Annotated in this window: 150 protein-coding genes, 1 tRNA gene, 5 pseudogenes and 1 riboswitch; of the genes and pseudogenes, 82 read left to right on the forward strand and 74 right to left on the reverse strand. The window is 71.2% G+C overall.

Annotated elements, in window-relative coordinates; all coding sequences use genetic code 11:
- Positions 1 to 188: 188 nt before the first annotated feature.
- The 3 genes from ABZ887_RS29490 to ugpC all read right to left on the reverse strand — a co-directional run bounded on the left by ABZ887_RS29490 (position 189) and on the right by ugpC (position 2,869).
- Entirely contained in the window at positions 189 to 920 is a 732-nt protein-coding gene (locus tag ABZ887_RS29490) for a nucleotidyltransferase family protein (RefSeq protein ID WP_361295471.1), read from the reverse strand.
- Between the two features lie 96 nt (positions 921 to 1,016).
- A complete protein-coding gene (locus ABZ887_RS29495) occupies positions 1,017 to 1,478 on the reverse strand; it encodes a hypothetical protein (RefSeq protein ID WP_361295474.1) in 462 nt (153 codons plus the stop codon).
- Positions 1,479 to 1,732: 254 nt separating this feature from the next.
- Positions 1,733 to 2,869, reverse strand: coding sequence for a sn-glycerol-3-phosphate ABC transporter ATP-binding protein UgpC (gene ugpC, locus ABZ887_RS29500; protein WP_361295477.1), 1,137 nt, complete (start codon positions 2,867 to 2,869; stop codon positions 1,733 to 1,735).
- Between the two features lie 220 nt (positions 2,870 to 3,089).
- On the opposite strand from ugpC, the gene ABZ887_RS29505 reads away from it, so the two are divergent.
- Together ABZ887_RS29505 and ABZ887_RS29510 are read left to right on the forward strand one after the other, a co-directional pair.
- Positions 3,090 to 3,166, forward strand: a tRNA-Thr gene (locus ABZ887_RS29505).
- 234 nt (positions 3,167 to 3,400) lie between these two features.
- On the forward strand, positions 3,401 to 4,012 hold the full coding sequence (locus ABZ887_RS29510) for a hypothetical protein (RefSeq protein ID WP_361295480.1): 612 nt from the start codon (positions 3,401 to 3,403) through the stop codon (positions 4,010 to 4,012).
- A 63-nt stretch (positions 4,013 to 4,075) separates the two neighbouring features.
- Here the strand turns inward: ABZ887_RS29510 and ABZ887_RS29515 are convergent, their stop codons facing one another.
- From ABZ887_RS29515 to ABZ887_RS29530, 4 genes and pseudogenes are all read right to left on the reverse strand, one after another.
- Positions 4,076 to 7,324, reverse strand: a complete 3,249-nt coding sequence (locus tag ABZ887_RS29515) for a pre-peptidase C-terminal domain-containing protein (protein WP_361295483.1) — start codon at positions 7,322 to 7,324, stop codon at positions 4,076 to 4,078.
- Between the two features lie 119 nt (positions 7,325 to 7,443).
- Positions 7,444 to 8,862 carry an FAD-dependent oxidoreductase gene (locus ABZ887_RS29520; protein ID WP_361295486.1) on the reverse strand — a complete coding sequence of 473 codons (1,419 nt, stop codon included), beginning with the start codon at positions 8,860 to 8,862 and terminating at the stop codon, positions 7,444 to 7,446.
- A 9-nt stretch (positions 8,863 to 8,871) separates the two neighbouring features.
- Positions 8,872 to 9,528, reverse strand: a complete 657-nt coding sequence (locus ABZ887_RS29525; protein WP_361295489.1) for a rhomboid-like protein — start codon at positions 9,526 to 9,528, stop codon at positions 8,872 to 8,874.
- A 263-nt stretch (positions 9,529 to 9,791) separates the two neighbouring features.
- Positions 9,792 to 10,363: pseudogene (locus ABZ887_RS29530) on the reverse strand (zinc-binding dehydrogenase).
- 138 nt (positions 10,364 to 10,501) lie between these two features.
- Here ABZ887_RS29530 and ABZ887_RS29535 point away from each other — a divergent pair.
- Entirely contained in the window at positions 10,502 to 11,188 is a 687-nt protein-coding gene (locus ABZ887_RS29535) for a pentapeptide repeat-containing protein (RefSeq protein WP_361295492.1), read from the forward strand.
- 116 nt (positions 11,189 to 11,304) lie between these two features.
- Here the strand turns inward: ABZ887_RS29535 and ABZ887_RS29540 are convergent, their stop codons facing one another.
- Complete coding sequence (locus tag ABZ887_RS29540) at positions 11,305 to 16,662, reverse strand: hypothetical protein (RefSeq protein WP_361295495.1); 5,358 nt, start codon at positions 16,660 to 16,662, stop codon at positions 11,305 to 11,307.
- 129 nt (positions 16,663 to 16,791) lie between these two features.
- Positions 16,792 to 17,292: a hypothetical protein gene (locus ABZ887_RS29545; RefSeq protein ID WP_361295498.1), complete on the reverse strand. Its 501-nt coding sequence runs from the start codon at positions 17,290 to 17,292 to the stop codon at positions 16,792 to 16,794.
- A gap of 6 nt (positions 17,293 to 17,298) precedes the next feature.
- Here ABZ887_RS29545 and ABZ887_RS29550 point away from each other — a divergent pair, with 6 nt between their 5' ends.
- Positions 17,299 to 18,714, forward strand: coding sequence for a M1 family metallopeptidase (locus ABZ887_RS29550; RefSeq protein ID WP_361295501.1), 1,416 nt, complete (start codon positions 17,299 to 17,301; stop codon positions 18,712 to 18,714).
- On the opposite strand, the gene ABZ887_RS29555 is transcribed toward ABZ887_RS29550, so the two are convergent.
- The 5 genes from ABZ887_RS29555 to ABZ887_RS29575 form a co-directional block, all read right to left on the reverse strand.
- A complete protein-coding gene (locus ABZ887_RS29555; protein ID WP_361295504.1) occupies positions 18,711 to 19,256 on the reverse strand; it encodes a GNAT family N-acetyltransferase in 546 nt (181 codons plus the stop codon). The two genes, ABZ887_RS29550 and ABZ887_RS29555, sit on opposite strands and share 4 nt — an antisense overlap.
- 37 nt (positions 19,257 to 19,293) lie before the next feature.
- Positions 19,294 to 19,884 (reverse strand): hypothetical protein, encoded by a 591-nt coding sequence (locus ABZ887_RS29560; protein ID WP_361295507.1) that lies wholly within the window; start codon positions 19,882 to 19,884, stop codon positions 19,294 to 19,296.
- Between the two features lie 21 nt (positions 19,885 to 19,905).
- On the reverse strand, positions 19,906 to 20,748 hold the full coding sequence (locus ABZ887_RS29565; protein ID WP_361295510.1) for a hypothetical protein: 843 nt from the start codon (positions 20,746 to 20,748) through the stop codon (positions 19,906 to 19,908).
- A gap of 86 nt (positions 20,749 to 20,834) precedes the next feature.
- On the reverse strand, positions 20,835 to 21,419 hold the full coding sequence (locus ABZ887_RS29570) for a hypothetical protein (RefSeq protein ID WP_361295513.1): 585 nt from the start codon (positions 21,417 to 21,419) through the stop codon (positions 20,835 to 20,837).
- A gap of 528 nt (positions 21,420 to 21,947) precedes the next feature.
- The gene (locus ABZ887_RS29575; RefSeq protein ID WP_361295853.1) at positions 21,948 to 22,322 is read right to left on the reverse strand and encodes an ATP-binding protein; all 375 of its coding nucleotides are present in this window, start codon (positions 22,320 to 22,322) and stop codon (positions 21,948 to 21,950) included.
- A gap of 190 nt (positions 22,323 to 22,512) precedes the next feature.
- Between ABZ887_RS29575 and ABZ887_RS29580 the strand changes: the two genes are divergently transcribed.
- Together ABZ887_RS29580 and ABZ887_RS29585 are read left to right on the forward strand one after the other, a co-directional pair.
- A complete protein-coding gene (locus tag ABZ887_RS29580) occupies positions 22,513 to 23,370 on the forward strand; it encodes a helix-turn-helix transcriptional regulator (protein ID WP_361295516.1) in 858 nt (285 codons plus the stop codon).
- A complete protein-coding gene (locus ABZ887_RS29585) occupies positions 23,367 to 23,648 on the forward strand; it encodes a DUF397 domain-containing protein (protein ID WP_361295519.1) in 282 nt (93 codons plus the stop codon). Before ABZ887_RS29580 ends, ABZ887_RS29585 begins: the two co-directional genes overlap by 4 nt.
- A gap of 64 nt (positions 23,649 to 23,712) precedes the next feature.
- Here the strand turns inward: ABZ887_RS29585 and ABZ887_RS29590 are convergent, their stop codons facing one another.
- A complete protein-coding gene (locus ABZ887_RS29590; protein WP_355709085.1) occupies positions 23,713 to 24,288 on the reverse strand; it encodes a TerD family protein in 576 nt (191 codons plus the stop codon).
- 119 nt (positions 24,289 to 24,407) lie between these two features.
- Positions 24,408 to 25,607: an RNA-guided endonuclease TnpB family protein gene (locus ABZ887_RS29595; protein ID WP_361295523.1), complete on the reverse strand. Its 1,200-nt coding sequence runs from the start codon at positions 25,605 to 25,607 to the stop codon at positions 24,408 to 24,410.
- Positions 25,608 to 25,813: 206 nt separating this feature from the next.
- On the opposite strand from ABZ887_RS29595, the gene arfB reads away from it, so the two are divergent.
- From arfB to ABZ887_RS29620, 5 genes are all read left to right on the forward strand, one after another.
- Positions 25,814 to 26,242, forward strand: a complete 429-nt coding sequence (gene arfB, locus ABZ887_RS29600) for an alternative ribosome rescue aminoacyl-tRNA hydrolase ArfB (RefSeq protein ID WP_361295526.1) — start codon at positions 25,814 to 25,816, stop codon at positions 26,240 to 26,242.
- 662 nt (positions 26,243 to 26,904) lie between these two features.
- Positions 26,905 to 29,379 carry a nitrate- and nitrite sensing domain-containing protein gene (locus tag ABZ887_RS29605; RefSeq protein ID WP_361295529.1) on the forward strand — a complete coding sequence of 825 codons (2,475 nt, stop codon included), beginning with the start codon at positions 26,905 to 26,907 and terminating at the stop codon, positions 29,377 to 29,379.
- On the forward strand, positions 29,376 to 29,807 hold the full coding sequence (locus ABZ887_RS29610; protein ID WP_361295532.1) for a roadblock/LC7 domain-containing protein: 432 nt from the start codon (positions 29,376 to 29,378) through the stop codon (positions 29,805 to 29,807). Before ABZ887_RS29605 ends, ABZ887_RS29610 begins: the two co-directional genes overlap by 4 nt.
- Positions 29,804 to 30,205: a DUF742 domain-containing protein gene (locus ABZ887_RS29615; protein WP_361295535.1), complete on the forward strand. Its 402-nt coding sequence runs from the start codon at positions 29,804 to 29,806 to the stop codon at positions 30,203 to 30,205. Before ABZ887_RS29610 ends, ABZ887_RS29615 begins: the two co-directional genes overlap by 4 nt.
- Before the next feature lie 43 nt (positions 30,206 to 30,248).
- Positions 30,249 to 30,821: an ATP/GTP-binding protein gene (locus tag ABZ887_RS29620; protein ID WP_361295855.1), complete on the forward strand. Its 573-nt coding sequence runs from the start codon at positions 30,249 to 30,251 to the stop codon at positions 30,819 to 30,821.
- Positions 30,822 to 31,017: 196 nt separating this feature from the next.
- On the opposite strand, the gene ABZ887_RS29625 is transcribed toward ABZ887_RS29620, so the two are convergent.
- Positions 31,018 to 31,536 carry a flavin reductase family protein gene (locus ABZ887_RS29625; protein WP_361295538.1) on the reverse strand — a complete coding sequence of 173 codons (519 nt, stop codon included), beginning with the start codon at positions 31,534 to 31,536 and terminating at the stop codon, positions 31,018 to 31,020.
- 369 nt (positions 31,537 to 31,905) lie between these two features.
- Between ABZ887_RS29625 and cdgB the strand changes: the two genes are divergently transcribed.
- Positions 31,906 to 33,561: a diguanylate cyclase CdgB gene (gene cdgB, locus ABZ887_RS29630; RefSeq protein WP_361295541.1), complete on the forward strand. Its 1,656-nt coding sequence runs from the start codon at positions 31,906 to 31,908 to the stop codon at positions 33,559 to 33,561.
- Between the two features lie 118 nt (positions 33,562 to 33,679).
- Positions 33,680 to 34,639: a carbohydrate-binding protein gene (locus ABZ887_RS29635; protein ID WP_361295544.1), complete on the forward strand. Its 960-nt coding sequence runs from the start codon at positions 33,680 to 33,682 to the stop codon at positions 34,637 to 34,639.
- On the opposite strand, the gene ABZ887_RS29640 is transcribed toward ABZ887_RS29635, so the two are convergent.
- The 3 genes from ABZ887_RS29640 to ABZ887_RS29650 form a co-directional block, all read right to left on the reverse strand.
- Positions 34,636 to 35,565 (reverse strand): 1-phosphofructokinase family hexose kinase, encoded by a 930-nt coding sequence (locus tag ABZ887_RS29640; protein ID WP_361295547.1) that lies wholly within the window; start codon positions 35,563 to 35,565, stop codon positions 34,636 to 34,638. The genes ABZ887_RS29635 and ABZ887_RS29640 overlap by 4 nt on opposite strands.
- Positions 35,566 to 35,676: 111 nt before the next feature.
- Positions 35,677 to 36,807: an N-acetylglucosamine-6-phosphate deacetylase gene (gene nagA / locus ABZ887_RS29645; RefSeq protein ID WP_361295858.1), complete on the reverse strand. Its 1,131-nt coding sequence runs from the start codon at positions 36,805 to 36,807 to the stop codon at positions 35,677 to 35,679.
- Positions 36,808 to 36,929: 122 nt separating this feature from the next.
- Complete coding sequence (locus tag ABZ887_RS29650) at positions 36,930 to 37,868, reverse strand: ROK family protein (RefSeq protein WP_361295550.1); 939 nt, start codon at positions 37,866 to 37,868, stop codon at positions 36,930 to 36,932.
- Positions 37,869 to 38,025: 157 nt separating this feature from the next.
- Here ABZ887_RS29650 and ABZ887_RS29655 point away from each other — a divergent pair, with 157 nt between their 5' ends.
- The 5 genes from ABZ887_RS29655 (at position 38,026) to ABZ887_RS29675 (ending at position 43,716) form a co-directional block, all read left to right on the forward strand.
- Positions 38,026 to 39,270, forward strand: a complete 1,245-nt coding sequence (locus ABZ887_RS29655; RefSeq protein WP_361295553.1) for an extracellular solute-binding protein — start codon at positions 38,026 to 38,028, stop codon at positions 39,268 to 39,270.
- A 17-nt stretch (positions 39,271 to 39,287) separates the two neighbouring features.
- Positions 39,288 to 39,521: a DUF3263 domain-containing protein gene (locus ABZ887_RS29660; protein WP_361295556.1), complete on the forward strand. Its 234-nt coding sequence runs from the start codon at positions 39,288 to 39,290 to the stop codon at positions 39,519 to 39,521.
- An 88-nt stretch (positions 39,522 to 39,609) separates the two neighbouring features.
- Positions 39,610 to 40,458 carry a trehalose-phosphatase gene (otsB, locus tag ABZ887_RS29665; protein ID WP_361295559.1) on the forward strand — a complete coding sequence of 283 codons (849 nt, stop codon included), beginning with the start codon at positions 39,610 to 39,612 and terminating at the stop codon, positions 40,456 to 40,458.
- Positions 40,459 to 40,549: 91 nt separating this feature from the next.
- Complete coding sequence (locus ABZ887_RS29670) at positions 40,550 to 40,966, forward strand: hypothetical protein (RefSeq protein ID WP_361295563.1); 417 nt, start codon at positions 40,550 to 40,552, stop codon at positions 40,964 to 40,966.
- 8 nt (positions 40,967 to 40,974) lie between these two features.
- Positions 40,975 to 43,716 carry an AAA family ATPase gene (locus ABZ887_RS29675; RefSeq protein WP_361295566.1) on the forward strand — a complete coding sequence of 914 codons (2,742 nt, stop codon included), beginning with the start codon at positions 40,975 to 40,977 and terminating at the stop codon, positions 43,714 to 43,716.
- Between the two features lie 70 nt (positions 43,717 to 43,786).
- Here ABZ887_RS29675 and ABZ887_RS29680 read toward each other — a convergent pair whose 3' ends face one another.
- Positions 43,787 to 45,232 (reverse strand): trehalose-6-phosphate synthase, encoded by a 1,446-nt coding sequence (locus ABZ887_RS29680; protein ID WP_361295861.1) that lies wholly within the window; start codon positions 45,230 to 45,232, stop codon positions 43,787 to 43,789.
- A 127-nt stretch (positions 45,233 to 45,359) separates the two neighbouring features.
- Complete coding sequence (locus tag ABZ887_RS29685) at positions 45,360 to 46,304, reverse strand: glucosyl-3-phosphoglycerate synthase (protein ID WP_361295569.1); 945 nt, start codon at positions 46,302 to 46,304, stop codon at positions 45,360 to 45,362.
- A 157-nt stretch (positions 46,305 to 46,461) separates the two neighbouring features.
- Positions 46,462 to 46,623: riboswitch (SAM riboswitch) on the forward strand.
- An 18-nt stretch (positions 46,624 to 46,641) separates the two neighbouring features.
- On the opposite strand from ABZ887_RS29685, the gene thrC reads away from it, so the two are divergent.
- The 5 genes from thrC (at position 46,642) to ABZ887_RS29710 (ending at position 52,266) form a co-directional block, all read left to right on the forward strand.
- Complete coding sequence (gene thrC, locus ABZ887_RS29690; protein WP_361295572.1) at positions 46,642 to 47,925, forward strand: threonine synthase; 1,284 nt, start codon at positions 46,642 to 46,644, stop codon at positions 47,923 to 47,925.
- Between the two features lie 44 nt (positions 47,926 to 47,969).
- Positions 47,970 to 48,245: a MoaD/ThiS family protein gene (locus ABZ887_RS29695; protein WP_361295575.1), complete on the forward strand. Its 276-nt coding sequence runs from the start codon at positions 47,970 to 47,972 to the stop codon at positions 48,243 to 48,245.
- A 468-nt stretch (positions 48,246 to 48,713) separates the two neighbouring features.
- Entirely contained in the window at positions 48,714 to 48,920 is a 207-nt protein-coding gene (locus tag ABZ887_RS29700; protein WP_019057200.1) for a cold-shock protein, read from the forward strand.
- A gap of 348 nt (positions 48,921 to 49,268) precedes the next feature.
- A complete protein-coding gene (gene groL / locus ABZ887_RS29705; protein WP_189266088.1) occupies positions 49,269 to 50,891 on the forward strand; it encodes a chaperonin GroEL in 1,623 nt (540 codons plus the stop codon).
- Between the two features lie 247 nt (positions 50,892 to 51,138).
- On the forward strand, positions 51,139 to 52,266 hold the full coding sequence (locus ABZ887_RS29710; protein WP_361295578.1) for an NADH:flavin oxidoreductase: 1,128 nt from the start codon (positions 51,139 to 51,141) through the stop codon (positions 52,264 to 52,266).
- Between the two features lie 68 nt (positions 52,267 to 52,334).
- Here ABZ887_RS29710 and ABZ887_RS29715 read toward each other — a convergent pair whose 3' ends face one another.
- A complete protein-coding gene (locus ABZ887_RS29715) occupies positions 52,335 to 52,799 on the reverse strand; it encodes a hypothetical protein (protein ID WP_361295581.1) in 465 nt (154 codons plus the stop codon).
- A gap of 134 nt (positions 52,800 to 52,933) precedes the next feature.
- Here ABZ887_RS29715 and ABZ887_RS29720 point away from each other — a divergent pair, with 134 nt between their 5' ends.
- The 3 genes from ABZ887_RS29720 to ABZ887_RS29730 all read left to right on the forward strand — a co-directional run bounded on the left by ABZ887_RS29720 (position 52,934) and on the right by ABZ887_RS29730 (position 56,251).
- The gene (locus ABZ887_RS29720; RefSeq protein WP_361295584.1) at positions 52,934 to 53,527 is read left to right on the forward strand and encodes a GNAT family N-acetyltransferase; all 594 of its coding nucleotides are present in this window, start codon (positions 52,934 to 52,936) and stop codon (positions 53,525 to 53,527) included.
- A gap of 49 nt (positions 53,528 to 53,576) precedes the next feature.
- Positions 53,577 to 54,449, forward strand: coding sequence for a metallophosphoesterase (locus ABZ887_RS29725; protein WP_361295587.1), 873 nt, complete (start codon positions 53,577 to 53,579; stop codon positions 54,447 to 54,449).
- Positions 54,450 to 54,730: 281 nt separating this feature from the next.
- A complete protein-coding gene (locus tag ABZ887_RS29730) occupies positions 54,731 to 56,251 on the forward strand; it encodes a carboxylesterase family protein (RefSeq protein ID WP_361295864.1) in 1,521 nt (506 codons plus the stop codon).
- A gap of 13 nt (positions 56,252 to 56,264) precedes the next feature.
- Here the strand turns inward: ABZ887_RS29730 and ABZ887_RS29735 are convergent, their stop codons facing one another.
- The 10 genes from ABZ887_RS29735 to ABZ887_RS29780 all read right to left on the reverse strand — a co-directional run bounded on the left by ABZ887_RS29735 (position 56,265) and on the right by ABZ887_RS29780 (position 63,671).
- Positions 56,265 to 57,059, reverse strand: a complete 795-nt coding sequence (locus tag ABZ887_RS29735) for an SDR family oxidoreductase (RefSeq protein ID WP_361295590.1) — start codon at positions 57,057 to 57,059, stop codon at positions 56,265 to 56,267.
- A 15-nt stretch (positions 57,060 to 57,074) separates the two neighbouring features.
- The gene (locus tag ABZ887_RS29740; RefSeq protein ID WP_361295593.1) at positions 57,075 to 58,700 is read right to left on the reverse strand and encodes an IS200/IS605 family accessory protein TnpB-related protein; all 1,626 of its coding nucleotides are present in this window, start codon (positions 58,698 to 58,700) and stop codon (positions 57,075 to 57,077) included.
- Between the two features lie 288 nt (positions 58,701 to 58,988).
- The gene (locus ABZ887_RS29745) at positions 58,989 to 59,888 is read right to left on the reverse strand and encodes a helix-turn-helix domain-containing GNAT family N-acetyltransferase (protein ID WP_361295596.1); all 900 of its coding nucleotides are present in this window, start codon (positions 59,886 to 59,888) and stop codon (positions 58,989 to 58,991) included.
- 42 nt (positions 59,889 to 59,930) lie between these two features.
- Positions 59,931 to 60,506: a hypothetical protein gene (locus ABZ887_RS29750; RefSeq protein WP_361295599.1), complete on the reverse strand. Its 576-nt coding sequence runs from the start codon at positions 60,504 to 60,506 to the stop codon at positions 59,931 to 59,933.
- 58 nt (positions 60,507 to 60,564) lie between these two features.
- A complete protein-coding gene (locus ABZ887_RS29755; protein WP_361295602.1) occupies positions 60,565 to 60,816 on the reverse strand; it encodes a type II toxin-antitoxin system RelE/ParE family toxin in 252 nt (83 codons plus the stop codon).
- Positions 60,813 to 61,088 carry a type II toxin-antitoxin system prevent-host-death family antitoxin gene (locus tag ABZ887_RS29760; protein WP_361295605.1) on the reverse strand — a complete coding sequence of 92 codons (276 nt, stop codon included), beginning with the start codon at positions 61,086 to 61,088 and terminating at the stop codon, positions 60,813 to 60,815. Before ABZ887_RS29760 ends, ABZ887_RS29755 begins: the two co-directional genes overlap by 4 nt.
- 50 nt (positions 61,089 to 61,138) lie before the next feature.
- Positions 61,139 to 61,975, reverse strand: coding sequence for a hypothetical protein (locus ABZ887_RS29765; RefSeq protein WP_361295867.1), 837 nt, complete (start codon positions 61,973 to 61,975; stop codon positions 61,139 to 61,141).
- Positions 61,976 to 62,251: 276 nt separating this feature from the next.
- Positions 62,252 to 62,623 (reverse strand): nuclear transport factor 2 family protein, encoded by a 372-nt coding sequence (locus ABZ887_RS29770; RefSeq protein ID WP_361295608.1) that lies wholly within the window; start codon positions 62,621 to 62,623, stop codon positions 62,252 to 62,254.
- A 24-nt stretch (positions 62,624 to 62,647) separates the two neighbouring features.
- On the reverse strand, positions 62,648 to 62,848 hold the full coding sequence (locus ABZ887_RS29775; protein ID WP_361295611.1) for a DUF397 domain-containing protein: 201 nt from the start codon (positions 62,846 to 62,848) through the stop codon (positions 62,648 to 62,650).
- Entirely contained in the window at positions 62,832 to 63,671 is an 840-nt protein-coding gene (locus ABZ887_RS29780; RefSeq protein ID WP_361295613.1) for a helix-turn-helix transcriptional regulator, read from the reverse strand. Before ABZ887_RS29780 ends, ABZ887_RS29775 begins: the two co-directional genes overlap by 17 nt.
- Positions 63,672 to 63,788: 117 nt before the next feature.
- On the opposite strand from ABZ887_RS29780, the gene ABZ887_RS29785 reads away from it, so the two are divergent.
- The 3 genes from ABZ887_RS29785 to ABZ887_RS29795 all read left to right on the forward strand — a co-directional run bounded on the left by ABZ887_RS29785 (position 63,789) and on the right by ABZ887_RS29795 (position 66,878).
- Positions 63,789 to 64,181 (forward strand): hypothetical protein, encoded by a 393-nt coding sequence (locus ABZ887_RS29785; protein WP_361295870.1) that lies wholly within the window; start codon positions 63,789 to 63,791, stop codon positions 64,179 to 64,181.
- Positions 64,182 to 64,243: 62 nt separating this feature from the next.
- A complete protein-coding gene (locus ABZ887_RS29790) occupies positions 64,244 to 65,173 on the forward strand; it encodes an acyl-CoA thioester hydrolase/BAAT C-terminal domain-containing protein (protein ID WP_361295616.1) in 930 nt (309 codons plus the stop codon).
- 172 nt (positions 65,174 to 65,345) lie between these two features.
- Positions 65,346 to 66,878: a subtype B tannase gene (locus ABZ887_RS29795; RefSeq protein ID WP_361295873.1), complete on the forward strand. Its 1,533-nt coding sequence runs from the start codon at positions 65,346 to 65,348 to the stop codon at positions 66,876 to 66,878.
- On the opposite strand, the gene ABZ887_RS29800 is transcribed toward ABZ887_RS29795, so the two are convergent.
- From ABZ887_RS29800 to ABZ887_RS29810, 3 genes are all read right to left on the reverse strand, one after another.
- Positions 66,829 to 68,223: a PTS transporter subunit EIIC gene (locus tag ABZ887_RS29800; protein WP_361295619.1), complete on the reverse strand. Its 1,395-nt coding sequence runs from the start codon at positions 68,221 to 68,223 to the stop codon at positions 66,829 to 66,831. The genes ABZ887_RS29795 and ABZ887_RS29800 overlap by 50 nt on opposite strands.
- Before the next feature lie 16 nt (positions 68,224 to 68,239).
- On the reverse strand, positions 68,240 to 69,169 hold the full coding sequence (gene murQ / locus ABZ887_RS29805; RefSeq protein WP_361295622.1) for an N-acetylmuramic acid 6-phosphate etherase: 930 nt from the start codon (positions 69,167 to 69,169) through the stop codon (positions 68,240 to 68,242).
- A 139-nt stretch (positions 69,170 to 69,308) separates the two neighbouring features.
- Positions 69,309 to 70,238 (reverse strand): MurR/RpiR family transcriptional regulator, encoded by a 930-nt coding sequence (locus tag ABZ887_RS29810; RefSeq protein ID WP_361295625.1) that lies wholly within the window; start codon positions 70,236 to 70,238, stop codon positions 69,309 to 69,311.
- Positions 70,239 to 70,293: 55 nt separating this feature from the next.
- Between ABZ887_RS29810 and ABZ887_RS29815 the strand changes: the two genes are divergently transcribed.
- Positions 70,294 to 70,683, forward strand: a complete 390-nt coding sequence (locus tag ABZ887_RS29815; RefSeq protein WP_361295628.1) for a hypothetical protein — start codon at positions 70,294 to 70,296, stop codon at positions 70,681 to 70,683.
- Positions 70,680 to 70,946: a DUF4031 domain-containing protein gene (locus ABZ887_RS29820; RefSeq protein WP_361295631.1), complete on the forward strand. Its 267-nt coding sequence runs from the start codon at positions 70,680 to 70,682 to the stop codon at positions 70,944 to 70,946. The genes ABZ887_RS29815 and ABZ887_RS29820 overlap by 4 nt, the downstream gene beginning before the upstream one ends.
- Positions 70,947 to 70,952: 6 nt before the next feature.
- Here the strand turns inward: ABZ887_RS29820 and ABZ887_RS29825 are convergent, their stop codons facing one another.
- Positions 70,953 to 72,023 (reverse strand): GNAT family N-acetyltransferase, encoded by a 1,071-nt coding sequence (locus tag ABZ887_RS29825; RefSeq protein WP_361295634.1) that lies wholly within the window; start codon positions 72,021 to 72,023, stop codon positions 70,953 to 70,955.
- Positions 72,024 to 72,033: 10 nt separating this feature from the next.
- Positions 72,034 to 72,699: a hypothetical protein gene (locus ABZ887_RS29830; RefSeq protein WP_361295636.1), complete on the reverse strand. Its 666-nt coding sequence runs from the start codon at positions 72,697 to 72,699 to the stop codon at positions 72,034 to 72,036.
- A 47-nt stretch (positions 72,700 to 72,746) separates the two neighbouring features.
- Here ABZ887_RS29830 and ABZ887_RS29835 point away from each other — a divergent pair, with 47 nt between their 5' ends.
- Both ABZ887_RS29835 and ABZ887_RS29840 read left to right on the forward strand, forming a co-directional pair.
- Positions 72,747 to 73,415 carry a maleylpyruvate isomerase family mycothiol-dependent enzyme gene (locus tag ABZ887_RS29835; RefSeq protein WP_361295639.1) on the forward strand — a complete coding sequence of 223 codons (669 nt, stop codon included), beginning with the start codon at positions 72,747 to 72,749 and terminating at the stop codon, positions 73,413 to 73,415.
- Between the two features lie 137 nt (positions 73,416 to 73,552).
- On the forward strand, positions 73,553 to 74,263 hold the full coding sequence (locus ABZ887_RS29840) for a copper homeostasis protein CutC (RefSeq protein WP_361295642.1): 711 nt from the start codon (positions 73,553 to 73,555) through the stop codon (positions 74,261 to 74,263).
- 112 nt (positions 74,264 to 74,375) lie between these two features.
- On the opposite strand, the gene ABZ887_RS29845 is transcribed toward ABZ887_RS29840, so the two are convergent.
- Positions 74,376 to 77,201: an FtsX-like permease family protein gene (locus ABZ887_RS29845; RefSeq protein WP_361295876.1), complete on the reverse strand. Its 2,826-nt coding sequence runs from the start codon at positions 77,199 to 77,201 to the stop codon at positions 74,376 to 74,378.
- A 5-nt stretch (positions 77,202 to 77,206) separates the two neighbouring features.
- Complete coding sequence (locus ABZ887_RS29850) at positions 77,207 to 77,911, reverse strand: ABC transporter ATP-binding protein (protein ID WP_361295645.1); 705 nt, start codon at positions 77,909 to 77,911, stop codon at positions 77,207 to 77,209.
- 97 nt (positions 77,912 to 78,008) lie between these two features.
- Here ABZ887_RS29850 and ABZ887_RS29855 point away from each other — a divergent pair, with 97 nt between their 5' ends.
- A complete protein-coding gene (locus ABZ887_RS29855) occupies positions 78,009 to 78,617 on the forward strand; it encodes a helix-turn-helix transcriptional regulator (protein ID WP_361295648.1) in 609 nt (202 codons plus the stop codon).
- A gap of 146 nt (positions 78,618 to 78,763) precedes the next feature.
- Here the strand turns inward: ABZ887_RS29855 and ABZ887_RS29860 are convergent, their stop codons facing one another.
- A complete protein-coding gene (locus ABZ887_RS29860; RefSeq protein ID WP_361295651.1) occupies positions 78,764 to 80,830 on the reverse strand; it encodes a UvrD-helicase domain-containing protein in 2,067 nt (688 codons plus the stop codon).
- Positions 80,831 to 81,268: 438 nt separating this feature from the next.
- Here ABZ887_RS29860 and ABZ887_RS29865 point away from each other — a divergent pair, with 438 nt between their 5' ends.
- Positions 81,269 to 81,454, forward strand: a complete 186-nt coding sequence (locus ABZ887_RS29865) for a hypothetical protein (protein ID WP_361295654.1) — start codon at positions 81,269 to 81,271, stop codon at positions 81,452 to 81,454.
- Between the two features lie 159 nt (positions 81,455 to 81,613).
- A complete protein-coding gene (locus ABZ887_RS29870; protein WP_361295879.1) occupies positions 81,614 to 82,765 on the forward strand; it encodes a glycosyltransferase 87 family protein in 1,152 nt (383 codons plus the stop codon).
- On the opposite strand, the gene ABZ887_RS29875 is transcribed toward ABZ887_RS29870, so the two are convergent.
- Entirely contained in the window at positions 82,723 to 84,366 is a 1,644-nt protein-coding gene (locus tag ABZ887_RS29875; protein WP_361295657.1) for a DNA repair helicase XPB, read from the reverse strand. The genes ABZ887_RS29870 and ABZ887_RS29875 overlap by 43 nt on opposite strands.
- Before the next feature lie 230 nt (positions 84,367 to 84,596).
- On the opposite strand from ABZ887_RS29875, the gene ABZ887_RS29880 reads away from it, so the two are divergent.
- Positions 84,597 to 85,142 carry a hypothetical protein gene (locus ABZ887_RS29880; RefSeq protein WP_361295660.1) on the forward strand — a complete coding sequence of 182 codons (546 nt, stop codon included), beginning with the start codon at positions 84,597 to 84,599 and terminating at the stop codon, positions 85,140 to 85,142.
- A 42-nt stretch (positions 85,143 to 85,184) separates the two neighbouring features.
- Here the strand turns inward: ABZ887_RS29880 and ABZ887_RS29885 are convergent, their stop codons facing one another.
- The 3 genes from ABZ887_RS29885 to ABZ887_RS29895 form a co-directional block, all read right to left on the reverse strand.
- Positions 85,185 to 85,493: a hypothetical protein gene (locus ABZ887_RS29885; RefSeq protein WP_361295663.1), complete on the reverse strand. Its 309-nt coding sequence runs from the start codon at positions 85,491 to 85,493 to the stop codon at positions 85,185 to 85,187.
- A 9-nt stretch (positions 85,494 to 85,502) separates the two neighbouring features.
- The gene (locus ABZ887_RS29890) at positions 85,503 to 87,140 is read right to left on the reverse strand and encodes a M6 family metalloprotease domain-containing protein (protein ID WP_361295666.1); all 1,638 of its coding nucleotides are present in this window, start codon (positions 87,138 to 87,140) and stop codon (positions 85,503 to 85,505) included.
- A 92-nt stretch (positions 87,141 to 87,232) separates the two neighbouring features.
- Positions 87,233 to 89,797 carry a helicase-associated domain-containing protein gene (locus ABZ887_RS29895; protein ID WP_361295669.1) on the reverse strand — a complete coding sequence of 855 codons (2,565 nt, stop codon included), beginning with the start codon at positions 89,795 to 89,797 and terminating at the stop codon, positions 87,233 to 87,235.
- 260 nt (positions 89,798 to 90,057) lie between these two features.
- Here ABZ887_RS29895 and ABZ887_RS29900 point away from each other — a divergent pair, with 260 nt between their 5' ends.
- A complete protein-coding gene (locus ABZ887_RS29900; RefSeq protein ID WP_361295672.1) occupies positions 90,058 to 90,990 on the forward strand; it encodes a hypothetical protein in 933 nt (310 codons plus the stop codon).
- 177 nt (positions 90,991 to 91,167) lie between these two features.
- On the forward strand, positions 91,168 to 91,797 hold the full coding sequence (locus tag ABZ887_RS29905; RefSeq protein WP_361295675.1) for an HAD family hydrolase: 630 nt from the start codon (positions 91,168 to 91,170) through the stop codon (positions 91,795 to 91,797).
- On the opposite strand, the gene ABZ887_RS29910 is transcribed toward ABZ887_RS29905, so the two are convergent.
- Positions 91,770 to 92,024 (reverse strand): hypothetical protein, encoded by a 255-nt coding sequence (locus tag ABZ887_RS29910; protein ID WP_361295678.1) that lies wholly within the window; start codon positions 92,022 to 92,024, stop codon positions 91,770 to 91,772. The two genes, ABZ887_RS29905 and ABZ887_RS29910, sit on opposite strands and share 28 nt — an antisense overlap.
- A gap of 188 nt (positions 92,025 to 92,212) precedes the next feature.
- On the opposite strand from ABZ887_RS29910, the gene ABZ887_RS29915 reads away from it, so the two are divergent.
- Positions 92,213 to 92,596, forward strand: a complete 384-nt coding sequence (locus ABZ887_RS29915) for a cold-shock protein (RefSeq protein ID WP_361295681.1) — start codon at positions 92,213 to 92,215, stop codon at positions 92,594 to 92,596.
- Positions 92,597 to 92,647: 51 nt separating this feature from the next.
- On the opposite strand, the gene ABZ887_RS29920 is transcribed toward ABZ887_RS29915, so the two are convergent.
- The 4 genes from ABZ887_RS29920 to ABZ887_RS29935 form a co-directional block, all read right to left on the reverse strand.
- A complete protein-coding gene (locus ABZ887_RS29920) occupies positions 92,648 to 93,499 on the reverse strand; it encodes a 1,4-dihydroxy-6-naphthoate synthase (RefSeq protein WP_361295684.1) in 852 nt (283 codons plus the stop codon).
- The gene (locus ABZ887_RS29925) at positions 93,486 to 94,256 is read right to left on the reverse strand and encodes a futalosine hydrolase (RefSeq protein ID WP_361295687.1); all 771 of its coding nucleotides are present in this window, start codon (positions 94,254 to 94,256) and stop codon (positions 93,486 to 93,488) included. The genes ABZ887_RS29920 and ABZ887_RS29925 overlap by 14 nt, the downstream gene beginning before the upstream one ends.
- Complete coding sequence (locus ABZ887_RS29930; protein ID WP_361295690.1) at positions 94,226 to 94,699, reverse strand: DUF2771 domain-containing protein; 474 nt, start codon at positions 94,697 to 94,699, stop codon at positions 94,226 to 94,228. The genes ABZ887_RS29925 and ABZ887_RS29930 overlap by 31 nt, the downstream gene beginning before the upstream one ends.
- Before the next feature lie 62 nt (positions 94,700 to 94,761).
- Positions 94,762 to 96,105 (reverse strand): MFS transporter, encoded by a 1,344-nt coding sequence (locus ABZ887_RS29935; RefSeq protein WP_361295882.1) that lies wholly within the window; start codon positions 96,103 to 96,105, stop codon positions 94,762 to 94,764.
- Positions 96,106 to 96,564: 459 nt separating this feature from the next.
- On the opposite strand from ABZ887_RS29935, the gene ABZ887_RS29940 reads away from it, so the two are divergent.
- From ABZ887_RS29940 to ABZ887_RS29960, 5 genes are all read left to right on the forward strand, one after another.
- Complete coding sequence (locus ABZ887_RS29940; protein WP_361295693.1) at positions 96,565 to 97,491, forward strand: DUF3027 domain-containing protein; 927 nt, start codon at positions 96,565 to 96,567, stop codon at positions 97,489 to 97,491.
- Between the two features lie 341 nt (positions 97,492 to 97,832).
- On the forward strand, positions 97,833 to 98,369 hold the full coding sequence (locus ABZ887_RS29945) for a hypothetical protein (RefSeq protein ID WP_361295696.1): 537 nt from the start codon (positions 97,833 to 97,835) through the stop codon (positions 98,367 to 98,369).
- Positions 98,370 to 98,426: 57 nt separating this feature from the next.
- Complete coding sequence (locus ABZ887_RS29950; protein ID WP_361295699.1) at positions 98,427 to 101,549, forward strand: molecular chaperone Hsp90; 3,123 nt, start codon at positions 98,427 to 98,429, stop codon at positions 101,547 to 101,549.
- A 131-nt stretch (positions 101,550 to 101,680) separates the two neighbouring features.
- Complete coding sequence (locus tag ABZ887_RS29955) at positions 101,681 to 102,604, forward strand: hypothetical protein (protein ID WP_361295702.1); 924 nt, start codon at positions 101,681 to 101,683, stop codon at positions 102,602 to 102,604.
- 183 nt (positions 102,605 to 102,787) lie between these two features.
- Complete coding sequence (locus tag ABZ887_RS29960) at positions 102,788 to 103,621, forward strand: hypothetical protein (RefSeq protein WP_361295705.1); 834 nt, start codon at positions 102,788 to 102,790, stop codon at positions 103,619 to 103,621.
- A gap of 84 nt (positions 103,622 to 103,705) precedes the next feature.
- Here the strand turns inward: ABZ887_RS29960 and ABZ887_RS29965 are convergent, their stop codons facing one another.
- Positions 103,706 to 106,105, reverse strand: coding sequence for an HAD-IC family P-type ATPase (locus tag ABZ887_RS29965; protein WP_361295708.1), 2,400 nt, complete (start codon positions 106,103 to 106,105; stop codon positions 103,706 to 103,708).
- A 320-nt stretch (positions 106,106 to 106,425) separates the two neighbouring features.
- Entirely contained in the window at positions 106,426 to 106,680 is a 255-nt protein-coding gene (locus tag ABZ887_RS29970) for a DUF2530 domain-containing protein (protein ID WP_361295711.1), read from the reverse strand.
- A 112-nt stretch (positions 106,681 to 106,792) separates the two neighbouring features.
- Here ABZ887_RS29970 and ABZ887_RS29975 point away from each other — a divergent pair, with 112 nt between their 5' ends.
- Positions 106,793 to 108,244, forward strand: coding sequence for an NCS2 family permease (locus ABZ887_RS29975; RefSeq protein WP_361295714.1), 1,452 nt, complete (start codon positions 106,793 to 106,795; stop codon positions 108,242 to 108,244).
- Positions 108,245 to 108,287: 43 nt separating this feature from the next.
- Here the strand turns inward: ABZ887_RS29975 and ABZ887_RS29980 are convergent, their stop codons facing one another.
- Both ABZ887_RS29980 and ABZ887_RS29985 read right to left on the reverse strand, forming a co-directional pair.
- Entirely contained in the window at positions 108,288 to 109,334 is a 1,047-nt protein-coding gene (locus ABZ887_RS29980) for a hypothetical protein (RefSeq protein WP_361295717.1), read from the reverse strand.
- A gap of 156 nt (positions 109,335 to 109,490) precedes the next feature.
- A complete protein-coding gene (locus ABZ887_RS29985) occupies positions 109,491 to 109,673 on the reverse strand; it encodes a ribbon-helix-helix protein, CopG family (protein WP_089101887.1) in 183 nt (60 codons plus the stop codon).
- A gap of 153 nt (positions 109,674 to 109,826) precedes the next feature.
- Here ABZ887_RS29985 and ABZ887_RS29990 point away from each other — a divergent pair, with 153 nt between their 5' ends.
- Together ABZ887_RS29990 and ABZ887_RS29995 are read left to right on the forward strand one after the other, a co-directional pair.
- Positions 109,827 to 110,264, forward strand: a complete 438-nt coding sequence (locus ABZ887_RS29990) for a MarR family transcriptional regulator (protein WP_189264283.1) — start codon at positions 109,827 to 109,829, stop codon at positions 110,262 to 110,264.
- A 30-nt stretch (positions 110,265 to 110,294) separates the two neighbouring features.
- Positions 110,295 to 111,653: an MFS transporter gene (locus ABZ887_RS29995; RefSeq protein WP_361295721.1), complete on the forward strand. Its 1,359-nt coding sequence runs from the start codon at positions 110,295 to 110,297 to the stop codon at positions 111,651 to 111,653.
- Between the two features lie 51 nt (positions 111,654 to 111,704).
- Here ABZ887_RS29995 and ABZ887_RS30000 read toward each other — a convergent pair whose 3' ends face one another.
- Complete coding sequence (locus tag ABZ887_RS30000) at positions 111,705 to 112,247, reverse strand: GNAT family N-acetyltransferase (RefSeq protein ID WP_361295724.1); 543 nt, start codon at positions 112,245 to 112,247, stop codon at positions 111,705 to 111,707.
- A 77-nt stretch (positions 112,248 to 112,324) separates the two neighbouring features.
- Between ABZ887_RS30000 and thpR the strand changes: the two genes are divergently transcribed.
- Complete coding sequence (gene thpR / locus ABZ887_RS30005) at positions 112,325 to 112,897, forward strand: RNA 2',3'-cyclic phosphodiesterase (protein ID WP_361295727.1); 573 nt, start codon at positions 112,325 to 112,327, stop codon at positions 112,895 to 112,897.
- A 237-nt stretch (positions 112,898 to 113,134) separates the two neighbouring features.
- Here thpR and ABZ887_RS30010 read toward each other — a convergent pair whose 3' ends face one another.
- Positions 113,135 to 113,989 carry an aldo/keto reductase gene (locus ABZ887_RS30010; RefSeq protein ID WP_361295730.1) on the reverse strand — a complete coding sequence of 285 codons (855 nt, stop codon included), beginning with the start codon at positions 113,987 to 113,989 and terminating at the stop codon, positions 113,135 to 113,137.
- Positions 113,990 to 114,073: 84 nt separating this feature from the next.
- Here ABZ887_RS30010 and ABZ887_RS30015 point away from each other — a divergent pair, with 84 nt between their 5' ends.
- Positions 114,074 to 115,723 (forward strand): recombinase family protein, encoded by a 1,650-nt coding sequence (locus tag ABZ887_RS30015; protein WP_361295733.1) that lies wholly within the window; start codon positions 114,074 to 114,076, stop codon positions 115,721 to 115,723.
- 1,199 nt (positions 115,724 to 116,922) lie between these two features.
- On the opposite strand, the gene ABZ887_RS30020 is transcribed toward ABZ887_RS30015, so the two are convergent.
- Positions 116,923 to 117,567, reverse strand: a complete 645-nt coding sequence (locus ABZ887_RS30020; RefSeq protein ID WP_361295736.1) for a class I SAM-dependent methyltransferase — start codon at positions 117,565 to 117,567, stop codon at positions 116,923 to 116,925.
- 280 nt (positions 117,568 to 117,847) lie between these two features.
- Here ABZ887_RS30020 and ABZ887_RS30025 point away from each other — a divergent pair, with 280 nt between their 5' ends.
- Together ABZ887_RS30025 and ABZ887_RS30030 are read left to right on the forward strand one after the other, a co-directional pair.
- Positions 117,848 to 118,456: a recombinase family protein gene (locus ABZ887_RS30025; protein ID WP_361295739.1), complete on the forward strand. Its 609-nt coding sequence runs from the start codon at positions 117,848 to 117,850 to the stop codon at positions 118,454 to 118,456.
- Between the two features lie 56 nt (positions 118,457 to 118,512).
- Complete coding sequence (locus ABZ887_RS30030) at positions 118,513 to 119,502, forward strand: aldo/keto reductase (RefSeq protein ID WP_361295742.1); 990 nt, start codon at positions 118,513 to 118,515, stop codon at positions 119,500 to 119,502.
- A gap of 142 nt (positions 119,503 to 119,644) precedes the next feature.
- Here the strand turns inward: ABZ887_RS30030 and ABZ887_RS30035 are convergent.
- The 3 genes and pseudogenes from ABZ887_RS30035 to ABZ887_RS30045 form a co-directional block, all read right to left on the reverse strand.
- A pseudogene (locus tag ABZ887_RS30035) lies at positions 119,645 to 119,797 on the reverse strand (aldo/keto reductase); the annotation flags it as partial.
- Positions 119,798 to 119,876: 79 nt separating this feature from the next.
- The gene (locus ABZ887_RS30040; RefSeq protein WP_361295745.1) at positions 119,877 to 120,470 is read right to left on the reverse strand and encodes a Uma2 family endonuclease; all 594 of its coding nucleotides are present in this window, start codon (positions 120,468 to 120,470) and stop codon (positions 119,877 to 119,879) included.
- An 88-nt stretch (positions 120,471 to 120,558) separates the two neighbouring features.
- Positions 120,559 to 121,242, reverse strand: coding sequence for a GDSL-type esterase/lipase family protein (locus tag ABZ887_RS30045; protein ID WP_361295748.1), 684 nt, complete (start codon positions 121,240 to 121,242; stop codon positions 120,559 to 120,561).
- Between the two features lie 94 nt (positions 121,243 to 121,336).
- Between ABZ887_RS30045 and ABZ887_RS30050 the strand changes: the two genes are divergently transcribed.
- A complete protein-coding gene (locus tag ABZ887_RS30050) occupies positions 121,337 to 122,335 on the forward strand; it encodes a WD40 repeat domain-containing protein (RefSeq protein WP_361295751.1) in 999 nt (332 codons plus the stop codon).
- A gap of 134 nt (positions 122,336 to 122,469) precedes the next feature.
- The gene (locus ABZ887_RS30055; RefSeq protein ID WP_361295754.1) at positions 122,470 to 122,988 is read left to right on the forward strand and encodes a hypothetical protein; all 519 of its coding nucleotides are present in this window, start codon (positions 122,470 to 122,472) and stop codon (positions 122,986 to 122,988) included.
- A gap of 57 nt (positions 122,989 to 123,045) precedes the next feature.
- Here ABZ887_RS30055 and ABZ887_RS30060 read toward each other — a convergent pair whose 3' ends face one another.
- The gene (locus ABZ887_RS30060) at positions 123,046 to 124,347 is read right to left on the reverse strand and encodes a transposase (protein WP_361295757.1); all 1,302 of its coding nucleotides are present in this window, start codon (positions 124,345 to 124,347) and stop codon (positions 123,046 to 123,048) included.
- 275 nt (positions 124,348 to 124,622) lie between these two features.
- Here ABZ887_RS30060 and ABZ887_RS30065 point away from each other — a divergent pair.
- Positions 124,623 to 124,798, forward strand: a pseudogene (locus tag ABZ887_RS30065) (cellulose binding domain-containing protein); the annotation flags it as partial.
- A 147-nt stretch (positions 124,799 to 124,945) separates the two neighbouring features.
- Positions 124,946 to 125,326, forward strand: a complete 381-nt coding sequence (gene gcvH / locus ABZ887_RS30070; protein WP_361295760.1) for a glycine cleavage system protein GcvH — start codon at positions 124,946 to 124,948, stop codon at positions 125,324 to 125,326.
- Positions 125,327 to 125,404: 78 nt separating this feature from the next.
- Here the strand turns inward: gcvH and serC are convergent, their stop codons facing one another.
- Positions 125,405 to 126,523 carry a phosphoserine transaminase gene (gene serC, locus ABZ887_RS30075; RefSeq protein WP_361295763.1) on the reverse strand — a complete coding sequence of 373 codons (1,119 nt, stop codon included), beginning with the start codon at positions 126,521 to 126,523 and terminating at the stop codon, positions 125,405 to 125,407.
- A gap of 125 nt (positions 126,524 to 126,648) precedes the next feature.
- Between serC and ABZ887_RS30080 the strand changes: the two genes are divergently transcribed.
- On the forward strand, positions 126,649 to 129,657 hold the full coding sequence (locus ABZ887_RS30080) for an FAD-binding and (Fe-S)-binding domain-containing protein (RefSeq protein WP_361295767.1): 3,009 nt from the start codon (positions 126,649 to 126,651) through the stop codon (positions 129,655 to 129,657).
- A 40-nt stretch (positions 129,658 to 129,697) separates the two neighbouring features.
- Here the strand turns inward: ABZ887_RS30080 and ABZ887_RS30085 are convergent.
- Positions 129,698 to 130,006: pseudogene (locus tag ABZ887_RS30085) on the reverse strand (oxidoreductase); the annotation flags it as partial.
- Positions 130,007 to 130,168: 162 nt separating this feature from the next.
- On the opposite strand from ABZ887_RS30085, the pseudogene ABZ887_RS30090 reads away from it, so the two are divergent.
- The 4 genes and pseudogenes from ABZ887_RS30090 to ABZ887_RS30105 all read left to right on the forward strand — a co-directional run.
- Positions 130,169 to 130,726: pseudogene (locus tag ABZ887_RS30090) on the forward strand (helix-turn-helix domain-containing protein); the annotation flags it as partial.
- 198 nt (positions 130,727 to 130,924) lie between these two features.
- Positions 130,925 to 132,052, forward strand: a complete 1,128-nt coding sequence (locus ABZ887_RS30095) for a peptidoglycan bridge formation glycyltransferase FemA/FemB family protein (protein ID WP_361295885.1) — start codon at positions 130,925 to 130,927, stop codon at positions 132,050 to 132,052.
- 308 nt (positions 132,053 to 132,360) lie between these two features.
- Positions 132,361 to 132,489, forward strand: a complete 129-nt coding sequence (locus ABZ887_RS30100; protein ID WP_361295770.1) for a hypothetical protein — start codon at positions 132,361 to 132,363, stop codon at positions 132,487 to 132,489.
- A 93-nt stretch (positions 132,490 to 132,582) separates the two neighbouring features.
- Complete coding sequence (locus ABZ887_RS30105; protein ID WP_361295773.1) at positions 132,583 to 134,778, forward strand: ABC transporter ATP-binding protein; 2,196 nt, start codon at positions 132,583 to 132,585, stop codon at positions 134,776 to 134,778.
- On the opposite strand, the gene ABZ887_RS30110 is transcribed toward ABZ887_RS30105, so the two are convergent.
- Together ABZ887_RS30110 and ABZ887_RS30115 are read right to left on the reverse strand one after the other, a co-directional pair.
- On the reverse strand, positions 134,700 to 135,398 hold the full coding sequence (locus ABZ887_RS30110; RefSeq protein WP_361295776.1) for a Fic family protein: 699 nt from the start codon (positions 135,396 to 135,398) through the stop codon (positions 134,700 to 134,702). The genes ABZ887_RS30105 and ABZ887_RS30110 overlap by 79 nt on opposite strands.
- The gene (locus tag ABZ887_RS30115) at positions 135,385 to 136,131 is read right to left on the reverse strand and encodes a hypothetical protein (RefSeq protein WP_361295779.1); all 747 of its coding nucleotides are present in this window, start codon (positions 136,129 to 136,131) and stop codon (positions 135,385 to 135,387) included. The genes ABZ887_RS30110 and ABZ887_RS30115 overlap by 14 nt, the downstream gene beginning before the upstream one ends.
- Before the next feature lie 269 nt (positions 136,132 to 136,400).
- Between ABZ887_RS30115 and ABZ887_RS30120 the strand changes: the two genes are divergently transcribed.
- Together ABZ887_RS30120 and ABZ887_RS30125 are read left to right on the forward strand one after the other, a co-directional pair.
- Positions 136,401 to 137,297, forward strand: a complete 897-nt coding sequence (locus tag ABZ887_RS30120; protein ID WP_361295782.1) for a hypothetical protein — start codon at positions 136,401 to 136,403, stop codon at positions 137,295 to 137,297.
- A 249-nt stretch (positions 137,298 to 137,546) separates the two neighbouring features.
- On the forward strand, positions 137,547 to 138,566 hold the full coding sequence (locus tag ABZ887_RS30125; RefSeq protein ID WP_361295888.1) for an EamA family transporter: 1,020 nt from the start codon (positions 137,547 to 137,549) through the stop codon (positions 138,564 to 138,566).
- Here ABZ887_RS30125 and ABZ887_RS30130 read toward each other — a convergent pair.
- Complete coding sequence (locus ABZ887_RS30130) at positions 138,536 to 139,324, reverse strand: TIGR03943 family protein (protein ID WP_361295785.1); 789 nt, start codon at positions 139,322 to 139,324, stop codon at positions 138,536 to 138,538. The two genes, ABZ887_RS30125 and ABZ887_RS30130, sit on opposite strands and share 31 nt — an antisense overlap.
- Positions 139,321 to 140,421 (reverse strand): permease, encoded by a 1,101-nt coding sequence (locus ABZ887_RS30135; protein ID WP_361295787.1) that lies wholly within the window; start codon positions 140,419 to 140,421, stop codon positions 139,321 to 139,323. Before ABZ887_RS30135 ends, ABZ887_RS30130 begins: the two co-directional genes overlap by 4 nt.
- 272 nt (positions 140,422 to 140,693) lie before the next feature.
- Between ABZ887_RS30135 and ABZ887_RS30140 the strand changes: the two genes are divergently transcribed.
- From ABZ887_RS30140 to ABZ887_RS30175, 8 genes are read left to right on the forward strand one after another with little or no spacing between them, the layout of a single operon-like run.
- Positions 140,694 to 141,488, forward strand: a complete 795-nt coding sequence (locus ABZ887_RS30140) for a TIGR03084 family metal-binding protein (RefSeq protein WP_361295790.1) — start codon at positions 140,694 to 140,696, stop codon at positions 141,486 to 141,488.
- Positions 141,485 to 143,227, forward strand: a complete 1,743-nt coding sequence (locus tag ABZ887_RS30145) for an acyclic terpene utilization AtuA family protein (protein ID WP_361295793.1) — start codon at positions 141,485 to 141,487, stop codon at positions 143,225 to 143,227. Before ABZ887_RS30140 ends, ABZ887_RS30145 begins: the two co-directional genes overlap by 4 nt.
- Entirely contained in the window at positions 143,224 to 144,822 is a 1,599-nt protein-coding gene (locus ABZ887_RS30150; protein ID WP_361295796.1) for a carboxyl transferase domain-containing protein, read from the forward strand. Before ABZ887_RS30145 ends, ABZ887_RS30150 begins: the two co-directional genes overlap by 4 nt.
- Positions 144,823 to 144,830: 8 nt before the next feature.
- Positions 144,831 to 146,672: a biotin carboxylase N-terminal domain-containing protein gene (locus tag ABZ887_RS30155; RefSeq protein WP_361295799.1), complete on the forward strand. Its 1,842-nt coding sequence runs from the start codon at positions 144,831 to 144,833 to the stop codon at positions 146,670 to 146,672.
- A 55-nt stretch (positions 146,673 to 146,727) separates the two neighbouring features.
- Entirely contained in the window at positions 146,728 to 147,909 is a 1,182-nt protein-coding gene (locus tag ABZ887_RS30160) for an acyl-CoA dehydrogenase family protein (RefSeq protein ID WP_361295802.1), read from the forward strand.
- Between the two features lie 58 nt (positions 147,910 to 147,967).
- Positions 147,968 to 149,563, forward strand: coding sequence for a 4-coumarate--CoA ligase family protein (locus ABZ887_RS30165; protein ID WP_361295805.1), 1,596 nt, complete (start codon positions 147,968 to 147,970; stop codon positions 149,561 to 149,563).
- The gene (locus ABZ887_RS30170) at positions 149,560 to 150,306 is read left to right on the forward strand and encodes an enoyl-CoA hydratase family protein (protein ID WP_361295808.1); all 747 of its coding nucleotides are present in this window, start codon (positions 149,560 to 149,562) and stop codon (positions 150,304 to 150,306) included. The genes ABZ887_RS30165 and ABZ887_RS30170 overlap by 4 nt, the downstream gene beginning before the upstream one ends.
- Positions 150,307 to 150,344: 38 nt before the next feature.
- Entirely contained in the window at positions 150,345 to 150,950 is a 606-nt protein-coding gene (locus ABZ887_RS30175) for a TetR/AcrR family transcriptional regulator (RefSeq protein ID WP_361295811.1), read from the forward strand.
- A gap of 67 nt (positions 150,951 to 151,017) precedes the next feature.
- On the opposite strand, the gene ABZ887_RS30180 is transcribed toward ABZ887_RS30175, so the two are convergent.
- Positions 151,018 to 152,118, reverse strand: a complete 1,101-nt coding sequence (locus tag ABZ887_RS30180) for a citrate synthase 2 (protein WP_361295814.1) — start codon at positions 152,116 to 152,118, stop codon at positions 151,018 to 151,020.
- Positions 152,119 to 152,314: 196 nt separating this feature from the next.
- Between ABZ887_RS30180 and pdxH the strand changes: the two genes are divergently transcribed.
- Entirely contained in the window at positions 152,315 to 152,953 is a 639-nt protein-coding gene (pdxH, locus tag ABZ887_RS30185; RefSeq protein WP_361295891.1) for a pyridoxamine 5'-phosphate oxidase, read from the forward strand.
- 276 nt (positions 152,954 to 153,229) lie between these two features.
- On the opposite strand, the gene ABZ887_RS30190 is transcribed toward pdxH, so the two are convergent.
- Complete coding sequence (locus ABZ887_RS30190) at positions 153,230 to 154,210, reverse strand: RRXRR domain-containing protein (protein WP_361295894.1); 981 nt, start codon at positions 154,208 to 154,210, stop codon at positions 153,230 to 153,232.
- Between the two features lie 509 nt (positions 154,211 to 154,719).
- Between ABZ887_RS30190 and ABZ887_RS30195 the strand changes: the two genes are divergently transcribed.
- From ABZ887_RS30195 to ABZ887_RS30210, 4 genes are all read left to right on the forward strand, one after another.
- Complete coding sequence (locus tag ABZ887_RS30195; protein WP_361295817.1) at positions 154,720 to 155,193, forward strand: hypothetical protein; 474 nt, start codon at positions 154,720 to 154,722, stop codon at positions 155,191 to 155,193.
- A 62-nt stretch (positions 155,194 to 155,255) separates the two neighbouring features.
- Positions 155,256 to 155,660: a RidA family protein gene (locus tag ABZ887_RS30200; RefSeq protein WP_361295820.1), complete on the forward strand. Its 405-nt coding sequence runs from the start codon at positions 155,256 to 155,258 to the stop codon at positions 155,658 to 155,660.
- Entirely contained in the window at positions 155,657 to 156,097 is a 441-nt protein-coding gene (locus tag ABZ887_RS30205) for a GNAT family N-acetyltransferase (RefSeq protein ID WP_361295823.1), read from the forward strand. The genes ABZ887_RS30200 and ABZ887_RS30205 overlap by 4 nt, the downstream gene beginning before the upstream one ends.
- 140 nt (positions 156,098 to 156,237) lie before the next feature.
- Positions 156,238 to 157,659 (forward strand): PAS domain-containing protein, encoded by a 1,422-nt coding sequence (locus tag ABZ887_RS30210; protein ID WP_361295825.1) that lies wholly within the window; start codon positions 156,238 to 156,240, stop codon positions 157,657 to 157,659.
- Between the two features lie 13 nt (positions 157,660 to 157,672).
- Here the strand turns inward: ABZ887_RS30210 and ABZ887_RS30215 are convergent, their stop codons facing one another.
- Positions 157,673 to 158,428, reverse strand: coding sequence for an SIS domain-containing protein (locus tag ABZ887_RS30215; protein ID WP_361295828.1), 756 nt, complete (start codon positions 158,426 to 158,428; stop codon positions 157,673 to 157,675).
- 337 nt (positions 158,429 to 158,765) lie between these two features.
- Between ABZ887_RS30215 and ABZ887_RS30220 the strand changes: the two genes are divergently transcribed.
- The gene (locus tag ABZ887_RS30220; protein ID WP_217546648.1) at positions 158,766 to 159,458 is read left to right on the forward strand and encodes a metal-dependent transcriptional regulator; all 693 of its coding nucleotides are present in this window, start codon (positions 158,766 to 158,768) and stop codon (positions 159,456 to 159,458) included.
- Positions 159,459 to 160,033: 575 nt separating this feature from the next.
- Positions 160,034 to 160,894 carry an alpha/beta hydrolase gene (locus tag ABZ887_RS30225; protein ID WP_361295831.1) on the forward strand — a complete coding sequence of 287 codons (861 nt, stop codon included), beginning with the start codon at positions 160,034 to 160,036 and terminating at the stop codon, positions 160,892 to 160,894.
- Positions 160,895 to 161,021: 127 nt separating this feature from the next.
- Here the strand turns inward: ABZ887_RS30225 and ABZ887_RS30230 are convergent, their stop codons facing one another.
- The 3 genes from ABZ887_RS30230 to ABZ887_RS30240 all read right to left on the reverse strand — a co-directional run bounded on the left by ABZ887_RS30230 (position 161,022) and on the right by ABZ887_RS30240 (position 164,308).
- Entirely contained in the window at positions 161,022 to 162,632 is a 1,611-nt protein-coding gene (locus ABZ887_RS30230) for a transporter (protein ID WP_361295834.1), read from the reverse strand.
- A complete protein-coding gene (locus ABZ887_RS30235; RefSeq protein ID WP_361295837.1) occupies positions 162,629 to 163,402 on the reverse strand; it encodes an ABC transporter ATP-binding protein in 774 nt (257 codons plus the stop codon). Before ABZ887_RS30235 ends, ABZ887_RS30230 begins: the two co-directional genes overlap by 4 nt.
- Before the next feature lie 243 nt (positions 163,403 to 163,645).
- Positions 163,646 to 164,308, reverse strand: coding sequence for a bifunctional DNA primase/polymerase (locus tag ABZ887_RS30240; protein ID WP_361295840.1), 663 nt, complete (start codon positions 164,306 to 164,308; stop codon positions 163,646 to 163,648).
- A 274-nt stretch (positions 164,309 to 164,582) separates the two neighbouring features.
- Between ABZ887_RS30240 and ABZ887_RS30245 the strand changes: the two genes are divergently transcribed.
- Together ABZ887_RS30245 and ABZ887_RS30250 are read left to right on the forward strand one after the other, a co-directional pair.
- Positions 164,583 to 165,968, forward strand: coding sequence for a transcriptional regulator (locus ABZ887_RS30245; RefSeq protein ID WP_361295843.1), 1,386 nt, complete (start codon positions 164,583 to 164,585; stop codon positions 165,966 to 165,968).
- 201 nt (positions 165,969 to 166,169) lie between these two features.
- Positions 166,170 to 167,810 (forward strand): hypothetical protein, encoded by a 1,641-nt coding sequence (locus tag ABZ887_RS30250; protein WP_361295845.1) that lies wholly within the window; start codon positions 166,170 to 166,172, stop codon positions 167,808 to 167,810.
- A gap of 69 nt (positions 167,811 to 167,879) precedes the next feature.
- Here ABZ887_RS30250 and ABZ887_RS30255 read toward each other — a convergent pair whose 3' ends face one another.
- Positions 167,880 to 169,196 carry an ABC transporter substrate-binding protein gene (locus ABZ887_RS30255; RefSeq protein ID WP_361295847.1) on the reverse strand — a complete coding sequence of 439 codons (1,317 nt, stop codon included), beginning with the start codon at positions 169,194 to 169,196 and terminating at the stop codon, positions 167,880 to 167,882.
- Between the two features lie 172 nt (positions 169,197 to 169,368).
- Here ABZ887_RS30255 and ABZ887_RS30260 point away from each other — a divergent pair, with 172 nt between their 5' ends.
- The gene (locus ABZ887_RS30260; RefSeq protein ID WP_361295849.1) at positions 169,369 to 169,815 is read left to right on the forward strand and encodes a hypothetical protein; all 447 of its coding nucleotides are present in this window, start codon (positions 169,369 to 169,371) and stop codon (positions 169,813 to 169,815) included.
- A gap of 56 nt (positions 169,816 to 169,871) precedes the next feature.
- Positions 169,872 to 170,756, forward strand: coding sequence for a formyltetrahydrofolate deformylase (gene purU, locus ABZ887_RS30265; RefSeq protein WP_361295851.1), 885 nt, complete (start codon positions 169,872 to 169,874; stop codon positions 170,754 to 170,756).
- Positions 170,757 to 170,899 lie beyond the last annotated feature (143 nt).

A 170,899-nucleotide genomic window follows, 5' to 3' on the forward strand; every position in this document is an offset into this window, starting at 1 on the left:
CAGTTCCCCGCGCCCCTTACAGGAGCGGTTCGGCAGCGCCCCGTAAGGGGCGCGGGGAACTGCGCGCCAAGCCACGACGGACCCGCAGTGGACGACGGCGCTTAGCCCCCCATAGGGGCGCGGGGAACTGCGCGACCAGCCCCCACCCGTCCGCAGCCGACGAACCGGCCGCCACCACCCCCCTCGGCCTACCTCCCCAGCGCGGCCAGTTCCTTCGCCGCCTCCGTCAGGTCCTTCGCCGTGTCGATCGCGCGCCAGTACGCCCCCTGGGGAATCGGGAACCCGGCCAGCCGCCGGCTCCGGGCGAGGTGGGGGAAGGTGGTCCGCTCGTGGTCCCCGCGCTCGGGCAGCATGTCGGCGAACTCCGGGGAGAAGACGTAGACACCGGCGTTGATCTCGAACGTCGACGGCGGCGCCTCGATGAAGTCGGTGATGTGCCCGAAGCCGTCGGTCTGCACGGCGCCCCAGGGGATCCGCGGCCGCGCCAGCGCCAGCGTCGCCACCGCGTCCCGCTCCGTGTGGAAGTCGGCCATGTCGCGCAGCGAGAACCGCGTCCAGATGTCGCCGTTCGTGGCGTACCAGGGCCGGTCGCTGTGGGGGAGATGCGCGGCCGCGTACTTGAGGCCGCCGCCCCGGCCCAGCGGCTCGGTCTCCACCACCGTGGTGACGGAGAGCGGCAGGTCGGCCTCCGCCAGCCACTTCTGCAGGACTTCGGCGAGGTGGCCGCAGGAGATCACCACGTCGGTGACGCCCTCCTCGGCGAGCCAGGTCAGCTGGTGGCCGATGATCGGCGTGCCCGTACCCGGGATCTCGACCATCGGCTTGGGCCGGTCGTCGGTGTACGGACGAAGCCGTGAGCCCTGGCCACCGGCCAGGACCACGGCTTGAGTGGGGCGCAGCGCGGCGTTCGGATGGGTCATGCCCGAACTGTACGACGCGCCCCGGGGTCGGCTTCCGGCCGCGGGCGGCCCCTTAAGGAGCCGTTACCCACTTCCCAACGGGCGTTAGGACCTCCCCTAGCTGTGCGCGGCCAGCACGCCGGACGCGAAGGAGGTGTCGCAGACCGGGCGGGCGTACGACTGGGCGCGCGAGGCGCCGTAGATCCGCACCGCGGCCCGGCCCAGCGCGCGGGCGATGGACGTGCAGTGCTGGGCCAGCGACGGGTGGCCGTTGACCGCCTGCTGGAGGTGGGTCAGGACCTGGCCCGGGTTCCGGTCCTGGAGCTCGGTCATCAGCTGGTCGCGCAGGACGTCCTGCGGGGCCTCGGCGACGGCCTTGGAGGAGACGCGCGCGTCGGTCACGTCGGTCGCGGTGAGCACCGAGCTCCGCGGGGATCCGGTCCAGTTGACGCGGGTGACCGCGAGGGTCCCGGAGAGCACCAGGACGACGGGCAGGACAAGGGCGAGGGTGCGGCCGATCCGGCGGGCAGGGCCGCCCCGGTGGCCGCGTCGCGTCTGAGGGGTGGTGGAGTGCTTCACGCGTGTGAGGGTAGCGTGCGGTAATGATTTGGCGACATTTAGTCACCGGTTCGGGGGATGGAGAAGTGCCGTGTTTCGGGTACGGGGTTGACGCACACTGCTCGAAAACCACCCGGTTGCCGGGGTAGATCGGGGCAACGGAAAGGGCCCCGCAGCAGGCTGCGGGGCCCTTTCCGTCAACCTGGGTGAATTCACCCTGGTCAGAGGTTTGTTTCCGTGACGCGCCCCCGGCGGGGCGGGTGCCGGTCGCGGGGTCAGTCGGAGAGACGCTCGCCCGTGGACGTCGAGAACACGTGGATCTCGCCCGGCCGCGGCACGACGTGCAGCGTGGCGCCCTTCTCCGGGACCGCGCGGCCGCTGACGCGGACGACCAGGTCCTTGAGGTCGTCGCCGACCTTGGCGCTGCCGTAGACGTAGCCGTCGGCGCCGAGCTCCTCGACGACGTTCACGGAGACCGCGAGACCGGCCGGGGCGTCCTCGGTGTCCTTGGACAGGGAGGCGGCGGCCTCGCCGTTGTGCTCGACGACGTCGAAGTGCTCGGGGCGGACGCCGACGGTGACCGTACGGTCGCCCTTGTCCGCGGCGGCCTGCAGGGCCTCCCGGTTCACCGGCACCACGCTGTTGCCGAACTTCACGCCGCCGTCGGCGATCGGGACCTCGACCAGGTTCATGGCGGGGGAGCCGATGAAGCCGGCGACGAAGAGGTTGGCGGGACGGTCGTACATGTTCCGGGGGGAGTCGACCTGCTGGAGCAGACCGTCCTTGAGGACCGCGACCCGGTCGCCCATCGTCATGGCCTCGACCTGGTCGTGGGTGACGTAGACGGTGGTGATGCCGAGGCGGCGCTGCAGCGACGCGATCTGCGTACGGGTCGAGACACGGAGCTTGGCGTCCAGGTTGGACAGCGGCTCGTCCATGAGGAAGACCTGCGGCTCACGCACGATGGCGCGGCCCATCGCGACACGCTGACGCTGACCACCGGACAGGGCCTTCGGCTTCCGGTCCAGGTATTCGGTCAGGTCGAGGATCTTCGCGGCCTCCTCGACCTTCTGCCGGATCTCCGCCTTGTTGACGCCGGCGATCTTGAGCGCGAAGCCCATGTTGTCGGCGACCGACATGTGCGGGTAGAGGGCGTAGTTCTGGAACACCATGGCGATGTCCCGGTCCTTCGGCGGCAGGTGCGTGACGTCGCGGTCGCCGATGCGGATGGCGCCGCCGTTGACGTCCTCAAGCCCCGCGAGCATCCGGAGCGAGGTGGACTTGCCGCAGCCCGACGGGCCGACCAGGACGAGGAACTCGCCGTCCTCGATCGCGATGTCGAGGCCGTCGACGGCGGGCTTGGTGGAACCCGGGTAGATCCGGGTCGCCTTGTCGAACGTGACAGTGGCCATGGCTCAGAGGCCCCCTTCTACCGGCAGGAACGTGCCGGACGATCCGTTGTAGGAAGGTGGTTGGTGTAGTCCACGCGAGTGAACTGGCTCTGGACGGTACCTGGCGTTCACCCCGTATGTCAGTACCTGGAGGCGTGTGAACTTCGCGGAAATTTTCGACAGGCGCCGTCCGGGACCTGGGTACACTGCACAGGCGCGTGACCACCACACCCACGTGCAGGCCTCCTTAGCTCAGCTGGCCAGAGCAACGCACTTGTAATGCGTAGGTCGTCGGTTCGAATCCGACAGGGGGCTCCACCATCGATGCCGGCAGGCCGTCGGAGTGCCGTCTGCCCTGGCGTGCGCAGGTGCCGTTCGCGCCTTCTTCGCGCGCTCTCGCGCGCTCCGCGGATCGACGTATTCTCCTTCGCCGGCCGGATCTTTTCGACGTAATTCGTTCTCCGCGGCGAATGTGTGCTGCATCATGATGGGCATTCTGGGGTTCACCTCGGTGCGCGAAATATGCCGTAGGTGAAAACGCAAGGGGGGATAATGTCGAAAAGAGATCGAAAGCCTGTCCAGAGGCTGGCTTTAGCGGCCTCGCTCGGCCTGCTGGGTGTTTCGGTCATCGGTACGTCGGCCTCGGCCGCCGAGCCCGTGACGCAGACGTCGTGCTCCGACTACACGAACAGCAAGGTCTGGCAGACGCGGACGCAGTGGGCCAGGGTGTCCGAACGTGTCTGCCTGGAGTGGACGACGACCAAGGTCAACGGGGCCTGGAAGGTGCGCGGGCGGTGGGAGTTCCGGGTCGACTGGCCGTCCGACTGCACTTTGAGTGTCGGGCTTCCACCGTCCGGCGGGATTTCCTGTCCGGCCGGACGCGCGTTGAAGAACCCGAGCCTGGCATTCAAGAACGTGATCATCGACGGCGGGTGGAAGGAAGGGGCGGGGGCGACCAGGACCGGGCGTTGCCAATTCCAGAACCGGTATGCCAGCCGTATGAACCGGTCCGCCTATGTGCAAGGCTGCAGCGGCCCTTGGATGGTAGGCCGCAAGGGAAGTTCCTTCGTCATTTCCATGTCGGCCCAGGGAGACGTGGCCGACGACGGGGACGGCGAGAAGTTCCTGGGTGACTGGATCAGCCAGCCGTGGACCTGGGACTAGGCGGCAGGGAAGACAGTGAGCCCCCGGGCTGGCGCGGAGCCGGCCCGGGGGCTCTTCCGTCGTTCAGGCGGTGACCGTCCGCGTCGCACTGCTGGTTGCCGTGCCGTCCTTGTGGCCCGTGCGGTGGGCCGTGACCTTCACGGTGATCTTCTTGCCCTTCTGGGCCGCCTTCAGGGTCAGCGTGGACCGGGTGGCGCCGCTGACCGCCTTGCCGTTCGCGTACCACTGGTACGTGTACGACGTCGGCGCCGGGCTCCAGGTGCCGTGCGCCGCCGTCAGCTTCCTGCCGACCTTGGCGGTGCCGCTGACCGTCGGTGCCTTGGTCGCCTTCGGCGCGTCCCCCTTCGCGACCGTCACCGCGCCCGAGGTCGCCGACCCGCTCTGCCAGCCGCTCTTCGCGGCCGTCACGGTCACGGTGAGCTTCTTGCCGAGCAGGGCCGCCGGGACGGTGTACGTCGAGGCGGTCGCGCCGGATATCGCCTTGCCGTCGGCCTTCCACTGGTACGTGTAGGACGCGGGGGCGGTCGACCAGCCGCCGGTGGTGGCCGTGAGCCTGGCGCCGACCTTGGCCGTGCCGGTGATCTTCGGGTCGGCCGTGCTGGTCAGCTGGGGCTGGGTCACCGTGAAGGCGCCGCGCGGGTACTCGCAGCACGTGGTGAACACGCTGACGTTCCAGGTGCCGGCCGCCACGCCGGTCAGGTCCAGGGTCGCGGTCACGGAGCGGTTGTCGGCGGCGACCGAGTCGGCCTTGGCCGAGACGGTCTTGCCGGACAGGCTCAGCCGCACCTCCGTGTTGGGGCCGAGGGCCGTGCCGGTGACGGTGACCTTGACCTTCGTGCCGCTGACGCCGGTGGCCGGGCCGATCCCCGTGACGCTCTCCTTGTCGGTGCCGCAGAGGGTCGACGAGCAGGCCAGCCGGGCGCTGTAGGCGGTGCTGGACGCGGTCTCGGGCAGGCCGAGCACGAACACCGTCGGGGTGGCCCCCGAGGACGAGCCGAGTGCGGCGCAGTCGTAGCCCGCGCCGTTCGAGCCGATGTAGTAGGTGCAGCCGTTGCGCCAGGACGCCGGGGTGTACAGGGCCGGTACGGCCGTCGCGGTCGCGCCGGTGGTGTCCTTGATGTCGGCCGAGAAGCGGTCGTAGCCGGCGGTCGGCAGGACCGCGCAGACGGCGCTGTGCGCCTCGTCGAGGGTGCCGGTGACCGGGCCGTAGCCGTACGACACCGACGGGACCCTGGTGCACTCGGGCGCGGGGCCGTCGGCGGTCGCGATGCGCAGGGCGTCCAGGTGGTACTCGGGTGCGGCCTTCAGCGAGACCGGGGTCTGCACCAGGACCTGGTGGGTGGTGGAACCCGTGACCGCGCAGGCGCTGTTGCGGTACGAGCACTCGGTCTTTCCGTCGCCGCCGATCACCGCGATGTTCGCCGTGCCCAGCGCGTCCCGCACGTTGACGTGGAGGACGTCGCTTGCGGCGTCGGTGGTGATCTGGTGGCAGTTCAGGGTGCCGGGTTCGCCGTACGCGCCGGTCAGGGACGGGCCGCCGACCGTGGCCGCCGCGGTCTTCGCACAGCCCGCGGCGGAGGCGCTCGCGCTGACGTCGCGTCGGGTCAGCGTGTAGCCGGCGGTCTGGTCCCGGCCGGTGACCAGCACGGTGTGGGCCAGGCCCGGGGTGAGCCCGCACACCGTCCAGCCGTTGGTGGTGGCGGAGCGGTTGCAGACCTGCTTGCCGGTGGAGTCCAGCACCGAGAACTGTGCGGCTACGCCGCCGGAGGTGGCGATCAACTGGAAGACCTCGGCGCCGGTGTGGGCGTCGGCGGGGATGGTCAGGCACCGGGAGAAGACGCCGTCGCCGGTGGCGAACGCGGCGTTCGCACCGTCGGCGGTGAAGCTGCCGGCGGGCAGCACGGGGCAGTCGCCGGCCGCGTCGGTGCGGTGGAAGACGATCGTGTACGGGCCGACCGCGTCCGCTCCGGAGTCCTCGGTGTGCACCAGCGCCCGGTAGGGGGCCGTGCCGGTCAGTGCGCAGTTGCCGTTCGCCAGTTCCGTCGCGGTGCACTGCGCGGTGCCGGCGGCGTCGAGGACCTGCACGTCGGTGTCGACACCGGAGGCGGCGAGCGGGGTGAGCGCGGCGATCCGGGCGCCCTGCGGGACGTCCAGCGTCAGGCAGTCGTACTGGCCCGGCGTGCTCAACTGGCCCTGGTACACGCCGGTTCCGACCGTCACGCACCCGGAGTCGGAGGCGCGGTCGAGGACGACGAGGTCGTCGTGGACCTCCGCGAAGGCGTACGACTCGTCGAGGACGGCGGTGTAGGTGCCCGCGCCGGGCAGCCGGCAGGGGTCGGTCTCCCGGCAGGCGATCTTCCCGGCCGCGTCGAACACCAGGGCGGGGTCCGAGGAGTCGTCGTCGACCGCGTGGACCAGGAGGGCGGCCGCCTTGCCGACGGTGAAGGTGAAGCAGGGGTCGGCGCCGAAGTCCAGGCCCGTGAGCTTCCCGAAGGGGCGTACGGACGCGGTCCGGCAGCCCTGCGGGTCGGACAGCGAGCGCACCTTGACCGTGTACGTGGCGGGGAAGTCAGCGCTGGGCACCTGGGAGAGCACCCGGTAGGGGCCGTCGCCGGGCAGTACGCAGCTGAGGGTGTCCTCGTCGTCCTCGGTGATCCGCGGGCAGATACGGGCCCCGCTCGCGTCGGTGATCCAGGCGACCACGTCGCCGTAGGCCTTGGTGCCCCGGGAGAGCAGGACGCGTTCGCCGGGGGTGCCCTGGAAGGCCTGGCAGTCGACCTCCAGCGGGCTCACCGAGGTCCGGGCGGTCGTGGGCAGGTCCCAGCCGGTGCCGACGGAGTCGAAGCAGCCCGACGTGTCCGACCCGAGCGGGACGACGGTGACCTGGGCGTCCTCCGGGTCCCCCCAGCCGCTGTTGACGACCGTGACGGTGTAGGTGCCGGCCGCGGGCACCTGGCAGCGGCCCTGCTCGGAGGACTGCTCGTCGTAGCAGTCCACCTGGGTGCCGTCCGCGGCGGACATCTGCGTGTACGCGTTGTTGTGGCTGTCGTCCAGCGACACCAGGTAGCGGCCCGCCGCCGGGACGGTCACGGTGAAGCAGGCGCTCTCGCGGGCCGGGACGGTCGCCCTGCCGACGGCGTCCCCCGGGTCGCCGAAGGACGCGAGGGCGAGCGGCGCGCACACCGGGTCGTCGGCGCGGGCGGAACCGGCGCCGGTGAGGGTGAACAGCGAGGCGAGCAGGGGTACGACGAGGACCGTCACGGCGGTGAGCCGCCAGGTTCTCGCCGTCGTGCCGAAATCGGTGCCGGGCACGGGGTGCACCATCAATTCCCCCCTGGAATACGGATGTTGGGGCGATGGTCGCACACAGGTGTGACACAGCCTCAACGGGTTTCCCGGGGCGCCCGTGTCCGGAGGGGCGGTGCGGTGGGTCAGTGCCGTCCCGCCACCCGGTCCGCGAGCCGGGCCAGGCGGGACGACTCGGTGCTCGGGTGGAGCCGTTCGCGCTGGTCGGCGGCGCGGTAGGTGGCGTACATGCCCTGGACGCCGAGCCAGCGGAAGGGCTCCGGCTCCCACTTGCGGACCTTGTGGTTCACCCAGGGGAGTTCGGTCAGGGCGGTGCGGCCGGCCTGGCCGGAGTCGAGCCGGACGAGGTCGCGGAGGGTGCGGGCCGCGAGGTTGGTGGTGGCGACCCCGGAGCCGACGTAGCCGCCCGCCCAGCCGAGCCCCGTCGTACGGTCCAGGGTGACGGTCGCGCACCAGTCCCGCGGCACCCCGAGCACCCCCGACCAGGCGTGCTCGACCGCGACACCCGCCAGGGAGGGGAAGAACCGCACGAGGATCTCCCGCAGCGCCTCGATCGTCGCGTCCTGCGTGCGGCCGTCGTTGTCCGTCCGCGAGCCGAATCGGTACGGCACCCCGCGCCCGCCGAGCGCGATCCGCCCGTCGGCCGTGCGCTGCGCGTACATGTACGCGTGCGCCATGTCGCCCAGCGTCTCCCGGCCCTCCCAGCCGACCGACGCCCACTGCTCCGCCGTCAGCGGCTCGGTGGCGATCATCGAGGAGTTCATCGGCAGCCAGGTGCGCTTCTGGCCCCTGAGGTTCGCGGTGAAGCCCTCGGTGCAGCGCAGGATGTACGGGGCGCTGACCGTGCCGTACGGGGTGACGGCGTGCCGGGGCCGGATCTCGGTCACCGGGGTGGACTCGTGGATGTCCACGCCGAGTGCCTCCACGGCCGCCACCAGGCCCTTCACCAGCTTCACCGGGTGGAGGCGGGCGCCGTGCGGGGTCCAGGTGCCGCCCACCGCGTCGGCGACGCGGATCCGCTCCCGGGTCTCCCCGGCGCCGTACAGCTCACGGTCCTTCTCGCCGTACGACAGCTCGTGCTCGTGGAAGGCCTTCAGCCGGGCCAGCTGGGCCGGGGTGGTGGCGACCTCCAGCACCCCGCCCTTGTGCAGGTCGGCGTCGATCCCCTCGGCCGCGGCGACCGCCACAACCTCGTCGACGGTCTCGTTCATGGCCTTCTGCAGCCGTACGGCGGCCTCCTGGCCGTGCAGCGCGGCGTACCGGTCGCGGCCGGCGATGCCGTTGTAGAGCCAGCCGCCGTTGCGGCCGGAGGCGCCGTAGCCGCAGAACTTCTGCTCCAGGACGGTGACCCGGAGGAAGGGGGCGGCCTTCTTCAGGTAGTACGCGGTCCACAGGCCGGTGTAGCCGCCGCCCACGATCACCACGTCCGCCGAGGTGTCCCCGGCGAGCGGCTCCCGTACCGCCGGGAGGCCGTCGTCCGCGTACCAGAAGGAGATGCCGCCGTTGACGACGCTGCCTGCCGACCTGCTTGCCGAACTGCTCATGTGCGGACGTTAACCCTTGAGCGCGGCCAGTGTCTCCTTCGGATTCCATGCTTTTCCACGCCCTCTGACCAGCGGATAGCAGCCGAGACCGATCAGCGCGGCGACGAAGTGTCCCAGGTCGGTGAAGGTCGGCGACTCGGTCAGCGGCAGTCCGTAGACGAGGAGGACGGCCGCGAGGTACGGATACCGCCAGGGCGCCACGATCCGGTACGTGAGCACCGCGATCACCCCGGCCAGCGCGTAACTCACCCCGATGTCCAGGGTGTTGACCGCGGAGTGCGGGGCGATGCCGTCGTGGATCCCCTTCAGCAGCGCGCCCTCGCTGATCAGGGTGGCCAGGACGTGCGCGACCACGCACACCGCCAGCCAGCGGACCGTCCCCAGCCAGCGTTCCGCCGGCGCGTGGAAGACGGTGTAGAGGAAGGCGTACGGCACCCAGTGCCCGCCGTCGATCCACATCGCGCTGGCGACCAGCACCCGCACCGGGTTGTCCGACAGCTCACGGATGTTGGTGGACCGCTGCCGCAGGAACTGCTGCTCGAACTCCGGTGACATGTGGTGCAGCGCGACGGTCGTCACGAAGAGAATCGCCAGCCAGACGTACGTGCCGGGGGCGCTGCGGACACACGCCCACACCCTGTTGCCGAGGCCCCGGAAAAATCCCATGAGGCGATTCACGCACGGTCGTAGCGCCGGGTGGGTGAGTGACATTCCGGATGATCCGATCGCCCGAGGGGGCGGGGGCTGCGCGGTCGGGCGGCTGCGGCGCCGTCGTGGCTGGTCGCGCAGTTCCCCGCGCCCCCTAGGTTGGCGTGCGCGTCGTTGCTTTTAGGGGCGCGGGGAACTGCGCGAGCAACCCACCACGACCCGCACTCCGCATCGCACCGGCACCCCGGCGGCCCTTCACGGCACGGCCGCTCCGCTCCCGGTCACGGTTCCAGGATCACCTTTCCGATGGTCGCCCGGGTCTCCAGGGCACGGTGTGCGGTCGCCGCCTCGGCCAGCGGGAAGCGGGTCAGAGCCGGCCGCAGGCGGCCGTGGGCGGCTTCCGCGAGGGCGCGGAGTTCGAGGGTGCGGAGCGGGTCGGGGCCGCCGGTCCGGCGGAGCATCGCGGGGCCGAGCAAGGACTCGGACACCCCCTCCACGAAGTGGCCGCCGCCGCGCGCGATCCCCTCCGCCGACCAGCCGAAGACGAGGTGCCGGCCGCCCTCGCCGAGCAGCGCGACGGCCTCCCGGGCGACCTCGCTGCCGACGCCGTCGAGGACGACGGTGACCGGTCCGGAGCGGGCGCGCACCTCGGCGGGCCAGCCGGGATCGTCGGCAGCACGGTCGGCCGGGGCGCCGGGCCCTGGTGGCCCTGGCGCAGCGAGGTGTCGAGCAGATGGACACCGGCCGCGGCGACGGCGATCCGCACCTGGCCCGGACCCGGCACGGGGTCCGGCACCTTCTCGTGGACGAGGTTCTCGGCAGGGCCGAAGGCATGCAGAACGATGGCGTGCACAGGGACTCCCCGGGCGATGGCTGACGCGACCGACGCCCCGACTCTTCGCCCTCAAGCGCACTTGAGGTCAAGGACGGGCCGCTCTCCCCGCCCGCCCGGGCCGCGGGGATTGTCAGTGGGGGCCTGCACTATGGGGGCATGGCGAGGACAGCGGCCGGTGGGGCCGGCGGAGGCAGGGTGAAGAGTGCGCGGCGGCCGGAGGTGCGGCTGCCCGAGCTGGAGCCCTGGGGCGGTGGTGAGCTGGAGCCGGACGGGGACTACGACGGGCTGGAGTTCCGGGAGGCGGACTTCGTCGGGCAGGACGGGGCGGGCGCCCGGTTCATGGACTGCGCGCTGCGGGACTGCGCCTTCGACGAGACGGGACTGCGGCACGCGCGCCTGCTGGACACGGTCCTCACGGGGGCGAGAGGAGTCGGCACCGACCTGGCCGATGCGACCCTGCGCGACGTCGAGCTGGTCGACGCCCGGCTGGGCGGCACCCAGCTGCACGGTGCCGTCCTGGAGCGTGTGGTGATCCGCGGCGGCAAGATCGACTACCTCAACCTGCGCACGGCCAGGCTGAGAGACGTGGTCTTCGAGGGGTGCGTGCTGGTCGAACCGGACTTCGGCGACGCGGTCCTGGAGCGGGTCGAGTTCACCGGCTGCACCCTGAAGGCGGCGGACTTCAGAGGGGTGACGATGAAGGACGTCGACCTGCGGGGCGCTGCGGAACTGGGCATCGCGAGCGGTGTGGAGCGCCTGTCCGGGGCCGTGATCAGCACGTCCCAACTACTGGACCTGGCCCCGGTGCTGGCGGCCCAGCTGGGAATCCGCGTGGAGGATTGACCAACCCCGACGACAGCGTGCCCCGCAAGGGGCGCGGGGCCGTGTCGATGTGCGGCTGCCGCCGCGTGGGCGCGACCAGCCCCCACCGACCCGCACCCGCGAACCGGCCGAAACCCTCAATCCTGGGGCGTGGCCGCGGCCGCCTTCCGCACGCCCAGATGGTCGTCCGGATCCTGGAGCCGGTCCGGCTGCGCAGCAAGCACGCGGCGGACCACCGGCTCCGGCATCCGGATCACCACCGGCCGCGGCAGGGTCAGCTCCCGCACGGCGGTGCCGGTACGGCCCGACCGCACCCGGTTGGTCACCCTCGCCACCACCCGCACGTCCAGTGTGAACTGCACCAGCACCGACGCGGACTTGGGCTTGTGCAGCGGCATCGAACCCGACGCGTTCACCGCCGCGTCGGCCGCGCCGCCCGAGCCGCCGGCGTTGCCCATCAGCTGGTTCAGGCGGAACTCGTCGGCGTTGAGCAGCCCCGCGCCCGCCAGCCCGCGTGTCGACCTGCCGTGGTCGGCGGAGCTCAGACCGTCCGTCTGGGTGGGCCGGGGCGCGTCCAGGTGGCTCTGACCCACCGTCTCGAAGGTCATCTTGTCGCCGACGCCCAGCACCCGCCCGTCCCGCAGCCGCGCGTGCAGGGACGCCCGCAGGTCCTGGCCCTCCGCCCCGGTGGCGTGCACCGGCGGCAGCTCCGCCCCGGCCGAGGTCAGCAGCGGCAGCGCCGCGATCAGCCACTCGGTGGAGACGGCCTCCTGCAGGGTGTACGCGGCGGCCTGGCCCTTGGCCCGGAAGCGGTCGCCGCCGCCCGCCTCCCGGACCGCGGAGCCGACCAGCTCCCGTACCTGCGGGGCCCCTTGGAAACCGTTCACCTGTGCCTCCATCGGCAGCCGCACACCGCCGGAGCGCCAGCTGCCGAGCGCGGCCGGGCGGTCGTCCCCGGGACCGGGAGCCGGAGCCACCGGCCGCCGGCGGGGCGCGGTCAGCCGGGCGAGGGCGGCCAGGTCCTGGTCCAGGACGCGGTGGGTCAGTGCCTGGCGGCCCAGCGAGACCAGCGCGATCCGGCGGTCGCCCCGGTGCAGTTCGAGGGTCGCCTCGATCGGCACCCGTACCTTCGACGACTTCGCGGTCTTCGCCTCCGCGACCGTCTTCATGCCGAGCTGGCCGCGGCTCGCCGTCCCGGAGCGCCGCGAGCCGCCCGAGCCGACGCCGAGGCCCGCCCCACCGCCCGTGCTCTTCAGCTGCCCGACCCCGCCGTCCGGTTTGCCGGAGCCGGCGAGGATCCCCTCCACGCCGGTCGTCACGCCCTCGTCGTGGGAGGCGGCCTGTTGGGCCACGGCCGCGGTGATGTACTCCATGTCCCGGCCGTCGTCCGCCGCGCCGTCGTAGGCGCCGTCGCCCAGCCGGTTGACCTTGAACACCGCCCAGTACGGAGTTCTGCGGCCGTCGAACAGCTCGACGGTGACCCCGCCGTCCATCGCGCCGGACAGCAGTCCCGCGCTGCCGTCGCGGTCCAGGACGCGCAGCAGTCGCTGCACGTTGTCGTTGCGGTCCGCCAGCTGCCGCCGGGGCAGCAGGTCGTCGGCGAGACCCTGCTGCCCGCTCTCCGCGAGGCGGGTGCGGAGCCGGGCCAGCAGCGGCACGAAGTTCGGCAGGTTCTCGACCATGCCGAAGCCGAGGGGCAGCGCGCGGGCGAAGGACGGGCCGGTGGCGCGGGGCGGCGCGGCCGTGGTCGACCCGGTCGCCGTCTCCGCGGCGCGGCTCCCCTCCCGGGCCTCGCGCTCGGCGCCCGCCCGGGAACTCTCGGCCGCCCGTGAGCTCTCGGCCGTCCGGGAACTCTCCGCCGCCCGTGCGCTCTCGCCCGTCCGGGGACTCTCGGGCGCCCGGGAGTTCTCCGCCGGTCGCTGTCCCGGCTGCCGGGGCGAGGACATCAGGGCAGGCTCGGGGTCGAGCTTCAGCCGGCGCCTGATCGGCGCCGGCAGCTGCGCCTCCGTCAGCCACACCGCCGCCTCGGCCGGCAGGGTGCGGGCGGCCGTCGCCACGTAGGGGCCGCCGCCGGTGACCTTGACCTCGGCGACCATGGTGACGAGCAGGTCGCACTGGACCAGGTAGAGCGGTGCCTTCTTCGGGGTGTGGGCGTTGCGCTCGACCGTGCCGGACAGGGCCGCGGACCGGGAGTCGCCCTCGCCGGCGGTGCGGCTCCCGGAGAGGCCCTGGCCCAGGCGCCACTCGGCACCGTTCTCCGAGCCGGTGGCGCCGAACTGCCAGGTGCTGGTGGTGCCCTGCCCCTCCTGACCGGCCGCCTGGTGGCCGCCGAGCACGAAGGTCTCGGTGCCGGGCCCCGCGCCCCGGTGCAGGAACCTCGGGTTGGTCAGTGTGAGCCGGGTGCCCACGGCCCCGTTCAGGGCGGCGAGCCGGCGCGGATAGCGCAGGTTCTTCACCACCCACCCGGAGGACGCGGCCTGCCGCAGCGACGCCGTGATGGCCTGCGGCCCGAACCGCTCCTCGATCGCCAGCCGCGGCGCGAGCCCCTCCGTCTGCAGCGCGGAATCCTCGCGGACGCCCTTGTTGCGGGCGGCGGCCCGGGACAGCAGCTGGAAGGCGAGGTCGCGGACGGCCTGGCCGTCGCCGACCGTCTCCACCAGCTGCCAGTCCCGCAGCGCCTGCCCGACGGACGGCCGGGGCACGAGCGTGGCCAGGTCGCCGATGCCCTCGGCGGTGACGGCGTGCTCGGGCCGCGCGGCCTGCGCCCGCCGCCGGTCGCCCACCGCGTCCTGCCGCCGCTTGCCCTCCTCGTCGAGGGTGAACTCGGTGGGGGTGACGAGCCGTACGTCCTGCTCGTCCAGGTGCAGCCCGGCCAGCTGCCTCGGCTCGGGCGCGTCCTGGCCTGGGGAGCCGGGGGTGAGGGCGCGGCCGAGCTTGCGCTGCCGGGAGGTCATGGTGACGTCGACGTCGAGGCGCAGGGCCGCCCCGAAGGTGCTCGCCTTCTCGGAGCCGTTGGTGAGGACGTCCGTGCGGGTGGTGGGGCCGGCCTGGTTGCGGCGGGTGCCGGAGCTGTGCCGCTCGTAGCGCGCCGAGCCGGTGAGGATGCCGGGGACGATCCTGGCCTGCGCGAGCGCGAGACCGCCGATCGAGCGCGAACTGCCGCGTCCGCTCTGCGCGTTGCCGGTGACACCGGAGTGGCTGCGGACCAGCCAGTCGTCGGTGTCGCCGAGGTAGCCGGTCTCGCGGAGCTGCCCTCGGACGCGGAGCTGCACGTCGTGGGAGTGCAGGGTGGTCTTGCGGCGCAGCCGCACCCGGATGCCGGTGGTGGTCAGCTGGTCCTTGTTGACCCGCAGGTTGGTCTCGGACAGGGCGGCCATCAGCTCGCGGTGGTTGCGCCGCTGGAGTGTGGCCTCCTCCTTGCCCGGCGTCGAGGCCACCGCGTCCGTACCGAAGGCGGGCAGGTAGCCGGCCAGCCGGGGATCGGTCGCGAACAGCTCCTGTACGGCCCGCACCATGGGTTTGGTGTCGAGCTGGCTGAGGGTGACGCTGGAGCCCATGGCGCCGAAGGGGAGGTGCCGCTCGACGTCGGTCTCGTCGCCGTTCTCGTCGATCCGCTTCGGCTTCTCGATGAACTCCTTGGTCTTCTTGTCTTTCTTATCTTTCTTGTCCTTTTTATCCTCATCGGCCTCGGTACCCGGCGGCAGCGGCAGCCCGAGCGAGCGCGCCTCGTCGGCCCGCAGGCTCATCCACACCCGCATCGAGTGCCGGGCGACCCGCGTCCCGGGGCGCAGGATCATCTCGGCCGAGCGCGGCCCGGTGCCCTCCGCCGTCAACCGGACGGTCGCGAGGTAGAGCACCTTGTCGCCGCGGACCTCCGCGCCCTGGCGGCTGGTCACGGTCTGCTCGGCCACCGTGAACCGCGCCTTGCGGGCCGCCGCGACCGGCATGGCCGTGCCCCGCAGCACGGCGGCGTTGCCGACCGCGCCGACGCCGATGGCCGGGCCCAGACCGCCGGTGACGGCACGTCCCTTGCCCGCGCTCTCGGTGACCGTGTGCTGGGTCTGCTGGTGGGTGCGCAGCTGGGTGCCGCCGGTGCCCCAGGCGGGGGACATGCCGGTGATCTCGGCGTGCAGGCGGTAGCTGCCGACGCTGCTGCCGTCCTTGGAGGCGAGGTCCTCGCCGGTGACGCCGTCGCGCAGCAGCCGGGGCATGTCCTCCAGGACGGTCGCCGTGGAGGTGGCCTCGTAGAGGCGGCTGCGGCCGGGGGCTCCGGGTGCGGTGAGCGAGGGATGCAGGACGGAGGCGACCGCGTCGAAGAGCCCGCCGCCGCCCTGGTGCGGGGCGGCGGTGTCGGTGACGGCGACCGGGGCCAGGGAGTCGGCGAGCGAGACGCGCCGGGCGGTGTCCGGCTGGACGGCCTGCGGGGCGGCGGGCGCCGCGGTCCCGGCCGGGACGAGGTGTTCGGTGGGCACGCGCTGGGTGAGGGTGCCCGAGCCGTGGAAGGTCTGCGCGGGCTGTGCCGCGTGCTGGGCACCCTGCTTCTTGACCCGTACGCCGTACCGCACCTTGCGGGGCGCCTCGACCGAGCCCTTCTCGCTGCGCAGCACGCGCGGTTCGGCCACGTTGCGCTGGCTGCGGGACTCCCGTGAGGACTGCCAGGGCTGTGCGTTCAGCAGGCCGGCGCCGCCCAGCCACAGCCCCGGTACGACGGGCGCGAGGCCGAAGGCCATGCCGCCGGCGCCCTTGCTCGACCCGCCGCTCGCGGTGGTCGCGACGGTGGTGGCGCTGTTGTGCTGGACGTCGACCTTGGTGTCCTTGCCCTCGGCGTCGTCCAGCGCGGCGAGCGGCGCCCCGTCCGGGTCGGGCACGGTGTTGGCGAGCAGGTCCTCGGGGTGGAAGACCGGCGGCCGGTCGTCGGGGGCGCGGGAGAGGGTGACGGTGACGTCGTACGACTCCTTGCCCTTCGTGCCCTGGACCGTGAAGGCGCGGCCCTGCCCGTAGAACGACTCGGGGCGGCCGGCGAGCTCGGCGGCGATGTCGGCGACCGTGCCGTCGCCGTGCCCGACGACGGCGGCCACCGCGTTCCGTACGAACTCGTGCCCGGTCAGCCCGTACGCCGTGGACAGCCCGGCGGCCTGGAAGTCCATCAGGTACGGCGGCAGCACCAGGCCGGGAGCGGTGTGTTCCTCCGTGATGGGGGCGATGGGGGCCACCGGAGCCACCGGCCGGTTCCGTACCGCCGGCGGCCGCGCGACGCCCTTCCCCTTCACGCTCTCCTTCACGCTCTCCCTTGCGCTCCCCTTCACGTTCCCCTTCGCACCCCGCAGCGCCTGCGCGGTGGCCGCGTTCCCCGCGGTGCCCTGGAGGGCGAGCAGCGCGTGCTCCGTGGGCCCGACCGGTCTCACGGCGTCGACGGGACCGGCGGTGACCGGTGTCCGGGAGGCCTCGGAAGAGGCGTCTTTTCCGCTGTCGCCTGCCTGTCGCTGCGTCCGCACGGAATCAACGTATGAGCGGCCGGGACAGCCGGAACGCCTTCCGCCCACTCCCGCCGCACTTGTCACTTCCGCCTCGGCGGGCGGTCAACTCTCGTACACCCGTGGGTCGTTCAACCGCCGGGCAGGGGGCTACGACACCCTCGGGAAGCGGGCCTGGAGCGTCCAGATCGCCGGGTTGTCGGCCAGGTCCTCGTGCAGGTCGGTGAGGTCGGCGATCAGGTCGTGCAGGAAGTCCCGTGCCTCCCGGCGCAGTTCGGTGTGGGAGAAGGTGAGGGGCGGCTCCTCGGCCGGCATCCAGTCCGCCTCGATGTCCACCCAGCCGAAGCGGCGCTCGAAGAGCATGCGGTCGGTGGACTCGGTGAAGTCGAGTTCCGCGTGCTGGGGCCGGGCGGCCCGCGACCCCGCCGGATCCCGGTCCACCCGTTCCACGATGTCGCACAGCGCCCACGCGAAGTCGAGCACCGGCACCCATCCCCAGGCTGTGGACAGTTCCCGGTCCGCCTTGGTGTCCGCGAGGTAGACGTCCCCGCAGAACAGGTCGTGACGCAGGGTGTGGACGTCCACCCGCCGGTAGTCCGTCTGGGGAGGGTCCGGGAAGCGGTTGGAGAGGGCGTAGCCGATGTCGAGCACATGCCGATGGTGTCACGGCGTCCTACGATCACGAGCGTGCCCCGGTCCCCGCTCCTCCTCCCGTCCGCCCTGCTCTGCCTCGCGCTGGCCGCGTGCGACGGCGGGGTCCACGGCACCCCGGGAGGCGCGGGCGTCCGCGACCCGTACTTCCCGAAGGCGGGCAACGGCGGCTACGACGTCGGCCACTACGGCCTCACCCTCGCCTACGACCCGGACGGCGGCCGCCTCACCGGCACCGCCGTCATCACCGCCCGCGCCACCCAGGACCTCACCGCCTTCGACCTCGACCTGCAGGGCCTGCACGTCGACGACGTCACCGTCGAGGGCAGGCAGGCCCGCTGGAACCGCGCCGGCCAGGAGCTGACCGTCCGCCCGCACGACGACCTGGCCGAGGGCGAGACCTTCAGCACGACCGTGCGCTACTCGGGCCGCCCGCAGAAGCTCACCGACCCCGACGGCTCCGAGGAGGGCTGGCTGCGCACCGCCGACGGCGCGCTCGGCCTCGGCGAACCCGTCGGCTCGATGGCCTGGTTCCCCGGCAACGACCACCCCTCCGACAAGGCGGCCTACGACATCACGGTCACCGTCCCGAAGGGCCTCCAGGCCGTCTCCAACGGGGAGCTGACGAGCGAGACGACGAAGAACGGCCGTACGACCTTCGCCTGGCACAGCGCCGAGCCGATGGCGAGCTATGTCGCCACGGTCGCCGTCGGCCACTACACGATCACCCGCTCCACCCTCTCCGACGGCCTCCCGGTGTACACGGCCGTCGACCCCACCCAGGTGGAGGCGAGCCGGGCGGTGCTGGCGAAGCTCCCCGAGATCATGGAGTGGGAGTCCTACAACTTCGGCCCCTACCCCTTCTCGTCCACCGGCGCGATCGTCGACCGCCCCGAGGACTTCGGGTACGCCCTGGAGACCCAGACCCGGCCCGTCTTCCCCGGCGCCCCGGACACCGACACCCTCGTCCACGAACTCGCCCACCAGTGGTACGGCGACTCCGTCACCCCGAGGACCTGGCGGGACATGTGGCTCAACGAGGGCTTCGCGACCTACGCCGAGTGGCTGTGGGCCGAGGACCACGGCGGGCGCACCGCCCAGGAGACCTTCGACAGGCTCTACGCCACCCCCACCGACGACTCCACCCTCTGGGGCTTCGCCCCGGCGAAACCGCCGAGCGCCGCGTACATCTCCGAGCGGCCCGTCTACGACCGCGGCGCCATGGTCCTCCAGAAGATCCGCCGGACCGTCGGCGACGACCGCTTCTACGACATCGTCCAGGGCTGGGCCGCCGCCCACCGCCACGGCAACGCGGACACCGCCGAGTTCACCGCGTACGTGGAGAAGGCGGCACCCGGGAAGGACTTCGCCACCATCTGGAAGAACTGGCTGTACGGCGACGGCAAGCCGCCCCGACCCTAGGCGCCCGCGCCGCCCGTACCCAGCTCCTTGCCCAGTTCCTTGCGCAGCACGGCACACGGCCGCCCGCGTTCGAGATCAGGGCGACGGCCGATCACCTCGTACCCGAGGGCGGTCCAGAAGGCGAGGCCCTTCGGGTTGCTCTCCAGCACGGCGAGCCGCACGGCGTCCCGGCCGGCCGCCCGGAACCGCTCCTCGACACCCTCGGCGATCCGTCGCCCGTACCCCTTCCCCTGCGCCCCCACGTCCACCATCAGCAGCCCGATCCACGGATCCGGGTCGGCGGGATCCGGGTGCCGGCCCAGCGTGACGACCACCCCGACCAGCCGCCCCTCGGCCCGCGCGAGCAGCACCTCCGCATCCGGATGCGCCAACTCGTCCGCCAACCCGGCGGCCACCTGCTCCGGCCGGACGTCGTCCGGGTCCGGGAAGTCGCCGCTGAGGGCGTGGAACTCCCGGTTGGACGCGTACAGGGCGGTGAGCTCGGTGAGGACCGGGGCCGGGATGTCGCGGTCGGGGGTGAGGGGGACGGGGGCGAGGATCATGCGGGCAACCTATCCGGCCGTCTTCGGCGCAGGACTGTTACTGCCCCGAGGGCTGGTAGCGGGGCAGGCCGTCCGTCGCGATGGTCCACTCGCCGATGGTGACGTCCTCGCCGTAGACGAAGTCCTTGCGGGTCGCGTAGCGCGGGCCGTAGGGGGTGGGGTGGATGTCGGTGAGGACGGCGCCGGTGCCGGTGCGGGGGTCGAATGTTCCCGCCGTCTCCATGTCCGCCTCGGAGATCACCATCACGTCGGGGCGCCGCATGATGCCTTGGACCTCGTCCTCGACATCCGGCTTGCCTGTGTGAGCCGCGACCGCCTGCGGCAGGACATCCTCGCCCTCTTGGGCGATGGCGGGCTCTTCGTGTTCCAGGTCCTGCGTAGCCTGGGCGTAGCGAGCGGACAGGTCTCGCCGACGGGCGATCTCGATCTCCTTGGCCCAGATCAGCACCCAGCTCTGCACCGGGCTCAGAGACTGCCACTCGACGGCTTTGGCGAAAGCCTCGTCCTTTGTTGTCTGCATCTTTTCCAGCAGGCCCGGCGCCACGACGGCGAGAGCCGAACGCAGGGCTTCAGGGGTCTGTTCGGGGCGTGGGATCAGTGCGTCCCCGGGGCCGCTCTCAGCATTCATGGTGCTTTCCGGACGCTCTGATCAGGGCTCAAGCGGAAGTGGGGGCTGCTCCGCCGCTGGTCCCAGATAGGTGTACTCGGTGGACCGAGCGATGCCCATGGAGTCCAGCTGCTGCCGGAACCGGACCCGGAAGTGGACGTTGTCGCCGAGCCCGGGACGCATGCGCAGCAGTTCGTCAGGTTCCTCGAAGCGGACGTCGTAGGCGGGGGCGTTCTTGGCTGTACCCGTCTTGACCTTCACCAGGCCGCTTTCCCGTAGTTCGGTGATGCGACCGGAGATGGTGATCTCCTGGTCGCGATCCCTGGTCTCCCGCAACCGTTTCACGTAGCTCCTGCCCTGCTCGGTCAGGCGGGCGCGGCGCAGGCTGCCGTCAGCGCCGTACCAGGTCACGCCCAGATCCAGCGCGTACCTGCTCAAAGCTCGGGACACCGTTTCGACCGCGTCGAAGAGCTTCGCCCACTCGCGGATGTCGCGTTGCGACTCAAGCGCGTCGAGCAGTGTGGTGAGGGTCCCGAGGCCCGTGGAAGCAGCGGACGTGGGGGGCGTCGCGAGAGCGTCTCCAGGGGCTGACTCGGCTGGTGTGATGACGGGGCGGGCGTGTACGACGGTGCTGCCTGCCGAGATGCCCGTGAGTTCCAGCTGTACCGGCGTGCCTGCGGCGGCGGAGACCAGGTGCTCCATGGGTTCGAGCAGTGCGTCGCCCCACTGGAAGCGGAGAGCACCGCCGTCCGCGTCCGGCCCGGTCAGCCGCAGCTGGAGTTCCTCTTCGAGCAGAGCGTCCGGTGCGTACTCACGTGCTGCCGCCAGTCGGCTCGCTCTGTGTTCTGCTTCGATCTCCTCGTCGTCCCGTTCCTCGGTTCCCAACGAGTTCAGGAGGCGGGCAGCACGTTGGGCTTCGGCAGGATCGTCTCCCTGGAGCGCGCGCCTGCGCTCACGCCAGCTGTCGCCGGTCACAGTCGCACCTCCAGATAGCCGCGTGCCGGGGTGGCACCTTCCTCGGATGGCGAGCGGTCGTCCGTGCCGGGCAACCTGCAGCGCTGCCACCAGTCGTCCCGCACACCTCGTTGTGTGAAGTATGTCCGTTCGTCCGGTGTGAAGCGTTCCGGCTCGAAAATGCGGGCAACGGGCTGGTACCCGATGCGAAGCGGTGAGACGCCGAACTTCTGCCGCATCCTGGATCTGCTCTGGAAAGCCGTGGTCAGCCACTTGGAGCCCGGCTTCCCGCGTACGGTGCGCTCGGCCCGTGTGTCGATCAGGACGGTCACGTCAATGTTCGCGGGATCGGCTTTGGCGCTGACAAAGCTGCCGCCCAGCCACAGGCTGTGGACAAGAGGAATGCCGTTGAGGGCAGTGGCGTAGGTGTCCTCCAGCGTGAGGAACGGGTCGAGGTACTTGTGCAGGCCGTCCCACAGTTCTGTGCGGGTCGCGGATTCCTCGAACTCGGGGGCGCTGACCAGCATGGACTCCGCATCGTCGAAGGAGACGAAGTACCGGCCCAGAGGGAGAAAACCGTTCGCGGTGAATGAGGGCTGCACGAGAGGTCCTGTCTGACGAAAGGGTGATTCATCCTGTCTGGTCGGCTCGCGAAATGCCGTAGGGCGCCGGCCAGGTGGCCTTCGGGAGATCCGTTCGGCAGTCGCGGCAGAGGCCGGGGGCCGGGGCGCGGAAGCCTCGGTCGCAGCTGTCGCAGTTGTGGATCCGGGTGTTCTCGTGAATGAGCCCGCCGCCGGTCCCCCGGTTCGGGTGTTTCTTGGCGGCAACACGGGGCTTGGCGCACGAGGGCGCGCTAGGGTTTTTCGTATCCATCGGGAAGGGTTTGGCTTCCTAGGTGGTCAGGCCCTCGCACTGGGATTGCCGTCCCGGCGGGGGCCGAAGTTTTTCTGCGGTTGTTGCGCCGAGCGTAGGGCACGCAACCCTCCCCAAATCCAGCCCACTTGGGCATATTCACTCGCGGGAGTGACTCTGCGCGACGGGCGGGAGGGGTGGGGCTTGGTGGGGTTCTTTCTCCCCGTTTCGTTCTTTTGGGGGTGACGTCCCTCGCGACCGAAGCCCGCGTTCCCGGGCTACGGCGACACCCCGATCTCCGCCCACACCGTCTTGCGCGGCGACAGCCCCGGTGCCACGCCCCACTTGTCGGCGAGCGCCGCCACGAGGACCAGGCCCCGGCCCGACTCGGCGTCCGCTGCGAGCGGGAGGGTGTGCGGCAGGCGGTCGCCTCGGGTGTCGGTGACCTCGATCCGCAGGGTGTCTCCCACGACGTAGAGAAGAAGGCCGAAGTCGCGTCCCGACACCCGTCCGTGCGTCGCCGCGTTCGCCGCCAACTCGGCCACGATCTGCCTCGCCGGATCCAACGGCAGCCCCCAGGCGCGCAGTTGTTCGACGGCCAGCAGACGGGCCAGGCGGGCGCCACGCGGCGTGGGCGAGAACCGCAGGCTCATGTTGCGGACGGGGGTGGAGATTTCATCGTTCACGTCACTCAGCGTGGCCGGGCATGCATACCGTGAACAGTGACGAAGTCCTTGCGTACGGTGACTGTCCGGCGCTTGTCCGGTGCTGTCGTGGCTGTCGGGAGCGTTCGTACGGGTAGGGCGGTCGCGGGTACGGGCGTACGGCACGAAGGGGTGCGGGATGAGCGTGGACGGCGGCGAGGTGACCGAGCCGGGCTGGGAGGTCGACCCGGACGACGACTGGGGAGTGGCGGTCATCGCGACGGTGGGGCGGCAGCTGAAGCTGCGGCGGGAGGCGGTGGGGATGCGGGCCGCCGAGTTCGGGGAGGCGGTCGGCTACGGGGAGGACATGGTCTACAAGGTGGAGGGCGGCAAGCGGATCCCCCGGCAGGAGTACCTGAACAGGGCGGACGAGGTCCTGGGCGCGGGCGGGCTGATCTCGGCGACCTGGGAGGACGTGAAGAGGGTCCGGTATCCGAAGAAGGTGCGGGAGCTTGCCAAGTTGGAGGGGCAGGCGGTGGAGATCGGGGTGTACGTCGGGCTCAGTCTTCATGGTCTGTTGCAGACACCTGAGCATGCGAGGGCCTTGTTCGAGGCGTGGCAGCCGGCGTATTCGCCGGAGGAGGCGGAGCGGCGGGTAGCTGCCCGTATGGCCCGAGCGTCCATCTTCGAACGCTCGCCTGCACCAGCGCTCAGCTTCGTCCAGGAGGAGGCGACGCTGCGTCGGCCGGTCGGAGGCACAATGGTGTGGCGACAGCAACTCGAACGTCTGCTGGAGGTGGGCCAGTTGCGGAACGTCACCCTTCAGGTGATGCCGACGGACGCTGAAGCCCATCCAGGCCTGAGCGGAAAGATCGAGGTGCTGAAGTTCCCGGATGGCTCAGCAGTGGGCCGCTCCGACGGTGCGTACAGCGGTCGGCTGACTTCCGATCCCAAAGAGCTGCGGATCCTTGAGCTGCGCTATGGCACCATCCGGGCTCAGGCACTCACGCCCCGAGAGTCGCTGGCCTTCATCGAGCAACTGCTGGGAGAAACATGATCCGCAAGAACTCGGCCGGGGAGCCCTCCGCCCTGGCGTGGTTCAAAAGCAGCTACAGCGACGGCCCTGACGGCGACAGCTGCGTGGAAGTGGCCCTCGGCTGGTTCAAGAGCACCTACAGCAGTGGCAACGACGGCGAATCCTGCCTAGAAATAGCCCCCACCCCCACCACCATCCACATCCGCGACTCCAAGTACACGCCCGCCACCCCCGGCCCCCAGCTCGCCCTGGCCCCCTTTGCCTGGGCGGCCTTCGTGCCGTTCGCGTCGGCTCACTGAGCGAAAACCAGGAGCCCCCGGCGTCACGCCAGGGGCTCCCGCACAGCGCAGCGTGCCGCGCGTGTCAGACGTTGACGCCGAAGTCCTGGGCGATACCCACCAGGCCGGACGCGTAGCCCTGGCCCACCGCGCGGAACTTCCACTCCGCGCCGTTGCGGTAGAGCTCGCCGAAGACCATCGCCGTCTCCGTCGCCGCGTCCTCGGAGAGGTCGTAGCGGGCGATCTCGGCGCCGCCGGCCTGGTTGACGATGCGGATGTAGGCGTTGCGGACCTGGCCGAAGTTCTGCGAGCGGGTCTCCGCGTCGTAGATCGAGACCGGGAAGACGATCTTGTCGATGTCGGCGGGCAGGCCGGCCAGGTTGACGTTGATGGCCTCGTCGTCGCCCGCGCCCTCGCCGGTGCGGTTGTCGCCGGTGTGGACGATGGTCTGGTCCGGCGTCTGCTTGTTGTTGAAGAAGACGAAGTGGGCGTCGGAGTAGACCTTGCCCTGGGTGTTGACCGCGATCGCCGAGGCGTCGAGGTCGAAGTCCGTGCCGGTGGTGGTGCGGACGTCCCAGCCGAGGCCCACGGTGACGGCGGTCAGGCCCGGAGCCTCCTTGGTGAGCGAGACGTTGCCACCCTTGGAGAGGCTTACAGCCATGGTCGGGAGTCCTTCCCTCGTTGGTATACGGCGTTACTGGAGGCAGGTTTTCCTGCCCCTTGACCTAAAAGCTACAGCTACCCGTTTGGCCTCTTCCTCCTCCCGAAGGAGGGGGATTCCTACGACTTGCGTCGTAGGGGTTCCTGCTTCGTCGCCGGCTGCCCGCCCGGAGAACTCCGTTGAGGTCTTACACCGGCTCCACAGGCCGACACCGCCAGCCCGGCGGCCAGAAGATTCTTCGCGGCGTTTCCGTCGCGGTCATGAGTGGTGCCACAGTCGGTACACGTCCAGGTACGAACGTGCAGCGGCATCCTGTACTGCAGGGCTCCGCAATTCGAGCACAGTTTGGAGGATGGGAACCAGCGGTCGACCGCGATCACTTCGCGGCCGTACCAGGCTGCCTTGTACTCCAGCATGCTCCGGAACTCGCTCCAAGCCGCGTCACTGATGGCGCGGGCGAGTTTGTCGTTCCTGAGGAGGTTCCGGACGGTGAGATCCTCGATCACGATCGTTTGGTTTTCACGAACGAGTCGAGTGGTGAGCTTGTGCAGGTTGTCGCGCCGTCGGTCGGCGACGCGGGCATGGATACGGGCCACCTTCCGCCGAGCCTTCTCCCGGTTCGCCGACCCCTTCGCCTTGCGGGCATGCTCCCGCTGCGCTGTGGCGAGACGAGCGCGGTCGCGCCGCTCGTGTCGGGGATTGGTGATCTTCTCCCCGGTGGACAGAGTCAGCAAGTGGTCAAGACCGGCGTCCACGCCGACGGCTGCCTCAGCGGGGGGCAACGGCCTTACATCGGGGTCTTCGCACAGAAGGGACACGAACCAGCGTCCGGCGGCATCCTGCGACACGGTGACTATCGACGGAGTGGCGCCATTGGGCATGGGACGGGACCACACGATGTCGAGCGGCTTCGCCATCTTCGCCAGTGTCAGCTGCCCATCGCGGAAGCGGAAGGCGCTGGTGGTGTACTCGGCGGATCTGCGGGACTTCTTGCGCGACTTGAACCTGGGGAACCTGGCCCGCTTCGTGAAGAAGTTCGCGAACTGCGCCTGAAGATGACGCAAGGTCTGCTGTAGTGGCACAGATGAGACATCGTTGAGGTAAGCGAGCTCCTCTGTCTTCTTCCATGCCGTCAGCATCGCCGATGTCGCGTTGTAGTTCACCCGCTCCTGCCGCAGCGCCCACGCCTCAGTGCGTGCCGCTAGAGCGAGGTTGTAGACCTTCCGGACGCAACCGAACGTACGTGACAGCTCGGCTGCCTGTACATCGGTCGGACGGAAGCGGTACTTGAATGCCCGCTTCACTTGGGTGGTCTGCATGGCTCACACGCTAGCCCATCAGTTTGTGAAGCGCAGGTGGTTTCGGTGGATTGGTGAGCTCCGTCTGGAGGTGAACCAGATTCTCCCTGCTGGGATGGACGTCTCGGAGGTGTCGAAAGTTCCGGCCGGCTTTACTTTCTTTACCCAGCGGGTGATGAACGATATTCGCGTGACGTGTGCCGGTCAGCCGCGCGACCATAGGGGGCATGTCCGGTCCTTACGTCATCCGCGGCTCCGTCTCGCTCCCCGAGGCCGAGCTCCACTGGCGTTTCTCGCGGTCGTCCGGGCCGGGAGGGCAGCACGTCAACACCAGCGACTCGCAGGTGGAGCTCCGCTTCGACCTCGCGAACACCGAGGCGCTGCCGCCGGTGTGGAAGGAGCGGGCGCTGGAGCGGCTGGCGGGGCGGCTCGTCGACGGCGTGATCGTCGTACGGTCGTCCGAGCACCGTTCGCAGTGGCGCAATCGCGAGACCGCCGCCGTACGCCTCGCCGCGCTTCTCGCGGAGGCCACCGCGCCGCCGCCCAAGCCGCGCCGCCCGACGCGCATTCCGCGCGGGATCAACGAACGCCGGCTGCGGGAGAAGAAGCAGCGCTCGGACACCAAGCGGGGGCGGACCGGCCGCGACTGGTCGTAACGCCGTCCCTGCGGCCTTGCGGCCGATCCTCCTTTCGGCATGCGCAGTCGAGAACGAGGTTCTGTTCGTGGGTGTTCGGCCACGAGGTCGCCGAGCCCGCCCGCGGACTGCGCGCTCCCGGAAGCCGGACCCGCGACGGCGGATGAGGCCCCGGCACCTCACTTACCGCATCTGAGCTGGTGAAACCCTGCCAGGTGGCTGGTTCGTGGCGCCAGGGCGACGACTGGCCGGAGAACCGGACGGGCAGCTGGCGGAGCATCGCCACATCGAGCACGGGCCTGTCGGTCGCTGCCGGTCGTCGTCGGCCGTTCGCAGTCGCGGTCGGACGAGGGTTCCGGACCGGTCGGCCAGGACTTCGCTGCGCCACCCGGCGGATCCGTGGGGTGAAGGCAAAACGCTTACGGGCTTCATGCAATGTGGCTACTATCTGCCACCAGTCGCCGGACTTTGGCGATTTTTTCCTCATGGATGCACCGAACGGTGGGGGGAGTGTCCCTAAGGTGACCGGATTTGGCAGGTTTGGGGGTAGACGGGCCGGAAGTGTGGCCGTCGAGAACCAGCCATCGGACGCTGTGCCGGCGTCAGCTGACCTTCTCTCACAGCCGGTCGGGCCGGGCGGCAGCCCCGGTCGACTGCCCCTGCGTACCGTTCTGATCATCCTCGTGGTCGTACCGAGCCTCGCGCTCGCGCCCCTGTGGGGCCTGAGCACGTACCAGCTGGCCACCCGCTGGCAGGCGGAGAAGACCCAGAGCGACCTGGCCACCTCGTTGGGCCGGCCGTCGTCCGTCCTCTTCCAGTCCCTCGACGAGGAGCGGCGGCTCACCGCGGAGACGCTGGCCGACCCCGGCACCACCACCCGCGGCAGGCTGGCCGCCGCACGCGCGGCGACCGACAAGGCGGTGACCGGCTTCCGCCCGGCGGCGGACCAGAGCACCTCGCACGGACAGCAGGGACTCGGTACGGCCCTGTCCGGCACCGTGCGCGATCTCGACCGGCTCGCCGCGCAGCGCAAGGCGGTGGACACCGGGTCGGCCGGCCAGAAGGCGGCGTTCGACTACTACAGCGGCACCATCGACTCGCTGACCGACGTCTTCACCGCGCTCGGCCGCCGGAGCAACGCCGGTGCGGCCCTGCTGGCGAACACCCTGGTCGACCTCTACAGCGCCATCGACCGGATCGGGCGCGAGGACGCCCTGCTCGGCCGCGACTGGCAGACCGGGCATCTGAAGGTCAACGAGTACGACGTGTTCGTCGATGCCGTCGGCACTCAGGAGTACCTGCTCCAGCGGGTCGCCCTCGGCCTCACCGGCGCCGAACTCGACGCGTACAAGAAGGCGACGTCCACCACGTCGTGGGAGACCCAGCACAGCCTGGAGGAGCAGGTCATCGTCGCCGGCCCCCACCACTCGCAGGGTGAGCTGGAGCTCGGCCGGATCCACACCCAGTGGCGCACCTCGCTGGACGCCAACCGCCCGCGGCTGCTGAACCTGGTCCAGGTCCGGGTCGCGCACCTCGACAAGGTCTCCGCCGACGACGTCAGCCGGCTCCAGTGGACCCTGGTCGTCGTCAGCGCCGTCGGCCTGCTCGCCGTGGTCCTGGTCATCATCACCAGCTGGCGTCTCACCGTCCTCCTGCGCCGGCGCATCTACGCCCTGCGCGAGGAAGCCGTGGAACTCCAGCAGCGGCTGCCCGACGTGGTGTCCCGGCTGGAGCGCGGCGAGAACGTCGACGTGGACCGCGAGGTCGGGCTGGTCGAACCCACCCCCGACGAGCTCGGCGAGCTCGGCCGGGCCCTGAACGCGGCCAGCCGCAGCGCCGTGGCCACCGCGGTGCGCCAGGCCGAACAGCACCGAGGCTTCGAGCGGCTGCTCCAGCGGATCGCCCGGCGCACCCAGATCCTCATCGGCCTCCAGCTGCGCAAACTGGACGAGCTGGAGCGCACGCACGAGGATCCCGAGGTGCTGGAGGGCCTGTTCGACCTGGACCACCTCACCGCCCGGCTGCGCCGCTACGAGGAGAACCTGGTCATCCTCGGCGGCGGCCAGCCGCAGCGCCGCTGGCGCAAGCCGGTCCGGCTGCTCGACGTGCTGCGTGCCGCGCAGGGCGAGGTGCAGGACTACCGCCGGATCTCGATCGACGTCGAGGGCGAGCCCTGGGTGTCCGAGCGGGCGGTGGGAACGCTGGTGCACATCCTGGCGGAGCTGATGGAGAACGCCGCCGCCTTCTCCAAGCCGCCGACGCCGGTCGAGGTGCGGGCCGCGCGGGTCGGCCGGGGCGTCGCCGTCGAGATCGAGGACCGCGGCCTGGGCATGGAGCCCGAGGACTACGCCGCCGCCAACGCCCTGATGGAGGCGCCGCCGCAGCTCGACGTGATGACCCAGGCCGACGACGTACGGCTCGGCCTGTACGTGGTCGCCCGGCTGTCGGCGGGCCTGGGCCTGCGGGTGGAGCTGCGGCCGTCCGCCTTCGGCGGTACCCGGGTCGTCGTGCTGCTGCCGCACCAGGTGGTGGTGGACCAGCCCGCCACGGAGCCCCAGCCGGTCGCGCTCCCCCCGGAGGGGCTGCCGCACATGCCCGGTCCACGGACGCACCCGCACGACGCCGGTGCCGGTCCGCGGGCGCCGTACGAGGGCGGGCGGTTGCCCACCCGCGCCAAGGGACACGCGATGGCGAACGTCACCGCCTCCGGTCTCCGGTCGGCGGACGAGGACGAGGCATCCCCGTCCGTGCCGTCCGTGCCGTCCGCGGCGCGGCCGCTGCCCCAGCGGGTCCGCCAGGCCAGCCTGGCGCCCGAACTCCAGATCCAGGCGGAACTGGCGGGGCTGGAGGAACCGGACGAGGCGGATCTCTGGGCGTTCCCCGACCGGCCCGGCCGGTCCGGGGCCACGATCGGCGCGTTCCAGCGGCAGTCCCGGCAGTCCCGGCTTGCCCGCGGCGGGGGCGACCCGGACGACTCGGACGACGGCACCGGTGACAGCGGCGGTGGCGCCACCGGCTACGACGACATCGGCTACGACGACATCGGCCTCAGCCACGACATCGGCCGCGGCCGCGGCTACGGCAGCGGCGAAGGCAGCGGTGAAGGGCCCGCCTCGTCCGACCGGACCGGCTCTCCTAGGACGGATGATCGAGAATGACGCAGCGTACGACGGCCACCGACGTGGATCTGGACTGGCTTCTGGACGGTCTGGTCGACCAGGTCACGGGCACTCGGCACGCCATCGTGCTGTCGGACGACGGCCTGGTGATGAGCCGTTCGCGGACCATCGACCGCTCGGACGCCGAGCGGCTCGCCGCGATCGCCACCGGCCAGCAGAGCCTCGCCCGCGGGGCCGGGCAGCTCTTCGGCGGCGGCCCGGTGCACCAGGTCATCGTCGAGATGGCCGACCTCTGGCTGTTCGTGATCTCCGCGGGCCGCGGCACCCACCTGGCGGTGACCGCCTCCCAGGAGGTCGACGCCGAGCTGATGAGCGTCGCGATGCACACCCTGGTCCAGCAGGTCGGCCAGCGGCTGGGCACCGACGCGCGTACTCCGCCGTCCGATGACGCGGGGAGAGCCGGATGAAGCACTGGACTGAGGGGTTCGACGACGATGACGCCGACGAGCAACTGGTCCGTCCCTACACGATCACCAGCGGGCGCACCACCCCCGAGCGGGCGGATCTGACGCTGATCACCCTGGTGACGACGCTGCCCGAGGTCAGCACGCAGGCGGCGCTCGCGGTGCGCAGGATGCAGCCGGAGCACCGGACGATCCTCGGGCTCTGCCGGGAGTCCAAGGCCGTGGTGGAAGTCGCCGCCAAGCTGGGCCTCCCGGTGTCGCTGACCAAGATCCTCATCGGCGATCTGGTCGACTCCGGTTATCTGTGGGCCCGTTCGCCGCAGCCGCTCACCCGGGCCGGCGGCCTTCCCGACATGAACATCCTCGAGGCGGTGAGAGATGGACTACGCAAGAAGCTCTGACCAGATGGCGGGCCTTACGGACACCGCTCCCCTGACGGCTCCTCTGACGACTCCTCCGGCGGCTCCCCTGGCGGTGAAGATCCTGATCGCCGGCGGGTTCGGCGTCGGGAAGACGACCCTGGTCGGCGCGGTGAGCGAGGTCGCCCCGCTGCACACCGAGGAGTACCTGACCCGGGCCAGCGTCGGCGTGGACGACCTGGAGGGGGTGAACGGCAAGTTCACCACCACCGTCGCGCTGGACTTCGGGCGGATCACCATCAGCGACGACCTAGTGGTCTACCTGTTCGGCACCCCCGGCCAGGAGCGGTTCTGGTTCATGTGGAACGACCTGGTCAACGGGGCGATGGGCGCGGTGGTCCTGGTCGACACCCGGCGACTGGAGGTGAGCTTCGCCTCGATCGACTTCTTCGAGAGCCGCGGCATCCCCTTCGTCGTCGGCGTCAACTGCTTCCACGGGATACGCGACCGGACCGCGGAGGAGATCCGCGCGGCACTCGCCCTCGACCCCCAGGTACCGCTGGTGCTCTGCGACGCCCGTGACCGTGGGGACGGCCGCGACGTGCTGCTGGCGCTCGTCGACCACTTGATGGCCGGCCGACCCGCCACGCCCGTGTAGGCACCTCGGCCTGTCCTCCGACCGGTTCGCCGGCCGCGTGCCGACGCCGTGACGAAAGGCCGTCAGAAAGCCGACCGCGCGGTCTCCGTCGGATTTGCGGCGGTTATTTTTTCGAGGCGGGCGCAGAAGGCATCCGCGTGCTCCGGAACGGCCGTTCGGTAACGCTCGCGGAATTTCCGAAACGGACCGCGCGGTTTCATCCCAGCTGTCGGTAGCGACCCCGGAAATACATCAGCGGGCCGCCTTCCGTGCTCGGCAGTTCGGCGGTGAGGACGCGGCCGATGACGAGGGTGTGGTCGCCGGCCGGCACCCGCTGTTCGGTGTGGCACTCCAGCGTCGCGAGGGCACCGCCGACCAGCGGGGCGCCGCTGGCCTCGCCCCGGACGTACGGGATGTCCTCGAAGAGCAGGCGGTCGCTGATGCGGCCCTTCATCGCGAAGCGGCCGGCGATGTGCCGCTGGCTCTCGGTGAGCACGGAGACCGCCCAGCGCGGCTGCTCGTCGAGCAGGTCGTCCATCCGGGAGCCCTCACGCAGGCTGACCAGCACCAACGGCGGGTCGAGCGACACCGACATGAACGCGGTGGCGGTCATGCCGACGTCCTCGCCGGCCGGCGCCAGCGGGTCGTCCGGGTCCAGCGGCGGCTCCTGCGCGGTCACCAGGACCACACCGGCGGCCAGCCGGGACAGCGCGGCCTTGAACGCTTCGTTGCTCACCCCCACAGCATGCCCGGTGGCTTCTGCGGCGGCGGGGGAGGGAGTCTTCAGCACGCCGGAAACGCTAGTGTCGGACCCGGCGCCACCGCATCGGCCTTCGGCCCGAGCCGAGTCCTAGGACCAAGGGCGGGCGAAAGGCCGTAACGTGCATCATGTGCGCACGCCCACAAAGGCTGTGTTCAGTAAGCACACAGGTAAAACGCAGAAACTCCACTCAATTGTTCACGTTCTCCTGTGACTTGAGTCACAAGGGGGGTGAATTGTTGACCCTGTGTACCGAGTGGGCAGCGCGCTGTGATTCAGTGGCGGGGAAAAGTAGCGCCGAAGCAGACCCTTGATTCGCTGCGAGGTCTCGGGGGGAGGGCGAGCATGGAGACCGAGTCGGAGCCCTACGTCCGTCTTGCGTCCCTGCGACAGCTGCACCAGGTCATGGCCGACATGAACACGGCCCGCAGCCTGGCGGACACACTGCAGACCGTCGCCGACGGCGTGATCACCGCTCTCGGTTACGAGATGGCCTGCGTCAACCTGGTACGCCCCGCCGAGGGCGACCTGGTCGTCGCCGCCTTCTCCGGCAACTCCGCCGCCGAGGCCCTGATCACAGGCCGCGTCGGCTCCCGGGAGTCCTGGGACCGGCGGCTGAACATGGGCGAGAACTGGGGCGACCTCGTCTTCATACCGCACACCGAGGGCTGGGTCCTCGACGACGACGACGTCCCGCAGTGGTACACCGACGGCCCCGCGCCCCGCTTCGAGGACGAGTGGCACCCCTCGGACCGGCTCTTCGCCCCGATGTACACGCCCGGCATATCGGGCAGCTCCTGCGGCGAGCTCCTCGGCGTGATCTCCGTCGACCGCCCGCGCAACGGCCGGCACCCGGGCGCCTGGGGCCGCGAGGCCCTGCAGATGTACGCCTTCCAGGCCGCGATCGCGATCAGCAACGCCCGGCTGCGCGCCAACATGCAGCGCGCCCTGGTCCGCCTGGAACGCGAGCAGCAGGCCCTGCGCGCCAGCGAGGAGAGCTTCCGGCAGGCCTTCGAGTACGCCCCCTCCGGCATGGCGATAGCCGAGATGGGCGGCGACCAGCACGGCCGAATACTGCGCACCAACGACGCCCTGTGCCGCCTCCTGGGCCGTCCCGCCTCCGCGATGCGCCGCTACTCCTTCTCCGACCTGGTCCACCCCGAGGACATCGGCACCCTGCTCCGCACCTCGGCGGAGGGCGGCCGCGCCGAGCTCCGCCTCGGCCGCCGCGACGGCACCTACGTCTGGGTCTCGCTCCGCAACTCCGTCGTCGCCGACGCCGCCGACGGCCCCCGCTTCCTCCTCACCCACGTCGAGGAGATAGAGGAACGCAAGCGCCGCGAGCTCCAGCTCGCCCACCGCGCCTCCCACGACTCCCTCACCGGCCTCCCGAACTCGGCGGAGCTGCGCTCCCGCCTCTCCTCCCGGCTCTGCCGGCGCGCCGACATCGGCGGCGCCCTGGAATCCCTGGACGCGGCGTACGGCCACCCCGCCTACGACGCCAACGGCCACGGCTTCGACTTCGCGGGCGTCACGCCGTCCTACGAGGGCTACGACCACCACGTGCACACCGTCGCCCCCGAGGAGGGCCGCGACGACGGCGCCAAGGGGCTCGCGGTGCTCTTCTGCGACCTCGACGGCTTCAAGTCCATCAACGACCGGTTCGGGCACAACGCGGGCGACGCGGTCCTCATCGAGGTCGCCCGGCGCCTCGGCAGGGCCGTGCGCGACGGCGACACGGTGGCCCGGCTCGGCGGCGACGAGTTCGTGATCCTCGCCGACGGGCTCGGCAAGGCCGACGCCCAGGACCTCGCCGTACGCCTGCGCAACGAGATCATCCAGCCGATCCGCGCCGAGGGCCGGGCCGTCCGGGTGGGCGCCAGCTTCGGCATCGGATGGGCGCACTGCGGCATGACGGCCGACGAAGTCCTGAAATCCGCCGACGAGCGGATGTACGTGGAGAAACGATCTCGTCCCAAAGCACATCGCCGTGCCGGATGATCCCCAGGTCATCGCGCGGATGCGATCCGAGTCACCCGTTTGGCTCAGCCGGACCGGGTAGGCTCGACACTCAATACCTGTATTGCATCCGCCCGCACCTGTTGAGGAGTACCAAGGGATGACGCCCGGCGACAACGGCGCGAGCACGCCCGAGGACGACGACCCGTTCGGCTACCTGTACGCCGACGGGCAGGCCAGAGGGGCCCAGCCGCCGTCCGGCTCCGGTGGTTACGGCTATCCGAACTCCGTCAGCAGGGTGCGCTCGGTCGGCGAGCGCACGTACGGCGGCCCGCAGCAGGCACCGCAGACGCAGCAGTACGGCGGCCAGACCATCCCGCAGCAGCAGCCCGGCGGCGGCTACGGCCAGCAGCCGAACGCGGCCTACCAGGCCCCGGAGACCTTCCCGGGCGCCGCCCCGACCACCCGCACGCCGATGCCGTCCTCGGGCCGCGGCCGGGGCCCGAACACCAAGGGCCTCCTCATCGGCGCAGTCGCGGTCGTCGCCGCCGTGGTCATCGGCATCAGCGTCGCGATGATGAACGGCAACGGGGACGACAACAAGGCGAGTGGCGACGCCTCCCCTTCCACGTCCGCGTCCCAGAGCGCCTCGCCGTCCCCGTCGAGCACCAGCTCGGTGTCGGCGTCGGGCGACATCGCGCCGGTCGACGCGAAGACCTTCCGTCTGGACGGCGGTGCGAGCACGGCCTCGGACGTCAAGGGCGCGAAGGCCCAGGGCGGCATCTACGTCACCAACTTCAGCCAGACCGGCGCCGGCGTCACCTGGACGGTCAGCGGCATCCCGGCGGACGGTCTCTACACCGTCTACGCGCACTACAGCGCCGTGAAGGACCAGGCCATGACGCTGTCCATCAACGGCAAGACGTTCGGCAGCAAGTTCCCCCTGAACAACTACACGGGCCAGAGCGACCCGACCAAGGCCTGGACGACCAGCTACACGTACCCCACCCTCACCAAGGGCACCAACGTCATCTCCCTGTCCTGCCAGAGCGGCGACAGTTGCGACGTCCTGCTGGACCAGATGTGGCTGAGGCAGGGCAAGCACACGAACAAGGACTAGGCGGCCGCAGGCCCACCGGTCACCGTGACCTGGCCGAGCAGCTTCTCGTACGCCGCGCGGTCGAACTCGCCCGCCGCCGGGGCCCGCACGGTCGCTGCCGACAGGGCTGCCGCGCGGGCGAGGCGGTCCGGCCAGGGGAGCTGTTCGACGAGGGCGGAGAGCAGGCCGGCCACCGCCGAGTCGCCGGCGCCCGTGGGGTTCCCGTGTTCCCGCGCCGGGAGGACCGCGCGCCAGCGGCCCTCCGGGGTGACTGCCAGCAGGCCCTGCGCGCCGAGTGAGGCGACGACCGTACGGGCGCCGCGGCGGCGGGCGTCCTGGGTGGCGCGGAACGGGTCGTGGGAGCCGGTCAGTTCGGCCAGTTCGTCGGCGTTGGGCTTGAGCAGGTCCGGGCGGGCCGCGACCCCGCGGCGCAGGGGCTCCCCGCTGGTGTCGAGGAGGACGGGGACGCCGGCGGCCCGCGCCGTCTTTGTCAGCCCCGCGTACGCGCCCACCGGCACCCCCGGCGGCAGGCTGCCGCACAGCGCCACCGCCGAGGCCCCGGGCAGCAGTTCCTCGTAGTGGTCGAGGAAGGCACCCCACTCGGCAGGGGCTATCTGCGGGCCCGGCTCGTTCAACTGGGTCGTGTCACCGGTCAGTTCGTCCACGACGGCGATGGTGCGGCGGGTCGGCCCGGCGACCGGGAGCAGCGCGTCCCGGACACCGGGGACATCCGCGAGGCGCTCCCGTACCGCCCGTCCGGTGGCCCCGCCCGCGAAACCGGTCACCGTCGCCCCGTGGCCGAGCGCGGCCAGCACCCGGGCCACGTTCACGCCCTTGCCGCCCGGCCGTTCCGTCACGTCCGAGACGCGGTGCGAGGTGTGCGGGCGCAGGGCGCCGACCCGGTAGGTGATGTCCAGGGCGGTGTTCAGCGTGACCGTGAGGATCACCGGGCGACCTCCCTCGCATGTGTCGTGCCCGTGCCGTCGGTCGGGGGGCCTCGATCATGCCAAAGAGACGGCGACCGGCCTAGGGTCGCCGTCTCTCAACAGGGGGAGGGATCAGGACAGTTCGGGTACGACCACCCAAGCGCCCTTCCGCATCACGCCCTTCAGCGTGAAGTCCGCGTCCAGGACGAGCAGGTCGGCGTCCTTCCCGGGCTCCAGGGAGCCGACGCGGTCGTAGAGGCCCAGCAGGCGGGCCGGGTTGGCGGACAGGGCGGCGACGGCGTGCTCGACGGGCAGCCCGTCGACCGTCACCGCCCGCCGCAGCGCACGGTCCAGCGTCAGCGTGGACCCGGCGATGGCACCGGTGTCCGCGAGCCGGGCGACTCCGTCGGTGACCTCCACCTCCAGCGGGCCCAGCAGATAGCGGCCGTCGCCGAAGCCCGCCGCGTCCATGGCGTCCGTGATGAAGGCCACCCGGTCCGGGCCGGCGTGATGGAAGGCCAACTGGAGCGCGGCGGGGTGCAGATGGGTGCCGTCGTTGATGAGCTCGACCGTCACCCGCTCGTCCTCCAGGAGGGCGGTGATCGGACCGGGGGCGCGGTGGCCGATCTGCGGCATCGCGTTGAAGAGGTGGGTGGCGACCGTGGCGCCCGCGTCGATCGCCTCCACCGTCTGCTCGTAGGTCGCGTCCGTGTGGCCGACGGCGGCGATCACGCCGTGCTCCGCGAGGAGCCGTACCGACTCGATGCCGCCGGGGAGTTCGGTGGCGAGGGTGACCATCTTCGCGTGCCCGCGCGCCGCGTCGACCAGTTTGCGGACCTCCGCCGGGTCCGGGTCCCGCAGCAGCGCCTCGGAGTGGGCGCCCTTGCGGCACGGGGAGATGAAGGGGCCCTCGAAGTGGATGCCGGCGATCTCGCCCTGCTCGGCGAGCTCGGAGAGGAGACCGGCCTGGCGGGCGAGGACGTCCATGTCGTCGGTGACGGTGGACGCGACGAGGGTGGTGGTGCCGTGCAGGCGGTGCGTGCGGACACCGGCGAGGATCTGGTCCGCCGTACCGGAGCTGAAGGAGGCTCCGCCGCCGCCGTGGTTGTGGATGTCGACGAAGCCTGGCAGGAGCCAGTGGCCGGTGAGGTCGATCACCTGGGCGTTCTCAGAGGGGCTGGCGGTGATCCGGGTGCCCTCGACCGAGAGTCGGGCATCTTCGACCACTCCGGTGGGGAGGACTGTTCGGGCACCGTCGAGGATCAGACCGTTCGACCCCGGCTGCGGGTGCGTAGTGGTTGCTCGCGCCCGCGCGGCGGCAGCCGCAAATTCAGCACTGCCCCGCGCCCCTGACGGGGCGCTGTAGTGCGGCTCGTTCGCAGCCATCAGGGGGTTACCTCCGGAGTGGTCGTCGTTAGTAGGTCCTGGGCGAGGAGGCCCGCGCCCAGACACCCGGCCGTGTCGCCCAACTCGGCCGGGACGATGGACGGGAGTTTCTGGAAGGTCACCCGGGCCTCCACCGCCTCCCGCAGCGGCTCGAAGAGAACGCTCCCCGCCTCCGCCAGGCCGCCGCCGATGATCAGGACCCGCGGGTCCAGCAGGGTGAGGGCCGTGACCAGGCCGTCGGCCAGGGCGGCCACCGCCTCCCCCCACACCCGGACGGCGTTCGGGTCGCCGGACGTGACCGCCTTCGCGCAGTCCGCCGCGTCCGCGTCCGGGTCGCCGCCGGCCTTCGCCCAGGCCTCGCTCACCGCGGCCGCCGACGCGTACCGCTCCAGGCAGCCGCGCTGCCCGCACGGACAGGGGACACCCTGCGGTCGTACGACGATGTGGCCGATCTCGCCCGCGAAGCCGTGCGCGCCCGACTCCACCCGGCCGTCCAGGCCGAAGCCGCCCGCGATGCCGGTGCCGAGAGCCACGAAGAAGAAGCGGTCCGCGCCCCGGCCCGCGCCGAGCCGGCCCTCTGCCAGGGCGCCGGTGCGTACGTCGTGGCCGAGGGCGGCCGGGATGCCGAGGCGGTCGGCGAGGAGGGCGCGCAGCGGGACGTCGCGCCAGCCGAGGTTGGCCGCGTAGACCGCGAGGCCGGCCTCCTCGTCCACTATCCCCGGGACGGCGAGACCGGCCGCGGACGCCGGCTCGCCGAGGTGCCGCTCGCCGTACGCCCGCAGCTCGGCGGCGAAGTCGAGGATGGCGGTGACGACTGCTTCGGGGCCGCGGTTCCTGCCGGTCGCGCGGCGGTCCTGGTGGAGCAGCTCGCCGTCCGGGCCGACCAGCGCGGCCTTCATTCCGGTGCCGCCCACGTCCAGGGCGATGACATGTCTCACGGGAACAGTGTGGCCCGCCGACCCGCAAGAGGTCTAGTCCACTTGTGTGGTGTAGACCTTGTGGGGCAGACATATTGAACGGCGAGACAGTTGGACAGGGGCAGTAGACGTGCGGCGGCGTAGGGCAGGAATGATCGCGGTGGTGTCCGCAACGGGCATGACGGCGGTTCTCGGTGGGTGCGGGACGACGGGATCCTCGGACGTCACCCTCAGACTCGTCGCCGCCGACTACGGGGACTCCGCCGCCGACAGCTCCCAGAAGTACTGGGACAAACTGGTCAAGGCCTACGAGGCCCAGCACTCCGGCGTGAAGGTCGACGTCACCGTCTACTCGTGGAAGGACGTCGACCGCAAGGTCAAGGACATGGTCGCCGCCGACAAGGCCCCCGACCTGGCGCAGATCGGCTCGTACGCCGACTACGCGGCCGCCGGCAAGCTGTACGAGGCAGGTGACCTGCTCTCCATCCCGGTCCAGGCCGACTTCCCGTCCCAGCTCGCCGAGGCGGGCCAGTGGAACCACGCGCAGTACGGCATGCCTTTTGCCGCGTCTACGCGCGTCCTCTTCTACAACAAGACCCTCTTCTCCCAGGCCGGCATCACCACCCCGCCCACCACCTGGGACGAGCTCGCGGCCGACGCGAAGGCGCTCGCGGCGGACGGCGTGAAGTACCCGTACGCGCTGCCGCTCGGCCCCGAGGAGGCGCAGGCGGAGACCATGCAGTGGCTGCTCAGCGGCGGCAGCGGCTACACCGACGACACCGGCACGTACACGATCGACTCCTCGGAGAACGTCGACACCCTCACCTGGCTCAAGGACGAGCTGGTCGGCAAGGGCCTGACCGGCCCGGTGGCCCCGGCCAGGCTGAACCGCGCGACCGCCTTCGCCGCCTTCGCCGACGGCCAGGTCGGCATGCTCAACGGCCACCCCACGCTGATCAAGCAGGCCGAGAAGAAGGGCGTGAAGTTCGGCACGGTCCCGATGCCCGCCCGCGCCGGCCAGAGCACCAGCACCGCGTCCATGGGCGTGGCCGACTGGATGGCGGCGTTCAAGCAGAACGGCCACGCCGAGCAGGTCGGCGACTTCCTCGACTACGTCTACAGCGAGAAGAACGTCCTCGCCTTCTCCCGCGAGTACGGCCTGCTGCCCGTCACCACGTCCGCGTCCCAGACGATGACGGACTCCACACAGGCCGAGGACAAGCAGCTGCGCCCCTTCCTGGAGCAGCTGCCCACGTCGGAGCTCTATCCCGCGGGCAAGACCTCCTGGGCCGCCATCAGCGCCGACATCAAGAAGCAGATCGGTACGGCGGTGAGCCCGGCCGGCAACCCGACCGGTGTCCTCACCCGGCTCCAGGCCGAGGCGGCGAAGGCGGACAGCCGTACGGCGGCGGCGACCGGCTGAGCGCTACGGTTCTCGTCATGGACCGGCACGAACTGGGCGCGCGCGAGCAGGCCGTCCTCGCCCTCGAACGCCGGGGCTTTCCGAGCCCCGGCGCGAAGGAACGAGCGATACGCGAGGAACTGGACCTGGCTCCGGTGCGCTACTACCAGCTCCTGAACGCCCTGCTGGACGACGAGCGGGCGCTGGCTCACGACCCGGTGACCGTGAACAGGTTGCGGAGGGTACGGGATGCGCGCCGCTCGGAACGCTGAGGCATCGTCCGGAGTCCTGCGGGCCGGTGGGGGCTGGTCGCGCAGTTCCCCGCGCCCCTGAAGGGGCGCTGCCGATACTGTCGGCTGTATGGGAACCCACATCACGGAACCCCTTCCGACGCCCCGGACGCGAGCTGGGCGTGACGGCCTTGCCGCGCTGCTCTCGCGGCCGGGCTCCGCGCTCGTCGGGCTCGACTTCGACGGCACGCTCGCGCCGATCGTCGCCGACCCCGAGCAGGCCCGGGCCCACCCGGACGCCGTACCGGTGCTGGCCGCGCTCGCCCCGAAGGTGGCCGCCGTCGCCGTCGTCACCGGGCGCCCGGCCGAGGTGGCCGTCCGGTACGGCGGCTTCGCCGGGGTGCCCGGCCTGGAACACCTCGTCGTCCTCGGCCACTACGGCGCCGAACGCTGGGACGCGGCCACCGGCGAGCTCACCGCACCGCCTCCGCACCCCGGCATCGCCGCCGTCCGCGCCGAGCTCCCGGCCGCCCTCGACCGCGCCGGAGCCTCGCAGGGCACCTGGATCGAGGAGAAGGGCCGGGCGATCGCGGTCCACACCCGCCGCGCCGCCGACCCCCAGGCCACCTTCGAGACCCTCCGCGCTCCCCTCACCGACCTGGCCACCCAGCACGCCCTGATCGTCGAACCGGGCCGCCTGGTGCTGGAGCTCCGCCCCCCAGGCATGGACAAGGGCGTGGCGCTGAGTGAGTACGCGAGGCACATCTCCGCGGGCGCGATCCTCTACGCGGGCGACGACCTGGGCGACATCCCCGCCTTCGCCGCCGTCGAGAAACTCCGCGAGGAGGGCGTCCCGGGCCTGCTGGTATGCAGCGGCAGCACAGAGGTCACAGAACTGGCCGACCGAGCGGACGTGGTGGTGGACGGCCCGGAGGGAGTGGTCAGACTGCTGCGGGGGTTGGCGTCCTACATGCTCTGAGTGATCGGACGATGTTGCGACTTGGCCTGCATGGCAACCATGGACGGAGAATTCACGCAGTGTGACGGTGTGGCGCCGTAACATCACCCGCATGGTCGACGTCGGTGTCAGGCAGCTTAATCGGAGCAGTGAGCGTCTGGAGAAAGGCGGGGAGGAGTTGGTGGCCCGCAGCGATCACGCGACTGGCGGCTTGCTCCTTTTCTACAGTGCCGAGTGTGCTCTGAAGGCGGAGCTGATGCGGCGGATGAGTCTGCGAGACACCGCGCAGCTGCCAGAAGACCTGCGAACTCATGACTTGCGTGCCCTCGCACGGGAACTCCACCTGTCGGCAGAGGCCCAGGGAGCACTCACGGCGTGCGCCCGCCCTCGGATCAACGGCCAGGCTCAGCAGAAGGTGGAGCCTCAGGCGCTGCACGAGGCATGGCGCTACGGTGCGGATCTGGAGGCCGACGATGAAAAGCATGCGGTGGGGGCTCTGCGAACCTTGATCTCGGGGGCTCGGAAGTGAAGGGCGGCGTGAACAGCGACATGGCAGCACACGTGGATCTGAGCAACCACAAGGATGTCGTACCCGGACGTCTTTTCACCTGGGTGGATGTCGATGAACACCTCGCTTACCTGGCCACGTCAGGCTATTGGCCCCAGTGGCTGTTCGAGGCCGACGCCTGGTGGGACCAGCTGGTGCTCACCGTCCTGCTTGGTACGACCGAGGACACGGTCCGTGCCTGGTTGGATCGAGCATTCGGCCGCGGTTCAGTGAGCGGTGCTCGGGGAGAGTTGATTCTCGCCTTGGACCGGCCGCGAGGGCTGGGTGCTGAAGGCATTCCCGTCGTACTCGAACCATCGGCCGAAAGTACTCGGAAGCGCAGGGTACCTCGCCTTGTGGAGCGCCGGACGACGGCTGATCTCGTGCGCGCACTTGCCCGCCCGCAATCCGAGCGCTTCGCGGATGACGTTCAGGTGATCGCATTCCACTCGTTCAAAGGCGGGGTGGGCCGCACTGTGCATGCAGTGGCTCTCGCCGATCACCTGGCCCGCGCAGGACACCGAGTGCTACTCGTCGATGGAGACCTGGAGGCGCCCGGTATCACCTGGATGCACCAGGCCCAGGGGGGGACGTGCGACATCGGCTACGAGGACGTGCTTGCACTCCTGCACGGAACGAGTGGTGGCGATGTGATGTCCGTTGCCGACATCGTGCGCGGCTATCTGGCAGGCCAGTTCGTGGTGGGTGGTACTGGATCAGGAAAGCTCGCGATTCTGCCCGCCATGCGCCGGTCGCGATTGGGGCCCCCTCGCATCGAGCCGGTTGACCTGCTTACTCCCGACCGGCCGCCCTATTTCCTTACGGAGTCGCTTGCCGAGGTGGCGGCCGCCAGCGACTTCGACGCAGTGATCATCGACTTGCGTGCGGGTGCGTCGGAGTTGTCGGCGCCGGTGCTCCTCGACCCTCGTGTGCAGCGTGTCTTCGTCACCACACTGAGCAGTCAGTCCCTGGAGGGCACGGCACGGATGATTCGTCAGCTGGGGGCGAAGTCTCCGGCGGTGCTGGGCCAGGATCCGGCGCCCGCGGCGGTGGTCACGCAATATCGCCTAGATGTCCATGACGCCGAGGCAGAGGCTGCTCAAGGGGCGCTGGCCCAAGCATTGGACACCATTCTGGTGGTGCCGACAGACGACGTGCCCGACCCGGAGCTGGCGGCAGTGGACACCAAGGCTGTGACAGTTACATTGCTCAGTCCTTTCCGAGACGAACTCCTGGCGCTTCCGCGTAGTTGGGACGAGGTTGTCGAGGTCGTACGTCGCTGCGGATTGGGCGACAGAGTCGCCGAGTTGGCACCTCAGCCAGAGCCGGGCGCGGCTGTGGCCAGTGCAGCGAACGGTCCAAAGAGCGTGGAGGAGCGCAGATCCGCTCTGCGCGAGCGAGCTGCCGCACTTGTCTTCGCCGAACGAACTGGTCTGGATGGCGCTCTGGGCTTCCTCTCCACCGAGCCCTTGCGTCGCTTGATCGGTGACCATCGCTCCTCATTGCCGGTCACTGTCGTGGTCGGCGCGAAGGGCGCCGGTAAGACGTTTACGTTCGCCCGGATGTGTGCGGCTGGCAGTTGGGCCGAGTTCGCCCGGAAGGCCGGGATGGAAGTGCAGGACGACGCGCTCGTGGTGCCGATCCTCGACCCGGCCAACCTGGAGCAGCAGCCGACAGGCGATGGGCGCACCGGCCCGCAGGAGTTGCGAGACCGGGCTGCAGGCGGCCAGGGAGCTACCCGTAGCCAGATTCTCCGCATGCTTAACAAGGCTCTCCAGTCTCACGAGAACGGCACCAACCCATACGTCTGGCTCGATGTCTGGCTGCGCTGCATGGCCATCGCCGGCGGCAATGAGGCAGCGCAGGAAGAGGATTTCGATGCCGAGGGGGAACTGCTAGCACTCGGCAAACAGGGAAAGCTGCTGTTCGTCTTCGACGGGCTTGAGGACTTTCTTCAGGAGCTTGAGGGCGAGACCAAGCGCATTGCGCTGCGGACTCTTCTTGTCGAGGTCCCTGACTGGTTGCGTTCCTTGCGTGGACGTCCGCTCGGCGTTGTGGTGTTCGTCCGTCGTGACCTGGCGACATGGGCAATCAGACAGAACCTTGGGCAGTTTCTGGATCGTTATGAGGCCTATGCGCTGCGCTGGGACGCTCAGGAAGCACTCCGTCTCGCTCTCTGGGTCTCCGTGACTGCTCAGGCCATCGGTGAACCCGAGCGTGACCTGATGGAACTGTCCTACGAGGAGATCGCCCAAGCCTTGCGGCCGCTCTGGGGGGCAAAACTTGGTTCGGACAGTTCGCATGAGGCATGGTCCGAGCGATGGGTTCCGGCAGCACTGGCCGATTTCAACGATCAGGTACAAGCTCGGGATGTGGTGCGCTTCCTCAGGGAAGCCGCAGGACTTTCCACTGGAGATGAACAGCAGGACCGGTTGCTTGTTCCCATCGCTATGCGCAACGCACTGGCCGAGTGCAGCTCGGAGAAGGTCAGAGAGATCAATCAGGAAAACAAGCGGCTCGGTGAACTGCTGCTTGGTTTGGGCAGGTATGCGACGGATGTACTGATGCCCTTTGGTGCGGAGGATGTCGGCCTGGATGCAACAGGCATCCAGGTGCTCCAAGAGGCGGGCGCGTTGGCCCGGGACTCGGACGGCCGCTATCGACTGCCCGAGATCTACCGGCACGCTCTCGGCTTCAGAACGCAGGGACGTGCTCGCGTCGTTCGGAGGTGACAACACTCTTCGAAAGGGGGATTCGGGGAAGGCCCCTCAGAAGTCCTCGGCCTTCTGAGGGGCCCGTTGGTCAACTGGAGTGTTCGCCCAACGCCTCAAGCTGCTCAAGAAACCACCGCGCCGGAGGCAATGCCGTAGCCGCCTCGGCCAACCGTTTGCACCGCTCCGCCCGCTCCTCCGCCGGCATGCCCAGCGCCCGCGCCAACGCCTCCGCCGTCCCCCCGATGTCGTACGGGTTCACGACCACCGCGTCCTCGCCCAGCTCCTCGTACGCCCCCGCCTCCCGCGACAGGACCAGGACGCACCCCTCGTCCGACACCACGGGGATCTCCTTCGCCACCAGGTTCATCCCGTCCCGGATCGGGTTCACCAGCGCCACGTCGGCCAGCCGGTACGCCGCCAGCGACCGTGCGAAGTCGTCCTTGACGTGCAGCACCACCGGCGTCCAACCCGCCGTCCCGTAGGCCGAGTTGATCTCGTCCGCGACCCGCTGCACTTCCGCCGTGTAGTCCCGGTAGACGGAGAGGTCCTGCCGCGACGGGTACGCGAACGCGACATGCACCACCCGCTCCCGCCACTCGGGGTGGTCGTCGAGCAGCTGCCGGTACGCCAGCAGCCCCCGCACGATGTTCTTCGACAGTTCCGTCCGGTCGACACGGACGATCGTCTTCCGGCCTTCCCCGATCTCCTCCTGAAGAGCGGCCATCCGCTCGCCGACGTCCGGCTCGTGCGACCGCTTCCGCAGGAAGTCCGCGTCGGCCCCCAGCCCGTGCACCCCGATCCGGGTCCCACCCGATGACGGATCCGCGGCCGGGATCCCCGGGCCCAGCACCGCATGGCAGCAGTCGACGAACGCGTCCGCCCACCGCCGGGTCAGGAACGCCGCGTGGTCGGCGCCCAGGATCCCGGTCAGCAGCTCCGCCGCGATGTCGTCGGGGAGGAGCCGGAAGTAGTCCGGCGGTGCCCAGGGGGTGTGGGAGAAGTGGCCGATCCGCAGGTCGGGGCGGAGCCGGCGGAGCATCCGCGGGGCCAGTGCCAGGTGGTAGTCCTGGATGACCACCACCGCGCCCTCGGCCGCCTCCTGCGCCAGCGCTTCCGCGAAGGCGCGGTTGTAGGCCTGGTAGGACTCCCACCGGCGCCGGAACTCCGCGTCGAAGACCGGCTCCAGCGGGGTCTGGTAGAGCATGTGGTGGACGAACCAGAGGACCGAGTTCGCGATGCCGTTGTACGCGTCGGAGAACACGTCCGCGTCGATGTCGAGCATCCGGACCTGCTGCCCGCCGGTGTCCTGGGCCGGCAGTCGGCCGCCCCCGGCCCGCCGCACCGCCTCCCGGTCGCCCTCGCCCAGCGCCGCGCACACCCACACCGCGTTCGCGTCCGGGCCGATGGCCGACAGCCCAGAGACCAGTCCGCCGCCGCCCCGCTTGGCGTGCAGCGAACCGTCCTCGCGCAGGTCGTACGAGACCGGGCCGCGGTTGGACGCGACCAGCACCTCGGCACCGCCGGTGGAAGCCATGGGGGAAGCCATACGCGTCAACCTAGCCCGGCCCGTAAACGCTCAAACGTACGGCCGGGCCCGACGCGCCGCCGTATACGGCCGTACGGCGAAGACGCGCCACCCGGTGCGCGGCCCTGCGGCGACGTCACGCCACCTTGCGTTCGGCGTACTCCGCGATCTCCGCCATCGGCGGCCGTTCCTCCGTGTCCACGGAGTACGTGCGCGGTTCGAAGCCGTCCTCGCCGCGTTCGAACTGGGTGAGGGAGGGGCGGATCAGGTGGCCGCGGGCCAGTCGCAGCTGGGCCGTGCGGTAGATCGCGGCGGACATCCGGCCGAGGGCCTGGCCGTCCTGGTGGCGGTGCTTGCGGACGCCGACGTCGACCTGGGCGAGGGCGTCCAGGCCGACCAGGTGCAGGGCGTCGACCAGCATGCCCAGCTCCACGCCGTAGCCGACCGGGAAGGGGAGCTGTTCGAGGAGCGAGCGGCGGGCCGCGTACTCGCCGCCCAGCGGCTGCACGAAACCGGCCAGCTGCGGCCAGTGCATGTTCAGCAGCGGGCGGGCCATCAGCTCGGTGACCCGGCCGCCCTGTCCGGCGGCGCCGCCGAGCGGGCGGTCGTACATCGCCTTGACCAGGTCCACGTCCGGGTCGGTGAGGAGCGGGCCGACGATGCCGGTGACGAAGTCGGAGGAGAAGTCCCGCAGGTCGGCGTCGATGAAGCAGACGACGTCCCCGGTGGTGACCAGGAGGGAGCGCCAGAGGACCTCGCCCTTGCCGGGGACGGCGGGGATGCGGGGCAGGATCGCGTCGCGGTGCACGACACGGGCGCCGGCCGCCGCGGCGACGGCCGCCGTGCGGTCGGTGGAACCGGAGTCGACGACCACGATCTCGTCGACGAGCGGCACCTGCTGCATGAGGTCGTGGCGGATGATCGCGACGATGTCGCCGACGGTCTCCTCCTCGTTGAGCGCGGGCAGCACGACGCTGACCGTCTGCCCGGAGGACCGTTTTGCGGCCATGATCCGGTGCAGCGGACGATCGGTTACGGACCAGGAGCGGGTGGCCAGCCAGCGCTCGACTTCTTCCAGCACGGTCAGCGGCTCCTCACTGTCACGGCCACACGGCGACGTGTGATCCATCTCGCGGTTCGGACGACTCACTCAACTGTCCTGGCCTTCGGTTACAGTCTTGAACAACGCCGATGACCATCGCATGTCCTGGGGTCACCCGGCGTTGACAACCACATACCGCTCATCCAGAGGGGCAGAGGGAAACGGCCCGTTGAAGCCCCGGCAACCCTCCAGTCGGTTCTCGTAGATCGCCGATCAGTGTCGATCGCTCGCGAGGCTCCCGGCTAGGGAAGGTGCCAAATCCGTCTCACGGCGAAATGCGTCGTGAGGAAGATGAGGAGAAAGGGCCTCGCCTCACATGGCTGTGCAGACTGTTGCAAGCACCACGGAATCCACCGTAGACCTCGGCCCCGCCGCCGCCCTGAGCTGCCGCGAGTGCGGTCACCGGGTGCCACTCGGCCCGGTGTTCGCCTGCGAGGAGTGTTTCGGCCCGCTGGAGATCGCGTACGACTTCTCGGCCTACGACACCGAGGAGCTCCGGAAGAAGATCGAAGCGGGTCCCGCGAACATCTGGCGCTACGCGCCGCTGCTGCCCGTCCCCGCGGACGTGGCGACCAAGCCGAACATCAACCCCGGCTGGACCAAGCTCGTCAAGGCCGACAACCTGGCGAAGGAGCTGGGGGTCACCGGCGGGCTGTACGTGAAGGACGACTCCGGCAACCCGACGCACTCCTTCAAGGACCGCGTCGTCGCCCAGGCCGTCGAGGCCGCCCGTGCCTTCGGCTACACCACCCTCTCCTGCTCCTCCACCGGCAACCTGGCCGGCGCGGTCGGTGCCGCCGCCGCCCGGGCCGGCTTCCGCTCCTGCGTGTTCATCCCGCACGACCTGGAGCAGGGCAAGGTCGTCATGGCCGCGATCTACGGCGGCGAGCTCGTCGGCATCGAGGGCAACTACGACGACGTGAACCGTTTCTGCTCCGAGCTGATCGGCGATCCGGCCGGCGAGGGCTGGGGCTTCGTCAACGTCAACCTGCGGCCGTACTACGCGGAGGGCTCCAAGACCCTGGCGTACGAGATCTGCGAGCAGCTCGGCTGGCAGATCCCGGACCAGCTGGTCATCCCGATCGCCTCCGGCTCGCAGCTCACGAAGATCGACAAGGGTCTGCAGGAGCTGATCAAGCTCGGGCTGGTCGAGGACAAGCCGTACAAGATCTTCGGTGCCCAGGCCGAGGGGTGCTCGCCGGTGTCGGTGGCCTACAAGGAGGGCCACGACGTGGTCCGCCCGCAGAAGCCGAACACCATCGCCAAGTCCCTCGCCATCGGCAACCCGGCCGACGGCCCGTACGTCCTCGACATCGCGCGCCGCACCGGCGGTGCCGTGGAGGACGTGAACGACGAGCAGGTCGTCGACGCGATCAAGCTGCTCGCGCGGACCGAGGGAATCTTCGCGGAAACCGCCGGCGGAGTGACGGTTGGAGTCACCAAGAAGCTCATTGAGAATGGGTTGATTGATCCGGCGAAGTCGGTCGTTGTACTCAACACCGGTGATGGACTGAAGACGCTGGACGCGGTCGCGGGCACCGGGCTCACGGCGACCATTCGCCCGAATCTGGAGTCTTTCCATGAGGCCGGGCTCGCCTGAGTCCCCCGAGAAATAGGGCGTTGCCCAGACCGGAGGTAAAAAACGTGAGCGTCACCGTTCGCATCCCCACCATCCTGCGCGCCTACACCGGCGGTCAGGCCGAAGTCGCCGCCGAAGGCGCCACCCTCGGCGAGGTCATCTCCGACCTGGAGAAGAACCACGCCGGCATCTCCGCGCGCGTTCTCGACGACCAGGGCAAGCTGCGCCGGTTCGTCAATGTCTACGTCAACGACGACGACGTGCGGTTCGAGCAGGGCCTGGAGACCGCCACCCCGGACGGGGCGGGTGTCTCCATCATCCCGGCCGTCGCCGGTGGCTGACCTGCCGGTCTGCTTGACAGGCTGATCGAATGACCGAACATTACCTTCGGTAACGCCGATCACCGACTGTTCATCTGATTGCCCCCTCCGTGAGAGAAGCGGAGGGGGCAATTCTGTGTGGTTGAGCGCGGTACAGTTGGGGAACGCGGTCCCGATCTCCAGGTCGGGGGCCCCGTATTCGATACCGCGAGCCCGACAAGAAGTAGCCAAAGTGTGCGGGTTATATGCGGCTTTTGCGGCTTTTATGGGGCCCGACTTGCCCTGAATTCGGCCGAATTCTTGCTACATTCCGGACCCCTTCCGTCCAGAATTCTCGTCCGATTGACCTGTTGCAGACGGCAGTTGGACAGATACATTCAGCCGCGGTCGACGCGTTCCGGCGCACGCCCCCAACCAATGGGGGGTGAGGTCTGACCCGGATCCGCGAAGTGTGGATCTGTGCAAGGGCCAGTAATAGGGGAGTTAGGCATGGCTCAGGGCACCGTCAAGTGGTTCAACGCGGAGAAGGGGTACGGCTTCATCGCGGTCGACGGTGGTGCGGATGTTTTCGTCCACTACAGCGCGATTCAGATGGACGGCTACCGCACCCTGGAAGAGGGTCAGCGGGTCGATTTCGAGATCTCGCAGGGCCAGAAGGGGCCGCAGGCGGACATGGTCCGGCTGGCGACCAGCTGAAGCACGCGCCGACTGACTGCAGCGACGTTCTTCCGTTCTTCTGCTGAAGGGCTCGCACCCGCCGGGTGCGAGCCCTTCAGCGTGCCCGGGGTCCGGCCCCGGCGGGCCCGGAGGCCCGGCTCCGGCGCGCCCGGGGGGCCTGCCGGAGTGCGAGAGGCGCTTGCACTCGACCATGCCGAGTGCTAATCATTGGCGTTAGCACTCTGAAGGTGAGAGTGACAACGAAGGACCGGGTCGGTGAGGCCCGCAGGCCGGGTGGGGCAAGAAACCCACGGGTCGGCGAGCCGTCCGTCGCGGGCGCGGGCGCGGTCCGAAGACTCACCCCCAGTCCTGGAGGGACCACTTCACATGGCCAAGATCATCGCGTTCGACGAGGAGGCGCGGCGCGGCCTTGAGCGCGGTATGAACCAGCTCGCCGACGCCGTCAAGGTCACCCTCGGCCCCAAGGGCCGCAACGTCGTCCTTGAGAAGAAGTGGGGCGCCCCCACGATCACCAACGATGGTGTGTCCATCGCCAAGGAGATCGAGCTGGAGGACCCGTACGAGAAGATCGGCGCCGAGCTGGTCAAGGAAGTCGCCAAGAAGACGGACGACGTCGCCGGCGACGGTACGACCACCGCGACCGTGCTCGCCCAGGCCCTGGTCAAGGAAGGCCTGCGCAACGTCGCTGCCGGTGCCAACCCGATGGCCCTGAAGCGCGGTATCGAGAAGGCCGTCGAGGCCGTCTCCGGTGCCCTCCTTGAGCAGGCGAAGGACGTCGAGACCAAGGAGCAGATCGCCTCCACGGCCTCCATCTCCGCCGCCGACACCCAGATCGGCGAGCTCATCGCCGAGGCCATGGACAAGGTCGGCAAGGAAGGCGTCATCACCGTCGAGGAGTCCCAGACCTTCGGTCTGGAGCTGGAGCTCACCGAGGGTATGCGCTTCGACAAGGGCTACATCTCGGCGTACTTCGCCACCGACATGGAGCGTATGGAGGCGTCCCTCGACGACCCGTACATCCTGATCGCCAACTCGAAGATCGGCTCCGTCAAGGACCTGCTCCCGCTCCTGGAGAAGGTCATGCAGTCGGGCAAGCCGCTGCTGATCATCGCCGAGGACGTCGAGGGCGAGGCCCTGTCGACCCTGGTCGTCAACAAGATCCGCGGCACCTTCAAGTCCGTCGCGGTCAAGGCCCCGGGCTTCGGCGACCGCCGCAAGGCGATGCTGAACGACATCGCCATCCTCACCGGCGGCGAGGTCATCTCCGAGGAGGTCGGTCTCAAGCTGGAGAACACGACCCTCGACCTGCTGGGCAAGGCCCGCAAGGTGGTCATCACCAAGGACGAGACCACCATCGTCGACGGCGCCGGCTCGTCCGACCAGGTCGCCGGCCGGGTCAACCAGATCCGCGCCGAGATCGAGCAGTCCGACTCGGACTACGACCGCGAGAAGCTCCAGGAGCGCCTGGCCAAGCTCGCCGGTGGCGTCGCCGTCATCAAGGCCGGTGCCGCGACCGAGGTCGAGCTCAAGGAGCGCAAGCACCGCATCGAGGACGCCGTGCGCAACGCCAAGGCGGCCGTCGAGGAGGGCATCGTCGCCGGTGGTGGCGTGGCCCTGCTGCAGGCCTCCCAGGTGTTCGAGAAGCTGGAGCTGGAGGGTGACGAGGCGACCGGCGCACAGGCCGTGAAGCTCGCGCTCGAGGCCCCGCTGAAGCAGATCGCCGTCAACGCCGGCCTCGAAGGCGGCGTCGTGGTGGAGAAGGTCCGCAACCTCACCCCGGGTCACGGCCTCAACGCCGCGACCGGCGAGTACGTCGACCTGATCGCCGAGGGCATCATCGACCCGGCGAAGGTGACGCGCTCTGCCCTGCAGAACGCCGCCTCCATCGCCGCGCTGTTCCTCACCACCGAGGCCGTCATCGCCGACAAGCCGGAGAAGGCCGCCGCGGCCGCTCCGGGCGGCATGCCGGGCGGTGACATGGACTTCTGATCCTCCCGGATCAGCCCGTCCTTTCCGAGGGCGGCACCTCTTGCCAGTGGGCGAGGGGTGCCGCCCTCGGGCGTTTCCGGTGCCCGTCTCCGGCGCCCGTGTCCGGGGTCACACCGCACTCGCGCGGGACCGGGAATGCGTACGGCCGGGCAGGTCGTTGTGCACAGACGTGCACTTGATGCGCGTGCACATACCGTGCGGTATACGAACCGTCCGGTATACGACCTACCCACGAGGAGCCCCCCACGTGACCGTCACCACGCCCCCCGCCTCCCGCGCGGCCGAGATCCTCTCCCGTCCCATCGCCCTGAACGGGCTCACGGTCCCCAACCGGATCGTGATGGCGCCGATGACCCGGCAGTTCAGCCCCGGCGGCGTTCCCGGTGAGGACGTGGTCTCGTACTACTCCCGCCGGGCCGCCGCCGGTGTCGGTCTGATCGTCACCGAGGGGACGTACGTCGGCCACGACTCGGCCGGAGGCAGCAGCCGTGTCCCGCGGTTCCACGGCGAGGAGCAGCTGGCGGGCTGGGCGAAGGTGGCCGAGGGGGTGCACGCGGCCGGCGGCACGATCGTCCCGCAGCTCTGGCACATCGGCATGGTCCGCAAGCAGGGCCAGGCGCCGTACGCGGACGCCCCGGCCGTCGGTCCCTCCGGCATCGGCCTGGACGGCGCCGAGGGCGAGGGCAAGGCGATGACCCGGCAGGACCTGGACGACGTCATCGGCGCGTTCGCCGAGGCCGCGGCCGCCGCCGAGCGCATCGGCTTCGACGGCGTCGAGCTGCACGGCGCCCACGGCTACCTGCTCGACCAGTTCCTGTGGGCGGGCACCAACCGCCGGACCGACGCGTACGGCGGCGACCCGGTCGCCCGTACGAAGTTCGCGGCGGAGGTCGTGGCCGCCGTACGCGCGGCGGTCTCCCCGGAGTTCCCGATCATCCTCCGCTACTCGCAGTGGAAGTCCGACAACTACGACGCCCGCCTCGCGGAGACCCCCGAGGAGCTGGAGGCGATCCTCACCCCGCTGGCCGCCGCCGGCGTCGACGTCTTCCACGCCTCCACCCGCCGCTACTGGCTCTCCGAGTTCGAGGGCTCCGACCTGAACCTGGCCGGCTGGACCAAGAAGCTCACCGGCCGGCCCACCATCACCGTCGGTTCGGTCGGTCTCGACGGCGACTTCATCAGGGGCTTCGCCGGCGAGGGCTCCCCGCTCAAGAGCATCGACGACCTCCTCGACAGCCTGGAGCGCGACGAGTACGACATGGTCGCCGTCGGCCGCGCCCTGCTCCAGGACCCCGAATGGGCGGCGAAGGTCCTCGCCGGCCGCACGGACGAGCTGTCCGCCTACGACGCGGCGGCGCTCAAGACGCTGAGCTGACCCCACCCGTCCGCCCTCGGGTCAGCCGGCGATCCGGTCGAAGAACCCGAGGGCGGACGCGTATCCGGTCACAGCCACCCCGCGATGCTCATGACCAGGGCGACCACGCCCTGCACGAACAGGGACAGGACGCCGAAGACCAGGGCGCCCCAGCGGGCGGCGTCCGCCTCCGAGCCCTTGTACCTCCCCCAGCTCCAGCCGCCGACGACGGCCAGGAGAGGGACGAGGGCCAGGACGACGTAACCCGTCGTGAGCAGCGGGGCCACGTCGAGCGCCAGCAGCAGCCCGATCCCGGCCCGGACGCCCCGCGCCTCGCGGGTCTCCGGCCGGCCGAAGTGCATCGCGCCGTAGATCACGGAGTGCACGGCGGCGACGAGGACGCAGACGGCGAGCGCTCCCGAGGCCCGGTCGCCCAGGGTTGCGAGGAAGTTCCCCTTCATCAGCCCGGATACGAGGTCCCCCAGCGAGGTGTAGGCCGAGAACCCGAGGGTGATCAGGAGCGACACGCGCAACTGCTTGAGCAGGCCGCTCACCGGCGTTTGCCCGTGGCGCGGGTCTCGTACTTCATCACGGCTTGACTCTCCTCTCGGCGGCTGACTGGGACATGGGACGTCAGAAACCTGTGAGGGCGTCCTCCCAGCCTGGCCCTCCCGCTACCTTCGACCCCATGAGCGACGCCTTCCGCCCGGCCACCCTCGCCGATCTCGACGCCATCGTGGCCACTCTCACCAGCGCCTTCTTCCACGACCCGGTGTGGGGTCCGGTCTTCCCCGACGAGAGCCGGCGGGCCGAGCAGGCGGCGGTGCTGTGGCGGGTCTACGCCACCTCGGCGCTGCGTTACCCGTGGACGTTCGTGACGCCGGGCGCGGAGGCGGTGGCCGTGTGGATCCCGGCGGGCGGCATCGAGCTGACCGAGGAGGAGGAGCGGGAGCGGCCCGGACTGATGGAGCGGGTCGCGGGACCCGGAGCGGCACGTGCGGTGGAGGCGGCCGAGGCGAGCTTCGGGGCCGCCCACCCCGAGGAACCCTTCTTCCACCTGACCATCCTCGGCACCCATGCCGACCACCGGGGCAAGGGACTTGGCATGGCTCTTCTGTCCGACACCCTGACCCGCCTCGACGCCGTGGGCGCGGCGGCCTACCTGGAGTCCACCAACCCCGCCAACAACCGCCGGTACCAGAGCGTCGGCTTCACCCCGCGCTCCGAGATCACCATGCCCGGCGGCCAGACCGTGACCGGCATGTGGCGCCCGGCCCGCTGAGCGTCCGTTCTCTGGCCCGCGTCCACAACCGCGCCCTAACCTGCGGAAGATGAGGATCCTGCATCTCTCCGACACCCACCTGGACCGCACCGACGCCCCCAACGGACGGGGCGTCAACGCCACCGCGTCGCTGCGGCTGATGCTCGACGAACTCCGCCATCTCCAGGGCCTCGACGCGGTCGTCGTCACCGGTGACCTCGCCGACGACGGCTCGGCGGAGGCGTACACGGCCCTGCGCACCCTGATCGGCGACTACGCGCGGGCCCGGAACATCCCCGTCCTGTGCACCACCGGCAACCACGACGAGCGCGAGGCGTTCGCCAAGGTGCTGGGCAGCGGGCATCTGGACGCCGACGGCACCGATCGCGCCGAGCTGGTGTTCGGCGCGGGGGAGCGGGCCGCCGTGAGCACGGTCGGCGGCTGGCGCTTCGTCACCCTGGACTCGCTCGTGCCGGGCAAGATCCACGGCCGGCTCGACGCGCCCCAGCTGGAGTGGCTGCGCGAGGTGCTGCGCACCCCGGCCGGGCGCGGCACGGTCCTCGCCCTCCACCATCCGCCCCTCGCCCTGGACATCTCGCTGACCCAGCAGGCCTTCGGGCTGCGCGACCCCGGTGACCTGGCGGCGGCGATCCGGGGGAGCGACGTACGGGTGATCCTCACGGGCCACTACCACCTCCAGCTCTTCGGGCTGCTGGAGTCGGTGCCGGTGTGGGTGACGCCGGGGGTGGTCAACCGGATCGACCTGACCGTGGCGCCCGGCGGCGAGCGGGCGGTGCGCGGGGCGTCGGCGTCGCTGGTGGAGCTGGGCGGGCCCGCGAGCCCGATGTTCCACACCTTCCATGCGCGGGATCCGCGGGCCCATGAGACGGTGTACGAGATCGACGAGGCGGAGGCCAGGGCGTTCGTGGCCCGGCACGGCTGACCTGGATGGCCAGGACGGCCGGACTGCCCGGACTGCCCGGACTGGCTGGACTGCCATGACTGCCTGGATTCACTCCAACGGGTGAGGGGTGTTCGGCACTCGTGCGAAGTGCCGGACGTTTCATCAGTGACCGGCCGTGAAACGGCGGCGAGCAGCCGGAGAGGCGGCTGCGATCGCCGTCGGGGCGCGGCAGCGGTCAGTCGTCGGAAGTGGCAGCAACCAGCCGTCGAAGTCGAAAGCGAGCGATCATGATCTCGAACGAGTCCGCCGAGTCGGCGCCCATGGCCGAGGGTCCCGTCGTGCGCACCGCCGCCGGTGCCGTGCGGGGCCTGTGGGAGGGCGGCCTGGCGGTCTTCCGGGGGATACCGTTCGCCGAACCTCCGGTGGGAGCGGCCAGGTTCGCGGCGCCCCGCCCGGCGCGGCCCTGGGAGGGGACGCGTGAGGCGTACGCCTTCGGCCCGCCGCCCCCGCAGGACCTGGGCATCCAGGGAGCCCCGGGTGTCCTGGAGGCCCCCGAGGGCGACGACTGGCTGACGGTGAACGTGTGGACACCCGCGCCGGACCCGGCCGCCCGCCGCCCGGTGATGGTGTGGATCTACGGCGGCGCCTACAAACTGGGCCACTCCGGCAGCCCCGGCTACGACGCCCAGCACATCGCCCGCGACGGTGACGTGGTCGTGGTCTCGCTCAACTACCGCGTCGGCATGGAGGGTTTCGCCCACATCGAGGGGGCGCCCGCCAACCGGGGCCTGCTGGACCAGGTGGCGGCGCTGGAGTGGGTGCGGGAGAACATCGAGGCGTTCGGCGGCGACCCCGGCCGGGTCACGGTCTTCGGCGAGTCCGCGGGCGCCGGATCGGTGGCCTCCCTGCTGGCGATGCCGAGGGCGCGGGGCCTGTTCCGGCGGGCGATCGCGCAGAGCGTCCCCGGCACGTTCTTCTCTCTCGACCTCGCCGAGGACATCGGCAGGGCCCTCGCGGCCGAGGCCGGCCTGCGCCCCACGGCGGCCGACCTGGCGGCGACCGACCCGCGCCGGCTGACGGAGGCCGGGCAGGCGCTCGGCGCCAAGATGCCCCAGCACGTGGACCGCTGGGGCCAGATCGCGCCGACGGTCACCCCGTTCTCCCCGGTGGTCGACGGCGAGGTGCTCCCCACCACCCCCTGGCAGGCGCTGGCGTCCGGCTCCGCGCGGGACGTGGACCTCCTGGTGGGTCACAACCGCGACGAGTTCCGGCTGTTCCTGGTCATGAGCGGGATGTACGGCAAGATCACGGAGGAGCAGGCGACCGGCGCCCTGCGCCTGTTCGCGCCGGGCGGCGCGGCGGGCGACCACGCCTACCGCACCGCCCTCCCCGACGCCTCGCCGAGCGAGCTGTACGAACGGGTCCAGACCGACTGGCTGTTCGCCCTACCGTCCCTGCGCCTGGCGGAGGCGCAGACCGCGGGCGGCGGCCGGGCCCACCTCTACGAACTGACCTGGGGCGCCCCGGGCAACGGCGGGCTGCTCGGCGCCTGCCACGGCCTGGACATCCCGCTCCTGTTCGGCACGTTCGAGGCGGACCTCGCCAACCTCCTCTGGGCGGGCACCGGCGTCACCCCCGAGACGAGGGAGCTCTCCGCCCGCTTCCGCACCGCGTGGACGTCCTTCGCGGCGACCGGCGACCCGGGCTGGCCGGCCTTCGACACCGAGGCCCGCCTCACCCAGGTCCTGGACACGACACCGAAGGTGACGGCGTACCCGGAGGAGGCGAGCAGGCAGCTGTGGGAGGGATACGAGTTCGCTCCCTCCCCCCTGCTGGGCTGAGCGCGGGGGCCGGTCACGGCAGGATGGAGTCGACGTAGCCGCCGTCCACGCGGAGGGCGCCCCCGGTGGTGGCCGAGGCCTGGTCGGAGCTGAGGTAGACGACCATGTGGGCGATCTCGTCCGGTTCGATCAGGCGCTGCAGCAGCGACTGGGGCCGGTGCTCGCGCATGAAGACGCGCTGGGCCTCGTCCCAGGGCAGGTCGCGGTCGACGAGTTCGTAGACGAAGTCCTCGACGCCTCCGGTGTGGGTGGGACCCGCGATCACGGAGTTCACGGTGACGCCGGTGCCGGCGGCCTGTTTGGCGAAGCCGCTGCCGACCGCGAGCAGCGCGGTCTTCGACATGCCGTAGTGGATCATCTCCGCGGGGATGACCACCGCCGAGTCGCTGGCGATGTACTGGACGCGCCCCCACCCGCGTTCGGTCATGCCCGGCAGGAAGAGGCGGGTCAGCCGCACCGCGGCCAGGACGTTCACCTCGAAGTAGCGCCGCCACTCGTCGTCGGTGATCCGCAGCGGGTCCTCGGCGCCGAAGGTCCCCAGGTTGTTGACGAGGATGTCCACCAGCGGCAGCACCTCGGCCGCTCGCCGGGCGCCCTCCTCGCCGGTCACGTCCGCCGCGACCGGGACGAAATCGGCGCCGGGCACCTGTACTGCCAGCCGGGCGATGCTCTCCTCGACGCGCCGCGCGTCCCGGCCGTTGACCCCCACCCGGGCCCCGGCACGGGCCAGACCGGCGGCGATTGCCGCCCCGATGCCCTGGGTGGAGCCGGTGACCAGTGCCGTGCGACCCGTCAGATCGATCCTCATTGCGCCGAACCGTTCCTAATCAGTGAGCAGAAGTGAGTCTTGGACCCATGCCTGATCACTGCGGGCATCCCGAACGGTTTTGGATGTCCTGGTCGACTGCGTTCGCTCCGTGTCCGGTGACACGGATCGTGTCCGTGGTCCGGGGATACGGGGGCGGTTTCCCTCACGCCTCGGGACACCCGGTCCGGCCTGGACAGTCCGATGCCCGCGACGATCACTCCGGTCGTCGCGGGGCGGTGCCGTCCGTCGCCTGATGGGATGCCCCAGGGCGCGTCTTCCGATCGCCACGGCGGCTGCGTCGTGGCGAGTGGTCTTCCTGGTGTTGGTGGTGAGGGGTTTCTGCCAGTGCTGAGCGCCCCACCGGGATGTGTAGGCGGGGTCGACAGCAACGACGGTGATGCCGAGTTCGGCCGCCATGGACACGAGCCGGGCCCGCAGCCTGGAGGTGGGCATGCCGCAGATGAGGTTGCGGAACTTCTTGCGGCGGCCGTGCTTCTCGCGGGTCTTCTCGGCGGTGAAGTCGAGGTCCTCGATGGCGATCGCCAGTCCGTGGCGTCCGGCCCAGTGCAGCAGGCGGACCAGGGCGTGGCGGATCTGGGCGTCGCGGTGGTCGGCGGTGCCGGACAGGTCGTAGCCGAACCGCAGGGGGCGGCCGACGGGGTTGCCGTGGGCGTCGAGGCGCCAGGCGGCCAGGTGGTCGGCGTTGGTGTCGACACCGACCAGGCCCCTCGCGCGGGCCGCGTGAAGGGGTACGGTCTGGACCGCAGGGATCGTCCACGACGCGGTCAGGTACCAGCGGCCCCGGATGATGTCTTCGTGGATGCGGTAGGCAACAGCACGGTTCGCTGCCACACGGTCACGCCACTGCTCGCCTCGGTACGCGAAGCGCACGCTGGCTGCGAGGACGTACCGGCCGCGCGGGGCATTCGCCAGGTGCGCGAGTGGAGTGGGGAGTTTGAGGGAGACTTCGCCGTCGGGGGTGATGCGCAGAGTCTCGTTGCCGAACCGCTTCCCGGACTCGCCGTCGGCCTGCAGGAAGCGGCGCCCGGCCTGCCACCGGGTGCGCCATTGCTCCTCGGTGAGCTGCGCCTGCTCCAGGTGGTGGCGGGTGTTCAGCAGCTGCTTGCCGCCCCGCACCACCCGTACCCGGCCGGCCTCCCAGTCCGCCCGCACCGCCTGGAGCCGGTCTTCGAGCACGTGCAGGCGGCGGGTTTTGGCGAACCATTCCTGCCGACTGCGGTAGCCGCCCGGGGCCCGCCGGGTGCCTTTCTCACCCAAGGGCAGAGACAGCCGGCGCGTGATCGTCTCGATCCCGGCCTCAAGGCCGTGGATATGGGCGAGCTGACCGCGCCGGGCGAGCGCCCACTGGTCGTGGCTGGCCTTCGTGATCGACCCCGCCCAGCGGGAGGAGGACTCCTCACTCAGGCCCCGCTTGCGCCCGGCCCACCGCTCGCTGTCGTGTTCCAGCCCGGCCGCGCAGCGGGCCTTCAGATCACGCGACGCCAACGTACCCAGATGATCGCCGACCAGGCGCAGAGCCTTCTCGTCCGCGGCACTCAGATGCTTGAGCCGGTCACGGATCGCGACCCCCGAAGGACCGGGCACCACGAACGATGCCGCTAGCTGCCGCAGCCCGGCCACTCCACCACCCCCTGCCCGTAGACCCTTCCAGCACGTTCAACGACCGCCACGCGCAAAGGTCACACATTCGACAGGCGAACACGCACTCCCCTCAGGGGGGCGCACGCCGCCTGGCCGAGACACTCACTCGTGCATGCAAGAACACACTTATATGCAGTCAACGGGCAGCAGTTCCCAACCCCTTCCGCGTACGTGTCAGGGCTCAGGTACCCGGGCGGGCGTCCCGGCACCGAGGGTTCGGGCGTTCAGCCCCTGGATGGCGGCACCGGCGTCGGGCGATGCGGTGGGTCACTCCGGCAGCGCCGCGGTGATCCGCTTCTCGAACCAGTGGTGGGCGTACGGCTCGTCGTTGAAGGCGGCGACCTCCTGGAAGCCGAAGGAGTGGTAGAGGTTGATCGCGGCGCTCAGCGACTTGTTGGTGTCCAGGCGCAGGGTGTCGTGGCCGTGCCGGGCGGCCCGCGCCTCCAGTTCGGTCAGGAAGCGGCGGGCGAGGCCGAGCCGGCGGGCCTGCGGGGCGACCCACATGCGCTTGATCTCCGCCGGAGCCCCGGGCGGCAGTTTCACCCCCGCGCAGCCGACGGGTTCGCCGTGCAGCCGGGCGATCAGGAACAGGCCGTGCGGCGGCCGGAGTTCACCCGCGTCGGGCAGCAGGCTGCGGGCGGGATCGAAGCCGGTGTCGAAGCGCTCCTGCAGTTCGGCGAAGTAGGACAGCAGGCAGTGCCGGGCGTCGGGGTGGTCGGGATCGACGGCGTCCAGGGTTACCGTCCCGGCGGTCAGCAGCCGGTCGACCTCGGCCATGGCCGCGACCAGCCGGGCGCGCTGTGCGGCGTTGAGCGGCCGGAGGAGGGAGCCGGCCAGGTCGTCGCTGCGCTCGTCGAGCAGGGCGCGCTCGGCCCGGCCCTTCTCGGTGAGCCGCACGGTACGCACCCGCCTGTCCCGGGGCTGCGGCTCCACCGTCACCAGGCCGGCGGCCTCCAGGGAGCGCAGCAGCCGGCTGACGTACCCGGAGTCGAGACCGAGCCGTTCCCGCAGGCCGCGCACGTCCTGGCCCTGCCCGCCGATCTCCCAGAGCAGCCGGGCCTCACCGATGGGCCGGTCGCGGCCCAGGTAGCGGTCGTGGAGCACGCCCACGCGTTCGGTGACGGTCCGGTTGAACCGCCGTACTTCCTCGATCTGTGCCGCATCCATTCTCTGACTTTAGTCAGAGAATCCTGTGCGTGTCAGCAGTCGCTACAGGTTGCCGAGCGGCTCGATGTCCACCTGCACCGGAGTGCCCCACACGCGGAGCACCTCGTAGTCGGTGAACTCGTGGACCAGCCGGTAGGCCATGGCGGGCCGGGAGCCGCGCCGCTGGGCGGCGAGATACAGCTCCGCCTCCTGCCGGTCGCGCCGGGGGGTGCCGCACAGCTCCCACTCCCGGCCGTTCCACGCCTCCGGCAGCCAGCGCTGCTGCGGCTGCGGGCGGTCGCCCCGCACCCCGTACCGGGACATGGACGCGCTGACGGCCTCGCCCGGCACCGGCCGGGGCCCGCCGCCGAACTCCGACCGCCGTGCGGCCCGCCGCCGCGTCTCGCACAGCAGGCACAGATCGGGGGCGCTCTCGTCCACGGGCCCCTGCGGATGCTCGGCACACCGGGTCGTGGGCGCGGCACTGCTGACGCTCTCCTCCAGCAGGTCCAGAGCGCGCCGGAGGTCGTCCTTCACCTCGTGCAGCTTGGCGTCGGTGGTCTCGCCGGTCAGCGCCTCCCCGTGCTCCCCGAGCAGACGAAGGGCCCGGCCCAGGGCGGTGAGCTGGGAGTGATTCATATGCACCAGCGTGGCATACGGCGCTGACATCGCCGCCGGAACGCCGGAAGGCGATGTGTCAGGTGCTGCGGCCGACTTTGAGCACGTAGACCGTGACGGTCTCGCCGTCCGGGCGGTAGAGCACGCGCCAGGTGCCGACGTGCAGGCGGTAGTACCCGGATGTTCCGAGTGCGCGAGCCTCCTCGGGATGCGGCTCTTCGGCAAGCGCTCGTACCGCTGCGGCCGTCGCCTTGGCGCCCACGGGATCGATCGCTCGGAGCCGTCGGAACTCGTTCATGGCGTGGTGCTCCCACACCACCGCGTGGATCACGAAGCGGCCTCTCGGCGGTCCTCTTCCTCCAACTGCGCCATGAACTCGTCGTGTGCCATCGAGGGCCCGGACCGAGCAGCCTCCCGTGCGCGGGCTTCGGCGATGTCTGCTTCGTCCCGGAGCCTCTGGAGTTCCTCAAGCTCGCTTATGGGGATGAGTGCGGCGGCCGGTTTGCCGTACTCGGTGATCAGGATGTGCTCCTGGCCGTGCCGGACCCGGCCGACAAGCTGACCGAGCTGGTTCCGGGCCTCCACAAGCGGATACGTCTCCATGTAAAAACTGTACACACCAGCGGGTGTGTGCAGTGTGTGCGCAGGAGCCGTCATGCGGGTGTCCTCTCTCGTCGCTCGTTCATCGCGCCACGGATCTCGGCGACGCGGGACTGGACCTCGGAAGGCGACAGGGGCGTGTTGGGGCTGCTGGGGGCGCGTTCGCCCCGGCACGCGCCGCAGACGCCTCCCGGCAGCGCCTCCGGACGGCCCGGCGCTCTGCACTTCGCGCACTCCAGGATCCGCAGCGGCGGCCGGGCGGGCGGCCGTACCGGCTCGGGCGGGAGCTTGTCGGTGAGGCGTTTGCGGAGGAGGGCGGCCGGGTGGTGGACGGGAGAGGGGAGACCGCTGGTCAGGGCCTGACGTGCGTACTCGTCGGTGGCGCCGCGGGCGAACCACTCCGTGAGCAGCGGGGCGAGGGCGGCGCAGTCGGCCTGGGAGAGGGAGAGGGCCGGGGCGGTACGGCCGAGGGCGGCGAGGAGGATGTGGGCGCGGCTGCGGGTGGGGGTGGGGCGGGCCCGGTCGGGAGGCTGTTCCGGCTCCGGCTCCGATACGGCGCCTCGCGTGAACGCGGCCCACCAGTCATCGTCGCGTGCGGTACGGGACCACCACGAACGGGTGATCCAGCGTCGGCTCCCCGAGTCGGCCAGATGTTCCCGCCCCCGCCTCAAGTGCCCGGCCCGCTGGAGGTTGTTGAGGGCGGTCCGGAGGGCGCACTGCCCGTACGGGAGCTGCTTGGCCAGCGTCTTCACGGAGATGTCGGCGCCGTCGGGGAGCCGGTCGACGTACGCGGCGATGGCGGCTTCGCGGGGTGGGAGGTGGGCGAAGTCGTGGGCGGTACGGCGTTGTTGGCCGGGCGCGGACCGCTTTCCGTACCCCGGGTTGGCCATGGGGTGCGGGGTGGCGTGCGCGGGCACGGGGGCAGCACTAAGCTGGCTATCAGCCATGGGATCGACTCTCATTCGATCTCGTTGGTCAAGCCCCCGCAGGTGTTGCTAGCACCTGGCGGGGGCTGTTCGTTATGCGGGCACGCTAGACGATCGTGACTGTGTGTGGCAAACCGAGTGCACACCGTCAACTCGCGGGGTGGGAGGGTGGGTTGAGGCCCTCCACCCGTTCCTTGAAAAGAGGGCTCGGGGCTGAGCGCTTGAGCCTCGGGGGGCGGTTCAGGACGGCTGGGGGGCTCCGGAGATGAGTGTGTGGAGCTCCACGATGACGCCGTCCTTGCAGTGGGCGATGTCCATGCCGGTCGCGACGGGTGGTTCGCCGGCCGGGCCGTACACCCAACCGAGGTGGCCGAGGTCGTCGGTGACGGAGACGGGACCCTCGGGCCGGAAGACCCAGCCCGGCTGCTCCACGGGCAGCTCCGCGGCGCGCACGGCGAGAGCCTCGCGGCCGCGCACGACCCGGTCCGGCTCGTGCCACACCACGTCCTCCGCGTACGTCTCGGCGATGGCCGCGTTGCGGCGCCCGGCGTCCGGTTCGTTGAAGACGTCGAGCAGGTTACGGCGCATCAGGTCGGCGACGGTGCTGGTCATGGGCGGCCCTTCGGGTCGTGGAGATCACTTCTTGACACTCTCCACGAAGGCCGACCAGGCAGCCGACCGGAACACGAGCTTCGGGCCGAGGGGATTTTTCGAGTCGCGGACGGGGGTGAGGGTGGGGTGGCCGGGGGCCACTTCGAGGCAGTCACCGCCGCCTTGGCTGTAGCTCGACCTGATCCATTCGGCCGTGCCCAGGTCGTCGTCAGGGATGTTCCTCATGGGCGTAATCCTGCGCCAATGCCTCGATCAGAGCCAGGGACTTCTGCTGCGAGAGTGCGGAAGCCACGAGGAGATCAAACCGGAACCTCAGTTGGGTGACGGCGGCCGGGTCGTCCACAACCTGCCCGGCGCGTACCGCTTCGAGGTAGACCAGCTGAGGGGCGTCCTCGAACTCCATCAGCTTGAGAGCGCCTCCCATAGCCGCGTGCGCACCCGAGTTGAGGGGCAGCACCTGCACGATGACCCGGTTCCGGCGGGACAGGTCTGCGATGTGGCGAAGGGCCTCCGCCATCACCGCCCGGCCACCGGTCTCCCGGCGTAGCGCCGCCTCGTCGAGCACGGTCCACAACAACGGCTTTGTTGGATGATCAAGCAGGCGGGTCCGTTCCATGCGACCCTCCGTCCACTCCTCGATGGTCTCCTCCGGCGCCATCGGGTCGTATGCGCGGTTCACGGCCCAGGCGTACGCGGGTGTCTGCAGCAGCCCGGGGATCAGGAGCGGCGCGTACTGTCTGATCGCCGTGGCTTGAGTCTCTGTCTCCGCCACGTCCGCGAAGTGCGGCTCGAACTTCGACTTCGCCGCCGCCCCGCAGTTCCGCATGAAGAAGCCCCCGGTCTCCAGGACTTCGTCCAGCATCCGTGCGTACTCGGGCTGCATCCGGCGCGTTCCTGCCTCCAGTTGCCCGATGAACGACCCGCTCACGAACAGCCGTTGGCCGAGTTCCGCCTGGCTCATCCCCTTCCGCTCCCGCGCATGCCGTAACTCCGCCCCCAGCAGCGCACGCGGTGATGACGACGGGTCCAGGTCCTTCGGTCCTGCCATGTGCACGCCCCTGTCCAACAGCCGACGTTGTTGGGATGCCCTGTCTGGCCAGGTTAGAGGCGTGGCCGCCACGCTGGGTGGCGAATCGGGAACTCAGCGTGGAGGTAGGGAATGGTGCTGCGGACCACCGAGGAAGTGGTGGAGACGTTGCGGGCGGCGCTGAAAGGTGTCGGTGTCGTGCTGCCGTCGCTGTGCGTCGATCCGGTGACCGGGGCGAGCGACGAGCCGTTCGCCCTGGTGGAGCTGGGGCGGTGCAATGTGCGGGTCGCGGAGCGGCTCGCCTCGGTGGTGCGGGGGGAACGGCCGCCGTTCGGGACGTATGTGACGGATGTGCGGGACGGGCGGATCGGCGAGGTCAGGGGCCATGTCGGCGGTGTCGTGCAGGTGCGGCCCGTCGTCGGCGGCAAGGAGTGGGACTGTCCGCCGGAGTCGCTGGAGCCGGCGCCGCCCGAGGAGGTGCTGAGGGCGCAGGTGCGCCGGGTCAACAGGACGCGGCGGCTGCCCTGTTGACGTAGGGGATTCCCGGCCCGAGCGCTGTCGCGAGAGCAAGCCCGCTCTGTAGGGTCGCCATCATGGGCGTTGAGGCAGGGACCGCGCGGGGGCAGGGTGCCGGGGGTGCTCTGACCGAGCGCGAGCTGACCCGTCCCTGTGAAGGGGTTCTGATCGCTCCGGCGCACGGGAGCGAGGTCGGCGTTCTGGTCCTCGCGGGATCCAGCGGGCGCGTCGAGCGTGAGCGGGCGCGCATCCTCGCCCAGCAGGGCTTCGCGGCCCTGTCGATCCGCTGGTTCGGTGGGCCCGGGCAGCCGCCGGGGATCTGCGAGGTTCCCCTGGAGACCTTCACCACCGCCGTCGACCTGCTCCGGCTGGGCGGAGCGCGACGCATCGGAATTCTCGGCTTCTCCAAGGGAGCTGAGGCGGCTCTGCTCACGGCCGTGCGTGACACGCGTGTGGACGTGGCCATCGCGCTGTCGCCCACCTCGCGAGTCTGGTGCAATGTCGGCCCGGGCCGCGACGGGGCGCATCACCCGTACCGCTCGTCGTGGACCTGGCGGGACCGGCCGCTGCCGTTCGTCCCGATGGACGATTCCTGGGTTCCCGCGGAGCCGGACAGCGGGCCGGACAGCGGTCCGGTCGCCATCCGGGGATGGTACGAACTGAGCGAGCGGACCTTCGCCCACTCGCTTCCGTCGGCGGACATCCCCGTGGACACGGCCAGGGCCGATGTCCTGTTGGTGGCAGGCGGCGATGATGCGATGTGGCCGTCGCTCCCCTTCGCCGAGCAGCTGGCGCAACGCCGACGGTCGGCCGGGGCAGCCGTGCGTCTGATCGCCCGCGACGACGCCGGTCACCGGCAACTCCTTCCCGGTGAGAGCCCCGTGCCGGCGTCCCCGCGGTTCAGGTACGGAGGCACTCCCGAAGCGGACGCGCTCCTCGGCAAGGCAGCCTGGCCGCACATCCTCGACGCGCTCGGCGGCGGAGGAGCCGCTGCCGGCGGCCGCTGAAACCGGCCAACTTCTGTGTGCCGGCTGTCCGCTGACCAGGTGGTGTCAACAATCCTGGCGGCAACTCATCGACTTCACAGCAACTCTTCAGTAACCGCTGTTGCACTCATGCCCGCACGAGCCGCCTACAGAAGAGACGGAAGTGAAGCGAGTGAAGCGCAGAACTGTGGTCATGGGGCTCACCGCGGCCGCTGCGGTCCCGGCCGTCGGGTTCGGATCGGGTGTCGCGCAGGCCGCGACCCGCGAGGAGCGCACGGACACGGATTCGGCCCTGGTCTTCGACCCCGCCGCCTATACCGAGCTGACCACCAGCATCACGGACACCGCGGGCACCGCCCACGAGGTGACCTACCACTTCTTCAAGGTCACCAGTTATGTGGCGAACCCGGTGGACGCCACCTACCAGGGGCTCAACGTCAGCGTTCCGGTGTCGGTCGACGGGGTCGCCGTCGACGCGACCCGTGCGCCGATCCTGTTCGCCAACAACGTGGGCGGCTACATGCCCTCGTCGGTGGCGAGCGCGACGGGCATCGGGGGCGGTGGGGGTGCCGGCGGGCCGGGAGGGCCTGGTGGTCCGGGTGGGCCCGGGGGCGGGGACAGCGGGCCGAACCGTACGATGCTGGCGCTGCTCGCCGGGTACGTCGTCGTGGAGCCGGGGGCCCGTGGTCGTACCCTCGTCGACGCGAACGGCGTCTACTACGGCTGCGCGCCCGCCGCGATCGTCGACCTCAAGGCCGCCGTGCGGTACGTGAAGTTCAACCGGGGGCTGATACCGGGCAACGTGGACCGGATCGTCTCGGCCGGGACGAGCGCGGGTGGTGCGCTCTCCGCTCTGCTCGGCTCCTCCGGCGACAGCCCTCTGTACGCGGAGGAACTGGCGGCCCTCGGCGCGGCCGACACCAGTGACGCGGTCTTCGCGAGCGGCGACTGGTGCCCGATCACCGACCTCGAACACTCCGACATGTCGTACGAGTGGTGCTGGGGCGGCAACCCGCTCGCCGACGGTTCGAGCGTCGACGCGGCCGTCTCCGCCGATCTGAAGGCGCAGTTCACCGGCTATCTCGCCGCGCTGCGGCTGAGCGCGCCCGGCTTCGGGCGGCTGACCGACCGCAACCTCGACGCGTACCTGGTCGCCACCCACCTGCAGCCGTCCGCCACCCGCTACCTGGCCGCGCTGTCGGACACCGACCGGGACACCTACCTGGCCGCGAACACCTTCATCACCTGGGACGGCACGAACGCCTCCTTCTCCTGGGCGGACTTCCTCACCCACGTCGGCGCCCGCAGGAAGAGCGCACCCGCCTTCGACGCCTTCGACCTGTCGACCCCGGAGTGCAACGAGTTCGGCACCGACACCACCGCCACCCGCCACTTCACCGTCTACAGCCTCCGGCACGCCGAGGGCGACAGTGCGCGTCTCGACGCCGACATCCCGAAGAAGCTCGACCAGATGAACGCCATGTACCACGTGGCGCAGCAGGTCAATCCGCACCGGGCCCGGCACTGGTGGATCCGCCTCGGCACGAAGGACAGCGACACCTCGCTCACCATCGCCGCCAACCTCGCCGCCAGGCTGAGGAACCTCGGCGACGACGTCGACATCAAGTACTACTGGGACGCCGGGCACGGCGCCGACAACGACCCCGGTGACTTCATCAGCTGGATCGCCGAGGTGACGGGTCACCCGGGGTACCGGAGCCGTTGAACCCGATGTACGTGGCCAGGAAGCCGACCGCGTAACCGGTCAGCAGGCCGCCCGCGTAGATCGTCACCGCCGCGGCCGGGCCCCTGTTCCCCGTGAGCAGCGGGAACAGGGCCCAGCCCGAGGGGCCGATGGCGGTGGCGCCCACCCGGTCGCCGAGCACCGCGAAGAAGCCGACGAAGGCGCCGCCCGCCGCCCCGCCCGCGCACGCGGTGAGGAAGGGGCGGCCGAGGGGGAGCGAGACGCCGTAGATGAGGGGCTCGCCGACGCCCAGCAGGCCCGCCGGGAGCGCCGATCTGATGGTCGTACGGAGTGCGGTGTCGTGGCGGAGGCGGACGTAGACGGCGATCGCCGCGCCCACCTGGCCCGCGCCCGCCATGGCGAGGAGGGGGAGCAGGACCGTGTAGCCCTGCTGCTGGATGAGGGTGGTGTGGATGGGGATCAGGGCCTGGTGCAGGCCCAGCATGACGAGGGGGAGGAAGAGCCCGCCGAGGACCAGGCCGGCGAGCGGGCCGGTGGTGGCGAGCAGCCAGTTCGCCGCGGTGCCGATGGCGGAGGAGACGAGACCGGCGGCGTACATGAGGCCGTAGAGGGTGGCGAGGCCCGCGACGAGCACGGTGACGGTCGGGGTGAGGAGCACGTCGAGGGCGTCGGGGGCGCGGCCCCGGCACCACCGTTCGACGTACGTCGCGAGCAGCGCCGCCGCCAGCGCGCCGAGGACCCCGCCCTGACCGGGGGCGAGCGCCACTCCGAAGGCCGTCACCTTCGCGACCCCCGGATAGACCACGATCGCCGCCACCGCACCCCCGAGGACGGGCGTCCCGCCGAACACCTTCGCCGTGTTGTAGCCGACGAAGACGCTGATCAGAGCCATGAAGCCGGAGGCGACGGCGGCGAGGGCGGGGGTCAGCCAGGGCAGCCAACCGGCGTTGACGAGGAGCCCGTTGAAGCCGGCCAGCACCCCGCAGCCGATCAGGGCCGGGATGAGCGGCACGAAGACGTCGGCGACTCGGCGGAGGGCGGTCTTGACGGGGGTCGCGTTGCGCCGGGCGCGGTCCGCCCGCAGCTCGGCCCCACGGGTGGCGAGCCGCTGCGCGGACAGCAGCTTCTCGAACTCGGCGGTCACGGTCACCACGGCGCCCGGCCCGATGACGATCTGGAAGGTGTCCCCGTCGGCCACCACCCCCAGCACCCCCGGAACGGCCCGTACCGCCTCCGCGTCCACGAGCGAGGGATCGCCCAGCCCCACCCTGAGCCGGGTCATGCAGTGGGCGACGGAGGTGACGTTCCCGGGGCCGCCGACCAGGGGCAGCAGCGCGGTGGCGGTGTCGTACGACGATCTCTGCACCCCCCGAGCGTGCGCGTCAGCCGCCCGTCGCGGTGAGCGCCGCGCGCAGATGACCTCCGGACTCCTCCAGAAGGCGGGCTGCGGTGGGCCCGTCGACACCGGCCAGGATCACCAGGACGGCGGGCTTCACCTCGCCGCCGGTGGTGGTGAGGGCCGCCTCGATCTCCTCGTCCGGGGCGCCCGTGGCGAGGGCCACGATCCGCCGCGAACGGGCCCGCAGCTTCTCGTTCGAGGCGCGGACGTCGACCATCAGGTTCCCGTAGGTCTTGCCGAGCCGGATCATCGTGATCGTCGACAGCATGTTGAGGACGAGCTTCTGGGCGGTGCCGGCCTTGAGGCGGGTGGAGCCGGTGAGCAGCTCGGGGCCGACGACGACCTCGATCCCGTGCTCGGCGGCGGCCGCGAGCGCGCTGCCCGCGTTGCAGGACAGGCCGACGGTCAGGGCGCCCCGGGCGCGGGCGTGCTCGACGGCGCCGACGGCGTAGGGGGTGCGGCCGGAGGCCGAGACGCCGACGACGGTGTCGGACGCGGCGATGCCGAGCGCGTCGAGGTCCGCGCGGGCCAGCTCGGCGGAGTCCTCCGCCCCTTCCACGGACGTGACCATGGCCGCCGGCCCGCCCGCGATCACCCCTACCACCTGACCCGGCCGGGTGTTGAAGGTCGGCGGACACTCGGACGCGTCCAGGATCCCGAGCCGCCCGGCGGTACCGGCCCCGGCGTAGACCAGCCGGCCGCCCTGGGCCATCCGGGCGGCGATGCCGTCGATGGCGGCCGAGATCTGCGGCAGCCGCAGCGCCACGGCGGCGGCGACCCCGCCGTCCTCACCGTTCATCAGCCGGGCGATGTCGAGGGTGGGCAGCGTGTCGATCTCGGCAAGCTCGGGCCGGAAGGCCTCGGTGGTGAGCGACTCCAGCTCGGAGCGGAGACCGCGATGTTCGGTGGTCATTCGGATACGGCTCTTTCTGATGCGGTCCAGTGCAACCCCCCAAGGGGCGCGGGGCTGTGTCTGATTTGCGGCTACCGCCGCGTGGGCGCGACCAGCCACAACGCACCCGCGGCCGCCATGCAACGCACACCCCTACGGTCTATCGCGGCACACTCCGGTGCCTGTGAGCCAACGCCTCGTACGACGCAGCCAACGCCGGCGCCGCCGCCTCGTACGTCCGCTGCGCCACCCCCACGAACAGACAGTCCACCACCAGCAACTGCCCGGTCCGCGACGACATCGCCGCCGGCCGCAGCTCGCTCTCCCGCGAGGTGGACGTCGTCAGCACATGGTCGGCGTACTGCGTCACCGAGGACCCCGGCCGCCCGGTGATGGCGACGGTCGTGGCCCCTCGCTCGAAGGCGGCCCGCAACGGCTCTATGACATCCCCGGTCGACCCGGAGTGCGTGATCGCTATCGCCACGTCCCCGGCCCGCAACTGCACCGCGTTGGTGACCGCGAGATGCGGATCGCTGTGGGCGTGCGCTATCAGCCCTATCCGCAGCAGCTTCTGCGTGAGGTCCTGGGCGACAAGACCCGACGCCCCGATGCCGTACACGTCGGTCCGCCGCGCCCCGGCGAGCGCACTCACCGCAGCCCCCAGCTGCACCGTGTCGAGGCCGGCCGCCGTGTCCGCGAGGGTCTGCTGCTCGTCGTGGGCGAGCTTCGCGACGACGTCGGCGATCGGATCGTCCACGGCGATGTCGGTGGTGATCGCGGGCGCCCTCCCCGACTGCTGCTGCGCGGCGAGCCCGGCGAGGGCGAGCCGCAGGTCGCGGTAGCCGGGGTAGCCGAGCAGCCGGGCGGTGCGCACCACGGTCGCCTCGCTGGTGCCGGTGAGCTCCGCGAGGCCGGTGACCGTGAGAGCCGCGCAGCCGGCGGGGTCGCCCGCGACGGCCTCGGCGACCCGCTGCATGGAACGCGTCATGGAGGGCGCGAGGGTCCGCACCTTGGCGGCGAGGGCGGCGGGGGCCGGCGGCGCGGCACCGGGGCCGCGGGTGCCGAAAGTTTCCTTCACGTTCTCGGTCACCCTTGAAAGATATTTTCGTTTCGGTCACCGGGTCAAGACCGCGCACAATGGGACCATGGACCCCGTAAGCCCCTTGGAACAGGCGCTGCACGCAGCACGCGCCCTGGTGCTCGCCGATCTCGTCGCCGGCGAGGTCGCCGAGGCGGACGTGGTCTCGCTGGTCGAGGACTCCGTCGTACAGCGGCGCTGGTGGGTCCAGCAGTGGCCGGACGGCGCGGAGTACGTGGCGGGGCTGGTGGCCCAGGACGTGCAGGACGCGCTCCTGGAGCGGTACGGCCGCTGGCCGCTGTGCCCGGTGTGCGGCTCCGGCGACCCGCACGCCCTGGACGTCGAACCCGAACTCGGCCCGGATCCGCACTGGGTGTGCCACAAGGCGGGCGTGAAGGTCGCCTCCGTCGGTTCCCTGAGCAGCTCCCTGGGCGCGGGCGGGATGTCGTCCTCGTGACGGTGTACATCGACCCGCCCACCTGGCCGGGCCACGGCCGGATGTGGTCCCACCTGGTCAGCGATGTCTCGTACGCCGAACTGCACACCTTCGCCGAGGGCATGGGCGTGCTCCGCCGCGCCTTCGAGCGCGACCACTACGACATCCCCTCACACCGCTACGCGGACGCGGTGCGGGCCGGTGCCGTGGAGGTCAGCAGCCGCGAGGTGGTGCGGCTGCTGCACGGGGCGGGGCTGCGGCGCCGCAAGGGCGACCGCGCGTAACGGCCGTCACGGCACGCGCAGTTCGAAGGCCAGCCCCTCCTCGTCCTCGCTCACCCTGGCGAACCCGGCGCGGGTGACGACCGCCTGGGACGGGGTGTTGGCCGCCTCTACCGTCGCGAACAGGGACCGTACGTCGTCCCGGGCGAGTGCCCAGCCGGCCAGTGCGCGCAGGGCCTCCGTCGCGTAGCCGTTGCCGCGGGCGGCCTCCGTCAGGTCGTAGCCGATCTCCACCCGGCCGTCCTCGTCGGGCGCGGAGTGGAAGCCCATGCCGCCGATCGCCCGGCCGTCCTCCCGGCGGACCAGGGCGAAGACGCCGAACTCGGGCCGGTGCACGCCCCCTTCGTACGCCTTGAGGAGGAAGCCGGCGGCGTCGCGGGTGCCCTCGTACGGGCCGCCCTCGGCCCACTCGAAACCGCCGTCGCCGCCGAGGCGCAGATCACGGGCCTCGGCGGGGCGGATGCCGACGAGGTCGAGGCGTTCGGCGGGGATGACGAGGTTGTTGTACCAGCGCCAGCCGGTGACCGGGGCGCGGCCGGGCAGCTCGCCGCGGCCGGTCGCCCACAGCAGGGTCCGCCAGGGCGTCGGACCGGGCTGCACGTGCGGGAAGAGGTGGGTGAGGACGGACTCGGCGAGCTCCTCGGCGGGCCGGTAGGGGAGCCCCAGACCCGTGGTCATGTCGTGCGTGTGGAGCAGTACTTCGGCGATCCCCATCCCGGCGAAGCCCACGCGGTCGGCGCTGCGGAAGGGGTACGGGTGGAAGGCGCGGACCGTGCGCGGGGTCGTGCGGACGGTGGCGGCGAGCAGGGCGCCGGTGGTCTCGATGACGTGCAGCAGGCCGGAGTTGCCGGTGCCGTCGTCGAGCTTGAGCTCGAAGGGCACGTACGCGTCCCGGGCGCGCCCGGCCAGATTGGCGGCGTACGCGACGAGGTCGTCGGCGACGTGGACCGCCGTCTCGTGCACGTTCCAGTCCAGCCCGCCCGCGGTCACCTCCGTCCAGTTCCGCGCCACCGCGGGCCGCAGTGCCGCGACACAGCCGGCGACGGCCTCTTCTATCTGATCCCCGCCCGTTTCACGCATGGGCCGCACCCTAGGACGCCGGATCCTCCGCGGTCGACAGCATTTCCAGCTCCGCGGCGAGGTTGTAGCGGGCGGTCGGCTCCCACTCGGTCCGGCCGTACGGCGTTCTGAACAGCCGGGGCAGGTCGAGGAGTTGGCGCAGGATCGCGGAACGGCCCGCGCGGAAGGCGTCGTTGGGAACGAAGTGGTACTCCTCGCGTACCTCGGCGGTGTAGGCGGCGTACCCGGAGGGCGGGGCGGCGAGGATCGCGAGGTCGGCGTCGCACAGGACCTCGCCGTTGCGGTCGCCGGGGGCCGGGTCGTGGCTGACGGTGAGCCGGACCAGGCGGGCGACCTCGGCGGTTCTCGCCGCGGAGATCCCGGCCTCGGGGAGGGCGCGTTCGGCGAGGCGGGCCGAGCGCTCCTCGTTCGTCGACCGGTCCGGCAGGTACACCGCGTCGTGGAACCAGGCGGCGAGCCGGACCAGGTCCGGGTCGTCCGCGTACTCCTCCAGTACGTCGACGCGGTCGAGGACCGCGGTGAGGTGGGTGAGCGTGTGGTACCGGCGCTGGGGCTCCTGCCAGCGGCGGAGCAGTTCGTCGGCGTACCGGTACGGGTCGGGGGCGTAGGAGTCGTCGTCCCGCGACCTGAGGAAGGCGGTCAGCCAGCGGGAGCGCAGGGCGTCGAGATCGGCCATGCGCTCATTCTCCCGCCCGCCACCGACATCGCCCTAGCTTGGGACGCATGACTACTGCTGACGTACGCGACCCCCTCCTTCCCGGACGTCTCCTCACCGTCGAGCGCGACGCGCTGATCCCGCTCCTGCGTTCCCGGCCGGACGCGGACTTCGCGCTGCCGACCGGGGCCTGTCCGGGGTGGTCGGTGCGGGACGTGCTCGCACACTGTTCGTCCGCGCTGATCCGGGTGGTGGAGGGCCGCTTCGAGAAGGGCGTGTTCTCGCCGGAGGCGAACGACCGGGACATCGCCGAGCGCGCCGACTGGACGAACGCCCGGGTGCTCGACGAGCTGGAGCGCGGGATGACCGAGGCGGGCGAGGTGGTCGCGGGGCGGGCGGACGGGGCGCTGGACGGGATCGCCCTGGGCGAGTGGGTGCACGCCGGTGATGTCCGCGACACCCTCGGGGAACCCGGCGCCTACACGGGCGCGGGCCTGCCGCACGCGCTCTCCCTGCTGGCCCGGGTGACCCGGCAGCGGGGGCACCTGCGGCTCCACGCGGACCTGGACGACGTGGACGAGCCGCTGCAGCTGGGCGGGACGAGCGGGACCAGGACCCCGGCCCGCTTCATGGGCGACGCGGCGACGCTCGTACGGCTGTACGCCGGGCGGTCGGCGGACGGGGCGCCGTACGAGCTGATGGGGGCGGAGGCGGCGGAGCTGAACCTCTACGGCTGAATCCGGACGGTGTGTGACCGGGGCGGTCTCGCGGCCCCCGGTGTTTCCCGCGTACCCTGGATTGGACTAGACCTCCCGGACTAGACCTCTTGCGAGGGGTGTGCGGGGTACACGGGGAACACCACGGAAGGGGCCCTATGAGCACGCGGGCAGTCCTGGAGGTGATCGCCCTCGACGCCGAGGACGCGGTCGCCGCCCAGGCCGGAGGCGCGGACCGCCTTGAACTGGTCACCGACATGGCGGCCGACGGGCTGACCCCGTCGCCCCGGACCTTCACCGCGATCCGGGCCTCCGTCGACATCGACCTGCGTGTGATGCTGCGGCTGGCCGACGGGTTCGCGGCGGGGGACGTCGACCGCCTGGTGGGGGTGGCCGGGGAGCTGCGGGCGGCCGGGGCCGACCAGTTCGTGCTCGGGTTCCTGGACCTGGACGGCGGGGTGGACCTGGACGCGGTGGAGCGGGTCGTGGCCGCGGTGGACGGCTGCCGCTGGACCTTCCACCGGGCCATCGACCGGGCCGCGGACCGGGACGCCCTGCGCAAGCAGCTCGCCGACCTGCCGGGCCTCGATGCCTACCTCACGGCGGGAGCCGCGGAGGGCGTGGACGAGGGGCTGCCCAGGCTGCTGGCCGAGGCGCGGCGGCGCGGTGAGCCGGGGTACGGGCAGACGCTCCTGGTGGGCGGAGGGCTACGGCTGGATCACCTGCCGGAGCTGCGCACGGCGGGCATCGACGCCTTCCACATCGGCGGGGCGGCGCGGCCGGGCGGCTGGACCGGGCCGGTGTCGGAGGAGGCGGTGCGGTCCTGGCGGCGGGAGCTGGACGGGGCGACGGCCGCGGTGCCGTGCTGACTGACCGGCGCGGGAATGTCGTGCTGACCGGCGGAGGAGTGTCGTGCTGACCGGCGGAGGAGGACCCCGGCCCTGTTGAGGGGCCGGGGTCGCACCGGTGGCGGCGGCCGGTTCAGTCGGCGGCGAGCAGATGGGCGGGGGCGATCCGGGAGAGCCCCCGGATCGGCACCGTCAGAGCGGCCCCCACCAGGGCGGTCGCGGCGAGCGTGGCCAGCAGCGCGGCGCCGGCGACCGTGAACAGGTGTCCGTGCAGCACGCCCCGGCCGAGTGCCAGCACCCCGGCCAGACCGGCCACCGCGCCGGACAGGCCGCCCAGCAGGGCCAGGCCGATCCCCTCGTAGAGGGTCAGCCGCGCCAGCTCGCGGTTGGTCCAGCCGGTCGCCCGCAGCACCGCGAGATCGGCGGCGCGCTCGCGCTGCGAGATGACCAGGACGTCGATGGCGCCGGCGGCGCCCAGCAGCAGGGACAGGGCGACGCTGAGGTAGTCGGCCTCGCGTGCCTGCGCCACCACGGCGTTGCCGAGCAGCGACCCGGCCACCTCGCCCCGGAAGGCCAGCGTCAGGGCGAGCAGCACCGTGAAGGCGGCCACGCCCAGCGCCAGCCCGGCCGCACCCAGCAGCGTGCGGCCCCGCACCCGCAGCAGATTGAGCACGGCCAGTCCGGCCACCGAACGCACCGGGCGCGCGCGGCGGGCCGCCGTCACCGGGGGCCGGACGGCTTCCATCGGCCCGAGCCGGGTGGCGAGCCAGGCCGGGATCAGGCCCGCCGCCGTGGCCAGCAGGAGCGCCACCGGGAGCACGAGGAGCGACTTGGCGCCGGCCCCGGGCTGTCCCAGCGCCCGGCCCAGCACGTACGCGAGCACCGTGCCCGCGGCTCCGGCGGCGAGGCCGATGACCGCCAGTTCGCCGAGGACCAGGCGGAGCACTTCGCCGCCGCTCCAGCCGAGGCAGCGCAGCGTGCCGATCTCGGTGCGGCGTGAGCGCACCGAGGCCAGCGCCGCCTGGCCGAGGAAGAGCGCGCACACCACGAGGACCAGCACGAAGAGCACCGCGCTCTTGGTGTCCACCGCCCTGAGGATGCGCAGGGCCACGCCCTTGGCGACCCAACGCTCCGTCACCCGCGCCGAGCCGCTCAGCGCCACCGTCTGCGGGGCGGGCGAGCTGCCGACGGTGACGTCGACCTGGAGTCGCGGGTAGGCGGCCCGGATCGCCCCGGCCACGGCGTTCACCCGCGCCCGGGAGGCGGTGTCGACGCCCGTCACTCCGGCCACCCGGATCCTGATCGCGCTCACCGGCGCCTTGTCCTGCAGGCCCGGGACCCGGCGGCTCTTGGTGAGCGCGGTGATGGAGTCCATCGTCGTCAGCATGGTGGGCGGCGGGCTGACGTAGCCGCCCAGGTTGCGGTCGGGCTGCAGCGGTTTCCCGAGGAGCTTCGCGCGGGTCGCGCTGTCCGCGCCGGTGACCTGCGGCGTCTGGTAGGTCTCCAGCGGGGTGTCGGACAGTGCCGAGAAGCCGCGTAGCCGGCCGGTGTCGTAGCGGCCGACCAGGTGGACGTAGGGATTGGGCAGGCGCCCGGAGTCGACGCCGTCGCAGGAACCCAGCCCGATGCAGTCGGTGGCGGCGTGGCTGGTCACCTTCCGGTACTGGGTGCCCTGGTGGTTCTCCTCGGGGACGTTGGCGAACGGCTGCTGGTTGGAATTGGTGACCCACAGGCCGCGCTTCTGCGGCGGCTGCGTCTGTGCGGCGAGGTCGCCGTCGGCGGTCCGGCGGTAGATGACCGGGCCGACCGTCCAGTAGTCGCCGGTGTCGAACGAGTCCTCGGTCAGCGCCTTCCGGTAGCCCTTGCTCAGGTCGACCCGGGTGCTGCCCACCGTGGTGCCGTGCAGGCCGCGGACGAAGCTGTCGGCGGTCGGGTTGCCCAGTTTCGAGGGCAGCTCGGCCGGGTCGCCGACGTCGAGCCGCTGGACGGTGGCGTCGAGCGTTCCGGTGGTCAGCGGGTCGTCGCTGAGCAGCGCCGGTATGTAGGAGTCGTGCTGTCCGTGGACGCTCTTGGCGGACGACACCTTCCACGGCCTGTCCCGCTCGGTGAGCATCCGGCCCGAGGTGACGGTGGCGCCGAGGCCCACCAGCTTGTCCTCGGCCGCCGGGTCGATGGCGGACAGCAGCACGGGGTAGCTGACCGGGACGTCGATGGTGGCCTTGTCCCGGCCGGACTGGCAGTTCATCCGCGAGCTCAGGTCCGGGTCGAACGGCGACCTGTCCCTGAGGTCCTCAGCGATGATGTTCGGCTTCAGCGGCAGTTCCAGGTTGAACTCGGTCTGCTCGGTCTTGTCCCGGTTGAAGTAGAAGCAGACGTCGTACTTCCCCTTGATCCGGTACCGCTGGGTGCTCTTGTCTACCGCGCCCTGCTCCAGGGTGTCGGACTCGAAGAGGTGGTCCTGCTCCGACGCCGATGTCAGGGGAGAGCGGGTGAGGTAGACGTACTCGTCGGAGGTCCGATAGCTGCCGAGACCGGAGGTGAGCGTCGGGCTGATGCGCAGGATCTGCCGGGACGCGTTGCCGTCCAGGAAGCGGGACACGTCGACGGTGACGGTGCTCGACACCATCAGGTAGCCGATGTTGGCGACCGGCGCGGCCACGTCGACCCCGGCCAGGTCGCGGATGCGCCGGTACTGGTCCATGGTGATGCCGCCGAACGTGCCGGACAGGAAGTTCGGCGCGACCAGACCGCTCTGCCGCTCCACGGCCGTCTGCGAGTTCGGCGGGCGGACCAGGACGTCGTACGCGGACCGTGCGTTCTTCCGTACGGTGCCCACGGTGGTCGCCCGGCTCGTGCTCACCGTCGCGGTCAGCAGGGTGAAGCTGGTCGCCGCCACCAGGATTCCGGCGGCCAGGGCCAGTGCGCGCCCGCGCCGCCGCCGGAGCTGGTCGAGGATCATCGTGATCACGGGCGCAGGCCCCCCAGCCGGTGCAGCACGTCGCCGGACGGCGTGACCCGCTGGTCCGAGGTGATCCTGCCGTCCTGCAGCCGCACCACCCGGTCGCCGTTGGCGGCGACCTCCGCGTCGTGCGTGGCGATCAGCATCGTCATCCCGTACCGCTCGCGCAGCGACATCAGCAGGTCGACGATCTCCCGCCCGATGACGCTGTCCAGGTTGCCGGTGGGCTCGTCGGCCAGTAACAGTCCCGGCCGGTTGATCAACGCGCGGGCGACGGCGACGCGTTGCTGCTGGCCGCCCGACAACTGGGAGGGCAGGGCGTCCGCCCGGTGGGCCAGGCCGACCGCTTCGAGCAGCTCCATGCCCCGCGCACGCCGGTCGAAGTCCACTCTGCGCGGCAGGACCGGGGCGAGCACGTTGTCCAGCGCGGTCAGCGCGGGCAGCAGGTGGAAGCGCTGGAAGACGAAGCCGATCCGCCGGCGGTGCCGGTCCAGGTCCCGGCGCACCAGCTCCGTGCCGTCGATCTCGACGTGCCCCTCGTCGGGCTGGTCCATGCCGCCCGTCACGTGCAGCACGGTGGACTTGCCGGCACCGGACGGCCCGGTCAGCATCACCACCTCGCCCGCCGCGACCTCCAGGTCGACCCCGTCCAGAGCGGTCAGCCCGGGATACCGGCGGCTCACCCCGCGCAACGCCACGCTCACAGCCATTGATGCAGCCTCGCCCTCGTACATCGCGGCACACGCATGGCCGCACCTACATTGTGGCAATGCAGAGGTATGTTGTCACAATGTAGAAGGGACGTATATGCCGCTCCACCACGCCGTGCTCGCGCTGCTGACCCGGCGACCGAACCACGGATACGAACTCAAGGCCCGCTTCGAGGAGGCCATCGGCCCGCAGTGGGGTGGCCTGAACATCGGTCACCTCTACCAGATCCTCGAACGGCTGGTCCGTGACGGCTATGTCTCCCGCTCGCAGGTCACGCAGTCCGACCGGCCCGACAAGAACCTCTACACGCTCACCGAGGCGGGCGAGGCCGAGCTGCGCTCGTGGGCGGCCACCCCATGGGTGCGCGTCGGCGGCTTCCGCGACGAGCTGTTCCTGAAGCTCCTCGGCGCCTCCGCCCTGGGCCCGCAGGCCCTGACCGCGCTGATCGAGGCACAGCGGCAGACGTACCTGTCCGAGCTCGCGGGCCTGGCCCGGCAGCGCCGGGCCCACGCCGACGAGCCGCTGGTCGCCGTCCTGATCGACGCCGCCGTCGCCCACACCAAGGCCGACCTCGGACTGCTGGACAGCGCCGCACAGCATCTGGGCCCGCTCGCCGCGGCGCAGAGCGAGGCCGGTGAGGCCGGCCAGGCCGGTGGTCACGGCGGGCACGGCGGGACGGGCGGGGCCCGTACAGAGTCCGCCTGACCGGGTCGACGAAGTCCGCTGGGGGCAGCGCCCCCTTGGGGGCGCGGGGAACTGCGCGACCAGCCACGACGGCGCCGCAGTCGACACATGGCCTGTCGCGGCACTTCCTGCGGCGCGCCCAGCCCGACGTCTGCTTCCCCGGCTGCTCAGGTCAGCTGCGGCGGCAGCGGGGCCGCGTGGGTCACGATCAGGCCGGACACCGCCCGGGTCAGGGCCACGTACAGGCGGCGCAGGCCGGTGCGTTCGTCCGGTTCGCCGTCGACCACGGCCCCCGGCTCGTCGAGGACCACGTAGTCGTACTCCAGGCCCTTGGCCAGGGACGCCGGGACCAGGGTGAGGCGGGTCTCGGCCGTGGTCTCCTCGCCGGGGGCCAGGTAGCCGATGCCCGCCGCCGTCAGCGCCTCCGCGAGCGCCGGCACGCGCGCGTCCGCCGCGATCAGGCCCGTCGAACCCTCGTTGCGGAGCAACTCCTCGCACGCGGCGACCACTTCGGCGGTGTCCGCGATGGCGCGGAGGGCGAAGAAGCCGGGATTCTCACGGACCGAGGCGACCGGCGCGAGGCCGGGCGCGATGTGCGGGAGGAGGCGGGAGGCGTAGGTGATGACGTCGGTCGGGACGCGGAAACCGGCCGTCAGTTCCTCGATCACGCCGTCCGACTTGCCGAGGTGGGACAGGGCCTCGTCCCAGCTTCCGGTCGCCCAGGGCGTGGTGCCCTGCGCCAGGTCGCCGAGGACGGTCGCCGACCCGGTGGTGCAGCGGCGGCCGACCGCCCGGTACTGCATGGGGGAGAGGTCCTGCGCCTCGTCCAGGACGACATGGCCGAGCGAGTGCGTGCGCTGGACGAGGTCGGTCGTCTCGTCGATCAGCACCGCGTCCGCGGCCGACCACTTCGCCGCCTTGACGCTGCGCACCGGCTTCGCCCAGAGGATCGTCTTCCGCTCGTCCTCGTCGAGGATCCCGGCGGCGTGCTCCGCGAGGAAGTCCGCGTCCGTGAGCAGGCGCAGCACGAGCTTCGCCGGGTCCACCGGCGGCCAGATGTGCTTGACGGCCGCCTTCACCGCCGCGTTGCGCGCCACCGAGTCCTGCACGCGGTCGTCGGGCGCCTCTCCCGAGCGTTCCATCTGGACCAGCACGGCGTGCGCGATGCGCTGCGGCAGGGCCTCGCGCGCCGCGCCGTACCGGATGCCCCGGTCCAGCAGCTCCCGGACGATGTCCGCCAGCTCGTACGCCGGGACCCGCCAGCGACGGGAGCCGCGCACCACCACGACCGGTTCGGTGGGCAGGGTGACGTGCGCCTGGACGGCCCTGCGCAGGACCTCCGCCATCCGGGCGTCGCCCTTGATGATCGCGGCGGGGGCGTCGTCGGTGCCGCGTACGTCGACGTCCTTCGCCACCAGGTCGTCCACCGTCGCCTGCTGCACGGTCAGCTCGCCCAGCGCGGGCAGCACCTGCTCGATGTAGTGCAGGAAGGAGCGGTTCGGCCCGATGACCAGGGTGCCGGTACGGGCGAGCCGCTCCCGGTGGGCGTAGAGGAGGTAGGCGACCCGGTGGAGGCCGACGGCCGTCTTCCCGGTGCCGGGGCCGCCCTGGACGCAGACGGTGCCGGAGAGGCCCGACCGCACGATCTCGTCCTGCTCGGGCTGGATGGTCGCCACGATGTCGCGCATCGGGCCGACGCGCGGGCGCTCGATCTCCTGCTGGAGCAGCTTGCTGGTACGGGCCGCCTCGGCCGGGTCGGACAGGTGCTCGTCCTCGTACGCCGTGATGTCACCGCGGGTGTACCCGAAGCGGCGGCGCAGCGAGACGTCCATCGGGTCCTTCTTGGACGCCCGGTAGAACGGCTGCGAGACCGGCGCCCGCCAGTCGATGACCATCGGGTCGCCGTCGTGGTCGTGCACGTGCCGGCGCCCGATGTAGAAGCGCTCGCCGTACGCGCCCTCGGCCTGCTCGGCGCCGGGGGCGTGCAGGTAGTCGAGGCGGCCGAAGAAGAGCGGTGTGTCGCTGAGGTCGGCCAGCGCCTTGATGCGCTCGTCGATCTGGCGGGCCAGGACCTCGGCGTTGACCCAGTTCGCGGTGACGTCACGGATGTCCAGCGACTCGACGTCCTCCCGCATGGCACGCAGGGCGGAGCGGGACTCGGCGAGGTGGGAGCGTTCGCGGGAGAGGGGGTCGGGGTGCGGGTCCGCTTGCGGGTCGCGGGCGGGCGTGGACAAGGGGGTGCCTCCGAAGGGCCTGCGAGTCGATGGCGCTCAGATGTGGATGGCGCACAGGTGGCGATCAGCCGACCGGTTTCCGTCCGGGCAGCGGCACTCCGGGGGGCGGAGGCGGGCAAGAGCGGAGATTCTAGTGAGGTGGGGGTGGGGGAGGCCAATGGATTTTCGGGGGACCGCTCGGATGTCGGCTGCGGGTGGGTGGGGGCTGGTCGCGCAGTTCCTCCCCCAGCCTTCGGCCGGGGGTACCCCCAGCGCCCCTTTCGGGGCGCCTCAGCCGCCGTCCCTTCCCAGTCGCGGCTGCGTCCCCTAGGGGGAGCGTCACCCGGACGGTCGGGCGGAGGTAGGGGGTGGGGTCCATCGGGGGGTGGACCGGAGGATGCCGGAAATTGGACCCGTGGACCGATGCCGTCCTTGTGCCCGAAGTTCCACCATTGAGGCATGAGCGCAGCAACCATCCACCCAGCCCCCAGCCGTCCCCCGGGCGCCACAGCCCTCGACGGAGTCCCCCAACCCCACCACCGCCTGGGCGACGCCCTGCGCGCCGTCAAGGTCTTCGTCAGCACGGCGTTCAGCGTCGCGATACTCGGTGAGTACGGCGAGGAAGCGGGCATACGCCGCAAGTAACGGCATAGGGTCGCCCCCGTGCCGAACCGGACGGTGACGTCACCCCCCGCCTCCCCTGTCGCCCGCGCCCTCCCGCCTCTCCCTCTCCTCCTGTCCCTGTCCTTACTGACGGTCTCCCTCTGCTCCTTCGCCGCCCTCTGCGTCCTGCTGCACGCCCCGATGGCCGACCTGCTGGTCTACCGGGCCGAGGGCGAAGCCGTGGTCCACGGCGGTGATCTGTACGGCTTCACGGTCACCGAATGGCGGCTGCCGGCGACGTATCCGCCCTTCGCGGCGGTCCTGTTCGTCCCGACGACCTGGATCCCCGTCCCGGCCCTGAAGGTGGCGTTCCTCGCGGGCAACGCGCTCCTGCTCGCCCGGCTCGTCGCCCTCTCCGCCCGCCTGGCCGGCCGCACGGCACCCCTCCCGCTGCTGTGCGCGGCCGCGGGGCTCGCCCTCTGGGTGGAGCCGGTCTTCCAGACGCTCCTCTTCGGCCAGGTCAACCTGGCGATCGCCTGCCTGGTCCTGTGGGACCTGACCCGCCCGCCCGGCGCCCGCGCCAAGGGCCTCGCCCTCGGCATCGCGGCGGGCGTCAAACTCACCCCGGCGATCTTCATCGCCTACCTGTTTCTCACCGCACGCAGAAAGGAGGCGGCCACCGCGACGGCGTCCTTCGCCGGCACGGCCCTGTTCGGGGCCCTTCTCCTGCCCTCGGCGACCGTGGACTTCTGGACGCGGCGGGTGTTCGAGACCGGCCGGATCGGCAAGGCCTGGATCGTCGACAACCAGTCGCTCCAGGGCCTGGTCGCCAGGGTGGCGGGCACGGAGACACCGGGCCCGGCCTGGGCTCTCCCGGCGACCGCGCTCGTGGCGACGGGCCTGTGGCTGGCGACCCGCGCCCGTGCTCACCGCAGCCCCGGCTCCGACCGCTGGGGCATCCTGCTCACCGCGTTCACGGCCCTGCTGGTCTGCCCGATCAGCTGGTCCCACCACTGGGTGTGGTGCGTCCCGCTGCTGGCGGTCCTGCTGGCCGAGGGCCGGATGCTCCTCGCGGCCGGGACGGCACTCGTCTTCACGGCCCGCACGCTGTGGCTGGTGCCCCACCAGGGCGACCGCGACCTCCACCTGCCGTGGTGGCAGCAGCCGCTCGCGTCGCCGTACCCGCTGCTGGGGCTGGCGCTGCTGGCGGGCGCCGCGGCCGTCCTGCGAAGGCGCGGTGCCGCCCCGCCGGACGACGGGCCCGGCAACCCCCTGCCGGCTGCTCGGCAGCCCTCCGCTCAGACCTCCGCTCAGCCCTCCGCGAGGAGCTCGTCGGCGTCCACGATGCGGTAGGCGTACCCCTGCTCCGCCAGGAAGCGCTGCCGGTGGGCGGCGAAGTCCTGGTCGATGGTGTCGCGGGCGACGACCGAGTAGAAGTGGGCCTGGTGGCCGTCGGCCTTGGGGCGCAGGACGCGTCCCAGCCGCTGGGCCTCCTCCTGCCTCGACCCGAACGTCCCCGACACCTGGATGGCGACGGTCGCCTCCGGCAGGTCGATGGAGAAGTTGGCGACCTTCGACACGACCAGCACGCTGATCTCGCCCTCGCGGAAGGCGTCGAAGAGCTTCTCGCGCTGGGCGTTGGAGGTCTCGCCCTTGATGACGGGGGCGTTCAGGTGCTCGCCCAGCTCGTCGAGCTGGTCGATGTACTGGCCGATCACGAGGATCTGCTGCCCGGCGAAGCGCTTCACGATCGCCTCCGTGACCTTCCGCTTGGTCGCGGTGGTCGCACAGAAGCGGTACTTCTCCTCGGTCTCGGCGGTGGCGTAGGCGAGCCGCTCCGAGTCCGTGAGGTTCACCCGCACCTCGACACAGTCGGCGGGCGCGATGTAGCCCTGCGCCTCGATCTCCTTCCACGGAGCGTCGAACCGCTTGGGCCCGATGAGGGAGAACACGTCCGATTCCCGGCCGTCCTCGCGCACGAGGGTGGCCGTCAGCCCCAGCCGCCGGCGCGCCTGCAGATCGGCGGTGAACTTGAAGACAGGAGCCGGCAGCAGATGGACCTCGTCGTAGACGATCAGACCCCAGTCGCGGGAGTCGAAGAGTTCGAGGTGCGGGTAGACGCCCTTCCGCCTGGTCGTGAGGACCTGGTACGTGGCGATCGTGACGGGCCGGATCTCCTTGCGCGTCCCGCTGTACTCGCCGATCTCGTCCTCGGTGAGACTCGTCCGCTTCACCAGCTCGTGCTTCCACTGCCGAGCCGAGACGGTGTTGGTGACGAGGATGAGGGTCGTCGACTTGGCCTGGGCCATGGACCCGGCGCCGACCAGCGTCTTCCCGGCGCCACAGGGCAGGACGACGACTCCGCTGCCACCGTGCCAGAAGTTCTCCACGGCCTGCTTCTGGTACGGCCGCAGCGCCCAGCCGTCCTCGGCGAGCTCGATCGGGTGCGCCTCGCCGTCCACGTATCCGGCGAGGTCCTCGGCGGGCCAGCCCAGCTTCAGCAGGGTCTGCTTGATCTGCCCGCGCTCGGAGGGGTGCACGGCCACGGTGTCCGGGTCGATCCGGGCGCCGACCAGCGGGATGATCCGCTTGGAGCGCAGGATCTCCTCGAGGACCGGCCGGTCGGTGGTGGTGAGCACCAGCCCGTGCGCGGGGTGCTTGCTGAGCGTCAGCCGCCCGTACCGGTCCATCGTCTCGGCGATGTCGACCAGCAGCGCGTGCGGTACCGGATAGCGGCTGTACTCGACCAGGGCGTCCACGACCTGCTCGGCGTCGTGCCCGGCCGCCCGCGCGTTCCACAGCCCCAGCGGGGTCACCCGGTAGGTGTGGATGTGCTCCGGTGCCCGCTCCAGTTCGGCGAAGGGCGCGATGGCCCGACGGCAGTCGTCGGCCCGCTCGTGGTCGACTTCCAGGAGCAGGGTCTTGTCGGACTGGACGATCAACGGACCATTCACGCGCGGCACCCTTTCCCTCGGTCCGTGCGGCCATCGCGATGGCGGCCATTGTCACGGGCCAAAGTTCCAGTGTGCCTCATCTGCGAACGATCACCTTCGCCGTTGGGCGGATCATGCCCGTCCGCGCCCGGCTTTTGTGGGTGTCTGATCGTCCGGTGCAACCTTGGGTCCGTTTCGGGTGTCATGTCCGAGGGAGCCGCGGATACGCGTGGCTCGGTGGGGAGGATCGGGTGACGTCCGTACGCATCTGGGGACCCGGCGCGGGGGCCGTGGTGGTGCTGGTGGCGGCCGGGGTGTGGGCGCGCGGGTCAAGCGCGGTCGACACCGGCCTGTGGGCCGAGGTACGTCCCGCGATCGAGGCACGGCTCGTGACGCAGTCCGCCGGGACCGGCGCCGGGGAGAGCGAGCCCGCGCTCAGGTCGCGGTGGTTCTGCCGGGCGGAGGCGCTGGACCTCCAGGAGAGCGGGGGCCGGGTGCGGGCCGGCGTCAACACCCTGTGCGAGGAGTACGGCGAGCGCGCGGGCGCCCTGGTGCTGTGCGGCGGGGCGCAGACACCGCAGGTGGTGCGGCTGGCACGGGATCCGGCGAACGGCGGCTTCCGGGTGGTCTCCGCGGAGGAGCCGCCGGACGGCGAGGGGTACGGGGAGTGGGAGGGGAACCACTTCAGCCACTCTGCGGCGTCCCGCCTCGACCGGGGGATGACGTCCACCGGCCTGCGGACCGCGGCCCGCACCCACTTCGGCCTGCCGGCGGATGCGCCGGTGCGGTACTGCTGAGGGGGCCGGCCGAAGACCGGCCCCCTCGGGGGCGGCATCGCCTCAGCTCGGCGGTTCGACGGCGAAGGTGCCCGGTGTGGGGTTCTTCTCGACCATCGCCTCGCCCGGGGCGGCCAGCCTGGCCCGGGCGCGCAGGACGGACCCGGGCACCACGTCCGCCAGGAGCGGGCTGGGCACGGCGAGCAGCAGGCGCTGTCCGACGTTGCCCGACAACAGGTCGGCGTATCCGGTCACCGGCTCGGCGCCGAGTACGTCCACCTCCGCCAGGTCCCAGCCCGCCAGCCGCGGATGCGGCTCGGTCCTGACCAGCCGCACGGTCAGGTCAGTGCGGTTCTCGACCACCTGCACCATGGCCGGCGGTCACCGGTGGTGGGGGCCCTCGTGCGGGCGGGCGCCGTACCCGTTCCCGGCCTTGACGGACTCCGGTGTGCCCGCCTTGCCCGACCGCACGGCCTGTTCCAGGTAGGCCTCGGCGCCGGCCCAGGGGGCGACGGCCTGTTCCAGCGTGGCGAGCCGTTCCTGGAGGTCGTGGATCGTCTTGACCAGCCCGGGCACGTCCTCCGTGTCCCGCCTGATGGCGGCGGTGGGGGCGGGCGCGCGCACGGGAACCCCCGCCGAGACCGATACCGACGCGGTCATCGTGGCGGCGGGCGCCGAGATGTCCGTGACGGAGACGCCGGTCGGGGTGCCGGCGTACGACCGGGAACTGGGCTTGGTCGACGGACCGAACGAGCTGTTGCCGGTGCTGCCGGGGTAGACGTCGCCGGCGTCACCGCGGTTCGCCGCGGACTCCAGGTCGCGCTGGTCGTCCGCCTGGACGAGGCCCACCATGTAGTGGTTCTCGTTGCTGTTGTCCCGTTGGCTCTCGTCGATGTGCCAGATCTGCATGCCCGGGGCGGGCAGCGACTTGTCGTAACCCGTCTGCTGGCGGTTCTCGACCAGGAAGTACTCCTTCCCGTGCATGCCGTCGGTCCACAGCCGGTACGCCTCGAAGCCGTTCTTGATGTCGGGGACGGACAGCTGTCCGTTGCTCGTGACGTTGACGGCCTTGGCCCAGCCCTGCTGGATCTTGCACCAGGCCGACGGTTGCGTCGGCCGCTCGCCGGGGACGTCGCCGCCCCATGAACCGGCGGCCATCAGACACCAGTTGCCGATGCCTTCCGACGAACCGTCGATGTCGTACAGGTCGGGGAAGCCGAACAGCAGGTGGCCCAGCTCGTGGGCGCAGACCCCGATCCTGGCGTCCTCGGGAATGGTGAGGTAGCCGAAGATCTGGGCGCCGTCGGCGTTGTACGCGTTCGGCAGGACCCATTTGTGCGACCAGAGGTCTCCCCGGTTGCCGGTGGCCTCGCCGCCGGGGCCGGAGTGCACGACGATGAAGGCGTCCACAAAACCGTTGCCGTCGTTGTCGTACGGGGCGTAGTTGATGAGCGGGTCGGCGCCGACGGCGGCGTCCCGGGCCAGGATCTGCGCGCGCGGCTCGCCGGTCGGTTTGCCGATGCCGAAGTTGTTGTTGGCGTACCAGGAGAGCTTCTGCGGCATCCGGACCGGACCGATGACCTCGCCGACGATGTCGACCAGGCCGTGGGTCACTTCACGGTAGTAGTCCCGGACGCTGCCGTGCGGGAGCTCGCCTTCGGAGAAGAACAGCTTCTCGAAGTGCTCCTTGTCCGCCGTCATCGGCTTGTCCGTGAAGTCCGCCAGGACGACGACGACCCGGACCGTGCCGGTCAGCGGGGTCCGTGCGGCGGCCGTGGCGCGGATGGCCTCCAGCGACGTCCCCGGGGCGAACGCCTCGGGCGGCATGTTGACGCCGTCGCCGTAGCCGAACCTGCGGGGGGTGCCGCCGAGGCGGAACAGACTCGCCACGTCCGACTCGCTCCGGACCCGCTCCAGTTCCTGCTGCATCCTGTTGCGGAGTTCCGGGCTGGGCGCGATGGCGCAGAATTCCGACCAGACGGCGACCGTGGAGTCCCGTGAAGTGGAAAGGTCAACCATTCCAAATCCTCCCAAAAAGGGATGTGTTGGTTGTTTCTACGCCAGTGACGCATGCAGGTGCGCGGCCTGCAAGATGATCACTTACTCCTCCGCTACTCCTCCGCGAGCTCCGCCACCCCTGTCACCCGGTGCAGGGGATAGGTGCGGACCTCGTCGGCGGTGTGGTCGTAGGCCGTGACGAAGCCGCCCTCGACGCGGATGGGGGCGATGACGCGCTGGGTGGCGGTGCCCTCGGCGTTGACGTAGCCGATCCAGACGGTGTCGCCGGTGAGGACCGCGGCCTGCATGGTGGCAAGGGTCTCGGCGGCGGTGGTGCGGGGGAGCTCGCCGCCCCGGACGGCGGTGCCGTTGGACTTGCGCGGGGTGGTGGCGGCGAGGTCGCCGGCGCGGATCGCGCGGATCGCTGCCGCCAGGAGGGTGGAGTCCGGTGGCGGCGGGCCGTCCGGGACCGGCTCGGGGGCCGTGCGCGGCGGGGTGCGGTGGGCGTGGGCGCGGGTGATCAGGACGTCGCCCTCGGCGGACTCGGCGGCGGGCGCGTAGCCCATGGCGCGCAGGCCTTCCAGGAGGGCGGCCGGGTCGGCCTGGGTGGCGAGCACCGTCGGGGCCAGGCGGCGCAGGCTCAGACCCGACGCCCGCTTGTCGGCCATGATCTCGTTCAGGACGGTGTCGTCGTCGCAGCGGACGTACGCCGAGGCCGCGCCCACCCGCAGATGGCCGTGCCGGCGGGCCACGTCGTCGATCAGGTAGGCGAGCGGCTGGGGGACCGGCGTGCGGGAGTGCGTGGCGAGGAAGGCGTGCAGGTCGGTGGCGGTCCGGCCGGCGTCCAGGGCGCGGCGGACGGAGGCGGGCGTGAAGCGGTAGACCGTGGCGCCGCCCTTCGACTCGACGTCGGCGAGCACGCCCAGCGCGTCCGCGAGCGGGCGGCGCAGCGGGCCCGGGGCGACCGCCGTCAGGTCGGCCTGGAGCAGCACGTGGTCGAGGGGCTCGGGGAGGAGCGGGGCGAGCAGCCGGCCGGCGGCCGCGGCGGCGACGGCCTGCTCGGGCGGCGAAAGGGGCGGGAGGGGTGGGACGGGCGCGGAGGTGAGGGAGGCGGGGGCGGCGGGGTGGTGATGGTGCACGGGGAGCTTGTCGCCCGGACCGGCGGGCTCCGCGGGCGCCTCCTTGGACGCGGTCGCGGCCGGTGCGCCGAGGAGGGTGCGGCCGTGCGCCGACAGCGCCCCGCGGCCCGTCACGCCCAGCAGCTCGGCCTCCGACAGGGTCCAGCGGGCCAGCCGGCCGCGCAGGTCGTCGTCGCGCTGCTGGGGGCCGCGCAGTGGGCGTTCCCAGCGCAGCCGGGCCAGCACCGAGTCGGCGGCCGGGGCGGTGCCCTCCGGGAGCGCGGCGAGGAGGGTGAGCACCCGGTGCCGTACCTCGGGTGCGGCGGAGCGGTCGAGGCCGGGGCCGAGCGCCGACAGGGCGCGGTCCTTGGCGTCCCGGCCGCCGACCAGGCCGGAGGTGCGGGTCGCGGTCAGCCAGGCCTCCGCCAGCTGGGCCCAGCGTTCGGCGGGTGGCCGGTCCAGCCACTCGTCGTAGCCGGGGGTGGCCGCGTACCGCTCGTCGGCCTCGCCGTCGGAGGCGAGCAGCCCGGCCGCGTACGCCAGCTCGACCCAGAAGGCGGCGAGCGGCTCGGGCAGGTCCAGGGCGACGGCCGTCCGCTTCAGGTCCCGGACGCTCAGGCCACCGGCCCGCAGCACCGCCGGACCGCCCTCGTCCCAGTCCTTCAGCAGCTCCTCGACGGTCGCGAGGGCGGTGTACGCCTGCCCGGCCGCGGTCGCGTCCACAACCTGTGGACGGTGGGCCGCGGCCGGCTCGACGGCGGGCGGCACGGGCTCCGGTTCGCGGTGGGCGCGGCCCTCGCGCAGGTGCAGGGCGACCTCGCGGGGGAGGACCACCGTGCCGGGCGCGGTCGGCAGCAGCAGGCCGCGGTCGAGGAGCCAGCGCAGGTGGGCGGCCGGTTCGGGGGTGATCTGCCCGTACGGCGGCCCCCAGACCAGCCGGGCGAGGACCTCGCGGGACTCGGCGGGCGCGGCGGCGAGCAGCTTCGCCATCCTCTTCCGGTGCCCGAACAGCTTGGTGAGCGCGTCCACCGCGGACACCGGGTCGTGCGTGGAGGGCAGCCCGGCGGCCGCGACGATCTCCTGGACCCGGCCCGGCGACATCCCCGAGGTGGCCTCCCGCACGGTCGGGCCGAGACCGGTCGGCGAGGGATGCTGCGGGGACGGGGCGAGCACCTCGCGCGCGGTCCGCACCAGCCGCAGCCGGTCGTCGTCGCCCCACACCAGCGCCTGGTCGCGGAGCGCGGCGACGGCACGCGGCAGCTCGCCGGCGACGACCGGGTCCCCGCCGTCACCGGCCATCAGGTCCAGCAGCTCCTGGTACGACGCCGGGTCGCCGGCCACCGCCAGCGCCTCCGCGCTCTGCAGGGTGAAGCGGTCCAGGCGTTCCAGGGCGCGCAGCACCGAGGCGCGGGTGCCGGCCCGGGTGGCCAGCTGGGTGAGGTCGGTGGGGACGGGGGTGATGAGGTCGGGGCGGGCACGCAGCAGTACGGCCAGGGAGGCGTCGTCCCTGGCCCGAAGCGCCTCCGCGAGGGAACGCGGCGGGGTGGCCGGGTTGCTCATCCGACCCACGGTAGCGGGTGCGGGGCGGGCACCGGGATCACTCCTCCCCCGACCGTTCCGGTGCGGGGGACATCGTGATCCCGGTCCTGGTGTGTTCCGCGTCTGTTCCGCGTCTGTTCCACGTCCCGCGCGAGCGGGGCGGCCGTCCCTGCTCGGAGGCCCGCCGCGCGCTGGTGTGCCTGCCGACATGAGCCGTGGCCTGCGCTACCGTCGTTCCGACGGGGTATCCAACGCAACGCACCGGCCCCGGAGGGGACTTCGTGGGTATCGAGAGCGATCAGGTCGTCTACGAGTATCTGAGCCGCGTCGGGGACATCGCGCACCAGCGCCAGCTGTCGTCGGCCGAGCGGATGCGGCTGGTCTCCGGGCTGCGCAACGACATCGACCGGCAAAGGGCGAAGACGACCGTCGACAGCCCCGCAGCGGTACGGCGCATCCTGGACCGGCTGGGCACGCCCGACGAGGTCGTCGAGGCGGCCGGGGGTACGGCGGGCGGCGCGTCCCAGTCGCCGCCGGCGGCCGCGGTCCCCGCCCAGCGGGACGCGGCGCCGCCCGCGGGGCCCGAGGAGCCGCGCCGCGTCGTACCGCGCCCCCGGCCCGCAGAGCCGGGCGGTTCGGCGCCGCCGCCCGACTGGTGGCGGGTGGACAGCAGCCCGTTCGGGGACGGGGACGGCGTGCCCGGGTTCGTCGGCGGGGTGGAGATCCCCGAACTGCTGAGCAGGCCGCGGTTCCGCAAGGAGGAGCCGGAGGACGAACCGGAGGCCGAGCCGGTCCAGGCGGAAAAGGCCCCTGTGGTGGAGGAGACGGCCGCGTCGTCCGGACGACGCCGGATCCGTGTCGTCCCCCGCCCCGGGACCGGCTGGAGCAACCCCCTCCTCCTGCTCGCCGCCGCCGCGCTCGTCGTGGGCGCGGTGCTCGGCAACTGGTTCGCCCTCGTCCTCGGCTGGGCCATCGCCTACGGCTCCCGGCGGCTCACCCCGGCGGAGACGAAGCTGGCGGTGATGTGGGTACCGGGCCTGTCCGTCACGGCCGGGCTGGTGTGGCTGTGGGGGCGCAGCGCCGGGCGCTGGGGCACGCCGATCGCCCAGGGGCAGATGAGCGGCGCGGTGGGGGAGACGTGGCCGTGGGTGGTACGAGGCGCTGCGCTGGCCTCGGCCGTCTATGTGGCGTGGCGCTCGCAGAGGGCGCGGTAGGGGGCAGGCCGAGCGGTTGTCGGGCGGCTGCGGGCCGGTGGGGGCTGATCGCGCAGTTCCCCGCGCCCCTCAAAGCAACGTGACTGGTCCCACTCAAGGGGCGCGGGGAACTGCGCGACCAGCCACGACGCACCCGCACCCGCATGACTGCCGCAAGCACTAGGCACAATGACCCATATGACTCCTCGCCCCCTCACCGTCGGCTTCGACCTCGACATGACCCTCATCGACTCCCGGCCGGGCATCCACGCCGCCTACCTGGCGCTCGCCGAGCGGACCGGGACGTACATCGATGCCGATCTGGCGGTCACCCGGCTGGGGCCGCCGCTCGCCGAGGAGCTGATCCACTGGTTTCCGGCCGAGCGGATCGCGGAGATGAGTGATCTGTACCGGGCCATGTACCCGGAGATCGCCATCGCGGCGACCCCCGCCATGCCGGGCGCGCGGGAGGCGATCGCCGCCGTGCGGGAGGCCGGCGGGAAGAGCGTGGTGGTCACCGCGAAGTACGAGCCCAACGCGAAGCTGCACCTCAGCCACCTCGGCATAGTCCCGGACGCCGTCGTCGGCGACCTGTGGGCCGAGCAGAAGGCGGTGGCGCTGCGCGAGCACGGCGCGGTCGCGTACGTCGGCGACCACGTCGGAGACGTACGCGGGGCACGCAAGGCCGGAGCCCTGTCGGTGGCGGTGGCCACCGGGCCCTGCGCTGCGGAGGAGCTGCGGGCCGCCGGTGCCGACGTGGTGCTCGGCGACCTCACCGAGCTGCCCGCCTGGCTGGCCGGCTACCGGGAGGACGCCTCCCGCGCCTGACGGCGTCCGGCCGCGACCGACTGGAGCACTCCGGCGCCCGCGACCAGGAAGCCGACGCCCATGAGCATGCTCAGCAGGTACATGTACGTCGGAAAAGGCTTCGCACCGAGGAACAGCGGTATCACGGTGACGAGTGTGGCCACCGTACCGATGAAGAAGACCACGGCACCGGTACGGACCAGTCGGTCACCGGGCCCGGCGGAATTCGCTTGGGTTTTGTCACGCACTCGACCAGGGTAGTTCCCTGCCCGAAGGAACAACCGGGCGACGTCTTGTCACGCGCCCGAAGACCATTAGCCTTGGTACCGGCGGGTCGTGGTCGACCCGCCCGAGTGCTATCAAGGCCCGTTCCAGAGCTGTTGCATTCAGAAGTTTCCCGAGCAGTTTCCGACGAGATACGAGGACGAGGACAGACGTGCCTACCGGCAAGGTCAAGTGGTTCAACAGTGAGAAGGGCTTCGGCTTTCTCTCCCGTGACGACGGCGGTGACGTCTTCGTCCATTCCTCGGTTCTCCCCGACGGGGTCGACGCACTCAAGCCGGGCCAGCGCGTGGAGTTCGGCGTCGTCGCCGGTCAACGCGGTGACCAGGCGCTGTCGGTGGTCCTGCTCGACCCCGCTCCGTCGGTCGCCGCCGCCCAGCGCAAGAAGCCGGACGAGCTGGCCTCGATCGTGCAGGACCTGACGACCCTGCTCGAAAACATCACGCCGATGCTGGAGCGCGGCCGTTACCCGGACAAGGCCGCCGGAGCGAAGATCGCCGGGCTGCTGCGCGCGGTCGCGGACCAGCTGGACGTGTAGCCGCACAGGAGGCATATGCGTCTCGGAAGCGGGTAAGTCCCGTCGGTTTTCCTACGGGAAATCGAGTGCGTGCGGGCCGAGGGGCGGGACGAGTCCCTCGGCCGCCGCGCGGGTGAGCAGTCCGCGGACCGCCGCGTAACCGTCCTCGCCGAGTTCCGAGGTGAACTCGTTGACGTAGAGCCCGATGTGCTGGTCGGCGACGGCCGGGTCCATCTCCTGGGCGTGGGCCATCACGTACGGCCGGGAGACCTCGGGGTCGTCCCAGGCCGCGTGGACGGAGGCGCGGATCGAGTCGGCGAGGCGGGTGAGCGTCTCGGCGCCCAGCGACCGCTTCGCGATGATCGCGCCCAGCGGGATCGGCAGACCCGTCGTGTCCTCCCAGTGCTCGCCCATGTCCGCGAGCTTGTGCAGGCCGTAGTTCTGGTACGTGAAGCGCGCCTCGTGGATCACGAGACCCGCGTCGACCTTCCCGTCCCGCACGGCCGGCATGATCTCGTGGAAGGGCATGACCACGATCTCGCCCACTCCGTCCGGGAGGGTGTCCGCCGCCCAGAGGCGGAACAGCAGGTACGCCGTCGACCTCTCGCTCGGCACGGCGACCGTACGGCCGGTGAGGTCCGCGCCCGCCTCCCTCGTCAGCACCAGCGGCCCGCAGCCCCGCCCCAGCGCGCCCCCGCAGGGCAGCAGGGCGTACTCGTCGAGGACGTACGGCAGCACGGCGTACGACACCTTCAGCGCGTCCGACTCGCCGCGCTCGGCCATGCCGTTGGTGATGTCGATGTCCGCGAAGGTCACGTCGAGCGCGGGCGCGCCCGGGATCCGGCCGTGGGCGAGGGCGTCGAAGACGAAGGTGTCGTTCGGGCAGGGCGAGTACGCGATGCGCAGCGGGTCAGCGGTGGTCATGTGGGTTCCAACTCTCCAGGGCGGGCGCGAGCTTCCCGAAGGCCTCGGTCAGGGCGGCCAGGGCGTCGCCGATCCGCCAGGCGGCACGGTCGCGGGGGCCGACGGGGTTGGAGACCGCGCGTATCTCCAGCACGGGCACGGCGTGTGCGGCGGCCGCCTCGGCGACGCCGAAGCCCTCCATGGCCTCGGCGAGGGCACGGGGGTGCCGGGCCAGCAGTTCGGCGGCGCGGGCGGCGGTTCCGGTCACCGTGGAGACGGTGAGTACCGCTCCGAGGCGAGCTCCGACAGCTTGCGCCGTAACTCGTACGAGTGAATTTGCTGGACGGTGGCTGACGGTCCCGAAGCCCAGTTCGGTGACCGGCAGAAATCCGTCGGCCGTTTCGGCACCCAGATCGGCCGCGATGATCTCGTCGGCGACGACCACGGAGCCGACGGGCGCCATCGGCTGGAAACCGCCGGCGATCCCGGCGGAGACGACCAGCGCGTAGGGGCGGCCTTCGAGGGCGGCGGCGGTGAGGGCGGTCGCGGTGCCGGCGGCGGCCGGGGCCGGTCCGACCCCGGCGGCGAGGAGGTCGTACCCCGCGCCGGTGCGGTGCAGCAGGGCCGAGCCCGGCAGCCGCACCTCGCTCGTCCCGCCCGGGAACGCCCCGGCCACCGCGTCCCGTTCGGCCGGGACCGCGGTGGCGACGAGGACGCGTACGGCGGACGTGGTCACTCCTGCGGCCGTCAGGCGTCCTTCTTGAGCTTGAAGGACCACAGGCCCAGCACCGACTTGTCGCCCTCCTTGATGGAGACGAGGGTCGAGTTGCCGGAGGCGCCGTACTGGGCGTTGAAGAACACGCTGCCCGGGATGGTGCGGTAGGTCTTGGTGCTGGAGTCGGTGAGCGCCTGACCGTTCATCAGGATCGTCCAGCCGTTGTCCGCGATCTTCGGGTCGACGCCGAAGCGGACCGTGTCGTCCGGGTCCACCTTGATGGACTTGATCCCGGTGTCCTTGAGGCACTTCGTGAGGGAGGCCGTGTCCAGCGTCTTGCCGTCGTTGTAGCAGGTGGCCTCGGAGTTGACCGAGTTCGTGCCGACGGTGATCGTGGCGATCGGCGTCGGCTTGTCACAGGCCGACAGGACGAGCAGTCCGGCGGAAACGGCGCCGGCGGCGGCGACGACGCGGCGGCGTCGCGAGCGGGAGTGCAGCGTGGTCATGGCCGAAGGCTATCGGGCACTCTCGGCCGTCTCCCCATGTGGGGTACGGCGTGCCCGGTTCGTTACGCCACTCGCGGTCGGGGGTGGGTGCCGTGCCGGGCGGAGGCGAGCAGGCCCCGCAGGGTGGTCAGCCAGCCGACCGCCACGATCGCGGCGGCCACCACCAGACCCAGGGTGCCGTTCAGCGGCATCACGATGCCCACCGCACCGCCGAACACCCAGGCCACCTGGAGCAGTGTCTCCGAACGGGCGAACGCGGACGTGCGCACCAGCTCCGGCACGTCCCGCTGGATCAGGGCGTCCAGGGACAGCTTGGCCAGCGCCTGCCCGAAACCGGCCACCGCCGCCAGCACCGCCACCAGGAAGGCGCCGAAGAACAGCGCCGCGACGATCGCCGTCCCCAGCACCAGCGCCACCGCCGCCACGATGATGATCTCCGGCGCCCGGGAGCGCAGCCACGACCCCACCGCCGTACCGAGCGCGTTGCCGGCGCCCGCCGCGACCCCCACGATCCCCAGCGACACGGCCGCGCTCTCCCCGGTCAGCGGGTGCTCGCGGAGCAGGAACGCCAGGAAGAAGATCAGGAAGCCGGAGAGGCAGCGCAGGGCGGCGTTGGCGCCGAGGGCATGGGTGACGGCGGGCCCGACCGTCCGCAGCCCCGGCCGCCTCGCCTCCTTCCGGTGCGGGCCGTGCAGATGCTCCTCGTCGGCGGCGAGCAGCGCCACGTCCTCGCCCTTGGCCGAGTCGACCTTCGGGGGGAGGGTGAAGGAGAGAAACGTCCCGGCAACGAAGATCACGAAGGCGCCGTAGAGCGGCCAGGGGTCACCGACGGCATGCAGCCCGGCCCCGACCGGGGCGGCGACGCCGGTGGCGAGCAGCCCCGCGAGGGTGACCCGCGAATTGGCCTTCACCAGCGAGAACCGCGGCGGCAGGAGTCTGGGCACGACGGCACTGCGCACCACGCCGTACGCCTTCGACGCGACCAGCACCCCGAGCGCGGCCGGGTACAGCTCCAGGCTGCCGCCGGCCACCGCCCCGGAGATGACCAGCGCGAGCAGCGCCCGCGCGAGCATGGACCCGGCCATCGCGGCCCGGCGCCCGTGCGGCAGCCGGTCGAGCAGCGGGCCGATGACCGGGGCGAGGACGGTGAAGGGCGCCATGGTGATGGCGAGGTAGAGCGCGACGCGGCCGCGGGCCTCGTCGGTGGGCACGGAGAAGAACACGGTGGAGGCGAGCGCGACGGTGATCATCACGTCACCCGCGCCGTTGACCGCATGCAACTCGATCAGCTTCCCCAGCCCGGACTCGCCGGCGCCGTGCGCGTGGGTGGCCTTGCGGATGCCGCGGGCGGTTCCGGTCACCGGGAGGTGCAGGGCACGGCCGACGGAGCGGACGGCACCGCGCATCCGGCCCGCACCGCTACCGACCCCGACGGCGCGCTGGGGTGACCTCGCGGTTGCCACGTGCTTCATAGTGCCCTGAGAGTGCAGTTCCTAGTGCACTTTGTGGCCAAGCGAGTCGTAGGGGGAGCCCTGGGGTGGGGCGGAGCCCGTGCAGGACGCGGCTGGGCAGCGCCCCTTCAGGGGCGCGGGGAACTGCGCGGGCAACCCCCACCCACCCGCACCCGAAACACGACCTGCCCCCACCCCCGTCGGCTCTCCCCCTCCCTGCTCGCACGCCGGACTGTCCCCATCCACCGGCGACGGGGTAGCGTGCCTATCTCAGCCATAACGCAGAATGGATGGCATAGGTGCGCCCGAGCGCGATCGGACGCGGACGTCGATGCGGCCCACAGGTCCGCTCCGTCCGCCCCACCGCCGGAGGCAACCGCACTCGTGAGACGGCGTAGGAGAGAAGCGATACCTGTGAGCGCAGCGACAACGCGAAGCCGCACCCCCGACCGTCTGTGCGCCGAGGCCGTCGACCTCGCCCGTGGAGCCGCCGAGGAGGCCGCCGCACCCGGGGTGGTCGGCGAGCACGCCGGAGCGGTGGCCGAGGGCGATCGCGTGGTCACGCACTTCTTCGAGTGCAAGGAGCTGGGGTACCGCGGCTGGCGCTGGGCGGTGACCGTGGCCCGCGCCTCCCGCGCCAAGGTCGTCACGCTGGACGAGGTGGTCCTCCTCCCCGGCTCCGACGCCCTCCTCGCCCCCGAGTGGGTGCCGTGGAGCGAGCGGCTGCGCCCCGGCGACATGGGCCCCGGAGACCTGCTGCCCACCGAGGCCGAGGACCTCCGCCTGGAGCCCGGCTACACCGGCGAGGACGAGCCGGAACCGAACTCCCCGATCTCGGAGGAGATGGAGGAGCTCGCGGAGGCGGAGGACGCCGAGGTCACCGCGGGCACCCCCGCGCACCTGCCGACGGTCCCCTCCCGCGGCACGATCGCCTCGATCGCCGAGGAACTCGGCATGCGCCGCGCCCGGGTCCTGTCCCGCTACGGCCTGCACATCGCCGCCGACCGCTGGGAGGAGTCGTTCGGCGCGAAGACCCCCATGGCCCAGGCGGCCCCCGCGACCTGCGTGAGCTGTGGCTTCCTCACCCCCATCGGCGGCTCCCTCGGGCAGGCCTTCGGCGTCTGCGCCAACGAGTTCTCCCCGGCCGACGGCCGGGTCGTCTCCCTCTCCTACGGCTGCGGCGGTCACTCGGAGGCCGCGGTCATGCCGAAGACCCCCCAGCCGGCCCCGCCGGTCATCGACGAGACGCGAGTCGACCCCTTCCCGCTCCGCCCCGCCTCCGACTCCGGTTCGGTACCGGCGACGGAGGACGAGACGTCGGCGGAGCTGGGCCACTCCTAGCGGTCCGGACGCCCCGTCACCCTCCGGACCGCGTGCCGCTCTTGCCCCTGCGGAGCGGCACGCCGTCCGACGGGCCCCGGGAGCGAGTCCGTCCGACGGCCCCTGGGCGTGAGTCCGTCCGGCCGGGCCACCTCACCTACGCCTCGGCAGCCCGGACCCCACCGCCAGCCGGGGCCGTGGGCCTCGACCAGGCAACCGGCGGCGGCCTGACCGGCCGCCGTACCCCGGGCCCCGTCCGTGTGAGGGGACCCGGGTGCCCGGCGTGGTCGTTTCGCGTGGGCGTGGCCCGCTTCGAGAGTGGGTGTCGCATATGCCAGTGACCCTCTCTCGAAGGAGAACCCATGCCAGGCGGCCTGCCCCCCATCGGCGCCGAGATCCCGTGCAGCATGCTCGGGATCAACACCCCGCTCAAGCTCAAGGAATCCCTGTTCAGCGTCGACTTCCGAGGCGGTATCAAGCACCGGATCGACGTCAACCCCGACGACCCGATCAACAGCGTCCGGATGCGCACGGTCGGCTTCAGGATCACGGCGGAGCTGCCGTCGGACAACGGCGACGGCGGCGGAACCATCACCGTCGAGCAGAACGACGTCGACGTCGACGCGCAGAGCCTGCTGAGGCTGACCCAGCAGTTCCCGCCCAGGTACGAGAACGTGTGGGTGCTCCCCTTCACGATGGTCGTCGACCGGCCGGGCCACGGCGAGCCCCTGATCCTGACGACCAGGGACCCGGCCAGGCTCGTCGCCCAGCTCACCCAGTACCCGCCGCGAGGCGACCTGTACCAGCTGCGGAACCCCGTCGACCTGGTGGACCCGGAGCGGCCCGACGTCACGGTCGCCACGCTCCAGAAGCTCCCGGTCAAGGTCGGCGGCCTCTAGCCGACGCTCCCCCGGTGAGGCGGTACCTTCGTGCTCACGTCGATGAGGAGAGACAACGTGAGCAAGTTCGTGCGGCCCGCAGCCGAGGGTGCCGACCCGTTCGGGACCGCCCGTCTTGGGCGAGGTGTCCTCGACGCCTGGGCCACCAGCCCCGCCCGGTTCCGGGAGGACGCCAACGCCGAGGAGGACCTGGTCCTCGGGGGGTACCGGGACCGGCTCGTCGTGGAGCTCGCGCAGAACGCCGCCGACGCGGCCGCCCGCGCCGGCGTCCCCGGCCGGTTCCGGCTCACCCTCCGCGACGGCGTCCTGTTCGCCGCCAACACCGGCGCCCCGCTGGACGCGGTCGGTGTCGAGTCCCTCTCCACCCTGCGTGCCTCGGCCAAGAGGGGGGACAGCGACAGCGCGGTCGGGCGGTTCGGCGTCGGGTTCGCCGCCGTGCTGGCCGTGACCGACGAACCCGCGGTCGTCGGGCGGCACGGCGGGGTCCGCTGGTCCCTCGCCGAGGCCCGGGAACTGGCCGAGGAGACCGCCCGGCACAGCCCGGGGCTGGGCGACGAGATCCGCCGGCGTGACGGTCATGTCCCCCTGCTCCGGCTCCCGTTCGCGGCCGAGGGCACCGCCCCGGACCCGTACGACACGGTCGTGATCCTGCCGCTGCGGGACACGGCCGCCACCGATCTCGCCGAGCGGCTCCTCGACGCCGTGGACGACGCCCTGCTGCTCGCCCTGCCGGGGCTGGAGGAGGTCGTCGTCGAGAAGGACGCCGACACCGTCCGCACCCTGCGCCGCCGCACCGACGGCGCGCTCACCGTCGTGGAGGACTCGCGGGAGGGCACGACCCGCTGGCGTACCGTTGCCGCGCACGGCCGGCTCACCCCCGACCTGCTCGCCGACCGCCCGGTCGAGGAGCGGCTGCGGCCGCACTGGTCGCTGACCTGGGCCGTGCCCACCGACGGCCAGGGCGCCCCCGACCGCCCGCGCACCGCCGCCGTCGTGCACGCCCCCACCCCCAGCGACGAGCCCCTCGGGGTGCCCGCCCTGCTCATCGCCTCCTTCCCCCTCGACACCACCCGCCGGCACGCCGCCCCCGGCCCGCTCACCGACTTCCTGGTGCAGCGCGCGGCCGACGCGTACGCCGAACTCCTCGCCGACTGGCGGCCGGTGGGGGAGGGGATCATCCACCTGGTGCCGGGCCCGCTCGGCAGGGGCGAGCTGGACGGCGCGCTGCGCCAGGCGATCCTGGAGCGGCTGCCGCGCACCGCGTTCCTGCCGCCCGCCGTCGAGCCCGGCGACGACAGCGAACTGCCCGAGGCGCTGCGGCCGCGCGACGCCGAGATCGTGGAGGGGGCGGGGGCCGACACGGTCCGCGTGCTCGCCGAGGTGCTGCCCACGCTGCTGCCCGCCGGTCTCGAACGCCGGGTCGAGCTGCGGACGTTGGGCGTCGCCCGCCTTCCGCTCGCCGACGCCGTCGACCGCCTGGCCGGTCTGGAGAAGGACCCGGACTGGTGGTGGCGGCTCTACGACAGCCTCGCGGGCGTCGACCCGGACCGGCTCTCCGGCCTGCCGGTGCCGCTCGCGGACGGGAGGACCACCATCGGTCCCCGCCAGGTGCTGCTCCCCACCCCGGACGCGACGGCCATCGACCCCGAGGTGCTCGCCCGGCTCGGTCTCAAGGTCGCCCACGAGGACGCCGCCCACCCGCTCCTGGAGAAGCTCGGCGCCCTGCCGGCGTCCCCCCGCGCGGTCCTGACCACCCCGCAGGTGCGGGCGGCGGTCGCGGCCTCGCTCGACGACGACGGGGGTGTGCTCTGGGAGGAGGACGCCCCGGACGCCGAGGAGCTGGCGGACACCGTGCTCGCGCTGGTGCGGGACGCCGGCCTGGAGCCCGGTGACGAGCCGTGGCTGGGCGCGCTGGCCCTCCCGGACGAGGACGGCGAACTCGCCCCGGCCGGTGAACTGGTCTTCCCCGGCAGCGCCTTCGCCCGGCTCGTCCGGGAGGACGAACTGGCGGCCGTCGACGCCGACCTGGCCGGGAAGTGGGGCGAGGGCCCGCTCGCCGCCTGCGGGGTCCTCGCGAACTTCGCGCTCGTCCGCGCCACCGACGTCGTCCTCGACCCGGACGAACTGGAGCCCCGCGAGGGCGACTTCGCCGAACCCGACGACGCGGGCCTGCTCGACGCCGTCGACGTCTGGTGCGAGGACATCCTCGACCGCTTCCCGGACACCCCCGTGCCGCCGGTCGCCACCGAGCTGATCGCCGTCCGCGACCTCGACCTCGTCGACGAGGACCACTGGCCCGAGGCCCTCGCCCTGCTCGCCCAGCCGCCGCTGCGCGACGCCCTCACCCAGCCGGTCCGCATCCTGCTGCCCGACGGCACCCACGAGGTCGTACGGCCGTACACGGCGTGGTGGCTGCGCGGGCACCCGGTGCTCGACGGCCGCCGCCCCGCCGGTCTGCTGGCCGCCGGCGGCGACCCGCTGCTGCGCGGCCTCTACGAGGAGGCCGACGCGACCGGCTTCGAGGACGAGCAGGTGCTGCGGGCGCTGGGCGTACGGACGTCGGTGGCCGCCCTCCTGGACGAGCCGGGCGGCGCCGCCGAACTCCTCGACCGCCTCGCCGACCCGGACCGCTCCGTCACCGGCGCCCAGCTGCACGCCCTGTACGGCGCGCTGGCGGACCTGGACCCCGAGCAGGTGACGCTCCCCGAGGAGCTGCGGGCGGTGCTCGACGGCCGGGTGGAGGTCGTGGACGCGGCGGACGCGGTGGTCGTCGACTCACCCGATCTGCTGCCGTTCACGGCCGGTGTCCCGCTGCTTCCCGTCCGGCCGTCGCGGGCCGCCGAGCTGGCCGAGCTGTTCCAGGTGCGGCGGCTGAGCGAGTCGGTGACGGGGTCGGTGGACTCGGAGGGCACGGAGCACGACGTCCCCGAGTCGGTGCACGTCCTGCTCGGCCCGCGCACCCCGCGGACGTACGTCGAACACGAGGAGCTGGTGGTCGACGGCGTCGAGATCGACTGGCGCCTGACCGGCGACGGCGTCCTGCACGCCGCGACCCTGGAGGGCGTCGCGGCCGGCCTGGCCTGGGCGGCGGGGCAGTGGCCGCGCCGCTTCGAGGTGGCGGCGCTGCTGGAGGACCCGTCCCGGACGGAGGAGCTGGCACGGGACCGCTGGTTCGACTGAGCCGTCGTCCGCAAGGGCCCGCGACAGTTTCCGCGCACAACTTTCAAAAGTCGTACAACCTTTCGCCCCCTGCAGGGATCTGAACGGGGGAGTCATCCAGACTCACCGATCACTTCCATGCAGGGGAACGCATGCGTATACGCGCCACTGTGGCCGCCGTCTCCGGCGCCCTGGCACTCTCCGCCTTCGCGATGCCGGCCGCGCACGCCGCCGGCGGCTCGTCCTTCGGCACCGACGCGACGAAGCTCTTCGCCGCCGCGCACTCGGCGTCCGGCAAGACCGCGTACACCGCGACCACCGCGGACGACGACGCTCCGTACGCCATGAACGTCACCTTCTCGAACGTCAAGATCGCCAAGGCGGTCACGGTGGGCACGAGCGCGCACGTCGCCACGTCGGTCACCTACACGCTGACCCACGGCGCCGACGTCGACATCACGGCCGCGGACTTCTTCTCGGGCGCCTACATCTACAAGGGCTCCTACGACGACCCGGCCAACTTCCTGATCGGCGACGACCCGGCGAAGTGCACGGTCACCTCGGCGACCACCGCCAGCTGCAAGGGGAACATCGACGTCTACCCCGGCGAGGGCGAGCTCTTCAACTCCGACGCCGGCCTCTGGCACGCCGGTGCCCTGGCCATCGCGTACAACGGCCAGGACCCGACCAGCAACGACTTCGACATCACCAAGGTCGGCTACGCCGACCAGGGCGCCCTCGGCAGCACCCAGGTCCAGCGCCTGTCGAAGCTGACGGTCAACGCCGCCCCGGAGCCGGTGAAGAAGGGCAAGACCATCACGGTCACCGGCGCCCTGACCCGGGCCAACTGGGAGGACAACAAGTACCACGGCTACGCCACCCAGCCCGTGGTGCTGCAGTTCCGCAAGAAGGGCACCAGCACGTACAAGAACGTCAAGGGCATCAAGTCGTCCTCGACCGGCACCCTGAAGACGACGACGAAGGCGACGGTGGACGGCTACTACCGCTTCTCCTTCGCCGGCACCGCGACGACCCCGGCGGTCAACGCGACGGGTGACTACGTCGACGTGAAGTAGCAGCACCGAGCAAGACCGGGAGCAATCCCAAGGAGACGTAATCCGGTTGCAAAAGAAACAAAATCTGACCGGATTACGTCTCACTCGTACAACCCCGCCCACCCCTCGTGGATCTGATCACCTGAGTCAACAGACTCCCTAGATCTCTTGGGCCTCGCGCCCACTGTTCCCACTGGGGAATCCATGCGCATTCGTGCCACTGTGGCCGCCGTCTCCGGCGCCCTGGCCCTCTCCGCCCTTGCAGTCCCGGCCGCGCAGGCCGTCGGTGACTCGGGCACGCCGTACACGCTGAACGCGAGCTTCTCGAACCTGTCGATCGCCAAGTCGGTCACAGTCGGCACCACCGCCAAGGTCAGCGTCAAGTACACGTACAAGCTGACGCACGGCGCCGACGTGGACATCACCGCGAAGGACTTCTACACGGACGCCTTCCTGTACAAGGGCTCCTACAGCGCCCCGGCCACCGAGCTGTACGGCGACGCCGACTCGGGGACCTGCACCGCCACCTCCTCGACCACCGCCACCTGCGCCGGTTCCGTCGACATCTACCCGGCCGACGGCGACCTGGAGAGCGCCTGGGCCGGCAGCTGGAACGTGGCCGCCGAGGCCGTCGCCTTCAACGGGCAGAGCCTGACCAACCCCGATCTGAGCAAGGTCGGCTACAAGGACCAGAGCGGCCTCACCACCATCCTGGTCAAGCGCGCGTCCAAGCTGACGGCCAACGCCACCCCGGAGCCGGTGAAGAAGGGCAAGACCATCACGGTCACGGGCACCCTGACCCGCGCCAACTGGGACACCAGCAAGTACGGCGGCTACGGCAGCCAGTCGGTCAAGCTCCAGTTCCGCAAGAAGGGCTCCAGCACCTACACCACGCTGAAGACCATCAAGACGTCCTCCACGGGCGCCCTGAAGACGACGACCACCGCGACGTCCGACGGCTACTACCGCTTCTCCTTCGCGGGCACCTCGACGACCTCGACGGTCAGCGCCACGGGCGACTACGTCGACGTGCAGTAGTCCCGCAAGGGTCAGCGCCCCGTAAGGGGCGCGGGGAACTGCGCGACAAGCCCCCACCGGCCCGCGCGGTTCCCCGCCACCGCATCACACCGGATACTTCCGCTCCACCCACTTCCACACAAGCTCCAGCACCGCCGACGCCACCACGGCCACGCCGACGGCAGTCCACGGCATCACCACCCCCACCAGCTTCAGCGCGAAGAAGGTCTGCAGCGCCGGTACGGCGAGTACGAACACGAAGGCCACGCCCATCGAGGCCACCAGGGCCACCCGCCACCACGTGTACGGGCGGGCGATGATCGCCAGCACCCACATCGAGATCAGGAACAGCGTCAGGGTCGCGGCGCTGGTCTCGGCGTCCAGGGACCCGGTTCCCGTGTAGTAGTGGCGGGCGACCAGATACGTCACGAAGGTCGCGACGCCGGCCACCACACCCCCCGGGATCGAGTACCGCATCACCCGGCGGACGAAGTGCGGCCGCGCCCGTTCCTTGTTCGGTGCCAGGGCGAGGAAGAAGGCCGGGATGCCGATGGTCAGGGTGGAGAGCAGGGTCAGGTGCCGCGGCAGGAAGGGGTACTCGACCTGCCAGCAGACCACGAGGACCGCGAGCAGCACCGAGTAGACCGTCTTGACCAGGAACAGCGTGGCGACCCGGGTGATGTTGCCGATCACCCGGCGGCCCTCGGCCACGACCGAGGGCAGCGTGGCGAAGCTGTTGTTGAGCAGGACGATCTGGGCGACCGCCCGCGTCGCCTCCGAGCCCGAGCCCATCGAGACCCCGATGTCGGCGTCCTTGAGGGCGAGTACGTCGTTCACGCCGTCGCCGGTCATCGCGACCGTGTGCCCGTGCGACTGCAACGCCCCCACCATGTCCCGCTTCTGCTGTGGGGTGACCCGTCCGAAGACGGTGCCCGAGTCGAGGGCCTCGGCCATCTCGCCGGGCTCGGCGGGCAGGCGGCGCGCGTCCACCGTCGTACCGGTGAGGCCGAGCTTCGCCGCCACCGCGCCCACCGACACCGCGTTGTCGCCGGAGATGACCTTGGCCCGGACGTCCTGGTCGGCGAAGTAGCGGAGGGTGTCGGCGGCGTCCGGGCGGAGCCGCTGCTCCAGGACCACCAGTGCGGTGGCGCCGGCCCCCTGCGCCACCTTCGGGTCGTCGAGTTCCCGGCTGGCGCGGGCGAGCAGCAGCACCCGCAGCCCTTCCTCGTTGAGGCGTACGGTTTCGGCCAGTGCCGGGTCGTCGGCGCCGAGGAGCACGTCCGGCGCCCCCAGCAGCCAGGTGCTCAGCTCACCGTCGCCCTCGCTGAAGGTCGCCCCGCTGTACTTGCGGGCGGAGGAGAAGGGCAGCGACTCCACGCACCGCCAGTCCTCGCTGTCCGGGTAGGCGTCGATGATCGCCTGGAGGGAGGCGTTGGGGCGCGGGTCGGACTCGCCGAGCGAGCCCAGCACCTTGCGTATGTACGTCTCGTCGACCCCGTCCAGCGCCCGCAGCTCGGTGACGTCCATGCCGCCCTCGGTGAGGGTGCCGGTCTTGTCGAGGCAGACGGTGTCGATCCGGGCGAGGCCCTCGATCGCGGGGAGTTCCTGTACCAGGCACTGCTGGCGGCCCAGCCGGATCACGCCGATCGCGAAGGCGACGGAGGTGAGCAGGACCAGGCCCTCGGGGACCATCGGGACGATGCCGCCGACCGTGCGGGCGACGGCGTCCTTGAGGCCGTTGTTCTTCACGACCAGCTGGGTGGCGACCAGGCCGATCGCGGCCGGGACCATCATCCAGGTCACGTACTTGAGGATGGTCGAGATACCGGAGCGCAGCTCGGAGTGGACGAGCGTGAAGCGGGACGCCTCCTCGGCGAGCTGGGCCGCGTACGCCTCCCGGCCGACCTTGGTCGCGGCGAACGCGCCACCGCCGGCCACCACGAACGAACCCGACATCACCTGGTCGCCGGGGCGTTTGACGACCGGGTCGGCCTCGCCGGTGAGCAGCGACTCGTCGATCTCCAGGCCGTCGGCCTCGGCGCACACCCCGTCCACGACGATCTTGTCCCCGGGGCCGATCTCGATCAGGTCACCGAGCACGATCTCACTCGTGCTCACTTCGACGGCGGCCCCGTCCCGGCGCACGGTCGGCCGCGCCTCGCCGATCACCGCGAGCGAGTCCAGGGTCTTCTTCGCCCGCCACTCCTGCACGATGCCGATGCCCGTGTTGGCGAGGATCACGAAGCCGAACAGGCTGTCCTGGATCGGCGCCACGACCAGCATGATCAGCCACAGCACACCGATGATCGCGTTGAAGCGGGTGAAGACGTTGGCGCGCACGATCTCGCCGAACGAACGGCTGCTGCGCACCGGTACGTCGTTGACCTGGCCGCGCGCGACGCGCTCCGCGACCTCGGCGGATGTCAGGCCGGTCGCCCTGATCGGCACCGGCAGCGGTACGGGATGCACAGGGTCGAGCTCGGCGCCCGCGTCGATGTGCTGCATGCCTTCGACGGTACGTGCGGATTTGCGCGTTCACCTGCCGAGTGCCCGGAAGATCCGACCAGGGGAGGACCTAACTCGTGCGCAGGTTGTAGACGCCGGGGGCTTCGCCCACCCGCCCGCCCGACTCGGTCCCCTGAAAAGCCGGGGCACTCTCCATCCTGCCCGGCCTCTGTGGCGCGAGGTCCGCCGCGGTTGGGCGCTCCGCCGGAAGTGCCGCGATCTGCCGACTGCCGACCGCGGCGCCGTCGTGGCTGGTCGCGCAGTTCCCCGCGCCCCTTACGGGGCGCTGCCAGTCCGTCCGGCGTCCGAGGGCGAGGTCCCTACTCGGCCGCCGCAACATGCGCCTTGATCGCCGCGTCCCGCCGCTTCACGTAGTACACGCCGATCAGGCCGAGGCCCCCGCCGGCCAGGCAGGTCCAGATCCACCAGGTGTGGCCGTGGTCGGAGTACCAGCCGTAGAAGGGGAGCTGGGCCAGGAAGAGGACGAACCAGATGATCGTGCCGCCGATGATCGTCGGGACGACAGGGCCCTCAAGGGGCTCCGGTGCCTCGTGCTGGGGGATCCACTTCGCCATGGCGCTCAGCTTACGCACCTGCCGGGTCTACGCGCGGAGATAGCGATCTGGGCATCATACGTTCATACTGAAACCGTTTGTGTTTGACCACTTCTGATCGTAGGAACCTCCAATGTCGACCCCGGCTTCCACTCAGGCCCCCGCCCCCGAACAGCCGGGTGCGACCCCCGCGTACGGCGCGCTGGATCGTTACTTCAAGATCTCCGAGCGGGGCAGCACCCTCGCCCGCGAGGTGCGCGGCGGCTTCGCCACCTTCTTCGCGATGGCGTACATCATCGTGCTGAACCCGATCATCCTCGGCAGCGCGAAGGACATGTACGGTCACCAGCTCGACCACGGTCAGCTGGTCACCGCCACGGTGATCACGGCCGCCTTCACGACGCTGCTGATGGGCGTCATCGGCAACGTCCCGATCGCCCTCGCCGCCGGTCTCGGCGTGAACTCCGTCGTCGCGCTCCAGCTGGCGCCCCGGATGTCGTGGCCGGACGCCATGGGCATGGTGGTGCTGGCCGGTGTCATCGTGATGCTGCTGGTCGCCAGCGGACTGCGCGAGCGCGTCATGAACGCGGTGCCCTACAGCCTGCGCAAGGCGATCTCGATCGGTATCGGCCTGTTCATCATGCTGATCGGCCTGGTGGACTCCGGCTTCGTCACCCGTATCCCGGACGCCGCCCAGACCACCGTCCCGCTCCAGCTCGGCGCCGACGGTCACCTCAACGGCTGGCCGGTGCTCGTCTTCGTGCTCGGCGCGCTGCTCACCCTCGCGCTGATCGTCCGCAAGGTCTCCGGCGCGATCCTGATCTCGATCGTCGCGATGACCGTGCTGGCGCTGGTCATCAACGCCGTCGCGCACGTGACGACCTGGGGCCTGACCGTCCCGAAGTGGCCCGGCAACCCCGTCGCCACCCCGGACTTCGGCCTGCTCGGCAAGGTCAGCCTGTTCGGCGGCTTCGGCAAGGTCGGCGTGCTGACCGGCATCCTCTTCGTCTTCACGGTCCTGCTGTCCTGCTTCTTCGACGCCATGGGCACGATCATGGGCGTCAGCGACGAGGCCAAGCTGACCGACGCCCAGGGCTACATGCCGGGCATCAACAAGGTCCTGTTCATCGACGGTGTCGCGGTCGCCGTCGGCGGTGCCAGCTCCTCCTCCGCCACCACCTGCTTCGTGGAGTCGACGGCGGGTGTCGGCGAGGGCGCCCGCACCGGCTTCGCCAACGTCGTCACCGGCGGGCTCTTCACCCTCGCGCTGTTCCTGACCCCCGTCGCCACGATGGTCCCCTCCCAGGCGGCCACCCCGGCGCTGCTCGCGGTCGGCTTCCTGATCCTGGCCGGTTCCGTCAAGGAGATCGACTGGGCCGACTACACCCTGGCGATCCCGGCCTTCGTGACCATGGTGATGATGCCGTTCACCTACTCGATCACGAACGGCATCGGCATGGGCTTCATCACCTTCGTGGTGATGCGCCTGGCCGTCGGCCGGGGCAGGGAGATCCCGGTCGCGATGTACGTGGTCGCGGCGGTGTTCGCCTTCTACTACCTGATGCCGGCCCTCGGCCTCACGTGACCCGCACGGGGCGCGCCGGTCGCGTGAGGCCGGCGGGCCCCGTTCAGGAGACGAAGTCGCTCTTGTAGAAGACGCTCGCGTCCAGGGTGTCCGGATCGGTGCTCGTGGTCTTCGACGAGAAGCCGAAGGCCAGCCGCGGTGCCCCGGAGACCATCCAGATCGCCGTGCCCTGGGGCTCACGCCCCGGCAGGGAGGCCCCGGCGGTCGTCTGGAACTTGTCGTAGTACGAACCGCCCGTGTCGTTCAGGTCGAGCGTGACCAGGTACGAGGGGCCGCCGGGGCCGCCGTACAGGAGATAGGCGTACTGCCCGCACAGGGTGATTCCCTGGAACAGGTCGTCGTCGGTGAGGCCGAGCTCGTCGTTGTTGGGGATGGCCCGTTCGACGAGCCGGTAGCCGTCGCTGAGGCGCCCCGCGACCGCGTCCGCCATGTCGAAGACGGCCAGGCGCCACACCCGGGAGGCGGAGTCGCTGGTCGCGTAGCGGATCAGCAGCCGGTTGGTGTACGGGTCGATCGCCGGCCGGGGCAGCTTGACGAAGCTGGAGATGGTCGGGGTGCGGTCGTAGATCGTGATGCTGGGGTTGAAGTACTCGAGGGTCAGTCCGTCCGTGAACCGGAAGCGGGACAGCTTCTCGCCGGCTCCGTTGTCGTCGGAGTCGCTGCCCTCGATCCACAGGTACGGCGTCGAGCCCGAACCCACCGGCTCCACGCCCATCGAGGAGCCGTGGCCGAACCCCTGGACGGCCATCGTGCCGAGGACGTTGCCCGAGAGGTCGGTCTGGGAGATCCACAGGTCGCCGTTGTGCCCGGCGCTGTCGCCGATGCGGTGCTGGGCGAAGTAGATACGGCCGTTGACGTTGTCGTATGCGAAGGACTGCATCGCCCAGTACGGCTGGTGGAGGGTGGCGCGCCAGACCGGGTTGCCGCCGTCGCCGGACAGGACGAAGTGCTTCGAGGCCGCGACGGAGGCCTGGGCGGTGCCCGCCGCCACCAGTGGCGCCGCCGCGCCGACCGTGGCCGCGCCGACGAGTCCGGCGCCGGTGCGCAGCAACTGGCGTCTGCTCGGGTCCCGCTGTTGCCTGACGGACATTCCGTCGTCCATGGGTGGTAGCCCCCCTGTTGTTGCCGGGCGGGCGCCCGGCACGAGGGGTTAACGCTAGACGAACGGGAGTTGACGTCGCATCAGTGTTCGTCGAAAACCTGTCGGGTCCGGACCGGCCTGGATCCGTCAGGTCTGTCGGGTCTCTCAGGTGACCCCGTAGAACCTCTCCGTCTCCTCGACGGCGGCCGAGAACCGCTCGTCGAAGTCGTCCCGGACGAGCGTCCGGATCACGTAGTCCTGGACGCTCATCCCCCTCTTCGCCGCATGGCACCGGAGCCGGTCGAGCAGCTCCTTGTCTATCCGCAGACTGAGCACACTGGTCCCCATGGATACGAGGGCGCCACATCCGCGCGCCCGATGCGTCACTTTCCGGATCCAGCTCACTCGTAAGGGTGACTAGGTGGTTCAGTGGCCGAGGTCACGGGCATATCGGCGTGTCCGAGTGGTCTTTAGGTAGAGTAATGAGTTACTCTAAAGAACATGCCGGACCTTACCCATGGCGACGACGCGGCCGCCGTGAACTCACTCCGCTCCGCCGTGATGCGACTCTCGCGACGGCTCAAGCACCAGCGGGTCGACGAGTCACTGAGCCCCACCGAGATGTCGGTGCTGGGCACCCTCTCCAACTGCGGCCAGGCCACCCCCGGTGAGCTGGCCCGCAAGGAGCACGTCCAGCCGCCCTCGATGACCCGCATCGTGGCGCTGCTGGAGGCCAAGGGGCTGGTCCGGCTGGAGCCGCATCCCGAGGACCGGCGCCAGAAGGTCGTCACCAGGACCGAACAGGCCGAGGCGATGCTCGAGGAGAGCCGCGCCAAGCGCAACGCGTTCCTGGCCGGCCTGGTCGACGGCCTCGACGAGGACGAGTGGGCGAAGCTCCGCGCCGCCGCCCCCGTGCTGGAGAAGCTCGCACACCTCTAGGACCCCGAGAGAAGGAGGAGGCGAATCCGTTTGAGTACGGGACCCGGAACACCTTCCGCCCCCGCACCGACCGCCCCTACCACCCCCGCAGCCCGCGGCTCCTCGATGTTCAGCTCGCTGAAGGTCAGGAACTACCGGCTGTTCTTCGCCGGCCAGGTCGTCTCGAACATCGGCACCTGGATGCAGCGCATCGCGCAGGACTGGCTGGTCCTCAGCCTCACCGGCTCGGCGACCGCCGTAGGCGTCACCACCGCCCTCCAGTTCCTGCCGATGCTGCTCTTCGGCCTCTACGGCGGGGTCCTGGTCGACCGCCTCAACAAGCGGCGGGCCCTCCTCGTCACCCAGACCTCCATGGCCCTCACCGGCATCGCGCTCGCGCTGCTGACCCTCTCCGGCCATGTCCAGGTCTGGCACGTCTACCTCGCCGCCTTCGTGGTCGGCCTCGCCACGGTCGTCGACAACCCGGCCCGCCAGTCCTTCGTCTCCGAGATGGTCGGCCCGGACCAGCTGCAGAACGCGGTCAGCCTGAACTCCGCGAACTTCCAGTCCGCCCGCCTGGTCGGCCCGGCCGTCGCCGGCGTCATGATCACCGGCGTGGGCACCGGCTGGGCGTTCCTCTTCAACGGCCTGTCCTTCGTCGCCCCCCTCGTCGGCCTGCTGCTCATGCGCGCGCGTGACCTGCACGTCGTCGAGCGCGCGCCGAGAGGAAAGGGCCAGCTGCGGGAGGGCCTGCGCTATGTCGCCGGGCGCCCGGACCTGACCTGGACCATCATCCTGATCGGGTTCATCGGCACCTTCGGCTTCAACTTCCCCGTCTACCTCTCCGCCTTCGCGGACGACGTCTTCCACGCCGGCGCCGGCTCCTACAGCCTCTTCAACACCCTGATGGCGGTCGGCTCGCTGGCCGGCGCCCTGCTCGCGGCCAGACGCGGCACGGCCAGGCTGCGGGTGATGCTCGCGGCGGCGGTGGCCTTCGGCGGGGTGGAGCTGGTGGCCGCGACCGCCCCCTCCCTCTGGCTCTTCTCCCTGCTCATGGTGCCGATCGGCATGTTCGGCATGACCGTCAACGTCACCGCCAACACCACCGTCCAGATGGGCACCGACCCGGCCATGCGGGGGCGGGTGATGGCCCTCTACATGATGGTGTTCATGGGCGGCTCGCCCATCGGCGCGCCCATAGCCGGCTGGATCACGGACGCGTACGGCGTCCGGGCGGGCCTGGCGGTGGGCGGCGCCATCGCGGCCGCGGCCGCCGTGGTGATCGGCCTGGTCCTGGCCCGGGTCGGCAACCTCCGCCTGTCGGTCGGCTGGCACGGCGGCCACCCGCGGGTGCGGTTCGTGCCGAGAAAGCCGGCCGAGCAGCAGGAACAGCTGGCACCGGTGGCGTGAGAGCCGCCTGAGGCAGCTACGGACGGCCACTGGCCCGGAGGCGGACGCGGACTACAGCCTCCGGGCCAGTACCTGTCCGGGCCAGCTGTCGTCGCCCGCGACGGCGACGGTGAAGGACTCGGTCGGGGTGAAGCCGTTGCTCTCGTAGAAGGCGACCAGCTTGCGGTCGTCGCCCGCGTAGCAGTCGACGCGGAGCAGCGAGATCCCGGCCCGGCGGGTCTCCGCGGCCGCGTGGGCGAGCAGCGCGGCGCCGACGCCGGTGCCCTTGAACCGGCGGTCCGAGGCCAGGATCTGGATGTACCGCTCGGGCTCGTCGGCGGGCGCGAGGTAGGAGCCGGGCGCGTCGGTGAGGGTGAGGGTGGCGGCCGGGACCCCGTCGTACTCGGCGACGTAGGGGCTGCCCTCGGTGACGTACCGGGTGATCATCTCCACGGCCCTCGGGTTCTCCGACCAGGGCGTGGCCCCCCACTGCCGGGTCCGGCCCTGGGCCGCCAGCCACGCCACGGCGCTGTCGAACATTCCGAGGATCACCGGGATGTCGTCGGCACGGCCGTCCCGGATCCTGATCTTCCCGTTGCTCCCCGTGCTTTCCATGCTCCCCATGCTTCCCATGCAGCGATTCATGCCGTCCCGCGTTCCGCGCGCAACCGCGTTTTTGGCAGGGTTGCCCCATGAGACTCTTCGCAGCCGTGCTGCCCCCGCCGGAGGCGGTCGCCGAACTCGCCGCCGAGGTCGACAGGTTGAAGCGGCTGCCGGGCGCGGCGGCGCTGCGCTGGACCGGCCGCCCCGGCTGGCACTACACGCTCGCGTTCTACGGCGAGGTCGACGACGACGTCGTACCGGCCCTGTCGGAGCGCCTCGCCCGCGCGGCCCACCGCACCCCGCCCTTCGCGCTGGCCGTCGCGGGCGGCGGGCAGTTCGGACACGGCAGGGCCCTGTGGGCGGGTGCCGACGGCGACCTGGACACCCTCCGGCTGCTGGCCGACCGCGCGGAGGCGGCGGCCCGGAAGGCGGGCCTGCCGATGGGGGAGCACCGCCGCTACAAGGCCCACCTGACGGTGGCCCGCAGCCGGGACGCGGTGGCGGCAGGGCCGTACGTCGCGCTGCTCGCGGAGTTCGCCGGCCGGAGCTGGACGGTCGGGGAGCTGGCGCTGGTGCGAAGCAATCTGCCGGCGTCCGGGGTGCCGGGGGAGCAGCCGCGGTACGAGGTGGTCGACCGCTGGGGGCTCGGGGCGGCCGGTTAGGCTCGTTGCCGTGGACCCGAAGACCCGGAACCGGATCATGGCCGGTGCGCTTGTGTTGTTGTTCGTGGTGGTTGCTGTGGCCTCTGCGGTGAGGTGAGGGCCGGTCGGCCGGCCGGCTGGGGAACTGCGCCGCCGTTTTCGGCTGCGGGCCGTCTGTGGCTGGTCGCGCCCGCGGGGCGGTAGCCGCATATCGGCTACCGCCCCGCGCCCCTGACGGGGCGCCGACCCTGAGGTCGGTTACCAGGCGAAGGCCTCCGGGGACGGGCCCGGGCCCGGGAAGATCTCGTCCAGGCCGGCCAGGAGCTCCTCGCTCAGTTCCAGCTCCACGGCCCTCAGCGCCGACTCCAGCTGTTCGCCGGTGCGCGGGCCGACGATCGGGCCGGTCACTCCCGGACGCGTGAGCAGCCAGGCCAGGGCGGCATCGCCGGGCTCCACGCCGTGCTTGTCCAGGAGGTCCTCGTAGGCCTGGATCTGGGCGCGGATCGTGGTGTTGGCGAGGGCGTCGGCGGCCCGGCCACTGGCCCGGCGCCCGCCCTCGACCTCCTTCTTGATCACACCGCCGAGCAGCCCGCCGTGCAGCGGCGACCAGGGGATGACCCCGAGGCCGTACTCCTGCGCGGCCGGGATGACCTCCATCTCGGCGCGGCGCTCGGCGAGGTTGTAGAGGCACTGCTCGCTGACCAGCCCGATGGTCCCGCCGCGCCGGGCGGCGATCTCGTTGGCCTGGGCGATCTTGTAGCCGGGGAAGTTCGAGGACCCCACGTAGAGGATCTTGCCCTGCTGCACCAGCACGTCGATCGCCTGCCAGATCTCCTCGAAGGGAGTCCGCCGGTCGACGTGGTGGAACTGGTAGACGTCGATGTAGTCGGTCTGCAGCCGCTTGAGGCTGGCGTCGACCGCGCGCCGGATGTTCAGCGCGGAGAGCTTGTCGTGGTTGGGCCAGGCGTCGCCGTCGGCGGCCATGTTGCCGTACACCTTGGTGGCGAGCACGACCTTGTCGCGGTGGACGGGGCTCTTGGCGAACCAGTTGCCGATGATCTCCTCGGTCCGCCCCTTGTTCTCACCCCACCCGTACACGTTGGCGGTATCCAAAGATCAATTTTGACGCCATGATCCGAACCGCATACCGTCACCTCTTGTGCGCGATGCGTGACACAGGGGAGAGGGAGAACGAGCATGGCGAGAGTTCTGGGTGTGGTCCGTCTGTCGAGGGTGTCGGACGAGACCACATCACCGGAGCGTCAGCGTCGGTCCATCCAGCGATGGGCCGATCAGGAGGGGCACGTCGTCGTGGGGTGGGTCGAGGACATCGACGTGTCCGGCGGGGTCGAGCCGTGGAAGCGTCCGGAGTTCGGCAAGTGGCTTCCCTCGACCGTCGGGAAGGAGGTCAGCGCGATCGAGCATCGGATCGCGGTGGAGGAGTCGCGCGCCGACGAGTACGACATCATCTGCGCGCTGAAGATCGACCGTCTCTCGCGGCGTGTGCTCCACGTGCACACCCTCCTGGAGTGGTGCGAGAAGAACGGCAAGGAGGTCGCGACCGTCGAGGACGGGATCAACCTCAACACGCAGATGGGGAAGCTCCTCCTCAGTCTGATCGCGTCGTTCGCGGAAGGGGAGCTCGAAGCCATCAAGGCGCGGGCCAAGTCCTCGTACAACCACCTGGTGAAGGAGGGGCGCTGGCGCGGCGGCCGCACTCCGTACGGCTACCGGGAGGAGAAACAGGAGACCGGCGACGGATGGAAGCTCGTCCCGGACGACTACGGGACCGACACTGCCGGCACGCTCCGTGAGATCGTCCGCCGTCTCCTCACGGGCGAGTCGGCGAACAGCATCGCGCAGTGGCTCAACGAGGACGTGTCGAAGACCCCGACGTCACTCGACGCCCAGATGATCCGTAGCGGCAAGACCCCGAAGGGCAGCCGCTGGACCGCCGCGAACACGGCCAAGGTCGTACGTTCCCGCTGCATCCTGGGGCAGATGGAGGTGTCCGAGGAGGTGATGGTCGACGGGAAGAAGACGACACGACGCCGGGTCGTCCGGGACGCGGACGGCCAGCCCCTCCAGCGCGCGGAGCCTCTGATCACGCACGAGGAGTGGGAGCTGGCCAACAAGAAGCTGGACGAGAACACCAGCAAGCGCAACGGCAACCGCAAGGGTGGGTCGCCCTTGCTCCGGGTCGCATTCTGCACATGTGGGGAGCCGGCGTATCTCGGCCCCGGCCGTAACTGGCCCTACTACCGCTGCGCCTCCCGTACCACGCACAAGCCGTGTCCGACCGGGAGCAAGGGCATCGCGGCGCACACGCTGGAGGACGCTGTGGGAAGGGCGTTCCTCCTCGCTGCCGGGGACGTCGAGATCGTCCGGAAGGTCTTCCGGCCGGGCGTGGACTACACGCGCGACATCGAGGAAGTGAACCGCGCCCTGTCGGACCTCAGAGAGGACCGCGAGGCGGGCCTGTACTCCAGTGAGCTGGGCAAGCAGGAGTACCGAGAGGCGTACAAGCGGTTGGACGCTCGACGTGAACAGCTCATCGCGCAGCCCACGCGCCCGGACACCTGGGAGGAGATCCCGACAGGAGAGACCTACCGGGAACGGTGGAGCACGTTGTCGACCCAGCACGAAAAGGGCAGGGAGCTACGCGCCGCAGGGGTCAAGGCCGTCATCCATGCCGAGCCGATTCCCGGGATGACCGCCGCGCAGCTCACGGCTCCCGATGGCCATGACGGGATGTGGCAACACCCAGTCGGGAGGGTTCAGGTTCTGATCCCGATGGACTTCAAGCAGCGTCTGCGCAACATGGCGGCGGTCCACAGCGAAGGCTGACCGACAACTGCATGCCACGAGGAGGGCCCTGTGGTCGGGGCCCTCCTGCGCGTTTGTAAAATGCCCGGCAGGTCGCCGCCGTCGCTCCCGACTGCACGAGACCGAGTCCAGGCCCGAAGCCTTGGGCACCACCTGTGAAGCGCTGTGCCTTTCGCATGGCCACCCCCGCGAAGAAGGGAGACACATGTCCCGCCGTCCGGCGGGGGTCGCTGGCGCACCCGTGTGCGCCTCACAGGAAGGAGCCACAACCAGTGGCCATCAGCTTCGGTCATGACCGCCCGTGGGGCGGAGTCTCACAGCGCGAGTATCGGCGCATGGCGCAGGAACCCTGGCACCCGCTCGCCTACCGAGTGCACTTCGCTGCGCTGGGCTGGGCCGACCGCCAGGGTCATGCACCCTTCACCCCCGGGAGGTTGGCCACTCTGCTGGGCAAGGAGGGCAAGCCCCTGTCCGACCAGAGCACGACCAACGCGGTCAGCCGCGCCAAGAGGTTTGGGCTCGTCTCGCCCCGGTCAGGTGCCGCTTGTCTGGTCCTGCCCCCTCACCTCTTCCAGAAGGGGAAAGGTGCACCGGTACCGTGCCGCGTCCATCAAGACCGGTGACCACACATCGCAGGTGTAGCCAGCACACGCCGAACGTGTAGTGGCATGGGCAGTGACCTGCGGAAAGGTTCGCTCGCTCTCTCTTCCGTTACTCCTCCCAGTTGCGGCCCCGTAGGGGCCGACAGAAGGAAGCGGCTTCGCGTCTTGCGGCAAGCGGAGCGGGGGCGCGACAGCGCCACATGAGACAGGCGTCGGCGAAGTATTAGACAGCATGGGCGGCCGGATGGCCGCCACAGCCCGAAGCCTCTACGACAATGCGGCCCCGCAGGGGCCGACAGGAGCAAGCCCAAGGGGGCGCTGCCGCGCCCGCCCCACAGGCAAAGCCGTAACGCTTCGTTCCTTGCACTCCTTCGCCGTCGCCAAGGAGGCAGCACAAGCCCTTGACCAGGCGCTACGCCGCCGCCGTCTGAAGTACAGGCCACCCTGAAAGACCCTGAAATCGTGGCAGGATTTGAGCCGCCAACACATGGCGGTCGACCAAGCCTCCTCAAGGGGTCATCCCCCACCCCTTCGCCGTCGCCCTCATGCCGTTTCGGTTGGTGGCAGTGCGCGAGCCTTCGCGTTCCCTGTGCCGCCGCCATACGAAGGCTGGCGTGGCTAGGGCTGACGGCGTGCGAAGAGGACCGCACCTGGAACGCCCTCGTCGGGGGCGATCAGCATGTGGGCCTCGACGATGAACCCGGCATCGCGAAGCCAGGCCGCCACCTGGTCAGGCTGGCGGCGGTGAACGTGGACGTTCATCGGGTGGCCGCCGTAGCCCTGCGTCTTCAGCCTCGACCCGTCGCCGACGTGAAAGCCGAGCAGCAGTGGTCCGCCGGGACGCAATACGCGCCGGAAGTGGCCAAAGACCGTGGGCACTGCTTCGTCGGGGACGTGAATCAACGACCAAAAGGCGAGCAGGCCAACGACTGAAGCATCGGCGAGGTCGAGGTCGGTCATCGAGCCCACCTCGAACCGCAGGCGGGGGTGGTCATGCCGAGCCACGTCGATCATTACGGATGAAAGGTCGACGCCGAAAGCGTCCACGCCCAGATTGTGCAGGTGAGCGGTGACGTGTCCAGGTCCGCAGCCCACGTCCGCCACTGGCCCACCGCCGGCGGCGTGCACCAAGTCGGCGAACAGCGCCAGAGCCGCCCGAAGATACGGCGCCCCGGCCAGAGCCTCGCGTAGCTGGTCGGCATAGCTGACCGCGACCGTGTCGTAGGAGGTCCGGGTGTCTGCCAACCAGCGGTCCGCGTTCATGGCTCGACAGGGTAGTGCAGCGATCAGGATGACGAACCAGATCAACTGAGATCAATGACGAATGAGACCAGGTCACTTGAGACGGACACCGGATCCTTCGAGATGGGGCAGCAGCACTGACAGTCACGCAAGCGCAACGCTCGACCGTGGCGCAGCGTGACCGGTCACGGCCGTCCTGAAAACCAAGGTTTGCGAGACGGGATGGCAAGCGTCCCTGAAGGGGGTGTAGCGCTGTTCAAAACCCGTCTCGAAACTCCAGTCTCAGGCTTGACGTATTGAGATGAGTTCTGAGACGGTCCCGGCTGTGACGACGACCACGATCATCGGTCAGCTCATCGGTTACGTCCGCGTCTCCACCAATGACCAGGAAGCGCAGTTGCAGCGCGACGCACTGACGGCCGCAGGCTGCGCCCGGATCTTCGAGGACAAGACATCGGGCAAGAACACCAACCGGCCAGAGCTCACGGCCGCCCTGGACTACGTGAGACCCGGCGACACCCTGTGCGTGTGGAAGCTCGACCGCTTCGCCCGTTCCCTCATCGACCTTGTGACCATGGTCGACACCCTTCGGGAGCGGGGCATCGGGTTCAAGGTGCTCACGGGTGCACTGGCCAACATTGACCCTGGTACGGCAGACGGCCGTCTCATGCTTCAGGTGGTCGGGGCCATGGCGGAGTTCGAGCGCAGCCTCATCAAGGAGCGCACCCGCGCCGGACTCGACGCAGCCAAGGCGCAGGGGCGTACCGGTGGACGGCCGTCCGCCGTGAACGAGGACGCGCTGGCCGTGGCCCGCGCGAGGAAGGCGAAGGGAGAGAGCGTCAGTGCCATCGCCAAGGCTCTGGGCGTCTCCCGGGCCACGCTGTACCGGCACCTCGGAGACGACTCCTGACGGCGGAACCTGATGCCCTTGCCTGGAGCGGACTCGAAGCAGTTGGCTTGTGGCCCATGAAGTACACCCAGCTCGGACGCACCGGACTCAAGGTCAGCCGACTCGTTCTCGGCACGATGAACTTCGGTCCGCAGACAGACGAATCAACCAGCCACGGCATCATGGACGCCGCTCTCGACGCGGGTCTGAACTTTCTGGACACGGCCAACGTCTATGGGTGGGGTGAGAACAAGGGCCGCACCGAGGAGATCATCGGTACTTGGTTCGCCCAGGGTGGCGGGCGGCGCGACAAGGTCGTCCTCGCCACCAAGGTGTACGGGAACATGGCGGGCGACGGGGACGTCTGGCCCAACCACGACAAGCTCTCCGCGGTGAACATCCGCCGGGCCGTCGACGCCTCCCTCAAGCGGCTTCAGACGGACTACATCGACATCTACCAGTTCCATCACATCGACCGGGCGACGCCGTTCGAGGAGATCTGGCAGGCGATCGACGTCCTGGTCCAGCAGGGCAAGATCCTCTACGCGGGGTCGTCCAACTACCCCGGCTACAAGATCGCCCAGGCCAACGAGACCGCCGCCCGGCACGGCCGCATGGGCCTGGTCAGCGAGCAGTGCCTCTACAACCTCGCTGAGCGCCGCGCCGAGATGGAGGTCATCCCGGCCGCGCAGGACTACGGCCTCGGTGTCATCCCCTGGTCTCCGCTGCACGGAGGACTGCTCGGCGGCGTCCTCAAGAAGGAGGCCACACAGGGGCGCCGGGCGAGCGGCCGCGCTGCCGACGCGCTCAAGGACACCAAGACACGCGAGCAGATCCAGGCGTACGAGAACCTCCTCGACAAGCACGGCCTGGAGCCCGGTGAAGCGGCGCTCGCCTGGCTGCTGACCCGCCCCGGCGTCACCGGCCCGATCGTCGGCCCTCGCACGCAGGAGCAGCTGGACTCGGCGCTGCGCGCCCTGCAGCTGGTGCTGAGCGAGGAACTGCTGACGTCTCTGGACGAGATCTTCCCCGGTCCCGGACCGTCTCCCGAAGCCTTCGCATGGTGAGGTAGCGGGTCTGTGTCGGAGCCGTCGCCTTCTGCTTGCGTTCGAGGCGAGTTGGAGGCGGCGGCTTCGTCGTTTCCACTCGGGGTCCGCAGGAGCGGTGAGCGTCAGCGATGCGCTGCTGCGCCTGGCGTCAAAATCGCCGGTTGGCGGTGTCGAAGAAGTTGATGCCGGCGTCCAGCGCCGCGTCCATGATCGTGTGGCTGTCGGCCTCGTCGGTCTGCGGGCCGAAGTTCATGGTGCCGAGGACGAGTCGGCTGACCTTGAGTCCGGTACGTCCGAGCTGCGTGTACTTCATGGTCACCCAGCCAACGGCGTGGAGTGCGCTCTAAGCAAGGACTTCCGGTCGGTCGACCGGGGAGAGCCGGTCGGTCGAGCTAGTCGGTCGGGAACTCGTCGGTCTTGAGGACGAGGTCGACGACTGTGCCGGTCAGGTCGATGTCGGTGCCGAAGTCGACCCGTGTGGGCTCGTCGTAGTCGCCGTCCTTGGGGTCGGTGTAGACGTGGCAGCGCCCCTGGTAGGGGTCGGCGACGACATAGACGGGGACCTCGGCCTCCGCGTACGCGGTTCGCTTCGGGCCGTAGTCGTTGGCGGCCGTGCCCTTGGAGATCACCTCGGCGACGAACTGGACGTCCTGGTAGCGCCAGTGGCCCGTGCCGTCGGGCTTGGCCGAGTCTTTGAGCAGGGCCACGTCCGGGCAGAAGCCGTTCTCGTGGCCGGGGAAGTCGATGCGGACGTCAGAGAAGACCTTGGTCTTCCGGCCGAACCTGTCCTCCACGGACCAGAGGATCTGCCGGATGATCTGCCAATGCGTGTTCCGCTGCGGCACCATGAATACGTTGCCCCCGACGATCTCGACCCTGAATCCTTCGGGGACGGGCATCCGCTCAAGGCGCTCGAACCACTCGTCCAGGCGCTTGGTGTTGGCGTCGGCGTCGGCCATGTCGATCCGGTCCTCCAGGACGGTCATCGTGGCGCTCCTCCCCGGCCGCCCCACGGACGGGTGCGGCCGCGCGGTTCAACGATACGTACGGTGACCGGGCAGCGGCGGAATTCGGTCAATCCGATCCCGGCTCGTACTCCTGTCCGATTCCCCACCCCTGCCACATCGTCTCCGCGAACGCCTCCGCGATGCGGTGTTCGCCGTTCGCGTTCGGGTGGGTGCCGTCGTAGGTGTCCGTGTGGATGTCGTAGGACTCCGGCGGCGAGGCCATGAGGATCGGGGAGCGGGGCTCGTCCAGGTCGGCCGCGGCCTTGGCGAGGAGCTCGTTGAAGAGGGCCACCTGCTCCGCGAACGGGCCGTCCGAGGTGGCGCGGATGTTCGGGATCACCGGCAGCAGCACCATGCGGATGCCGGCCCTCGCCGCCCGCGCGTTCGCGACGAAGACGCGCATGTTCGCCGCCGTCTGCTCCGCGTTCGTGTAGAAGCCCAGGTCGATCAGGCCGAGGGAGACGAGGAGGACGTCGGCGCGGCAGGAGCGCACCGCCTCCCCGATCAGCGGCGCCATGTGCAGCCAGCCCTCGCCCCAGCCGGCCAGGTGGGCGCGGGGGAAGTCGGGATCGGCGTAGCCGTACGAGACGGGCGCCTCGGCCAGCTTGTCGTACAGCGTCTCGCGGGGCCCGACCAGGGTGAACGGGCCGCCGTACGTCTCGCACAGGTGCTGCCACATGCGGTACCGCCATGTGTGTTCGCCCGTGCTGCCGATGGTCATCGAGTCCCCGACGGGCATGAACCTGAGCATCCGCTCATGATGGACGATCAGAGGGAGAGGTGGGGTGTGAGGACCGACACGTCCCCCCGCGGCCGGACACAGTGCGGGATGGCAGGCTTGGGCCATGCGTCCACGATCGCTCGCCCTGCTCGCCGGTGTCCTGCTCACGGGTGCCCTCGCCGCCGCACCCGCCTCCGCCGCCGACGGCAGCGGCGACAAGGGGTTCACGATCACGGATCCGCGGATCAAGGAGTCCAGCGGTCTCGCCGCCTCGCACCTGCACCCCGGCATCTACTGGACCCACAACGACAGCGGCGACGGGCCGTACATCTACGCCGTCGACAGCGCGACCGGCAAGACCGTCGCGAGGATCACGCTCAGCGGTGTCGGCACACCCCGCGACGTCGAGGCCATCTCCATCGGCCCGGACAACCAGATCTACGTCGGCGACATCGGCGACAACCTTGACGGCAGCTGGGCGTACGTGTGGATCTACAAGCTGCCCGAGCCGAAGAAGCTCGTCGACCAGACCGTCCGGGCCACCCAGTACGTCGTCAAGTACTCCAACGGGGCGCGGAACGCCGAGTCGCTGATCGTCCACCCCAAGACCGGGCGGGTGTACATCATCGACAAGAAGGAGGACGGCGGGCATCTCTACGAGGGCCCGGCGACCCTCTCCCCGACGGGTACGAACATCTTCAGGCCCGTCGCCGCCGTCGACCTCTGGGCCACCGACGCCGCCTTCTCGCCCGACGGCGAGCAGCTCGCTGTACGCGGCTACTTCGGCGGCATCTACTACGACTGGAACGGCGGCGCGATCAAGCGCGAGGGGCGGCTCGACGTGCCGCTCCAGAAGCAGGGCGAGTCGCTCAGCTACTCCGCCGACGGGACGAAGCTGATGTACGGGAGCGAGGGCGCCGACAGCCCGGTGCAGGCCGAGGACGTGCCCGGGGGGTCGGGCAAGGCGTCGCCGTCGGGCGGCGGGAGTTCGGCGGCCGCGGGCAAGGACGACAGCGGGTCCGTGGGGGGCGGGGCCAAGGTCGGTGCCGTCGTCCTCGGGGTCGCCGCGCTCGCCCTCTTCGGGCTGCGGAGGCTGCGGCGCCCGACCGCACGCCGTCACTGACCCCTCCCCGTGCGTCACCCGTCCGGCTCACCGGCGCGGCGGCGGCACGCCGGTCCGTGCACGCTGGGAGACGTCCCGCGGGACGGGGGCGGCAACAGGCGATCGGGTCCCGCTTCACGGAAATGGGAGCACCCATGCGCCGCAACGTCCTGCGCCTGGCCGGGAACCTCTGCCTGCTCACGGCAGCCCTGGGCCTGACCGTCCCGGTGACCGCCGGCACCGCCACCGCCACCTCCGCCGAGCCCGCCCGGACGGTCCGGGCCGCCGCCCTTCCGCAGTTCCGCTCGATGAGCGTGCCGGTCGAAGGCGACTTCGCCCGCCCGAGCCCGAACGAGGCGGTTCACATCAAGGGCACCGTCGACGTCACCGTCATCACCCTCCCCAATGCGGCCGGCGGCGGCACCGCCCAGATCATCAGCAGCCTGAGCAACACCACCGCCACCGGCCTGACCAGCAACGGGAAGTACTACCTCGTCGGCGCCCAGCGGATCAACGCCCCCTTCTCGGCGGCGGAGACCACGACGCTCAACGTCAAGCCGACGTTCGTACTGGTCCCGCCCACGGGAGCGCCCAGCCGGGTCCAGCCCATCACGGTGACGGTCGTCGTCACCTCGACCGGCGTGATCAACTCCATCACCGCAGCGGTCGGCTGATCCCGCACTCCGCCCTGGGGCGGGGCGCCGACTCCTTCCATTGACATCCTCCCCGTCTTAAGAGAAGGGGATTCCAACCCGGGTGGGTTGAGGTTCACGGGCGCTCGAACGGCTGGTCGCCGCTGTCACCCCTCCGGCACCGGCGGCTCGCCGGGGGCGCGGGATTCCGCCCTGTCCTGCCGCGACGTTGATGCTCGCGTTCTCATCGGCGTTGCAGGTAAACCCGCAGGACACGCAGACGAAGTCGGCTTGGCTCTTGCGCGACTTCTTCTCGATCCACCCGCAGGCACTGCACCGCAGACTCGTGTAAGGCGCGGGAACGTCCTCGACCCGGCCGGGGGCCTTGTGCTCCGTGCGCCGCCTCAGCAGGCCCCAGCCCTGGGCGAGGATGCCCCGGTTCAGCCCGGCCTTCTGCCTGACCTTCTTGCCAGGCTGCTCCGCGGTTCCCTTCGCGGAGCGGGTCATGTTCTTGATGTCCAGCTTCTCGAACCGCACCAGGTCGTAGCTGCGGGCGAGCATGGTGCTGGTCTTCTCGCACCAGTCCTTGCGCCGGTTCACCTCACGGGTCTTGAGCCCGGCGACCTTCGCGTACGCGGCGGCCTTGCGAGCACTTCCCTTCGGGGCCCGGGCCGCGCGCCGCTCGTGCTTGCGGACCTGCGCGCGCTCCTTGACCGTGAGCTGCGGACAGTTCAGCTTCCGTCCGTCCGACAGGGCCGCCGTGATCCTCACGCCCCGGTCGATACCGATGACCTCGCCCGTACCGGGCTTCTCGACCGGCTCGGGGATGACCGCGAACGCGATATGCCACTGATCGTTGCGGCAGGTGACGCGAAACGTCTTCGCAGCGGGAAGCCCCGCGCCCTTGCCCTTGATACTGAGGCGGAAACGGACCCAGCCACAGCCGGGCACCTTGACCTGCGCCCACCGTCGGCTTAGCTTCCGTACGCACACGGAGCGGCCCATGACCTGCTTACCGGTCTTCTGGTTCAACTTCGGGCTGCCGTCCGGCTCGTACTCGGGTACGCGGTCGGTACCGATGACGCGGAAGCCCTCGTGCTCGTGCTTCCTGCGCCAGGTCGGCTCACCGAAGCCGGAGGTGAAACGGGCGTTCTTGGCTGTGGCGAAGTCCTTCAGGGCCTGCTGCCGCACGTCCGCGTTCCCGGCCGCCAGCCACTCGTTGTCCCGCCGGGCCTCGGTGAGCTGACGGCACTGCTCTGCGAAACCGGGCGCGGACCTGCGGCCCGGCCTCCAGTGCCCGTGCTGCTCGACGGCCAGATTCCAGACGTACCGTGCGTGCGCGCAGTGCAGGATCATCTGCTCCGCCTGCGCGGGCGTCGGGTACATCCGGAACCGTGACATGCCGCGAACCTAGCCCGCACGTTCCCCACCCGCGCACGCCATCGACCAACATCACCCGAGTGAGTGACAGCTCCCGCCAGCCGCCCCGACAAGCCACCAGCCACCCGATCTCACCCCCCCCATTACCACCGCCTGTGCATGGCCACCCTCGGCGTCATGGGCGTTGATGCTGAATCACCCTGACGGTGGTTCGGTTTCTTCTGCCCCGCTTGGCGGGAGCGGGCATCCACCCCGACCCCTAGGATCAGGCATCCTGCCCGAGAGCAAGGCGGAGCGGGGCGCAGCAGGTCAGGAGCATGTGGAACGCGTCGTACACGCAGAGCGGGGCGACCGTGACGGCGGTGCACGCCTCGTAGACGGTGCGATCCCGGTCGCGGGCTCGGCGAGCTTCGGCTTCGGGGGCGCTCCCGGGGGCGGGGGCGTGCCGGCGGTGACGTGCACGGCGGCGTGAGGCGGGGCGTGAGGGCGGGGTCGTCACCCGGGTGGCGGACCGGGGTGCCCGAAATACACGGCTCCGGGCGCCGGTGCCGCAGGCTGTTCCCGCCGGTCGTCGACAGGGGCGGCCGGACACCGCACCGCGACGGCTGATGGAGCTGACATGTCCCACGTGCCCGCCGACCTCCGCTACACCGACGACCACGAGTGGATCCGCACCGAGGCCGACGGCAGCATGACCGTCGGCATCACCGATCACGCCCAGAAGACCCTCGGCGACATCGTCTTCTTCGAGCTGCCCAAGGTCGGCACGAAGATCCAGGCAGGTGACGCCGTCGGCACGGTCGAGTCGGTCAAGGCGGCGTCCGACATCTACAGTCCGCTCGACGGCGAGGTCGTCGCGGTCAACGAGGAGGTCGCCGAAACCCCCGAGGAGGTCAACATGGACCCCTACGAGATGTGGCTCTTCAAGATCAAGCCCAAGAGCGGGGCGGCGTCCAACGGGCTGCTCGACGCCAAGGCGTACGCGAAGCTCGTCAACTAGGGCGGAACCCAGGGCGGAACGGCCGAGGGGCGCCCGGTGTGGGTACACCGGGCGCCCCTCGTCGTGGACCGCAGGCGGTCAGAGCTTCTCGATCACGTAGTCGACGCACTTCGTCAGCGCCTCGACGTCCGCCGGGTCGATCGCCGGGAACATCGCGACGCGCAGCTGGTTGCGGCCGAGCTTGCGGTAGGGCTCGGTGTCGACGATGCCGTTGGCGCGCAGCACCTTGGCGACGGCGGCCGCGTCGATCTCGTCGGCGAAGTCGATCGTGCCGATGACCTGCGAGCGCTTGGCCGGGTCGGCGACGAACGGGGTGGCGTACTTGCTCTCCTCCGCCCAGGTGTAGAGGCGGGTCGAGGAGTCCTTCGTACGGGCGGTGGAGAAGGCGAGGCCGCCCTGGCCGTTCAGCCACTCCAGCTGCTGGTTCAGCAGGAAGAGGGTGGCCAGGGCCGGGGTGTTGTACGTCTGGTTCTTGCGGGAGTTGTCGATCGCGGTGGGGAGCGAGAAGAACTCCGGGACGTGGCGGCCGGACGCGTGGATGCGCTCGGCGCGCTCGATCGCGGCCGGGGAGAAGACGCCGATCCACAGGCCGCCGTCGGAGGCGAAGGACTTCTGCGGGGCGAAGTAGTAGACGTCGGTCTCGGCGATGTCGACCGGGAGGCCGCCGGCGCCGGAGGTGGCGTCCACGAGGACCAGCGCGCCCTCGTCGGCGCCCGCGACCCGCCTGATCGGCATGGCGACGCCGGTCGAGGTCTCGTTGTGCGTGAACGCGTACACGTCGACGCCCGCCTCGGCCTGCGGCTCCGGGTGGGTGCCCGGGTCGGAGGCGATGACGGTGGGCTCGGCCAGCCACGGGGCGAGCTTGGCGGCCTTGGCGAACTTGGAGGAGAACTCGCCGAAGTTCAGGTGCTGCGACTTGTCGTCGATCAGGCCGTGGGTGGCGACGTCCCAGAAGGCGGTGGAGCCGCCGTTGCCGAGGACGACCTCGTAGCCCTCCGGGAGGGAGAACAGGGCGCTGATGCCCTCGCGGACCTGACCGACCAGGTTCTTCACCGGGGCCTGGCGGTGGGAGGTGCCCAGCAGGGAGGTACCGGTGGCGGCCAGCGCGTCCAGCGCTTCCGTCCGCACCTTGGAGGGGCCCGCGCCGAAGCGTCCGTCGGCGGGCTTGATGTCAGCGGGGATCTGGATGTCAGCCACGGGGTGAGGTTAGCCGGTGGAGGAAACCTGGGCGAAACCTCGTCCGTCGGGTGAGACGCGTGGGCGACCGCCGGAGCGGGTGCTACCGCGGGACGGGCTGCGGGACGTGCTGATTGAGTGGACGCATGTCGGAATTCTCGGAACTCGAGGCGGAACTGCGGAACGCCGTCCGGGGTGAGGTCGGCTTCGACGTCACGTCCCGGGCGCTGGTCACCATGGACGCGTCCAACTACCGGCGGGTTCCGGCGGGGGTGGTGGCCCCCCGGGACGCGGACGACGTGGCGGCCGTACTGGAGGTGTGCCGGACCCGTGGCGTCCCGGTGGTCGCCCGGGGCGGCGGTACCTCGATCGCGGGGCAGGCGACCGGCACGGGCGTGGTCCTGGACCTCACCCGGCACATGAACCGGCTCCTCGGCCTCGACCCGGCCACCCGTACGGCCGTCGTCCAGCCGGGCCTGGTCCTGGACCGCCTCCAGGAGGCCGCGGCCCCGCACGGCCTGCGCTTCGGCCCGGACCCCTCCACCCACGGCCGCTGCACGCTCGGCGGGATGATCGGCAACAACTCCTGCGGGTCGCACAGCGTGGCCTGGGGGACGACGGCGGACAGTGTGCACGAACTGGACGTGCTCACCGCGCGCGGCCGGCGGCTGCGCCTCGGGCGGGACTGGGCGGGCGCGCCCGACGGCCTGCGGGAACTGGTGGCGGGCGACCTGGCCCTGCTGCGCACCGGTTTCCCGGAGCTGCCCCGCCGTATCTCCGGCTACGCCCTGGACGCGCTGCTCCCCGAGAAGGGCGCGGACGTCGCCCGCTCCTTCTGCGGTTCGGAGGGCACGCTCGGGATCCTCACCGAGGCGACCGTACGGCTCGTGGAGTCGCCGCGCGCGCGTGCGCTGGCCGTGCTGGGGTACGCCGACGAGAGCGCGGCGGCGGAGGCGGCGGCGGGGCTGCTGCCGCACGGACCCCTCACCGTGGAGGGCATGGCGGCCGACCTGGTGCCGTCCGCCACCGGCCTTCCCCGGGGCGGTGCGTGGCTGTTCGTGGAGACCGGCGGGGAGTCGGCGGCGGAGGCACGGGCGCGTGCGGACGCGGTCGTGGCGGCGGCGGACGCCCTGGACGCGCTGGTCGTGACCGACGCGGCCGGGCAGCGCGCGCTGTGGCGCGTCCGCGAGGACGCGGCCGGTACGGCGACGCGGATGCCGGACGGCAGGGAGGCCTGGCCGGGGTGGGAGGACTGCGCGGTACCGCCGGCCCGCCTGGGCGCGTACCTGCGTGACTTCCGTGCCCTGCTGACCGCGCACGGCCTGCGCGGCACCCCCTACGGCCACTTCGGCGACGGCTGCGTCCACGTCCGTATCGACTTCGACCTGATGGGCGAGGCGGGCGTGGCCCGGTTCCGCCGCTTCTCGGAGGAGCTCGCGGACGTGGTGGTGGCGCACGGCGGGTCCCTGTCCGGGGAGCACGGGGACGGCCTGGCGCGGGCGGAACTCCTCCCGAGGATGTACGGCGACGAACTGGTGGCGCTCTTCGGGCGGGCGAAGGGGATCTGGGACCCCGACGACCTCCTCAACCCGGGCGTCCTGGTCAGGCCCGCTCCGCTGGACGCGAACCTCCGCTTCGCCGTCCTGCCCCGCGAGCCGGTCCCCGTGGCCTTCGGCTACCCCGCCGACGGCGGCGACTTCTCGGCGGCGGTCCGCCGCTGCGTGGGCGTGGCGAAGTGCCGGACGACCGGGCCGTCCGGCGCGTCCGTCATGTGCCCGTCCTTCCGGGTCACCGGCGAGGAGGAGCACTCCACCCGTGGCCGGGCCCGGCTGCTGCACGAGATGCTGGCGGGCGAGCTGGTGACGGACGGCTGGCGCTCGACGGAGGTCCGCGACGCCCTCGACCTCTGCCTGTCCTGCAAGGGCTGCCGGTCGGACTGCCCGGTCGGGGTGGACATGGCGACGTACAAGGCGGAGTTCCTGCACCAGCACTACGCGGGCCGGCGGCGCCCGGCGGCCCACTACAGCATGGGATGGCTGCCGAGGTGGCTGCGCCTGGTGGCCCGGACCCGCACGGCGGCGGCCGTCAACGCCCTCGCCTCCGTACGGCCGCTGGCGGCGCTCGCCAAGCGGCTCGGCGGCATCGCCCCCGAGCGGCGGATCCCGCGCCTGGCGGCCGAGCCCTTCAGCCGGTGGCAGCGGCGGCGGCAGCGCGGGCGGCTGCGGGGGTGGGCGGCCCAGGCGCGGGCGGGACGGCGGCCGGAACTCCCGGCGCGGCTGGCCTTCCTGTGGCCGGACACCTTCACGGAGTACCTGTCACCGGAGGTGGGCCGGGCGGCCGTACGGGTGCTGGAGGCGGCCGGAGTGGGGGTGGTGCCGCTGCCGACCCGGCGCTGGAGGGCACGGCGGTCGGACGACGGCGGACTGGAGGGTTTCGGCATGTCCGTCCTGAACCCGCGCCGGACCCGGGCCTGTTGCGGTCTCACCTACCTCTCGACGGGCCAACTGGACCGGGCACGGGCGGTGTTGCGGGAGACGCTGGACCTGCTGGAGCCGTTTCTGCTGCTGCCGTCGGACCCGGACCCGGATTCGGACCCCGATGTGGACTCGGACCCCGCCTTTGACCCGGACGGGGAGTTCCCGTTCCCGCCGCCGTTCGTCGTCCTGGAGCCCAGCTGTGCCGCCGCCCTCCGTGCCGACCTGCCGGAGCTGCTTCCGGACGATCCCCGGGCGGCCCGGCTCGCCGCGCGGGTGCTCACCTTCGCGGAGGCGCTGGAACGCCTGGCCCCCGACTGGGCGCCGCCCCGCCTGGACCGCCCGGTCACGGGGCAGACCCACTGCCACCAGCACGCGGTGCTCGGCGACACCCCGGACCGCCGCCTCCGCGAGGCCGCCGCCCTCACCGGCGACCTGGTCGGCGGCTGCTGCGGCCTGGCGGGCAACTTCGGCTTCGAGAAAGGCCACTTCGAGGTGTCGAAGGCCTGCGCGGAGGAACAGCTCCTGCCGGCGGTACGGGAGGCGGAGCCGGGCACGGTGGTCCTGGCCGACGGCTTCTCGTGCCGGACCCAGCTGGAGCAACTGGCCGGGGTGCACGCGAGACACCTGGCGGAGGTGCTGGCGGAGGTCCTGCCGAAGGGGCTGGAAGAGGAGGCGTGACGGCCGGCCGGGCGGCCGGGGCGGGACGGCCCGCCGTCGGTCAGATGATGAACGTGGGCTGCTCGGTGATGCGCAGGAGGCTGCGGCCGTAGATCTCGCGGCCGAGGTCGGGGTTGGCGACGCCGTGCCGGGAGGCGGTGCCGAGGTCGCGCCAGATGCGCTGGAGGGGGTTGGTCAGGGCGAAGGTGCTCGCGCCGGAGACGGAGACGAGGCGGTCCACGGCCTCGCGGGCGCGGACCGCGGCGACCCCGGTGTCCATGCGAATGCGGGCCCGCTGCTCGACCGTCAGTTGCCGGGCCCCGGCGGCGGCGTGGTCGAGGTCGTCGGCGGCCCGGTAGGCGTGCAACCGGGCGGTGTCGACGAGCGACGGCGAGCCGGACGCTCGGGGAGTCGGCCAGGCGCTCGTAGACGGTCAGGGACATGGGCTTGCGGGCCGCGGTGTCGAGGGTCAGTGTTACGCGACCTGCACTCCCGCTGGAGCTTCGCCTACACCTCGCCCACCGACTGCCGGGTGCTCCTCCTGCCCAGGGCCGGCCTGCTCGGCCAGCTGCGCCGGACCCGGCTGCCGGCCCTGACCGTCGCCCCCGCCACCGCTCCCGAGTCCCGGCTGCTGCTCGCCCATCTCGACACCGCCTGGGCCCTCTCGGAGCACCTCGGCCCGGCGGGCACCCATGCGGCGGGCGCGGCACTCTCCCTGCTGCTGACCGGGCTCATCGCCACCCACGCCCCCACCTCGGCCGCCGCCCCCACCTCGGCCCCCGCCGCCGCTCCCGCTCCTCCGCCGGCGCTGCGCGCCGCGGCCACGGCCTTCGCCGACCGGCGGCTGCGGGACCCCGGCCTCAGCCCCGCCGCCATCGCCGGTGCGCTGCACGTCTCCGTCCGCACCCTGCACCGCGCCTTCGCGGACGGCGAGAGCGTCATGGCCTACGTACGCCGGCGCCGTCTCGAAGGCGCCCGCCGGGAACTGGACCAGTCCGGGGGTGCGTACACCGTCGCCGGCGTCGCCGCCCGCCGGCAGTTCGCCGACCCCAGCCACTTCCGCCGCGCCTACCGCACCACGTACGGGCGGCCGCCCCGCCAGGGCCAGGCAGCGGACGCCTCCGCTGCCGACACGCCCTCACCCACCTGCGCGCCGAAACGATTCCCGGCGGGCCCGCGTCTGTTGTCCTTGATGTCGACGCCGATGTCGATGTCGATGTCGATGTTGACGCCGACGCCGACGTCGACGGTTTGGTCCCGTCCGCCGACCCGCCCAGGAGCACCGCCCATGACAGCAGCCCTCCGCCTCCGGCCCCTCTCCCGTGCCGAGCACCTCGCCTTCGTGGGCTCCCTGCCCTCCGTCAGCCATATGCAGGTGCCGTCGTGGGGGGACGTGAAGCCCGACTGGGAGGCGGAGAGCCTCGGGTGGATCGACGGGGAGGGGCAGGTCGTCGGGGCCGGGCTGGTGCTGTTGCGGGCGGTGCCCAGGGTGAAGCGGTGTCTGGCGTATCTGCCGGAGGGGCCCGCCATCGACTGGCACGACCCCGACCTCGGGCGGTGGCTCGATCCGCTGCTGGCGCACCTGAAGGGGCGCGGGGCGTTCACCGTGAAGATGGGGCCGCCGGTCGCCGTACGGCGGTGGAGCGCGGAGGCGGTGAAGGAGGCCATCGCCGATCCGGCCGTCCGGCGGCTGGGGGACGCGGAGCCGACGGCGTACGACGCCCGTGCCGCGGCCCTCGTCGAACGGCTGCGGCGGGCCGGGTGGCGGCAGGCGGAGCCGGGCGGGGAGGAGGGGTTCGCGGCCGGGCAGCCCCGGTACGTGTTCCAGGTGCCGTTCGCGGGGCGGTCGCTGGACGACATCCAGCGCGGGCTCAACCAGCAGTGGCGGCGCAACGTGAAGAAGGCGGAGAAGGAGGGCGTCAAGGTGGTGCGGGGCGGTTACGAGGACCTGCCCGCCTTCCACACCCTGTACACGGAGACCGCCGAGCGCGACCGTTTCATCGCGCGCCCCCTCTCCTACTTCCAGCGCATGTGGACCGCGCTCACCGCCGAACACCCCGACCGGATGCGCCTCTACCTCGCCCACCACGACGGCGACATCCTCGCCGCGGCCACCATGCTCACCGTCGGCGACCACGTCTGGTACTCCTACGGCGCCTCCACCAGCCGCAGGCGCGAGGTCCAGCCGAACAACGCCATGCAGTGGCGGATGATGTGCGATGCCCACGAACTCGGCGCCGCCGTCTACGACTTCAGGGGCATCACCGACACCCTGGAGGAGTCCGACCACCTGCTGGGGCTGCTCCGTTTCAAGGTGGGCGCGGGCGGGGAGGCCGTGGAGTACCCGGGCGAGTGGGACTTTCCGCTCAACAGGCTCCTCCACAAGGCGTTCGACCTGTACATGTCCCGCCGCTGAGGTCGGCCCGGGGTGCGGCCGACGCCTGTCCGGGGCCCGTCCGGCCCGGCTTCATAAGCTGGCTCTCAGGTTCATAAGAGAACTCTCAGCTTCGGGGTCGTTATACAGCTGTTACCCAGGTATTCACAGCACCTGTTTGCCGTTCGCGAGCCGACTTTGCCGTCGCTTGGGATTCGGGCCGTGTAAGTTCATCGGTGTCGGGCGGCGGGGATTGCCGAGGATGACGATCCAAAATCCCCGGACGTTGCCCCAAGAGAATTCTCGTACCATCCCGCACCACTTGCACTTCGAACTCTCAAGGAGTCGGAATGAGCCTCAAGAAGCTCGCCCCGCTGCCCCCCAAGCCCAAGAAGCAGCTGCCCCCGCCGCCGCCGCCGAAGCCCAAGAAGCGCGCTCCGAAGCCGGCTCCGAAGCCCATCCCGGGTCAGGACAACTAAGGCAGAAATGAAAAGGGCCGACGGTTCGCCGTCGGCCCTTTTCACTTCCTGAATTTCGGTGTTTCCAGCGTCGGAGAGCGGAGGTAGTGTGAAATGCGTGTGAAGGAGAGTGAAGGCACAGAATACGAGTACGACGTCGCCGACTCGGCATATCAGGACGATGACGACGAGTACGACGACGAGGAGGACGAGTACACGCCCACCATCCCGGCCCGTGCCGCCTTCCACCGCTTCTGGCCGCTGACCCGGGGCCTGCGCGGTTGGCTGGTGATCGTCTGGGTGTGCACGGTGATCGCCGCGCTCGCCGAGACCGAGGCCATCCTCCTCTTCAGTGACCTCACCGACCACGCCCTGCAGAAGGGCTCGCTGAGCGCCTTCTGGAGTCCGGCGAGCAAGTGGCTGGCCATCGCGATCGTCGGCGCGATCGTCGCGTACGCCGGCAACTCCCTGGCCGCCTGGACCACCGAACGCTTCGTCATGCGGCTGCGCGAGCACGTCTTCGACCACGTCCAGCAGCTGCCCCCGCACTTCTTCCAGCGCCACCGCCAGGGCGACCTGCTCTCCCGCCTGACCAGCGACGTCGAGGCCATCGAGACCATGGTGGTGTCCGGACTGATCGGCGCCGCCTCGGCCGTCTTCAGCGCCCTGTTCTACGCGGCCGCCGCGTTCTGGCTGCGCTGGGACCTGGCCGCCGCCACCTTCGTCCTCGCGCCCCTGTTCTGGCTGGCCGCCCGCCGCTTCTCCGGCTCCATCAAGGACGTGTCGCGGGAGGGCCGGGTCGCCGACGGCGCGATCACCTCCGTCGTCGAGGAGTCCCTCGGCAACATCGTGCTGACGCAGGCGTACGACCGCCGCGACGCCGAGCGCCGCCGCCTGCACGAGGAGGCGAACGCCTGGTTCCGCGCCTCCGTCCGCTCCACCCGCCTCAACGAGGCCTACGAACAGCTCGTCCAGGTCATCGAGACGGTCTGCGTCCTCGCCGTCATCGGCATCGGCGCCTGGGAGATCTCCACCGGCCGCATGACCCTCGGCCAGCTCCTCGCCTTCTCCGCCTTCCTCGGCTACCTCTACCCGCCGGTGCGCGGCCTCGCCCAGCTCGGCCTCACCGTCACCGCCGCCACGGCGGGCGCGGAACGGCTGATCGAGATCCTGGACGTGAAGCCGTCGGTCACCGACCCCCGGCGCGGCACCGGCACCGACACCGGCCGCCCGGACGGCGCCGTCGAGGTCCGCGACGTCGGGTTCAGCTACCCCGGCGCCGACGGAGCCGCCCTGGAGGGCCTCTCCTTCGCCGTCAGCCCCGGCGAACTCGTGATCATCACCGGCCCCAGCGGCGCCGGCAAGTCCACCGTCTCCAAGATGCTGCTCCGCTTCTACGACCCGGGCAGCGGCGAAGTCCTCCTCGACGGCGTCCCGATCCGCGACTTCCCCCTGGCCAGGCTGCGCGAGTACATCACTCTCCTCCCCCAGGAGACCCTCGTCCTGCACGACACCGTCCGCGCCAACATCGCCTGCGGCCGGCCCGGCGCCAGCGACCAGGCCATCGAGGACGCGGCCAGGGCGGCCGACGCCCACGACTTCATCGTCCGGCTCCCCGACGGCTACGACACCAGGGTCGACCCCAACTCCGCCCGGCTCTCCGGCGGTCAGCTCCAGCGCCTGGCCATCGCCCGGGCGATCCTGCGCGACGCCCCCGTCCTCGTCCTCGACGAGCCGACCACCGGCCTGGACGCGATGGCCGCCCGCCGGGTCGTCAAGCCGTTGCGCCGCCTGATGACCGGCCGCACGACCATCATGATCACCCACGATCTCAACCTCGCCCCCGACGCCGACCGCATCCTCGTCGTCGACCGCGGCCGCATCGTCGAGACCGGCCGCCACGACGAACTCCTCGCCCGCGGCGGCGCCTACTCCCGGCTCCACCGTTCCCAGAACAACGCGATGATGGACACCGGCGAACTGCGGCTCCCACTGTTCGCGGACCAGGGCGGCGCACCGGCGGCCGGGGCCGTGGGAGCCATGGGAGCTGTGGGGGCCATGGGAGCCGTGGGGGCTGTGGGGGTGCCGCAGGCCTCCTACGCGGGGGCGCAGGGCGGTGGGGACGGCGGATACGCCTACCAGCAGCCTTACGGGAACATGTACGACTACAACGTGTACGCGGCCGCAGGGCTATGGCCCCAGCCCGTGTACGAGTCCCACATAGAGGCCGCCTACGGGGCCGACGTGCCCACCACACTCCCCGACGGCCGTCCCCTGTTCCGCGACGAGGAGCCCTGGCCCGGTATCTGAGCCGCCTGCGGACGGTACCGGGGGCGGTTGAGCACCCCGATGAGAGCGGCGAGGTCGGCGGCGCCCGCCGGGTCGTCCGCGTAGCGGGTGGTCTGGAGCGGGCCGACCTCGGGAAGGACGACGCCCTCCCGGGCCAGGACGTGCACCAGGGTCAACAGGGCGGCGCGGGCGTTGCCGTCGGCGAAGGGGTGGAAGAACGCCACGTCGAGGTAGACGCGGGCGGCGCGGGCCGCCAGCGGGAGGTCCGGGTCGGTCGTCTCGCGCAGGCAGGAGGCGAAGTCGGCCGGGGTGCGCGAGGTCAGGCCGTAGCGCTCGCGGCCGTCCTTCGCATAGGCGTCGTTCGTGCGGAACGGCGCGTCCGCGGCGCCGAGGACCGCGCGCTGCCAGCCGGACAGCAGGGCGAAGCTCAGTGGGGTGCGGCGGGCGGCGTCGGCCAGGGCCGAGGTGTGGGCGGCGAGCAGACGTTCGGCGCGCACGGGGTCGCGTCGGCGCACCGGCCCTTCGCACCAGGTCCGGAACCCGTCGCCGGCGGACGGAACCCGCCGTAGCACCGGTGCGTGCCGCCAGTCGGCCTCGCGGCGGACACGCAGCCAGACCGCGAGGCTGTCAGTAGCGGTCATGGAGCTCCTCCAGGGCCGCCCTCTCACGGTGGTCCCGGTAGGGGGCGTGGCCGGTGAGGCCGACGGCGAGGTCGTCGCCGACGGCGTCGATCAGCGTCTGTTCAGGGCGGATCCAGCTCTTGAACCGGCCGCCGATCGCGCTCTCCACCGCTCGGTCGGCCTCGGCCCGGTCCATGCCGGTGCTGGTGAGGAACCAGCCCAGAACCATCGAGGCCTGCCCGTACCAGCCGCCCTCCGCTCCCGAGCAGTCCAGCGCGTACGTCACGAGGCGGACGCAGGCCCGCTCCAGGTGCCAGCTGCGGTCCTCGGGTGAGGCGTCCGGCGGCGGCGCCAGCTCGGCGAAGCGCTCAGCCATCCCTTCCAACCACTCGCGCCACTCCAACAGTGCGGCCACGACACGTGCCGCGGTCTCGTCGGGGGTCGTCACCGAGCTGGTCCCGGTGACCCAGCTGCCGATGGGCCCGCCGTACCGGTGGCACCAGTTCCAGCCCCAGGCCCAGTCGCCGTATCGCTCCCAGACGATCGCCTCCACCTGGCGTTCGCACCAGCGTTCGCCCTGCCACCAGCCCTCCATGCCGGAGAGCACGGGTGGCACCCACTCGCGGACCAGCGAGCGGAGGTGGGCCTCCTCGTCCTCGTCCCAGGCGAACGGGTTCCGGGCCGGGTCGAGTTCGGCCCAGCCCCGAACGAACCTGGAGGCGACGGGGGGTACGCGGTTCTCGGGGAAGGGCAAGGTGTCACGGTTGTACGTCAGCGCCGGCCACTCTTCCTGTCCGATGTGATGACCCCACCAGTCTCGGCTCGAAGACCTTCGCACCGCGAACGGTTTTCCCGAACACGCCCCGAGGCCAACGCGGGTGAGTGTTCGTCACATGCGTCTTGTTACACACCTATTGCACAAGGGATCTTCAAGAATCCTCCACTTGGTTCGTAGGCTGCGTACGCCAATGGGCTCGGCCGGGGGCGACCTGCCGGGCCCCTCGCGATCCCAGGGGGATTCACATGCGTATACGCGTCGCGGCCACCGTTCTGTCCGGTGCGGTCGCGCTGTCCGCGCTCGCTGTTCCGGTGGCCGCCCAGGCGGCGACCGGCCCGAGTGCGAAGGCGCAGCTCAGCTCCTTCTCCGCGAACTCCACGCACGCTGCTCGTACCACGCACGCCGCGAACTCCGCGCAGACCGTCCGGCCGAAGGACGGGATCGGGACCATCACCTTCTCGAAGGGCGTCGTCAACGGCGGCAAGGACATCGTCCTTGGCGCCACCACGAAGAAGTCCGTCACCGTGACCTACACCGCCACCAGTTCCAGCGGTGTCGCGCTCACGGAGGCCTTCCTCTGGCAGGGCACCGACCCCTCCAGCACGGACACCATCACCGGCGCCCTGGGCACCGACGACGACCCGGTCTGCACCGAGTCGACCACCCAGACCGGCGTCTACAGCTGCAAGGCCGTCTTCAACATCGACGCGGCCGTCGACATGGTGGACAACGGCGTCGCCGGCACCTGGAAGATCGCCCTCGGCGGCTACGACCTCTCGGCGAGCGCCAGCTTCGACGACAACGTCGGCACCGGCAAGATCAAGAAGGCCTCGAAGCTGACCGTCAACGCCACCCCGGAGCCGGTGAAGAAGGGCAAGACCATCACCGTCACCGGCAAGCTGACCCGCGCCAACTGGAACACCGGCACGTACGGCGGCTACGCGTCGCAGAAGGTGCAGCTGCAGTACCGCAAGAAGGGCAGCACCACCTACACCACCCTCAAGACCATCACCGCCGGCACCGGCGGCGCCCTCAAGACCACGACCAAGGCCACGGCCGACGGGTACTACCGCTTCTCGTTCGCGACCAACGCGACCACCGGCGCCTCGACGGCGACCGGCGACTACGTCGACGTGAAGTAGCCTCCGGGCGCCGCCTGAAGATTCGTTTCACTGCCGTTCGGCCCCGCCCCGCACAGGGGGCGGGGCCGAACGTGTTCCTGCCGGCATCTCAGCATCCAGGACAGTTCCATAAGGGGTTCACGCGCCTGTCGAAGTCCATTACCCTGGACTGAGAAGTGCATCGTACTGAACAACGAACCTACTGGACCGCCCGTGGCCACCCCCAGCACCTCACAGCCGACGCCGTCGCCGACGCCCGCGTCCGCCCCGGTGTCCGCGCCCGCCGCCACCGGCGCACCGGGCCGGCTCGGCTCGCTCGGTCCCGTCGGGCTGGTCCTGGCCGGAGGGATCTCCGTGCAGTTCGGCGGCGCCCTCGCGGTGACCCTGATGCCCAGGGCGGGCGCGCTCGGCGTGGTGACCCTGCGGCTCATCGCGGCCGCCGTGGTCCTGCTCGTCGTCTGCCGGCCCCGGCTGCGCGGCCACTCCCGCACCGACTGGGGCACGGTGATCGTCTTCGGCGTCACCATGGGCGCGATGAACGGCCTCTTCTACGAGGCCGTCGACCGCATCCCCCTGGGTCCCGCCGTCACCCTCGAGGTGCTGGGCCCGCTGGCCCTGTCCGTGCTGGCCTCCCGGCGCGCGATCAACGCGCTGTGGGCGGGACTGGCCCTGGCCGGTGTCTTCCTGCTCGGCGGCGGGGGCTTCGGGGATCTCGACCCCACAGGTGTCGCCCTCGCCCTGGGGGCCGGCGCCATGTGGGCCACCTATATCGTCTTCAGCGCCCGTACGGGCCGCCGCTTCCCGCAGGCCGACGGCCTCGCCCTGGCCATGGCCGTCGCGGCACTGCTGATCCTCCCGCTGGGCATCGCCGAGGCCGGCGGCAGGCTCCTGGACCCGACCACCGTCGCCCTCGGCTCGTCGGTCGCGGTCCTCTCCTCGGTCCTGCCCTACACCCTCGAACTCCTCGCGCTGCGCCGCATGCCCGCCCACACCTTCGCGGTTCTGATGAGCCTGGAACCGGCCATCGCCGCCACCGCCGGCTTCCTCGTCCTCGACCAGGCCCTGACGTCCACCCAGGCGGCCGCCATCGCCCTCGTCGTCGCGGCGAGCATCGGGGCGGTCCGTTCCCAGGTGGGACGCGGCCGACGGCCGGCGGGCGGTCCACAGCCGGACTCGGCGGGCGGGGTCCGGCCGGAACCGGCGGGCGGTGCGCACTCCGGCTCGGCGGGCGCCGTCCGGCCGGAGCCGGTGGCCGGCGTTCAGCCGGAGGGGAACGGCAGGGCGTCCTGATAGCCGTTCGAGGGCCGCTGGATCTTCCTGATGGTCCGGGCGTCCAGCGCGACCGGCGCGGACTTCGTGCCCAGCTTCCCGCCGGGATGCCAGTTGCCCGTGACGGACACCCACGTGTTGGCGGCCGGGATGCTGTCGCTGTAGATCCGCACCTTCACGGACTGCGCGTCCGCCGCGCAGCAGGAGATGATGATCCGGGTCAGATCCCAGCTCCCGCCCCCCGGGACCGGCGTGACCAGCCCGCTCATCTCCACGGTCCGCGCCCTGATGGCCAGCGTGCGGTCCTGCTGCACCCGGGTGGTGAAGTCCGTGAGCGTGATGGGCAGCGGTGAGGTCTTCGGCAGCGGATCGAAGTCGTCCTGCTCCGCCACGACCTTGGCGGGCTGCCGGGCGGCGGTGTACGCGCCGAGCGCCGGCGGGGCGTAGAAGAGCAGGCTCAGCGCGGGGAGCAGGAGCAGCCAGGCGACCCGGGGGACGGACGTGTGGTCGTGACCGTGGTGGTGTTCCGGCTCGTCGTGTGGTCCGGCGCCATGTGCGTGGGCGTCATGTGCGGGGCCACCATGCCTGCCGTGTCCCTTCCTGCCCTCGCGCGCGGCCGCCTCCATGACGCCCAGCACCAGCAGCACGAACCCGGACGCGATCAGCAGCGGCCGCATCCCGGGCTTCACGTAGCGCAGGCACAGGTCCGTGAAGAGGGAGGCGTGCAGCAGCCCGAGGCCGCTGAGCACCAGCAGGGTCACCTGGAGCGGACGTCTCACAGCAGTACCCCTCCGACCAGCACACTGCACAGGACCGCGACGACCGTCGTGGCGGTCGAGAAGCGGGCCGCGAAGGCCCGGCCGAACGTGCCCGCCTGCAACGCGATCAGCTTGAGGTCCACCATGGGGCCGACCACCATGAAAGCCAGCCGGGCGGTGGGCGAGAAACCCGTGAGCGACGACGCCACGAACGCGTCCGCCTCCGAGCACACCGCGAGGATGACCGCCAGCGCGGCCAGGAACAGGACCGACAGCCAGGGCGAACCGGAGAAGGTGTCGAGCACCGACCTCGGTACGGCCACGTTGAAGGTGGCCGCGGCCATGGCGCCGACCACCAGGAAACCGCCGGCCTGGAGGAAGTCGTGCTGGAAGCCGCGCCGGAACTCCGTCCAGCGGTTGTGCCCCGGCTGGTGCCCGGTGTGCCGGACGGCGGGCCGCAGCCACTCCTCCCGCCCCAGCCAGAGCCAGAGCCAGCCCATCACGGCGGCGGTGACCAGCGAGGCGAGCAGCCGGGCCAGCACCATGAGGGGGGTGCCGGGGAAGGCGATGGCGGTGGCGGTCAGCACCACCGGGTTGATGGCGGGCGCGGAGAGCAGGAACGCGAAGGCGGCGGCCGGGGTGACCCCGCGTCCGATCAGGCTGCTCGCCACCGGCACCGACGCGCACTCGCACCCCGGCAGCACGACCCCCGCGACTCCGGCGACCGGCACGGCGAGCGCGGGCCGTTTCGGCAGCAGCCGGGTGAACACCCGCTCCGGCACGAACGCGTTGATCGCCCCGGACAGTGCCGTGCCGAGCAGCAGGAACGGGGTCGCCTGCACGATCACGGCGAGGCACACCGTCTGCCAGGCCTGCAGCGCGGCCTTGCTGACGCCCTGGCCCACCAGGAAGAGAGCGGTACCGGGCACGACGGCGGCGGCCACGAGGAGGAGCGGCCAGAAGCGGGGCGGATCGCGCGGGGGCGGGTCCGCGAAACCCGCGTCACCCTCGTCACCCGCGTCACTCGCGTCCGCCGGGTGGTCGCCCGCCCCGACTGCCGGAGGTGCCACGACGGCGTTCGTCTGCGCCTCTACGGCGAGTTCATCTGTCCTCCGCACGCCCCGCACGCCTCACACATCACTCCATCGCCGGATGTTCGCATCGAACATAGGGCATGCCGGTACCCCTGCCCCGACGGGTTGTGCCAAGGGTTGCCCCAGGGTGACTCCAGATGTCGCCAAGGAGGACCGATCCGGGGCGGCGGCGGGCCCGCCTCCGGGCGGTGGCGGGTCCGTGCTCCGGGCCGTGGCTGCCCGCTCCGGGCCATGGCTGAGCCAAATTCATGCAAGCGTGCTTGATTGTTTCCGGGCTCGCTGCCATGCTCCTGCCCATGTCCGATCCGACGCCCGTCATCGACGACCTGCGTGAGGAGAGCGCGGAACTCGACCGGCTGGTAGCCGAGTTGAGGCCCGAGCAGTGGGCTCTCGCCACGCCCGCGCCCCGCTGGACCGTCGCCCACCAGATCGCCCATCTCGCCTGGACCGACCACTCCTCGCTGCTGGCCGTGACCGATCGGGACGCCTTCTCCCGTGAGGTCGAGAAGGCGCTGACCCAGCCCGGGGACTTCGTGGACAACGGGGCGGAGGAAGGCGCCGCGAAGCCCTCCGCCCAGCTGCTGGCTGACTGGCGGGCCGGGCGCGAGGCCCTGGCGGCGGCGCTGGGCGAGGCGCCCGCGCGGGCGCGTTTCCCCTGGTACGGCCCCCCTATGTCGGTCGCCTCCATGGCCACCGCCCGGCTGATGGAGACCTGGGCGCACGGCCTGGACATCGCGGACGCGCTCGGGGTGACCCGTACCCCCACCGACCGGCTCCGGCACATCGCCCGGCTCGGCGTCCGCACCCGCGACTTCGCCTTCGGCGTGCACGGACTGCCCGTACCGTTCGAGGAGTTCCGCGTCGAACTGACCGCCCCGTCCGGCGACCTGTGGGCATACGGCCCCGAGGACGCCGACGACCGCGTCACCGGCCCCGCCCTCGACTTCTGCCTCCTGGTCACCCAGCGCGCCCACCGCGCCGACCTCGCCCTCGAAGCCGTCGGCCCGGACGCCGACCGCTGGTTGGACGTCGCCCAGGCCTTCGCGGGCCCGCCAGGCCCCGGCCGCACCCCGAAGGGCGGCACCCCGTGACCCTGCGCATAGGCAACGCCTCCGGCTTCTACGGCGACCGCTTCGACGCGCTGCGCGAGATGCTCACCGGCGGCGAACTCGACGTCCTCACCGGCGACTACCTCGCCGAGCTGACCATGCTCATCCTCGGCCGCGACCGCCTCAAGGACCCCGCCGCCGGCTACGCCCGCACCTTCCTGCGCCAGCTGGAGGACTGCCTGGGCCTGGCCCACGAGCGGGGCGTGCGGATCGTCACCAACGCCGGGGGCCTCAACCCGGCCGGACTCGCCGACGCCGTACGGCAGCTGGCCGACCGGCTCGGGATACCTGTGCGCGTCGCACATGTGGAGGGCGACGACCTGACCGCCGCCCACCCCGGCAGCCTCGCCGCCCACGCCTACCTCGGCGGCTTCGGGATCGCCGAGTGCCTGCGGGCGGGCGCCGACGTCGTGGTCACCGGCCGGGTCACCGACGCGGCCCTGGTCACCGGGCCCGCCGCCGCCCACTTCGGCTGGCGGCCGGGGGAGTACGACCGGCTCGCGGGCGCCGTCGTCGCCGGGCACGTCCTGGAGTGCGGGACCCAGGCCACCGGCGGCAACTACGCGTTCTTCGCCGAAGCGCGAGCCCATGCGGGAGCCCACGCGCGAGCCCGTGCGGGAGCCGAAGCGGGGGCAGGCCGCGACCTGCGCCGTCCCGGCTTCCCGCTCGCCGAGCTCCACGAGGACGGCAGCTGCGTCATCACCAAGCACCCCGGCACCGGCGGCTTCGTCGACGTCGGCACGGTCACCGCGCAGCTGCTGTACGAGACCGGCGGCGCCCGGTACGCGGGCCCCGACGTCACCGCCCGCCTCGACAGCATTCGGCTGAGCCAGGACGGCCCGGACCGGGTGCGGATCGAGGGCGTACGGGGCGAGGCCCCGCCCCCCACCCTCAAGGTCGGCCGCAACCGGCTGGGCGGCTTCCGCAACGAGGTCGTCTTCGTGCTCACCGGGCTCGACATCGAGGCGAAGGCCGCGCTGGTACGGGACCAGATGGCCGACGCGTTCGCGCTCGCCAAGTCACCGCCCGCCGGGATCCGCTGGGAGCTGGTCCGCACCGACCACCCCGACGCGGACACCGAGGAGACCGCCAGCGCGCTGCTCCGGCTCGTCGTACGGGACCGGGACCAGGACACCGTCGGCCGGGCGCTGAGCGCGGCCGCCGTGGAACTCGCCCTCGCCAGCTACCCCGGCTTCCATGTGCTCGCCCCACCCGGGAAGGGCGCACCCTATGGGGTCTTCGAGGATGTGTACGTCCCACATGGTGACGTGCCCCATGTGGCCGTCCTCCATGACGGGCGACGGATCCCCGTGCCGCCGGCCCAGGACACCCTCGTCCTCCAGGACCCGCCCGAGCCACCGCTGCCCGAGCCGTACCCGGCCGGCGGCCCCACCCGGCGGGCGCCCCTCGGGCTCGTCGCCGGGGCCCGCAGCGGCGACAAGGGCGGCAACGCCAACGTCGGCGTCTGGGCGCGCTCGGACGAGGCCTGGCGCTGGCTCGCGCACACCCTGACCGTCGACACCTTCCGCCACCTCCTGCCCGAGACCCGCGTTCTGACGGTCACCCGGCACCCGCTCCCCAACCTCCGCGCCCTCAACTTCACCGTCGAGGGCGTGCTCGGCGAGGGGGTGGCCGCCCAGCACCGTTTCGACCCCCAGGCCAAGGCCCTCGGCGAATGGCTCCGCTCCCGCCACCTGGACATCCCGGAGGCCCTGCTGTGACGGTCATCGAGACCACCCTCGACACGAACACCCCCGACCACCGGGCGAACCGCGACGCCATGCTCGCCAAGCTCGCCGACCTGGAGGCCGAGCACGCCAAGGCCCTCGCGGGCGGCGGCCCGAAGTACGTCGAACGGCACCGCAAGCGCGGCAAGCTGCTCGCCCGCGAGCGCATCGAACTCCTTCTCGACCCCGACACGCCCTTCCTGGAGCTGTCCCCGCTGGCCGCCTGGGGCAGCGACTACGCCGTCGGCGCCTCGCTGGTCACCGGCATCGGGACCGTCGAGGGCGTGGAGTGCCTGATCACCGCCAACGACCCGACCGTGCGCGGCGGCGCCAGCAACCCCTGGTCGCTGAAGAAGGCCCTGCGCGCCAACGACATCGCCCTCGCCAACCGGCTGCCCTGCATCAGCCTCGTCGAGTCCGGTGGCGCCGACCTGCCCTCCCAGAAGGAGATCTTCATCCCGGGCGGCGCCATCTTCCGCGACCTCACCCGGCTGTCGGCCGCCGGCATCCCCACCGTCGCCGTCGTCTTCGGCAACTCCACCGCCGGAGGGGCCTACATCCCCGGCATGTCCGACCACGTGATCATGGTCAAGGAGCGCGCCAAGGTCTTCCTCGGCGGACCGCCGCTGGTGAAGATGGCCACCGGCGAGGAGAGCGACGACGAGTCCCTGGGCGGCGCGGAGATGCACGCGCGCGTGTCGGGCCTCGCCGACTACTTCGCCGTCGACGAACCGGACGCGCTCCGCCAGGCCCGCCGCGTGGTGGCCCGCCTCAACCACCGCAAGGCCCACCCCGACCCCGGCCCCGCCGAACCGCCGAAGTACGACCCCGAGGAGCTCCTGGGCATCGTCCCCGGCGACCTCAAGATCCCCTTCGACCCGCGCGAGGTGATCGCCCGCCTGGTCGACGCCTCCGACTTCGACGAGTTCAAGCCGCTGTACGGCACCAGCCTCGCCACCGGCTGGGCGAGCCTGCACGGCTACCCGGTCGGCATCCTCGCCAACGCCCAGGGCGTCCTGTTCTCCGCGGAGTCCCAGAAGGCCGCCCAGTTCATCCAGTTGGCCAACCAGCGCGACATCCCCCTCCTCTTCCTCCACAACACCACCGGCTACATGGTCGGCAAGGAGTACGAGCAGGGCGGCATCATCAAGCACGGCGCGATGATGATCAACGCGGTCAGCAACAGCCGCGTCCCGCACCTCTCCGTCCTCATGGGCGCCTCCTACGGCGCCGGGCACTACGGGATGTGCGGACGCGCCTACGACCCCCGCTTCCTGTTCGCCTGGCCCAGCGCCAAGTCGGCCGTCATGGGCCCGCAGCAACTCGCCGGCGTCCTGTCGATCGTCGCCCGCCAGTCGGCCGCCGCGAAGGGCCAGCCGTACGACGACGAAGGCGACGCGGCCCTGCGCGCCATGGTCGAGCAGCAGATCGAGTCCGAGTCGCTGCCCAAGTTCCTGTCCGGGCGGCTGTACGACGACGGCGTCATCGACCCGCGCGACACCCGCACCGTCCTCGGCCTGTGCCTGTCCGCCATCCACACCGCCCCCTACGAAGGCGCACGCGGCGGCTTCGGCGTCTTCCGGATGTGAGGGACCACGTGATCTCGACCCTGCTCGTCGCCAACCGCGGCGAGATCGCCTGCCGGATCTTCCGCACCTGCGCCGAACTCGGCATCAGGACCGTCGCGGTGCACTCCGACGCCGACGGGAACGCGCTCCACGCGCGCGTGGCCGACACCGCCGTACGGCTGCCGGGCGCCACGCCCGCCGACACCTACCTGCGCGGCGACCTGGTGGTGAAGGCCGCCGTGAGCGCCGGCGCGGACGCCGTGCACCCCGGGTACGGCTTCCTCTCCGAGAACGCCGACTTCGCCCGCGCCGTCCTCGACGCCGGCCTGGTCTGGATCGGGCCGCCCCCCGAGGCCATCGAGGCGATGGCGTCCAAGACCCGCGCCAAGGAGCTGATGGGCATCGCCCCCCTGGGCGAGGTGACCGAGTCCGACCTGCCGGTACTGGTCAAGGCGGCCGCCGGCGGCGGCGGGCGCGGCATGCGCATCGTGCGCCGCCTCGACGAACTGGGCGCCGCACTGGAGGGCGCGCGCGCCGAGGCCACCAGCGCCTTCGGCGACGGCGAGGTCTTCGTCGAGCCCTACCTCGAACGCGGCCGCCACGTGGAGGTGCAGATCCTCGCCGACACCCACGGCACGGTCTGGCCCCTCGGCACCCGCGACTGCTCACTCCAGCGCAGACACCAGAAGGTCGTCGAGGAGGCACCGGCACCCGGCCTCCCCGAGGGACTGGTGAAGGAGCTGCACGCACTGGCCGTACGCGCCGCCCGCTCCGTCGCCTACGTCGGCGCGGGCACCGTCGAGTTCCTCGTCGCCGACGGCCGGGCGCACTTCCTGGAGATGAACACCCGCCTCCAGGTCGAACACCCCGTCACCGAGGCCGTCTTCGACCTCGACCTGGTCGCCGAACAGATCCGTGTCGCCGAGGGCCACGCCCTCCCCCTCGACGCCCCACGCGCGCATGGCCACGCGATCGAGGCCCGCCTCTACGCCGAGGACCCCGCCCGCGACTGGACCCCGCAGACCGGCACCCTGCACCGCCTCGCCGTACCGGACAGCGTCCGCCTGGACACCGGCTACACCGACGGCGACGAGATCGGCGTCCACTACGACGCGATGCTCGCGAAAGTGGTCGCCCACGCCCCCACCCGCGCCGAGGCGCTCCGCAAACTGGCCCACGCGCTCGAAGCCACCACCCTGCACGGCCCCACCACCAACCGCGACCTCCTCGTCCGCTCCCTGCGCCACGAGGAGTTCGCGACGGCCCGCATGGACACGGGTTTCTACGACCGTCACCTCACCGAACTGACGGCGTCGGCCCCCGACCCGCACGCCCCCCTCGCGGCCGCCCTGGCCGACGCTCACGGCCGCTCCCGCTTCGGCGGCTGGCGCAACCTGCCCTCCCAGCCCCAGACCAAGCGCTACCTGATGGCCGGCGAGGAACACGAGGCCCACTACCGGCACACCCGCGAGGGCCTCACGGCAGACGGCGTACGGGTCGTGCACGCGGGCGCGCGTCTGGTCGTACTCGACATCGACGGCGTGCACCGCAAGTTCGAGGTGTCGAGCTACGGCAACCAGGTCCACGTCAACAACACGACCCTCACCGCCCTGCCCCGCTTCCCCGATGCCAAGGCTCAGCTGGCACCGGGTTCGCTGCTGGCACCGATGCCGGGGACGGTCGTACGGATGGCGGAGGGGCTGGCGGCGGGGGCGACGGTGGAGGCCGGCCAGCCTCTGCTGTGGCTGGAGGCGATGAAGATGCAGCACCAGATCACAGCACCGGTCACAGGCACGCTGAGCGAGTTGCGAGCCGTAGTCGGCCAACAGGTAGAGCCGGGCTCTCTACTGGCAGTAGTGCAAGCAACTTAGGGGCGCGGGGAACTGCGCGAGCAACCACACACAACCCGCACCCGAAGGAGCCACCATGCCCCCCCAAATCGAAACGGACGAACACAAGGCACTCCGCGCAGCGGTAGCCGCCCTCGGCGCGAAGTACGGCCGCGACTACATCACCCGAACCATCGCAGAGGGACGCCACCCGACCGAACTCTGGAACGAGGCCGGAAAACTCGGCTACCTCGGCGTCAACCTCCCGGAGGAGCACGGCGGCGGTGGCGGCGGCATCACCGAACTCTCCATCGTCCTGGAGGAACTGGGCGCCGCGGGCTCCCCGCTCCTCATGCTCGTCGTCTCACCCGCGATCTGCGGCACCGTGATCGCCCGCTTCGGCACCGAGGAACAGAAGCGGGCCTGGCTCCCCGGTCTCTCCGACGGCTCCCGCCTCATGGCGTTCGGCATCACCGAACCCGACGCCGGCTCCAACTCCCACCGCATCACCACCACCGCCCGCCGCGACCCGGCGAGCGGCGACTGGCTGCTCACCGGCCGCAAGGTCTTCATCTCCGGCGTCGACATGGCCGACGCCGTCCTGATCGTCGGCCGCACCGAGACCGTGTCCGACAAAGAGGGCCGCACCGGCACCCTCAAGCCCTGCCTGTTCATCGTCCCGACGGACGCCGAGGGCTTCCAGAAGCGCCCCATCGACATGGAACTGAACGCCGCCGAGAAGCAGTTCGAGCTGACCCTCGACGACGTACGGCTGCCCGCCGACGCACTCGTCGGCGACGAGGACGCGGGCCTCCTGCAACTGTTCGCCGGCCTCAACCCGGAGCGCATCATGACGGCCGCGTTCGCGATCGGCATGGGCCGCTACGCGCTCTCCAAAGCGATCGAGTACGCGCGCGAACGTACCGTCTGGAAAGCACCCATCGGCGCCCACCAGGCCATCGCACACCCCCTCGCCCAGGCGCACATCGACCTCGAACTCGCCCGCCTGATGATGCAGAAGGCGGCCCACCTGTACGACGCCGGCGACGACATCGGCGCAGGCGAGGCCGCCAACATGGCGAAGTACGCGGCGGGCGAGGCGTGCGTGAAGGCTGTCGACCAGGCCGTGCACACCCTCGGCGGCAACGGACTCACGCGGGAATTCGGGCTCGCCTCGTTGATAACGGCCGCGCGCGTGGCTCGTATTGCTCCGGTGAGCAGGGAGATGATTCTCAACTACGTCTCCCACCAGACCCTCGGCCTGCCCAAGTCGTACTGAGATCGCACTCAGGCCGTACCGAGGCCGTACCGAGGCCCGTGGCCGCCTTGGAGGAACCGTGTTCCGCAGTGAGTACGCAGACGTTCCGCCCGTAGAACTCCCCATCCACGAGGCCGTACTGGGCCGGGCCGCCGAGTTCGGCGACACGCCCGCCCTGGTCGACGGCAACGACGGCACCACTCTCACGTACGCACAGCTGAACCGGTTCCACCGGCGGCTCGCGGCCGCGTTCGCCGACGCCGGCGTCCGCAAGGGCGACATCCTCGCCCTGCACAGCCCGAACACGGTCGCCTTCCCGACGGCGTTCTACGCGGCCACGCGCGCGGGCGCCTCCGTCACCACCGTGCACCCGCTCGCCACCCCCGAGGAGTTCGCCAAACAGCTCAAGGACTCCGCCGCCCGCTGGATCGTCACCGTCTCGCCGCTCCTGGAGACGGCCCGCCGGGCCGCCGAACTCGCCGGCGGCATAGCGGAGATATTCGTCTGCGACAGCGCACCCGGACACCGCTCACTGCTCGACATGCTGGCCAGCGACGCCCCCGAGCCGCAGGTCGACATCGACCCCGTCGAGGACGTCGCCGCACTGCCGTACTCCTCCGGCACCACCGGCGTCCCCAAGGGCGTCATGCTCACCCACCGGCAGATCGCCACCAACCTCGCGCAGCTGGAGATCCCCGTCCCGTCCGGCCCCGGCGACCGCATCCTCGCCGTGCTGCCGTTCTTCCACATTTACGGCCTCACTGCGCTCATGAACGCGCCGCTGCGCAACGGCGCCACCGTCGTCGTCCTGCCCCGCTTCGAGCTGGAGACCTTCCTCGCGGCGATCCAGAACCACCGCATCACCGGCCTGTGGGTCGCCCCGCCGATCGTCCTCGCCCTCGCCAAGCACCCGCTGGTCGAGCAGTACGACCTGTCGTCCCTCAAGTACGTCATGAGCGCCGCCGCACCCCTGGACGCCAAACTCGCCACGGCCTGCGGCGACCGCCTCGGCATGCCGCCCGTCGCACAGGGCTACGGCATGACCGAACTCTCCCCCGGCACCCACATCGTCCCCCTCGCCGCCCTGCGCCAGTCGCCGCCCGGCACCGTCGGCAAGCTCATCGCCGGCACCGAGATGCGGATCGTGTCCCTGGACGACCCGCACAAGGACCTCGCCGTCGGCGAGCCCGGCGAGATCGTCATCCGCGGCCCCCAGGTCATGAAGGGCTACCTCGGCCGGCCCGACGCCACCGCCGAGATGATCGACACCGACGGCTGGCTGCACACCGGGGACGTCGGCCATGTCGACGCCGACGGCTGGCTGTACGTCGTCGACCGGGTCAAGGAACTCATCAAGTACAAGGGCTTCCAGGTGGCCCCCGCCGAACTGGAGGCCCTGCTGCTCACCCACCCGGGCATCGCCGACGCCGCCGTCGTCGGCGCCTACAACGACGACGGCAACGAGATCCCGCACGCCTTCGTCGTCCGCCAGCCCACCGCCGACGGCCTTACCGAGAACGAGACCATGCTGTACGTCGCCGAACGCGTCGCGCCCTACAAGCGCGTCCGCAAGGTCACCTTCATCACCGGCGTGCCCCGCGCGGCCTCCGGAAAGATACTCCGCCGCGAACTGCGTGCCCTCGCCAGGACCGAGGAACCCGAGGAGCGCCCATGACGTCGATCGCACCGTTGGTCGGACAGACACACACGCGTGCCGTCACCACCCTCAGCCTCGACGCCACCGCCACCCGCAACGCCCTGTCCGCCGCCCTCGTCGCCGAGCTCGCCGAGGCCCTCACCGACTGCGCCAAGGACCCCGACGTCCGCGCCGTCGTCCTCACCCACACCGGCAACACCTTCTGCGCCGGTGCCGACCTGCGCGACCCGCCCGACCCCGACGCCCTCGTCGGCCTCCTCCGCCAACTGGTCGAACTGCCCAAGCCGGTCGTCGCCCGCGTCACCGGCCACGTCCGCGCGGGCGGCCTCGGCCTCCTCGCCGCCTGCGACATCGCGGCAGCCTCCACCGAGTCCACCTTCGCCTTCACGGAGGTGCGGATCGGCGTCGCCCCCGCGGTGATCTCCCTCCCGCTCCTCCCGCGCGCCGACCCCCGCACCCTCGCCCGCTACTACCTCACCGGCGAACGCTTCGACCCCGCCGAGGCCGTCCACCTGGGCCTCCTCACCACCACCGCCGACGACGTCGACGCCGCCCTGGCCCCCGTCCTCGACGGCCTCCGCCGCTCCGCCCCCCAGGCCCTGGCCGAGACGAAACAGCTGCTCACGGCTAGGGTGCTGGAGACATTCGACCGGGACGCGGCCCACCTCACCGCACTCTCGGCCCGGCTGTTCTCCTCCGACCAGGCCCGCGAGGGGATGACGGCCTTCCTCGAACGACGGGACGCGGCGTGGGTGGTGTGAACACGGGTGCGAGTACGAGTGCGGGTGCCGGCGCGGGTGTGGGCACGTCGGAACGCGCGCCGAAACAGGACCGCAGCCGCGCCACCCGGCAGCGACTCCTGGAGGCCGCCGTGGCCTGCCTCGCCGAGCGAGGCTGGGCAGGCTCCACGGTGGCCGTTGTCGCCGAACGTGCTGGTGTCTCCCGGGGCGCCGCCCAACACCACTTCCCGACCCGCGAGGACCTCTTCACCGCGGCCGTCGAATACGTCGCCGAGGAACGCTCCACCGCCCTCCGCGCCCTGTTCCCGCAGGGCGCGACCGTCGGCGACCGCCGAGCAGTCGTCTCGGCCCTCGTCGACCTCTACACCGGCCCCCTCTTCCGCGCCGCCCTCCACCTCTGGGTCGCCGCCTCCAACGAGGACCAGCTCCGCCCCCGGGTGACGGAGCTGGAGGCCCGGGTGGGCCGCGAAACCCACCGCATCGCCGTCGACCTCCTGGCCGCGGACGAGTCCCGCCCGGGCGCCCGGGAGACGGTCCAGGGCCTGTTGGACATGGCCCGAGGCCTGGGCCTGGCCAACCTCCTCACGGACGACCGGTCGCGGCGGGAACGGGTGGTCCAGCAGTGGGCGGCACTACTGGACGAGGTGCTCGACAACGCCCCGTAAGGGGCGCGGGGAACTGCGCGACCAGCCCCCACACACCCGCACCCGCCGACCCACCGCCGTCACCCCCCTAGTGGGCGATATCCGCGAACCCCTCCACATCCTGCGGCCTCCGCGTCCCCGGCCCCACATACTCCGCCGACGGCCGCACCAACCGCCCCGTCCGCTTCTGCTCGAGAATGTGCGCCGACCACCCCGCGGTGCGCGCACACGTGAACATCGACGTGAACATGTGCGCCGGCACCTCCGCGAAGTCCAGCATGATCGCCGCCCAGAACTCCACATTGGTGGCGAGCACACGATCCGGCCGCCGATTGTGGAGCTCCTCCAGCGCAGCCTGCTCCAGCGCCTCAGCGATCTCGAACCGCGGCGCGCCCAGCTCCCGCGCCGTCCGCCGCAGCACCCGCGCCCGCGGATCCTCCGCCCGGTACACCCGGTGCCCGAACCCCATCAGCCGCTCACCCCGGTCCAGCGCCCGCTTGACGTACCCCACCGCGTCCCCGGTCCGCTCGATCTCCTCGATCATCCCGAGCACCCGCGACGGCGCACCCCCGTGCAGCGGCCCCGACATGGCCCCCACCGCACCGGACAGTGCCGCGGCGACATCCGCGCCGGTCGAGGCGATGACCCGCGCGGTGAACGTGGACGCGTTCATCCCGTGCTCGGCGGCCGAGGTCCAGTAGGCGTCCACGGCCGCCACATGCTTCGGATCCGGCTCGCCCCGCCACCGGATCATGAACCGCTCGACCACCGAGTGCGCCTTGTCGATCTCCCGCTGCGGCACCATCGCGTGCCCCTGCCCACGCGCGGACTGGGCGACGTACGACAGTGCCATGACCGCGGCCCGCGCCAGATCCTCCCGGGCCTGGTCCGCATCGATGTCCAGGAGCGGCTTCAGCCCCCACACCGGCGCCAGCATCGCGAGCGCCGACTGCACGTCCACCCGGATGTCACCCGAATGGACGGGGATCGGAAACGGCTCGGCCGGCGGCAGTCCCGGATTGAACGCCCCGTCGACGAGCAGCCCCCACACGTTCCCGAACGACACGTGCCCGACCAGATCCTCGATGTCGACGCCCCGGTACCGCAGGGCGCCTCCCTCCTTGTCCGGTTCGGCGATCTCCGTCTCGAACGCGACGACTCCTTCGAGCCCAGGTACGAAGTCGGACATGGGGCGGCTCCTCATGGGTGTAGGCGGAGGCAACTGCACCATAACCCCGAGTGCCAGAGTTGGGGAGCCCAGCGGCACTCAGTGCCACACTCCTCGCCGCCCGCCGGTGCCGCACAGAGCGATACGGCAAGATGACCGCGTGACCGATCGTGACGCCGCAGCCTCCGACGACGACCCCATCCTCGACCCCGCCGCGATGCGCAAGCACTACCGGGCCGAAGGATTCGAAGAGCACGACCTGGCCGCCCACCCCATGGACCAGTTCACCCGCTGGTTCGAACAGGCCGCGCGGGCGGCTGCCGACGGCATGATCTACGAACCCAACGCGATGGTCGTCGCCACCGCCGACGCCGAGGGCCGCCCCAGCTCACGCACGGTCCTGATGAAGCAGTACGACACCCGGGGCTTCGTCTTCTACACCAACTACGACTCCCGCAAGGCCCAGGACCTCGCCGCGAACCCGTACGTCTCGCTGGTCTTCCCGTGGCACGCCATCGCCCGCCAGGTCGTCGTCACCGGCACCGCCCGCCGCACCGGCCGCGACGAGACCGCCGCCTACTTCCGCACCCGCCCGCACGGCTCCCAGCTCGGCGCCTGGGCCAGCACCCAGTCCACGGTCATCTACTCCCGCGCCGAACTCGACGCCTCCTACGCGGAGCTCAGCGCCCGCTACCCCGAGGGCGAACAGGTCCCGGTCCCCCCGCACTGGGGCGGCTTCCGCATCGCCCCCCAGACCGTCGAGTTCTGGCAGGGCCGCCAGAACCGCCTCCACGACCGCCTCCGCTACGTGGCCGACCCCGCCGGCACCTGGCACGTGGAACGCCTCAGCCCCTGACGCCCCCACGGGCTCCGAAAACACAGACGACCCGCGAGCTCGGGTCCCTCCGCCATCTGGCGGAGAAGCCGGCCGGACGTACCGGCGAGCTCGCGGGTCGGGTGACTGCGTTGGATTAGGCCGGCTGCGTGCAACTCGTGCACGCCGGTCCGGCACCGCACATCGTGTGGTGGCGAGCCGTTAGCCCGCAGCCACCTCGCGCGTCCGGGTTTCACTCATTTACCCGATCACCTCCCTTCCACGTACTCGCCACTCTAAGAAGCTCCTGGGAGAGACTCAACCGCTTTTTGGAGATGCTTGCGGAGGCGCTTCTCGCCGGGTGCTGTAGCCGTACCCGTCGCCCCGCTGCAGAAGCTGCAGATTCCGGTGCGAGACGTTGAGACGGCCTTGGGGCGTGGAGAGACTGTGTTGCCCCCTGGCCCGGACGGAAATGTGCCCCGTCCAGGTACCTGCCCACTTGCCCGAGGGGACGACGGCACGCACGAGGTCCCCGGTGACGTACCCGAAGTGCTGCTTGGTGCGGGAGCGTCGCAGGCGCGGGAATCCGTACCGGTCGGGTGTGGTGCGAGCGTACGAGCCGCGTCCGGTGGCTTTTGCGACCAGGACCCGTTCGGGGAATCGTACGATCGCGTCTCCGCCCTCGTGGTCGAGGTGGCCGACGGACAGCGCGTCGAGGGTGTGCGTCTTGCCAAGGCCGCTTGCCATGCGGTTCGCCATGGTGAGGTGGCCGGGCCAGGCATGTACGGGTCGGTCCAGCGTCTCCAACGCTTCCGCGAGTCGCGCCTGCGTCGCGTTGTTCGATCTCGGTGCTCGGTAGCGGCAGTTTGCCGAGCGCCGTCGGTGTCGGTATCCGGCGCGTTGCCCCATGGCGTGGTGGATCCGGTCGCCGCGGTGCTGGAGCTCTATCGAGAAGAGTCCGCGTCGGACGGTGACGACACGACCGTCTGTGCCCGTCTCCTTCTTCTCGTCGGTGAGGGCGAGTCCAGTGCCTTTGGAGCCGGGGTCGATGCGTAGCTGCAAGCCGTCGACGGCCGATTCGGCCTGCGTGCGGTCCTTGAGCCGGATGGCGAAGGGTGTCTGTCGTACGACGACCGCTCGTCCTTTCTGGAGGAGTTCGCGGGCGCGGGCCGGGTGGCAGGGCATGAGTGGGTGCCCGTCCCTGGAGAGGACGAAGACTCTGCCGTCGCCGCTTCCGCCCGCGTACTCCGGTGGGTGTGTGGGAGCGTCACCGCTCCCGTTCTCTGCCGCCTGCGCCACCGGGGCGGCGCGCTTGGCGTGTCGCCGACGGGCCTCGGTGCCGGTCCCGTCGGTCTCCCCTCGCCCATGTTCCCTGTCGGCGCCCCGCGCGGTGGCGGGGTGTCCGTGAGCCGTTTCGTCCCTGCTCCCGGGGGTGTCTGCGCTCACGGGTTCCAGAGCAGGCTGCTGAGGAAGTACAGCCTGGTGGGTCTGCTCGCCTGCGGGAAACGTAGTCATCGGGGGCACCTCCCTGATCCTTCGATCGTGATGACTGGGGCTGGTCACTCGACGGCTCTGTGGCCGGGGAACGAGTGACCTCCTTTCGGCGTATGCAGGTGAAGCTACTGATCCGGACCGCAACTATTGCCTTGATCGAACCGGAGTCGCTCGTTTATGCGGATCTTGCCGATCTTCCGAACGCGCACGTGATTTTCCTGCTAGGGCCTGTGTGGTCGATCTTTGGGGCGATGGCGTCTGGCACTCGTGCATCTGGTTGTCGAAGGTCTCGTCGAGTGAGGTAGAAGGACGGCATGGATACCGCCGTACTTGAACAGATGCTGGACGAGACCTTCGATCACGCTGTCGTGCACCACGGATACAGCAACTACATGCGCGACTACGAGGTCATCGTCTACGCGGCGGCTGATCCCCGTACCGGCATCACGCCGTCCCACCTGCGGTATCTCTTCCGGTACTGCGTCGAGGCCCGATGTGAGACGTCAGTGCCGGCGAAGACTTGGCGGATCTCGTTGGACGACCGGCTCATCGACCACAAGACCGGTATCGACCTCGACGGATACGTCTGGGGCGTGAAGTGGCACAGCCTGTACCCGGGAGCCAGGCTTCTCCCTGAGTCGGAGGGAGCCCGCCGCTGGTCCAAGGCTCTTGGGATCGACTTCCATGAGGTGTGTATGGAGACCAGCGCACACAACCTGACTTTGCTTTTCTCGGATCTTCAGGTGAGCGAGGTCCCGGTCGGATACGCACCCTTCGTCACGGAGTAGGGGCCAGGGTTCGTGTGATCTTGTGACCACCGCAACCGGAGAAGGCCCTCTACCGTTCCGGTATGACAAAGCGGCGGGTGATTCTCAGTGGGTCCGTGTTCGAGGAGGAGATCGGGTATGCGCGGGCGGTGGTGGACGGGGACTGGGTGCATGTGTCCGGGACCACCGGGTTCGACTATGCGGCGATGGCGATCTCCGAGGACGTGGTGGAGCAGGCCGAGCAGTGTCTGCGGAACATCGGGGCGGCGCTGGCGGAGGCCGGGTGCGGGTTCGGGGACGTGGTGCGGGTGCGGTATCTGCTGCCGGTGCGGGAGGACTTCGAGCCGTGCTGGCCGGTGCTGCGGCGGGTGTTCGGGGAGGTGCGGCCCGCCGCGACGATGATGGTGTGCGGGCTGTCGGATCCTCGGATGAAGATCGAGATCGAGGTTTACGCGCGGCGGTCGGCAGAAGGGGAGGGCGACGCGTGAGTGATCTTCGGGTGGTCCTCGTCGACGGCGACGAGGCGTTGGAGGAGTGGCGGTATGTGCACAACGTGGTGGTGCCGCCTGCCGCGATGTCGTTCGAGGAGGCTCGGGAGCGGCTGGTGCGGGGGTATCGGCTGGAGAACGCCTACGACGGGGACGTGCTCGTGGGGTGTTCCACCGTGCGGCCTGCCGTCGGTGGGGTGGTGACGGTGATCGCGCGGGTGTTGCCGGAGTTTCGGCGGCGGGGGTTCGGTGCGGCCTTGTACGAGCACGCGCTCGGGTATGGGCGTGCGCAGGGGGCCGGAGTCGTCGAGACGTGTGTGCTGGGGGTCAATGAGGACGGGGTGCGGTTTGCCCGGCGGCACGGGTTTGCGGAAGTCGAGCGGTATGTGCTCGACGGGGGGAGTGACGAGTGGGTGGATCTGCGGCTCGAGCTGTGAGGCCGTGGTGGGCGGCGGGTTGCAACGATTCCCTCAATCTTGCGGGAACACAGTGTGGGCTGCGTCACGTTCGAGTTGAATGAAGGGCAGCGAGTGAACCGACGCGCCGTGCGTGCGGACGCAGCCTGATGGGGGTCCAGGTGAGTGCTTCCCGGCGTAGTGGGGCCACGGACGAGCTGGGGCCCGACGAGCCCGAGCCGGAACCGGAGCGGGATGCTCCGGAGGACTCGGGCGGCTCCGACCTGCTCGCCGCGCTGCTCGACGGCATGGACGCGGCGCTGTGCGCGTTCGACGCGGACGGCTTCGTCACGCACTGGAACCGTGAGGCCGAGCGGATCCTCGGGTGGACGGCCGCCGAGGCGGTGGGCCGGCACGGGTTTGCCGGGTGGGCGGTGCGTGAGGCGGACGCGGACGAGGTCGAGGGGCGGCTGCTGTCGGCGATGCATGCGCCCGGTCGGCAGGTGCACGAGTTCGCGCTGCTCACCAAGGACGGCGGGCGGGTCCTCGTACGGACGCAGTCGGCGGCCGTGCGCGGGCCCGACGGGAAGCCGGCGGGGGTGTACTGCGCGTTCAGCGAGGTGCACGCGCAGATCGACCTGGAGCGGTCGATCGCGCTGAGCGAGGCCCTGTTCGAGGACGCTGCCTGGGGCGTCGTCCTCGTGGACGCGGATCTGCGGCCGGCCGTCGTCAACGCGCATGCCGCGCGGGCGCTCGGTATCGGGCGTACGTCGGCGCTCGGGCGGCCGCTGGGGGAGTTGCTCGCGCTGGGCGTGGAGGATCTGGAGAGCGCGCTCACGCATGTGCTGGCCGAGGGGGCGCCGCCCGCGCCGGCGGAGATGTGGGTGAGCGTACGGACGCCCGAGGGCGAGCAGCGGCGCTGCTGGCGGTCCGGGTTCCTGCGGCTGGCGTCGCCGCTCGCCGAGGAGCCGGTGCCGCTCGGGGTGGGCTGGCTGTTCCTGGACGTCACGGAGGCCAAGCACGCGGAGCAGGATGCGGCGATGCTGCGCTTCCGTGCCAACCAGTTGCATCGTGCGGCCCGTGCGGCGGCCGAGTGCGAGGACCCGGCGGAGGCGGCGACCGTCCACCTGGACTTCGCGCTGGCCGGGTTCGCGGACCATGCGGTGATCGACCGGGTGGTGGGCGGATCCCGGGCCGACGGGGAGGTGGGGCCGGTCCGGCTGGTGCGGATCGCGGCCACGCCGGCCGGGGCGCCGGGGCCGAGCATGCTGACGGGGGCGGCGGGGCTGCCGGTGCGCTACGAGGAGGGGCATCCGGCGTTGCAGTGCGTGGTGCGGGCCGGGAGTGTGCGGGCGGACGCCGGTTCGGTGCCGCTGGACCGGGCGCGGGCCTGGGCGCTGGACCGGCAGTGGCCCGGTGACGTGGTGCACGCGTTGTGCGCGGTGCTGCGCAGCCGGGGGCGGACGCTGGGCGTCGTGACGTTCCTGCGCGGGTCGGCCCGCAACCGCTTCGAGCGCGCGGACGCGACGTACGCGGAGGACGTGGCCGTGCGCATCGCGACCGCGCTGGACCTCGCCCACCTCGCGAAGGAACGGCAGCAGTAGCAGCGACAGCCGCTCAGTGCTGGTAGAAGATCCGGTCGCGGTACTCCTCGAACACGCGGGCGTTCCATTCGTGGCCGCCGTCGACGTTGCCGGAGCGCAGCAGCGGGGGTTCGGTGCCGCGGTCGGCGAGGGTGGCCGCGGTGGTGGCCAGGACCGCCTGGAGCAGGGCGCTGGTGACGACCGTGGAGGCGGGCGCGAAGGGTGCGGGGATGGTGTCGAGGGTGAGCTCGGCGTCCCCGACGGCGATCTTCGAGTCCAGGACGATGTCGCAGTGGTCCTTGAGGTACGTGCCGGAGGAGTGCCGGGAGGTGGTCTCGGTGGCGTACGCCACCGACGTCACGCCGATGACCTTGGCGCCGCGCCGGCGGGCCTCGACGGCCATCTCGACGGGCAGGGCGTTGCGGCCGGACAGGGAGATGATCACGAGGGCGTCGCCGGTGCGCAGGGGCGAGGTGTCGAGGACGGCGGTGGCGAGTCCGTCGACCCGTTCGAGACGGGAGCCGAGGGTGGCGGGCATCACATCGACGCCGACGAGGCCGGGGGCGGCGAGGAGGTTCATGAGGGCGAGGCCGCCGGCGCGGTAGACGACGTCCTGGGCGGCGAGCGAGGAGTGCCCGGCGCCGAAGGCGAAGAGGCGGCCGCCGGAGGCGACGGTGTCGGCGAGGAGGGTGCCGGCGGCGGTGATGGCCTCGGCCTCCTCGTCGCGGACCCGTTGCAGGAGGCCGATGGCGGCGTCGAAGAACAGGTCGGCGGGCGTGCCGTCGCTCATGCGGTGCCCCTTCGCAGCGTCAGCGTCAGCGTGTGCGTCAGCGTGTGTGTCGCGGATCACCCTCAGGTCTGGACCAGGTCGGTGTCAATACGGCCTGTGCGGGGGCCGGGGTGGCGGCTGGGGGTGGGGACGCTTACCGGCGCTTACAGGGTGCCGCCGCGCCCACCCGTGCCGCCCTGCGGCACGCCTGCCCGCAGCTGGGTGGCTGTGAAAGGGACGTCGGCCCGCACCCTCCGTTTTTCCGGTGTCCCCCGCTTGTCAGTGGGATCCGGCAGAATTGGTTGCAGGGCCAGCGCACGCGGCCGGGGCTTCCGGCAGAGGTAATCGAGGGGCACGTATGTCCGGACTGATCGACACCACGGAGATGTATCTCCGCACCATCCTCGAGCTCGAAGAGGAAGGCGTGGTCCCCATGCGCGCCCGCATCGCGGAGCGGCTCGACCAGAGTGGGCCGACGGTGAGCCAGACGGTGGCGCGGATGGAGCGGGACGGTCTGGTGTCCGTGGCCAGCGACCGTCACCTGGAACTGACCGACGAGGGCCGCCGGCTGGCGACGCGGGTGATGCGCAAGCACCGCCTCGCCGAGTGCCTGCTGGTCGACGTGATCGGCCTGGAGTGGGAGCAGGTGCACGCCGAGGCGTGTCGCTGGGAGCACGTGATGAGCGAGGCCGTGGAGCGGCGGGTGCTCGAGCTGCTGCGGCATCCGACCGAGTCGCCGTACGGCAACCCGATCCCGGGGCTGGAGGAGCTGGGCGAGAAGGACGGCGCGGACCCGTTCCTCGACGACAGCATGGTGTCGCTGGCCGACCTGGACCCGGGCACGGACGGCAAGACGGTGGTCGTGCGCCGGATCGGCGAGCCCATCCAGACCGATGCGCAGCTGATGTACACGCTGCGGCGGGCGGGTGTGCAGCCCGGTTCGGTGGTGAGCGTGACGGAGGCGGCCGGCGGGGTCCTGGTGGGCAGCGGCGGTGAGGCGGCCGAGCTGGAGGCGGACGTCGCCTCCCACGTGTTCGTCGCCAAGCGCTGAGCGACGCCCGCTGAGTGCCGTCCGGTGAGCGCCGCCGGCTGGGCGGCGACCGCCGGGCGTGCCGCAACCTGAGCATCGTTCAACTTCTGTTGCTGGTGGGGAAGTTGATGCCTTCTCTCGACGTCTCACCCGTGTGTGTCGAACGCGTCGAATCGAAGATTCAGTGCTCCGAATCGCAGCGCTGGAACGTTTCGCGTGCAAGGCTGTCGCGAGAGGCATATGACCTGAGGGGGGCGGGGAGGATGTGCCGAAGACGTGGACACGGACATGTGCGTGGACGTGGGATTGGCCCCGGCACCTTTCGGTACCGGGGCCTGTCCTCCCCAGTGCTGACCCGGAGCCCCGAGCTCTCAGGGTCATCCCCTCGGACCGTTTTCCCCGAGCGGTCCGCCCCCCGCAGAACAAATCCCCCCGGCGGCGCCGATCATGCCTGAGGAGGGGTCACTCGAATGAGGGGTGTTGCCCGCGGGAACCCGGTTTTCGAATAAGGGTTCGATAGTCTGCAGTGGTACCGAAGCACCACGAAGCGATACGAGGCGACACTAGGCACGCGGAGCTAGGGGGGTGCCAGGCCCATGGCACGGCGCATCGACGTGACAGGAGTCGGCGGCGTGAACCTCGCCGCCTGGGAGTTCGCGGACCCGCCCAAGACGGAGGATCCTGGCCACTCGTTTCCCGGCGTGCTGTTACTGCACGGCCTGATGGGCCGCGCCTCGCACTGGGCGTCCACCGCCCGCTGGCTCGCCGGACGGCACCGTGCCGTCGCCCTCGACCAGCGCGGCCACGGCCAGAGCGACAAGCCCCCGCAGGCCGCCTACACCCGTGAGGCGTACGTCGAGGACGCCGTGGCCGCCGTCGAGCAGCTGGGCCTCGCGCCGGCCGTGCTGATCGGCCACGCCATGGGGGCCCTGACCGCCTGGCAGCTCGCCGCGAAGCGCCCCGAGCTGGTGCGGGGTCTGATCATCTGCGACATGCGGGCCTCCGCGCTCGGCGCGGCCTCGCAGCGCGAGTGGTCCGACTGGTTCAAGTCCTGGCCCGTTCCCTTCGCCACGCTCGCCGACGTACGCAAGTGGTTCGGCGAGGACGATCCCTGGGTGGAGCGGCCGAGCCCCGCGCGCGGGGAGTTCTACGCCGAGGTGATGCACGAGTGCGCCGACGGCTGGCGGCCCGTGTTCGACCCGGACCAGATGCTGAAGTCCAGGGAGACCTGGGTGTACGACGCGCACTGGGAGGAGCTGGCCCAGGTGCCGTGCCCCACGCTGGTCGTGCGCGGGGTGGACGGGGAGCTGGGGCGGGCGGAGGCGCAGGAGATGGTCAGGGTGCTGCCGAAGGGGGAGTACGCCGAGGTGGCCGATGCGGGGCATCTGCTGCCGTACGACCGGCCGGATGCCTGGCGGGCGGCCGTGGAGCCGTTTCTCGATCGGGTGGGGGAGTGAAGGGCGCCGACGGGGCAGGGGCCGCGCGAGGTAGGCGGCTGCGGGTCCGTTGTGGCTGGTGGCGCAGTTCCCCGCGCCCCTTTCGGGGCGCAGTTCCCCGCGCCCTTTGCGGGGCGCTGATCGTCGGCTAGCCCTTGCTGACAGCCGTCAGGATCTCCGGCAAGCAGGCCGCCGTCCGCGGGGCCGCCAGGCGTAGCCCCGTCCACGTGATCGTCGCCCCGTAGATCGTCCCCACCGGCAGCAGCAGCCAGGTCCACTCCGCGCCCCCCGCGCTCGCGTTCAACGCGATCGTCAGCGCGATGACGGGGGCGCACAACAGGGCCGCCGACACCATGCCGCCGAAGATCGCGACGCAGGCCAGGCCGGTCTGGCCGGGGGCGACGTTGCGGTGGCCCTCCTGGGGGATGGAGTACGGGAAGCGGGCGGAGGTCCAGGCGCCCGTCGCCAGCATCGCGCCGAGCAGGGCGAAGGCGAGGCCGAGCACCTCGGGCAGCCGGGGCCAGTCGCCCAGCACGGCCGTGGTCAGGACGGTCACCAGCGTGGTGTACGGCAGGGTGATCACCAGCAGGGCCAGCGCCCGCCCGCGCAGTTCGACGTAGGCGTCCCGCGCGGAGGAGACGGTCATCGCGACCATCCAGAAGGCGGAGGTGTCCTGCCCGAACTGGTTGTACATCTGGATGCCGAGCATGCCGGCGGCGAAGCACGCGAAGTAGATCGACCCGGTGCCCTGCAGGGCGTTGAAGACGGGCACGATCAGGCCGATGGCCAGCGAGGTCACCCAGGCGGCCTTGGTCTTGGGGTCGCGCCAGACGTAGCGCAGGCTGCGCGCCATGACCGTGCCGGTACGACCGCCCGGCAGCAGCCGCCCCGGCCGCCCCAGTCGCCCCAGCCCCCCGCCTTCCGGTGAACGCCCCCGGGCGGCCGCTTCGGGCGCCTGCAGCGTGGAACCGTCGGGTGCGGTCATCAGCCGGGTCAGCGTCCGCGCCCAGGCGCCGACGAGCAGCGCCAACGCGGCGAGGGACAGCGCGAGTTGGAGGAGCGCCGTCCCGTACGACCCCTCGCTCGCCGCGTGCACCGCGCCGATCGCCGACGCGGGCGGCAGCCACCGCACCACGTCCGCCACCGGCGCGAGCCTGCCGAGCCCGGCCGAACCGAGGCTCTGGGCGCCGAAGTTGACGAGCTGCGCCCCGACGGCGATGACCAGGCCGCTCAGCACCGCCAGGTCCCGTCCCTTGCGGCTGCTGAGCAGCCGTACGTTCGCGGCGGCCACGGCACGTGCGAGGGCCACGCAGACCAGCAGTGCGAGGGGTACGGCGACGACCGCGACGCCGTAGCCGGCCGCACCGTGCGCCACCGCCACCGCACAGCCCACCAGCAGCAACAGGCTGAACAGGGGGCCGATGCCGACCAGCGAGGCGGCCAGCAGGGCCCGTACCAGCGGCCGGGGCCGCAGCGGGAGCATCACCAGCCGGGTCGGGTCCAGGGTCTCGTCGCCGCCCGGGAAGAACAGCGGCATCACCGCCCACCCCAACGCCAGCACGGCGGCCCCCAGCACGGCCACCGCGTCCGCGTGCGCATGCCCGCGCAGCAGGACCAGGCCCAGCAGCTGCAGCACCGCGAACAGCAGTGCGACGACCGCCGACGCGACGAACGCGGCCCGCCGGCCGCCGGACTGCCGCAGCCCGTTCCGCAGCAGCGACAGCTTCAGCCGTACGACGGTGGCGGTCACGTCCGTCATCGGGCCGCCCCGCCGCCCAGCCAGTCCAGGTCGGAGGCCGCGTCCCGGCCGCTCGCCCCGACGAGTTCGAGGAACGCGGCCTGGAGGGTGGGATGCGCCCCGCGCACGTCCTCCAGGGTCCCGGTCGCGCGGATCCGGCCCGCCGCCAGCACCGCGACCCAGTCGCACAGCGACTCGACGAGCTCCATCACGTGGGAGGAGAAGACGACGGTCGCGCCGGAGGCGGTGTACCGCTCGAGGACGCCCCGGATGGTCTGCGCGGACACCGGATCGACGCCCTCGAACGGCTCGTCCAGGAAGAGGACTTCGGGGTTGTGGAGGAGAGCGGCGGCGAGCCCGATCTTCTTGCGCATGCCGGTCGAGTAGTCGACGACGAGTTTGTGCTGGGCGCCGGCGAGGTCGAGCACGTCGAGGAGCTGGGTGGCGCGCTTGTCGACCTCGGCGCCGGGGAGGCCGCGCAGGCGGCCGGAGTAGCCGAGCAGTTCGCGGCCGGAGAGCCGTTCGAAGAGGCGGAGGCCTTCGGGGAGGACGCCGATGCGGGCCTTCACGGCGACCGGGTCCCGCCACACGTCGTGGCCGACGACCTCGACGGAGCCGTGGTCCGGGCGCAGCAGCCCGGTCACCATGGAGAGGGTGGTGGTCTTGCCGGCTCCGTTGGGTCCGACCAGCCCGACGAACTTCCCGGCGGGCAGCGACAGGTCGATCCCGCCGACGGCCACCTGCTGCCCAAACCGCTTCCAGAGCCCACGCACACGCACGGCATCGGTCATGCCAGCACCTTATGCGGGGGCCGGTGGCGGGGGGTTTCACTTACCGGCGCTCGCAGGGTGCCTCCCCCAGCCTTCGGCCGGGGGGACCCCCAGCGCCCACCCGTGCCGCCCTGCGGCACGCCTGCCCGCAGCTATGTAGGACACGGCTGTGAAGCGCCCCGTAAGGGGCGCGGGGAACTGCGCGACCAGCCACGACGTACCCGCGGCCGCCGACAAGACCGCACCCGGCAGCCCAATAGGCGCCTACCGATCCCGCCCGCACGCATAAGCCAACGGCGAGATCAACTCCTCCGCGTCCGGCAGCCACCGGTTCGCGGCCGTCGGCCGGCAGGCCCACTGCACCGCCCCCCGCGACCCGTACCGCGTCGGCGGAGCGGGGACGTACGCCCCCTCGCCGAGCGCCGTGAGGTCCAGTGACGCCGGTGACCAGCCGATCTTCCGTACCAGGTCCGGCACCTTCACCGACGCCCCGGGAAGAACGAAGAACTGCATACGGCGATCCGGCGTCAGGGTCACCGGCCCCAGCGTGAGCTCCATCCGCTCCATGCGCGCCAGCGCGAGGAACCCCGCCGTCTCCGGGACGGACAGCGCGTCGAAGGTCCGCCCCGTCGGCAGCAGGATCGACGCCGTCGGCTGCTTCTGCCACATCCGGCGCGCCACCGTCGCACTACCGGTGGCCTGCGTCGCCCAGTCCGGGCGCGCCGCGTGCGCGCCGGGCGCGACGCACGCGACCTCACCACAGGAACAGCGTTGCACCCCCTCGACCGCTTCCAGCCAGGTGCCCGGGAAGACGTCCCAGTGGCGCTCCTCGGCGTAGCGTACGGCGGTCTCCAGCAGCGATTCCCCGCGCTGCTTCGGAATCTGAGCGGCTTCGGTGCCGGCGATCGTCTCTTCCACGCTCAACACAACTCCCGCGCCCACCTGGAGTTACGGGCGTAGCGCGCGCGGGGGAGGAGCATCTTTTCCGTAACTGGGGCGCATGGATGCACGTGTGGGGGCGCGCAGGAGGAACCGGGGCGTGAGCGGGTAGTCACACGTGGGGGGTTGGTGGCGGTCGTACCCGTGATTCCGCCGCCTTTACCCGGCAATCCTCGCATGTCCCGCATTTTCGGTATGTCCGCTGGGCAGTGATCGTCAGGGCCGGATCTTTTCCCTACAGGGAGTTCGCAGGGGGTACGCCATGGCCGCAAGGCCGCTTGTCGCGCGGCAGCCGAACGAACGGTTGCAGGCGCTCATCCAGGAGGCGGGGTGCTCGAACGCCGGGCTCGCCCGCCGGGTCAACATGTGCGGCGCCGAGCACGGTCTCGACCTGCGGTACGACAAGACGTCCGTGGCGCGCTGGCTGCGCGGCCAGCAGCCGCGGGGCCGGGCGCCCGCGATCATCGCCGAGGCGCTGGGGCGCAAGCTGGGCCGTACGGTCACGATCGACGAGATCGGCATGGCCAACGGCAAGAACCTCGCGTCGGGCGTCGGTCTCCAGTTCTCGCCGACGGTGCTGGGGGCCATCGAGCAGGTCTGCGAGCTGTGGCGCAGCGACGTGGGGCGCCGGGACTTCCTGTCCGGGTCGTCCGTGGCCGCGTCCGCGCTCGTCGAGCCCAGCCGGGACTGGCTGATCTCGGCGCCGGACGCGCAGGTGGCGCGGCAGGCGGGGCCGCGGGTCGGGCAGGCGGACGTCGCGGCGGTGAAGGCGATGACGCAGGCGCTGACGGATCTGGACCACCAGTTCGGCAGCGGGCATGTGCGTCCCGTCGTCGTGCACTACCTCAACAGCGTCGTCTCCGGACTGCTGGCTGGCTCCTACCGGGAGTCCGTGGGGCGGGAGTTGTTCGCGGCCGTCGCCCGGCTCACCGAGCTCGCCGGGTACATGGCCGTCGACACCGGCCAACCCGGTCTCGCCCAGCGGTACTACATCCAGTCGCTGCGCCTCGCGCAGGCGGCCGGCGACCGTGGCTACGGCGGCTACGTGCTCGCCTCCTCCATGAGCCACCTCGCCGCCCAGCTCGGAAACCCGCGCGAGATCGCCCAGTTGGCGAGGGCGGCGCAGGAGGGGGCGCGTGGTCGCGTGACCCCGCGCGCGGAGGCGATGTTCTTCGCGGCCGAGGCCCGGGGCCACGCCCTGCTGGGCGATGTGCGGTCGGCGCAGCTGGCGTCCGGGCGGGCGGTGTCGGCGATGGAGGCGGCCGATCCGGCGTCCGGGGACGACCCGGCGTGGATCAAGCACTTCGACGAGGCCTATCTGGCGGACGAGTTGGCGCACTGCCACCGCGACCTGGGGCAGGCCGATGCGGCCGCCAGGTGCGCGCAGCAGTCGCTGGACGGGCACCCGGAGACCCGGGCGCGGCGCCGCGCGATCGGCTATGTGCTCCTCGCCACGGCGCAGGTGCAGCAGCGTGAGATCGAACAGGCCTGTGCCACCGGGACGAAGGCGGTCGAGCTGCTGGAGACGGTCCGCTCCAACCGGGGCGCCGAGTACCTGGAGGACTTCCAGCAGCGGCTGGAGCCGTTCCGGGACGAACCGGTCGTCAGGGAGTTCGGCGCCCGGCTGGACCTGCAGGCAGCGGCATGAATTCATGCCCCGCGGTTGCGTAAACGTGTGGGAAACCACACGTTGCCGCGCACGAAGCGGCATATACAGCGCACCGCGGGGCGGCTTTGTTACTGCTGTGACAGGGAAGAAGATCGCGCCCTTGGCTGCGTGGCACCCGGCTGAGGGGACCCGGTAGCGTGAGCAGACGATTCACAAGGTCCCCCATTAGTAGGAGTCCCGGTGACGCAGAGTGGACAGGGCGAGCCCGCGCGCGAAGGCATCGTGCTGCCCTCCGACGGTGGCGAGCCCCTGCTGCCGGGTATGACGGGCAGCCCCGTCCCCGTCGCGCAGCCGCCCGCTCCGGCCGCCGCGCCGTCCGAAGGGCAGTCCTGGGGCCAGCCGTGGGGCCCCGGCCACCAGCAGAGCCCGCAGCCCGAGCCGCCCGGCCAGGGCTGGCCGCAGGCGGCCGGCCAGGCCGGCCAGGAGTGGGCCGCCCCTGAGCACCCGCTGCCGCCCGCCTGGAACGCCCAGTCGCACGTCGCCCAGGTCCAGGCCGCCCAGGCCCCCGGCGCCGGTGCGCTCCCGCCGGAGGGGGCGCCGGCCCCGTCGTACGGCGGCGGCTACGAGCAGTCGTACGGCTACGACGCCCAGCCCCAGCAGTCGTACGGCGCCCCGCTGCCCCCCGCCGCCGGCCATGACCCGTACGGCGCTCCGGGCGTCGCGCTGCCGCCCGCCGTCCCGCAGGGCGGCCACGGCGGCTACGGCGGTGCGCTGCCGCCCGCCGACGAGGGTGCCACCCAGTTCATACCGCCGGTGCCCGCCGCACCGGTGGACGAGGGCGCCACGCAGTACATACCGCCGGTCCCGGCGGCCTCCGAGGGCGCCACCCAGCTGATCCCGCCGGTGGGTACCGGCGCGCTGCCGCCGGAGATGTCCCACGGGCAGACCGCTTTCGGCGGGGCGCCCGCCCCGGTGCACTCCGACGCCGACGCCACGCAGTACATCGCGCCGTACCCGGCCGGTGGCCTGCAGGGCGGCGGCGCCGACCGGCAGCCGCCCGCCGAGTTCGACAACCTCTTCCGCAGCGCGCCGGGCGGCGAGCCCGCGGCCGCGTCCACGGCCTATCTGCCGCGCTTCCAGGAGCCCCAGAGCGGCTACCAGCAGCCCCAGGGCGGCTACCAGCAGCCGCCGGCGTACACCCCGCCCCCGACGTCGTACGACCACCACGACGACGACGGCGACGGCCGGGGCGGTCGTGGCAGGTCGAAGGTGCCGGTGATCGCGGCCGTCGGGATCGGCATCGCGGTGCTCGGCATCGGCGCCGGTGCCCTGCTCAGCGGGGGCGGCGGGGGCTCGGACGACGCCAACAAGACGGTGGCCGCGTCCGCCCCGGCCACCGACGGATCGTCCTCGGCCGCGTCCGACCCCGCGAAGGCGCAGGCCGTCGCCCTGGACAAGCTGCTCGCCGACAGCGGCAGCAGCCGCGCCTCGGTGATCAACGCCGTCGCCCAGGTGAAGCAGTGCCAGGACCTGGACGGCTCCGCCTCCGACCTGCGCAACGCCGCCCAGCAGCGCACCGAGCTGGTCACCAGGCTGTCGAAGCTGGCCGTCGACAAGCTGCCGGACCACGCCGAGCTGAGCACCGCCCTCACCAAGGCCTGGCAGGCCTCCGCGAACGCCGACAGCCACTACGCGGCCTGGGCCGACCAGGCCAAGGGCAAGCACGGCTGCCGCAAGGGCCAGGCCCGCACCACCGGCCAGACCGCCGCCGGCAACCGCGAGAGCGGGACCGCCAGCAGCCAGAAGGTGAAGGCGGCCGCGCTGTGGAACACGATCGCGAGCAAGTACGGACTGACCCAGCGGCAGCCGACCCAGCTGTGACCGCGGCCGACCCGGCCGCGACCACGGCCGGTCGGCCGGCGCGTGCGCGCCGGCACCTGCGCCTGCCGGTCAGCTGAGGTCGGCGTTCTCCAGGACCTTGGTCATGTCCAGGGCCTGCTTGTTCGCCGACTGCAGCAGCCCGCCCTTGACCGTCTGGACGTTCACGTCGGCGTTGACCAGCCGGGCGAAGCCGGCCGCGGCCAGCTTGCCCTGGTAGGGCCAGGACAGGGACGGGGTGAGGCCGCCGGTGGAGACCTTCAGGCCGTCGTTGAGGGTGTGCCGCACACTGTCGGAGCTGACGTCGCCGTCGCCGATCTTCTCCAGCACGGCGGTGAGGACTTGGTAGGCGATCCAGGTGGTCTGCACCCCGGCGTCGGCCGGGTCGATCCGGTTGTCGCCGAAGGCCTCCTTGCTGATGACCTTCTTCATCTGGTCCCAGCGCGAGTCCGACGCCACCGGGTACCAGCCGGTGATGTACGACCCCTCGTACGGGCCGGACGCGCCACCGGTGGAGTTGATCACCGTCTGGTCGACGCTGCCGACCTCGGCGGCCGTCTTCACCTTCGGGTAGTCCTGGCGGGCGCGCTGGAAGTTGTCCATGAAGGTGGCCGTGCGGTCACCGAGCTCGGGCACCACGCAGCCCGTCTTCGCCGCGTTCGAGGTGGCGCTCTCCAGCGCCTTCTGCGACTGCTGGTCGTACTCGGTGAGGTCCTCGGCCGCGAGCTGGTCGTTCGCCTTGGCGTGGCCGCCCGCCTGCAGGCCCGAGTCGAGCAGCTGGGGCAGCTGGTCGCCGGCGATGGTGTCCGGGCGGACCAGGGTGACCGGGCCGCAGGAGTCGGCCAGCGCCTCCCCGAGTCCGGACAGCAGGGTGAGCGAGCCGCCGTTGACCGGGTAGGAGACGGGGCTGGTGAACTCGTTGTTCGACGCCCCGTAGCCGCCTATGTAGGGGATGGCCGCGCCCTCCAGCGGGGCGAAGTAGGAGTCGCCGAACTGGCTGTAGGAGCCGACCACGGCGACGACGTTCTGGTCGACCGCGCGCTGGGCGCAGTTCGCGGCGCCCACGCTGGTGTTGTGGTCGTTGCAGGTGATGAGCTTGAGTTTGTGGCCGTGGATGCCGCCCTGGGAGTTGACCCACTTGATGTAGGCGGAGGCGATGGCGGGCATGCCGGGTTTGTTGGTGGCGCTGGTCCCCTGCGGTGCCCAGGTCATCACCTTGATCTCGTCGTCCGTCGAGGTCGACATCCCCGGGATGGCGCCGCAGCCGGCGGCGAGGGACGCGCAGGCCGTCATGGCCACCGCGGACAGGGCGGTGGCTCTCACGCGCCGGTGTGCCGCGGGGCGGATGCTGCTGACGGTGGTGCTGAGGATGGGGCGCCTGCCGGTCATGGACACGCACGATTCCGCCACATCACTAACCGGGAAGTGACCTATGGTCAACGAAGGGTGACGTCAAGGTGAATTGCGGGGGGCCTGTTAAGGGTGTGTGACGAGGAACGTACGATCGACGACCGTGCAAGGTTCGGAGAACTCTTCCCGTCGCGGCCGTCGCTCCTCCACCATGGGCGACATGCCACTCAATGACATGCCATGGTGGCGCTGGCGCAGCAATGTGCGCTCCGCGCTGCACATGCTCTCCGACCCGGACTTCCAGCGGAACGTCTGGCTGGCCGGTCAGGACGGGTACGGCGACGTGACCGACGCGGTCTACCGGCTGGTCGAGGACACCTGGCTGGACAGCTGGTCCGCGGAGAAGTACGTCGGGACGATATTCCGGGACTCGCAGGAGGCGGCGCTCGTCGACACCGCCGTGCTGCGGGTGCTCCGGATCATGCACCAGGTCGGGCCGGACGCGCCGGTCTCCGCCTACCTCGACCACCAGGGGTGGCCGGACGCGGTCCGGGCGGCCCGGGACGCGCACATACGCCTCGCGGCGAGTGACGGCGACGACCCGGACGCCCCGCCGCGCACCCTCGAGGTGCTGCGGATCATGACGCGGGCGGCGTGAGTCCGCGAAGCGGACGCTGACGGCCGGGGCGGGCGGGGCATGAGATTCTGTGGTGCATGACCGACGAGTCCACCCGAGCCCAGGCTGTCCCGGCCGACCAGTACGTCCTCACGCTCTCCTGCCCGGACAAAAAGGGCATCGTGCATGCCGTGTCGAGCTACCTGTTCATGACCGGCTGCAACATCGAGGACAGCCAGCAGTTCGGGGACCACGACACGGGCCTGTTCTTCATGCGCGTGCACTTCTCGGCCGACGCGCCGGTGACGGTCGACAAGCTGCGGGCGAGCTTCGCGGCGATCGGTGACTCCTTCCACATGGACTGGCAGATCAACCGGGGCGACGAGAAGATGCGCATCGTCCTCATGGTCAGCAAGTTCGGCCACTGCCTGAACGACCTGCTCTTCCGCGCCCGCATCGGCGCGCTCCCGGTGGACATCGCGGCCGTGGTCTCCAACCACACCGACTTCGCCGAACTCGTGGACTCGTACCACATCCCCTTCCACCACATCCCGGTGACGAAGGAGACGAAGGCCGACGCCGAGGCCCGGCTGCTCGACCTCGTCCGCGAGGAGAACGTCGAACTGGTGGTGCTGGCCCGCTACATGCAGGTTCTCTCGGACGACCTGTGCAAGCAGCTGAGCGGCCGGATCATCAACATCCACCACTCGTTCCTGCCGAGCTTCAAGGGTGCGAAGCCGTACCACCAGGCGCATGCGCGGGGCGTGAAGCTGATCGGTGCGACCGCGCACTACGTCACGGCGGACCTGGACGAGGGTCCGATCATCGAGCAGGAGGTCGAGCGGGTCGGCCACGACGTCACCCCGGACCAGCTGGTGGCGATCGGCCGCGACGTGGAGTGCCAGGCGCTGGCACGGGCGGTGAAGTGGCACGCGGAGCGCCGCATCCTCCTCAACGGCCGACGGACGGTCGTCTTCGGCTGACGGCACCTTTCCGTTCGCCCGTTCGCCCAAGGGGCGGGACGGTCCGGTCTCGTCGGCGGGTGCGGGTGGTTCGTGGTTGCTCGCGGGTGGCCACCGAGAACGGCTCGTCGAGGACGGCGATCCCGGCCTCCTTGAAACGCGCG

The organism is Streptomyces sp. NPDC047061 (genome assembly GCF_040643955.1).
Lineage (GTDB): Bacteria > Actinomycetota > Actinomycetes > Streptomycetales > Streptomycetaceae > Streptomyces.

Bases quoted from the DNA above. Each gene is read 5' to 3' on its own strand.
- ABZ887_RS29490 (WP_361295471.1), bottom strand. From the start codon at position 920: ATGACCCATCCGAACGCCGCGCTGCGCCCCACTCAAGCCGTGGTCCTG.
- ugpC (WP_361295477.1), bottom strand. From the start codon at position 2,869: ATGGCCACTGTCACGTTCGACAAGGCGACCCGGATCTACCCGGGTTCC.
- ABZ887_RS29510 (WP_361295480.1), top strand. From the start codon at position 3,401: ATGTCGAAAAGAGATCGAAAGCCTGTCCAGAGGCTGGCTTTAGCGGCC.
- ABZ887_RS29520 (WP_361295486.1), bottom strand. From the start codon at position 8,862: ATGAGCAGTTCGGCAAGCAGGTCGGCAGGCAGCGTCGTCAACGGCGGC.
- ABZ887_RS29525 (WP_361295489.1), bottom strand. From the start codon at position 9,528: ATGGGATTTTTCCGGGGCCTCGGCAACAGGGTGTGGGCGTGTGTCCGC.
- ABZ887_RS29535 (WP_361295492.1), top strand. From the start codon at position 10,502: ATGGCGAGGACAGCGGCCGGTGGGGCCGGCGGAGGCAGGGTGAAGAGT.
- ABZ887_RS29550 (WP_361295501.1), top strand. From the start codon at position 17,299: ATGGTGTCACGGCGTCCTACGATCACGAGCGTGCCCCGGTCCCCGCTC.
- ABZ887_RS29555 (WP_361295504.1), bottom strand. From the start codon at position 19,256: ATGATCCTCGCCCCCGTCCCCCTCACCCCCGACCGCGACATCCCGGCC.
- ABZ887_RS29560 (WP_361295507.1), bottom strand. From the start codon at position 19,884: ATGAATGCTGAGAGCGGCCCCGGGGACGCACTGATCCCACGCCCCGAA.
- ABZ887_RS29575 (WP_361295853.1), bottom strand. From the start codon at position 22,322: ATGAGCCTGCGGTTCTCGCCCACGCCGCGTGGCGCCCGCCTGGCCCGT.
- ABZ887_RS29580 (WP_361295516.1), top strand. From the start codon at position 22,513: ATGAGCGTGGACGGCGGCGAGGTGACCGAGCCGGGCTGGGAGGTCGAC.
- ABZ887_RS29585 (WP_361295519.1), top strand. From the start codon at position 23,367: ATGATCCGCAAGAACTCGGCCGGGGAGCCCTCCGCCCTGGCGTGGTTC.
- ABZ887_RS29590 (WP_355709085.1), bottom strand. From the start codon at position 24,288: ATGGCTGTAAGCCTCTCCAAGGGTGGCAACGTCTCGCTCACCAAGGAG.
- ABZ887_RS29595 (WP_361295523.1), bottom strand. From the start codon at position 25,607: ATGCAGACCACCCAAGTGAAGCGGGCATTCAAGTACCGCTTCCGTCCG.
- arfB (WP_361295526.1), top strand. From the start codon at position 25,814: ATGTCCGGTCCTTACGTCATCCGCGGCTCCGTCTCGCTCCCCGAGGCC.
- ABZ887_RS29610 (WP_361295532.1), top strand. From the start codon at position 29,376: ATGACGCAGCGTACGACGGCCACCGACGTGGATCTGGACTGGCTTCTG.
- ABZ887_RS29615 (WP_361295535.1), top strand. From the start codon at position 29,804: ATGAAGCACTGGACTGAGGGGTTCGACGACGATGACGCCGACGAGCAA.
- cdgB (WP_361295541.1), top strand. From the start codon at position 31,906: ATGGAGACCGAGTCGGAGCCCTACGTCCGTCTTGCGTCCCTGCGACAG.
- ABZ887_RS29635 (WP_361295544.1), top strand. From the start codon at position 33,680: ATGACGCCCGGCGACAACGGCGCGAGCACGCCCGAGGACGACGACCCG.
- ABZ887_RS29655 (WP_361295553.1), top strand. From the start codon at position 38,026: ATGACGGCGGTTCTCGGTGGGTGCGGGACGACGGGATCCTCGGACGTC.
- ABZ887_RS29660 (WP_361295556.1), top strand. From the start codon at position 39,288: ATGGACCGGCACGAACTGGGCGCGCGCGAGCAGGCCGTCCTCGCCCTC.
- otsB (WP_361295559.1), top strand. From the start codon at position 39,610: ATGGGAACCCACATCACGGAACCCCTTCCGACGCCCCGGACGCGAGCT.
- ABZ887_RS29670 (WP_361295563.1), top strand. From the start codon at position 40,550: ATGGTCGACGTCGGTGTCAGGCAGCTTAATCGGAGCAGTGAGCGTCTG.
- ABZ887_RS29680 (WP_361295861.1), bottom strand. From the start codon at position 45,232: ATGGCTTCCACCGGCGGTGCCGAGGTGCTGGTCGCGTCCAACCGCGGC.
- thrC (WP_361295572.1), top strand. From the start codon at position 46,642: ATGGCTGTGCAGACTGTTGCAAGCACCACGGAATCCACCGTAGACCTC.
- ABZ887_RS29700 (WP_019057200.1), top strand. From the start codon at position 48,714: ATGGCTCAGGGCACCGTCAAGTGGTTCAACGCGGAGAAGGGGTACGGC.
- groL (WP_189266088.1), top strand. From the start codon at position 49,269: ATGGCCAAGATCATCGCGTTCGACGAGGAGGCGCGGCGCGGCCTTGAG.
- ABZ887_RS29720 (WP_361295584.1), top strand. From the start codon at position 52,934: ATGAGCGACGCCTTCCGCCCGGCCACCCTCGCCGATCTCGACGCCATC.
- ABZ887_RS29725 (WP_361295587.1), top strand. From the start codon at position 53,577: ATGAGGATCCTGCATCTCTCCGACACCCACCTGGACCGCACCGACGCC.
- ABZ887_RS29730 (WP_361295864.1), top strand. From the start codon at position 54,731: ATGGCCGAGGGTCCCGTCGTGCGCACCGCCGCCGGTGCCGTGCGGGGC.
- ABZ887_RS29735 (WP_361295590.1), bottom strand. From the start codon at position 57,059: ATGAGGATCGATCTGACGGGTCGCACGGCACTGGTCACCGGCTCCACC.
- ABZ887_RS29745 (WP_361295596.1), bottom strand. From the start codon at position 59,888: ATGGATGCGGCACAGATCGAGGAAGTACGGCGGTTCAACCGGACCGTC.
- ABZ887_RS29750 (WP_361295599.1), bottom strand. From the start codon at position 60,506: ATGAATCACTCCCAGCTCACCGCCCTGGGCCGGGCCCTTCGTCTGCTC.
- ABZ887_RS29760 (WP_361295605.1), bottom strand. From the start codon at position 61,088: ATGGAGACGTATCCGCTTGTGGAGGCCCGGAACCAGCTCGGTCAGCTT.
- ABZ887_RS29765 (WP_361295867.1), bottom strand. From the start codon at position 61,975: ATGGCCAACCCGGGGTACGGAAAGCGGTCCGCGCCCGGCCAACAACGC.
- ABZ887_RS29770 (WP_361295608.1), bottom strand. From the start codon at position 62,623: ATGACCAGCACCGTCGCCGACCTGATGCGCCGTAACCTGCTCGACGTC.
- ABZ887_RS29775 (WP_361295611.1), bottom strand. From the start codon at position 62,848: ATGAGGAACATCCCTGACGACGACCTGGGCACGGCCGAATGGATCAGG.
- ABZ887_RS29780 (WP_361295613.1), bottom strand. From the start codon at position 63,671: ATGGCAGGACCGAAGGACCTGGACCCGTCGTCATCACCGCGTGCGCTG.
- ABZ887_RS29790 (WP_361295616.1), top strand. From the start codon at position 64,244: ATGGGCGTTGAGGCAGGGACCGCGCGGGGGCAGGGTGCCGGGGGTGCT.
- ABZ887_RS29795 (WP_361295873.1), top strand. From the start codon at position 65,346: ATGGGGCTCACCGCGGCCGCTGCGGTCCCGGCCGTCGGGTTCGGATCG.
- murQ (WP_361295622.1), bottom strand. From the start codon at position 69,169: ATGACCACCGAACATCGCGGTCTCCGCTCCGAGCTGGAGTCGCTCACC.
- ABZ887_RS29815 (WP_361295628.1), top strand. From the start codon at position 70,294: ATGGACCCCGTAAGCCCCTTGGAACAGGCGCTGCACGCAGCACGCGCC.
- ABZ887_RS29825 (WP_361295634.1), bottom strand. From the start codon at position 72,023: ATGCGTGAAACGGGCGGGGATCAGATAGAAGAGGCCGTCGCCGGCTGT.
- ABZ887_RS29830 (WP_361295636.1), bottom strand. From the start codon at position 72,699: ATGGCCGATCTCGACGCCCTGCGCTCCCGCTGGCTGACCGCCTTCCTC.
- ABZ887_RS29835 (WP_361295639.1), top strand. From the start codon at position 72,747: ATGACTACTGCTGACGTACGCGACCCCCTCCTTCCCGGACGTCTCCTC.
- ABZ887_RS29840 (WP_361295642.1), top strand. From the start codon at position 73,553: ATGAGCACGCGGGCAGTCCTGGAGGTGATCGCCCTCGACGCCGAGGAC.
- ABZ887_RS29845 (WP_361295876.1), bottom strand. From the start codon at position 77,201: ATGATCCTCGACCAGCTCCGGCGGCGGCGCGGGCGCGCACTGGCCCTG.
- ABZ887_RS29850 (WP_361295645.1), bottom strand. From the start codon at position 77,911: ATGGCTGTGAGCGTGGCGTTGCGCGGGGTGAGCCGCCGGTATCCCGGG.
- ABZ887_RS29855 (WP_361295648.1), top strand. From the start codon at position 78,009: ATGCCGCTCCACCACGCCGTGCTCGCGCTGCTGACCCGGCGACCGAAC.
- ABZ887_RS29865 (WP_361295654.1), top strand. From the start codon at position 81,269: ATGAGCGCAGCAACCATCCACCCAGCCCCCAGCCGTCCCCCGGGCGCC.
- ABZ887_RS29870 (WP_361295879.1), top strand. From the start codon at position 81,614: ATGGCCGACCTGCTGGTCTACCGGGCCGAGGGCGAAGCCGTGGTCCAC.
- ABZ887_RS29885 (WP_361295663.1), bottom strand. From the start codon at position 85,493: ATGGTGCAGGTGGTCGAGAACCGCACTGACCTGACCGTGCGGCTGGTC.
- ABZ887_RS29890 (WP_361295666.1), bottom strand. From the start codon at position 87,140: ATGGTTGACCTTTCCACTTCACGGGACTCCACGGTCGCCGTCTGGTCG.
- ABZ887_RS29895 (WP_361295669.1), bottom strand. From the start codon at position 89,797: ATGAGCAACCCGGCCACCCCGCCGCGTTCCCTCGCGGAGGCGCTTCGG.
- ABZ887_RS29905 (WP_361295675.1), top strand. From the start codon at position 91,168: ATGACTCCTCGCCCCCTCACCGTCGGCTTCGACCTCGACATGACCCTC.
- ABZ887_RS29920 (WP_361295684.1), bottom strand. From the start codon at position 93,499: ATGACCACCGCTGACCCGCTGCGCATCGCGTACTCGCCCTGCCCGAAC.
- ABZ887_RS29930 (WP_361295690.1), bottom strand. From the start codon at position 94,699: ATGACCACGCTGCACTCCCGCTCGCGACGCCGCCGCGTCGTCGCCGCC.
- ABZ887_RS29935 (WP_361295882.1), bottom strand. From the start codon at position 96,105: ATGCGCGGTGCCGTCCGCTCCGTCGGCCGTGCCCTGCACCTCCCGGTG.
- ABZ887_RS29945 (WP_361295696.1), top strand. From the start codon at position 97,833: ATGCCAGGCGGCCTGCCCCCCATCGGCGCCGAGATCCCGTGCAGCATG.
- ABZ887_RS29955 (WP_361295702.1), top strand. From the start codon at position 101,681: ATGCGTATACGCGCCACTGTGGCCGCCGTCTCCGGCGCCCTGGCACTC.
- ABZ887_RS29960 (WP_361295705.1), top strand. From the start codon at position 102,788: ATGCGCATTCGTGCCACTGTGGCCGCCGTCTCCGGCGCCCTGGCCCTC.
- ABZ887_RS29965 (WP_361295708.1), bottom strand. From the start codon at position 106,105: ATGCAGCACATCGACGCGGGCGCCGAGCTCGACCCTGTGCATCCCGTA.
- ABZ887_RS29970 (WP_361295711.1), bottom strand. From the start codon at position 106,680: ATGGCGAAGTGGATCCCCCAGCACGAGGCACCGGAGCCCCTTGAGGGC.
- ABZ887_RS29975 (WP_361295714.1), top strand. From the start codon at position 106,793: ATGTCGACCCCGGCTTCCACTCAGGCCCCCGCCCCCGAACAGCCGGGT.
- ABZ887_RS29980 (WP_361295717.1), bottom strand. From the start codon at position 109,334: ATGTCCGTCAGGCAACAGCGGGACCCGAGCAGACGCCAGTTGCTGCGC.
- ABZ887_RS29985 (WP_089101887.1), bottom strand. From the start codon at position 109,673: ATGGGGACCAGTGTGCTCAGTCTGCGGATAGACAAGGAGCTGCTCGAC.
- ABZ887_RS29990 (WP_189264283.1), top strand. From the start codon at position 109,827: ATGCCGGACCTTACCCATGGCGACGACGCGGCCGCCGTGAACTCACTC.
- ABZ887_RS30000 (WP_361295724.1), bottom strand. From the start codon at position 112,247: ATGGAAAGCACGGGGAGCAACGGGAAGATCAGGATCCGGGACGGCCGT.
- thpR (WP_361295727.1), top strand. From the start codon at position 112,325: ATGAGACTCTTCGCAGCCGTGCTGCCCCCGCCGGAGGCGGTCGCCGAA.
- ABZ887_RS30015 (WP_361295733.1), top strand. From the start codon at position 114,074: ATGGCGAGAGTTCTGGGTGTGGTCCGTCTGTCGAGGGTGTCGGACGAG.
- ABZ887_RS30020 (WP_361295736.1), bottom strand. From the start codon at position 117,567: ATGAACGCGGACCGCTGGTTGGCAGACACCCGGACCTCCTACGACACG.
- ABZ887_RS30025 (WP_361295739.1), top strand. From the start codon at position 117,848: ATGAGTTCTGAGACGGTCCCGGCTGTGACGACGACCACGATCATCGGT.
- ABZ887_RS30030 (WP_361295742.1), top strand. From the start codon at position 118,513: ATGAAGTACACCCAGCTCGGACGCACCGGACTCAAGGTCAGCCGACTC.
- ABZ887_RS30040 (WP_361295745.1), bottom strand. From the start codon at position 120,470: ATGACCGTCCTGGAGGACCGGATCGACATGGCCGACGCCGACGCCAAC.
- ABZ887_RS30045 (WP_361295748.1), bottom strand. From the start codon at position 121,242: ATGCTCAGGTTCATGCCCGTCGGGGACTCGATGACCATCGGCAGCACG.
- ABZ887_RS30050 (WP_361295751.1), top strand. From the start codon at position 121,337: ATGCGTCCACGATCGCTCGCCCTGCTCGCCGGTGTCCTGCTCACGGGT.
- ABZ887_RS30055 (WP_361295754.1), top strand. From the start codon at position 122,470: ATGCGCCGCAACGTCCTGCGCCTGGCCGGGAACCTCTGCCTGCTCACG.
- ABZ887_RS30060 (WP_361295757.1), bottom strand. From the start codon at position 124,347: ATGTCACGGTTCCGGATGTACCCGACGCCCGCGCAGGCGGAGCAGATG.
- gcvH (WP_361295760.1), top strand. From the start codon at position 124,946: ATGTCCCACGTGCCCGCCGACCTCCGCTACACCGACGACCACGAGTGG.
- ABZ887_RS30080 (WP_361295767.1), top strand. From the start codon at position 126,649: ATGTCGGAATTCTCGGAACTCGAGGCGGAACTGCGGAACGCCGTCCGG.
- ABZ887_RS30095 (WP_361295885.1), top strand. From the start codon at position 130,925: ATGACAGCAGCCCTCCGCCTCCGGCCCCTCTCCCGTGCCGAGCACCTC.
- ABZ887_RS30100 (WP_361295770.1), top strand. From the start codon at position 132,361: ATGAGCCTCAAGAAGCTCGCCCCGCTGCCCCCCAAGCCCAAGAAGCAG.
- ABZ887_RS30105 (WP_361295773.1), top strand. From the start codon at position 132,583: ATGCGTGTGAAGGAGAGTGAAGGCACAGAATACGAGTACGACGTCGCC.
- ABZ887_RS30110 (WP_361295776.1), bottom strand. From the start codon at position 135,398: ATGACCGCTACTGACAGCCTCGCGGTCTGGCTGCGTGTCCGCCGCGAG.
- ABZ887_RS30120 (WP_361295782.1), top strand. From the start codon at position 136,401: ATGCGTATACGCGTCGCGGCCACCGTTCTGTCCGGTGCGGTCGCGCTG.
- ABZ887_RS30140 (WP_361295790.1), top strand. From the start codon at position 140,694: ATGTCCGATCCGACGCCCGTCATCGACGACCTGCGTGAGGAGAGCGCG.
- ABZ887_RS30160 (WP_361295802.1), top strand. From the start codon at position 146,728: ATGCCCCCCCAAATCGAAACGGACGAACACAAGGCACTCCGCGCAGCG.
- ABZ887_RS30170 (WP_361295808.1), top strand. From the start codon at position 149,560: ATGACGTCGATCGCACCGTTGGTCGGACAGACACACACGCGTGCCGTC.
- ABZ887_RS30180 (WP_361295814.1), bottom strand. From the start codon at position 152,118: ATGTCCGACTTCGTACCTGGGCTCGAAGGAGTCGTCGCGTTCGAGACG.
- pdxH (WP_361295891.1), top strand. From the start codon at position 152,315: ATGCGCAAGCACTACCGGGCCGAAGGATTCGAAGAGCACGACCTGGCC.
- ABZ887_RS30195 (WP_361295817.1), top strand. From the start codon at position 154,720: ATGGATACCGCCGTACTTGAACAGATGCTGGACGAGACCTTCGATCAC.
- ABZ887_RS30200 (WP_361295820.1), top strand. From the start codon at position 155,256: ATGACAAAGCGGCGGGTGATTCTCAGTGGGTCCGTGTTCGAGGAGGAG.
- ABZ887_RS30215 (WP_361295828.1), bottom strand. From the start codon at position 158,428: ATGAGCGACGGCACGCCCGCCGACCTGTTCTTCGACGCCGCCATCGGC.
- ABZ887_RS30220 (WP_217546648.1), top strand. From the start codon at position 158,766: ATGTCCGGACTGATCGACACCACGGAGATGTATCTCCGCACCATCCTC.
- ABZ887_RS30225 (WP_361295831.1), top strand. From the start codon at position 160,034: ATGGCACGGCGCATCGACGTGACAGGAGTCGGCGGCGTGAACCTCGCC.
- ABZ887_RS30230 (WP_361295834.1), bottom strand. From the start codon at position 162,632: ATGACGGACGTGACCGCCACCGTCGTACGGCTGAAGCTGTCGCTGCTG.
- ABZ887_RS30235 (WP_361295837.1), bottom strand. From the start codon at position 163,402: ATGACCGATGCCGTGCGTGTGCGTGGGCTCTGGAAGCGGTTTGGGCAG.
- ABZ887_RS30245 (WP_361295843.1), top strand. From the start codon at position 164,583: ATGGCCGCAAGGCCGCTTGTCGCGCGGCAGCCGAACGAACGGTTGCAG.
- ABZ887_RS30255 (WP_361295847.1), bottom strand. From the start codon at position 169,196: ATGACCGGCAGGCGCCCCATCCTCAGCACCACCGTCAGCAGCATCCGC.
- ABZ887_RS30260 (WP_361295849.1), top strand. From the start codon at position 169,369: ATGGGCGACATGCCACTCAATGACATGCCATGGTGGCGCTGGCGCAGC.
- purU (WP_361295851.1), top strand. From the start codon at position 169,872: ATGACCGACGAGTCCACCCGAGCCCAGGCTGTCCCGGCCGACCAGTAC.